General features: G+C 63.3%; 198 protein-coding genes, 1 tRNA gene and 5 pseudogenes (1 of these 204 cut by a window edge). 104 read left to right on the forward strand and 100 right to left on the reverse strand.

Annotated features, from left to right (window positions below; genetic code table 11):
• The 3 genes from M5B96_RS15950 to M5B96_RS15960 form a co-directional block, all read right to left on the reverse strand.
• A protein-coding gene (locus tag M5B96_RS15950; RefSeq protein WP_248797698.1) for an ABC transporter substrate-binding protein crosses the window boundary here: on the reverse strand, positions 1-942 show its 5' portion. Its footprint begins 639 nt before the window's first position; only the first 942 of its 1,581 coding nucleotides appear in the window; the start codon lies at positions 940-942; its stop codon lies off the left edge, out of view.
• A 194-nt stretch (positions 943-1,136) separates the two neighbouring features.
• A complete protein-coding gene (gene ddpX, locus M5B96_RS15955; protein WP_248797699.1) occupies positions 1,137-1,685 on the reverse strand; it encodes a D-alanyl-D-alanine dipeptidase in 549 nt (182 codons plus the stop codon).
• 35 nt (positions 1,686-1,720) lie between these two features.
• Positions 1,721-2,581 (reverse strand): MurR/RpiR family transcriptional regulator, encoded by an 861-nt coding sequence (locus M5B96_RS15960; protein WP_248797700.1) that lies wholly within the window; start codon positions 2,579-2,581, stop codon positions 1,721-1,723.
• 281 nt (positions 2,582-2,862) lie between these two features.
• On the opposite strand from M5B96_RS15960, the gene M5B96_RS15965 reads away from it, so the two are divergent.
• From M5B96_RS15965 to hemN, 3 genes are all read left to right on the forward strand, one after another.
• A complete protein-coding gene (locus tag M5B96_RS15965; RefSeq protein WP_248797885.1) occupies positions 2,863-3,306 on the forward strand; it encodes a CopD family copper resistance protein in 444 nt (147 codons plus the stop codon).
• A 108-nt stretch (positions 3,307-3,414) separates the two neighbouring features.
• Entirely contained in the window at positions 3,415-4,764 is a 1,350-nt protein-coding gene (locus tag M5B96_RS15970) for a coproporphyrinogen III oxidase (protein WP_248797701.1), read from the forward strand.
• Positions 4,748-6,136 carry an oxygen-independent coproporphyrinogen III oxidase gene (gene hemN / locus M5B96_RS15975; RefSeq protein ID WP_248797702.1) on the forward strand — a complete coding sequence of 463 codons (1,389 nt, stop codon included), beginning with the start codon at positions 4,748-4,750 and terminating at the stop codon, positions 6,134-6,136. Before M5B96_RS15970 ends, hemN begins: the two co-directional genes overlap by 17 nt.
• Positions 6,137-6,149: 13 nt before the next feature.
• Here the strand turns inward: hemN and M5B96_RS15980 are convergent, their stop codons facing one another.
• From M5B96_RS15980 to nirS, 11 genes are all read right to left on the reverse strand, one after another.
• Positions 6,150-7,655, reverse strand: a complete 1,506-nt coding sequence (locus M5B96_RS15980) for a nitrite reductase (RefSeq protein WP_248797703.1) — start codon at positions 7,653-7,655, stop codon at positions 6,150-6,152.
• Positions 7,652-8,491 carry a uroporphyrinogen-III C-methyltransferase gene (gene cobA, locus M5B96_RS15985; protein WP_248797704.1) on the reverse strand — a complete coding sequence of 280 codons (840 nt, stop codon included), beginning with the start codon at positions 8,489-8,491 and terminating at the stop codon, positions 7,652-7,654. Before cobA ends, M5B96_RS15980 begins: the two co-directional genes overlap by 4 nt.
• Before the next feature lie 71 nt (positions 8,492-8,562).
• The gene (gene nirJ, locus M5B96_RS15990; protein ID WP_248797705.1) at positions 8,563-9,741 is read right to left on the reverse strand and encodes a heme d1 biosynthesis radical SAM protein NirJ; all 1,179 of its coding nucleotides are present in this window, start codon (positions 9,739-9,741) and stop codon (positions 8,563-8,565) included.
• Positions 9,742-9,767: 26 nt separating this feature from the next.
• Positions 9,768-10,271 carry a nitrite reductase gene (locus M5B96_RS15995; protein WP_248797706.1) on the reverse strand — a complete coding sequence of 168 codons (504 nt, stop codon included), beginning with the start codon at positions 10,269-10,271 and terminating at the stop codon, positions 9,768-9,770.
• On the reverse strand, positions 10,246-10,689 hold the full coding sequence (locus tag M5B96_RS16000) for an Lrp/AsnC family transcriptional regulator (protein ID WP_248797707.1): 444 nt from the start codon (positions 10,687-10,689) through the stop codon (positions 10,246-10,248). Before M5B96_RS16000 ends, M5B96_RS15995 begins: the two co-directional genes overlap by 26 nt.
• The gene (locus M5B96_RS16005) at positions 10,682-11,197 is read right to left on the reverse strand and encodes an AsnC family protein (RefSeq protein ID WP_248797708.1); all 516 of its coding nucleotides are present in this window, start codon (positions 11,195-11,197) and stop codon (positions 10,682-10,684) included. The genes M5B96_RS16000 and M5B96_RS16005 overlap by 8 nt, the downstream gene beginning before the upstream one ends.
• The gene (locus tag M5B96_RS16010; RefSeq protein ID WP_248797709.1) at positions 11,194-11,652 is read right to left on the reverse strand and encodes an Lrp/AsnC family transcriptional regulator; all 459 of its coding nucleotides are present in this window, start codon (positions 11,650-11,652) and stop codon (positions 11,194-11,196) included. Before M5B96_RS16010 ends, M5B96_RS16005 begins: the two co-directional genes overlap by 4 nt.
• A 1-nt stretch (position 11,653) precedes the next feature.
• Positions 11,654-12,832 (reverse strand): cytochrome D1 domain-containing protein, encoded by a 1,179-nt coding sequence (locus M5B96_RS16015; protein WP_248797710.1) that lies wholly within the window; start codon positions 12,830-12,832, stop codon positions 11,654-11,656.
• Positions 12,829-13,155 (reverse strand): cytochrome c, encoded by a 327-nt coding sequence (locus M5B96_RS16020; RefSeq protein WP_318654842.1) that lies wholly within the window; start codon positions 13,153-13,155, stop codon positions 12,829-12,831. The genes M5B96_RS16015 and M5B96_RS16020 overlap by 4 nt, the downstream gene beginning before the upstream one ends.
• A gap of 16 nt (positions 13,156-13,171) precedes the next feature.
• On the reverse strand, positions 13,172-13,486 hold the full coding sequence (locus M5B96_RS16025; protein ID WP_248797711.1) for a c-type cytochrome: 315 nt from the start codon (positions 13,484-13,486) through the stop codon (positions 13,172-13,174).
• Positions 13,487-13,510: 24 nt separating this feature from the next.
• Complete coding sequence (nirS, locus tag M5B96_RS16030; RefSeq protein ID WP_248797887.1) at positions 13,511-15,079, reverse strand: nitrite reductase; 1,569 nt, start codon at positions 15,077-15,079, stop codon at positions 13,511-13,513.
• A 314-nt stretch (positions 15,080-15,393) separates the two neighbouring features.
• On the opposite strand from nirS, the gene M5B96_RS16035 reads away from it, so the two are divergent.
• From M5B96_RS16035 to M5B96_RS16060, 6 genes are all read left to right on the forward strand, one after another.
• Complete coding sequence (locus M5B96_RS16035) at positions 15,394-16,185, forward strand: CbbQ/NirQ/NorQ/GpvN family protein (protein WP_248797712.1); 792 nt, start codon at positions 15,394-15,396, stop codon at positions 16,183-16,185.
• Entirely contained in the window at positions 16,169-16,756 is a 588-nt protein-coding gene (locus tag M5B96_RS16040; RefSeq protein WP_248797713.1) for a cytochrome c oxidase subunit 3 family protein, read from the forward strand. The genes M5B96_RS16035 and M5B96_RS16040 overlap by 17 nt, the downstream gene beginning before the upstream one ends.
• Before the next feature lie 10 nt (positions 16,757-16,766).
• Positions 16,767-17,024, forward strand: coding sequence for a cytochrome C oxidase subunit IV family protein (locus M5B96_RS16045; RefSeq protein WP_248797714.1), 258 nt, complete (start codon positions 16,767-16,769; stop codon positions 17,022-17,024).
• A 97-nt stretch (positions 17,025-17,121) separates the two neighbouring features.
• Entirely contained in the window at positions 17,122-17,562 is a 441-nt protein-coding gene (locus M5B96_RS16050) for a c-type cytochrome (RefSeq protein WP_248797715.1), read from the forward strand.
• Positions 17,563-17,565: 3 nt separating this feature from the next.
• Positions 17,566-18,993 carry a cbb3-type cytochrome c oxidase subunit I gene (locus M5B96_RS16055; RefSeq protein ID WP_248797716.1) on the forward strand — a complete coding sequence of 476 codons (1,428 nt, stop codon included), beginning with the start codon at positions 17,566-17,568 and terminating at the stop codon, positions 18,991-18,993.
• A 76-nt stretch (positions 18,994-19,069) separates the two neighbouring features.
• Entirely contained in the window at positions 19,070-20,905 is a 1,836-nt protein-coding gene (locus M5B96_RS16060) for a nitric oxide reductase activation protein NorD (RefSeq protein WP_248797717.1), read from the forward strand.
• A gap of 14 nt (positions 20,906-20,919) precedes the next feature.
• Here M5B96_RS16060 and M5B96_RS16065 read toward each other — a convergent pair whose 3' ends face one another.
• Together M5B96_RS16065 and M5B96_RS16070 are read right to left on the reverse strand one after the other, a co-directional pair.
• Positions 20,920-21,111 carry a protein DnrP gene (locus M5B96_RS16065; RefSeq protein WP_263859601.1) on the reverse strand — a complete coding sequence of 64 codons (192 nt, stop codon included), beginning with the start codon at positions 21,109-21,111 and terminating at the stop codon, positions 20,920-20,922.
• A gap of 5 nt (positions 21,112-21,116) precedes the next feature.
• Positions 21,117-21,800: a Crp/Fnr family transcriptional regulator gene (locus tag M5B96_RS16070; protein ID WP_248797719.1), complete on the reverse strand. Its 684-nt coding sequence runs from the start codon at positions 21,798-21,800 to the stop codon at positions 21,117-21,119.
• A 722-nt stretch (positions 21,801-22,522) separates the two neighbouring features.
• Here M5B96_RS16070 and M5B96_RS16075 point away from each other — a divergent pair.
• Both M5B96_RS16075 and M5B96_RS16080 read left to right on the forward strand, forming a co-directional pair.
• Entirely contained in the window at positions 22,523-23,713 is a 1,191-nt protein-coding gene (locus M5B96_RS16075) for an NnrS family protein (protein WP_248797720.1), read from the forward strand.
• A gap of 25 nt (positions 23,714-23,738) precedes the next feature.
• Positions 23,739-24,179 (forward strand): CopD family copper resistance protein, encoded by a 441-nt coding sequence (locus M5B96_RS16080; protein WP_248797721.1) that lies wholly within the window; start codon positions 23,739-23,741, stop codon positions 24,177-24,179.
• 73 nt (positions 24,180-24,252) lie between these two features.
• On the opposite strand, the gene ytfE is transcribed toward M5B96_RS16080, so the two are convergent.
• Positions 24,253-24,927 carry an iron-sulfur cluster repair protein YtfE gene (gene ytfE, locus M5B96_RS16085; RefSeq protein WP_248797722.1) on the reverse strand — a complete coding sequence of 225 codons (675 nt, stop codon included), beginning with the start codon at positions 24,925-24,927 and terminating at the stop codon, positions 24,253-24,255.
• A 154-nt stretch (positions 24,928-25,081) separates the two neighbouring features.
• Between ytfE and norR the strand changes: the two genes are divergently transcribed.
• The 7 genes from norR to ubiT all read left to right on the forward strand — a co-directional run bounded on the left by norR (position 25,082) and on the right by ubiT (position 31,727).
• A complete protein-coding gene (norR, locus tag M5B96_RS16090) occupies positions 25,082-26,611 on the forward strand; it encodes a nitric oxide reductase transcriptional regulator NorR (RefSeq protein ID WP_248797723.1) in 1,530 nt (509 codons plus the stop codon).
• A 91-nt stretch (positions 26,612-26,702) separates the two neighbouring features.
• The gene (pdxH, locus tag M5B96_RS16095; protein WP_248797724.1) at positions 26,703-27,350 is read left to right on the forward strand and encodes a pyridoxamine 5'-phosphate oxidase; all 648 of its coding nucleotides are present in this window, start codon (positions 26,703-26,705) and stop codon (positions 27,348-27,350) included.
• 98 nt (positions 27,351-27,448) lie between these two features.
• Positions 27,449-28,003, forward strand: coding sequence for a molybdenum cofactor biosynthesis protein B (moaB, locus tag M5B96_RS16100; protein WP_248797725.1), 555 nt, complete (start codon positions 27,449-27,451; stop codon positions 28,001-28,003).
• On the forward strand, positions 28,000-29,235 hold the full coding sequence (gene glp / locus M5B96_RS16105; RefSeq protein ID WP_248797726.1) for a gephyrin-like molybdotransferase Glp: 1,236 nt from the start codon (positions 28,000-28,002) through the stop codon (positions 29,233-29,235). Before moaB ends, glp begins: the two co-directional genes overlap by 4 nt.
• 131 nt (positions 29,236-29,366) lie before the next feature.
• Positions 29,367-30,362: a ubiquinone anaerobic biosynthesis protein UbiU gene (gene ubiU / locus M5B96_RS16110; RefSeq protein WP_248797727.1), complete on the forward strand. Its 996-nt coding sequence runs from the start codon at positions 29,367-29,369 to the stop codon at positions 30,360-30,362.
• Between the two features lie 10 nt (positions 30,363-30,372).
• The gene (locus M5B96_RS16115) at positions 30,373-31,263 is read left to right on the forward strand and encodes a U32 family peptidase (RefSeq protein WP_248797728.1); all 891 of its coding nucleotides are present in this window, start codon (positions 30,373-30,375) and stop codon (positions 31,261-31,263) included.
• Complete coding sequence (ubiT, locus tag M5B96_RS16120; RefSeq protein ID WP_248797729.1) at positions 31,257-31,727, forward strand: ubiquinone anaerobic biosynthesis accessory factor UbiT; 471 nt, start codon at positions 31,257-31,259, stop codon at positions 31,725-31,727. The genes M5B96_RS16115 and ubiT overlap by 7 nt, the downstream gene beginning before the upstream one ends.
• An 18-nt stretch (positions 31,728-31,745) precedes the next feature.
• Here the strand turns inward: ubiT and M5B96_RS16125 are convergent, their stop codons facing one another.
• From M5B96_RS16125 to M5B96_RS16135, 3 genes are all read right to left on the reverse strand, one after another.
• Positions 31,746-32,135 carry a putative zinc-binding protein gene (locus M5B96_RS16125; RefSeq protein WP_248797730.1) on the reverse strand — a complete coding sequence of 130 codons (390 nt, stop codon included), beginning with the start codon at positions 32,133-32,135 and terminating at the stop codon, positions 31,746-31,748.
• 104 nt (positions 32,136-32,239) lie between these two features.
• Positions 32,240-32,887, reverse strand: coding sequence for a two-component system response regulator NarL (gene narL / locus M5B96_RS16130; protein WP_248797731.1), 648 nt, complete (start codon positions 32,885-32,887; stop codon positions 32,240-32,242).
• A complete protein-coding gene (locus tag M5B96_RS16135; protein ID WP_248797732.1) occupies positions 32,884-34,686 on the reverse strand; it encodes a HAMP domain-containing protein in 1,803 nt (600 codons plus the stop codon). The genes narL and M5B96_RS16135 overlap by 4 nt, the downstream gene beginning before the upstream one ends.
• 315 nt (positions 34,687-35,001) lie before the next feature.
• Here M5B96_RS16135 and M5B96_RS16140 point away from each other — a divergent pair, with 315 nt between their 5' ends.
• From M5B96_RS16140 to M5B96_RS16185, 11 genes are all read left to right on the forward strand, one after another.
• Positions 35,002-36,306, forward strand: coding sequence for an MFS transporter (locus tag M5B96_RS16140; RefSeq protein WP_248797733.1), 1,305 nt, complete (start codon positions 35,002-35,004; stop codon positions 36,304-36,306).
• Positions 36,284-37,681 (forward strand): NarK family nitrate/nitrite MFS transporter, encoded by a 1,398-nt coding sequence (locus M5B96_RS16145; protein ID WP_248797734.1) that lies wholly within the window; start codon positions 36,284-36,286, stop codon positions 37,679-37,681. The genes M5B96_RS16140 and M5B96_RS16145 overlap by 23 nt, the downstream gene beginning before the upstream one ends.
• A 67-nt stretch (positions 37,682-37,748) precedes the next feature.
• Positions 37,749-41,516 carry a nitrate reductase subunit alpha gene (locus M5B96_RS16150; RefSeq protein ID WP_248797735.1) on the forward strand — a complete coding sequence of 1,256 codons (3,768 nt, stop codon included), beginning with the start codon at positions 37,749-37,751 and terminating at the stop codon, positions 41,514-41,516.
• A gap of 11 nt (positions 41,517-41,527) precedes the next feature.
• Positions 41,528-43,066, forward strand: a complete 1,539-nt coding sequence (gene narH / locus M5B96_RS16155; protein ID WP_248797736.1) for a nitrate reductase subunit beta — start codon at positions 41,528-41,530, stop codon at positions 43,064-43,066.
• 2 nt (positions 43,067-43,068) lie between these two features.
• Complete coding sequence (narJ, locus tag M5B96_RS16160; RefSeq protein WP_248797737.1) at positions 43,069-43,824, forward strand: nitrate reductase molybdenum cofactor assembly chaperone; 756 nt, start codon at positions 43,069-43,071, stop codon at positions 43,822-43,824.
• Positions 43,817-44,497, forward strand: coding sequence for a respiratory nitrate reductase subunit gamma (gene narI / locus M5B96_RS16165; RefSeq protein ID WP_248797738.1), 681 nt, complete (start codon positions 43,817-43,819; stop codon positions 44,495-44,497). Before narJ ends, narI begins: the two co-directional genes overlap by 8 nt.
• A 10-nt stretch (positions 44,498-44,507) precedes the next feature.
• Positions 44,508-45,473, forward strand: a complete 966-nt coding sequence (locus M5B96_RS16170) for a peptidylprolyl isomerase (RefSeq protein WP_248797739.1) — start codon at positions 44,508-44,510, stop codon at positions 45,471-45,473.
• A gap of 25 nt (positions 45,474-45,498) precedes the next feature.
• Complete coding sequence (gene moaA, locus M5B96_RS16175) at positions 45,499-46,491, forward strand: GTP 3',8-cyclase MoaA (RefSeq protein WP_248797740.1); 993 nt, start codon at positions 45,499-45,501, stop codon at positions 46,489-46,491.
• Between the two features lie 150 nt (positions 46,492-46,641).
• Positions 46,642-48,654, forward strand: a complete 2,013-nt coding sequence (locus tag M5B96_RS16180) for a ribonucleoside triphosphate reductase (protein WP_263859594.1) — start codon at positions 46,642-46,644, stop codon at positions 48,652-48,654.
• A gap of 32 nt (positions 48,655-48,686) precedes the next feature.
• Entirely contained in the window at positions 48,687-48,854 is a 168-nt protein-coding gene (nrdD, locus tag M5B96_RS32540) for an anaerobic ribonucleoside-triphosphate reductase (protein WP_263859595.1), read from the forward strand.
• Positions 48,851-49,546: an anaerobic ribonucleoside-triphosphate reductase activating protein gene (locus tag M5B96_RS16185; RefSeq protein WP_248797741.1), complete on the forward strand. Its 696-nt coding sequence runs from the start codon at positions 48,851-48,853 to the stop codon at positions 49,544-49,546. Before nrdD ends, M5B96_RS16185 begins: the two co-directional genes overlap by 4 nt.
• A gap of 58 nt (positions 49,547-49,604) precedes the next feature.
• On the opposite strand, the gene M5B96_RS16190 is transcribed toward M5B96_RS16185, so the two are convergent.
• The 4 genes from M5B96_RS16190 to M5B96_RS16205 are packed head-to-tail and all read right to left on the reverse strand — an operon-like array spanning position 49,605 to position 52,757.
• Positions 49,605-50,984, reverse strand: a complete 1,380-nt coding sequence (locus M5B96_RS16190; protein ID WP_248797742.1) for a 4Fe-4S binding protein — start codon at positions 50,982-50,984, stop codon at positions 49,605-49,607.
• Positions 50,972-51,826, reverse strand: coding sequence for an FTR1 family iron permease (locus M5B96_RS16195; RefSeq protein ID WP_248797743.1), 855 nt, complete (start codon positions 51,824-51,826; stop codon positions 50,972-50,974). Before M5B96_RS16195 ends, M5B96_RS16190 begins: the two co-directional genes overlap by 13 nt.
• Before the next feature lie 22 nt (positions 51,827-51,848).
• Positions 51,849-52,226, reverse strand: coding sequence for a cupredoxin domain-containing protein (locus tag M5B96_RS16200; RefSeq protein ID WP_248797744.1), 378 nt, complete (start codon positions 52,224-52,226; stop codon positions 51,849-51,851).
• Positions 52,227-52,757 carry an iron transporter gene (locus tag M5B96_RS16205; protein ID WP_248797745.1) on the reverse strand — a complete coding sequence of 177 codons (531 nt, stop codon included), beginning with the start codon at positions 52,755-52,757 and terminating at the stop codon, positions 52,227-52,229.
• 185 nt (positions 52,758-52,942) lie between these two features.
• On the opposite strand from M5B96_RS16205, the gene M5B96_RS16210 reads away from it, so the two are divergent.
• A complete protein-coding gene (locus tag M5B96_RS16210) occupies positions 52,943-53,161 on the forward strand; it encodes a DUF3079 domain-containing protein (RefSeq protein ID WP_248797746.1) in 219 nt (72 codons plus the stop codon).
• Positions 53,162-53,164: 3 nt separating this feature from the next.
• Here the strand turns inward: M5B96_RS16210 and M5B96_RS16215 are convergent, their stop codons facing one another.
• Positions 53,165-54,073, reverse strand: a complete 909-nt coding sequence (locus M5B96_RS16215; RefSeq protein ID WP_248797747.1) for a LysR family transcriptional regulator — start codon at positions 54,071-54,073, stop codon at positions 53,165-53,167.
• A 137-nt stretch (positions 54,074-54,210) separates the two neighbouring features.
• Between M5B96_RS16215 and M5B96_RS16220 the strand changes: the two genes are divergently transcribed.
• Both M5B96_RS16220 and M5B96_RS16225 read left to right on the forward strand, forming a co-directional pair.
• Positions 54,211-55,266, forward strand: a complete 1,056-nt coding sequence (locus M5B96_RS16220; protein ID WP_248797748.1) for a tartrate dehydrogenase — start codon at positions 54,211-54,213, stop codon at positions 55,264-55,266.
• Positions 55,267-55,372: 106 nt separating this feature from the next.
• Positions 55,373-56,728, forward strand: a complete 1,356-nt coding sequence (locus tag M5B96_RS16225) for a dicarboxylate/amino acid:cation symporter (protein ID WP_248797749.1) — start codon at positions 55,373-55,375, stop codon at positions 56,726-56,728.
• A gap of 49 nt (positions 56,729-56,777) precedes the next feature.
• Here the strand turns inward: M5B96_RS16225 and M5B96_RS16230 are convergent, their stop codons facing one another.
• Together M5B96_RS16230 and M5B96_RS16235 are read right to left on the reverse strand one after the other, a co-directional pair.
• Complete coding sequence (locus M5B96_RS16230; protein ID WP_248797750.1) at positions 56,778-57,587, reverse strand: isocitrate lyase/PEP mutase family protein; 810 nt, start codon at positions 57,585-57,587, stop codon at positions 56,778-56,780.
• Between the two features lie 172 nt (positions 57,588-57,759).
• Positions 57,760-58,647 (reverse strand): LysR family transcriptional regulator, encoded by an 888-nt coding sequence (locus M5B96_RS16235; protein WP_248797751.1) that lies wholly within the window; start codon positions 58,645-58,647, stop codon positions 57,760-57,762.
• A gap of 128 nt (positions 58,648-58,775) precedes the next feature.
• Between M5B96_RS16235 and M5B96_RS16240 the strand changes: the two genes are divergently transcribed.
• The 3 genes from M5B96_RS16240 (at position 58,776) to M5B96_RS16250 (ending at position 61,023) form a co-directional block, all read left to right on the forward strand.
• Positions 58,776-59,897, forward strand: a complete 1,122-nt coding sequence (locus M5B96_RS16240) for an alkene reductase (protein ID WP_248797752.1) — start codon at positions 58,776-58,778, stop codon at positions 59,895-59,897.
• An 88-nt stretch (positions 59,898-59,985) separates the two neighbouring features.
• Complete coding sequence (locus M5B96_RS16245) at positions 59,986-60,531, forward strand: ester cyclase (protein WP_248797753.1); 546 nt, start codon at positions 59,986-59,988, stop codon at positions 60,529-60,531.
• Positions 60,532-60,606: 75 nt separating this feature from the next.
• Complete coding sequence (locus M5B96_RS16250) at positions 60,607-61,023, forward strand: VOC family protein (RefSeq protein WP_248797754.1); 417 nt, start codon at positions 60,607-60,609, stop codon at positions 61,021-61,023.
• Positions 61,024-61,097: 74 nt separating this feature from the next.
• On the opposite strand, the gene M5B96_RS16255 is transcribed toward M5B96_RS16250, so the two are convergent.
• Positions 61,098-61,490, reverse strand: coding sequence for a hypothetical protein (locus M5B96_RS16255; RefSeq protein ID WP_248797755.1), 393 nt, complete (start codon positions 61,488-61,490; stop codon positions 61,098-61,100).
• Between the two features lie 128 nt (positions 61,491-61,618).
• Complete coding sequence (locus M5B96_RS16260; protein ID WP_248797756.1) at positions 61,619-62,584, reverse strand: Dyp-type peroxidase; 966 nt, start codon at positions 62,582-62,584, stop codon at positions 61,619-61,621.
• Positions 62,585-62,741: 157 nt separating this feature from the next.
• Between M5B96_RS16260 and M5B96_RS16265 the strand changes: the two genes are divergently transcribed.
• The gene (locus M5B96_RS16265) at positions 62,742-62,942 is read left to right on the forward strand and encodes a hypothetical protein (protein ID WP_248797757.1); all 201 of its coding nucleotides are present in this window, start codon (positions 62,742-62,744) and stop codon (positions 62,940-62,942) included.
• 19 nt (positions 62,943-62,961) lie between these two features.
• Here M5B96_RS16265 and M5B96_RS16270 read toward each other — a convergent pair whose 3' ends face one another.
• The gene (locus M5B96_RS16270) at positions 62,962-63,882 is read right to left on the reverse strand and encodes a MurR/RpiR family transcriptional regulator (RefSeq protein WP_248797758.1); all 921 of its coding nucleotides are present in this window, start codon (positions 63,880-63,882) and stop codon (positions 62,962-62,964) included.
• 281 nt (positions 63,883-64,163) lie between these two features.
• On the opposite strand from M5B96_RS16270, the gene M5B96_RS16275 reads away from it, so the two are divergent.
• From M5B96_RS16275 to M5B96_RS16320, 10 genes are all read left to right on the forward strand, one after another.
• Positions 64,164-66,101, forward strand: a complete 1,938-nt coding sequence (locus tag M5B96_RS16275) for a bifunctional 5-dehydro-2-deoxygluconokinase/5-dehydro-2-deoxyphosphogluconate aldolase (protein WP_248797759.1) — start codon at positions 64,164-64,166, stop codon at positions 66,099-66,101.
• 161 nt (positions 66,102-66,262) lie between these two features.
• Positions 66,263-67,156: a myo-inosose-2 dehydratase gene (iolE, locus tag M5B96_RS16280; RefSeq protein ID WP_248797760.1), complete on the forward strand. Its 894-nt coding sequence runs from the start codon at positions 66,263-66,265 to the stop codon at positions 67,154-67,156.
• On the forward strand, positions 67,153-67,962 hold the full coding sequence (gene iolB, locus M5B96_RS16285; RefSeq protein WP_248797761.1) for a 5-deoxy-glucuronate isomerase: 810 nt from the start codon (positions 67,153-67,155) through the stop codon (positions 67,960-67,962). The genes iolE and iolB overlap by 4 nt, the downstream gene beginning before the upstream one ends.
• 40 nt (positions 67,963-68,002) lie before the next feature.
• Positions 68,003-69,505 (forward strand): CoA-acylating methylmalonate-semialdehyde dehydrogenase, encoded by a 1,503-nt coding sequence (locus M5B96_RS16290; RefSeq protein ID WP_248797762.1) that lies wholly within the window; start codon positions 68,003-68,005, stop codon positions 69,503-69,505.
• Between the two features lie 35 nt (positions 69,506-69,540).
• The gene (locus M5B96_RS16295; RefSeq protein ID WP_248797763.1) at positions 69,541-70,371 is read left to right on the forward strand and encodes a TIM barrel protein; all 831 of its coding nucleotides are present in this window, start codon (positions 69,541-69,543) and stop codon (positions 70,369-70,371) included.
• Positions 70,368-72,299 (forward strand): 3D-(3,5/4)-trihydroxycyclohexane-1,2-dione acylhydrolase (decyclizing), encoded by a 1,932-nt coding sequence (gene iolD / locus M5B96_RS16300; RefSeq protein WP_248797764.1) that lies wholly within the window; start codon positions 70,368-70,370, stop codon positions 72,297-72,299. Before M5B96_RS16295 ends, iolD begins: the two co-directional genes overlap by 4 nt.
• Positions 72,300-72,341: 42 nt before the next feature.
• Positions 72,342-73,352, forward strand: coding sequence for a Gfo/Idh/MocA family protein (locus M5B96_RS16305; protein WP_248797765.1), 1,011 nt, complete (start codon positions 72,342-72,344; stop codon positions 73,350-73,352).
• Positions 73,353-73,578: 226 nt separating this feature from the next.
• Complete coding sequence (locus tag M5B96_RS16310; RefSeq protein WP_248797766.1) at positions 73,579-74,505, forward strand: sugar ABC transporter substrate-binding protein; 927 nt, start codon at positions 73,579-73,581, stop codon at positions 74,503-74,505.
• 70 nt (positions 74,506-74,575) lie between these two features.
• Positions 74,576-76,144: a sugar ABC transporter ATP-binding protein gene (locus M5B96_RS16315; RefSeq protein WP_248797767.1), complete on the forward strand. Its 1,569-nt coding sequence runs from the start codon at positions 74,576-74,578 to the stop codon at positions 76,142-76,144.
• A gap of 66 nt (positions 76,145-76,210) precedes the next feature.
• A complete protein-coding gene (locus M5B96_RS16320) occupies positions 76,211-77,233 on the forward strand; it encodes an ABC transporter permease (RefSeq protein ID WP_248797768.1) in 1,023 nt (340 codons plus the stop codon).
• A 70-nt stretch (positions 77,234-77,303) separates the two neighbouring features.
• Here M5B96_RS16320 and M5B96_RS16325 read toward each other — a convergent pair whose 3' ends face one another.
• Positions 77,304-78,329 carry a glycosyltransferase family 9 protein gene (locus tag M5B96_RS16325; RefSeq protein ID WP_248797769.1) on the reverse strand — a complete coding sequence of 342 codons (1,026 nt, stop codon included), beginning with the start codon at positions 78,327-78,329 and terminating at the stop codon, positions 77,304-77,306.
• 239 nt (positions 78,330-78,568) lie between these two features.
• On the opposite strand from M5B96_RS16325, the pseudogene M5B96_RS32740 reads away from it, so the two are divergent.
• A pseudogene (locus M5B96_RS32740) lies at positions 78,569-79,333 on the forward strand (MCP four helix bundle domain-containing protein); the annotation flags it as partial.
• Positions 79,328-80,191, forward strand: a complete 864-nt coding sequence (locus tag M5B96_RS32745; protein WP_412548614.1) for a methyl-accepting chemotaxis protein — start codon at positions 79,328-79,330, stop codon at positions 80,189-80,191. The pseudogene M5B96_RS32740 and the gene M5B96_RS32745, both read left to right, overlap by 6 nt.
• A 7-nt stretch (positions 80,192-80,198) precedes the next feature.
• On the opposite strand, the gene M5B96_RS16335 is transcribed toward M5B96_RS32745, so the two are convergent.
• From M5B96_RS16335 to M5B96_RS16410, 16 genes are all read right to left on the reverse strand, one after another.
• Positions 80,199-81,074 (reverse strand): DUF6282 family protein, encoded by an 876-nt coding sequence (locus M5B96_RS16335; RefSeq protein WP_248797771.1) that lies wholly within the window; start codon positions 81,072-81,074, stop codon positions 80,199-80,201.
• Complete coding sequence (locus tag M5B96_RS16340) at positions 81,071-81,847, reverse strand: alpha/beta hydrolase (protein WP_248797772.1); 777 nt, start codon at positions 81,845-81,847, stop codon at positions 81,071-81,073. Before M5B96_RS16340 ends, M5B96_RS16335 begins: the two co-directional genes overlap by 4 nt.
• A 34-nt stretch (positions 81,848-81,881) precedes the next feature.
• Complete coding sequence (locus M5B96_RS16345; protein WP_318654843.1) at positions 81,882-82,856, reverse strand: nitronate monooxygenase; 975 nt, start codon at positions 82,854-82,856, stop codon at positions 81,882-81,884.
• Positions 82,857-82,937: 81 nt separating this feature from the next.
• Positions 82,938-83,306, reverse strand: coding sequence for an antibiotic biosynthesis monooxygenase family protein (locus M5B96_RS16350; protein WP_248797773.1), 369 nt, complete (start codon positions 83,304-83,306; stop codon positions 82,938-82,940).
• A gap of 35 nt (positions 83,307-83,341) precedes the next feature.
• On the reverse strand, positions 83,342-83,872 hold the full coding sequence (locus M5B96_RS16355) for a flavin reductase family protein (RefSeq protein ID WP_248797774.1): 531 nt from the start codon (positions 83,870-83,872) through the stop codon (positions 83,342-83,344).
• Positions 83,869-85,044 (reverse strand): LLM class flavin-dependent oxidoreductase, encoded by a 1,176-nt coding sequence (locus M5B96_RS16360; RefSeq protein WP_248797775.1) that lies wholly within the window; start codon positions 85,042-85,044, stop codon positions 83,869-83,871. The genes M5B96_RS16355 and M5B96_RS16360 overlap by 4 nt, the downstream gene beginning before the upstream one ends.
• A gap of 45 nt (positions 85,045-85,089) precedes the next feature.
• On the reverse strand, positions 85,090-85,797 hold the full coding sequence (locus tag M5B96_RS16365; RefSeq protein ID WP_248797776.1) for an RraA family protein: 708 nt from the start codon (positions 85,795-85,797) through the stop codon (positions 85,090-85,092).
• Entirely contained in the window at positions 85,794-86,996 is a 1,203-nt protein-coding gene (locus M5B96_RS16370) for an isocitrate/isopropylmalate dehydrogenase family protein (protein ID WP_248797777.1), read from the reverse strand. The genes M5B96_RS16365 and M5B96_RS16370 overlap by 4 nt, the downstream gene beginning before the upstream one ends.
• Positions 86,996-88,024: a nucleoid-structuring protein H-NS gene (locus M5B96_RS16375; RefSeq protein WP_248797778.1), complete on the reverse strand. Its 1,029-nt coding sequence runs from the start codon at positions 88,022-88,024 to the stop codon at positions 86,996-86,998. The genes M5B96_RS16370 and M5B96_RS16375 overlap by 1 nt, the downstream gene beginning before the upstream one ends.
• Positions 88,025-88,485: 461 nt before the next feature.
• Positions 88,486-89,415 (reverse strand): LysR family transcriptional regulator, encoded by a 930-nt coding sequence (locus M5B96_RS16380; RefSeq protein ID WP_248797779.1) that lies wholly within the window; start codon positions 89,413-89,415, stop codon positions 88,486-88,488.
• 154 nt (positions 89,416-89,569) lie between these two features.
• Entirely contained in the window at positions 89,570-90,754 is a 1,185-nt protein-coding gene (locus M5B96_RS16385) for an MFS transporter (RefSeq protein ID WP_248797780.1), read from the reverse strand.
• Complete coding sequence (locus M5B96_RS16390; protein WP_248797781.1) at positions 90,751-91,752, reverse strand: zinc-dependent alcohol dehydrogenase family protein; 1,002 nt, start codon at positions 91,750-91,752, stop codon at positions 90,751-90,753. Before M5B96_RS16390 ends, M5B96_RS16385 begins: the two co-directional genes overlap by 4 nt.
• A gap of 79 nt (positions 91,753-91,831) precedes the next feature.
• Positions 91,832-95,017, reverse strand: a complete 3,186-nt coding sequence (locus tag M5B96_RS16395; protein WP_248797782.1) for an efflux RND transporter permease subunit — start codon at positions 95,015-95,017, stop codon at positions 91,832-91,834.
• Positions 95,014-96,192, reverse strand: coding sequence for an efflux RND transporter periplasmic adaptor subunit (locus M5B96_RS16400; protein ID WP_248797783.1), 1,179 nt, complete (start codon positions 96,190-96,192; stop codon positions 95,014-95,016). The genes M5B96_RS16395 and M5B96_RS16400 overlap by 4 nt, the downstream gene beginning before the upstream one ends.
• Positions 96,193-96,234: 42 nt before the next feature.
• Positions 96,235-97,383, reverse strand: a complete 1,149-nt coding sequence (locus M5B96_RS16405; RefSeq protein WP_248797784.1) for an acyltransferase family protein — start codon at positions 97,381-97,383, stop codon at positions 96,235-96,237.
• Positions 97,384-97,609: 226 nt separating this feature from the next.
• Positions 97,610-98,800, reverse strand: a complete 1,191-nt coding sequence (locus M5B96_RS16410; protein WP_248797785.1) for a serine hydrolase domain-containing protein — start codon at positions 98,798-98,800, stop codon at positions 97,610-97,612.
• Positions 98,801-98,926: 126 nt separating this feature from the next.
• Between M5B96_RS16410 and M5B96_RS16415 the strand changes: the two genes are divergently transcribed.
• Positions 98,927-99,805: a LysR family transcriptional regulator gene (locus M5B96_RS16415; RefSeq protein ID WP_248797786.1), complete on the forward strand. Its 879-nt coding sequence runs from the start codon at positions 98,927-98,929 to the stop codon at positions 99,803-99,805.
• Between the two features lie 5 nt (positions 99,806-99,810).
• Here the strand turns inward: M5B96_RS16415 and M5B96_RS16420 are convergent, their stop codons facing one another.
• A complete protein-coding gene (locus tag M5B96_RS16420) occupies positions 99,811-100,620 on the reverse strand; it encodes a DUF1460 domain-containing protein (RefSeq protein WP_248797787.1) in 810 nt (269 codons plus the stop codon).
• A 229-nt stretch (positions 100,621-100,849) separates the two neighbouring features.
• Between M5B96_RS16420 and M5B96_RS16425 the strand changes: the two genes are divergently transcribed.
• Together M5B96_RS16425 and M5B96_RS16430 are read left to right on the forward strand one after the other, a co-directional pair.
• Positions 100,850-101,065 carry a TOBE domain-containing protein gene (locus M5B96_RS16425; protein ID WP_100941607.1) on the forward strand — a complete coding sequence of 72 codons (216 nt, stop codon included), beginning with the start codon at positions 100,850-100,852 and terminating at the stop codon, positions 101,063-101,065.
• 17 nt (positions 101,066-101,082) lie between these two features.
• Positions 101,083-102,162, forward strand: a complete 1,080-nt coding sequence (locus tag M5B96_RS16430; protein WP_248797788.1) for a sigma-54 interaction domain-containing protein — start codon at positions 101,083-101,085, stop codon at positions 102,160-102,162.
• Positions 102,163-102,314: 152 nt separating this feature from the next.
• Here M5B96_RS16430 and M5B96_RS16435 read toward each other — a convergent pair whose 3' ends face one another.
• The 4 genes from M5B96_RS16435 to M5B96_RS16450 form a co-directional block, all read right to left on the reverse strand.
• Positions 102,315-103,454: an LLM class flavin-dependent oxidoreductase gene (locus M5B96_RS16435; RefSeq protein WP_248747689.1), complete on the reverse strand. Its 1,140-nt coding sequence runs from the start codon at positions 103,452-103,454 to the stop codon at positions 102,315-102,317.
• Complete coding sequence (locus tag M5B96_RS16440; protein ID WP_248797789.1) at positions 103,444-104,460, reverse strand: LLM class flavin-dependent oxidoreductase; 1,017 nt, start codon at positions 104,458-104,460, stop codon at positions 103,444-103,446. Before M5B96_RS16440 ends, M5B96_RS16435 begins: the two co-directional genes overlap by 11 nt.
• 75 nt (positions 104,461-104,535) lie before the next feature.
• Positions 104,536-105,864, reverse strand: coding sequence for an LLM class flavin-dependent oxidoreductase (locus M5B96_RS16445; protein ID WP_248797790.1), 1,329 nt, complete (start codon positions 105,862-105,864; stop codon positions 104,536-104,538).
• A 64-nt stretch (positions 105,865-105,928) separates the two neighbouring features.
• The gene (locus tag M5B96_RS16450) at positions 105,929-108,364 is read right to left on the reverse strand and encodes a TonB-dependent receptor plug domain-containing protein (protein WP_248797791.1); all 2,436 of its coding nucleotides are present in this window, start codon (positions 108,362-108,364) and stop codon (positions 105,929-105,931) included.
• 472 nt (positions 108,365-108,836) lie between these two features.
• On the opposite strand from M5B96_RS16450, the gene M5B96_RS16455 reads away from it, so the two are divergent.
• The gene (locus tag M5B96_RS16455; protein ID WP_248797792.1) at positions 108,837-109,847 is read left to right on the forward strand and encodes a P1 family peptidase; all 1,011 of its coding nucleotides are present in this window, start codon (positions 108,837-108,839) and stop codon (positions 109,845-109,847) included.
• A gap of 68 nt (positions 109,848-109,915) precedes the next feature.
• Here M5B96_RS16455 and M5B96_RS16460 read toward each other — a convergent pair whose 3' ends face one another.
• The gene (locus M5B96_RS16460) at positions 109,916-111,295 is read right to left on the reverse strand and encodes a tetratricopeptide repeat protein (RefSeq protein ID WP_248797793.1); all 1,380 of its coding nucleotides are present in this window, start codon (positions 111,293-111,295) and stop codon (positions 109,916-109,918) included.
• A gap of 453 nt (positions 111,296-111,748) precedes the next feature.
• Here M5B96_RS16460 and M5B96_RS16465 point away from each other — a divergent pair, with 453 nt between their 5' ends.
• The 5 genes from M5B96_RS16465 to M5B96_RS16485 are packed head-to-tail and all read left to right on the forward strand — an operon-like array spanning position 111,749 to position 117,713.
• Complete coding sequence (locus M5B96_RS16465) at positions 111,749-113,359, forward strand: ABC transporter substrate-binding protein (RefSeq protein ID WP_248797794.1); 1,611 nt, start codon at positions 111,749-111,751, stop codon at positions 113,357-113,359.
• Positions 113,356-114,345 (forward strand): ABC transporter permease, encoded by a 990-nt coding sequence (locus M5B96_RS16470; protein ID WP_248797795.1) that lies wholly within the window; start codon positions 113,356-113,358, stop codon positions 114,343-114,345. The genes M5B96_RS16465 and M5B96_RS16470 overlap by 4 nt, the downstream gene beginning before the upstream one ends.
• Positions 114,345-115,193, forward strand: a complete 849-nt coding sequence (locus tag M5B96_RS16475) for an ABC transporter permease (protein ID WP_248797796.1) — start codon at positions 114,345-114,347, stop codon at positions 115,191-115,193. Before M5B96_RS16470 ends, M5B96_RS16475 begins: the two co-directional genes overlap by 1 nt.
• A complete protein-coding gene (locus tag M5B96_RS16480) occupies positions 115,190-116,833 on the forward strand; it encodes a dipeptide ABC transporter ATP-binding protein (RefSeq protein ID WP_248797797.1) in 1,644 nt (547 codons plus the stop codon). Before M5B96_RS16475 ends, M5B96_RS16480 begins: the two co-directional genes overlap by 4 nt.
• A gap of 37 nt (positions 116,834-116,870) precedes the next feature.
• Positions 116,871-117,713, forward strand: coding sequence for an alpha/beta fold hydrolase (locus tag M5B96_RS16485; protein ID WP_248797798.1), 843 nt, complete (start codon positions 116,871-116,873; stop codon positions 117,711-117,713).
• 115 nt (positions 117,714-117,828) lie between these two features.
• On the opposite strand, the gene M5B96_RS16490 is transcribed toward M5B96_RS16485, so the two are convergent.
• Both M5B96_RS16490 and M5B96_RS16495 read right to left on the reverse strand, forming a co-directional pair.
• The gene (locus M5B96_RS16490; protein ID WP_248797799.1) at positions 117,829-119,187 is read right to left on the reverse strand and encodes a sensor histidine kinase; all 1,359 of its coding nucleotides are present in this window, start codon (positions 119,185-119,187) and stop codon (positions 117,829-117,831) included.
• Entirely contained in the window at positions 119,165-119,854 is a 690-nt protein-coding gene (locus M5B96_RS16495; protein ID WP_248797800.1) for a response regulator transcription factor, read from the reverse strand. The genes M5B96_RS16490 and M5B96_RS16495 overlap by 23 nt, the downstream gene beginning before the upstream one ends.
• Before the next feature lie 172 nt (positions 119,855-120,026).
• On the opposite strand from M5B96_RS16495, the gene M5B96_RS16500 reads away from it, so the two are divergent.
• From M5B96_RS16500 to M5B96_RS16520, 5 genes are all read left to right on the forward strand, one after another.
• Complete coding sequence (locus tag M5B96_RS16500; RefSeq protein WP_248797801.1) at positions 120,027-120,719, forward strand: response regulator transcription factor; 693 nt, start codon at positions 120,027-120,029, stop codon at positions 120,717-120,719.
• Between the two features lie 200 nt (positions 120,720-120,919).
• Positions 120,920-122,362, forward strand: coding sequence for an efflux transporter outer membrane subunit (locus tag M5B96_RS16505; protein WP_248797802.1), 1,443 nt, complete (start codon positions 120,920-120,922; stop codon positions 122,360-122,362).
• The gene (locus M5B96_RS16510) at positions 122,359-123,564 is read left to right on the forward strand and encodes an efflux RND transporter periplasmic adaptor subunit (RefSeq protein ID WP_248797803.1); all 1,206 of its coding nucleotides are present in this window, start codon (positions 122,359-122,361) and stop codon (positions 123,562-123,564) included. Before M5B96_RS16505 ends, M5B96_RS16510 begins: the two co-directional genes overlap by 4 nt.
• Positions 123,561-126,680 carry an efflux RND transporter permease subunit gene (locus M5B96_RS16515; protein WP_248797804.1) on the forward strand — a complete coding sequence of 1,040 codons (3,120 nt, stop codon included), beginning with the start codon at positions 123,561-123,563 and terminating at the stop codon, positions 126,678-126,680. Before M5B96_RS16510 ends, M5B96_RS16515 begins: the two co-directional genes overlap by 4 nt.
• 170 nt (positions 126,681-126,850) lie before the next feature.
• A complete protein-coding gene (locus tag M5B96_RS16520) occupies positions 126,851-127,060 on the forward strand; it encodes a hypothetical protein (protein WP_248797805.1) in 210 nt (69 codons plus the stop codon).
• A gap of 152 nt (positions 127,061-127,212) precedes the next feature.
• On the opposite strand, the gene M5B96_RS16525 is transcribed toward M5B96_RS16520, so the two are convergent.
• The 3 genes from M5B96_RS16525 to M5B96_RS16535 form a co-directional block, all read right to left on the reverse strand.
• The gene (locus M5B96_RS16525; RefSeq protein WP_248797806.1) at positions 127,213-128,361 is read right to left on the reverse strand and encodes a MalY/PatB family protein; all 1,149 of its coding nucleotides are present in this window, start codon (positions 128,359-128,361) and stop codon (positions 127,213-127,215) included.
• A 92-nt stretch (positions 128,362-128,453) separates the two neighbouring features.
• Positions 128,454-130,034 carry a diguanylate cyclase gene (locus tag M5B96_RS16530; RefSeq protein WP_248797807.1) on the reverse strand — a complete coding sequence of 527 codons (1,581 nt, stop codon included), beginning with the start codon at positions 130,032-130,034 and terminating at the stop codon, positions 128,454-128,456.
• Positions 130,035-130,229: 195 nt separating this feature from the next.
• Positions 130,230-131,855 (reverse strand): NADP-dependent glyceraldehyde-3-phosphate dehydrogenase, encoded by a 1,626-nt coding sequence (locus tag M5B96_RS16535; RefSeq protein WP_248797808.1) that lies wholly within the window; start codon positions 131,853-131,855, stop codon positions 130,230-130,232.
• Positions 131,856-132,032: 177 nt separating this feature from the next.
• On the opposite strand from M5B96_RS16535, the gene M5B96_RS16540 reads away from it, so the two are divergent.
• A complete protein-coding gene (locus M5B96_RS16540; RefSeq protein WP_248797809.1) occupies positions 132,033-132,662 on the forward strand; it encodes a LysE family translocator in 630 nt (209 codons plus the stop codon).
• 47 nt (positions 132,663-132,709) lie between these two features.
• Here the strand turns inward: M5B96_RS16540 and mrdA are convergent, their stop codons facing one another.
• Complete coding sequence (gene mrdA / locus M5B96_RS16545; protein WP_248797810.1) at positions 132,710-134,602, reverse strand: penicillin-binding protein 2; 1,893 nt, start codon at positions 134,600-134,602, stop codon at positions 132,710-132,712.
• A 660-nt stretch (positions 134,603-135,262) separates the two neighbouring features.
• On the opposite strand from mrdA, the gene M5B96_RS16550 reads away from it, so the two are divergent.
• Together M5B96_RS16550 and M5B96_RS16555 are read left to right on the forward strand one after the other, a co-directional pair.
• Complete coding sequence (locus M5B96_RS16550) at positions 135,263-136,387, forward strand: MFS transporter (RefSeq protein WP_248797811.1); 1,125 nt, start codon at positions 135,263-135,265, stop codon at positions 136,385-136,387.
• A gap of 107 nt (positions 136,388-136,494) precedes the next feature.
• Positions 136,495-136,878, forward strand: coding sequence for a nuclear transport factor 2 family protein (locus M5B96_RS16555; protein WP_248797812.1), 384 nt, complete (start codon positions 136,495-136,497; stop codon positions 136,876-136,878).
• A gap of 49 nt (positions 136,879-136,927) precedes the next feature.
• Here M5B96_RS16555 and M5B96_RS16560 read toward each other — a convergent pair whose 3' ends face one another.
• Positions 136,928-137,893: an aliphatic sulfonate ABC transporter substrate-binding protein gene (locus tag M5B96_RS16560; protein ID WP_248797813.1), complete on the reverse strand. Its 966-nt coding sequence runs from the start codon at positions 137,891-137,893 to the stop codon at positions 136,928-136,930.
• A gap of 168 nt (positions 137,894-138,061) precedes the next feature.
• On the opposite strand from M5B96_RS16560, the gene M5B96_RS16565 reads away from it, so the two are divergent.
• From M5B96_RS16565 to M5B96_RS16580, 4 genes and pseudogenes are all read left to right on the forward strand, one after another.
• The gene (locus M5B96_RS16565) at positions 138,062-139,237 is read left to right on the forward strand and encodes a hypothetical protein (protein WP_248797814.1); all 1,176 of its coding nucleotides are present in this window, start codon (positions 138,062-138,064) and stop codon (positions 139,235-139,237) included.
• Positions 139,234-139,586 (forward strand): annotated as a pseudogene (locus tag M5B96_RS16570) (gamma-glutamylcyclotransferase family protein). The gene M5B96_RS16565 and the pseudogene M5B96_RS16570 overlap by 4 nt, the downstream one beginning before the upstream one ends.
• Before the next feature lie 94 nt (positions 139,587-139,680).
• Entirely contained in the window at positions 139,681-140,427 is a 747-nt protein-coding gene (locus M5B96_RS16575) for an SDR family oxidoreductase (RefSeq protein WP_248797815.1), read from the forward strand.
• 121 nt (positions 140,428-140,548) lie between these two features.
• Entirely contained in the window at positions 140,549-141,139 is a 591-nt protein-coding gene (locus tag M5B96_RS16580; RefSeq protein ID WP_248797816.1) for a GNAT family N-acetyltransferase, read from the forward strand.
• A gap of 67 nt (positions 141,140-141,206) precedes the next feature.
• On the opposite strand, the gene mapR is transcribed toward M5B96_RS16580, so the two are convergent.
• The 4 genes from mapR to M5B96_RS16600 form a co-directional block, all read right to left on the reverse strand.
• A complete protein-coding gene (mapR, locus tag M5B96_RS16585) occupies positions 141,207-142,625 on the reverse strand; it encodes a GntR family transcriptional regulator MpaR (protein WP_248797817.1) in 1,419 nt (472 codons plus the stop codon).
• 284 nt (positions 142,626-142,909) lie between these two features.
• Positions 142,910-144,322: a cytochrome c oxidase accessory protein CcoG gene (gene ccoG, locus M5B96_RS16590; protein WP_248797818.1), complete on the reverse strand. Its 1,413-nt coding sequence runs from the start codon at positions 144,320-144,322 to the stop codon at positions 142,910-142,912.
• Between the two features lie 271 nt (positions 144,323-144,593).
• A complete protein-coding gene (locus M5B96_RS16595; RefSeq protein WP_412548613.1) occupies positions 144,594-144,755 on the reverse strand; it encodes a hypothetical protein in 162 nt (53 codons plus the stop codon).
• Between the two features lie 71 nt (positions 144,756-144,826).
• Positions 144,827-144,985 carry a hypothetical protein gene (locus M5B96_RS16600; protein WP_248797819.1) on the reverse strand — a complete coding sequence of 53 codons (159 nt, stop codon included), beginning with the start codon at positions 144,983-144,985 and terminating at the stop codon, positions 144,827-144,829.
• 250 nt (positions 144,986-145,235) lie between these two features.
• On the opposite strand from M5B96_RS16600, the gene M5B96_RS16605 reads away from it, so the two are divergent.
• The 3 genes from M5B96_RS16605 (at position 145,236) to glgB (ending at position 153,052) form a co-directional block, all read left to right on the forward strand.
• Positions 145,236-147,236 (forward strand): alpha-1,4-glucan--maltose-1-phosphate maltosyltransferase, encoded by a 2,001-nt coding sequence (locus tag M5B96_RS16605; RefSeq protein WP_248797820.1) that lies wholly within the window; start codon positions 145,236-145,238, stop codon positions 147,234-147,236.
• A 252-nt stretch (positions 147,237-147,488) separates the two neighbouring features.
• A complete protein-coding gene (treS, locus tag M5B96_RS16610) occupies positions 147,489-150,824 on the forward strand; it encodes a maltose alpha-D-glucosyltransferase (protein WP_248797821.1) in 3,336 nt (1,111 codons plus the stop codon).
• Entirely contained in the window at positions 150,824-153,052 is a 2,229-nt protein-coding gene (gene glgB, locus M5B96_RS16615) for a 1,4-alpha-glucan branching protein GlgB (protein WP_248797822.1), read from the forward strand. The genes treS and glgB overlap by 1 nt, the downstream gene beginning before the upstream one ends.
• Positions 153,053-153,243: 191 nt before the next feature.
• Here glgB and M5B96_RS16620 read toward each other — a convergent pair whose 3' ends face one another.
• The 13 genes from M5B96_RS16620 to M5B96_RS16680 form a co-directional block, all read right to left on the reverse strand.
• A complete protein-coding gene (locus M5B96_RS16620; protein ID WP_248797823.1) occupies positions 153,244-154,290 on the reverse strand; it encodes an autotransporter outer membrane beta-barrel domain-containing protein in 1,047 nt (348 codons plus the stop codon).
• A gap of 307 nt (positions 154,291-154,597) precedes the next feature.
• Positions 154,598-155,350, reverse strand: a complete 753-nt coding sequence (locus M5B96_RS16625) for a PIG-L deacetylase family protein (RefSeq protein ID WP_248797824.1) — start codon at positions 155,348-155,350, stop codon at positions 154,598-154,600.
• A 141-nt stretch (positions 155,351-155,491) separates the two neighbouring features.
• A complete protein-coding gene (glgX, locus tag M5B96_RS16630) occupies positions 155,492-157,651 on the reverse strand; it encodes a glycogen debranching protein GlgX (RefSeq protein ID WP_248797825.1) in 2,160 nt (719 codons plus the stop codon).
• Between the two features lie 181 nt (positions 157,652-157,832).
• Positions 157,833-158,117: a DUF2934 domain-containing protein gene (locus M5B96_RS16635; protein WP_248797826.1), complete on the reverse strand. Its 285-nt coding sequence runs from the start codon at positions 158,115-158,117 to the stop codon at positions 157,833-157,835.
• A 16-nt stretch (positions 158,118-158,133) separates the two neighbouring features.
• Complete coding sequence (locus M5B96_RS16640; RefSeq protein ID WP_248797827.1) at positions 158,134-160,875, reverse strand: malto-oligosyltrehalose synthase; 2,742 nt, start codon at positions 160,873-160,875, stop codon at positions 158,134-158,136.
• Positions 160,872-162,953, reverse strand: coding sequence for a 4-alpha-glucanotransferase (malQ, locus tag M5B96_RS16645; protein WP_248797828.1), 2,082 nt, complete (start codon positions 162,951-162,953; stop codon positions 160,872-160,874). The genes M5B96_RS16640 and malQ overlap by 4 nt, the downstream gene beginning before the upstream one ends.
• On the reverse strand, positions 162,950-164,758 hold the full coding sequence (gene treZ, locus M5B96_RS16650; RefSeq protein WP_248797829.1) for a malto-oligosyltrehalose trehalohydrolase: 1,809 nt from the start codon (positions 164,756-164,758) through the stop codon (positions 162,950-162,952). Before treZ ends, malQ begins: the two co-directional genes overlap by 4 nt.
• Positions 164,759-164,772: 14 nt before the next feature.
• Positions 164,773-166,338: a glycogen synthase GlgA gene (gene glgA, locus M5B96_RS16655; protein ID WP_248797830.1), complete on the reverse strand. Its 1,566-nt coding sequence runs from the start codon at positions 166,336-166,338 to the stop codon at positions 164,773-164,775.
• Positions 166,339-166,672: 334 nt separating this feature from the next.
• A complete protein-coding gene (locus M5B96_RS16660) occupies positions 166,673-167,482 on the reverse strand; it encodes a hypothetical protein (RefSeq protein WP_248797831.1) in 810 nt (269 codons plus the stop codon).
• A gap of 111 nt (positions 167,483-167,593) precedes the next feature.
• On the reverse strand, positions 167,594-168,547 hold the full coding sequence (locus M5B96_RS16665) for a D-2-hydroxyacid dehydrogenase family protein (protein ID WP_248797832.1): 954 nt from the start codon (positions 168,545-168,547) through the stop codon (positions 167,594-167,596).
• A 14-nt stretch (positions 168,548-168,561) separates the two neighbouring features.
• On the reverse strand, positions 168,562-169,581 hold the full coding sequence (locus M5B96_RS16670) for an alpha/beta fold hydrolase (RefSeq protein ID WP_248797833.1): 1,020 nt from the start codon (positions 169,579-169,581) through the stop codon (positions 168,562-168,564).
• Positions 169,582-169,656: 75 nt separating this feature from the next.
• Positions 169,657-170,121: an SRPBCC family protein gene (locus M5B96_RS16675; RefSeq protein ID WP_248797834.1), complete on the reverse strand. Its 465-nt coding sequence runs from the start codon at positions 170,119-170,121 to the stop codon at positions 169,657-169,659.
• A gap of 147 nt (positions 170,122-170,268) precedes the next feature.
• Positions 170,269-172,263, reverse strand: coding sequence for a methyl-accepting chemotaxis protein (locus M5B96_RS16680; RefSeq protein ID WP_248797835.1), 1,995 nt, complete (start codon positions 172,261-172,263; stop codon positions 170,269-170,271).
• A 345-nt stretch (positions 172,264-172,608) separates the two neighbouring features.
• On the opposite strand from M5B96_RS16680, the gene M5B96_RS16685 reads away from it, so the two are divergent.
• The gene (locus tag M5B96_RS16685; RefSeq protein ID WP_248797836.1) at positions 172,609-173,133 is read left to right on the forward strand and encodes a hypothetical protein; all 525 of its coding nucleotides are present in this window, start codon (positions 172,609-172,611) and stop codon (positions 173,131-173,133) included.
• Positions 173,134-173,364: 231 nt separating this feature from the next.
• A pseudogene (locus tag M5B96_RS16690) lies at positions 173,365-173,589 on the forward strand (ShlA/HecA/FhaA protein); the annotation flags it as partial.
• A gap of 708 nt (positions 173,590-174,297) precedes the next feature.
• On the opposite strand, the gene M5B96_RS16695 reads toward M5B96_RS16690, so the two are convergent.
• Positions 174,298-174,507, reverse strand: a complete 210-nt coding sequence (locus M5B96_RS16695) for a hypothetical protein (protein ID WP_248797889.1) — start codon at positions 174,505-174,507, stop codon at positions 174,298-174,300.
• Between M5B96_RS16695 and M5B96_RS16700 the strand changes: the two genes are divergently transcribed.
• The 7 genes from M5B96_RS16700 (at position 174,461) to leuD (ending at position 179,838) form a co-directional block, all read left to right on the forward strand.
• Complete coding sequence (locus M5B96_RS16700; RefSeq protein ID WP_248797838.1) at positions 174,461-175,144, forward strand: CsgG/HfaB family protein; 684 nt, start codon at positions 174,461-174,463, stop codon at positions 175,142-175,144. The two genes, M5B96_RS16695 and M5B96_RS16700, sit on opposite strands and share 47 nt — an antisense overlap.
• Before the next feature lie 36 nt (positions 175,145-175,180).
• A complete protein-coding gene (locus M5B96_RS16705; protein WP_100939274.1) occupies positions 175,181-175,552 on the forward strand; it encodes a DUF4810 domain-containing protein in 372 nt (123 codons plus the stop codon).
• Complete coding sequence (locus M5B96_RS16710) at positions 175,549-176,208, forward strand: DUF799 domain-containing protein (protein ID WP_248797839.1); 660 nt, start codon at positions 175,549-175,551, stop codon at positions 176,206-176,208. The genes M5B96_RS16705 and M5B96_RS16710 overlap by 4 nt, the downstream gene beginning before the upstream one ends.
• A gap of 128 nt (positions 176,209-176,336) precedes the next feature.
• Positions 176,337-176,804, forward strand: coding sequence for an RDD family protein (locus M5B96_RS16715; protein ID WP_248797840.1), 468 nt, complete (start codon positions 176,337-176,339; stop codon positions 176,802-176,804).
• Between the two features lie 300 nt (positions 176,805-177,104).
• Positions 177,105-177,605, forward strand: coding sequence for a hypothetical protein (locus M5B96_RS16720; RefSeq protein ID WP_248797841.1), 501 nt, complete (start codon positions 177,105-177,107; stop codon positions 177,603-177,605).
• Positions 177,606-177,805: 200 nt separating this feature from the next.
• On the forward strand, positions 177,806-179,227 hold the full coding sequence (gene leuC / locus M5B96_RS16725) for a 3-isopropylmalate dehydratase large subunit (RefSeq protein WP_248797842.1): 1,422 nt from the start codon (positions 177,806-177,808) through the stop codon (positions 179,225-179,227).
• Positions 179,224-179,838 carry a 3-isopropylmalate dehydratase small subunit gene (gene leuD / locus M5B96_RS16730; RefSeq protein ID WP_248797843.1) on the forward strand — a complete coding sequence of 205 codons (615 nt, stop codon included), beginning with the start codon at positions 179,224-179,226 and terminating at the stop codon, positions 179,836-179,838. Before leuC ends, leuD begins: the two co-directional genes overlap by 4 nt.
• Before the next feature lie 267 nt (positions 179,839-180,105).
• On the opposite strand, the gene ttdR is transcribed toward leuD, so the two are convergent.
• From ttdR to M5B96_RS16755, 5 genes are all read right to left on the reverse strand, one after another.
• On the reverse strand, positions 180,106-181,020 hold the full coding sequence (gene ttdR, locus M5B96_RS16735; protein WP_248797844.1) for an L-tartrate utilization transcriptional activator TtdR: 915 nt from the start codon (positions 181,018-181,020) through the stop codon (positions 180,106-180,108).
• 189 nt (positions 181,021-181,209) lie between these two features.
• Complete coding sequence (locus M5B96_RS16740) at positions 181,210-182,523, reverse strand: dicarboxylate/amino acid:cation symporter (RefSeq protein WP_248797845.1); 1,314 nt, start codon at positions 182,521-182,523, stop codon at positions 181,210-181,212.
• Between the two features lie 113 nt (positions 182,524-182,636).
• Entirely contained in the window at positions 182,637-183,512 is an 876-nt protein-coding gene (locus tag M5B96_RS16745; RefSeq protein WP_248797846.1) for an alpha/beta fold hydrolase, read from the reverse strand.
• Between the two features lie 199 nt (positions 183,513-183,711).
• On the reverse strand, positions 183,712-184,653 hold the full coding sequence (locus M5B96_RS16750; RefSeq protein ID WP_103494765.1) for a DUF3829 domain-containing protein: 942 nt from the start codon (positions 184,651-184,653) through the stop codon (positions 183,712-183,714).
• Positions 184,653-186,290, reverse strand: coding sequence for a J domain-containing protein (locus M5B96_RS16755; RefSeq protein ID WP_248797847.1), 1,638 nt, complete (start codon positions 186,288-186,290; stop codon positions 184,653-184,655). Before M5B96_RS16755 ends, M5B96_RS16750 begins: the two co-directional genes overlap by 1 nt.
• A 236-nt stretch (positions 186,291-186,526) precedes the next feature.
• Here M5B96_RS16755 and M5B96_RS16760 point away from each other — a divergent pair, with 236 nt between their 5' ends.
• From M5B96_RS16760 to M5B96_RS16785, 6 genes are all read left to right on the forward strand, one after another.
• Positions 186,527-187,543 (forward strand): AraC family transcriptional regulator, encoded by a 1,017-nt coding sequence (locus M5B96_RS16760; protein ID WP_248797848.1) that lies wholly within the window; start codon positions 186,527-186,529, stop codon positions 187,541-187,543.
• Positions 187,544-187,671: 128 nt separating this feature from the next.
• Positions 187,672-189,318 (forward strand): AMP-binding protein, encoded by a 1,647-nt coding sequence (locus M5B96_RS16765; RefSeq protein WP_248797849.1) that lies wholly within the window; start codon positions 187,672-187,674, stop codon positions 189,316-189,318.
• 164 nt (positions 189,319-189,482) lie between these two features.
• Positions 189,483-190,250: an SDR family NAD(P)-dependent oxidoreductase gene (locus tag M5B96_RS16770; protein ID WP_248797850.1), complete on the forward strand. Its 768-nt coding sequence runs from the start codon at positions 189,483-189,485 to the stop codon at positions 190,248-190,250.
• Positions 190,251-190,261: 11 nt separating this feature from the next.
• Positions 190,262-191,452 (forward strand): acetyl-CoA C-acyltransferase, encoded by a 1,191-nt coding sequence (locus M5B96_RS16775; protein WP_248797851.1) that lies wholly within the window; start codon positions 190,262-190,264, stop codon positions 191,450-191,452.
• Positions 191,453-191,460: 8 nt separating this feature from the next.
• Positions 191,461-192,588 (forward strand): acyl-CoA dehydrogenase, encoded by a 1,128-nt coding sequence (locus tag M5B96_RS16780; RefSeq protein WP_248797852.1) that lies wholly within the window; start codon positions 191,461-191,463, stop codon positions 192,586-192,588.
• 15 nt (positions 192,589-192,603) lie between these two features.
• A complete protein-coding gene (locus tag M5B96_RS16785) occupies positions 192,604-193,377 on the forward strand; it encodes an enoyl-CoA hydratase (RefSeq protein WP_248797853.1) in 774 nt (257 codons plus the stop codon).
• 85 nt (positions 193,378-193,462) lie between these two features.
• Here M5B96_RS16785 and M5B96_RS16790 read toward each other — a convergent pair whose 3' ends face one another.
• Both M5B96_RS16790 and M5B96_RS16795 read right to left on the reverse strand, forming a co-directional pair.
• The gene (locus tag M5B96_RS16790; protein WP_248797854.1) at positions 193,463-194,614 is read right to left on the reverse strand and encodes an acyl-CoA dehydrogenase family protein; all 1,152 of its coding nucleotides are present in this window, start codon (positions 194,612-194,614) and stop codon (positions 193,463-193,465) included.
• Positions 194,615-194,617: 3 nt separating this feature from the next.
• On the reverse strand, positions 194,618-195,724 hold the full coding sequence (locus tag M5B96_RS16795) for an enoyl-CoA hydratase/isomerase family protein (RefSeq protein ID WP_248797855.1): 1,107 nt from the start codon (positions 195,722-195,724) through the stop codon (positions 194,618-194,620).
• Between the two features lie 494 nt (positions 195,725-196,218).
• On the opposite strand from M5B96_RS16795, the gene M5B96_RS16800 reads away from it, so the two are divergent.
• From M5B96_RS16800 to M5B96_RS16835, 8 genes are all read left to right on the forward strand, one after another.
• Positions 196,219-196,998 carry a transporter substrate-binding domain-containing protein gene (locus tag M5B96_RS16800; protein WP_248797856.1) on the forward strand — a complete coding sequence of 260 codons (780 nt, stop codon included), beginning with the start codon at positions 196,219-196,221 and terminating at the stop codon, positions 196,996-196,998.
• A 76-nt stretch (positions 196,999-197,074) separates the two neighbouring features.
• Complete coding sequence (locus M5B96_RS16805) at positions 197,075-197,800, forward strand: ABC transporter permease (RefSeq protein WP_248797857.1); 726 nt, start codon at positions 197,075-197,077, stop codon at positions 197,798-197,800.
• A complete protein-coding gene (locus M5B96_RS16810) occupies positions 197,797-198,507 on the forward strand; it encodes an ABC transporter permease (RefSeq protein ID WP_248797858.1) in 711 nt (236 codons plus the stop codon). The genes M5B96_RS16805 and M5B96_RS16810 overlap by 4 nt, the downstream gene beginning before the upstream one ends.
• A gap of 153 nt (positions 198,508-198,660) precedes the next feature.
• Positions 198,661-199,422, forward strand: coding sequence for an ABC transporter ATP-binding protein (locus M5B96_RS16815; RefSeq protein ID WP_248797859.1), 762 nt, complete (start codon positions 198,661-198,663; stop codon positions 199,420-199,422).
• Between the two features lie 12 nt (positions 199,423-199,434).
• Positions 199,435-199,914 carry an Lrp/AsnC family transcriptional regulator gene (locus M5B96_RS16820; RefSeq protein WP_248797860.1) on the forward strand — a complete coding sequence of 160 codons (480 nt, stop codon included), beginning with the start codon at positions 199,435-199,437 and terminating at the stop codon, positions 199,912-199,914.
• 300 nt (positions 199,915-200,214) lie between these two features.
• Positions 200,215-201,153 (forward strand): citrulline utilization hydrolase CtlX, encoded by a 939-nt coding sequence (gene ctlX, locus M5B96_RS16825; protein WP_248797861.1) that lies wholly within the window; start codon positions 200,215-200,217, stop codon positions 201,151-201,153.
• On the forward strand, positions 201,150-202,184 hold the full coding sequence (astA, locus tag M5B96_RS16830; RefSeq protein WP_248797862.1) for an arginine N-succinyltransferase: 1,035 nt from the start codon (positions 201,150-201,152) through the stop codon (positions 202,182-202,184). Before ctlX ends, astA begins: the two co-directional genes overlap by 4 nt.
• A gap of 194 nt (positions 202,185-202,378) precedes the next feature.
• A complete protein-coding gene (locus tag M5B96_RS16835; protein ID WP_248797863.1) occupies positions 202,379-202,657 on the forward strand; it encodes a hypothetical protein in 279 nt (92 codons plus the stop codon).
• A gap of 46 nt (positions 202,658-202,703) precedes the next feature.
• Here the strand turns inward: M5B96_RS16835 and M5B96_RS16840 are convergent, their stop codons facing one another.
• The 10 genes from M5B96_RS16840 to M5B96_RS16885 all read right to left on the reverse strand — a co-directional run bounded on the left by M5B96_RS16840 (position 202,704) and on the right by M5B96_RS16885 (position 216,238).
• Entirely contained in the window at positions 202,704-204,659 is a 1,956-nt protein-coding gene (locus M5B96_RS16840; RefSeq protein ID WP_248797864.1) for an acetoacetate--CoA ligase, read from the reverse strand.
• Positions 204,660-204,836: 177 nt separating this feature from the next.
• Positions 204,837-205,607, reverse strand: a complete 771-nt coding sequence (gene hbdH / locus M5B96_RS16845) for a 3-hydroxybutyrate dehydrogenase (RefSeq protein ID WP_248797865.1) — start codon at positions 205,605-205,607, stop codon at positions 204,837-204,839.
• A 10-nt stretch (positions 205,608-205,617) separates the two neighbouring features.
• The gene (locus M5B96_RS16850) at positions 205,618-207,009 is read right to left on the reverse strand and encodes a GntP family permease (RefSeq protein WP_248797866.1); all 1,392 of its coding nucleotides are present in this window, start codon (positions 207,007-207,009) and stop codon (positions 205,618-205,620) included.
• Between the two features lie 330 nt (positions 207,010-207,339).
• Positions 207,340-208,755 carry a sigma-54 interaction domain-containing protein gene (locus tag M5B96_RS16855; RefSeq protein ID WP_248797867.1) on the reverse strand — a complete coding sequence of 472 codons (1,416 nt, stop codon included), beginning with the start codon at positions 208,753-208,755 and terminating at the stop codon, positions 207,340-207,342.
• Positions 208,756-208,791: 36 nt separating this feature from the next.
• Complete coding sequence (locus M5B96_RS16860) at positions 208,792-210,372, reverse strand: ABC transporter ATP-binding protein (protein WP_248797868.1); 1,581 nt, start codon at positions 210,370-210,372, stop codon at positions 208,792-208,794.
• 14 nt (positions 210,373-210,386) lie between these two features.
• Positions 210,387-211,409, reverse strand: coding sequence for an ABC transporter permease (locus M5B96_RS16865; RefSeq protein ID WP_248797869.1), 1,023 nt, complete (start codon positions 211,407-211,409; stop codon positions 210,387-210,389).
• Positions 211,409-212,470, reverse strand: a complete 1,062-nt coding sequence (locus M5B96_RS16870) for a microcin C ABC transporter permease YejB (protein WP_248797870.1) — start codon at positions 212,468-212,470, stop codon at positions 211,409-211,411. The genes M5B96_RS16865 and M5B96_RS16870 overlap by 1 nt, the downstream gene beginning before the upstream one ends.
• A complete protein-coding gene (locus M5B96_RS16875) occupies positions 212,470-214,335 on the reverse strand; it encodes an extracellular solute-binding protein (RefSeq protein ID WP_248797871.1) in 1,866 nt (621 codons plus the stop codon). Before M5B96_RS16875 ends, M5B96_RS16870 begins: the two co-directional genes overlap by 1 nt.
• A 250-nt stretch (positions 214,336-214,585) precedes the next feature.
• Entirely contained in the window at positions 214,586-214,867 is a 282-nt protein-coding gene (locus M5B96_RS16880; RefSeq protein WP_248797872.1) for a peptidylprolyl isomerase, read from the reverse strand.
• A gap of 279 nt (positions 214,868-215,146) precedes the next feature.
• On the reverse strand, positions 215,147-216,238 hold the full coding sequence (locus tag M5B96_RS16885; RefSeq protein WP_248797873.1) for a 3-deoxy-7-phosphoheptulonate synthase: 1,092 nt from the start codon (positions 216,236-216,238) through the stop codon (positions 215,147-215,149).
• A gap of 629 nt (positions 216,239-216,867) precedes the next feature.
• Between M5B96_RS16885 and M5B96_RS16890 the strand changes: the two genes are divergently transcribed.
• Complete coding sequence (locus tag M5B96_RS16890) at positions 216,868-217,626, forward strand: carbon-nitrogen hydrolase family protein (protein WP_248797874.1); 759 nt, start codon at positions 216,868-216,870, stop codon at positions 217,624-217,626.
• Positions 217,590-218,081, forward strand: a complete 492-nt coding sequence (locus tag M5B96_RS16895; protein ID WP_263859596.1) for a GNAT family N-acetyltransferase — start codon at positions 217,590-217,592, stop codon at positions 218,079-218,081. The genes M5B96_RS16890 and M5B96_RS16895 overlap by 37 nt, the downstream gene beginning before the upstream one ends.
• A 68-nt stretch (positions 218,082-218,149) precedes the next feature.
• Here the strand turns inward: M5B96_RS16895 and M5B96_RS16900 are convergent, their stop codons facing one another.
• Positions 218,150-218,371 (reverse strand): DNA-binding protein, encoded by a 222-nt coding sequence (locus M5B96_RS16900; RefSeq protein WP_248797876.1) that lies wholly within the window; start codon positions 218,369-218,371, stop codon positions 218,150-218,152.
• Between the two features lie 81 nt (positions 218,372-218,452).
• Between M5B96_RS16900 and M5B96_RS16905 the strand changes: the two genes are divergently transcribed.
• From M5B96_RS16905 to M5B96_RS16930, 6 genes and pseudogenes are all read left to right on the forward strand, one after another.
• On the forward strand, positions 218,453-218,818 hold the full coding sequence (locus M5B96_RS16905; RefSeq protein ID WP_218223421.1) for a helix-turn-helix domain-containing protein: 366 nt from the start codon (positions 218,453-218,455) through the stop codon (positions 218,816-218,818).
• Positions 218,819-218,969: 151 nt separating this feature from the next.
• A complete protein-coding gene (uvrY, locus tag M5B96_RS16910; RefSeq protein ID WP_100939313.1) occupies positions 218,970-219,608 on the forward strand; it encodes a UvrY/SirA/GacA family response regulator transcription factor in 639 nt (212 codons plus the stop codon).
• Between the two features lie 2 nt (positions 219,609-219,610).
• Positions 219,611-221,434, forward strand: coding sequence for an excinuclease ABC subunit UvrC (uvrC, locus tag M5B96_RS16915; protein ID WP_248797877.1), 1,824 nt, complete (start codon positions 219,611-219,613; stop codon positions 221,432-221,434).
• A 32-nt stretch (positions 221,435-221,466) separates the two neighbouring features.
• The gene (pgsA, locus tag M5B96_RS16920; RefSeq protein ID WP_248797878.1) at positions 221,467-222,036 is read left to right on the forward strand and encodes a CDP-diacylglycerol--glycerol-3-phosphate 3-phosphatidyltransferase; all 570 of its coding nucleotides are present in this window, start codon (positions 221,467-221,469) and stop codon (positions 222,034-222,036) included.
• A gap of 63 nt (positions 222,037-222,099) precedes the next feature.
• Positions 222,100-222,175, forward strand: a tRNA-Gly gene (locus M5B96_RS16925).
• Positions 222,176-222,387: 212 nt separating this feature from the next.
• Positions 222,388-222,571, forward strand: a pseudogene (locus tag M5B96_RS16930) (Arm DNA-binding domain-containing protein); the annotation flags it as partial.
• Positions 222,572-222,583: 12 nt separating this feature from the next.
• Here M5B96_RS16930 and tnpC read toward each other — a convergent pair.
• From tnpC to tnpA, 3 genes and pseudogenes are all read right to left on the reverse strand, one after another.
• Positions 222,584-224,121: pseudogene (tnpC, locus tag M5B96_RS16935) on the reverse strand (IS66 family transposase).
• Between the two features lie 72 nt (positions 224,122-224,193).
• Positions 224,194-224,529 (reverse strand): IS66 family insertion sequence element accessory protein TnpB, encoded by a 336-nt coding sequence (tnpB, locus tag M5B96_RS16940; protein ID WP_248797879.1) that lies wholly within the window; start codon positions 224,527-224,529, stop codon positions 224,194-224,196.
• Positions 224,526-224,855 (reverse strand): IS66-like element accessory protein TnpA, encoded by a 330-nt coding sequence (tnpA, locus tag M5B96_RS16945; RefSeq protein ID WP_248797880.1) that lies wholly within the window; start codon positions 224,853-224,855, stop codon positions 224,526-224,528. Before tnpA ends, tnpB begins: the two co-directional genes overlap by 4 nt.
• Before the next feature lie 111 nt (positions 224,856-224,966).
• Here tnpA and M5B96_RS16950 point away from each other — a divergent pair, with 111 nt between their 5' ends.
• Positions 224,967-225,089, forward strand: a complete 123-nt coding sequence (locus tag M5B96_RS16950; protein WP_263859597.1) for a hypothetical protein — start codon at positions 224,967-224,969, stop codon at positions 225,087-225,089.
• A gap of 103 nt (positions 225,090-225,192) precedes the next feature.
• Here the strand turns inward: M5B96_RS16950 and M5B96_RS16955 are convergent, their stop codons facing one another.
• A complete protein-coding gene (locus M5B96_RS16955; protein WP_248797882.1) occupies positions 225,193-225,660 on the reverse strand; it encodes a GNAT family N-acetyltransferase in 468 nt (155 codons plus the stop codon).
• Positions 225,661-225,956 lie beyond the last annotated feature (296 nt).

Below are 225,956 nucleotides of genomic sequence, written 5' to 3' on the forward strand. Positions count from 1 at the left end.
GTAGTCGACGGCTTCGGTAATCGCCCGACGTGCATCGACACTGGCCAGCGGGCCCTTCTTGTTGTTTAGGTACAGGTAGGTCACCCGCAGCGACGGGAATTCCCGGACCACCACGCCGGACTTCTTGGCAAGCACGCCGAGCTGGTCTTCGGGCATGTCTTCGATGATGTCCAGGTCACCGTGTTCCAGCTGCAGGCGGCGCACGGAGGGCTCGGCGATGATCTTGACCACCACGCTTTTCAGCGCCGGCTTGGGCCCGGCGAAGTAGCTGTTCGGCTCCAGGGTCAGCGACTGGCCTTTCTGCCAGGCGCTCAGGCGGAAGGGGCCGGAGCCCGCGGTGTGGCTGGACAACCAGGCATTGACGTCAGGTGTCTTGGTCAGTACGTCCGGGTTGATGATCGAGGCGCCGTTGTGGGCCAGGGTGAACAGGAACGGCGCAAACGGTGTCTTCAGGGTGAAGCGGATGGTCTGCGGATCGACCACCGTCACCAGCATGTCCTCGGGGAAGGCCCCGGACGGCCCCTGCTTGAGGGTCATCAGGCGATCGAAGGAGAACTTCACCGCGGCGGCGTCCACCGGGGCGCCGTCATCGAACTTGTTGCCAGGTTTGATCTTGAATTCCCAGACCAGGTTGTCCGGGGACACGCTCCAGCTCTCGGCCAGGTCACCCTGGACTTCGGTGCTGCTTTTATCGCCCTCGACCTTGTAACCGACCAGGCGTTGATACGACGGATAGGTGATGGTCCAGTCGTTGTTGTCAAAGGTCACGGCCGGGTCGAGGGTCTGCGGGTCGGCGGGTTTGCCGATGACCAGCGTGTCTTTGGGCACTGCCGCGCTGGCGGCTTGCCAGGCGCCGAGGCTCAAGGCGCTGCACAGGACGCTCAGCAGCAGTTTGCCAGTGCCGGGAAAGGATGTGCGGGTCACGGTGTTCGTTGGGTTCATGCCGGTTTCCTTGATCATTCGATGTATGGAAGTTCGTCAGGTTTTTTATAAAAGCTATAACCGGGCAGTTGCAGGTGAAGCATCAATAACGCTGTTTGTTGTTGTTTTCAGCCGCACCGCAGGTGGGCTGTGCTGTGTCGCTTGCGAAACTCTGTGGTTTCGTCAGTGCTGGCGTTGCGCGTTGCTTGGCTTTTTCAGGGGGCTGGCTCCTCCTCCAGCAGGGGGTAATCGTCGGCGTTCGGTAGTTCGTAATGCCACCATTCGGTATCGATCGCCTGGAACCCGGCGCCGAGCATGATCCCCAGCAACAGCAGGCGATTGCGTTGCACCTCGGCGGGCAGGTCGGGGTAGAACTGATGGGAGCGCTGTTCCATGGCATCGAAGGCGGTACCCATATCCAGCGGCTCGCCGTCGCTGTCCACCAGGGTCAGGTCCACCGCCACGCCACGGCTGTGGTGGGAACCCAGGTGCGGGTCGCGCACGTAGTCATTGTTCGGCAAGGCCGCCCACAACAGGTGCTGGGCGTAGGGCGGGCGATAGGCGTCGTAGATGCGCAGGGTCAGTCCGGCCAGGCGCGCCAGTTGGCTGGCCTTGTTCAAGCACTCGGCGGCTTGCCGATGCAGCAGGCAACGGGCGGTCGGGTAGATCACTTTTCCAGCCAGGTTGTCGGCGCTGGCGTAGATCAGGTCGATTTGCACCTGATAACGCTGGGCATCGATCTCTACAAGGGGGCTGTTGTTCACACAAACACTCCAGTTGGGCTTCACAGAGGCGGTGCTCAGCCTTCGAACTGGCCGAAGGCTTTTTGCAATTGACGATTCTTGGCCAGGCGCTCATCGAGGCGCTCGCCGTACTTCTCGGCGACGGCCGAGACCACCAGGTTCAACAGGCAGGCCAGTGGAGCAGGGGAGTCCCAGAACTGCCCGACATCGGTTTTCAGTTGCAGCAGATCCAGCGAGTAGTCCCGCGCCCAGGGGCATTGCAGGTCGGTGATCAGGGCCAGGGGCAGGTGGTTTTCCAGCGCCGCGTCACAGAAGGTCTGGGTCACGCTGGAGTAGGCGCGGAAGTCGGCAATGATCGCGTAGGGATTGGCGAAGCCGGAGTTCAGGGTTTCCGCGTAGATGCCTGAGAGGCCGTCGACGTAGTAGACCTTGGGACGAATGTATTCGAGGTGGCTATGGAAGGCGGTGAGTATCCCGCGGGTCGACTGGATCCCGAGAATGAACACCGCATCGGCTTCGTGGATACGTTGCACTATCTTGCCAAAGGCCTCGCTACGGGCCAGGCCATAGGCGTGCTGGATGGCCTCGATTTCGCGAGTCATCGAGCGGTCGAGCGCGTCGTCCTGGTTGCTTTCGGCGCGAAAGGCGGCAATCCGGTCGGTGATCAGCCATGAGCTCGGCGCTTCACCGCGCAGGCTTTTTTTCACCTCATCGAGGTTGCGGTAACCCAGCGAGCGCAAAAAACGCCCGACGGAAATCCCGCTGGTGGAGGCTTGCTGCGCGATGCTGTCGGCCGACTCGAACGGCAGTTGCTCCGGATTGCCCAGCAGATAGCTGGCGATGCGCTTGCCGGTGGGGGTCAGGCTGGAGAACTGTTGCTCCAGTAACAGAAGAAAGCTGTTCTTTTCCATGGGCATATCGGCGCGCCGGGATTCGGGATTGTTATGTTTATGTCATTTTGTCGCTTGGTGTTATAAACATAACACTGGCTTTCGCGGCAACACAATATCTTTTTCAGGCATGCCGTACCGCGCGCTCCACGGCACAGCCGGGTTTCTTGATTAACGTCAACGGCAGCTACTGGCCGGCGCTGTAGCCTCGCAGCAGGCCGATGACCCACGGCGCCAGGGCAAGCCGCCCCGAGGCCAGGGCCATGGGACCGATCTCCCTCTCGCTTGCCGTCGAAATCAAGGGCCCCATGATCTATCCGCTGCTGCTCACCCTGCATCTGTTTGCCGCGCTGGTGTTTATCGGCACGGTGTTCTTCGAGGTGCTGTTCCTGGAGAGCATTCGCCGGCAACTGCCGGCCCGGGTCATGCTGTTGGTCGAGCAGGGCATCGGGCGGCGCGCCCGGACGTTGATTCCCTGGGTCCTGCTGGTGTTGTTCGGCGCCGGGCTGGGGATGGTCTGGTTGCGCTATCTGCCGGCCCTCGCGGCACCACTGGCGTCCTCATTCGGCACCTTGCTGGCCCTGAAAATGCTGCTCGCGGCCAGTGTGCTCGGGCATTTCCTGGGAGCGATGTTCCTGTTCAAAAGCGCGCGGATGAATGCCCGCTACCTGCACTTCATCCATTACAGCCTGTTTGGCCACATGGTGTTGATCGTGCTGTTGGCCAAGGGCATGTTTTACCTGAGCTGGTGAGTCGGACGGGCGGTTGCGCGCGGGCACCGGCCCGCTTGATGCAAATCAAGGAGCCCCGGGCGCCAACACCGGACACTGCAAATCCGCAGCCCGTCTCGGAGTTCTGTCATGCTCGATTTACCTCATCCGCGCGGCGAACGACTGGTTCGACGCGACCAAGGCGTTCTCGACCTCAACGGTCATGCCGACAGCGACAAGTTTCATACCGGTATCGGTTCCCTGGATTTGCTGCGGGCCTTGCGTCTCAGCCGCCAGAAGTGCCGTCCACTGTCCCTGGCCGTGCAGTTGCTCGCCCTGGGCGAGCAGCGCGGCCGCAGCGCAGCGTATCTGCAGCGACTGGAGCGCGAGATCGATCTGGTCGCGTGTCACCTGGGCACGCAGCAACGGGTCGAGCAATTCCATCTGGGCGGCGCGACGCCGGATGCGGACGCCTTGCAGCGGCTGATGAGCCAGTTGCGCAAGCGCTTCAACTTTATCGAGCACGATGGCGGCGACTACCGCGTCGAAGTCGATCTGCACCATACCGACTGGGCGACCATGGGCTTGCTCCGCGAGTTGGGCTTCAACCAGGTCAGCATCGGTGTGCCGGATATCGGCACGGACAGCGAACTGTCGGTGGCCTGCTACCAGAACCCGGCGCCGATCCATTCGCTGATCGACGCGGCCCGGACCTTTGGCTACCGATCGGTGAATGTCGACCTGGGCTATGGCCACGCCTGGCAGACGCCGTCGAGTTTCGCACTGAAACTGGCGACCCTGATCGAGCTGGAGCCCGACCGCCTGCAGGTCTTCGACTACGCCCAGCCGCCACGGCGCTACCGGCGCGAGAATGAATACCGCAGAGCCGCCAGCAGCCCAACGGACAAGGCGGCGATGCGACGGATCTGCTTCGAGCAGTTGCTGGCGGCGGGCTACCAGTACATTGGCCTGGGCCAGTTCGTCAGGTCCGACGATGATCTGCTGCTGGCCCAGGAACGTGGCCGCTTGCGCCGCAACTGCCAGGGCTTTACCTGCCACGGCTATTGCGACCATGTCGGTTTTGGCCTGGGCGCCATCAGTCAGCTCGACGAGCTGTCGGTGCAAAACAGCGAAGCGCTATCCGACTATCTGCAGCAACTGGACGCGGGTCAGTTGGCCAGCTGTCGTGGCTGGCGCTGCGAGGCCGGCGATCAGATCAGGCAGCGGGTCAGGGAGCGCCTGGAATGTGACCTGGAGCTGGATGTCCTGGCCATCGAAAGCCGCTACGGCGTGATTTTCCGCCAGTACTTCTCGGCCGCCTGGCCGCGTCTTGAACATATGGCTCGCGACGGGCTGGTGGAGTTGTCGGAGCGCTTCATCAGCATTCTGCCTGCCGGTCGGCGCGAGCTGGATGCCATCTGCCAGCTGTTCGACGCGGATGTGAACCGTCCGGCGTACTCAGCCCATCACGAGTTTGTCGAACATGATGCCTACCTTTGATTTCAATCGTGCCCTGGTCGAGAAATATGATCGCCCGGGGCCGCGTTATACCTCTTACCCCACCGCGCCGCAGTTCCATCAGGCCTTTGCCATGGACGATTATCAGCAAGCGGTGCGGGCCAGCAACCAGGCGGCGATCCCCAAGCCGCTCTCGGCCTATATCCATATTCCGTTTTGCCAGAGCCTTTGTTACTACTGTGCCTGCCACAAGATCATCACCCGTAAAGCCCATCGCGCGGTCGAGTACCTGGGTTATCTCAAGCGTGAAATCCTCATGCAGGGCGCTTTGTTCGAGCCTGGCCGCAAACTCACGCAGTTGCACCTGGGCGGCGGCACGCCGACCTATCTGAGCGGCGAGCAGTTGGCCGAACTGATGGCCTGCCTGCATCAGGCTTTCGAAATGGATGACAGCGATGACCACGAGTTTTCCATCGAGGTCGATCCGCGCACCATCAATACCGCACAGATTCATGTCCTGCGGCGGCTGGGCTTCAACCGCCTGAGCTTTGGCGTGCAGGACTTCGACCCGGCGGTCCAGGCGGCGGTCAACCGCCAGCAGAGCGAAGCGCAGATCCATGCGCTGGTCGAGGCGGCGCGCCAGGCGCGTTTCAAATCGATCAGCGTCGACCTGATCTACGGCCTGCCACTGCAAACGACACAGAGCTTCGATGTCACCCTGGGCAAGATCATCGCCCTGCGCCCGGATCGGATCGCCGCCTACAGCTACGCGCATCTGCCCGAGCGGGTCCGCGCGCAGCGCTTGATTCGCCCGGCGGACATGCCCCCGCCCGAGCGCAAGCTGGAATTGCTCGAACTGACCATCCGCCGGCTGACCGAGGCCGGTTATGTATATATCGGCATGGACCATTTCGCCTTGCCGGAGGACGAGCTGGCGTTGGCCCGGGCCAACGGCACCTTGCACCGTAACTTCCAGGGCTATTCGACCCATGCCGACTGCGATCTGATCGGCCTCGGGGTATCGGCCATCGGCAAGGTCGGCGACAGCTACAGCCAGAGCGTCAAGGAGCTTTCGCAGTACTACGCGCGGCTCGATCAAGGCTTGTTGCCGGTGCATCGCGGTTACCGCCTGAATGCCGACGACCTGTTGCGCCGCGACGTGATCAACGACCTGATGTGCCATGGCCGCATCGACTTCGGCAAGTTCGAGACGGCCCATGGCATCCGCTTCAGGCACTACTTTGCCGAGTCCCTGGGACAACTGCAGGAGCAGGTGCGCGATCGTCTGTTGGAGATCGACGACCAAGGCCTGCAACTGCTGCCCCAGGGACACCTGATGATGCGTAGCACCGCCATGGCCTTTGATGCCTACCTCGGGGCCGGGCAGAAAGGCCTGTTCTCGCGCACCGTCTGAGGCACCACCGGGCCTAGTGCGAGGTGCCTTCGGCGAACTCGATCTTGTTGCCGACGTTGTACTTGCCCGAGGGCTTGTTCATCGGGATGCGCTTGATCTCCTTCAGGCTGTGGCTGTCATAGACGATCAAGGCGCCGTCGCTGGCCCAGATGCTCAGCAGCAGGTAACGGCCATCGTGGGTGAATTCGACGTGGGCAGCGGTCTTGCCGGGCATCGGCCGCAGGGTATGGGCGATCTCCAGGGTCTGTTTGTCGATCAGCTGGATCGCATCGTTGTCCGGGCCGAAGAACACATCGCTCCAGGCATATGGCGAGTTGATATGGCTGCGCATGAAGAAGCCCGGCCCGAGGGTGGGGATTTCCTTGATCAGCTTCCAGGTCTCGAGGTCGATGACCGAGATCAGCCCCTTGCTGATATTCGGCGTGGCGAATACCCAGCGGCCGTTGCGTTGCCAGTAGGTGCCCGAGCCCAGGTGCGGCATGCCCGGCAGCGCGATCTCGCTGACCGCCCGGCCGCTGTCGAGGTCGATCACCTGGCCGCCCTCGGCCTTGCGCGAGGTGGCCAGCAATTGGTGATAGTCCGGGGAGAAGGAGAAGTCGTCGAGGTAGTCCTCGGCGTGGATCCGTCGCGGTTGCCAGTCCGGAGTGTCGCGGCTGGACAGTTCCCAGACTTCCTTGACGTCCTTGAGGGCGACGATGAAGCTGTCCCGTGGCGGCGCGGTGTACACCGCACTGACCCGAGAGGGGCTGCCGTCCTGGCCGAGCGCCGGGATGTTCCTGACCAGGGACAGGTCGCGGGCATCGAGCACGATCAGGTTGCCGGGCAGGTAGTTGCCCACCAGCACCCAGCGGCCATCCTTGCTCACCGCCAGGTTGCGGGTGTTGAGTCCGGCGCGGATTTCGGCGATCAGCTTCAGGTTGTACAGGTCGTACAGGCTGATCCAGCCGTCGCGGGAGGCGATGTAGACAAAGCGCCCGTCCGGGGAAAACTTCGGCCCGCCATGCACGGCGAAGTGCGAGGCAAAGCGCGCCAGCACGGTAAAGCGATCGCCGTCGAGAATGTCGATGTGATGATCGCCGGCTTCCACCACCACGAACAGATTCAGCGGATCGGCATTGTGCTGTGGCGTGGCCGGCAGTCTGCCGATATCGTTGAGCAAGCTGTGGCTGGCGCGGATATCTTCGCTGCTCCAGCTCGGCGGGGTGGCCGGTGGGCGCTGCAGATAGTCCGCCAGGGCGTCGAGCCGCGCGTCGCTGAGCACTCCGGCATAGCCGGCCATCTGGCTGGCCGGGCGCCCCTTGGCAATCACCTCGCGGACCTCCGCCGGTTTGATCCGGCTGAGGCTCTCCGGCAGCAGCGCCGGCCCGCTGGCGCCGAAGCGCTGGACGCCATGACAGCCCTGGCATTGCGCCTGATAGTCCTGTGCGGCCTGTTCCAGTGCCGCACCGGAGAGGGACGCCGCCGCGCCGCCTTGAACCGCGCCGAGGCATGCCAGCGTGAGCAGCAACCGGCGCTTCATACCGCCACCTTGCTGTAGCGTGGGGCAAGTGCCGCGCCTGCAAAGCGCGCCGGATATTCCGGTTGTCGGGAAGCGAACAGGCCGACCACCTGGCCGATCACCGTCAGCGTCGGCGTACCGGCCGGGCAGGCCAGCGCCAGGCTCGGCAATTGCCGCAGGGTTCCGCGCGCGACCTGCTGGTCGGGGCGGGTGCCGTTGCTGATCAAGGCCGCCGGGGTGTCGGCGGCCAGGCCGGCGTCGATCAGGCGCCGGGCGATCATCTCCAGGTTCGCCAGGCCCATGTAGAACACCAGGGTCTGGCCGCTGTCCGCGAGGTTGCGCCAGGGCAGCGTCAACTCATTATCCTGTTGCAGGTGGCCGGTGATGAACCGGCAGGAACTGACCAGGTCGCGGTGGGTCAGCGGGATGCCGGCGTAGGCGCTGCAACCGGCCGCGGCGGTGATGCCCGGGACCACCAGGCAATCGATGCCGCGTTGCAACAGGTAGTCCAGCTCTTCGGCGCCACGGCCGAAAATGAACGGATCGCCGCCCTTGAGGCGGACCACGCGCTGATTCGCGGCGGCCAGTTCGGCGAGCAGGCGGTTGATCTGCTCCTGGGGCAGGCTGTGGCAGCCGCTGGCCTTGCCGACGTAATGGCGGGCGCAGGCCGGCGGGATCAGCGCCAGCAGTTCAGGGCTGATCAGCCGGTCATAGACCACGGCATCGGCCTGTTGCAACAGGCTCCAGGCGCGCAGGGTCAGCAGGCGCGGGTCGCCCGGGCCGGCACCGACCAGGGCGACTTCTCCGGGGTGGAACGGAGACTGCAGCGCAGCAGGTAGAACAGGGACTGAGGGCATGGCGAACTCCTTGATGCTTGATCGGGTGTGTCGGCGCCATCCTGAGTCGGAGGGGGCGCCGGGCAGGCGTTTCAGTGCATGAGGCAAGGAATGCCAGGCGGTGCCGGCAGGCCGATTTCTTCGTCGCTGAGGTGGCAGCCGGGGTCCTGGCCCCAGAGATCGCCCTCGGCCCAGGCGCGGGTCCGGGTATTGCCATTGCAGATGCCCAGCCAACGGCACCCGGCGCAGCGCCCGCCAACGGCGCGGGGATGTTCGCGCAGGCGCAGCAGTAGTGCGTCGGGCTGCTCCAGCCAGAGTTCGCGGAACGGCGTCTGGCGCACATTGCCCACTGAGTGCTGCCACCAGTAGGTGTCCGGGTGGACCTCGCCGGTATTGTCGATATTGGCGATGCCGCTGCCCGAAGCGTTGCCGCCCCAGGCGCGCAGCATCTGCTCCAGGCGCGGGTAATACGCGGGCAGTCGACGACCCACCCACTGCAGCAGGAGAATCGCGTCGGCATCGTTGTTGCCGCTGACAAAGTCGCTGTCGCGGCCCTGTTCGATATCCGCCCAGGCCTGTTCGAACAGCAGGTCCATGGCTTCGCGACTCATCTGTTGGCGGGCGTCGAGGCGCCGGCTGCGTTTGCCGCGACCGCTGTAGTTGAGGTGCGACAGGTAGAATTTCTGCACGTCGTACTCGCGCATCAATGCCAGCAATGCAGGCAACTGGGCGTGGTTGTCCTGGGTCAGGGTGGTGCGCATGCCGACCCGGATGCGGTGTTCGCGGCACAGCCGGATCGCCCGCAGCGAGCGGGCAAAGCTGCCCTGGCATTGGCGGAAGGCGTCATGGGTGGCTTCCAGGCCATCGAGGCTGATGCCCACATAGTCGAACCTCGCCGAGCTGATCCGGGCGATATTGTGTTGATCGATCAGCGTGCCATTCGTGGAGAGGGCGACAAACATGCCACAGGCCCTGGCATGGGCGCTGAGCTGGAACAGGTCCCCGCGCAGCAGCGGTTCGCCGCCGGAGAGGATCAGCACTTTCACTCCGGCGGCCTGCAGGTCATCAATTACCCGCAGGGCCGCCGGGGTATCCAGCTCGTCGCGAAACACACTGTCGGCCGAGGTCGCGTAGCAGTGCTTGCAGGTCAGGTTGCAGCGCCTGAGCAGGTTCCAGATCACCACCGGCGCGCGCGGGCTGCCGGGGGTGGTGCTTTGCGGCGCGGGTCCCTGGCCGGCGAGGGCCCGCAGGTAATGGCTGATCCTTAACATGTCGCTCTCCTTGCAAGGGCCTGCGCTCAACGCTGGGCAGGGGACAGGCGCAAACCGGTCTTTTTCAGGATGCGGCTGCTCACCAGCATCGCATCGGCGGCACTGGCAGCACCGAGCAAGTCGCGAAGCTGCTCACGGTAGTCATTCATTTCCCTGGCACTGCGCCCGTGGACCATGGCGAACAGGTTGTAGCGCCAGGCCGTGCGACGTGGTCGGCGATAGCAGTGGCTGACGAAAGGCAAGGCCCCGACCAGTGCGCCGAGGCGCGGCATCTCGGCGTCCTGCACATCCCAGACGGTCATGCCGTTGAAGCGATAACCCAGGCGATAGTGGTTGGGCACGGCGGCGATACGGCGGATCGCGCCCTCGGCCTGCAAGCGCCTGAGCAGCTCCAGGGTCGACTCGACGTTCAGTTGCAACTGCTCGGCGAGCCAGGCCCAAGGGTCGTCGAGCAACGGCAGGCCGGCCTGGGTCAGTTCGATCAGGCGCCGGGTCAGGCGCTCTTCAGACGGGCAAATACAGACCGACATGGTAGGTCTCCTCTTTGGGCAGGTTGAGCGGCACCAGGCCGGTCTGCTGTTCGATGCGCCGCAACGCTGCGTCCAGGCCTTGCCGGGTGGCGCAGCCGAGCACGAACCACATGTTCCAGGCATGTTCGCGGCGGTAGTTGTGCGCCGCTTCGGGCATGCCCCGGAGCAGTTCGGCGACCGCCTCGAAACGTGCTTCGGGGACCGCCAGTGCGGCCAGGGTGAAGGCGCCGCCGAGTCGCTCAATGTCGAACATCGGGCCGAAGCGGGTGAGGCTGCCGTTCTCCAGCAGCTGTTGCAGGCGTTGGCGCAGTTCACGGCTGCTGCTGCCCAGTTCGTCGGCCAGTTCGCCCCAGGGATCGCGTACCAGCGGCAGGCCCAGTTGCAGGCGGTTGATCAGGCGCCGGTCGAGTTCATCCATGGGCCGTGGCTCCGCCCGGCGCGGGCGCAAAGCGCGCGCCGCATTGTTTGAAGGCCTGGGTGCTGAAGAGGATCTGATGCGGCAGGTCGCTCAGCTGGTGTTGCTCCAGCAACGCCTGGATCTGCGCCTCGACCCGCTCGCGCTGACGCCCGTGAATCATGCAGAACAGGTTGTAGCGCCACTGCGGCAGGCGTCGCGGGCGCTGGTAGCAGAGACTGATGCCGGCGGTCTGGCCGAGGCGTTGGCCGACCGCGTCGACCAGCGCATCCGGGATGTCCAGTACCAGCATGGCATTGGCGCCGAAGCCCAGGGCGCGGTGGTTGAGTACCAGGCCGATGCGGCGGAACAGCTGTTGTTCGTGCCATTGGCGCATTTGCGCGAGCACCTGGCTTTCCTCGGCGCCGATCTGTTGCGCCAGGGCCAGGTACGGCCGTGGCAGCAACGGCAGGCCGAGTTCCAGTTGCCGTCGCAGGGCCAGGGCCTGCGCGGCCGCGAGTGGCGGCTTCATGGCGTTTCTCCCAGGGCAAAACCCAGGTCGATGCGATAAGAGCTCAGCATCGGCAGGTCCAGCGGGGTCAGGCCGGTGTCGTCCCGCAGTTCGTCGAGAATACGCTGCAGGTGCTGGCGATCCGGGCCGGTCAGGACGAACCACAGGTTGTAGTGATGTTCCCGGGCATAGTTGTGATTGACCTCGGGGTAGTGGTTGATGCGTTCGGCCACCTGTTGCAGGCGTTCGACGGGCACGGCCAGGGCGGCGAGGGTGCTGGCCCCGGCGCGGCTATGCTCGAACACCGGGCCGATCCGCGACAGGCTGCCGGCCTGTGCCATCCGCTGCAGGCAAGCAAGCACCTGGTCCTGGCTGCAATCGAGCTCCTCGGCCATCTGCCGATAAGGTTCGGCGCCGATCGGCATGCCATGCTGGAAGCGTTCGATCAGGCGCTGTTGCAGAGTGTCCGTGGTCATCTCAATACCCCGTCTTCTGCGCGCGGCTGCTGAAGAAAATGCCGCTCGGCTTGCTTGCCGGCAGGCTGCCGAGTTGTTTCAGGCTGTAGGGGTCCCAGATTTGCACCTGATCGCCGTCGCGCACCGACAGCCAGAGCTGATCGCCGCGGGCGGTGAACTCCATATGCAACACCGCCGGCCCCGGGCGCAGGTCGGCGAGCAGCGCGTGGGTCTCGCTGTCGATGACCTGCACCCGGTCATTGTCCGGGTAGGCGAAGTTGACCCACAGCTGCCGGCCATCCGGGCGCGAGGTGACGAATACCGGCTGGCCGGCGACCTTGATCGTGTCGGTCTGCCGCCAGCTGCGCGTGTCCATCACCAGCACCTGGTGCTGGCCGACGGCGGGAACGAAGGCCTGGTTATTGGCCACGGCCCAGCCTTTGAGGTGGGGCATCTTGTACACCGGCAGTTTCGCCTGGCCGTGAGCGTAATCGCCGAGTATCCGGCGTACCCCGCGCTCGGGATACCAGAGGTCGAGTTGGGCCATGCCGTCCTCGCCGAACAGCCCGGCGATGTAGTAGCGCCCGTCGCCGGTGATCAACGCATCGTAGGGTTGTTTGCCGATACCGCTGAAGCGGGTTATCCGTGGCGTCAGGCCCTGGCTGAAGTCGGCGCTCCAGATCTCGCCGGTATCGAACAGACTGAACACGAAGCGCTGCCCGGGGGCATCCACCAGCCCGACCACCCGTGAGCGCTTGACCCCGTCAGGCAGCAGGGTGGCGGGAATATCCGCGACCTGCTTCAGGGTCACGGCATCGAACACCTTGACGCCGCCGGGCACGTAGTTGGACACCGCCACCAGCTTGCCATCCTGGCTGATGGCGCCGCTGATGCTGTTGTTGGCCTGGAGCACCCGCCGATCGATGCGTTGGCCGAGCAGGTCGACTTTGCTCAGGCCACCGTCGCGGCCGAACACATAGGCGTAGCGCTGGTCGTGGGAGAACACCACCGAGGCATGCGACAGGTCGCCGAAACCCCCGAGTCGGGCCAGCGCGGTCTGGCCGTCGCTTTCGATGATTTGCACGCTGCCGGAGGCGCGTTCGACCACCAGGCCCAGGTCACCAGTGCCGCGCAAAGGCGCTTGGACACAGGCGGACAACGACAGGCCAAGAGCCGTCGACAGCAGGAATGAACGGATCATGGTGCGGGGTATCCTTGCAGTAGAAGGTCGACCAGCCAGCGAATATCGCCGGGACTGAGCAGGGGCCCCCAGCCGGGCATGGCAGTGCCGGGCCGGCCGAGGGTCACGGTGGCAATCAGGCCGTCGCGGGATTTGCCGGCCAGGGCCGCGCGGGTCAGTTCGGGACCGAGCCCGCCGGTCATGTGCAGCCCGTGGCAGGCGCCGCAGTCCTGGGCCAGGAGATTGTCCAGTTGTGCCTGGCGGCGGGCATCGGGCGCCGCCAGCGCGGTGCCCTGGAGCAGTAGGAGCAGGACAGTCATCAGCGCGTATCGACAAGCCTTCATGACGCCCTCCCTGGGCTTATTTGAGACTCAGGACCCAAGTCGCCAGCTGCCTGGCTTCGTCGTCGCTGACCGGATTGGCCGGCATCGGTATCGGTCCCCAGTTGCCCTGCGTACCGTTCTTGATATGGCTGGCCAGGGTGTCCACGGCACCGCTGACACCGGCGTTCTTGGCCGCCACGTCCTTGAGCGCCGGGCCCACCAGCTTGCTGTCGATGCTGTGGCAGGCGGTGCAGGGTTTGCTCTTGAACAGCTCCAGCGCGTCCTGGGCCTGCAAGGGTTGTAGGCTCAGCGCGGCGCCGAGGGCGACGAGGGACAGCAGGATATTTTTCATCACGGCTCCTTGCATTGATGGCGCTCAATAGATGTCGTATTGGGTGTTGTAGACATTGAACTTGCCGGTCGGCGTGATCAGTCGCTTGTCCTTGATCACCGCCTTGAGCTTGAGGGTCTTGTCGTCGATCACCACCAGCGCCGACTCGTCCGCCTGGCCGCTCCACACCGAGAACCAGACTTCATCGCCGGCCTTGTTGTATTCCGGTTGCACGACGCGCAGGGCGCCTTGCTTGATCCCGGCGTATTCGGCGATCGGCAGCACGCTGTAGCCGGCGTCGAGCTTGTCGATATCGAACACCGCCACCGACTGGCTGATCTTCGCGTCCGGATTGAGCGGGGTATCGACATACAGGTGGCGGGAGTTGGGATGGGTCTTGATGAACAGCGAGCCGCCACCCTGGCCCTTGAGCGAGCCGACCTGTTTCCAGGCGTACTGCGGGTGCTTCAGCGGGTCGGTACCGATCATGGAAATCCCGGCGTCGCCCAGGTGGCTGGTGGCCCAGACCGGCCCATACAACGGATGCTCGAAGTTGGCGCCACGGCCAGGGTGCGGGGTTTTGCCGACCTCTACCAGCGCGGTCAACTTGCGCTCGCGGGAGTCGATCACCGCGACCTTGTTCGAGTTGTTGGCCGCGGTCATGAAGTAGCGGTGCGTGCTGTCCCAGCCACCGTCATGCAGGAACGGCGCGGCGTCGATGCTGGTGATGGTGAGGTTCTTGATGTCCTGGTAATTGACCAGCAGGACCTTGCCGGTTTCCTTGACGTTGACGATGAACTCCGGCCATTCGTGGGAGGCGATGATCGCCGCGACCCGTGGTTCCGGGTGGTAGGCCTGGGTGTCGACGGTCATGCCGCGGGTCGAGACGATCTGTTTCGGTTCGAGGGTTTCGCCATCCATGATGGTGAACTGCGGCGGCCAGTACGAGCCGGCGATCGTATATTTGTCTTCGTAGCCTTTGAACTTGGAGGTCTCCACCGAGCGCGCCTCGATGCCGACCTTGACTTCGGCGACCTTGGTCGGCTCCAGCGGCCACAGGTCGATCATGTCGATCCGCGCGTCGCGGCCGATCACCAGCAGGTAGCGGCCGGAGGCGGAGATCCGCGAGATGTGCACCGCATAGCCGGTCTCGATGACCTTGACGATCTGCTTGCTGTCACCGTCGACCAGGGCGATCTTGCCGTCGTCGCGCAGGGTCACCGAGAACAGGTTTTGCAGGTTGAGCTTGTTCAACTGGCGGGTCGGGCGGTCCGCGGGCCGGACCAGGACCTTCCAGGTTTTCAGGGTCTCGGCCATGCCCCATTCCGGCGGTGTCGGCGGGGTGTGCTGAATGAACTTGGCCATGAGCGTGATCTGTTCCTTGGTCAGCGCATTGGAGGTGCCCCAGTTCGGCATGCCCGCCGGCGAGCCATAGGTGATCAAGGCTTCCAGATAGGCCTGGCCGCGGGACTGGGTGATGTCCGGGGTCAGCGGCTTGCCGGTGGCGCCCTTGCGCAGTACGCCGTGACAGCCGGCGCAACGCTGGAAGTAAATCTGCTTGGCCGAGTCGAAATCGGCCTGGCTCAGGTCGGGCGCGCCGGGGCTGCTGACCATCGCTGGCGCGGTGCTTGCCGGCGAGGCGCCGGCGGCGTGGGGCAGGGCCAGGACCACCGCCGAGAGCACCCCGGCGAGGCTCAGGGCAAAGGTTTTTCTACTGCTGATCGGCATTCCATTTCTCCTCAGGCAAGACCTTGGCGGTGTGCTGGAACGCCAGCACCGGACGCAGGTTCTTAGTGCCGGCCAAGGCTATGCCCGGGCAGGGCGATGTTCGCTTGACGGCGATCAAGATTGCCGCCCAGGTCACTTGCCAGGTTGTCGCAGGGCGCCTTAGCGTGGGCCTCGAACCCGCTGTCGAATCAGGTAACCCCATGGACCCCAGGCAAGCTTGCGAACCTTTCTACCAACCGCTGAACAATGAGCAGGCGCTGTTCGAACAGGCCTGGCGGCATGGTCTGCCGGTGCTGATCAAGGGCCCGACGGGCTGCGGCAAAACGCGCTTTGTCCAGCACATGGCACATCAACTGAAACTGCCGCTGCACACCGTGGCCTGCCACGACGACCTGAGCGCCGCCGACCTGATCGGCCGTCACCTGATCGGCGCCCAGGGCACCTGGTGGCAGGACGGACCGTTGACCCAGGCGGTGCGCGAAGGCGGCATCTGCTACCTCGACGAAGTGGTCGAGGCCCGCCAGGACACCGTGGTGGTCCTGCATCCGCTGGCCGATGGCCGCCGCGAGCTGTTCCTCGAACGCACCGGGGAGGTGTTGCAGGCGCCGCCGTCCTTCATGTTGGTGGTGTCCTATAACCCTGGTTACCAGAACCTGCTCAAGGGCATGAAGCCGAGCACCCGCCAGCGTTTTGTCGCGATGCGTTTCGACTATCCGCCGGCCGCCGAGGAAGAACGCATTGTGCGCCGCGAGGCACAGGTCGATGGCGCCCTGGCCAGCCAGGTGGTCCGGCTCGGGCAGGCCCTGCGCCGGCTGGAACAGCATGACCTGGAAGAGGTGGCATCGACCCGCCTGCTGATTTTCACCGCGCGCATGATCGGCGCCGGCATGAGTCCGCGCGAGGCCTGCCTGGCCTGCCTCGCCGAGCCGCTGAGCGATGACCCGGTGACGGTGGCCGCGTTGATGGACGTGGTCGATGTCCATTTCGCTTGAGGTCACCGCTCCCCCGCGTCGCCACTTGCCGGGGGATCTGGCGATGTGGTTTTTCATCCTCGCCGAGCTCTCGGTATTCGCCGTGCTGATCCTGGCATTTGCCGTGACCCAGCTGCTCAAGCCCCAATTGTTCGCCGCCGGCCGCCAACTGCTCGATACCTCCACCGGGCTGGCGATGACCCTGAGCCTGCTCAGCGCCGGGTTGTGCGCGGCGCTGGCGCAGGAGCGGGTCCGGCAAGCACGGCCGCGCCAGGCGGCGCTCCTGCTGTTGGCGGCGTTGCTCGTCGCCAGTGTCTACCTGCTGCTCAAGCTCGGCGAGTACCGGCATCTGCTGGATTTGGGGCTGGGCCTTGAGCACAACACCTTCTTCACCCTGTACTGGATCCTCAGCGGCTTTCATTTCCTCCATGTGCTGCTCGGCATGCTGATTCTCGGCTGGCTGGCGCAAGGTTGCCGACGCGGCCGGTATGACGCCGAGCGGTGCAGCGGATTCGAATCCGGGGTGCTGTATTGGCACATGGTCGATCTGGTCTGGGTCCTGCTGTTTCCGCTGGTCTACGTTCTGGATTGACGAGGTGCGCATGTCCGCTCGCGGTTTTTTGCTGATCTGTTGGGCGGCCCTGGCCACCTTGAGCCTGGGCACCCTGCTGCTGGCACAGGGGCTGCTGCGCTGGCCACTGAGCCTGCTCGTGCTGTTGCTGGCGGTGGCCAAGGCCTGGCTGATCACCGAGGGTTTCATGGAATTGCGCCATGCGCCGCGACTCTGGCGCCGCCTGCTGCTGGGCTGGCCCCTGGTGCTGGCGCTGCTACTGGGCTTGGGCTTGGGCCTGCGCGGCTAATACCCGAGTAAAACCATTGGAGATTCTTGATTGCCATCAAGCGGTTTTCAGACCCTCGCTTCCTAGAATGGACAGGCCAAGCAAAGAGGAAGCGACCATGTCAGAGACCTTCACCAAGGGCATGGCCAGGAATATCTATTTCGGGGGAAGCGTGTTCTTTTTCCTGATATTCCTGGCCTTGACCTATCACTCAGAGCAGACCTTTCCGGTTCGCAGCAATGAAGCGCATTTAAGCGACTCGGTGCTGCGCGGCAAGTTGGTCTGGGAGCAAAACAACTGTGTCGGTTGCCACACGCTGTTGGGGGAAGGCGCTTACTTCGCGCCGGAACTGGGCAACGTGTTCCAGCGCCGCGGCGGCGAGTCGGGTTTCAAGCCCTTCCTGCAGGCCTGGATGAAAATGCAGCCGCTGGGGGTGCCCGGACGCCGGGCGATGCCGCAATTCAACCTGAGTACGCAGGAAGTCGACGACATCGCCGAGTTCCTCAAGTGGAGCTCGAAAATCAATACCAATGGCTGGCCGCCAAACAAGGAGGGCTAAGAGATGAGTGTTGCCAATCCCCATCTGAAATTCGCCTCGCAAGCCGTGGCCAAACCGTACTTCGTGTTCGCCCTGATACTGTTTCTCGGCCAGATACTGTTCGGTTTGATCATGGGCCTGCAATACGTGGTCGGGGACTTCCTGTTCCCGACCATTCCCTTCAACGTATCGCGGATAGTGCACACCAACCTGTTGATCGTCTGGCTGCTGTTCGGCTTCATGGGCGCCGCCTACTACCTGATCCCGGAAGAATCCGACCGTGAATTGCACAGTCCCAGGTTGGCAATCGTGCTGTTCTGGGTGTTCGCCGCCGCTGCCGTGTTGACCATTCTCGGCTACCTGCTGGTGCCTTATGCGGGGCTGGCCAGGCTGACCCACAACGAGCTGCTGCCGACCATGGGCCGGGTGTACCTGGAGCAGCCGACCATCACCAAGATGGGCATCGTGGTGGTGTGCCTGGGCTTTCTCTACAACATCGGCATGACGATGCTCAAAGGCCGCAAGACCACGGTCAGCGTGGTGATGATGACCGGGCTGGTGCTGCTCGCGGTGTTCTTCCTGTTCTCCTTCTACAATCCCGGCAACCTGGTGCGCGACAAGTTCTACTGGTGGTGGGTGGTGCATCTCTGGGTGGAAGGCGTCTGGGAGCTGATCATGGGCTCGATGCTGGCCTTCGTGCTGATCAAGATCACCGGGGTCGACCGCGAGGTGGTCGAGAAATGGCTCTATGTGATTATCGCCATGGCGCTGATCACCGGGATCATCGGTACCGGTCACCACTACTTCTGGATCGGTGGGCCCGAGGTCTGGCTGTGGGTCGGTTCGATCTTCTCGGCGATGGAGCCGCTACCGTTCCTGGCCATGGTGATCTTCGCCTTCAGCATGGTGAAGAACCGTCGCCGGCAACACCCGAACCGCGCCGCCACGCTGTGGGCCAAGGGCACCACGGTGACCGCGTTTTTCGGCGCCGGCGTCTGGGGCTTCCTGCATACCCTGGCCCCGGTCAACTACTACACCCATGGCACGCAGTTGACCAACGCCCACGCCCACCTGTCGTTCTACGGGGCCTACGCGATGATCGTGATGACCCTGATCAGCTACGCCATGCCGCGCTTGCGCGGGTTGGGTGAAGCCGCCGACGAGCGCGCGCAGAACCTGGAGATCTGGGGCTTCTGGTTGATGACCCTGTCAATGGTGATGATCACGCTGCTGCTCACCGCCGCCGGTGTCGTGCAGATCTATCTGCAACGCTGGCAGCCCGATGGTATCGCCTTGCCGTTCATGGCGACGATGGAGCACCTGACCACCTTGTTCTGGGCCCGTCTGGCCAGTGGGGTGGGGTTCCTGGCGGGACTGCTCTGCTATCTGTTGAGCTTCCGCCAGCGCGGCCGCGCCGCCTTGCGCGCGCCGGCGGCCGTGGTTCCGTCCTGAGGTGTCGTGACCTCTGGGAAAGGTCGGCCCGGCTGTGATAGCGGGCCGTTTTTGGTTGACGAACAAGGTGGGCTCCATGGCTTTTACCCTTGAACTGGAAGAGTGGGTCGGCAGCGTCTGGCATCGCTTTATCACTCGCCGTGCCAGCGTCGATTTTCCCGAGGCACGGGTCGAGCTGGCCCAGCGGCAACCTGGCCTGGCACTGTTGTTTCGCGCCATGGGCGGGGCCGGCCGGGGCCTGGAGACGGTCTGCGAACGCGATCTGCTGCTGCGCCGCAGCCTGTTGCAGCAGATCGCCGGGACCTGCCGGCAAGTGCCGCTGGCCTGCTGCGATGCCGATAACCTGCGCCTGCCGGCCAGTCTCGCGGTGTTCCCCGAGGCCGGCCTGAATGAGGAACTGTATCGCTGGTTGGCCCTGCTGGCGGCGCAGGCCGGGCCCATGCGGCACTGGGGCCGGGACAATCAGCGCTGGACCCAAGCCTTGTTGCAGCGCTATCCGGCGCTGCTGCCGCGTTACCGCCGGCTGGTCGCGGCGCACCTGCAACTGCGTCCGGATCCGGCCACCTTGAAACCGGCCGCGGCCGCCCTGGAACGGGCCTTGTGCCAGGCCTTGCGCGAGCCGGGCAGTGTCCAGGCGTTTCCCCGCAGCGAGCGGGCGGCCTGGCCGTTGCCGCTGTGGCTGTACCCGCCGCTGCACCTGGCCAGCCCGCAGGCCGCCGATCTTGACGACTCGGCGGAGTCCCTGCCGGCCTCTCCCGGCGAGCAGGAAGGCGGGCGCAAGCGCGCCACCCGGATTGATGACAGCAGCCGCGAGGGCGGTCTGCTGATCGTGCGCCTGGAGAACCTGTTCAGTTGGACCGAGCATGTCGACCTCGATCGCTGGTCGGACGAGCGCGAAGACCCGGATGCCGCCAGGGTCGCCGCCGACCTGGATGAACTGAGCCTGTCGCGGACCCGTCTGCGCAAGGGCGGCGGGCTTAAACTGGACCTGGATCTGCCGCCCGCGGATGTCGACGATATCCCGCTGGGGGAGGGCATCAAGTTACCGGAGTGGGATTATCGCAAAGGCCGCCTGCAGGACGACTTCGTCAATCTGCAGATGTTCGCGCCGCGCGATTGCCCGGCACAGCCGCTGCCGTCGCGCCTGCGACCGGCGGCGCAGCGTTTGCGGCGCCAGTTCGAACACCTGCGGCCCGAGCGCCAGTGGCTGCGCCAACAGCCCCAGGGGACGGAGCTGGATATGCAGGCCTGGCTGGATTTTTACGTCGAGCGCGAGCATGGTCGCTGTGCCGAACGCGGTCTGTTCAAGGAGCAGCGCCAGACCCATCGGGACCTGGCGTGCCTGTTGCTGGCGGATATCTCGATGTCCACTGACGCGCACCTGAACGACCGGCATCGGGTGATCGAGGTGATCCGCGACAGCCTGCTGCTGTTCGGTGAAACGTTGTCGGTGCTGGGCGACGACTTTGCCTTGTACGGGTTTTCCTCGCTGCGCCGCCAGCACGTGCGCCTGCAGGAACTCAAGGCGTTCCAGCAAGGCTATGACGACCACACTCGCGGGCGCATCCAGGTGCTCAAGCCGGGTTACTACACGCGCATGGGCGCGGCGATCCGTCAGGCCAGCCAACTGTTGAGCGGCTGCAAGCGCCGCCGCAAGCTGTTGTTGTTGCTGACCGATGGCAAACCCAATGACCTGGATCTGTATGAGGGCCGCTACGGTGTCGAGGACACCCGCCAGGCGGTACTGGAAGCCCGGCGCCTGGGGCTGACGCCGTTCTGTATCACCATCGACCGCGAAGCCGGGGCGTACCTGCCGTATATGTTCGGCGCCAACGGCTACACCCTGATCCGCCAGCCGGAACAACTGCCCCTGCGCTTGCCGCAGCTGTATCGCCAGTTGACCCAGCCTTGAGGCGTTCGCCTGGCTTATGGACTGCTGCGTGGCAGCCAGAAGAACATGATCACGCAGAAGATCGTCAGGCCGATGCAGAACCACTGGAAGCGCCTTAGCCGGCGTGCTTCGGCCTTTGCCGCCAGGGCCGGCAGCGGCATGCCGCAGCGGCAGCACTCGCTTTCCCCGGGCCGGTTGTGATGCTGGCAATACAGGCAGGTGGACAGGGCCTTCACTCGAACTGTTCCAGGCGCGGGCGATCGAGGATGACGATCTGGCGACCGTCCTGGGTGATGATTTTCTCGTCGATCAGGCGGCGGATGATCCGCGAGAAGGTCTCCGGCTGGATCGACAGGTGCCCGGCAATCAGTTGCTTGGCCATCGGCAGTTCGAACTGGTAGTTGACGGGCTGCAGGTGCACCAGTTGCGTCAGCAGATAACGCACCACCCGGTGGGTGGCGTTCTTCAGCGACAGGGTTTCGATTTCATTGACTCGCTGATGCAGGCGCACACAGAGTTTGCCGAGCAGGGCGAAGGGCAGACGGCTGTTGCTCTGCAGCAAGCGCAGGTAGGCGTTGTTGGACAGGCGATAGAGCTGGCACGGACCTACGGCTTCGGCCGAGGCCACGTAGTTCGGGGTGTCCATCAGCATCATCGCCTCGGCGAAGGTTTGCCGCGGACCGATGACCTCGAACACTTTCTCCTGGCCGTCGGGGGTCAGGCGGTAGATCTTCACCGCGCCGGCAATCACGAAGTAGAAGGCGTCGGCCGGCTCGCCCTGGCGAAACAGCGGCTCGCCCTTGTCGATGCTGAGCAAATGGCTGGAAGCCATCAACTCATCCATCTCTTGGTCACTCAACGGTTCGAACAGGTGATGGCTGCGCAGAATCTGGTGATGGACGCGGTGAAGCACCATGGCAATTCATCCTGATAGCGGAAAAGGGGGAGGCGCCGTGCCCTCAGACAAGGCCGAGCGAAAGGCTGCTGGCGATGGCGATGATCGAGCTCAGGACCACGAACCAGGCCAGTGGCTGGATAACTGCTTTCATGACGACTCCGGTTGGTCGGGAAGGGGTTGGCGGTGTGCTGGTTGAGCAAGACCCGGGCCAGGCACCAGACCCTGGCGCCGTTCAGCTAAGGAAACAGAACATTGAAAACGCCATGCTCCCTTGTGGGAGCGGAGCTTGCCCGCGAAGCTTTGGGCGGTCTCAAGGGCCCCTTCGCGAGCAAGCTCTGCTCCCACAGGGACCGCATTCGGCCGACGCTGAACGGCATTACACCCGGCTTTAGCCACTGGATATCTGTGGCGACAGGGTCAAAAATACCCCGTCAATCAGGGTGTAAATAACCCTTAGATGGTCATTTTTACCCTGGCTGCAAGCGTCTGCGGTAGCGGGAACTGTCCGCTGCCGGTGGGACACACCGGGTTACCACGGGTTGCCGGGGCACCTCGGGCGTCGGGGCACGCCCCTTGCACTGCCGTATCCGACAACGGTTGGCCAGGTTAGCCAAGCGTTCCCCGGCCGACTTGATATATGACAACCGCGATGACGTGCGAACAGCTGATGATTGCCCTGCAACACAATTCGCCGCGTGCGGCCCTGTCTCAGGTCGGCAGCAAGGTAAAGGAGTGGCTTCATGCAAGTACTTGAGCGTCGTACCGCGCTGGCGATCCCGCCGCTGTTGCGCCTGGCCTTCCGGCCGTTTTTCCTCGCCGGTGCCGGCCTGGCGCTGCTGGTGGTGCCGCTCTGGCTGCTGGCCTTGAGCGGTGCCGTGGGCGGCTGGCAACCGGCGGGTGGCTGGCTGGCGTGGCATCGGCATGAATTGCTGTTCGGCTTTGGCCTGGCGATTGTCGCCGGCTTTCTGCTGACCGCGGTCCAGACCTGGACCGGCCAGCCCGGTCTCAGCGGCAAGCCGTTGGCGGCGCTGGCCCTGCTCTGGCTGGTGGCGCGCCTGGCCTGGTTGGCGAATCCGCCCTGGTCGCTATTGGCGCCGCTGGAGCTGGCGTTTCCCCTGGCGGTGGCCGTGCTGATGGGCACCACGCTGTGGAAGGTCCGGCAGAAACGCAACTACCCGATTGTCCTCCTGTTGCTGTTGCTGGCCGGCGCCGACGGCATGGCGCTTTACGGCCTGCTGCCCGGCCACGAAGGCTGGCAGCGCCAGGCTGTGCTGACCGGCCTGTGGCTGGTAGCGGCGATGATGGGGTTGATCGGCGGCCGGGTCATTCCGTTTTTCATCCAGCGCGGTCTGGGCCGGGTCGAGGGCGTTGCCCCCTGGCCCCGGCTCGATCGCCTGTTGCTGGCCGGCTCCGCGCTGGTGGCACTGTTGTATGCCTGCGGGCCCGCGCTGTTCGCCAGTATCTGGGTCGGCCTGCTGTTCGGCGCACTGGCGCTGGGACATCTGTTACGCCTGTTGCGCTGGCACGACCGTCGACTCTGGCGGGTGCCACTGCTGTGGTCGCTGTATCTGGCCTACGGCTGGTTGGCGCTGGCCTGCCTGGGCATGGCGCTGTGGCACTTCGGCGTGCCGCTGAACCCCAGCCTGGCGGTGCATGGCCTGACGATCGGGGCCATGGCCGGGTTGATCCTGGCGATGATCGCACGGGTCAGTCTCGGGCATACCGGTCGCGCGCTGGAGCCGCCGGCGGGAATGACCCCGGCGTTTGTCCTGGTCAACCTGGCGTGTTTCAGTCGGGTCGTGCTGGTGCTGTTCCTGCCGTTGGCCGGGTTGTGGCTCGCGGGGCTGTGCTGGGTCCTGGCGTTTGGGCTGTATGCCTGGAGCTATGCTCCGATGCTGCTGCGGGCCCGGGTCGACGGGCATCCGGGATGAGTCGGACGGACAAGGGAGGTGGACGATGATCTATCCCTGGTTACTGGTCACCCATCTGTTGGCGGCCATCGCTTTTATCGGCACGCTGTTTTTCGAGGTGTGTATCTGGCATGCGGCGCGCCGGCGGTTGCCCGCCGACACGCAGGCGCCGGCGGACCAGGCCATCGCGGTGCGCTCGCGCAAGGTCCTGCATGGCGTGGTGTTGCTGTTGTACGGCGCCGGCATCGGCCTGGCCTGGCAGTACCGGGGCGCCTTGAGTCAGCCCCTGGACAGTCGTTTTGCCAGCCTGTTGAGTTTGAAGATCATCCTGGCCCTGAGCATCGTCGGGCATTACCTGTTGCTTGCCTACTGGCTGCAACGCTCACGGCTGACGCCGCGCCGGGCTGACTGGATCCGGCGCAGCATCCTCGGGCACATGCTGTTGATCGTGATCCTGGCCAAGGCCATGTTCTATTGGCAGGGTTGAGCCACAGTCCGCTGTACCGGCAAAAAAACGCACCCGTCATCTGGCGGGTGCGGCTTGGCGTGGCTGCTCGGGGTCACTGGGCCGGGTTCAAGGCCTTGACGAAGAGGATGTTGTTTTCCAGGTGGATGTGCTGCATCAGGTCATCGCGAAATTCCTGCAGCCCGCGATACAGGCCGCGCCAGGTGTTGCAGGCCTCGGCGGGCGGAGTGATGTTGTCGGTCAGCGCCAGCAGGACCTCCAGGGCCGCGCCATGTTGATCGTGTTCCAGGCGCAGCACCTGGATCGGTGGGGCGGTGTGGCGACCGAGGCCCTGTTGCAGCAGCGGAAAGAGCACCTGTTCCTCCTTGAGCATGTGCCCTTCGAGTTCCTGCTGCATGTCGTGCAAGTGGTCGGCCAGGCCGTTCGGGCAATTCTCGCGGGCACCGTGCACTTGCTCGACACGACGCGCCAGGCGGATCAGTTCCGGCAGTTGCTCGCGGTGCCGGGCGTGGTAGCGCTCGAGAATGTGGCTGATCAGCAGCGCATCCGCTTCGTTGCGCCATTCGTGCCGGCTCGCGCCGCTGTCTTGCAGCTCATTGAGGGCCTCGGCGATCAGCGTCGGGTCGAGCTGTTTGCCCAGGGCCGCCTCGCGCAGGGTCTTCTGCCCGCCGCAACAGAAGTCCAGGTTGAAGTGATGGAAAATCCGCGTGGCGCCAGGAATATCGCAGGCCAATTGGCCGAGGCTTTGTTCGAGAAGTGTCTGGCTCATCAGGGTGCCTTCTTTGGGTTTCAGGGGGTTCCCTGGCTTATTGCATTGCGCATGCCATTTGTAACTGATTGAAAATACTGGATTATTTTTTTGTTGTGGTGATGATGACCCTGATGCGTCAGGGTAAATACAACCATAAGGGGTGATTACTACCATGTTGCGTGAAAGCCTGGCCGCCGACCTGATTGTCGAGCTGCCGAATGCCGTGCGCCTGCAACGCCTGGTGCAGACCCTGCGCGAGTACTTCAACAGTGGCGCCGTCGGCCTGCTGCGCCTGGATGACGACAGCCTCAGGCCGGTGGCGACGGTGGGGCTGGTGCACGAAGCCTTGGGCCGGCGCTTTGTGATTGCCCAGCATCCGCGCCTGGCGGCGATCATGGCGTCGCGCGAGCCGACCTGGTTCGAGCCCGACAGTCGCTTGCCGGACCCCTACGACGGCCTGCTCGACCACTCGCTCAACGAGCCGCTGGCGGTGCATGACTGCATGGGCGTGAGCCTGTATGTGGAAGGGCGGGTCTGGGGCGCGATCACCCTCGATGCCTTGCAGCCCGGCACCTTCGACCGCCAGGCGCGGGATGAACTCAAGCGCTGCACCCTGCAGATCGAGGCGGCCGTGCGGGTCACCCGGCTCGAACAGGAAAACCACAGCCTGCGCTTGTCCCGCAGCGACCCGCGGGACCTGCGGATGCCGGTCGCGGAGGGTGAGATCCTCGGGCAGAGCGAAGTCCTGCATCAGTTGCTCAACGAGCTGGATGTCCTGGCCGATTCCGAGTTGCCGGTGTTGTTGCTGGGCGAGACCGGGGTCGGCAAGGAGCTGTTCGCCCGCCGCCTGCATCGCTTGTCGCGGCGCAGTCACAAGCCGCTGATTCAGGTCAACTGCGCCGCCTTGCCCGAGTCCCTGGCCGAGAGTGAGTTGTTCGGGCATGTCAAAGGGGCGTTTTCCGGGGCCAGCAGTGACCGCGCCGGGCGGTTCGACGCGGCCAACGGCGGCACGCTGTTTCTCGATGAGGTCGGCGAACTGCCCTTGAGCGTGCAGGCCAAGTTGTTGCGCACCTTGCAAAACGGCGAGATCCAGCGCCTGGGCGCGGACAAACCGCTGCATGTGGATGTGCGGATCATCGCCGCGACCAACCGGCATCTGCCAGACAGCATTCGCGAAGGACTGTTTCGCGCCGACCTGTACCACCGGCTGTCGGTATACCCGGTGCCGATTCCGCCGCTGCGCGAACGCGGCAACGATGTGCTGCTGCTGGCCGGGCATTTTCTCGAACTCAATCGCAGCCGGCTCGGTCTGCGCGGTCTGCGCCTGTCCCCGGCGGCCGAACGCGCGCTGCTGGCTTACCACTGGCCGGGCAATATCCGCGAGCTCGAACATGTGATCAGCCGCGCCGCGCTTAAGCAGCTCAGCCGCGGCGGCAGTCGCAGCCTGATCCTTACCCTGGAAGCGGAAATCCTCGATCTCGACAGCAACCTGGGCCGCGCGCCGACAGTCGCTGCGGCGCTTGCGGACGACGCCGGCGACCTGCCGTTCCAGGCCCTGGGTGACGCCGTCGACGATTGCCAGCGGCAGAAAATCCTCCAGGCCCTGAATCTGGCGGGGAACAACTGGGCCAGCGCCGCCCGGCTGCTGGCGGTCGATCCGAGCAACCTGCATAAACTGGCCAGGCGTCTGCGTCTCAAGTAAGGGGTGATCGACGCCCGCTGTTGATGACGGTCAAGGTGTTGGCGCGCGCGGCCTCGCACACTGCGCTCAACCTTTACCGGAGATCACCCGCATGCCTCTTTCCCTGGCCCAGATGCGCCGTAACTACACCCTGGACGGCCTGCCCGATGCGACGGCGCCGGAGGATCCGCTGCTGCTGTTCCGCCAGTGGATGCAACAGGCCCGCGAGACCGAGCAGGCGCCGGTCGAGGCCAACAGCATGTGCCTGGCAACGGTCGACGCACAGGGCCGGCCGCATTGTCGGGTACTGTTGCTCAAGGGTTTCAGCGACGCCGGCTTCACCTTCTTCGGCCATTACCAGAGCGCCAAGGGCCAGGACCTGGCGGCCAATCCCCATGCCGCGATGACCTTCTTCTGGCCGGGACTGGAGCGCCAGGTGCGGATCGAAGGCCAGGTCGCCAGGCTGGATCCGCGGCTGTCCGATGCCTACTTCGACTCGCGTTCCATGGCCAGTCGTCTCGGCGCCTGGGCCTCGCCGCAAAGCCAGCCCTTGGCCGACCGGGCGCAACTGGAAGCGATGCTGGCGCAAACCACCGGGCGCTTCGCCGAACAAACGCCGCCGCGTCCCGAACACTGGGGCGGTTATTGCCTGGTCCCGGAACGCCTGGAGTTCTGGCAGGGGCGTGCCGACCGCCTGCACGATCGCCTGGATTATCGGCTGCACGAGGGCACCTGGACGCACGGCCGGCTGGCACCCTGAGCCGTGCTGTCCGGTCGAGGTACCTCCTTGGAGGAATAGGTTCACAGGGGATTTCGGTTCAGGCTTGGGCCGATACTCATCTACGGGAAGGCTTGGATATGGCCCATCTGACGCAACGCACTTTCGAACCGCTGAACATCGCCGTGCTGACCATCAGCGATACGCGCACCACGGCCACCGACACCTCGGGGCAGACCCTCAGTGACTTGCTGCAAACCGCCGGGCATGTGCTGATCGACCGCGACCTGGTCAAGGACGATATCTATCAGATCCGCGCCAGACTCTCGCACTGGATCGCCGACCCCAAGGTCCAGGTGGTGCTGATGACCGGTGGCACCGGCTTCACCGCGCGTGACAACACGCCGCAAGCGGTGCTGCCGTTGCTGGACAAGCTGGTGGACGGTTTCGGCGAGTTGTTCCGCCAGGTGTCGCTGGCGGAAATCGGCATGTCCAGCCTGCAGTCACGGGCCCTCGCCGGAATGAGCAATGGCGTGCTGGTGTGTTGCGTGCCGGGCTCGCCCGGTGCTTGCCGCACCGCCTGGAACAGCATCCTTGTCGAACAGCTGGACAGCCGCACCGGCCCATGCAATTTCGCGCCACACCTGAAACCGCAGGCGCGGCGAGTGATCGAGGCCTGTGAGGTGCGCTCATGAGCGGCCGGGTCTGCGACAGCGGCCACCTGACACCGGTGGACCAGGCCATCGAGCATCTGCTCGACCAGGCGCCGCCGCCACCGGAGGTTCAGACGATCGCCCTCGATCAGGCCCTTGGGCGGGTGCTGGCGCGGGATCTGACGGCGCCGCTGAGCCTGCCCGGTTGGGACAACAGCGCCATGGACGGTTACGCCTGCTGTGCCGCCGACCTGCCGCCGGGAGGTGGCTGGTTGACCCTGGGCGGGCGGATCGCCGCCGGGCAAGCGGCGGCGGAACCCTTGCTGCCCCGGCAGGCGGCGCGGATCTTTACCGGCGCGCCGTTGCCGCCGGGGGCCGACACCGTGGTGCCGCAGGAGCATTGCCGGGCCAACGAGGGGTTGGTCTGGTTACCGGCGACGGTGGCCGGCGAGCATGTGCGCAAGGAGGGCGAGGAGGTCCGTCGCGGCCAGTTGCTGCTCAGCGCCGGCAAGCGTTTGCGCGCCCAGGAACTGGGCTTGCTGGCGGCTGTGGGGATTGCCCGGGTCGAAGTCTATCGCCCGTTGCGGGTGTGCCTGTTGAGCAGTGGCGACGAGTTGCGCGAGCCGGGCCAGCACCTGGCGCCGGGGCAGATCTACAACAGCAATCGCTATTGCCTGTCGGCATTGCTGCGGGGTTGGGGCGTGGAGGTGTATGACTACGGGGTCATGGCCGATGCCTTGGCCGCTAGCCGCGATGCCTTGAGCCTGGCTGCCTCGGAGTGCGATCTGCTGCTGACCTCGGGCGGTGTCTCGGTGGGCGAGGAGGATCATCTCAAGCAGGCCATCGAGGCACTTGGCAGCCTGGATTTCTGGCGCCTGGCGATCCAGCCGGGCAAACCGCTGGCCTTTGGCGCAGTGGCCGGCAAGCCGTGGCTCGGCCTGCCGGGCAATCCGTCGGCGGCGCTGATTACCGCCCTGGTGGTGCTGCGCCCGTTCCTGCTCAGGGCCCAGGGCCTGAGCGAAGTGCTGCCACGGCCACTGGCCCTGCCGGCAGGTTTCGACTGGTTGCAGCGCAACAAGCGCCGGCAGTATCTGCGAGCCCGGCTGGTGCCCAGGGCCGACGGCCAGGTCTGGGTGGAGCTGCACCCGCAGCAAAGCTCGGCCATGTTGATGGCGGCTTGTTGGGCCGACGGCCTGGCGCTGGTCGAGTGCGAACAGCAGGTGCGCAAGCACGACTCGGTCAGCTTCCTGTCCTTCGCCGAGCTGATGCAATGACGGCAATTGATTGCCGTCAAGGCCGTGGCTGCCGGTCTCGCTAGACTGGCAGCGCATTGTCGATCGCCCCGGGCCTGCTGGCGACACGCAGTGCACAGGGGGCGAGACAAGTTCTTTCATGAGGATTACCCATGCAACTGGTCTGCCCGGCAGGGAACCTGCCTGCGCTGAATGCGGCTGTGCGCCAAGGCGCCGATGCCGTCTACGTCGGCTTTCGCGATGACACCAACGCCCGGCACTTCGCCGGCTTGAACATGGACGACAAGCAGTTCGACGCGGCGGTCGCGCATATTCGCCAGCACCAACGCAAACTCTATGTCGCGGTCAACACCTACCCGCAGCCCGCGGGTTGGGAGCGCTGGCAGCGGGCGGTGGATCGCGCCGCCGACTTGGGCGTCGACGCGCTGATCGCGGCTGATCCGGGGGTCTTGAGTTATGCCAGCCAGCGTCATCCGCAACTGCCCCTGCACTTGTCGGTGCAGGGCTCGGCGACCCATGCCGGCGCGCTGGCGTTCTACGCCCAGCGCTACGACATCCGCCGCGCGGTGTTGCCCAGGGTGCTGTCGTTGGCCCAGGTGCGCCAGGTCGCGGCGAGCAGTTCGGTACCGATCGAAGTCTTCGGTTTCGGCAGTTTGTGCATCATGGCTGAAGGGCGCTGCCACCTGTCTTCCTACATTACCGGCGAATCGCCGAACCTGTGCGGGGTTTGTTCGCCGGCCAAGGCGGTGCGCTGGAGCGAGGACGCCGAGGGCTTGAGCGCACGCCTGAGCGAAGTCCTGATTGATCGCTACAGCGCCGATGAACCGGCCGGCTATCCGACCTTGTGCAAGGGGCGCTTCCTGGTCGAGGGCAAGCGCTTCCATGCCCTGGAGGAACCCACCAGCCTCGATACCCTGGACCTGCTGCCGGAGCTCGCGGCAATCGGTGTCGCCGCGGTGAAGATCGAGGGCCGCCAGCGCAGCCCGGCGTATGTCGAGCAGGTCACCCGGGTCTGGCGCGCCGCGCTGGATGCCTATCGCGCCCAGCCCCACAGCTTTGCGGTCAGGGACCAGTGGCGCCAGGCGCTGGCCGGTTTGTCCGAAGGCAGCCAGACCACCCTGGGTGCTTATCATCGAGCCTGGCAATGAGGGACTGGAAATGAAGCTGAGCCTGGGACCCGTGCTGTTTTACTGGGACAAAACCCAATTGGGGCAGTTTTACTCGGAAATGTCCGCCTTGCCCCTGGATGTCATCTACCTGGGGGAAACCGTGTGTTCGAAACGCCGGGCCTTTTCCCTTGATCAATGGCTGGGCCTGGGACGCGAATTGCAGACCTGTACCCAGGCGCAACTGGTGCTCTCGAGCCTGACCCTGATCGAGGCCGCCTCGGAACTCTCGAGCCTGCGGCGCCTGTGCGACAACGGCGAGTTGCTGGTGGAGGCCAACGATATGGGCGCGGTGCAGTTCCTCGCCGAACGGCAGTTGCCCTTTGTCGCGGGGCCGGCGCTGAACCTGTACAACGGTCATGCCCTCGGTCAGTTGCTCGATTGCGGGATGATCCGTTGGGTGCCGCCGGTGGAGTGCTCGGCGCAGTTGATCCGTGCGGTACTCGACCAGGTGCGCGAGCTGGGCCGGGCGGTGCCGGAAGTCGAAGTCTTTGCCTATGGGCATCTGCCCCTGGCCTATTCGGCGCGCTGTTTCACCGCCCGCGCGCAAAACCGGCCCAAGGACGACTGCCAGTTCTGCTGCCTCGACTACCCCGATGGCCTGGCGCTGAGCAGCCAGGAAGGCCAGCCGCTGTTCACCCTCAACGGTATCCAGACCATGTCGGCCGAGGTCACCAATCTGTTGGCCGATTATCCCGGGCTGGTCGCCTGCGGCGCCGATCTGCTGCGCCTGAGCCCTCGGGCCCAGGGCATGACCGAGGTGATCGCGGCCTATCGGCGGGTCTGTCTGGGCGAGACGCCGCCGCTGTTCGTCGACGGCTGCAACGGCTATTGGCATGGCCAGGCCGGGATGTTGCGGGTAGAGGAGGTGGGCCTGTGTTGAATCGGAAAAAGTGGCTGTTGCGTGGAGCCGACCGTTTGCTGCCGTTGGTTCGCCGAGTGCCGTTCGGGCTGCAAAGGTTGGCCCTGCAACAGGGGCTCAACCGCTGTTTCGCCGAGCCGTTGGGCGATGGCCAGTTCGACCTGTTGCGCGGGCGCTGGTTGTGCCTGCGAATTCCCGACCTGGGGCTGAGCTGGTACCTGACCCGGGGGCGCGAGGGCTTGCAGATCGCCGCGCGGGCCCGGGCCGATGTGACCATCAGCGGTAACTGGCGCGAGTTCCTGCTCCTGGCCAGTCGCCAGGAAGACCCGGATACGCTGTTCTTTCGCCGGCGCCTGGTGATCGAAGGCGATACCGAGCTGGGCTTGACCTTGAAGAACCTGATCGACAGCCTCGACCCCGAGGTCTTGCCGGTTTGGTTATGGCGCAATCTGGAGCGTGCCGGGAAGGGCCTGGCGGCGGGTTGAGGCAAGCACCGCCCGGCGTCAAATTTCCTTGACTGAGAGGCGCCGGTCGCGCTGTACAAGCAGTTGCCCGATCTCGGCAAACAGCTCGTCGGCCTGCGCCGGGCTGCAATCCTCGCCATAGCGTTTGCGCACGCCGTGCTGGCTGAGGATCAGGTGCATATCGGCCCGCAGGCCATGCTGTTGCAGACAGCTTTCCACGCATTGCAGCGGACAGCCGTCCAGCGCCAGGATCCGCCGTCCCGAACGGGCCTTGTTGACCAGCGCGGCGACATGCCCACCCACGCCGACGATGCAGGACATTTGCGCGAGGCCCGCGCGATCCAGGCGCAGGGCCAGGGTGTTGGCCAGTTGGGCGACGTTGGAGCAGCCTGAGCAGGAGTAAACCAGAGGCAAGGTTGAAGGGGGCATGAATGCTCTCCGCTGATGGACCCCGCCAGTGTGCAAGTCTGCCAGCCGCGCGCCTTGATTGCGATCAAGTCCGTCCGCGCCGGGGCTCCCGGGGGCCATGCGCGTCAGCCGGCGCCGCGCAGATGCTCCATGGCCCAGACCGCCGCCTCGACCCGCGAACGCAGGCCGAGCTTGTGCAGCAGGTTCTTCACGTGAACCTTGACCGTGCCTTCGGTGATGCCCAGCTTGTGGCCGATCACCTTGTTGCTCAGGCCACTGGCAATGGTCTTGAGCACCTGGCGCTCGCGTTCGGTCAGCTCCACCTCCGGCTGGCGCGGTGGCGAGCGCAGCGCCTGGGCCATGACCCGGGTCAGGCCGGGACTGACCACCAGGGAGCCGTTCAAGGCATCGCGGATGTACTGGATCAGCAACTCCGGCTCCATGTCCTTGAGCAGATAACCATCGGCGTCCAGGCGCAGCGCGTCACGGATATCGTCTTCGGCGTCGGACACGGTGAACAGCAGGATCTTGCCCCGATAGTTCATGGCGCGCAGGCAGCGCAGGGTTTCGATGCCGTTCATCCGTGGCATGTTGTTGTCGAGCAGCACCAGGTCGGGTTGCAGCGGCGCGATCAGGGTCAGGGCTTCCTCGCCATGATTGGCTTCGCCGACGACGCACAAGTCATCTTCCAGTTCGAGGATCTGGCGAATGCCGTGACGCATCATCGGATGGTCGTCGACCAGCAGGATCCGCGATTGCGGGGACAGGTTCATAGGACACTACCTTCTGTTGGCTGTCCGAGGAACTCCGGGCGGAACTCCATCTGGACGAGGGTGCCCTGGGGCGCCCTGGAATGTATCTGTAGGCGGCCATGGAGGCTGCGCGCCCGTTCATTCATGATGTTCAGGCCGTGATGTTCGCGTTGGTCGACGCTACCGCTGAAGCCACGGCCATCGTCCTCGATCGACAGGCGCACGGTTTCGCCGTCCTGGCGCAGTTGCAGCCAGGCATTTTCCGCATGGGCGTGGCGCAGGCAGTTGGAAAGCGCTTCGCGAGTGATCTGCAGGATGTGGATCTGCTCGCTGGCGGACAGTTCGAAGGCCAGGCTGTCGACGTGCAGGTGGACCTGGAAATCGCCCCGGCTGGAGAACTCCTCGGCGGTATCCTGGAGTTCCTGGACCAGCCCGGCGTCGTGGATCTGCAGGCGAAAGGTGGTCAGCAGTTCGCGCAGCTGGCGGTAGGCATTGTTCAGGCCCTCGCGCAGCTCGGCGGTGACGGTTTCCAGGGTCGCCACCGGCTCGCCACGGCGCATCAGGGTCTGCATGCGGCTGACTTGCAGCTTCATGTAGGACAGCGCCTGGGCCAGTGAGTCGTGCAGTTCGCGGGCGATGATGGTGCGCTCTTCGAGCAGCAGCAGGCGGTGGTCCTGCTCGCGTTGGCGCTTGAGCGAGAGCGAGGTGCCGATCAGGTTGGCCAGGGCTTGGATCAGCTCGGTTTCCCAGGCTTGCGGCGTGTGCTCGTCGACGAAATGTGCCTTGAGCTCGCCCAGTTCGCTGCCCTGGTTGCTGATGCTGAAAGTGTGCGGATTACCCTGGTGGTGCTTCTGGCAGGTGGCGCAATGGCTGCCGGCGCAGACATCGCGGCTGTTGGCACCATGCAGCACCAGCAGTTGCTGGGCCGGGGCCTGCATCCGGCCTTGCAGGCACAGCGACAGGCGCAAGCCGGGCAGGCGTTGCTGGAAGCGCCGGATCAGTTCATCCAGCCCCTCGGCATTGGCCAGCCGCGTGGCCAGGCTGCGACTGCTCTGATAGAGCAGTTCCAGGGCGGCATTGGCCTGTTGCAGGTTCAGGGTCTTTTGCCGGACCTGAGTCTCCAGGGTGCGGTGGGACTGCTCGATGGTCTCGGCCATGGCGTTGAAGCTGGTGGCCAACTCTCCCAGTTCGTCCTGGGATTGATGGTTGACCCGTACCTGGAAGTCACCGCGGCGAAAGCGTTGGTTCGCCTCCACCAGTTCCTTGAGCGGGGTGATCACGCCGTACTGCAATTCATACAAACCCAACAGCAGCACGATCATGGTGGTGAACAGGGCCGCACCCTGGATCACCTGTTGCCAGGTTTGCTTGTGCTCGCTTTGGCGCTGCAGCAGGTTGACGAACTGGTTCAGTTGTTCAACGAAGGGCGGAGCCCCGGCTTGAAACGAGTCGACATCGCCACGCTCCAGCGCCGGGCGCAGATTCTCCTTCCAATTTTGCTGGATCTGCTGGTAGCTGGCTTGCAGGTCGAGACTCGCGCCATCTTCCAGCACCGCCTTGAGTGACTCGCTGGAGAGGCGCTGTTGCAGGCTGTCGGTGATGCCGCTGATTTCTGCGCTGGCGGCCCCCGCGGCGAGCTTCCAGCACAGGTGGTAGGTTTCCATGCGCACCGAGCCGGCGGTGTTGATCGCGGCCGCGTCGCCCTGGCTGAACCAGGCGATCAGCCCGGCGCTCAACGAGCTGGCCAGGGCCAGCACGGCGATCAGGATCACCGCGAGCCCGGCGCGGGCGGGCAGGGAGCTGCGCAGCCAGCGAATCAAGGCTGTCGCCCAGGGGCAACGACGGGAATACCGGGCATATCGAACTCCAGGGGATGGCTGGCAATGATTTTGCTGCCGGTCCCTGGCGCTCTACCTCTAAAGAGTTGTCGATCGTCCGATGCCCGCAAACGCTTCGCGCGGCGAAGGCAAGAGGCTGATAAACAAAGGGTTCTGAGGTTTTTTCGGTCTACCTCTTTGGAGGTAGGCGTCGCCAGCATAGCCCTGGACCCCCCTGGGCTTCGTTGATAAGGATCAAGTTTTTGCGGGGTATGCCTCTCTAGTCTGCGGCCATGGCTAACTGATCTGGAGAGCGAGATGACCCAACCGCGTGTACGACAAGGCCTGGTGCTGGGCATGAGCACGCTGGCCTTCACTGTGTGTTTCATGGTCTGGATGATGTTTGCCGTGCTCGGCGTGCCGATCAAGGAACTGCTCCAGCTCAACGAAACCCAGTTCGGCCTGCTGGTCGCGACCCCGGTCCTGACCGGCTCGCTGGTCCGTTTGCCGCTGGGCTTGCTGACCGACCGGTTTGGCGGGCGCATTGTGTTTTTCCTGTTGATGCTGTCCTGCGTGCTGCCGCTGTACCTGATCACCTACGCCACGGCCTATTGGCAGTTCCTGGTCCTGGGCTTGTTCGTCGGCCTGGCCGGTGGTTCGTTTTCCGTCGGTATCGCCTATGTGGCCAAGTGGTTCGACCAGGACAACCAGGGCTTCGCCATGGGCATCTTCGGCGCCGGCAATGCCGGGTCCGCACTGACCAAGTTTCTCGCCCCGGCGCTGATCGCCGCGGGCAGCTGGCAACTGGTGCCGAAAGTCTTCAGCGCGATCCTCTTTATCACTGCGTTGCTGTTCTGGTTTCTCAGCGCCGAGAACAAGGCGCACCGCAGTGCCTCGGGCACCCCGCTGCGCGAACAGCTTGCTTCACTGAAGGACCCGGCGGTCTGGCGTTACTGCCAGTACTACTCGATCGTCTTCGGCGGCTATGTCGCGCTGGCCTTGTGGATGACCAAATACTACGTGCAGGAATATGGCTTCAGCCTGCAAAGCGCGGCGCTGCTGGCCGCCTGCTTTTCCCTGCCGGGCGGCGTGCTGCGTGCCGTCGGCGGCTGGCTGTCGGATCGCTGGGGCGCGCAGAGCGTGACCTGGTGGGTGCTCTGGGTCAGCTGGATCTGCCTGTTCCTGCTGTCCTATCCGCAGACCCAGCTGCAAGTGCAAACCATCAATGGCCCGTTGGACCTGCACATCGGCCTGAGCCCGACGCTGTTCACCGGCCTGCTGTTTGTCATGGGTATCGCCTTCGCCTTCGGCAAGGCCTCGGTTTTCAAATACATCGCCAATGACTATCCGAAAAACATGGGCGCGGTGTCCGGCATCGTCGGCCTGGCCGGTGGCCTGGGCGGCTTCGTCCTGCCGATCCTGTTCGGTGCGCTGGTGGACCTGACCGGCGTGCGCTCCTCCTGCTTCATGTTGATGTACGGCGTGGTCTGGGTCTCCCTGACCTGGATGTACTTCAGCGAAGTTCGTCGGCGCCCGCTGCTGGGTAAACAGCCAGCGCTCGCCACTGCCCCGTTTTCCAGCCTTGTCCAAGGAGACGAATATGTCTGTTCTACAAAAGCCTGAGAGCGGCCCGGTCATTCATGACTGGCGCCCGGAAGACTCAGCGTTCTGGGGCAGTAGTGGCAAACAGACAGCAACGCGCAACCTGTGGATTTCCATTCCCGCGCTGCTGCTGGCCTTTGCCGTGTGGATGGTCTGGAGCACGGTGATCGTGCGCCTGAACGCCATCGGCTTCAGTTTTACCACCGATCAATTGTTCTGGCTGGCGGCTTTGCCGGGGTTGTCCGGGGCCACCTTGCGGGTCTTCTACTCCTTTATGGTGCCGATCTTCGGCGGCCGCCGCTGGACCGCCCTGAGCACCGCCTCGCTGCTGCTGCCGTCGATCTGGATGGGCTTCGCGGTGCAGGACCCGGGCACCTCCTACAGTGTGTTCGTGTTGATCGCCTTGCTCTGCGGTTTTGGTGGCGGCAACTTCGCCTCGAGCATGTCCAACATCAGCTTCTTCTACCCCAAGTCGCAGCAGGGCACGGCCCTGGGGCTGAATGCCGGCCTGGGTAACCTGGGCGTGTCGGTGATGCAGTTCTGTGTGCCGCTGGTGATTACCTTCGGCGCGTTCGGCGCCATGGGCGGAGCGTCGCAAGTCCTGCCGGACGGCGGCCAGTTGTGGCTGCAGAACGCGGGGTTCCTCTGGGTGCCGTTCATTCTCGCGGTAACGCTGGCGGCCTGGTTCGGCATGAATGACTTGTCCAGCGCCAAAGCGTCGTTCAGCGAGCAGGCGGTGATCTTCAAACGCAAGCACAACTGGCTGATGTGCTGGTTGTACCTGGCCACCTTCGGCTCGTTCATCGGCTTTTCCGCGGCGTTCCCGCTGCTGATCAAGACCTCCTTCCCGGATGTCATCGCCTTGAAGTTCGCCTTCCTCGGCCCCTTGGTCGGTGCCCTGGTGCGGCCGTTGGGTGGCTGGCTGGCGGACAAGCTCGGCGGCGCGAAGGTGACCTTGTGGAACTTCGTGGCGATGATCGTGATGGTCTTCGGCGTCCTGCACTTCCTGCCGCACAACGGCGCAGGCGGCAACTTCTACGGCTTCCTCGGCCTGTTCATGCTGCTGTTCATCACCACCGGGATCGGCAACGGTTCGACCTTCCGGATGATCCCGGTGATCTTCCGCACCCTGCATGAAAAATTCTCTGCCGGGAAGGCGCCCGAGGCTCGCGAGCAGGCGCTGAAGAATGCCGGCAAGGAATCGGCTGCGGTGCTCGGCTTCAGTTCGGCGATCGGCGCCTTCGGTGCGTTCTTCATTCCGAAATCCTTTGGCACTTCGATGGCCCATACCGGCGGCCCGGAGATGGCCTTCTACATGTTCGTCGGCTTTTACCTGAGCTGCATCGTGGTGACCTGGTGGTGGTACGCGCGCAAAGGCGCCGCGACACCCTGCTGAGTCAAGCCGAATCCAACCATTGCGTGGGCGGGGCACAGAACCCCGCGAAGCCTGAGAGGTATACACCGTGAGTCATTTACTGGATCAACTGCGGTTCTTCAACCGCAAGCAAAGCGAGTTCGCCGACGGTCACGGGGAGACCCGCAAGGAATCCCGCGACTGGGAGAATGTCTACCGTTCGCGCTGGCAGTACGACAAGATCGTGCGCTCGACCCACGGGGTCAACTGCACCGGCTCGTGCTCGTGGAAGATCTATGTGAAGAACGGCCTGATTACCTGGGAAACCCAGCAGACCGACTATCCGCGCACCCGCAACGACCTGCCCAACCACGAGCCGCGCGGTTGTCCGCGGGGCGCCAGCTACAGCTGGTACATCTACAGCGCCAACCGGCTCAAGTACCCGAAGATCCGCAAGCCACTGCTAAAACTCTGGCGCGATGCGCGGCAGACCCTGGAACCGGTCGAAGCCTGGGCCAGCATTGTCGAGGACAAGGTCAAGGCCGACTCCTATAAAAGCAAGCGCGGCATGGGCGGCTTCATTCGCTCCAACTGGGAGGAAGTCAACGAGATCATTGCCGCGGCCAACGTCTACACCATCAAGCAGTATGGTCCCGACCGGGTGGTGGGTTTCTCGCCGATCCCGGCCATGTCGATGGTCAGTTATGCCGCCGGGGCCCGCTACCTGTCGCTGATCGGCGGGGTCTGCCTGAGCTTCTATGACTGGTACTGCGACCTGCCACCGGCCTCGCCGATGGTCTGGGGCGAGCAGACCGACGTGCCGGAATCGGCCGACTGGTACAACTCCAACTACATCATCGCCTGGGGTTCCAACGTTCCGCAGACCCGGACCCCCGACGCGCACTTCTTCACCGAGGTTCGCTACAAGGGCACCAAGACCGTGGCCATCACCCCCGACTATTCGGAAGTGGCCAAGCTCACCGACCTCTGGCTAAACCCCAAGCAGGGCACCGATGCGGCGCTGGCCCAGGCGTTCAACCATGTGATCTTCAAAGAGTTCCACCTGGACAAACCGAGCGCCTATTTCACCGAATACGCCAAGCGCTTCACCGACCTGCCGGTGCTGGTGCTGCTCAAGCCGATGCTCGGGGTCGCCCCGGGTGCCGGCTTTCAACCGGACCGCTTCCTGCGCGCCTCGGACCTGACCGACAACCTCGGCCAGGAGAACAACCCGGAATGGAAAACCATCGCGCTGGATGCCAGCGGCGAACTGGTTTCACCCCAGGGCTCCATCGGCTATCGCTGGGGCGAGAAGGGCAAGTGGAACATCCTTGCCCGTGAAGGCGGGGAAGGGCGCGAGATCGATCTGAAACTGAGCCTGATCGGCGATGGCGTCGCCGAAGTGGCGTTCCCGTATTTTGCCGGCGAGTCCCAGGAACACTTCCAGCACGTGGCCGGCGCGGCCGTGCAATATCGTCGGGTGCCGGTGCACAGCCTGACCCTGGCGGATGGCAGCCAGGTCAAGGTCGCTACGGTGTTCGACCTGTCGGCCGCCAACCTGGCGATTGACCGTGGCCTGGGCGGCGCCAACGTGGCCCGCGACTATGACGACGCCAGTGTCCCCGGTACCCCGGCCTGGCAGGAACAGATCACCGGCGTCAGCCGCGAGAAGGCGATCCAGATCGCCCGTGAGTTCGCCGACAACGCCGACAAGACCCGTGGCCGCTCGATGATCATCGTCGGCGCGGCGATGAACCACTGGTACCACATGGACATGAACTACCGCGGGCTGATCAATATGCTCATGCTCTGCGGTTGCGTCGGCCAGACCGGTGGCGGTTGGGCACACTATGTCGGTCAGGAAAAGCTGCGCCCGCAATGTGGCTGGCTGCCCCTGGCCTTCGGCCTGGACTGGAGCCGTCCGCCACGGCAGATGAACGGCACCAGCTTCTTCTATGCCCACAGTTCGCAGTGGCGCCACGAGAAAATGAGCATGCACGACGTGCTCTCGCCGCTGGCCGACAAGAGCCAGTTCCCCGAACATGCGCTGGACTACAACATCCGCGCCGAGCGCGCCGGCTGGCTGCCCAGCGCTCCGCAACTGAACACCAATCCGCTGCATATCTGCCGCGATGCCGCGGCCGCCGGCCTGGCGCCCAAGGACTATGTGGTCAAGGCGCTGCAGGACGGTTCCCTGCGCTTTGCCTGCGAGCAGCCGGACAGCCCGGTGAACTTCCCGCGCAACATGTTCATCTGGCGTTCCAACCTGCTGGGCTCCTCGGGCAAGGGCCACGAGTACATGCTCAAGTACCTGCTCGGGACCAAGAACGGGGTGATGAACGAAGACATCGGCCAGGTCGGCGACTGCAAGCCGGAAGAGGCCGAATGGGTCGACGAAGGCGCCATCGGCAAGCTCGACCTGGTCACGACCCTGGACTTCCGCATGTCCTCGACCTGCGTCTACTCGGACATCGTGTTGCCGACCGCGACCTGGTACGAGAAGGACGACATGAACACCTCGGACATGCACCCGTTCATCCATCCGCTGTCGGCGGCCATCGATCCGGCCTGGGAATCACGCTCGGACTGGGAGATCTACAAAGGCATTGCCAAGTCGTTCTCGGCCATGGCGGTCGGGCACCTGGGTGTCGAGCAGGATCTGGTCACCGTACCGCTGATGCATGACAGCGTCGGCGAACTGGCCCAGCCATTCGGCGGCACCGACTGGAAAACCGCCGGGGTGGCCCCGCAGCCGGGCAAGAACGCGCCGAACCTGCAAGTGGTCGAGCGTGACTACCCGAATATCTACAAGCAGTTCAGCTCCCTCGGGCCGCTGCTGGAGAAGCACGGCAACGGCGGCAAGGGCATCAACTGGAACACTGAGGAGGAAGTGAAATTCCTCGGCGAGCTGAACTACCGCGAAGGCGCGGCGGGTATCAGCCAGGGCCGGCCGAAGATCGACACGGCTATCGACGCCGCTGAAGTGATCCTCTCCCTGGCTCCGGAAACCAATGGCCATGTGGCGGTGAAGGCCTGGGCCGCGCTGTCCGAGTTCACCGGCATCGACCACAGCCACCTGGCCCTGTCCAAGGCCCACGAGGCGATTCGTTTCCGGGATATCCAGGCGCAGCCGCGCAAGATCATTTCCAGCCCGACCTGGTCCGGGCTCGAGGACGATCACGTCAGCTACAACGCCGGCTACACCAACGTCCATGAAGGGATCCCGTGGCGCACCATCACCGGCCGCCAGCAGTTCTACCAGGATCACCCGTGGATGCAGGCCTTCGGCGAGCAACTGATGAGCTACCGGCCGCCGGTCAACACCCGGACCATCGAAGGGGTGAAAGGCAAACGCAGCAACGGCGAAACCGAAATCGTCCTGAACTGGATCACCCCGCACCAGAAATGGGGCATCCACAGCACCTACAGCGACAACCTGCTGATGCTCACCCTCAGCCGTGGCGGGCCGATTGTCTGGCTCTCGGAGATCGACGCGAAACGCGCCGGCATCGAGGACAACGACTGGATCGAATGCTTCAACGTCAACGGTGCGCTGACCGCCCGGGCGGTGGTCAGTCAGCGGGTCAAGGAAGGCATGGTGATGATGTACCACGCCCAGGAGCGGATCGTGAACGTACCAGGGTCGGAAACCACCAAGACCCGTGGCGGCCATCACAACTCGGTCACCCGGGTGGTGCTCAAGCCGACCCATATGATCGGCGGCTATGCCCAGCAGGCCTACGGTTTCAACTATTACGGCACGGTCGGTTGCAACCGCGACGAGTTCGTCGTGGTGCGCAAGATGGCCAAAGTCGACTGGCTCGACGGTTCGTCCGGCGCTGACCTGCCGCGTCCCCTGCCGACCGAGCTGGATTGAGGAGAACTGAGATGAAGATTCGCTCACAAATCGGCATGGTCCTGAACCTGGACAAATGCATCGGTTGTCACACCTGCTCGATCACCTGCAAGAACGTCTGGACCAGCCGCGAAGGCATGGAGTACGCCTGGTTCAACAACGTCGAATCGAAACCCGGGATCGGCTACCCGAAGGAGTGGGAAAACCAGGACAAGTGGAAGGGCGGCTGGATTCGCAATGCCGACGGCTCGATCAACCCACGGATCGGCGGCAAATTCCGCGTGTTGGCGAATATTTTCGCCAACCCGGACCTGCCCAGCCTCGACGACTACTACGAGCCCTTCGATTTCGATTACCAGCATCTGCACACCGCGCCACTCGGCGAGCACCAGCCCACCGCGCGGCCGCGCTCGCTGGTGTCGGGCAAGCGCATGGAGAAAATCGAATGGGGCCCGAACTGGGAGGAAATCCTCGGTACCGAGTTTGCCAAGCGGCGCAAGGACAAGAACTTCGACCAGATCCAGGCGGACATCTACGGTGAGTACGAAAACACCTTCATGATGTATTTGCCGCGCCTTTGCGAGCACTGCCTCAACCCGACCTGCGCGGCGTCCTGCCCGAGCGGGGCGATCTACAAGCGCGAGGAGGACGGGATTGTCCTGATCGACCAGGAGAAATGCCGTGGCTGGCGCATGTGCATCAGCGGCTGCCCGTACAAGAAGATCTATTTCAACTGGAAAAGCGGCAAGTCCGAGAAGTGCATCTTCTGCTACCCGCGTATCGAAGCCGGGATGCCGACGGTGTGTGCCGAAACCTGTGTCGGGCGCATTCGTTATCTCGGCGTGCTGCTGTATGACGCCGACCGTATCGCCGAAGTGGCGAGCACCGCCAATGAGCAGGACCTATACGAGAAACAGCTGGAGATCTTCCTCGATCCGAACGATCCGGCGGTGATCCGCCAGGCCCTGGCCGATGGCGTGCCGCAGTCGGTGATCGATTCGGCGCAACGTTCGCCGGTCTACAAGATGGCCGTGGACTGGAAGCTCGCACTGCCGCTGCACCCGGAATACCGCACCTTGCCGATGGTCTGGTACGTGCCGCCGCTGTCGCCGATCCAGAACGCCGCGACCGCCGGCACCGTGGGCATGAACGGGGTCATCCCGGATGTCGACAGCCTGCGTATTCCGCTGCGCTACCTGGCCAACCTGTTGACGGCGGGTGACGAGAAACCGGTCAAGCGCGCGCTGAAACGCTTGCTGGCGATGCGTGCCTACAAGCGTTCCGAGCAGGTCGACGGGGTCCAGGACCTGCAGGTGCTGGCGGATGTCGGCCTGAGCGTGGCCCAGGTCGAGGAGATGTATCGCTATCTGGCGATCGCCAACTACGAAGACCGCTTTGTCGTGCCCAGCGCGCACCGTGAAGACGCCATGAGCGACGCCTTTGCCGAACGTTCCGGCTGCGGCTTCAGTTTCGGCAGCGGCTGTAGCGGCAGCTCCGACACCAATATGTTCGGCGCGAAGAAGGCCAACCGCCGCGACATCCTGAAAACCGTGCAGTTGTGGGAGGAATGAGCATGCGCATTCTCAAAGTGATTTCGCTGCTGCTCGACTATCCCACCGAAACCCTGGTGGCCGGCCGTGACGAACTGGAACAGGCGATCATCCAGGCCCGGGAAATCAGCCCGACGCAGCGCGGTGCGTTGTTCGAATTGCTCGAACTGATCTGCGCCAATGACCTGATGGACGGGCAGGAGCACTACGGTGCGCTGTTCGGCCGCGGGCGCTCGCTGTCGCTGCTGCTGTTCGAGCATGTCCACGGTGAGTCCCGCGACCGTGGCCAGGCGATGGTCGACATGATGGCGCAATACGAAGCCGCCGGCTTTGCCATCGGCGTCAAGGAGCTGCCCGACTATATCCCGTTGTACCTGGAGTTTCTCTCCACCCGTGAAGACCTTGAGGCCCGCGAGGGCCTGGCCGATGTCGCGCACCTGCTGGCCTTGCTCGCGGCACGTCTGGACGAGCGTGAGAGCGCCTACGCCAGTTGTTTCCGCGCCTTGCTGCAGATTGCCGGCGCTGAACCCTTGCAGGCGGTGGCCGAGCTGCGCGCGCAAGTCGCCGCCGAACCCCGGGACGACTCGTTGGAGGCGCTGGACAAGGTCTGGGAGGAGGAGGCGGTGGACTTTCTCCAGGCCGAGCAACAGGACCGTTGCGGTTCGCTGCCAAGTGCCCCGGGCAAGGCCCGGGAAGAAAGTGCGGTGCCGTTGCACTGGGTGGATTTTCAGCATGAAGGGCTGGCCGCCGCGCCGGTCGGGGAGGTCGGTAATGTCTAACTGGAACCTGTTGTTGTTCGGGGTCTATCCCTATGTGGCCGTGGCGATCTGCCTGATCGGCAGCTGGGCACGCTTCGATCTGTCGCAGTACACCTGGAAGGCCGGCTCCAGCCAGATGCTCAACCAGCGCGGCATGCGCGTGGCGAGCAACTTCTTCCATATCGGGGTGCTGTTCATTCTGGCGGGGCATTTCGTCGGCCTGCTGACCCCGGCGGCGGTCTATCACCATCTGATCAGCACCGAGAACAAACAACTGCTGGCGATGGTCTCCGGCGGGTTGTTCGGTCTGTTGTGCCTGGTCGGCCTGCTGATGCTGGTCAAGCGGCGGCTGAGCGACCCACGGGTTCGCGCCACCTCCAGCACCTCGGACATCCTGGTGTTGCTGGTACTGCTGGCGCAACTGGTGCTCGGCCTGCTGACGATTGTCGCGTCCACCGAGCATATGGACGGTTCGGTCATGGTGCTGCTTGCCGATTGGGCGCAGAACACCGTGTTGTTACACCCGACTGAAGCGGCGGCGTCCATCGCCCCGGTCGGGCTGATCTACAAGTTGCACGTGTTTCTCGGTTTGACCCTGTTCGTGCTGTTCCCCTTTACCCGGCTGGTGCATATCGTCAGTGCGCCGATCTGGTACCTGGGGCGCCGTTATCAAATCGTTCGGCAGAAAATCTGAGGAGGCAATCATGTCAGGTGGATGTGGATGTGGTGGTGGTAAAGGCGGCAGCGGTGGCTGCGGATCTTCAACCCAGGCCTCGGCGCCCGCGCCGGCCGATGTTGTCGCGCCCGGGGCGGTGCAGTTCGAAGCGCTTGCGCCGGAACCGGCGGGGGCCGATGAGGTCCCGGCGCAGTTGATCGCCAGCAGCGAGCAGGAGTGGCCGATCATCAGCGTCAACGCGGTGTCGATCAGCCCGCAGGCGTTGGCCCAGGAGCTGCAATATCACCCGGCCGAAAGCCGCGAGGAGGCGCTGTACCAGGCCGCCCGGGCGCTGGTGATCCGCGAGTTGCTGCAACAGCGCATCGCCGAACTGGGCCTGGCGCTGCAGGTCGGTGCCGGCGAGAACGAAGAGGAGGCCGCCACGCGCTTGTTGCTCGAACGCGAGGTGCAGGTCCCGCAGTGCGACGAGGTCACCTGTCTGCGTTACTACGACAACAACCGTGGGCGCTTCCACAGCGCCCCGTTGCTGGCGGTGCGGCATATCCTCCTCGAATGTGCTCCGGACGATGCCGAGGCCCGGGTGCTGGCCCGCGATCAAGCCGAAACCCTGCTGCAGCGCCTGGAGGATGTGCCCGGCAGTTTCGCCGAGCTGGCCGTGAGCTATTCGGCCTGTCCGTCGAAGGCCCAGGGCGGTTCCCTGGGGCAGATCAGCAAGGGCCAGACCGTGCCGGAGTTCGAGCGGCAGTTGTTCACCCTGGCCCCGGGACTGGCCGGCAAACCCCTGGAAAGCCGCTACGGCTGGCATGTGGTCAGTGTCGATCAGCGGATCGAAGGCCAGCCGTTGCCCTATGAGGCAGTATCGACGGCGATTCGCACGCAGTTGCAGCAGGGTGTCTGGCAAAAAGCCCTGGTGCAGTACCTGCAAACCCTGGTCGGCGCGGCGGATATCCGTGGCATTCGCCTGCAGGGTGCCGACTCACCGCTGCTGCAGTGACGACTTGGCCAACCGGGAGAATGCGATGAGCACTGGGATGCAGGATGGATTTGGGCGCCAGATCGACTATCTGCGGATGTCGGTGACTGATCGTTGTGATTTTCGCTGTGTGTATTGCATGGCCAAGAACATGACTTTCCTGCCGCGTCAGCAGGTGCTGACCCTGGAAGAACTGCAACGCCTGGCGACACTGTTCGTCGGCCTCGGCGTGCGCAAGATCCGTCTGACCGGTGGCGAGCCGCTGATTCGCCCGGGCATTCTCGGCCTGTGCCGCACGATCGCGGCCTTGCCCGGCTTGCGCGAACTGGTGATGACCAGCAACGGCTCGCAACTGGGCCGGCTGGCGCGGCCGCTGGCGGAAGCCGGGGTCCAGCGGATGAACATCAGCCTCGATAGCCTGGACGGCGAGAAGTTTCGCGCGATCACCCGCAACGGCGATCTCGATCAGGTGCTGGATGGCATTGAAGCCGCGCGCGGCGCCGGGTTCGAGCGGATCAAGCTCAACTGTGTGGTGATGAAAGGGCGCAACTTCGATGAGGTCCCGGCATTGGTGCAATACGCCATCGATCAGCGCATCGACATCAGTTTTATCGAGGAAATGCCCTTGGGCGATGTCGGTCGCTCCCGGGGCGAGTCGTTCTGCTCCAGCGACGAGGTGCGGGCGTTGATCGCCAGTCGTCATCCCTTGCTCGACAGCACCGAGAACAGCGGTGGTCCGGCGCGCTATGTGCGCCTGGAACGCCATCCCGAGACCCGTATCGGTTTTATTTCACCCAACAGCCACAATTTCTGTGGCAGCTGCAACCGGGTGCGGATGACTGTCGAAGGGCGCTTGTTGCTGTGTCTGGGGCAGGACGACGCGCTTGATCTGCGTGGCTTGCTGCGGCGTTATCCGCTGGACGACCAACCGCTGATCAAGGCAGTGCAACAGGCGCTGCGGCGCAAGCCGCTACGCCACGATTTCAACCCTGAAGGAGAAGTGCAGATCGTCCGCTTCATGAATATGAGTGGTGGTTGAAGCGTGGTTTTTTCGGCCGCCGGGGGGCGGCTTTTTTTTGCCTGCGATTCTTGATGCCGGTCAATTGCAACACCGCACTTCGTCCGTAGTATTCACTGCATATTGTGGTTTTTATTAGTTAAATATCTATATGTAGTGTCAGGAGGCCGAATGCAGAGCACGCTGATCTCAGTGGGATGTAACCGCTTGCACAAACGCGACGGCACGCGGGTTGCCTTTGATGCCGACAAGATCCGCCAGGCGTTGATCGCCGCCGGCAGGGCCACCGGGGAATACACCGAGGTTGAAGTCGAAGGCTTGCTGCAAGCCGTGCTGGCCCGTTTGGAAGGGCTGCCGAGGTTGCATGTCGAGCAGATCCAGGATCGGGTCGAGCGGGTCTTGATGGACGCCGGTTTTTTCCTCGCCATGCGCGCCTATATCGTCTATCGCGAACAGCACGGGCGTTTGCGCCGTGACCGCCGGACCCTGGTCGAAGTGGCGACCTCGATGAACGAATACCTGGACCGCGAGGACTGGCGCGTGCAAGCCAATGCCAACCAGGGCTACTCGCTGGGCGGCCTGGTACTCAACGTGTCGGGCAAGGTCACCGCTAACTACTGGTTGGACGAGGTCTACAGCGAAGCCATCGGCCAGGCCCACCGCGAGGCCGACCTGCACATACATGACCTCGATATGCTGGCTGGCTACTGCGCGGGCTGGTCGCTGCGCACGTTGTTGCACGAGGGGCTCAATGGCATCCCCGGGCGCGTCGAGGCCGGACCGCCGAAGCATTTGAGCAGCGCCCTGGGACAGATGGTGAATTTCCTCGGTACCCTGCAGAACGAATGGGCCGGCGCCCAGGCGTTCAGCTCGTTCGATACCTACCTGGCCCCCTATGTGCGCAAGGATCGCCTGAGTTACCCGCTGGTGCGCCAGGCGCTCCAGGAGTTCATCTACAACCTCAACGTGCCGTCGCGCTGGGGCACCCAGACGCCGTTTACCAACCTGACCTTCGACTGGGTCTGCCCGGAGGACCTGCGCGAGCAGATCCCGATAATCGGTGGCGAGGAAATGCCCTTTGCCTATGGCGACCTGCAAGTCGAAATGGACCTGCTCAACCGTGCCTATATCGAAGTGATGCAGGCCGGCGACGCCAAGGGCCGGGTGTTCACCTTTCCCATCCCGACCTACAACATCACCCATGATTTTCCCTGGGACAGCGAGAACGCCGAGCGCCTGTTTGAAATGACCGCCCGCTACGGGCTGCCGTATTTCCAGAACTTCCTCAACTCGGACATGCAGCCCAACCAGGTGCGTTCGATGTGTTGCCGCTTGCAGCTGGATGTCCGCGAATTGCTCAAGCGCGGCGGTGGCCTGTTCGGCTCGGCGGAGCAGACCGGTTCGCTGGGGGTGGTCACCCTCAACTGCGCGCGCCTGGGCTATCTGTTCAAGGGCGATACCAGCGGTCTGTTGCAGCGCCTGGACAGCCTGATGGAACTGGCGATGGAGAGCCTGGAGGTCAAGCGCAAGGTGATCCAGCACCATATGGACGCCGGTTTGTACCCCTACACCAAGCGTTACCTGGGGACCTTGCGCAATCACTTTTCCACCATCGGCCTTAACGGCCTGCATGAAATGCTGCGCAACTTCAGTGGTGACCAGGACGGCATGCACACCGCCCAGGGCCGTGCGTTCGCCCTGATGCTGCTGGACCATGTCCGTGCGACCCTGGTGCGCTTCCAGGAGCAGACCGGCCATCTCTACAACCTCGAAGCGACGCCGGCGGAAGGCACCACCTATCGTTTTGCCAAGGAGGATCTCAAGCGCTACCCGGACATTCTCCAGGCCGGCACGCGCCAGGCGCCGTATTACACCAACTCCTCGCAACTGCCGGTGGGCTACACCGACGATCCCTTCGAGGCCCTGGAGTTGCAGGATGAGCTGCAATGCAAATACACCGGCGGCACGGTGCTGCACCTGTACATGGCCGAGCGGATTTCCTCGACCGAGGCCTGCAAGCAGCTGGTGCGCCGGGCGCTCGGGCGTTTTCGCCTGCCGTACCTGACGGTGACCCCGACATTCTCCATCTGCCCGGTGCACGGCTACCTCGATGGCGAACATGAGTTCTGTCCCAAATGCGACGAGGTGCTGCTGCGTGAGCAGTCGCTCGCCGAGATCCATTGAGTTCACTTTATCCAACCGCAAGGAGCTACATCATGACCGCATTGCAAACGCTGCCCCTGGCCCAACGCCAACGTTGCGAGGTCTGGACCCGGGTGATGGGTTATCACCGGCCGGTCTCGGCATTCAATCCGGGCAAGCAGTCCGAGCACCATGAGCGGCTGCATTTCACTGAGCACGCGGCCCTGGCCGGGCGCCAATGAGTCGACCCCTGCGGGTCGGGGGCATGGTGCCCCTGACCACCCTCGACTATCCGGGCAAGCTGGCCTGCGTGGTGTTTTGCCAGGGCTGCGCCTGGCGCTGTCGTTACTGCCATAACCCGCAATTGATTGCCCCGCGTGGTAGTGACGAGCTGGAATGGAGCCAGGTGCTGGCCTTTTTGCAGCGCCGCCAGGGTTTACTGGAAGCGGTGGTTTTCAGCGGCGGCGAACCGACCTTGCAGGACAGCTTGCGCGGCGCGATGGAGGAAGTGCGGGCGCTGGGCTTCCAGGTCGGCCTGCACAGCGCCGGGATCAAACCGGCGGCCTTTGCCAAGGCGCTGTCCGGCGCCGACTGGGTCGGCTTCGACGTCAAGGCGTTGGCCGAGGACTGCCAGGCGATTACCCGGGTCGTCGGCAGTGGCGCGGCCAACTGGCGCAGCCTGGAGCATCTGCTGGCCAGCGGTGTCGAGTATGAATGCCGGACCACGGTGCATTGGCATCTGTTCGAACCAGAGCGTCTGCTGATCCTGGCGCGGCGTCTGCACAGGTTGGGTGTCCGGCGTTTCGCCGTGCAACGGGTGCGTACGGCGCGGATGCTCGATCCGCAGTTGCCGGGCATTTCGCTGCAAGCTTCGTTGCCCGAGCTGTGGCAGACCCTGGGCGAACTGTTTGCCGAGTTCGTCTTGCGCGACTAGTTCGATGAACAAGGGCAGGCGCCGACGCCGCGGGCTGGCTATCGCGGCAGCGCACCCATCAGGCCCAACCCCAGAATTGCAACCACCAGCCATAACCCACCAGACCGCTGGCCAGTAACAGGCACGCGCCGGCACCGCCACGGCGAAGCGGGGCAAGGTTTTGCTGGCCCAGCAGTTTCCAGCCCAGCCACAAGCTCCAGCCGATGGCCGCGAGCAATAGCCCGGCCCTGGCTGCTTGTACCCAGCCCAGCAGCAGGCCTTCATAACGCAGCAGCTTGACGGTGGTCGCCGACAGTCCGAGAAACAGGCCGGCGCCGCCCAGTGGCGTGAGGCTCAGGCTCAGCGCCCGATACAACTGCGGGGCTCGCGCGATCCAGGCCGCCAGCCGCAGCAGGATCAGCAGGCCAGCACCCAGCAGCAGGGCGCTCGTGCCCAGGTACAGGATGATGCTGAAGCCATCGAGCCAACTGAAGCTGTCGTTGAGCTGCGGGTAGTGGGTCAGCAGCCACCAGGGAGCATTGTCCTGCAACGGCCAGAGCAGGTCGTGCCCGACCAGCCAGTTGGCGAGCTGCTGCTTGAGGCTGACGAACCATGGGCTGACCGTCCACTGGAAGGCGCCCATGGCCAGGCCGATAACGCCGAACAGCAGCAGGCGGCTATCCCAGGGCGACAGCGGCTGTGCCGTGGCCTGCAGAATCTCCTGGTTGCTGGAGCGGGCGATCAGTCGTACCGCGTCGCGTTGTCCGCTGCAACGGCCGCAGGCATGACAGTCACTGGCGCCGCGCATACGGCGGATATCCAGCAGGGGCGCGCAGTTGGGCGGCGGCAGGCGCGGTCCGGCATTCGCCTGCCAGCGCTGTTCATCCACCTGGAAGTGCACGGGGGCGAGGCGGGCGAGCAGGGCAAAGACGCCGCTGACCGGACACAGGTAACGGCACCAGACGCGCTTGCCCCTGGCGAACAGCAGGCCGACGCCGATCGCCGCGAGCGTCGAGCCGCCGAGGATCAGCAGGGCGGCCTGGGGGTAGTCATAGACGCTGATCAATTGGCCGTAGAGAGTGGTCAGGCAGAACGCCAGGGTCGGCCAGCCGCCCCAGCGCAACCAGCGCGGCACGCCCAGGCCTTTGCCGTAGTGGCTGGCCCATTCGCTCAGCGTGCCTTCCGGACACAGCACGCCGCACCAGAGTCGACCGAACAGGACCATCGACAGCAACACGAACGGCCACCAGATGCCCCAGAACAGAAACTGCGCCAGCAGGGTCAGGTTATCCAGCAGCCGCGCCTGGCTGTCCGGTAGCGGCAATATGGCTGGCAGGACCAGCAGCACCGCGTAGAACGCCACGACGAGCCATTGCGCGGTACGAATGCGCGAGGCATGCCGACGCATTCCATCCCCCAACTGCTGGAGCCATCGATTGCCCCGGCTTAGCTCGGACATGGGCGGTTTTCCAGTGTCCGTTGCCGTAGCCAGGCAGTGACGATCAGCCAGTAAGCGACCCAGACCAGCAAGGTCATGGCACTGGGAGTGGCGCGATAACCGGCAAAACCGGCCAGGAAACTGCCCAATCCATGGCTGTCGTTCAACAGCGCGCCGCTGTCCCAGAAGGCCTCGCCGACGCTGCTGTAGACCAGGGCCGGTAGATCCAGGCCGAGCAGTTGGCCGCCGATGCGCTCGCTGGCACTGACCAGCAAAGCTGAGCCGAGCAGCAGCAGGATAACTTCGCTGATGCTGAAGAAATGCCGCCATGAAATGAATCGGCGGCTGCTGTTCAGCAGCACCAGGGTCAACCCCGAGAGCGCCAGCCCGGCAAGCCCGCCGAGGGCGAACAGGGCGAGTTGCGGACCTTGCAGGCGCGCTCCGGCGCCATACAGGAAGACCACGGTTTCGCTGCCTTCGCGGCTGACCGCGAGCATGGCCAGGAGCATCAGCCCCACCCCGCCTTGGCGGGCCAGGTGGCTGTCGGCGTGGCGGCGCAAGTCATCCTTGAGCGTGCGTCCGTGCCGATGCATCCAGCCGACCATTTGCACCATCAGCAGGCTGGCCACCAGCGCCAGCACGGCCTGGAACCACTCGTTGGCGCCGCCGCTCATGGCCTCCCCGGCAAACAGGATCAGCAGCGCCAGCAGGCCGGAGAGCAGCACCCCGAGGCCTACCCCGGCCCACAGGTAGCGGCCCAGGCGTCGGCCCTGCGCCTGCTGGCTGGCCCAGGCCTGGAGGATACCGATCACCAGCAACGCCTCGACGCTTTCGCGCCAGACGATGAACATTGATTGATTCATGCAAGCTCCATAGATCGCCGGGTTATTTGGCGAGGATGCCGCCGGCGGGCAGCTGCGGATTGAATTCGTCGAAGAACGGGTATTGACCGGGTCTCAACGGCGCAATCACGACGAAGGTCGTGACCCCGGGCGAGAGAACCTTTTCCACCCGCAACGGTGTGCTCTCGAACTCCGCCGGTCCCTCGCCGGTGTTTTTCAGGATGATCTTGAACCGTTGCCCGGCCACAACCTCGAGTACGGCGGGAGTGAAATGGCCGTCGTGCAGGCTCAGTTCGTAACTGGGCAACTCGGCCTGGGCGATCAGCGGTGTGGCCGCGGAGGCCAGGAGCAACCCGGCCAGGTACTGGCGAGTCCGGGTGCGACGTCTTGGCAGCGTGGGCGCGGTTGTGATGACGCGCATTCAGTAGCCGCCTTTCTTGCCGATGCCGGCATAGACGAACTCGTAGTGCACTTCGCAGCGCTCGAACCAGGGTTCGACCCCGGTTTCCTTGTCGGTATGGCGGCCCAGGGAGGCATGCCCGGAAGGGGGTAGCAGGGTCAGGGTCAGCTGGTATTTGCCGGGGCCCTGCAGCTTCACGTTATCGCCGTAGTGCGGGCCGTCGTTGGCGACCATGGCGTGGAAGTCACCACTGAGCGGCGGCTGGCCGCCTTGTTTCTGCAGGCTGAAGGCCACGTTCAGGTAGGGCACGAAGCTGCCTTCCTGAAAGCCCTGGCGATTGTCCGCGGTGGCGCGGATATCGGCTTCCAGGTGGATATCGGAATCGGCGGTGGCGCGCATCATGCCGGCGGGCGCCATCTCGATCGGCTGCAGATACACCGCCCCTACCTCTAACCCTGGGCAATGCTGCGGTGCGCCGATCGGATATTCCTTGGCCTGGGCCAGTGGGGCAAGCAGGAGCAGGGTGAGGGACAGCGAGAAGGTGCGACGCATGATGTCTTCCTGGGTACTGACGGGTAGGGGCCCAAGTCTAGGAGGACGTGCTGCGAATAATAATGATTATGGTCAAGTTTTAGCGCGATGTTCAGGCGTCCTGCGCTCCTTGATCAGGATCAAGGGCCTTTTTGCCCTGGCGCTGTAGGTTGGAAGGCACTCCCACCCGCCATTCAGGGGACGATATGGCCAAGCCCTTTCCCATCAGCCCCAAACATCCCGAGCGTATTTGCTGGGGCTGTGACCGGTATTGTCCGGCGAACGCCCTGGCCTGCGGCAACGGCTCCGATCGGACCATGCATCCGGCCGAGATGATCGGCGACGATTGGTATCTGCATGGCGACTGGGGCATCGTGCCACTGATCGCTTCGGACAAAGTTGCGGATGATGACGTTGCCGAGTGAGTTCTAATGCTCGTCGACATTGTCGATATGCTTGAAACGCTCGATCAGAAAGTCGATCAGGCTGCGCACCCGCGCGGACAAATGCAATTGTTGCGGGTACACGGCATAGACGTCGGCGCGGGTCGGCGTCTGGTCTTCCAGCACCAAGCGTAGCCGGCCGCTGCGCACATAGCGGGCGATGTCCCATTCGGCCCGCAACAAGATCCCATAGCCTTCCAGCGCCCAGTTCAGGGCCACCTCGCCATCGTTGCAAGCCAAGGCCCCGTGCACCTTGATGTTTTCCGTGCGCCCGCCATTGTTGAAGCTCCAGACGCCGTAGGGTGCTTCGTTCTGACGGATGAAAATGCAATTGTGTTGTTGCAGTTCGGCCAGTGTCCGAGGGGTGCCATATTTGTCCAGGTAGAGCGGCGAGGCACAGAGCAAACGACGATTGGAGGCGATCTTGCGGGCGTGGAAGGCGGCGTCCGGCAAGCTGCCGAAGCGAATGCCCAGGTCGAAGCCGTGGGTGGCCAGATCCAGTGGGTGGTCGCTGATTTCCAGTTGAATCTCGACCTCGGGGTATTGGGCAAAAAATGCCGCGAGGGCCGGACCGATATGCCGGCGGCCAAAACCCAGCGAAGCGTTGACGCGAATCAGGCCCTTGGGCGTGGCACGGCTGCTGCTGAGCAACTGCTCAAGCTCGTTGATCTGCGTGAGGATGCGGGCGGCATGGGAGAAGTACAGCTCGCCTTCGGCAGTCAGGCTCATCGAGCGCGTGGTCCGGTTGACCAGGCGTATGCCCAGGCGGGCCTCCAGCGCCGTCAGGCGTTTGCTCACCGCAGGCGGGGTGACACCCAGTTCCCTGGCGGTCGCCGCCAGGCTGCCTTTGTTGGCCAGCAGGTAGAAAAAAGACAAATCCAGCGTCTGGCTCATTCGTAACTCAAAGTTATTTATGTAGTGATCTGGAGTAACTCACGCCTCCAGGTTCACTACATATACTCCGTTCACCCCCCGCTTGGACAGCCCAGGCCAACGGGAACAACAAGAACGTGACGAGAGTGGAGTTGACGATGAACGCATACAGAATTGCCGCGGTGCCTGGTGATGGGATTGGTGTCGAGGTCATCGCCGCAGGCGTCGAGGTGCTGCAAGTCCTGTCGAAAAAGTGCGGTTTCGCGCTGGATTTCAAACACTTTGACTGGAACTCGGATAACTACCTGAAAAACGGCTACTACATTCCCGAGGGTGGCCTGGAGGAACTGAAAACCTTCGACGCCATTTTCTTTGGTGCCGTCGGCGCGCTGAACGTACCGGATCACATTTCCCTCTGGGGCCTGCGCCTGCCGATCTGCCAAGGCTTCGACCAGTACGCCAATGTGCGTCCGGCTCGCGTCCTGCCCGGGGTGAAAAGCCCGCTGCTCAATGGCGAGCAGATCGACTGGGTGGTGGTGCGGGAAAACTCCGAAGGTGAGTACTCCGGCAACGGCGGTCGCGTTCACCGGGGCCTGCCTGAAGAAGTCGCCACCGAAGTCTCGGTGTTCACCCGGGCCGGGGTCGAGCGCATTCATCGCTTCGCCTTCGAACTGGCACGCAGCCGTCCGCGCAAGCACCTGACCATGGTCACCAAGTCCAACGCCCAGCGGCACGGCATGGTGTTGTGGGACGAGATCTTCTACGAAGTCGCCAAGGACTTCCCGGATGTCAGGGTCGACAAGGAGCTGGTCGACGCCGTGACCACGCGCATGGTGCTCAAGCCGGCGACGCTGGACGTTATCGTCGCCACCAACCTGCACGCCGATATCCTCTCCGACCTGGCCGCCGCGCTGTCCGGCAGCCTGGGTATCGCGCCGACGGCCAACCTCAACCCTTCGCGCCGATTCCCCTCTATGTTCGAGCCGATCCACGGTTCGGCCTTTGACATTACTGGCAAAGGCGTTGCCAACCCCATCGCGACGTTCTGGACGGCCGCCATGATGCTTGAGCATCTCGGCGAGCCGGCCGCGGCGAAGCAACTGATGTCGGCCATCGAAGCGGTGACGCAAAGCGGCCTGCATACACCGGACCTTGGCGGGAAAGCCACCACCCGCCAGGTCACCGATGCGCTGCTCGAACTGATCAGGCGCTGATATTTTCCATCGATTCACAGGCATACCGCGGCGCAACGCCAAGGGGCGGATCAGCGATCCGAGCCCTTGGCATTTCCTGACAACAATAAAAAATCAGGGCCCTGTCATGAAAAGAATATTTGGCAAACTCTACGTACAAGTCCTTATCGCGGTCATCCTCGGCGCCCTCGTCGGGGTGCTCTTTCCCGAAACGGCCGCCGCGCTCAAGCCCCTGGGTGATGCGTTCATCAAACTGATCAAGATGCTGCTCGCACCGGTGATCTTCCTGACCGTGGTCACCGGGATCGCCCGCATGGAAAGCATGAAGGAGCTGGGCCGGGTCGGCTTCCGGGCGTTGCTCTACTTTGAAGTGGTGTCCACGCTGGCGTTGCTCATCGGCCTGGTGGTGGTCGATCTGTTCAAGCCCGGCGCCGGCATGAACATCAATGTCGCCACGCTGGACACCTCCAGCCTGGCCACCTACACCTCTGCGGTGAAACACGACTCGTTCATGGACTTCGTCATGAACATCATCCCCGACACCATCGTCGATGCGTTCGCCAAGGGCAACGTCCTGCAGATCCTGCTGTTTTCCATATTGCTCGGTATCGCCCTGGCCAATGTGGGGCCGCGCGCAAAGGTCTTCGTCGATACGTTGGAGAGCCTGATGCAGGGCATGTTCCGTATCGTCAATATGGTCATGCGCCTGGCCCCCATCGGTGCCTTCGGCGCCATTGCCTTCACCATTGGTAAATACGGGTTTGGCTCGCTGTTCTCACTTGGCAAGCTGATGGCCTGTGTCTACCTCACCTGTGTGGTGTTCGTGATCTTCGTCCTGGGCCCGATTTGTCGCTACAGCGGTTTCAGCCTGTGGAAATTTCTGAAGTTCATCAAGGAAGAACTCTTCACTGTACTTGGCACCAGTTCGTCGGAATCGGTGCTGCCGCAGATGATCGCCAAGATGGAAAAGGCCGGTGTCTCCAAACCGGTTGCCGGGATGATCATTCCCTCAGGCTTGACCTTCAACCCGGATGGCCAGGCGATCTACTACACCATCGCTGCCATCTTCATCGCCCAGGCAACGAATACCCCGCTGACCCTGGCGGATCAATTGATCGTGCTGGCGGTGCTGATGTTCACGTCCAAGGGCTCCGCGGGGGTGACCGGTTCGGGATTCATCATCCTGGCGGCGACCCTGTCTTCCCTGGGGACCATTCCGGTCGCCGGCATGGTGTTGCTGCTGGGTGTCGACCGCTTCATGTCGGAAGCGCGAGCGATCACCAACACCATAGGCAACGGCGTTGGCACCCTGGCTATCGCCAAATGGGTCGGGGCGCTGGACATGGTGAAGATGCACAAGGCACTGAATGGCGAGGTCGAGGAGAAGACGTCCGAGACGGTTCTGTCGGAGATCAGCCCGGCTTATGTACTGCCGGGAGCAGGGGGTGTGTCAGCAGGCCTGAAGAAAGCCTCCCAGGCATAGAAGATGGAACGCTGAACGGGATGGCGTTCAGCGCCTGGGTGACAGTGGATTACTCGGTTTTCGCCGCCATCAAGGCATTCAGTTCGCCGTAGGTGTGGGCTTTCAAAGCATGGGTATCGAGCCGGCCGTGGTCCAGGAAGCTGCGGACCAAGGTGCCCATGGCGCCATGCAGGAACTCGGCGATGCTGGAGCCCGCGCTGAGACGTCTGACGCCCAGGCGCTGCAATTCGTCAGGGGAGGCCAGCCCGTCCCGGGACAGCAGGTTGACCGGCAGTTTTACTTCCCGGCAGATCGCGGCAATTTCGTGCAAGTCGACCACGCCCGCGGCAAACAGGCCATCCGCCCCGGCGCCGCTATACAGCACGGCACGTTTGAGCAGTTGTTCAAGACGCTGTTCGGCGGGGAACAGGTTTTTCAGGTAGACATCGGTCCGCACATTGATGAACAGCTTGACGCCAGCCTGGTTCGCCACCTTTCTCGCGACGTCGATCTTGCGCACAAGCAGTTCAGGAGAGCCCAGGCCGTCTTCGATATTGATCCCGACCGCCCCGGCGGCGATCACCGCGTCGATGACCCGGCCGACGTGCTCCAGGTCATCCGAGTAGCCGGCTTCGATATCCACCGTGAGCGGTACGCTGAGCACCCGCGTCATCGACTTGACGCTGGTGCTCAGCAGGTCGAGGGGCAGCAGGTTGCCGTCCTGGTAGCCATGGGACCAGGCCATGGCCGCGCTGCTGGTGGCTACCGCCTTGCCGCCCAGGCGTTCGACGATGCGCGCGCCGCCCGCATCGGCCACGTTGGCCAGGACCAGCAGTCCATGCTGATGCAGGCTGTGAAAAGCGTTATCCAGTGTGGTCATGACAATTCAATTCCTTTGAAGGTTGCATTTGGTCAGTGCTGTGATTGCTATGGGTGAGTTAACTCTGTTGGGAAACTATTTTCCCCTCAAGGCCTGAAGCGTTCGCCTGCGGATGACGCCGTTCACAGTTGAACATCGGCTGCCGACAACAGCCCTACTGGTTTTGTCGGTGTCAAAGGGTCGTCAATCGAGCACCGAGCGCATCCAGAAACACCTTCGTCTTGCTCGGTGTAAAACGCCTGGAAGGCAGCAGGGCGTAGATCGGTGCGGATGCACTGTGCCAGTCCCGCAGGATATGCACCAGGCGACCGGCAGCCAGGTCGTCGGCAACGTCGACGCTGGATTTGAGCATGATCCCGTGGCCGCCAATCGCCCAGTCGCGCACCGCATCGCCACTGTTGGCCTGGAGCCGCGAGCGTGGTTGGAGTTCGATCACTTCGTTTCCCGGACCTTCCAGGCGCCAGGGCTGGGAAAGGTCGTCATAGCGTAGACAGCCATGATGCTCCAGATCCTGGATGCGCCCAGGCTCGCCATGGCGTTCGAGATAGGCGGGCGCGGCCACCAGGATCCGCCGATTGTCAGCCAGCTTGCGCAGGATGGCGCTGCTATCCCGAGGTTGGCCGATCCGCACCGCGACATCGATCCGCTCATGGGTCAGGTCGACCAGCCGGTCGTCGAGCCTGAGCTCGATATCCAGCTTCGGATGACGCTCGACCAGCTCGGCCACCAGGGGCACCAGGTGAATCCGTCCGAAAGAAATGGGCGAACTGACCCGGAGCCTGCCGAACGGCTCTTCACCGCCCAGGGTCATGCGTGACTCCGCGGCCTCCAGCTCCTCGAGGATTCGATCGACATGGGCAATCAGGGCCAGCCCTTCATTGGTCGCCGACAGTGTGCGCGTGGTCCGGTTGATCAGCCGCTGTCCCGCGCGGCGTTCCAGTGCCATCAGCCGTTTGCTGACCACTGCCAGTCCTACGCCGAGGTCGCGCGCCGCCGCCGACAGGCTGCCGCAGGCCAGGATCCGCTGGAAGGTACGCAGCTCGTTGAGGTCGTCCAACATACTATCAACCCTTGTTCAATAATCTATCTACCAATAGCCATATTCTAATCTTCAAGGCAAGAGGCAACACTCCATACAGCGGATCAGAAAACCTCTGTTCAACCCCATCCCGTGTTTGGAGCCTTGCCATGACTGCTTATCCAACCTTGTTCACACCGACCCTTGTAGGCCAACAATCTCTGCCTCACCGCGTAGTGATGGCGCCGATGACACGCGCGCGCAGCACCCAGCCGGGTGACATCCCCAATGCGCTGAACGCCCGTTACTATGCACAGCGGGCGTCGGCGGCGCTGATCGTTTCGGAGGCGGCGCAGATCTCGCCGCAAGGCAAGGGCTATTCCTTTACCCCGGGGATTCATAGCCAGGAGCAGGTGGCCGGATGGCGCCTGATCACCGATGCCGTGCATGCCGCGGGCGGACGCATCTTTCTGCAGCTTTGGCATGTCGGTCGGATATCCCATCCCGATTTCCACAACGGTGAGTTGCCGGTGGCACCTTCGGCGGTGCCCTTCGACGGCAAGATCTGGAAAGTGAACCCCGCGACCGGCAAGGGCGAGATGGTCGATTGCCCGACACCGCGTGCACTGGCTAGAGAAGAAATCCATGCGATCGTCAACGACTTCCGCGTCGGCGCGCGCAATGCCATCGCGGCAGGTTTCGACGGCGTCGAGATCCACGGTGCGAACGGCTACCTGGTGGATCAGTTCCTGCGCACCACTGCGAACACCCGTACCGACGAATACGGCGGTTCGCGGGAAAACCGGCTGCGTTTCCTCAAGGAAGTGGTCAATGCGGTCGCGCAGGAGGTGGGGGCCGAGCGCACCGCCATTCGCCTGGCCCCGTTCCTGACCGCACGCGGCATGGACTGCCCGGACATTCTGCCGACCATCCTCGAAGCCGCCTCGTTCCTGCAAACGCTGGGTATTGCCTACCTGCATCTGGTCGAGGCCGATTGGGACGATGCGCCGCAGTTCAGCGAAGCGTTCCGCACCGAGGTCCGGGCGCGCTTCCAGCGGCCGATCATCGTTGCCGGCAAGTACGACCTGGAACGGGCCAACTGGGTGATCGGCAAGGGCTACGCCGACCTGGTCGCCTTTGGCCGTCCGTTCGTTGCCAACCCCGACCTGCCAAGACGTCTGCGGGAACACCTGCCGCTGGCCGAGTTCGCCGGCGACACGCTGTTTGGCGGTGACGAGCGCGGTTACTCGGACTATCCGGCGTGGCCGACGCGTAACGTCGCTACTGCCTGATACCGGCGCAAAAAAACCATGAGAGAGCGCGAGACGATCCGAACAGTCGCCGTCTCGCCTGTTTGCCACCCATCAAGGAATCCTGGCCATGCAACAACCTTCCAACCTGTCCCGTTTCCGCATCGCGGCGGTGTGCTTCACCCTGACACTTTCAGGCGCCGCATCGGCCGCCACCACCGAGCTGGTGAAGCCGGGTGTACTGGTGCTCGACAAGAGCCTTGCGCCCGCGCAACTGGAGAGCATGGAGACCGCCGCTCGACGTTATGACACCTTCTGGAATAGCGGCGACGAAAGCTTCGCCCGTGAAGCGCTGGCGGACAATTTCATCGACAAGACGCCACCGGCTGGGCGCAAGCAGGGACCGGAGGGACCCTTGCTGGCTTCCCGGGCGTTTCGTGGCGCGGTGCCCGACCTTCGTTGCGAAGTCGAGCAAATGATCATTGCCGGCGACCGGGTGGTGGCGCATCTGCACTTTCGCGGGCACTTCACCGGCACCTTTGGTGAAACCAAAGGCCGCGGCCAAAGCGTGGATTTCATCGCCACCGATATCTACCAGATTGAAAACGGCAAGATCAGCGCGAACTGGCATATCGAAGACAACCTGACATTGATGAAGCAGCTTGGCGCGTTATGAACAATATCGCCTGAGGTCGATCACGGGCGCTTCGATGAACCGGGTATTGATCAATCGATCAGCAGGAGATCAACCATGACGATTCAACATCTCGATCACTTCACGCTGCGCACCGCCAAAGTCGACGAGACGGTGGCGTTCTTTCGCGATGCCATCGGGCTCGAAGAGGGTTGGCGTCCCGCGTTCCCATTCCCGGGCAGTTGGCTCTACGCGGCGGGCCGCGCACTGTTGCATATTGCCCAGCTGGAAAGCCGCGGGGCAGAGCTTGACGCCTATCTTGGCGCGCGCGTTGTTGCACAGGGCTCGGGCGCGCTTGATCACGTCGCGTTCCGCTGCAGCGATTTGCCGGGGTATCGGCAACGCCTGCTCGACCTGGGCTTGCCGTTCAACGAGCGCGTCGTACCTGACCTGTTGGAACACCAGCTGTTCGTGGAGGATCCGAATGGCATAAAAGTCGAGCTGATATTTGCCTACTCGCCGAACGCGCGGTGATGAGGCGGGCGCTGCCAGCTGAGCCTGGCAGCGCTGGTGGAGTCATAGTTCATGTCTCGGGTAAAAAATCGACGTTAAGTCAGGGGCGCGGGGGCTGGTGGTGGCACCGATTTTTTATGCCGATCATCGGCATTGGACCAGCCTAACCCGGTGCCAAAGTCGACTTTCTGTTCGCTGAACGAATAACCGATATTCACATCGCCAAAGTAGCCTTCGCCCTGGTAGGCCACGCCGATATTCGGTCGAATGGATTGATTGGAAAATACGTAGTCCACACCCAGGGCTCCTACGCCCCTGTTCTCTTGATTATCTGAAAAAGCCTTGATTCCAACCGCCGGCCCTTCCCCGAATATATAACTGACGCCAATGCCGAAACCCACGTCGTGGGCTTCAGCGCTTATGGAAAAAACCATCAAGGCGGCTAGAGACAGTAGTTTTTTGGGGGACGTGCGTAGTTTTCCTTTCATGATCTCTCCGTGAACTGCTTGGTTTGAGACGTCCTGCGTCGTGATTGGCGTGACGCTTTTCAAACCATAGCAGAGAACTTTTCAGTCGGAGGTCGATGACGGCGCCTGCTTGTGCAGCGCTGTGGGACCTATGGCTTGCGCTCAGCCAGCGCCTCCAGCAGGTCGGCGGAAGGCACGAAGAACAGGCCGCCGGTGACCGCCGTGCTGAAATCGAGCAAGCGGTCATAGTTGCCCGCCGGCCTGCCGATAAACATGTTCTCGAGCATCTGCTCGACGGGGGCGGGGGAGCGCGCATAACCGATGAAATAGGTCCCGAACTCGCCCGCGCCCGGCCGGCCGAAGGGCATGTTGTCGCGCAGTATCTTCACTTCCCGGCCACCCTCGTCGAGGGTGGTCAGGGAGCTGTGGGAACAGCTCGGCTTGAGCGACTCATCGAGTTCGATATCGGACAGCTTGGTGCGGCCGATGATGCGTTCCTGGGTCTCGACGGACAGCTTGTTCCAGGCTGCCATATCGTGCAGGTACTTTTGCACCAGCACATAGCTGCCGTTGGTAAACGCCGGGTCTTCATCGCCGACCATGGTGAAGTCGACCGCCTCGTGCCCGACCGGGTTTTCGGTGCCATCGACAAAACCGACCATGCTGCGCATGTCGAAATAACGAAAACCCTGGACCTCGTCGACGACCACGACTGCATCGCCAAGGCGCGCGAGCAGCTGTGTGGCCAATTCGAAACACAGGTCCATCTGATCGGCGCGGATATGCAGCAGGATATCGCCGGGGGTCGCCGGTGCTCGCCGGCCCTCGACGCCGATCTCACGAAAGGCGTGCAGCGCGGCCGGGCGTGGGCCACCGAACAAGCGGTCCCAGGCGCTGGAACCAAAGCCGCAGACACAGGACAGATTGCCGGCGGGCACACGCTTGCCGACCGAGCGCGTCAGGGCGGCGACATCTTCGCACCAGCCGCGCACCGTCTCGGCCGCCACGTCGCCAGTTGCCAGGGTGGCAACAATGAAAATCGCACTGCTGGTGATGGGGCTGTAGACCGCTTGCGGGTCAGGCTTGCGCTCGGCGGGTGGCGAAAGGGTGGTCATTGGGAGCTCCACAAGCTGCGGGACACATTTGAATGACTGGAAAATAGCAGATTGCGCCGCCGAGGCTACAATCGAGTGAAGAGAGCGCGCAGATGCAGTGGAGAAAACCCAGGCGTAGCCGATACACTGCTGTCCTGATTTCTTGAGTGCGTTTGCGATGACCCTCACCGACGCTGTTCTCATTCTGCTGCTGGCGGCCCGTATCCATGGCACCGACGATGCCGTGCGGGCCTCGGCCAAGAGCTGTGTGAAGAAATTGCCCCGCGGTAAACGCGAGCTGATCTACAACGTGATCAACAGCCGCAGCCCGATGGACATGGTGGCATTGATGGCCGAGAACCTGCAGTTGGACGACTAGTGTCCAGGTCGTCAGTGGGTCAGTCTTCGAAGCTGACCTGCTCGTGAATCCCGTCCACCTTCAATTCCAGTCGATAGGCCACGGCGATAAACAGCGCCTGGCACAGGCACAGGCTCGCACTCAAGGAACGAAAGGCGAACGAGCTGCCCTCATTGACCAGCAGCGCCGTGCTGGCGCGCTTGACCAGTGGCGACAGGTTGCTGTCGGTGATGGTCAGGGTTTTCGCCTGGTGCAATTGCGCGATCCGCAGGCACTGCTGGGTTTCCTTGGCGTACGGCGAGAAGCTGATGGCAATCACCAGGTCGTTGGCGCGCACGCTGCGCATCTGCTCGCGATAACTGCCGCCCAGGCCCGAAACCAGGTGAATGCGCTTGTTGGTGTGCTGCAGGTTGTAGACCAGGTAATCGGCCACCGCGAATGAACGGCGCACTCCCACCACATAAATATTATCGGCATTCACCACCAGGTCCACGGCGGCGTCGAACGCCTGGTCGTCCAGTTCCAGGCCCAGGCGTTCAATACCCGACAGGGTGGCATTGATGCATTCGCGCGCCAGGTCGGCGGCGCTGGCTTTCTGCGTCTTGTTGTCGATCAGGCTACGAATCCGCTGCTGGTAGTTCTGCGCCGGCGTGGTCTTGTGGGTATACGCCTGGCGAAACAATGCCTGCATCTCACTGAAACCGCTGAAGCCGAAGCGCTGGGAAAAACGCACGATGGCCGAGGGGTGCACTTCGCATTCCTGGGCGATATCGCTGATGCGGTCGACCATGATCCGGTCGCTTTGCTGGCTCATATAGGTGGCGATGCGCTTGAGCTGGCGCGGCAGGCTTTCGTATTCCTCGGTGATCAGCTGCAGCAGACGCTCGGCATTGATCGGAGGGCTGGCAATATCGCCCTCGGGTGCGCTTTCGGTCATGGCCGGCTGATCGGTGCGGGACATAGGAAATCCTTCTGGTTGGTACTTGTGGCTGGGTAGCTGCGCCTAGTCTACAGGGGCGACGCCAATAAAATCTTGAGTGCGGAGTCAGGTGGAGCGATGCTGAATCGATCCACCACGATGGGTTCCGTCTCACTCAAGTGTAATGGAAAATATATTCCATATAAAAAATAATAGAAAATATATTGAATGTCCCCGCGAGACGTTCTAGTCTGGCCCCACACCAAAAGTGTTCGTGCCTCCATCGCGGCGAACGCAGGCTGATAAAAATAACAGGAGCCAGCATGGGCCAGACTCGTTTTGCCAGTGGGCGTCAATTGGATCTGATCTGCCTCGGGCGCCTTGGCGTCGACCTCTATGCGCAGCAAGTCGGGGCGCGGCTGGAGGATGTCTCGAGCTTTGCCAAATACCTCGGAGGATCCTCCGCCAACATTGCCTTCGGCACGGCCCGCCTGGGGCTGAAGTCGGCGATGTTGAGTCGGGTAGGGGACGACCATATGGGGCGTTTCCTGGTTGAGTCCCTGGCCCGCGAAGGCTGCGACACGCAAGGTATCAAGGTCGATCCGGAACGTCTTACCGCGATGGTGCTGCTCGGTCTCAAGGACCGCGAAACCTTCCCCCTGGTGTTCTACCGCGAGAACTGCGCCGACATGGCCCTGCGCGCCGAAGACATCCGCGAGGACTTCGTCGCCTCGAGCAAGGCCTTGCTGATCACCGGCACCCATTTCTCCACCGCCGGGGTCTACAAGGCCAGTATCCAGGCTCTGGACTACGCGGAAAAACACAACGTCCAGCGCGTGCTCGATATCGATTACCGCCCGGTACTCTGGGGGCTGACCGGCAAGGCCGATGGCGAAACCCGGTTTGTCGCCGACCAGCAGGTCAGCCAGCATGTGCAAAGCATCCTTCCACGTTTCGACCTGATCGTGGGCACTGAAGAAGAATTCCTGATCGCCGGCGGCAGCCAGGATCTGCTCACGGCGCTGCGCACCGTGCGCGGGCTGAGCGCCGCGACCCTGGTGGTCAAGCTCGGCGCGCAAGGCTGCACGGTGATTCACGGGCCGATTCCGGCGCGCCTCGAGGACGGTGCGATTTACCCAGGGGTACGGGTCGAAGTGCTCAACGTGCTGGGCGCCGGCGATGCCTTTATGTCGGGCTTCCTCTGCGGTTGGCTGGAGGAGGCCAGCGATGAGCGCTGCTGCCAACTGGCCAATGCCTGTGGCGGCCTGGTGGTGTCGCGGCATGCCTGTGCCCCGGCGATGCCGACCCGCGCCGAACTCGATTACCTGTTCAACAGCCCGCTGCCGATCACCCGGCCCGACCAGGACCTGACCCTGCAACGCCTGCATCAGGTCAGTGTGCCGCGCAAAGCCTGGCGGCAATTGTTCATCTTCGCCTTCGACCATCGTGGGCAACTGGTGGAACTGGCCCATAAGGGCGGTCGCGATCTCAATAGCATCGGCGAACTCAAGCTGCTGTTCATCAAGGCCGTCGAGCGGGTCGAGGCCGATCTGCGTCAACAGGGCATCGAGGCGGATGTCGGCCTGCTGGCCGACCAGCGCTTTGGCCAGGATGCCTTGAATGCCGCCACCGGTCGCGGCTGGTGGGTCGCGCGGCCGGTGGAAGTCCAGGGCTCACGGCCTTTGGCCTTCGAGCAGGGCCGCTCCATCGGCAGCAACCTGATTGCCTGGCCGCAGGAGCAGATCATCAAGTGCCTGGTGCAATTCCACCCGGATGACGAGCCCATGCTGCGTCTGGAACAGGAAGCGCAGATCAAGGCCCTGTACCAGGCTTCGCAGGTCAGCGGGCATGAATTGCTGCTGGAAATCATCCCGCCCAAGGATCATCCCTCGACCTATCCCGATGTACTGTATCGCGCCCTCAAACGCCTCTACAACCTGGATATCTACCCGGCCTGGTGGAAGATCGAAGCGCAAAGCGCCGCCGAATGGGAACAACTCGACGCGCTGATTCAAGAGCGCGATCCGTATTGCCGGGGCGTGGTGCTGCTGGGCCTGAATGCGCCGGCCGCGACCCTGGCACAAGGCTTCCAGCAGGCCAGCCGGAGCCGGACCTGCCGCGGTTTTGCCGTCGGCCGGACGATTTTCCAGGAGCCGAGCCGGGCCTGGATGGCCGGTGAAATCGATGACGAAGCGTTGATCCGGCAAGTGCAGGCGACCTTCGTCGGCCTGATCGACGCCTGGCGTGCGGCGCGCGGCTGAGCAGAGTATCTGATTGATGCACTTAAGCCTGAACACCTACCTTGTGGGAGCCGGATTTATCCGCGAAGAGGCCCCTGAGGTCGCCAAAAGCTTCGCGGGTAAGCACCGCTCCCACAGGTGAACGGTTGAATATTTTAGAGAAAACAATAAAAGGTGCAGCCATGCCCGCTATCCGAATTGGCATCAACCCGATCTCCTGGAGTAACGACGACCTGCCTTCCCTGGGCGGCGAGACACCGCTGAGCACCGCCCTGAGCGAGGGCAAGGCCATCGGCTACGAAGGCTTCGAGCTCAACGGCAAATTTCCCAAGGACGCCAAGGGCGTCGGCGATGTGCTGCGGCCTTACGACCTGGCCCTGGTTTCCGGCTGGTACTCCAGCCGCCTGGCCCGGCGCACGGCGGCCGAGGAAATCGATGCCATCGCCAGCCATGTCCAATTGCTCGCGCAGAACGGCGCCAAGGTGCTGGTCTACGGCGAAGTCGCCGACTCCATTCAAGGCCAGCGCATCGCGCTGGTGGAGCGCCCGCGTTTCCACAGCGAGCAGGCCTGGCAGGAATACGCCGACAAACTCACCGAGCTGGCGCGCTTCACCTTGTCCCGGGGGGTACGCCTGGCCTATCACCATCATATGGGTGCCTACGTCGAATCGCCGGCCGACATCGATAAACTGATGGCGCTGACCGGCAGCGAAGTCGGCCTGCTGTTCGATTCGGGCCATTGCTACATGGGCGGTGGCGAGCCGCTCGAGGTCTTGCGCAAACACATCGGGCGGATCTGCCACGTGCACTTCAAGGACGTGCGCAAGCCGGTGGTGCAGCTGGCGCGCAACAACCTCTGGAGCTTCCCGGACTGCATCGTCAACGGCACTTTTACCGTGCCCGGCGACGGCGATATCGATTTTGCCGCGTTGTTGGATGTATTGCTGGCCGCCGATTATCACGGCTGGCTGGTGGTCGAGGCCGAGCAGGACCCGGCCGTTGCGCCGAGCTATATCTACGCCAAGAAGGGCTTCGACACCCTGCGTGGGTTGCTCGATCGGAGGAGCGGACAATGAGCCTGCTGGTCAAGAGTCACGCCAAGGGCCGGACCCTGGTCGAGTTGCCGGCCGGCAGCCTGGAGTATGTCGGCTTTGCCGCCTACCGCCTGAGCCTGGGTGAAAACCTGCCGCTCAGCGCCGGTGACCAGGAACTGTGCCTGGTGCTGCTCGGCGGTCGGGTCAGCATCAAGGGCGAAGCGCCGGGGCAGGGCGCCTTCGACTGGGACAATATCGGCGATCGCCAGTCGGTGTTCGAAGACAAATCGCCCTATGCCGTCTACCTGCCACCCGGCAGCCAGGCCCAGGTGGTGGCCTTGAGCGATGTGCAGATCGCCGTGTGTGCCGCGCCCGGCTCACCGGCGGCGGGTCATGGCCCACGGCTGATCACCCCGCAAAGCATGAAGCGCAGCGTGCGCGGCAAAGGCGCCAACACGCGTTATGTCTGCGACATCCTGCCGGACACCGAGCCCGCGCACTCGCTGCTGGTAGTGGAGGTTCGCACGCCGTCCGGGCATTCGTCGAGCTACCCGCCGCACAAGCACGACACCGATGATTTGCCGCACCAGAGTTTTCTCGAAGAGACCTACTACCACCAGGTCAACCCGCCCCAGGGCTTTGTCTTCCAGCGTGTCTACACCGATGACCGTTCCATCGACCAGGCCATGGCCGTGGAAAACAGCGACCTGGTAGTGGTGCCCAAGGGTTATCACCCGGTCTGTGTGCCTTACGGCTACGAGTCGTATTACCTGAACGTGATGGCCGGACCCAAGCGCGTCTGGCAATTCCATAACGACCCGCGGCACAGCTGGTTGCTGGACCTGTAGGTCCGGCGCGATTTCAACTTTCCGATGGAGAACAAGAACAATGAGTCAGGCTCCGGTTTTAGGTCACTACATCAACGGCCAGGTGCGCGACAGCGACGGCGAGCGTTTCAGCAATGTCTTCAACCCGGCCACCGGCAGCGTGCAGGCACGGGTCGCGCTGGCCAGCCGGCAGACCGTCGATGACGCCGTCGCCAGTGCCTTGAAAGCCTTCCCGACCTGGTCCGAGCAGTCGTCGCTGCGGCGCTCGCGGGTGATGTTCAAGTTCAAGGAATTGCTCGATAAACACCATGATGAGCTCGCCGAAATCATCTGCCGGGAACATGGCAAGGTATTTTCCGATGCCAAGGGCGAGGTCACCCGCGGTATCGAGATCGTCGAATACGCCTGCGGCGCGCCGAACCTGCTGAAAACCGATTTCAGCGACAATATCGGCGGCGGCATCGACAACTGGAACCTGCGCCAGCCCCTGGGCGTCTGCGCCGGGGTCACGCCGTTCAATTTTCCGGTGATGGTGCCGCTGTGGATGATCCCGCTGGCGTTGGTCACTGGTAACTGCTTTATCCTCAAGCCGTCCGAGCGCGACCCGTCGGCCAGTCTGTTGATGGCTCGCCTGTTGACCGAGGCCGGCCTGCCGGACGGCGTGTTCAACGTGGTGCAGGGCGACAAGCTGGCGGTCGATGCCTTGCTCCAGCACCCGGACATCGAGGCCATTTCCTTTGTCGGCTCGACGCCGATTGCCGAATACATCCATCAGCAGGCCAGCGCGCGTGGTAAGCGGGTCCAGGCCCTGGGCGGGGCGAAGAACCATATGATCGTCATGCCCGACGCCGATCTCGACCAGGCCGCCGATGCCTTGATCGGCGCCGCCTACGGCTCGGCCGGTGAACGTTGCATGGCGATCTCGATTGCCGTGGCGGTGGGCGATGTCGGCGACCGGCTGATCGAGCGGCTGCTGCCGCGCATCGACCAACTGAAGATCGGCGATGGCATGCAACGCGACAGTGACATGGGGCCGCTGGTGACCGCCGAACACAAGGCCAAGGTCGAAGGCTTCATCGGCGAGGGTGTGGCCCAGGGCGCGCGGCTGATTGTCGACGGTCGTGGTTTCAAGGTGCCGGGGGCGGAAAACGGCTTCTTTGTCGGGGCCACGCTGTTCGACAACGTCAGCCCCGAGATGAGCATCTACCAGCAGGAAATCTTCGGCCCGGTGCTGGGGATTGTACGGGTGGCCGATTTCGCCAGTGCCGTGGCGTTGATCAATGCCCACGAGTTCGGCAACGGCGTGTCCTGTTTCACCAGCGACGGCGGGATCGCCCGTTCCTTTGCCCGCAGTATCAAGGTCGGCATGGTCGGCATCAATGTGCCGATCCCGGTGCCCATGGCCTGGCACTCGTTCGGCGGCTGGAAGCGCTCCTTGTTCGGCGATCACCATGCCTACGGCGACGAAGGCCTGCGTTTCTACAGCCGTTACAAGAGCGTGATGCAGCGCTGGCCGGACAGCATTGCCAAGGGCCCTGAGTTCAGCATGCCCACCGCCAAGTAGGCGATCTTCATCTTTGTCCGCGGAGAACAAGAATAATGAACCAGCCCCTGCGTTTCGCCCTGAACCGTATGGTTGCCCCACGTTTGTCGCTGCCGCAATTCATTGAACTGGCGGTGGCCCTGAAGGCCGATGCCATCGAGATCCGCAACGATCTCATGGGTGTCGAGATCGAAGACGGCACCCCGGCCGTGCGGGTCCGCGAGCTGTGTGCGGCCCACGGCATCAAGGTGCTGTCGATCAACGCGCTGTATCCCTTTGATGTCTGGAACGCCGAGCGCCGCGCGCAGACCCTGGCGCTGGCCGCCTATGCCCGTGACTGTGGGGCGCAGGGGCTGGTGATGTGCCCGTTCAACGATCGCGACGATCCGCGCTCGGAAGCGCAACGCAACGCCGGGTTGCGCACGGCCCTGAGCGAGCTGGCGCCGATTCTGCGCGAGTATGGGATTCTCGGTTTTATCGAGCCGCTGGGTTTCGCGGAGTGCGCGCTGCGGCGCAAGCGCACGGCGGTGGAGGCGATCAAGGCGATCGGCGGGCTGGATGTGTTCCGCCTGGTGCATGACACCTTTCATCATCACCTGGCCGACGAACAGGAGTTCTTCCCCGAACTGACCGGCCTGGTGCACATCTCCGGGGTCGAAGACGGGAAAGCGCCGTTGGCGACCATCCGTGACGGCCACCGGGTTCTGGTGGGCGAGGCCGATATTCTCGGCAATGCGGCACAGATCGAGGCCCTGCTCAGCAGCGGCTACAGCGGCTATTTGTCGTTCGAGCCGTTTGCCGAAAGCGTGCATGGGCGGGCGGACATCCAACAGGCGCTGGGCGCGAGCATGGCCCATCTGCAACAGGTATTGGCGGTGCAAGCATGAGCACTACACGACTGACCATGGCCCAGGCGCTGGTGAAATTCCTCGACAACCAGTACGTCGAGGTCGATGGGGTACAGAGCAAGTTCGTCGCCGGGGTCTTCACCATCTTCGGCCACGGCAATGTGCTCGGTCTTGGCCAGGCGCTGGAACAGGACAGCGGCGACCTGGTGGTCCACCAGGGCCGTAACGAGCAGGGCATGGCCCATGCGGCCATCGGCTTTGCCAAGCAGCACCTGCGGCGGAAAATCTACGCCTGCACCTCATCGGTCGGCCCCGGTGCGGCGAATATGCTCACCGCTGCCGCGACGGCGACCGCCAACCGCATTCCCTTGCTGCTGTTGCCCGGCGACGTCTACGCCAGCCGCCAGCCGGACCCGGTGCTGCAACAGATCGAGCAGTTCCACGACCTGAGCATCAGCACCAACGATGCCTTCAAGGCCGTCAGCAAGTACTGGGACCGCATCAACCGTCCGGAGCAGTTGATGAGCGCGGCGATCCACGCCATGCGGGTGCTTACCGATCCGGCGGAAACCGGCGCGGTGACCCTGGCGCTGCCGCAGGATGTCCAGGCCGAAGCCTATGACTATCCCGATTATTTCCTGCAAAAGCGCGTACACCGCATCGACCGCCGTCCGGTCACCGCGGCCATGCTCGACGACGCCATGGCGCTGCTCAAGGGCAAGCGCAAACCTTTGATCATCTGTGGCGGCGGGGTCCGTTACTCCGGGGCGAATGCGGCGTTGCAGGCGTTTGCCGAACGTTTCGACATCCCCTTCGCCGAGACCCAGGCCGGCAAGAGCGCGGTGGTCTCCAGCCATCCGCTGAACGTCGGCGGCATCGGTGAAACCGGCTGCCTGGCGGCCAACCTGCTGGCCAAGGAAGCCGACCTGATCATCGGCATCGGTACCCGCTACTCGGACTTCACCACCGCGTCGAAATGGCTGTTCCAGCATCCCGAGGTGCAGTTCCTCAATCTCAATATCAGCCCCTGCGATGCGCTGAAACTCGATGGCGTGCAGGTGCTGGCCGATGCCCGGTCCGCGTTGCAGGCGCTGTCCGCGGCGCTGGGCGAGTACCGCGCCGGTTGGGCCGGGCAAATAAGCCAGGCCAAGGCCCGGCTGGACGAGGAGGTCGACCGGGTCTATCGGGTCGAGTACCAGGCCAAGGATTTCGTTCCGGAAATCAACGACCACATGGACCCGGCGGTGCTGCGCGAATTTATCGAACTGACCGGTTCCTGCCTGACCCAGAGCCGGGTGCTTGGGGTGTTGAATGAAACCCTGGCCGATGACGCGGTGATCGTCGCGGCGGCCGGCAGTCTGCCCGGCGACCTGCAACGCAGCTGGCGCAGCAAGGGCGTGAACACCTACCACGTCGAGTACGGCTATTCCTGCATGGGCTACGAGGTCAATGCGGCCCTTGGGGTGAAGCTTGCCGAGCCGGCGCGCGAGGTCTATGCGCTGGTCGGCGACGGCTCCTACATGATGCTGCATTCGGAGCTGGTCACCTCGATCCAGGAACGGCGCAAGATCAACGTGATCCTGCTCGACAACATGACCTTTGGCTGCATCAACAACCTGCAGATGGGAAACGGTATGGGTAGCTTCGGCACCGAGTTCCGCTTCCGTGATCCGGCCAGCGGCAAGCTCGACGGCGATTTTATCCCGGTGGACTTCGCCATGAGTGCCGCGGCCTACGGCTGCAAGACCTACAAGGTCAACACGATCGAGCAGTTGCAGGCAGCCCTGGTCGATGCGCGGTTGCAGACGGTGTCGACGCTGATCGATATCAAGGTCCTGCCCAAGACCATGATTCACAACTACCTGTCGTGGTGGCGGGTCGGCGTGGCGCAAGTCTCCACCAGCGCGCGCACCGATGCCGTGGCCAAGACCCTCAATGAACGACTGGCCAAGGCGCGTCAATACTGACCCCTTGCACCGAACAACACGCACGCCAACAGGAGTTTTCCCATGTCTTTAAAGCTAGGTGTCATCGGCACCGGTGCCATCGGTCAGGATCACATTCGTCGTTGCAGCAAGACCCTGCTCAACAGCCAGGTGGTGGCGGTGACCGACATCAACCTGCAACAGGCGGCCAAGGTGGTCGCCGACCTGCAACTGACCGCCGAGGTCTACCCGGACGGTCACGCGCTGATCAAGGCGCCTGAAGTCGAAGCGCTCCTGGTCACGTCCTGGGGCCCGAGCCATGAGGAGTTTGTGCTGGCGGCGATTGCGGCCGGCAAGCCGGTGTTCTGCGAGAAGCCGCTGGCGGTCACCGCCGAGGGCTGCCGCAAGATCGTCGCTGCCGAAGTGGCCCACGGCAAGCGCCTGGTACAGGTCGGTTTCATGCGTCCTTATGATGAAGGTTACCGGGCCCTCAAGGCGGTGATCGACAGCGGCCAGATTGGCGAGCCGTTGATGCTGCATTGCGCCCATCGCAACCCGAGCGTGGGCGAGAACTACAAGACCGACATGGCCATCACCGACACCCTGATCCATGAATTGGACGTGTTGCGCTGGCTGCTGGCCGACGACTATGTGTCTGTGCAGGTGGTGTTCCCGCGCAAGACCAGCAAGGCTCATGCCCATCTGAAGGATCCGCAGATCGTCCTGCTGGAAACCGCCCGGGGCACACGCATCGACGTCGAGGTCTTCGTCAACTGCCAGTACGGTTATGACATCCAGTGCGAAGTGGTTGGTGAAACCGGCATCGCCAAGTTGCCGGAACCTTCACAAGTGCAGTTGCGCAGCGGCGCCAAGTTGTCCAACGCGATCCTGATGGATTGGAAAGACCGCTTTATCGCCGCCTATGACGTTGAGTTGCAGGCGTTTATCGACGGCGTGCGTGTCGGCCAGGTTGGTGGCCCGTCGGCGTGGGATGGCCTGGCGGCGGCGGTGGCGGCGGATGCCTGTATCGAAGCCCAGGGTAGTGGGGCGATTGTCCGCATCGCGCTGCCGGAACGTCCGTACTTCTATGGCTAAGGCAACGAATCGAACCGGATGATGCTCGAACGCGTCACCCGCGAGCTTTGCCGATAAGGCTGAAAACTGAAAAAGAAAATAATTTTCTAAAACAGATTGATATGGAAATTATTTTCCAATAAAGTCGATTTCAGGTTGTCGATGGCTGACGATCCTTTGCTTGCCGGTCACTGAAAGAGTCACGTTTGATCCATAAAACCAACAAGAATGTGGAGAAAGACTTTTCATGAAAACCAAGATCCGCTTTACCTCCCTTGCCCTGTCCCTGATGCTCGCCAGCGGTGCCGCCTTCGCCGACATGAAGATCGGCGTGAGCATGTCGCAGTTCGATGACACCTGGCTGACCTACCTGCGTGAATCCATGGACCAGAAAGCCAAGTCCATGCCCGACGGGGTGAAACTGCAGTTCGAAGACGCCCGCGGCGACGTGGTCAAGCAACTGAGCCAGGTGGAGAGCTTTGTCAGCCAGAAAGTCGACGCCATCATCGTCAATCCGGTGGACACCGCCGCGACCAGGAAAATCACCGATGCGGCAGTCAAGGCCGGGATTCCCCTGGTCTATGTCAACCGCCGGCCGGATGACCTGAACCTGCCCAAGGGGGTGACCACCGTCGCGTCCAATGACCTCGAGGCCGGGCAGATGCAGATGCAGTACCTCGCCGAGAAAATGAACGGCAAGGGCGATATCGTGATCCTCCTCGGCGACCTCGCCAACAACTCCACCACCAATCGCACCAAGGGCGTCAAGGAGGTCCTGGCCAAGTACCCGGGCATCAAGATCGAGCAGGAGCAGACTGGCACCTGGTTGCGCGACAAGGGCATGACCCTGGTCAACGACTGGCTGACCCAGGGCCGCAAATTCGATGCCGTGGTCGCCAACAACGACGAGATGGCCATCGGCGCGTCCATGGCGCTGGAGCAGGCCGGGGTGAAAAAGGGTAGTGTGCTGATTGCCGGTGTCGACGGTACCCCCGATGGCCTGCGCGCGGTGAAAAAAGGCGATATGGCGGTTTCGGTGTTCCAGGATGCCAAGGGCCAGGCGGTCGGTTCCCTCGATGCCGCGGTGAAGATGGCCAAGCACGAACCGGTCGAGCAGGCGGTGTGGGTGCCGTATCGCCTGATCACCCCGGAAAACGTTGCTCAGTTCAAATAGTCAGTCCGTTCAATAACAACAATAAGCAAGCAAGGTCGCACTGTTCGCCTTGCTGATGGAGTATCTGATCATGTTCGCTTCAGCGACTGCTTCGAGCAACCCGCTGGTGGGTATCCAGCCAGCCGCCATACCTGTCGATGAGCCGTACCTGCTGGAGATTGTCAACGTCAGCAAGGGGTTTCCCGGAGTCGTGGCCCTGTCCAATGTACAACTGCGGGTGCGCCCGGGGTCGGTGCTGGCCCTGATGGGCGAGAACGGCGCCGGCAAATCCACCCTGATGAAAATCATCGCCGGCATCTACCAGCCGGACGCCGGTGAGCTGCGTCTGCGCGGCAAACCGGTGATCTTCGACACGCCGCTGGCCGCCTTGCAGTCCGGGATCGCGATGATCCATCAGGAACTCAACCTGATGCCGCACATGAGTGTCGCCGAGAACATCTGGATCGGCCGCGAGCAGCTCAACGGCTTCCGTATGATCGACCACCGGGAAATGCATCGTTGCACGGCAAGACTGCTGGAACGGCTGCGCATTGACCTCGACCCGGAGGAGCACGTCGGTAACCTGAGCATCGCCGAACGGCAGATGGTCGAAATCGCCAAGGCGGTGTCCTACGACTCCGACATCCTGATCATGGATGAACCGACCTCGGCCATCACCGACAAGGAAGTCGCCCACCTGTTCTCGATCATTGCCGACCTCAAGTCCCAGGGTAAGGGCATCATCTATATCACCCACAAAATGAACGAAGTGTTCGCCATCGCCGATGAAGTGGCGGTGTTCCGCGACGGTGCCTATATCGGCCTGCAGCGGGCCGACAGCATGGACGGCGACAGCCTGATCTCGATGATGGTCGGGCGTGAACTGAGCCAGTTGTTCCCGGTGCGCGAAAAGCCGATCGGCGATCTGCTGCTGTCGGTCCGCGACCTGCGCCTGGAGGGTATCTTCAAGGGCGTTTCGTTCGACCTGCATGCCGGCGAAATCCTCGGTATCGCCGGGTTGATGGGCTCGGGCAGGACCAACGTCGCCGAAACGCTGTTCGGCATCACCCCGAGCGATGGCGGGGAAATCCGCCTCGATGGTCAGCCGCTACGGATCAGCGACCCGCACCTGGCCATCGAGAAGGGCTTTGCCCTGCTCACCGAGGACCGCAAGCTCAGTGGCCTGTTCCCGTGCCTGTCGGTCATGGAAAACATGGAAATGGCCGTGCTGCCGCACTATGTCGGCGGCAACGGGTTCATCCAGCAGAAAGCCTTGCGCGCCCTGTGCGAAGACATGTGCAAGAAGCTGCGGGTGAAAACCCCGTCCCTGGAACAGTGCATCGACACCTTGTCCGGTGGCAACCAGCAGAAGGCCTTGCTCGCCCGGTGGCTGATGACCAACCCGCGGATTCTGATTCTCGACGAGCCGACCCGTGGCATCGATGTCGGCGCCAAGGCCGAGATCTACCGGCTGATCGCCTACCTTGCCAGCGAAGGCATGGCGGTGATCATGATTTCCTCGGAGCTGCCGGAAGTACTGGGCATGAGCGACCGGGTGATGGTCATGCACGAAGGTGACCTGATGGGCACCCTCGACCGTGGCGAGGCGACCCAGGAACGGGTCATGCAGTTGGCCTCCGGGATGACCGCGGTTCACTAGATGTTCAACGAACAGGGGCCGGCGGCGGCAGTCCGCGTCGGTAACGCGATAGAAGGGTGAGTGGTTATGAACGTGATACTGGAAAACAAGCCGGCAACGGTGTCGGTCAAGAGTCGCCGGCGCCTGCCCACCGAACTGAGCATCTTCCTGGTGCTGATCGGCATTGGCCTGGTCTTCGAGCTGTTCGGCTGGATCGTGCGCGACCAGAGTTTCCTGCTGAACTCCCAGCGGCTGGTGCTGATGATCCTGCAGGTGTCGATCATCGGCTTGCTGGCGATTGGCGTCACCCAGGTCATTATCACCACCGGTATTGACCTGTCATCGGGATCGGTTCTGGCGCTTTCGGCAATGATCGCCGCGAGCCTGGCGCAAACCTCGGACTTCGCCCGGGCGGTGTTTCCGTCGCTGACCGACCTGCCGGTGTGGATCCCGGTGATTGTCGGGCTCGGGGTGGGACTGCTGGCGGGGGCGATCAACGGCAGCATCATTGCCATCACCGGGATCCCACCGTTCATTGCCACCCTGGGCATGATGGTCTCGGCCCGTGGCCTGGCGCGTTACTACACCGAAGGCCAGCCGGTGAGCATGCTCTCGGATTCCTATACGGCTATCGGCCACGGCGCGATGCCGGTGATCATTTTCCTGGTGGTGGCGGTGATCTTCCATATCGCCCTGCGTTACACCAAGTACGGCAAGTACACCTATGCCATCGGCGGCAATATGCAGGCGGCGCGCACCTCCGGGATCAACGTCAAGCGCCATCTGGTGATCGTCTATAGCATCGCCGGGCTGTTGTCGGGACTGGCCGGGGTGGTCGCGTCGGCCCGTGCCGCCACCGGGCAGGCGGGCATGGGCATGTCCTACGAACTGGATGCGATTGCCGCCGCGGTGATCGGCGGTACCAGCCTGGCCGGTGGGGTGGGGCGCATTACCGGCACGGTGATCGGCGCATTGATCCTCGGGGTCATGGCCAGCGGCTTCACCTTTGTCGGGGTCGATGCCTATATCCAGGACATCATCAAGGGGCTGATCATCGTGATCGCGGTGGTCATCGACCAATACCGCAACAAGCGCAAGCTCAAACGCTGAGTGTGCCATAGACGACAAGGGCCTTTTCAGGCCCTTGTTGCGTAGTACTGGCGTTGCTCTTTCGCGAAGCTCAGGCCAGCGCTGACGGAGTAGTGACTGAAGCCCTTGTTGTCGAGGCCTGCGGCAGATAGCGGGTAACGGCTTGATAAACTTCATCCACCGAAATATTGTCCATGCCGTCTTTTCGAATGATGCTGTGATGGGCGTGCATGGGGTACGGACCGGTCTGCGCCGGATCGGTTTTCCCACAGAGCAGGACCATCGGTCGCTCCACCGCACAGGCGACGTGCATCGGGCCGGTATCGCCGGTCAGCAGTAACTGACAACGCTGGAGGACCGCCGCGAGCTGGCCGACATTGGTCTTGCCGATGAGATTCAGGATATGCGGATGGGCGCTCAGCGCGTCGGCCGCAAAAGCTTCGCTGGTTGAGCCGGTGAGCACGACATAGACAGCAGGGTGCTGCCTCACCAGGCGTTGTACCAGTTGATCAAAGCGCTTGAAGGACCAGCTCCGCGTGTCTTTGGTCATCAGGAAAGGAAACAGCTTGTACAAGAAGCGCTGGCCCTTTTTCGAAATCTGATGGCAACCCATGTGCAAGGCAATCACAAAAGGTTCAGGGGCCGCAGGGATACTCTTGAGTAACCGATCGGCGTCTGCCTTGTCCTGTGCATTGACATTGAGCTCATAGGGGCCCGCTGGAAATTCGGCGGCTGATGGCAACTGCTGGAGCACAAAGCGATAAAAGTTTTCCGAGTAATGAAAGGCGCCTTCATAACGCGGCAGCATCAATACCCCGGGGATATCTTTCAGATACTCGGTGACCTTGTTGATGTTCTGCAGAGGCAATACCGCGTCGTACTCGGCGGCCAGTTCGGCAATGGGGCGTTCCTTGGCGGAGTACAGCGTGTTGATGCAACTGTTATGGGCGAGTAATTCATGGGACAGCCCCGACAACGCCACGGCATCTATCTGAGCATGTGGTTTTGCCTGGCGCAGGGCGCGAATACCCGGCGTTGCAAACAGGGTATCGCCCAGGCGATGCGGAGCAACCAGCAGAATTTTTTCTGCTGCCTGTAGCGGACTACTTATTTTCATGCGCGATGGATCCGATTTGAGGTCGACGGCGATTTTTCGCGAAGGTGACAGACTATCGTAAAAGTAGGGGAACTTTCCAATCGGTGGGTCTTTCCCGTGACTTTCCAGGTTCCAGACGCTCCGTCGCCACGCGGTGCTGAAGAAAACCACGGCCAGGCCGATAGCCTGATGGCCGGGATCGCCTGCTATCCTGCCGTGGCCTGTTGCCTTCCGTCCCCGTTCAATGCGAGATCCCGCCCATGTTGTTGAGAAATATCCGGATTGCACCCCGAGCATTCATCGGTTTTGCCGCCATCGCCTTGCTCAGTGTGTTCCTGGGGCTGTTCGCGTTGAAGCAGATCCGCGACGTCCAGGCCCAGGCCGCCGATATCCAGAACAACTGGTTGCAGCGGGTGCGGGTGCTGGCGTCGGCGAATGCCTCGCTGGATCGTTACCGCCTGGGTTCCATGGCCCATATCCTGTCTTCCAGTGCCGCGGACATGAAAGTCTACGAGGACAAATCGGCCGGGCGCTTGCAAAGCGTGCACGAGCAGATGTCGATTTACGCGGGCTTGCTGACCAGCGGCGACGATAAAGGGCGGCTGGATGCCTTCAACCGCAGCCTGGAGGCATATGCCAAGAATCACCTGGAGTTGCTCAGGCTGTCGCGGCAAGGGGACAAGGCTGGTGCCAACACCTACCTTTCGACCATCCGCGAATCCTACGAGCAGATGACCAAGAACCTCGATGACCTGATCGAGCACGCCAACCAGGGCGCGGAGCTGGCCGGCAAGCAGTCGGCGAGCACCTATGACAACGCGGTGGCAGGCATCGGCCTGGTGATTCTGCTGGTGGGTGTCGGCACCGTGCTGGTGGCCTGGCTGCTCACCCGTAGTATTACCGTGCCGATCATCGAGGCGGTCCAGGTCGCGGAAACCATCGCCAAGGGCGACCTGACGCAACCGATCAACCCGGCCGGCAACGACGAAGCCAGTCGCTTGCTCGCGGCCCTGGCGGTGATGCAGGGCAACTTGCTCACCACCCTCAAGCAGATCACCCACTCGTCGACCCAACTGGCCTCGGCGGCTGAAGAGTTGAACGCGGTGACGGCCGAGGGCAGTCGTGACCTGCAACAGCAGCATGGTGAAATCGAACAGGCCGCGACCGCCGTGACCGAGATGACCAGCGCCATTGAAGAGGTGGCCAGGAACGCCTTGTCCACCTCGGATCTGTCCCAGGAGTCGCGGACCATTGCGCTGAAGGGCCAGCAGCGGATGATCGAGGCGGTGACGGCGATTGCCGCGCTGACCCGTGGCGTCGAGGTCAGCTCCGAGCAGATCGGCGGCCTGGCGGAGCAGGCGCAGGGGATCGGCAAGGTGCTCGATGTGATTCGTACCATCGCCGAGCAGACCAACCTGCTGGCGCTCAATGCCGCCATTGAAGCGGCGCGCGCCGGTGAGGCCGGTCGCGGCTTCGCGGTGGTCGCGGATGAAGTGCGCGCCTTGGCTCATCGGACCGCGCAGTCGACCCGGGAAATCGAAGAGATGATCGGCAGCATCCAGACCGGCACCGCCAGCGCCGTGAGCAGCATGCACAGCAGCAGCAACATGACCCGCCAGACCCTGGAACTCGCCGAGTCGGCGAAGACCGCGCTGGCGGAAATCGTCGAGGCGAATGACGAGATCAATAACCGCAACCTGGTCATCACCACCGCCGCCGACGAGCAGGCCCATGTCGCCCGCTCGGTGGATCGCAATCTGCTGAATATCCGCGAATTGTCGATCCAGTCTTCCGAAGGCTCGCACCAGACCACCGCCGCGTCGCAGTCCCTGGCCCATCTGGCCACCGAGCTCAACACCCTGGTCAAGCATTTCCAGATCTAGAGTTCCGTCAATGGCTGAGCATCTGCAATGGCCAGGCATGGCTGATGGCGGCGATTCGCTCGGGGCCGAGAGCGAATGCCTGGAACCACTGCCGGCTGAGGTCCCGCCACTGACGGATGTCCGGTTGGCTGGTCTGGCCCAGGTCGGAGCTATACACCACTCGTGGCAGGTCCCGTAGCACCTGGGCGAAGTCCTCCTCGTCTTGATAACCGAGCAGGTAGGTCAGGGCGGTCTGTTCGATATAGAGCCACGGCAGGTCGCCGAGCGCCCGCAAGTCCGCGGCACTCATCCCGGTCAGCGGATTGGCCGGTTGGTTCAGCATCAGCCGTGGCACCTGCAACCGCTCGGCGGCGTCCACCAGGCGCAACACCTCCTGGCGATTGGCATGACCGCTGGAAATCACCACCGGGTAGTCCCGACTCATGCGTAGCAGGTCCAGGGTTGCCGCGCTCAACTGGCCGCTGTCATCGCTGACCGTCAGGGGTTGCACCGGCCGTTCGCTGAGGATCGGGTGGCTGAGCGTCCGGGCCAGCCGGCTGGTATGGGAACGCCCGGTCACCGTGGGCAGGTGCACGATAAAGCGCAAGTCGAGGGCGCCGTGCTGGCACAGGGAGCGCTCCACCACCCGCCAGTCCAGGCCTCCGGCGATTTCATTGAGCACGATCGAACCGGACACCGGCAGACCCTGTTCGCGGGCCTCCCAGGCCTGTGCCGCGGTGCAGCCCAGGTGGTTCTTGAGCACCACCCAGCCTTCCTGGGCGGCGTAGTGGCTGCCAGCCTGCAAGGCACTGTGGCGCCGCAGATAGGCGTCGGGGCCGGCGTGGTAATGCACGTCGATAAAGCGGGCCTGCGCGGCCTGGGCCGCGGTCTTGGAGACATTCATGCGGGGCACTCCAGATCGATTCCCAGATGACTGCGCACGCTGTTCTCCACCCAGGCCAGATCGTCCTGCAAGGGGCGCATGCCAGCACCGGGCACGCTGACGGCCAGGTGCCGCGTGGACGTGCTGAAGCTGACATTGGCGGCCCTGACCAATTGCGAGTCCTCGCCGAAAAGGCTCAGCAGACGGCCCGGCCAGGCGCTCACCTGGGACTCCAGGTTGAGCTTGCTCAGCAGCCGGAAGCCCCGGTCCAGGCGGTGACCGGCCTGCCTGTCATCGAGGCTGCCCGAGGTGGGCTGCTGTGTGGTCGGCGGGCGGTGGGCCGGCAGTACCCACTGTTCGAGCAGCAGCAGTGCCTTGTCCACATCGCCGGCGCTGGCGAGCTCGGCCATCGCCCCGAGCCTGCGGTCAAGGATCTTGTCGGCCCGGGTGGGCGATGAGATCAGCAGGACCTTGGCGGTCTGCTCGCCGACGGCGGTGGCCAGCAGGCTCTGGACCAGCGCGCCGCCCAGTGCCGACCCGGCCAGCAGGGCAATCGGCCCCAGCGGTTCGAGCACTGTCGCCCAACGTCGGGTAAAGCTGGCCAGGTCCTCATCGTCATCAGCCAGCAGCGACAGTGTGTCGAAGATCAGTACGCGGTAGCCCTTGGCGACCAGGGCCTGGGTCAGCGGGGCGAAAAACTGACCTTCGTCCCAGGCCGGCATGACCGGGGAGAGCACCACCGCCAGCTCCGGCCCTTGACCAAACTGCACATGCACAGGTACTTGAGTGTTCATATCGATTCCTTTCCAGTCGGGCGTGTGGGTCGTGTCAGGCAAACAGTTTGCGGGCGTCGCGCAGCGCCTGTTCGGCACCGCGCAGGGTTTGCTCGACGATGCTGGTTGCCGGCAGCACATCATTGATCAGGTCCGCGACCTCACCGGCCCAGATGGCGCGGATATCGGTGTTGTCGTCACGCAGCGCCTGGGCGTAGTCCTCGCCGACGCTGGGCGGTGCCTGCAGCAGCTCTTGCTCGAAGCCGAGCCAGCGCGCGGTGAAGTCGTTGGCCAGCGCGCGGCCGCTGTACTGCTCGGGCCACTCGATGCCGCGCACCAGGTCGAAGGCCCGGGTGCGTACGGTATCGCCGGCGCGGGCCTGGACCAGCCGTTGCTTGAGCTTGTCGGAGGGTAGCGCTTCCTCGCTGGCCAGGAAGCGCGTGCCCATCATCGCCCCGTCGGCCCCCAGCAGCAGGGCGGCGGCCAGGCCGCGGCCGTCGGCGATGCCTCCGGCGGCAATCAGCACCGTGTCTTTGGCAACGGCGTCGCGTACCGCCGGGAGCAGCGGAAACGAGGCCCGGCGCAGGCTGTGGCCGCCGGCTTCGGCCCCTTGCACAATCAGCGCATCAGCCCCCGCATCCAGTGCGGCCAGGGCCTGGTCGACCTCGTGAACCTGGACAATGGCCAGGGCACCGCTGTCCTTGATCGGTTCGATGAAGGCGCGCGCGTCGCCAAATGACAAGGCGACCACCTGGGGTCGATAGGACAGGGCCAGGTCCAGCAGTTCGAAGCGCCGGGCCACGGTAAACATCACCAGGCCCACGCCCCAGGGTTCCTTGACGTCGCTCATCAGCGCCAGTTCGGTCTTCATCCAGTCCGGATCGCCATAGCTGGCACCCACCAGGCCCAGGCCGCCGGCCCTTGACACGGCGGCGGCAAGGCGTCCGCCCGAAGCCCCTCCCATGGGGGCCAGGACCAGCGGGTTGGCGGTGTTGAGCAGGCGGGTCAGCGGGGTAGCAAAAGTGCTCACGGTGTATCTCCTTGATGTACCGATTGGAAAACGCCGCTCGACAGGCCCGCGCGAACCAGCAATGGCGGGCCTGTCGAGGGTTCAGGCGAGCGCGGCGGCAGGAAGGGTGGCCGCGGGGATGTAGTCGCTGACCCGGTACAGGTGGAACTCCCAGGTGCCGGTCTCTTTCAGGCGCGAATAGCGCGACATGAACTGCTCGTCGGAAAACAGCGAGTCGAATTCTTCCTTGCTGCTCCATTGCGCCTGGTTGATCACGGTCTTGCCGTCGATGCTCTTGAACAGGCGGCTCCACTGGAACGACGGATAGGTCTGGGCTACATAGCCCACGGCCGAGCGCAGCACATCGAGGGCGGCGTCCTGCTGGCCGTCGAAGACATGCACGACATTGACCAGGAAGATCGCCTGGCTTTCGTCATGGCCGGGTGCGTTGAAAGGGATCGGGTTGCTCATGTTGCCTCCAGGTAATACAGGGTATGCAAAGGGTGTCAGTGGTTCAGGGCGTGGGACTTGGCCGGTTGGCCGTCCTGCCAGAGCAGCGGGGAGATGCGTTCGCCGACCAGGGACTTTTCAACCCGACCGACAATCACTTCATGGGTGGCGTAGCTCAGCCGCGCATCGACCCGGCAGAACAACGTTGCCTGGGCGTCGAGCAGGTACGGCAACTCCTCGGCGTGGTCCCAGTCTCCGTGCTCGAAGCGCGCCGGGCCCTTGAGCCGGCCGGCGAAGATGCCCACCAGGTCGCTCTGCGTGGTGTCGAGCAGGTTGACGCTGAAGCGTTGATTGCTCAGCAGCGGTTGATAGAGGCTGGCGGAGTGGTTGATGCAGATCAGCAGCGAGGGTGGTTCGGTGCACAACGAACTGACCGCGGTGGCGACCATGCCACAGCGCGCGCTGCCGACGCCGGTGGCGATGATCGAGACGGTGCTGGTCAGGCGTCGCATGGCCCGTTTGAAGTCTTCGGCCGTTTCCTCCATGGAATGCTCGGGGGCCCGCGCCAACGCGCTGACGGCACTCATGCGACTGCACCGATGAGCAACCGCGAGCGCAGGTGCGACTGGCGCAGGCCGGCATCCTCCATGCGTGGCAGCACATCCTCGAGGAACTCGTCGAGGCCGCTCTGGTAGTCCAGCCAGGTCAGGCAGATACCATCGATGCCCAGGTCGCTGTAGCGCTGGAACTGGTCGGTGATCATTTCGGCGGTACCCACCAGCGGAACCCCGGCGAATCCGGCCTTGAAGTGGAAGCGGAAACGTTCGGCGTCCTCGGTATTGGCGAACATGCCGCTCTGGATGCCGATTTCCGAGGTGACATTGTCCAGCGCCACTTCATCGCCGTGCTGGTTGACGTAGTAGTCGAGGTATTTCTCGGCCTCTTCCAGGCTGTCCTTCTGCACGACATAGGCGTAGACCCAGATCTGCAACTCGCGGGCGTACTCCAGGCGCGCCAGGTCGCGATAGGCTTTGATCTGTGCGGCAATGGTGGCGTCGTCATCCTCGTGCTTGAGGATCAGGAACGCCGCATCGCAATGCTCGGCGCAGAACCGCCGCCCGCGCTCGGAACCACCGGCGTTCATCAGGAACGGTGTGTTGAGCGGCTTGGGCTGGGCAAAGCCCTGGGCGATATTGAAGAAGTCGCCCTTGAAGTCGAAGTTGCCCGGTTCGCTCCAGGCCTTGCGCGCGACGTTCAGCCACTCATCGGCATGGTCGTAACGACGATCATGCTCCAGCTGCACGCCACCGTTGAACATGCCCATTTCCTTGCCGTACCAGCCGCAGATCATGTTCAGGCCGAAGCGGCCGCCGCTGATATGGTCGATGGTCGCCGCCTGCTTGGCCGCGAACAGCGGGTGCACGGTGGACAGATGCGAGGTGGTGAACAAGGCGATCTGTTCGGTGACCGAGGCCAGCCCGGCGGCCCAGGTATAGGTCTCGAAGGACACGCCCATCGGGTCGCTGGCACCGCCCCAGCCGCGCCAGCGGCCCACCGGCAGCAGCAGTTCGAGGCCGGCCTTGTCGGCTTTTTTGGCGATCTCCAGGTTGCCGCTCCAGTCGGCGGCCTTCAACCGCTCCGGTACCGTGGTCAAGGTGCAGCCGCCTTCGATATTGAGGGCGAACACCCCCAGCTTGATCTTGTTGGTGCTGCTGCGCATCGGGTTGGTCTTGATAACGCTGGCGTTGTTCGAAGTCATGGATTCTCTCCTGGATGAGGGGCGTGACACGCGTCGTGGGTTGGCTCAGGCGGCACTCGAGGCCTTGGCCTCGGCGGCCAGCCAGGGTTGGTCATAGCGGTGCAGGCGTCGCGCCTCGGCCAGGGACAGGCCCTGGCCGACCGATTCGATGATGTCGCGTTCGGTCTTTTCCACGGCGATGGCGCGCTTGATGACTTCCTCCGCGTGGGCGAGGGGGATCACCAGGCAGCCGCTGGCGTCGCCGACGATCAGGTCGCCGGGCTGGATCGTCACGCCGCCGATCTGCACCGGAACCTGGGTGGCCTTGAGCTGCACGCGGTTTTTACCCGACTGCATGAAGCGGCCACGACTGAACAACGGGTAACCGAGGCGGATCACCGTATCGATGTCCCGTGCGGCCCCATCGATCAACGTGCCGCGAATATTCCGGCTGACCGCCACATGGGTGAGGATGTCGCCCCAGACGGTGGCGTCGAGCCGGCCGGCGTTGCTGGAAACGACCACCGAGTCGGGCGGCACGTCGTCGATGTAGTTGGCGGCGTTCTTGAAACCGTCACCGGACTCCACCGGCTCGTAGAGCACGGTGAAGGCGAACCCGCTGCAGCGAGTGCCGGGCACTTGCTGGACGATGCCGACCAGGCCGGCATCGATGCCGAGACTGTCGAGGGCATCGCTCAGCGATGCGGTATCGAGTGCGGCGCTGTGTTCCAGCAGCCAGGCGCGTCGTGGCGCCGAGAGGGAAGACTGGCTCATGCATGACTCCTTGTCAGGGCCGGGCCCTTGTCGATGGAAGCGGCGAAGGAATGAAGGTTGAGTACGCTGCGTTCGATGATTGCCGCGGCGCATTGGCCGGTGGTGGCTTGGCCGCCGCTGTCGTAGGTCTGGCAGTCGTACCTGACCACTTGGGTGACGGCCCGTTCGATGGCCAGGGCTTCGGCGCCGTAGCCCAGGTGTTCGAGCAACAGGGCCAGGGACAGGAACATCGCGCTGGGATTGGCCTTGTCCTGGCCGACATGGGCCGGCGCGCTGCCATGCACCGGTTCGAAGTAGGCCCCGGCATCGCCGATGTTGGCGCTGGGGGCAAAGCCCAGGCCGCCCATGACCCCGGCACCGAGGTCGGAGAGAATGTCGCCGAACATGTTCTCCGCGACGACCACGCCAAAACGTTCCGGACGGCGGATCATCCACAACGCCACGGCGTCGACGTTGTCGACATTCCAGGCGATATCCGGATATTGCGCGGCCACGCTTTCGAGGATCTCCCGGGCGAACGCGCCGCTGTAGCGCAGCACGTTGGGTTTGTCCGCCAGGGTGACGCGTTGATAGTCATGCTGGCGGGCGTACTCGAAGGCAAACTTGAACAAGCGGGTCAGGCCGGCGCGGGTCTGTAGCCGCACCGTCATGGTCGCGTCCTCGGCACCGGATCGGGTCCAGGGCGCGCCCGCCAGTTCCTTGGCCTTGAGCAAGGGTTCGAACTCGGCGGGGATGCTGGCGAAGTCGAGTCCCGCGTATAGCCCCTCGGTGTTTTCGCGGATCACCGTGAAACGGAAGCGGTCGTCGCCGAGCACATCGGTCACCGGGCGCACATTGGCGTAGAGGCTCAGCCGCTGGCGCAACTGAATCACCGGCGACACGTAGACCCGGCCAGTGTTGCGCAAGGCTGCGGGTAACTCGGCCTCGGCTTCATGCAAGCCCTTGCTGGTAATGGCGCCCAGCAGGGTGGCGTCGGCAGCGGCGATTTTCGCCCAGGTTTGCGCGGGTACCGGGTCGCCGCTTTGGCGCCAGCATTCCCAGCCGATCTGGCCGAAATCCAGTTCGATGGGCAGTCGCAGTGCGTCGAAGATCGGCAGCAGCGCGTTGACCACTTCGACGCCGACGCCGTCGCCGGGCAGTACGCAGACCCGGTGACGCGCCGGTCGGCCCGGTTGTGTCGTTGCAGGCAGTGTGCTCATCACATTTTTCCTTCCGCGGACAGATGTGCCGGGAAACTGGGGCGGGAAATCACCCTCGGGCGCAGGGCGTGACGCTGGAACAGGTCCTGCTCGTGCATGGCCCGCAGGGCCTGGAAGGTCGAGTTGATCTGCAATCGCGACATGGTGTCTTCCAGGCGCTGCTGGACATCGAAGGGCAGGTTGTAGGCCCCCAGCATCACGTCCATCAGCGGTGCGGGCAGGCTGCTCAGCGGCACACTTTGCGCGGTGTATTCGGAGAGTTGCAGAGCCTTGACCAAGTCATAGTCCTGGCCGCTGCCGATGCGTTCCAGATAGGCGATGAACATCCCCAGGTGCAGGTTGCCGGCGCCCTTGCCCATGCCGCAGATCGAGGTGTCGATGTACTCGGCGCCGGCATCGATGGCGGCGATAGCGTTGGACAGGGCCAGGGAAAGGTTGTTGTGGGCGTGGAAGCCCAGGGGCGCATGGACCCTTCGGGAAATCCGGCTGATCAGGCGTTCCACGTCATCGGGAATCATGTTGCCGTTGGAGTCGGCGAAACAGATGATATCGGCCCCGGCACCCTCGGAGCGCAAGGCCATCTCGGTGATGATGCCCGGTGTCTGGGTAGTGATGTGGGTGATGTTGGCACTGACTTGAAAGTTGAAGGACTTGGCCAGCTTGAGGGTTGCCAGGCCCGGTTCGAGTTGTTCGTTGCGCAGGCAGACCCGGATCATCCCGATGCCCTGTTCGGCGAGCATTTCAAAGTCTGCTTCGGTGACATTGCGTGGATGCACCATGACGCAGAGTCCCAACTGGCCATGGGCCGCGCGGCGCAGCGAATCGATATACAAAGGGCTGACCGAACTGCTCAGTCCGTGCTCTTTCTTGCGCACGAAAGAGCCATTGCAATAGCCGATTTCAGCATGGTTGACACCCACGTCCGCCAAATGCCCCACGGCATTGGCGGCATAGTCGGTAGTAAAGGCGAAGTTATTACGATAACCACCATCACGGAGCGTTACATCGATGATCTTTACTTGGCTCATGATTCAATTCCTTCTGTGGGTTCTCTGTAAAACTCCAGCGGCGCACGCAAGCGCATCCTGGGTTTGTCAGTAGTAACAGTCCCGTCATTTTGGGGGTCTTGGGCAAGTTTTTTTACACGGCAAACGTCAAGGGCCATGAAGGCCTGAACGCAAAGATATCAATGGTGTATTCAGCGTCGGACACTTCCTGGCGCATCGCTTGTTCACGACGAGAATGGGAAGTTGGCGCTTTTTTATTATTGGATTATTTCCCGACCGGAGAGGCGTGTACCGTATCCGGTGGGAGAGTCACGAAAACCTTGGCATGGGTTTCAGCGCTCGGGGGAAATCTGTTTCTTGTTCTTGGCGTTGATACTGGAATCTGGGCGGTTGTTTGTAAACTCCCCGCGCTCGCCCCAGGGTGTTAAAAAATTCACCTTGTGTTAATTGCAAATTGCGCTACCGAGGCAGACAAAAGGCAATTAAAAGAACGCCTCGGTCGGAAAACAGCTGACCAGGAAGTCCATCAGTGAACGAATAGGTGCTTCCTTGCGCAAATCTTCGTGGACCACCAGCCAGATATCAATCATCAAGTCCGAGCAATTCAACTGGGCTTTCTCCAGCGTCGGGTCCTTGCGCGCATAAAAGTTGGGCAACAAGGCCATGCCGATGCCCGCGCGCGCCGCCGATGCCTGGACCTCCAGACTTCGGGCCCGCAGGACCACGGGGCGCTCCGCGGCGATTTCGCGCAGCCACACCTGCTGCCGGGAATGCTCCATGCTTTCGTCGTAAAGAATGTATTCGTACTGCTCGCGGGTATGGGTGGCCAGGTAATGCGAACTGCCATAGAGACCAAAGGAGACAGTGCCGAACTTGCGCGCCACCAGGTCCATCTGGGTCGGTCGGCACAGGCGGATCATCAGGTCCGGTTCCGGGTTGCCAGCGTTGCCGATATCGTCCTGCATCAGCAGGCTGACATTGATCGACGGATGTTCGTGACGCAGGCGTCTGAGGTGCGGTGCGATGAATTCCGAGGTCAACAGGGGCGGAGCGCTGACGCTGAGATCGGCGACCATTTCGGTACGTACCGACAGCGCCATCTTGGCAATCGCCTTGGCGTCCTTCTGCATTCGGCCGGCGATTTCGGCGATGCGATGGCCAAAGGGGGTCATCTCGTAATTGCGCTTGCGCCGGTCTACCAGTTTGAGGTTCAGCGAGGACTCCAGCGCGGCGATGCGCCGCGCGACGGTCGCATGTTCGACGCCCAGCTCCCGGGCGGCGCTGCTCAGTGATTGGGTGCGGGCGAAGGTGACGTAATGGCGCAGGTTTTCCCAGTCGAACAGGGCTGCGTCCGGGGTGTCCAGGCGTTCGGACCAATCACAGGAAGAGGGTTGCACAGGGAAGGTTGTCATGCCGCCTCGATCGATTCTCGATGGAAGTTTCATCCCGGCGGTCGCCCCAAAGGCTTCCGTCCTGGAGATCCTTGTTTGGGAAGATGGATTCGAAACGGCCGCGCATGGATAAGAAACAACCCCCATCCGTGCGGGCCATATTGAATCGAGTCACTCAGTCTGCTGCGACGGGAGCACTCTCCTTGTCGGAGGCGCCACTGAAGAACAGCACTTTTACCGCAATGACCAATACGGCCAGCGCGGCAAACAGGAAACCACTGTACAGGGTGCCCTGCAAGCCCAGGCGAGCAAGGAACCAACCGCCGGTGGTGGAACCGATGGTCACGCCCAGGTTGATGAAGGAAATGTAGATACCGGTGGCGAACTCCGGAGCCTCCGGAGCCTCGGACGTCAGCCAGATCTGCGTGACGATCAGCCCGCTGGTATGTGTCGCGCCCCAGATCACCACGATCGGCAGCATGGCCGGCAGGGACGGACTGGCAAACAGGTACAGCAGGCCATAGGCGCCGGCCAGCAGGATCGGATGTAGCAGGGTGGTGCGCACCATGTTCTGGCCGATCAGTTTGCCGGCATACAGGTTGCCGGCGACCCCACCGACGCCGAACACCACCAGCAGGATACTGATCCACTGCGCGCTCATCCCCGCTTCCTTGGCCAGGTACTCGGCCGAGTAGCTGTACACGGAAAACATCGCGGCAAAGATCAGGGTCGAGGCGGTGATGTTCAGCCACAGCGGGAATTTGCGCAGGATCGCCAGTTGTTCCTTGTAGGAGACGCTTGCCTTGCTCGGGGCATCCGGCAGTTGCGCAATGATCCCCAGGCCGGCGATGCAGTTGACCGCCGCGCAAAACAGGAACGAGGTCTCATAGGAGAATTGCGCCGCGATCAGGGTGGTCAGCGGCACCCCCAGGACCATGCCCATGCTGGTGCCGACAAACGCTTTGGCCGCCGCCCGCGTCGACTCCTGGGGTGGGTACAACGCGGTGGCGGCGACGAACGCCAGCGAGAAATACACGGGGTGGAACAGCGCCGGGATGATGCGCAGGACCATCAGCGATTCGAAGTTCGGCGCGTAGGCCGACAGCACGCTGGTGCCGGCGAAGACGAACAGCGCCAGGGTGAGTATTTTCTTGCGGTTGAAGCGCGAGAGCAGCAAGACCATGACCGGGCCGAACACCGCGATGATCAGCGCGAACAGTCCCACCAGCAGGCCGGCCTGGGAGGCACTGATGGCGAAGCGCTCGATGATCACCGGGAGGATGCCGACCACGCCGAATTCGATGGTGTAGACGCCGAACAGGCCGAGGGCCAGGAAGTAGATCGGATGGAGGACTTTCATGATCCGGACTCCAGCGAAACCACCACCTTGCCCAATTGCTCGCCGGACTCCAGGTAGCGGTGGGCGGCCACGATCTGGTCGAAGTCGAAGGTCCTGGCGATCAGCGGGTGCAGCGTCCCGGCTTCGAGGCCAGCGATGACATAGGCCTTGGCCGCGTCCAGCAGGTCAGGCCGGGAACTGATCTCGTGTAGCAGATAACCGCGCAAGGTTAGGCTCTTGCCCAGCACCTTGAACAGCGGGAAGGGCGTCGGCGCCGGGCTCAAGGCACCGTAGACCAGAACGATCGCGCCTTCGCTGGCGGCGTCCACCAGTGTCTCGAGGAAGGGGCCGCCCACCGGATCGAAGATCACCCGGGCACCCTTGCCGAGGGTAATCCGCTCGACCTGCTGGAGGAAGTCCTCCTGTTCGCTGGCCAGTACATGGGCCGCGCCGGCGTCGAGCAACGCCTGGCCCTTGGCCCGGGTGCGACTGACGGCAATGGGGATCGCGCCGAGCTGGTTGGCGATCTGGATCGCCGCCAGGCCGACGCTGCTCGAGGCCGCGGTGATCAGGACGAACTCGCCGGCTCGCAGTTTCGCGACATGTACCAGCGCACCCCAGGCGGTGACGTATTGCATCCAGACCGCGGCGGCCTGGACAAAGGACAGTGACGCCGGGTGCCGGACCAGCATCGCGGCGGGGACCACGGCCAACTCGGCATAGGTTCCCCAGCGTGCGATCGAGGACGGCGGGATCAGGCTGACGTGCTCGCCCACGGCGAACTGTCCGGCATGGGCTCCCACCGATTCGACGATGCCCGCCGCTTCATAGCCCAGGCGCGAGGGGAACTCGGCCTGCTCCAGGTACTGGCCGCTGCGGAACATCGATTCCGCCCGGTTCAGGCCAATGGCCTTGACCCGGATGAGTACCTCGTCGGGCCCGGGGGCGGGAACATCGATGTCATCGATCTTCAGCACCTCGGGGCCACCGTATTGATAAAAGCGCACGGTGCGTGTCATGGAATGTTCTCCCGTTTCATGGATTGAAAATAACTGTAGGGCGAGTGCGAATGGCGAAAAACAGGCTGCTGTTCCCTTCTTAGCGGACATCGGCTTCCGCAATCCCCGGCACTGGCCGCTGTGTATCCGGTGCTGTCCGGCGGGTTGCCAGCAGGCGTAGCGCGACATAGAACAGGGGCGTGAAGAGCAGGCCGAACAGCGTCACCCCGAGCATGCCGAAGAACACCGCTATGCCCATGGCATGGCGCATTTCGGCCCCCGCGCCGGTGGACAGCACCAGGGGGACGACGCCCATGATGAAAGCGATCGAGGTCATCAGGATCGGCCGCAAACGCAGTTGGCTGGCCTGGATGGCCGCGCGGACGATACCGTGGCCCTGTTGTTCGAGTTCGCGGGCGAATTCGACGATCAGAATGGCGTTCTTGCTGGCCAGGCCCACCAGCACCATCAGGCCGATCTGGGTAAAGATGTTGTTGTCGCCCTGGGTCAGCCAGACCCCGAGCAGCGCCGACATGATGCCCATGGGTACGATGAGCAGGATCGCCACCGGCAGCAGCAGGCTTTCATAGAGGGCCGCCAGTACGAGGTACACCAGCAGCATGCAGATCAGCAGAATCCACAGGGTGGCGTCGCCGGAAATGATTTGTTGGTAGGTCAACTCGGTCCATTCGAACTTGACCCCTTTGGGCAGCGTCTGCGCGGCGATGCGTTCCACCGCGGCCTGGGCCTGGCCCGAGGAATAGCCGGGGGCGGGACCGCCATTGAGGTCGGCGGCGGTGTAGCCGTTGTAGCGCACGACCATTTCCGGTCCGTAGGTGGGATGGACCTCCACCAGGCTGGCCAGCGGTACCATGCGCCCCTCGGCGTTGCGGGTCTTGAGCTGGCCGATGTCGTCGGCGTGGGCGCGGAACGCCGCATCGGCCTGTACCCGTACCTGGTAGACCCGGCCCAACAGGTTGAAGTCGTTGACATAGAGCGAGCCCAGGTAGATCTGCAGGGTCTCGAACACATCGGTCAGGGAGACCTGCGACTGCTTGGCCTTGATCCGGTCCAGGTCGACCTTCAACTGTGGCACGTCGATCTGGTAGCTGGAGAACATCGGTCCCAGCTCCGGTGCCTGCGCGGCCTGCTTGAGGAAGGCGTGAACCGCGTCATTGAGCTGTTCGAAGCCCAGCGCACCACGGTCCTCCAGTTGCAGCTTGAAGCCGCCCAGGGTCCCCAGGCCGAGCACTGGCGGCGGCGGGAAGACGCCGGTAAAGGCTTCCTTGATGCCGGCGAATTCCTGGTTCAGCGCGGCGGCGATGGCGCCGGCGCTCATCTGCGGGCCATGGCGATTGGCGAAGGGTTCGAGGATGACAAAAATGATCCCGGCGCTGGAGGAGTTCATCAGGCCGTTGACCGACATCCCCGGGAACTCCAGGGTATGGGCGACGCCCGGTTGCTTGAGGGCGATCTCGTTCATCCGCTGGATCACCTGTTCGGAGCGCTCCAGCGAGGCGCCGTTGGGCAGTTGCGCCAGGCCGACGAGGAATTCCTTGTCCTGGGCCGGGACGAAGCCGCCCGGCAATGAATGCCCGAGCCAGGCCGTCAGACCGAGCAGCAGTGCGTACAGGCCAAGGGTCATGCTCTTGCGCTGGATCACCCGGCCCAGGCGATTGCCATAGGACCGTTCGGCCCACGCCGAGAACCGGTTGAAGCGATTGAACAGCGGTCCCAGCAGTCGGTCGATGCCACGGCTGAGGCGGTCTTTGGGGCTGTCATGGGCCTGCAGCAGCAGGGCGCAGAGGGCCGGGGACAAGGTCAGGGAGTTGAATGCCGAGATCAGCGTGGAAATGGCGATGGTCATCGCGAACTGCTGGTAGAACTGCCCGGTCAGCCCGGGCATGAAGGCCAGCGGCACGAACACGCTCACCAGGGTCAGGGTAATGGCGATGATCGGTTTGCTGACCTCATCCATGGCCTTGTAGGCGGCGGCCTTGGGCTTGAGTCCGGCGGCGATGTTGCGTTCGACGTTTTCTACGACGACTATGGCGTCGTCCACCACGATGCCGATGGCCAGCACCATGCCGAATAGCGACAGGGCGTTGATCGAAAAACCGCAGGCGAGCATCAGTGACAGGGTGCCGATGATCGAGACCGGCATGGCCAGCAGCGGAATGATCGAGGCGCGCCAGGTCTGCAGGAACAGGATCACCACCAGCACCACCAGCAGCGTCGATTCGAGCAGGGTCTGGATCACCGCCAGGATGCTGGAGCGCACGAACTGGGTAGGGTCGAAGACGATCCGATAATCGACCCCGCTGGGCATGTCGGCTTTGGCCAGGCGCATGATTTCCCGCGCCTGTTCGGAGATCGCCAGGGCATTGCCGCCGGCCATCTGGAACACCCCGAAGCCCACCGCCGGCTTGCCGTCGACCAGCGAGCGCAAGCCGTAGTCCGAAGCAGCCAGTTCGATCCGCGCGACATCGCGCAGAAAGGTCACGGCAGCGCCCGGCGAGGTCTTGAGGATGATATCGCCGAATTCCTTTTCGGTTTTCAGCCGGCCCTGGGTGTTGACCGAGAGTTGCTGGGCGACGTCGGTGCGCATGGGTTGCCCGCCGATCACCCCGGCGGCGACCTGGACGTTCTGCTCGCGGATCGCGGCGACCACCTCACTGGCGCTCAGGCCGCGCTGGGCGACTTTCTGCGGGTCCAGCCAGATGCGCATCGCATAGTCGCCGCCACCCCAGATACGCACTTCGCCGACCCCGGGGATGCGCTCCAGCTGGTTCTTGATATTGAGAATGCCGTAGTTGCGCAGATAGGTGGCGTTGTACTGGTCATCCGGCGAGACCAGATGGATGGCCAGGGTCTGGGTCGACGACGACTTCATGGTCACCACCCCGAGGCGCCGGACATCCTCCGGCAGGCGCGGCAGCGCCTGGGAGACGCGGTTCTGCACCAGTTGCTGGGCCTGGTCCGGGTCGGTGCCGACCTTGAAGGTGACACTGAGGGTGAGGTTGCCGTCGCTGTTGGCCTGGGACTGCATGTACAGCATGTTCTCGACGCCGTTGATCTGCTCCTCCAGCGGCGCGGCCACGGTCTGCGCCACCACTGCCGGGTTGGCGCCCGGGTACTGGGCGTTGACCACGATCAGCGGCGGCACCACATCAGGGTATTCCGAGACGGGCAGGCGAAACAGCGCGATGATCCCCGCGAGCAGGATCAGGGTCGAGAGCGCGCCGGCGAAGATCGGCCGGTCGATGAAAAACCGCGAAAACCTCATTGCCCGCTCCCCGCGTCCGCCCGTTGCGCCAGCAGCGGCTTGACGGTATCGCCAGGGCGCGCCCGGTGCAGGCCGTTGATCACCACGCGTTCGCCGGCCTGCAGGCCGGAGTCGACGACCCGCAGGTTGCCCACCCGGTTGCCAGGGTTGATGCGTCGGTACTCGACCTGGTCGTTGGTACCGACCACCAGCACGAACTTCTTGTCCTGGTCGGTGCCGATCGCGCTGTCGTCGATCAGCACCGCCTGGTGCGGCGGTCCGCCGCCGAGCTTGATCCTGGCGAGCATGCCGGGGCGCAGCAGGCCGTCGGCGTTGTCGAAGCTGGCACGCACCCGCAGGGTCGCCGACTGCACGTCCAGCTGGTTGTCCAGCGAGGCCAGGCTGCCCTGGCGCGGATAGTCGGTTTCATTGGCCAGGCCGAGCATCACCGGCACTGCGGCGGTGGTGCCGGTGCCATGGTTGAGGTAGCGCAGGAAGGTCTGCTCGTCGACGTCGAAGGCCGCATAGATCGGCGACAACGACACCAGCGTGCTCAGCGGCGCGGCATTTTCACCGGCGCTGACGATATTGCCCGTTGTGACCAGGGCTCGCGACATGCGCCCGCTGACCGGCGCGTTGATCCGGGTATGAGCGAGGTTCAGGCGGGCATTGTCGAGCTGGGCCTGGGCCTGCCGGACATCGGCAGCGGCTTCGCTGGCGGCGTTCTGCTTCTGGTCCAGCTCGCGCAGGGCTACCGCATTGGCGCTGATCAGGCGCTGCACCCGACCCAGATCGGTGCTGGTGTAGACGGCGCGGGACCTGGCCGCCGCCAGTTGCGCCTGGGCCCGTTCCACTTCGGCGGTGTAGGGCCTGGCGTCGATCTCGAAGAGCAGCTCGCCGGCCTTGACTAGGGCGCCGTCCTTGAAGTGCACGGCGACCACGGTACCCGAGACCAGCGGACGGATCACCACCTTTTCCACGGCCTCCAGGCGCCCGGAATACTCCTGCCAGTCCGTCACCGCTTGTGACAGGGCCATGGCCACGTCGACCTCGGCGACCGCTGGAGCCACGGCGGCCTTGGCGATGGTAGAGGGGCTACCGCGCAGCACGACCACCAGTGCGGCGACGATGGCGCAGGCAAGGCTGGCGCGCAGCAGGAGGGTACGCCCCGAGCGTCGGGGTCTGATCGAGTCCATGAGCATGGCTTCCTGTTGAAAGAGGTGAATGAAGGCCCGGGTTCAGGCTTGCGCCATGCTGCCCAGTGCCTTGGTATTGCCAGGCTTGCCCCAGCGCTGCATGACCGGTCGTTCGAGGAAATTGAACAGCAGCCAGCCACCGAGTACGGAGAGGGCGAAAGTCGCCGCGACGATCAGGCTGGCGGTCCAGTTGTCGAACAGGCGCCCGCCGAGCAGTTGGGTGATGACGGTCATGATCAGCAGGTGAATCATGTAGAAACCGAAGGAGATTTCCCCCAGCCAGACCATCCAGGCACTGTTGAGCAGGCCCTTGCGACCTTTGAGGTCGCTGGCGGCGATGGCGGTGATCAACGCGGCCACCGGCACCAGGGTGACCAGGTTCAGGCTGTACTGGAACGGTACCCACATGCCCGCCACGTAGCCGACGGCCAGCAGCGCGAAGGCCAGGGGCACGCCGAGGTCGATCCAGCGCCCGGCCATCAGGATGCGCGCCATGAGCATGCCCAGGACGAATTCGAACAGACGCGCCGGCGGGAAGTAGTAGGCCCACCACCATTGAATCAGTGAGATCGGGTACTCATTGATCAGCGGCGCGGCCGCGGCCCATTGGCGTATCGCGAACTGGGTCAGGGCCAGGCCGGCGACCATCGCCCAGGCCCAGTACCACAGGCGCTCCTCGGCGATCTTCCAGACCAGCTTGAGTGCCAATGGGAACAGCAGGTAGAAGAGCAGTTCGCAGCACAGCGACCAGGACGGGCCGTTGACGCTGAGGAAGGTGTCCATCCGTGGAATCCAGGCATGCACCAGTAACAGATTGGGCAGCCAGATCGCCACGCTGGCGGTCGGTACGGCGAACAGGACCATGGCCAGTAACCAGGTGGCGAGATGGTTGGGAAAGATTTTCAGCACGCGGCGTCGCCAGAAACTGCCCAGGCTGTCGCCCTTGCGCGCCGACCAGGCGATGACAAAGCCGCTGAGCACGAAGAAGAACGAAACCCCCAGCCATCCGCCGCCGCTGAAGGTGCGCTGGAAGACTTCGATCACCTGTGTGTCGGCATAGGGGTTGAAGCCGATGATCCGGGTCAGCGATGCGTGGAACAGGAACACCATCGCCGCGGCGAGAAAGCGTATTCCGGTCAGTGAGTCGAGCTTGCTGTGTACATGCGTGTGGTAGAGCTGTGCTTTTTTCATGATCCGATCCCCATCCCATAAAGTCATGGCGCGCTCGACAACGCTTGCGCGTTTCGGGCGTGCTCCCTTGTCAAAACACACTCGTCAATGGCGTAGCGAACTGGCAGGCAATGTTGCGAGGGGTACGGCTATGCAGGCATTGTTGGTCGCCGGGTGCTGGGCAAACCGTCTTTATTGGGTATGGACCGATGCATCCCGGCCCCCGCGTGCGGGGGCCGGCACGGTGTTACTGGCCGTAGACCGCGTTGCAGAGGTCGACGGTGAATTGCCCGAACATGCCTTCGAAGGCGGTGTTGGTAAAAGCCACCACCGTCAACTCCTGGGCCGGGTCGACGAACCAGGAGTGTCCGTAGGCGCCGCCCAGGCGCCAGGTGCCGACGGATTCGACGGTCTGCGCGGCAGCCGGGTCCTTGAGTACCGTGAAGCCCAGGCCGAAGCCGCGTCCCGGCCAATTGGCCAACTCCAGGTCGCCGGTCTGGCTGCTGCCCATTTCCGCCACCAGGTGCCTGGGCAACAGCGGCGCGCCGCCCTTGCGCAGGGTTTCCAGAAGCTGGAGAAATTCCCCGGCGCTGCCGACCATGCCCGAACCGCCGGAGTCATAGGCCTGGGTGTCCAGGGCGCGGTCCGGGTCCAGCCGGATGCCGGCGGTGCCTTCGAACACCGGGACCACTTCCAGCCCCTGCATGCGTCGTGGCTGTGGCTGGTCGTTGAGATAGGCCGGGCTCAGGCGGTTGGCGTCGCTCACCCGGAAACCGCTATCGCGCCAGCCCAGCGGGCGAGCGACCAACTGCTCCACGGCTTCGGCCAGCGAGGTGCCGTGGGCGGCGGCGATCACCCCGCCCAGCACATCGGTGGCAATCGAGTAGCCCCACTGACTGCCCGGTTTGTAGAGCAACGGCGCCTGGCCCAGGCGGTGCAGGTTTTCTTCCAGCGAAAGCTCGGTGCGGTCCATGCCGTCGGAGACGCCGGCCTCGAGATATGGGCCGCCCTGATCGCTTTCCAGGAAACCGTAGGTGAAGCCGGCGGTATGGGTCAGCAATTGGCGCACGGTAATCAACGCCGGCGTGCCGTCGGCCAGGGTCGGCTTGAAGTGCGGTAGCCAGTGGGTGATGTCGTCGTCCAGGTTTATACGGCCTTGGGCGATCAACGCCAGTGCCGCCACCGAGGTGATCGGCTTGGAGACCGAGGACAGGCGGAACAGGGCGTCCTGGCACATAGGCAGGCGGGCCTCACGGTCGGCCAGGCCGGCCGCGCGCTGATAGACCAGTTGCCCGCGATGGGCGACCAGGACCACGGCACCGACCAGGCGCTGGTCATGCAGGGTCTGCTCGAGCACGGCATCGATGCGTGACGCCAGGTGGGTTGTCTCGACAGGACGAAGGGATTGCAGCGGGCGTAGCGGTTCGTTGACGGTCATATCGGGCCCCGGGTAGTGGATGGGTCTTAGCTGATGAATCGATGGTAGGGCGGGGCCGATCAGGGAAAAAGAAGTTACAATTCCGGGCTACACGGACATTTTTGTCCTTAATCAAGGGAATGATTGATGGATAAGCTCAATGGCATCACCGTGTTCGTGCAGGTCGCCGAAAGTCGCAGCTTTGTCGCTGCCGGCCGCTTGCTCGGGGTGTCCGCCTCGGCCGTGGGCAAAAGCATTGCCCGTCTGGAACACAAGCTCAGTGCGCGGTTGTTCCATCGCAATACCCGCAGCCTCAACCTGACCGCTGAAGGTGCGCTGTTTCTGGAGCGCTGTCGGCGGGTGCTCAACGAACTGGAGGCGGCTGAGCAGGAACTGTCCAGTTCCAGCGATGCGCCAAGGGGCAAATTGCGCATCAGCCTGCCGTTGCAGGGCAATGTGCTATTTATGCAGCTGTCGTCGTTCATGCGTCAGTATCCGGAAATCCGCCTGGAGCTGGACTTCACCGATCGCCTGGTGGATGTGGTCGAGGAGAGCTTCGATGCCGTGGTGCGTACCGGGCAATTGCACGATTCGCGACTGATGGCTAGGAAGCTGGGCAGCTTCGCGTTTCATCTGGTCGGTGCGCCGGGGTACTTCGCCGCCAGGGGCTACCCTCAGGCGGTGGAACAATTGCTGGAGCACCAGTGCCTGCATTACCGGATGCCCTCCACCGGCAAACTGGAGAAGTGGCCGTTGGTGGGGCTGGTACCGGGGACCGAGCTGAAGGTGCCGGAGACCATGGTCTGCAACAACCTGGACATGCTCATCCATAGCGCCCGGCAGGGCCTGGGCATTGCCTGCGTGCCCGAGTTTGCCGTGCGCGAGGCCCTCGCGGCCGGAGAGCTGGAGTCGATATTGCCGGGACGGATCTTGCGTACGCTACAGATGCAGGTGGTCTGGCCGTCGAGCCGCTACCTGACGCCCAAACTGCGCGCGTTCATCGATTTCATGACGTCGCCGGGCTGAGGCCATCAGATCGCCCGGAGCACCACGATGCCCGGGGTTTTCCTGACGTAATCCAGGAACGGCGAATCCACCACCTTGTGGTTGGCTTCGCGGGCGGAGGCGTTGCGCAGCACCGGGCCCTTGTCGGTCATGATGAAGATGCCGGTGTGGGTGACATCCAGCCCTTCGGCCGGGGTGTAGATGCCGATGTAGTCGCCGGTTTTCAGGCGGCTGACCACGGCGTCGTCGATCCACTGGCTGGGGATGTAGGTGATGGCACGCTCGACCGTGCCCACCGACGGGATCAGCGTGCCGCCGCTGCCGTCGCCTTGTGCGTTCAGGACCTTGGTGACGGTGGTCGCCCTGGGGCTGGCCTGCGTTGTCACATCCCGGGCATTGAGCGGCTGGGTGTGCGCCCAGTCGGTGAAGAAGTGCTTGCGCTCGGCGTAGCTGACCTTGCCTTCGGCGTAGCGTGTACGCACCAGGTTTTCGACGAAGCGCGGCAGGCTGTCGGATTTGCGCAGGGCCTCGACGTAATCCAGGTAGGTAAAGCAATCCAGGCCACGGAAGTCGATCACCAGTTGTTCCGGCGCGGTCGCGGAACCCACCAGCATATGCGCCACATAGGGCGTGCCGAGGAAGTTGGCGGAGATATTCTTGATCCGTTCGCCTTGCTCGTGGCCGGCGTGCTTGAGGATCCGGGTTTCGATGAACTCGATCTTGTGGCGTGTGTAGTCGTCCAGCGTGACCTGGTCGCCTGGGTGTTGCCGGGTGGTAAAACCACTCAGCGCCAGCATCAGGGGCAAGCCCGATACCAACGCGATAACCTTCTTCATGCGATCTCCGCAGGGGCGCAGGGGGCTTTAATGGGCCACCGCGCTGGAGCATTGATTTTACACCTCTGGGGTGACGACTCAATGAAACCTGCCAGCTTTCCCTTTTTTATATCTTAATCGAATAAAATCATGATTATTAATTCCTTTTATAAGTTGCAGGGCTGGCGCATTTTAGCCTCCAGCATCTGATGGTCAGGTGCACCGCCCACCACGAAAAGGAAACAACCCCATGACGATCAAAGCGATCAACGTTCGTAACCAGTTCCGCGGCGTCATCAAGGAGATCCTCATTGGCGAGGTGCTGTCCGAGATCGACGTGCAGACCGCGTCGGGGATTGTCACCTCGGTGATCACCACGCGTTCGGTACGCGACCTCGAATTGGCGGTAGGCAGTGAAGTAATCGCCTTCGTCAAATCCACCGAAGTCTCGATCGCCAAGCTCTGACGTCGCGGTGCATTTTCATGAGCACGCTTGAAGGGCTGCCCAGTCCGATCCTGACCTTGCCCCGGGGCGACAAGGATTCCCTGTCGATACGGGCCAAGGCGCTGGTCTTCGCCGATCCGCGCTCGCGGCAGTTGCTCGACTATCTGCAGCGCGTCGGTCCCAGTGACGCACCGGTGCTGATCAATGGCGAAACCGGCACCGGCAAGGAACTGGTGGCGCGCTATATCCATTCCTCCAGCGGGCGGACCGGGGCTTTTGTCGCGGTGAACTGCGGCGCCATCAGCGAAACCCTCGCCGAAAGCGAATTCTTCGGCCATGAAGCCGGGGCGTTTTCCGGTGCGGTGGGGCGTCGGGTCGGCTGGTTTGAAGAGGCCGATGGCGGCACCTTGTTTCTCGACGAGATCGGTGATCTGCCGTTGCCGTTGCAGGTCAAGCTGCTGCGTGCCCTGCAGGAGCAGGAGATCGTGCGCGTCGGTTCGCGCAAGCCGATCAAGATCAATATCCGCCTGGTGACGGCGACCAATATCGACCTGGAGCAGGCGGTGGAGGCGGGTAATTTCCGTCTCGACCTGTTTTATCGGATCAACGTGGCCCAGGTGCAGGTCCTGCCCTTGCGCGAGCGCCCGTTGGATATCCTGCCGCTGGTTGAACATTTTCGAAAACTCTACAGCCAACGGCTGAAGATTGCCGAGCCGATGCTCTCCGAGGCGGCCACCCAGGCACTGCTCGAGTATCCCTGGCCGGGGAATATCCGCGAGCTGGAAAACGTCGTGCACCTGGCCTTGCTGGTGGCCGGCGACAAGCCGATCCGGCCTGAACACCTGAAGTTTTCCGCAGGTTTGAGTGGCCGGCATGTGGCGAGCAATACAGGCGTGTCGCGGGTCCCCCAGGAAGTGATTCGCGAGCAGTTGCTGCGCCTGTTCGAAGTGCCGGGGGAAACCCTGTTGCATGATATCGAGGACCTGCTGGTGCGCGAGGCGTTTGCCTTTTGCGGCTTCAACCAGCTGCGTACCGCCGAACTGCTGGGCATTACCCGTAATGCCATGCGCACCTTGCTGGTCAATCACGGCATGCTCAAGGGCCGCGCCAAGCCCTGATCCCCTTTTTGAAAACACCACAAACCTGTAGGAGCCGGGCTTGCCCGCGAAGCTTGTGGCGATCTCAAGGCCCTCTTCGCTGGCAAGCCCGGCTCCTACAGGACGGTGTCGAACCGAGAGTTTACATACGACCGAAGATCCAATCAGGGCGCCTACAGGACCGTGCGCTGCTCGACGCTCCTGCTTGAGATACGCCGCAATAGCGGCAACAACTCAGCCCCCAGATGAATCGCCTCCTCCAGATGCGGAAAGCCCGACAGGATAAAACTGTCGACGCCCAACTGGTGATACTCCTCGATCCGTTCCGCCACCTGTTCATAGCTCCCCACCAGGGCCGTTCCGGCACCGCCACGCACCAGACCCACACCAGCCCACAGATTGGCCGACACCTCCAGCTCCCGGGCGCCGCGCCCGCGCCCTTCGGCCAAGCGCGTCTGGCGCGTCTGCCCGACGGACTCATACGCGGCCATCTGTACTTGGGCGCGGTCGATGGCGTCCTTGGGAATCTCCGCCAGCAACCGTTCGACATGGGCCCAGGCCGCATCGTCGGTGGGCGCGGCGAAAATATGCAGGCGTAAACCAAAGCGCAAGGTCCGCCCCTGGGCCGCCGCCAGTTCGCGCATCCGGCGGATACGCTCGGCAATCAGCAAGGGCGGCTCGCACCACATCAGGTGGGTCTGTGCATGGGCCGCGCCGACCCGTTCCGCGGCCTCGGACGCGCCGCCGAAATAGATCGCCGGGGCGGGCGCCGCAGGGGCAATCGGCGAGGCGTTGACGCTGCGGTAGTAGCGTCCGTGATGGGGCTGGCCGTTGCCCGCCCAGACTGCCTGGAACACTTCGAGAAACTCGGCGGTCCGCGCATAACGTTCATCGTGCTCCAGAAAATCCCCCAGCGAACGCTGCTCGAAACGGCTGGAGCCGCTGACCACATGCAGAGCCAGGCGGTTATCGCTGAGCAACTGCAGGGTCGCGGCGCGATGGGCGGTGTAGGCGGGCAGCTCCAGGCCCGGGCGCAAGGTCAGCAGGAATTTCAGCCGCCGCACTTCCTGGGCCAGCACCGCAGTGATCAGCCAGGGATCTTCGAAGCCGCTGGCGGTGGGCACCATGATCGCGTCGAAGCCGCCGTATTCGGCGGCGCGGACGATCTGGCGCAGGTAGTCGAGGGTCGGCGCTCGTTCGCCCTGCTGGAACAACCCGACTTTGGGCAGGCCGCTGCTGGTCAGGTGGCGACCGTCGCCGTTGGTGGGCAGGAACCAGTCGATTTCGATGTTCTGGCGTGGATCATTCGGCATGCTGGGTGCGCTCCTTGCGCAGGCCTTGGGCGGTAAGCAACGGCAGGATCTGTTCGCCGAAGCGCAGGACTTCATGCACTGCCGGCTGGCCGACCAGGATGATCTGTTCGATGCCCAGGCCGTGCAGCTCCTGTAGCCGGGTAGCGACCTGATGCGGCGTGCCGACGATAAACACCGGCTGATCGGCACGTGGTTGCCAGAGATTGGGGTGCAGCTCGAAGTGCCGCACCGGCTGCTGTTCGCGGGTGAGCCGGAGCAACGATGGGGCGCTGTCCGGGGGCTTGATCCCCAGGGTTTCCAGGTGGGCGGCCGCCGCTTCCCAGGCTTCCTCCTCGGTGTCCCTGAACAGCAGGCCGAAGGAGCAGACGAAGCCAAGGCCCGGGGCATCGGCGCGCAAGCGCTGGATCTCCTGTTGCAGTGGGTTCGGCGCCCGGCTGCGCAGCAGGCAGGTTCGGGCATGGCCGGCGATCAGCGCGCTGTCCTGAGAGTCGTCGAGGATGATCGGTGGGGCCGGGAGCTGGCGCCGCGCGACGCCGGCGCTCTCCAGCTGGAAGTAGCGCCCGTTGTAGTGGAACTCGCTGCCGGCGGGGGCCAGCAGCTGCGTTAGGATGTCCAGGTACTCGCCGATACGTTCATGGCGCTGGTCACGGTTGAGCCATTCACCGAACACCTGGCGCAGGCTGCCCTGTTCGCCGTCGGGCAGGTGCAGGCGCACGCGATTGGCGCTGATCGATTGCAGGCTTTGTACGGTGGCGGCGAGGGCCGCCGGCAACATGACTTCGGGGGGGACGCTGACCGTCAGGTGGACCCGACGGGTGTGGGCGCACAAGGTCGCCGCCACGCCGAGGCTGTCGGCGCACTGCGCGCCACCGGGCACCCAGAGCCCATCAAGGCCGGCGTATTCCACGGCCTGGGCCAGTTGAATCCACTGCGCGGGATGGCGCGCCCAGGAGGTGGTACCGTCGGTGTCGCACAAAGGCAACTGCCAGCTGAACTCAAGGGCCATGCACGCGCTCCGTCAAAGGGGCGCAGACCCGCCGCCCGAATTCACTCATCCTACCCTCGATGGGGCGCTCGCCGCTCATGATCGGCTGAACCGGTTGGCCGGACGCGGCAGCCCGAGGTTTTCCCGCAGGGTGCGGCCTTCGTATTCGCGGCGGAACAGTCCGCGTTCCTGCAACAACGGGATCACCTGGTCGACAAACACTTCGATGGCGCCCGAGTAGTAGGGGAAGAACACATTGAAGCCGTCGCAGGCCCGGGCCTGGAACCAGGCCTCGAAACTGTCGGCGATATCGACCGGGGTACCGATCACCGGGTTGCCGCCGGCCAAGCGCAGGTACAGCTGGCGGATGCTGAGGTTTTCCTGGCGGGCCAGCTCCTGCACCTTGTCCCGGCGACTGCCGCGTTGGCCGACCGGGGTCTCCGGCAATGGGCCGTCGAGGTCGTAGCCGCTCAGGTCGATATCGTCACCGAGGGTATCGGCCAGCAGGCGCAGGCCGAGGGCCGGGTCGATCAGCGCCTGGAACGCTTCGAACAGGGCCTGGGCCTGCTCGCGGGTCTCGGCGATAAAGGGCGTGATACCGGGAAGGATCTTGATATGGTCCGGGTCGCGGTCGAAATCGGCGGCCCGGGCCTTGATATCCTGGTAGAACGCCTTGGCCCCGGCCAGGTCGTGGTGGGCGGCGAAGATCACTTCGGCCACCCGCGCCGCCAGGGTCTTGCCGGCCTCCGAAGCCCCGGCCTGGACCAGCACCGGATGGCCCTGGGGTGGGCGGGCGACGTTCAGCGGGCCGCGCACCGAGAAGTGTTCGCCGCGGTGGTTCAGGGTGTGCAGCTTGCTTGGATCGAAGTATTGGCCACTGGCCTTGTCGCGGACGAACGCGTCATCGTCCCAACTGTCCCACAGGCCCTTGACCACATCGTGGAATTCCTCGGCGCGCTGATAGCGGTCGCCGTGGTCGATATGGCTTTCCCGACCGAAGTTCCAGGCCTCGTCGGAGACCACCGAAGTCACCAGGTTCCAGGCCGCGCGGCCCTTGGACAGGTGGTCGAGGGAGGCGAACTTGCGGGCGATATGGTAGGGCTCGTTGTAGCTGGTGGTCGCGGTGGCGATCAGGCCGATATGGCGGGTGACGGCCGCGAGGGCGGACATCAGGGTCAGCGGTTCGAAGTGTTCGGCCCGGGCGCAGCGGCTCAGGGCATCGTGATGATGACCCCAGAGCGCAACCACATCGGCGACGAACAGCGCGTCGAACTTGCCGCGTTCGGCGGTTTCGGCAATCGCCTTGAAGTGCTCGAAATCCAGGCTGGCATCGGCCTGGCCCAGGGGATGACGCCAGGCGGCGAGATGATGGCCGCTGTTGGCGAGAAAGGCGCCGAGCTTGAGTTGATCGGTACGACGGGTCATTGCAGGCTCCCGGTAAACAAGGCGGCAGCGCCGGGCCATCGGGCCGCGCGTGCCGCCAGGACGGTCAGAAGTTGTAGGTCAGGCCGGTGTACCAGTAGCCGCCCGTGGTGCCGTAGGGCGAGAAGTTGCCGTAGGGGTAGGCCCCCGAGGCACTGGGCAGGTTGGTGCGTTCCGGGTACAGGTTGAAGACGTTGTTGGCCCCGGCATTGAGGGTCAGGCTCTTGGTCAGGTGGTAGTCGACGTTCAGGTCGGTGATCCAGGCCGCCGAGAAACTGCGGTCGTAGATCGCCGCGGTGCCGTACTGGGTGTACTCGCCGTAGCGGGTCAGGTTCAGGCCGATCTCGAACTTGTCGATGCTCCAGACGGTGCCCAGCAACAGCTTGGAATCCGGCAGGCCGTGCTTGAGGTTGCCCTGGCGCTGGCGGTCGTAACCGCCGTCCGGGCCCAAGGCCTGCTGGGCGGCGTCGGAGGCGTGGATGGCGTCGATTGCGGTGGTGTTCCAGTTGAAGCCCAGGGTGTAGCGCAGGTTGCCGTAGGCACCGATGTCCTGCCGGTAGTCGCCGACCAGGTCGACGCCGCGGGTGGTGGTGTCGAGGGCGTTGGTGAAGTAGGTCACCGCCTGGTTGGTCGGCAGCCCGGCCGCCGCGAGGATCGCCTCGATCTGCGGGGTGCCGCCCAGGTAGCCGGTCTGGGCGATGCGGTCCTTGATCTTGATCTGGTAGGCATCCAGGGTGACGCTGGCGTTGTCGATCGGTTGCAGGGTCAGGCCGAAGCCGATGTTGGTCGACTTCTCCGGTTTCAAGGTGGTGGCGCCGAGGGCCTTGGCCACCGTCGAATCCACCGCGACATTGCGGTAGTCGAACAGGTTGCCGTTGACGCTGGTCTGCGAGGTCGAGCTGTAGATCTGCTGCGACAGCGATGGCGCGCGGAAGCCGGTGCTGAAGGTGCCGCGCACGGCGAGGATCGGGGTCAACTGGTAACGGGTGGAGAACTTGCCGTTGGTGGTGGTGCCCGAACCGTCGTTGTAGTGCTCGTAGCGCCCGGCGAGGTCGACGTGCCACTTGTCGGTCAGGTCCTGGCCGATCTCGCCATAGCCGGCCACGCTGGTGCGGCTTTTCTCCGCGGCGTCGGCCGGAGTGGTGCCGGCACCGGAAATGGTTCCCGGCGCAATCGGCGCGCCGCTGGCACCGGTGCTGAAGTCGCCGAGGGCATAGGAGTCATAGTCGCCCTTGCCGATCTTGTAGCTCTCGAAGCGTTGTTCCAGGCCCCAGGAAATCTGCGTCGGCTTGGCCAGGCCGAGGTCGAAGGCGCGGGTCAGGTCGAGGTTGTTGGTCCATTGGCTGAAGGTCTTGGCCCCGGTGTCCACCGAGGTCGGCGAGTCCGGGCCGAAGCTCAGGTTATAGGTGTGGCGCAGGGTGGCCTCGGCATGATCCTGGCCGTAGGTGCTGGACAGGTCGTAGTCCCAGCCGGCGGCCTTGCCCTTGCCGCCGAAGGCCACCTGGAAGTCGTTTTCGATAAACCGCAGGGTGTCTTCGATGCCCTCCGGGAACGGCGTGGCGATCCCGTCGAAGCTCGCCGGCTGGTGGAAGGCCAGGGGTTTTTCCGAGTTGCGCCGGGTGTAGGTGGAGAACGAGTAGAGGGTCAGGGCATCGTCCACCGGCAGTTCGGCGTTGTAGCCGAAGCTGAAGTTGCGTGCCTGGGGCAGGCCGGTGCCGTAGTAGGTATGGCGCTCGCTGGTGTTGCCGGCGCTGTCGGTGTAGGGCGCGTCGTCGGAGCGGTCGGAGGTGTTCTGTTTCTTCACGTCCAGGGCCAGGTTGATAAAGCCGTCGTTGGGCAGTGACAGCCCCAGGTCGCCGGTTTGCCGGGTGGTGGCGCCGTCGCCGTTTTCAAAGTTCTGGCCGTAGCGGGTGCTGAGGCTGCCGCCATGGTCGGTCTGCTTGAGCACGATATTGATCACGCCGCCGATGGCGTCCGAGCCGTATTGCGCGGAGGCGCCGTCGCGCAGCACTTCGACATGGTCCACCAGGGCGGTGGGGATCATGTCCAGGTCCACCGGTTGCGAGCCGGAGTTGAGGTAGGTGCCGTTGTTCAGCAGTGCGCTGTTGTGGCGGCGCTTGCCGTTGACCAGCACCAGCACCTGGTCGCCGTTGAGGCCGCGCAGGCTGATGGGGCGCACCACCGAGGTCGAGCCGAAGCCGGAGGAGGTCGGCTGGTTCAGCGAGGGCAGCACCTTGTTCAGGGCGGCGGTGAGATCGCCCTGGCCGGTGGCGAGCAACTGCTTGGAGGAAATCACGTCCACCGGCGCCGGGCTGTCGGCCAGGGTGCGGGCCTGGCCACGGTTGCCGATGACCACCACGGTGTCCAGGGGGTTATCGCTGGTGGTGTCGGCGGCCAGGGTCAGGCTGCTGTAGCTCAGTGCCTCGCACACGGCCAGGAACAGCAGGCTGTGGGTGAGGGTGTTACGGGTGGGGCGCCGGTTGGCGGCACGTGTTGCACTCATGATGTGAATCGCTCCAGTGTGGTCCCCGCTCTGCGCCCTGGTGGGGGGCGATCGTGGCGGGTGAGGCGACGGGTGTGTGGGGCGTCGCCAGTGAGGTCAGTGGCGGCTTGTTGCCGGGCCGGGGGGGCGGCCTGCGGTCTCAAGCTCTGGTCAGGGCAGCAGAGCAAAGCCTGTGCCATTCTTTAAAAGCCTTTTTAAACAAGTAGTTAGATCGTTTGTCGGGCAATGGCTGGTGTTTTTCTAGCAGCGGCGATTCAGGCTGTTGGTTTTTCTACAGCGCGCCCGTGGCGGGAGGTTCGGGGGTGTGGGTTGTTGGTTTTCCAGCAGTCGCCCGGGGGTGTTGGTGGGTTAACAACAGTGGTACGGGAGGGGGCGCTAATGAAGTCGGGTGCGGGAGTGGTGGCACAGGCTTTGCTGGACCGTTGCGATCACGCTCCACTATGGAAGCCAACCACTTGTCAGGAAGTTTTTTATGCCACAACCGGGTTCCCGCAATCTGCTCACCGATGTGCCGGGCGTGTCTGTCGGGCATGCCACCGATGAGTATGTCGACACTGGTGTGACGGTGATTCGTACCGACGGCGCCTGGACGGCGAGCATCGATATTCGCGGCGGTGGTCCGGGCGGTCGCGAGTCGGCGGCCCTGGAGCCGGAAAACATGGTCGGGCAACTGCATGCGCTGGTGTTTTCCGGCGGCTCGGTGTTCGGCCTGGGGGCGGCGGATGCGGTGGCGGCGGCGTTGTCGCAGCAGGCAGTGGGTTTGCATCTCAAGCTTGGTGCGCCAGCGATTCCCATTGTTCCTGCGGCAGTGCTGCACGATCTGGCCAACGGCGGGGACAAGGACTGGGGATTGGAACCGCCTTATCGCCGGCTGGGTTTCGAGGCGCTGCAAAACGCCTCGCAAGGATTTGCCCAGGGCTCGGTGGGAGCGGGGCGGGGGGCTATGGCCGGGGTGCTCAAGGGCGGACTGGGTTCGGCATCGCTGGTGCTGGGTGATGGTTGGGTGGTGGCGGCGCTGGTGGTCGCCAATCCGATCGGCTCCGTCTATATGCCGGATGGCGAGACGTTCTGGGCCTGGCCCTGGGAGATCGCCGGGGAGTTTGGTGGTATGCGTCCGGGGGCACCGATGGACGCCAGCGATCCGATGCCGGAACTGTCCCGGCTGGATTCCATGGGGCGGTTGCAGGCCGGGGCCAATACCACCTTGGTGGCGGTGGCCTGCAATGCCCGGTTGACCACCGCCGAGTGCAAGCGCGTGGCGATCATGGCCCAGGACGGCATTGCCCGCGCGGTGCGCCCGGCGCATCTGCCGTTTGATGGCGACACGGTGTTTGCCATGGCTTCCGGCGCGGTCGAGCTGGTGGACGGGCCGCGTCGCCAGGTGCAGATCGGCTGCCTCGGCAGCGCCGCCGCCGATTGCGTGGCGCGGGCGATTGCCCGGGGTGTTTTCGAGGCCCGGCGCGAGGTGCCGAATGGCCTGTAGGTCTGGGATCTTGAGCATGTCACGAACCTTGTGGGAGCTGGCAAGCCAGCTCCCACAGTGGATCGCGTTCAGCCAGGAATTACATGTGTTGCCATTACCTGCTTGATTCGCTCTCGGGCCTGGCTGGCTTGCACAGGCAGTCCGAGTTCGGTGTAAACCTGTTCCAGATGGCGGTTGGTCGGGACATCCAGCGGGTCGTAGCCACGGCGCAGTTCCAACGTCTGCTGTGCCGCCCGCCAGTCCCCGCCGCGCAGGCGGGCGTCGAGTTCGATTTGTGCGAACAGATCCCGCTGTGCGTGACTGCCGCCGATATCGTTGAGCCGTGGCAGCACACCACTCAGCCGCTGCACAGCCAGTTCCCAATCACCCCGGGCCTGGGCCAGCAAGCCTTGCGCCAATGGCACCGTCACCTCGGCCCAGGTCGTGCGGCTGAACGCCGGCGCCCTGGAGGCGTGGGCCAGCAGCGACTCAAGCAGATGATCGGCTTCAGGTTTTCCGGCTCGGGCCAGGCCGTACAGATACTGCACGCTGAGGAAGGGTTGCACCGTATCCTCCGTGCGTTTCTGCAGATAGGGCGCCAGCGCCTGCCAGCGTTCACCGATATCGATGCCGGTCAGCTCCAACCGGGTCAGCAGCGATACCGCGCCGACCTGATCCTGGGAGTATTCCGGCAGGATGCCCCAGACATGTCGGTCATAAATCTCCAGGGCGCGTTGCTCATGGCCGCGGGCCAGGTAGAACAGCGCCAGGTGCCACCAGTTGTGGGTGTACATGAAGGAGTTGAGGCCCTGCCAATGGTCCTTCACGTTTTCCATGAAGTCGATGCCTTCCTCGATCCGGCCCCGGGTCAGCAGCACATGGGCCAGGGCGTGCTGGGCCCAGGGCTCGTCGGCTTGCAGGGCAAGGGCCTGGCGGGTGGCGGCTTCGGCGTCGTCCAGCAGGTGGCATTGTTCATAGGCGAAGGCCAGCAGGCCGTGGCTATGGGCGATATCCGACGCCGCGTCGCGGGCCTTGAGGGCGATGCGCAACAACGCCGGCCAGTTGCCGCGATTGAACTCCACGTATTGGGTGAGCTTGGCGGCGAACAGGTCCCGGGGAAAGCGTTCCAGCAGTTGTTCGCCGAGGCCCAGCACTTGCCCCAGGTCGTCGGCGATCCAGGCGCACAGCAGGGCCAGGTACAGGTCGGCCCGGGCATGTCCGGCGGGGGTGGCGCTTGCCCGCTGCCGGTAGCGTTCGGCCAGGACCGGGCCTTCGGGGGATTCGCTGAACATCAGCAGGATGCCGGCGAAGGCATTGGCCAGGCGTGACTGCGGATCGGCGTCGGCGGTGGCGAGGATCGACTCGGCGCGAGGGTGGTAACCGAGAAAACCGCCGATGAACGCGTCGATGCCTTCGCGGGTCGCGGCGTGCTCGGTGTCGAGGGGGTTGCCCAGGTAATCCAGTGACATGCTCTTGAGACTCGGTGGTTCGAAGGCAGCGGGTCTCGCAAGGCTTGTGCCAGTCCTGCACAGGAGGCGTATCCCTCAAGTTATGCATCGTCAGGACTGACGTCTTCGCGGGCAAGCCCTGCTCCTACAGTACGTAGTCGTTCACCGATTTTGTGTACGAGATCAGACTGTAGGAGCAGGGCTTGCCCGCGAAGAGGCCCTCGAACCTTGCACCGATCATACGGACGCCATCACCAGCAAGCCGGCTCCTACAGGATCGTGACGGCTGCTGCTTTTTCCACAGTCGGGCCAGTGGCTGTGGTTTTTTCATCAGCGCCAGCGCCCTCGAAAACCGCTCAAAGCCCGCAAAAGACCGCCTTCCAGGCCCTGGCACAGGCCTTGCTAAACCGCTTCAAAGGGCCGGGCGCCTGTCCGTGGTTGCCTGCCTGATGAATCTTTTCTGCGGAGCCCGCCATGCCTGATCTCACCCCGACCCATTCGTCTCGCACCCGGCCCCTGCGCCGGGTGTTGCTCGGCCTTGCGGCTGGTGCGTTGATCCTGGCCGGCAGCGTCCAGGCCGAGCCCCGGGAGGGTGGCGTACTGAACCTGGTGGCCCAGCCGGAGCCGCCGTCGTTGATGCATGGGGTGGTCAGCCACGTCTCGACCCAGTACGTCAGCGGCAAGATCCTCCAGAGTCTTCTCACCTACGACACCGCGCTCCAGCCCAAGCCGGTGCTGGCAAAAAGCTGGACGATTGCCCCCGACGGCCTGACCTACACCTTGGACCTGCAGGACGGCGTGCATTGGCATGACGGCCAGCCCTTCACCTCGGCCGACGTGGTGTTCAGCTTCCAGACCTTCTACCCGGAGGTGGACAAACGTCTGGGCGGGATCTTTACCGACTATGTGACCTCCATCGAGGCCACGGGGCCGTTGCAGGTGGTCTTCCACCTGAAGAAACCCTTCGCCCCCTTGCTCTCTTCCCTGGGCAGCGGCCTGCGCCCCGTGGTGCCCCGGCACCTCTACGAGGGCACGGATTTTCGCAACAACCCCTACAACCTCAAGCCCGTGGGCACCGGGCCGTTTGTCTTCGAAGAGTGGAAACGCGGCGCCTATATCAAGCTGGGTAAGAACAAGGACTACTGGAAAAAAGGCCTGCCGCACCTCGATGGTATCGTCTTCCACGTGATTCCCGATGCCTCGTCCCGGGCGGCCGCGTTCGAACGTGGGGATATCCAGGCACTGCGCAGCGGCGATGCGGACTACTCCGATCTCAAGCGCCTGACCGCCTTGCCCGGCGTGCAGTCTTCGGAGAAAGGCTGGGAGCTGTATGCCGGCCTGGCCTTTCTGCAGATCAACACCCGCAAGCCACCGCTGAACAATCCCAAGGTGCGCCAGGCGATCCTCTATGCGCTGAACCGGCAGTTTATCGTCGACAATATTTTCTTCGGTTCCGGCAAGGTCGCCCAGGGGCCGTTTGTCTCCACCACGCCGTATCACGACCCGAACCTGCCGCAGTACAGCTATGACCTGAAGAAGGCCAAGGCGCTGATCGCCGAGTCCGGCGTGGATGTCGGCGCGGTGCGTATCCGCCTGCTCAACGGTGAGAAGGGCGGCGCCTGGGAGCGCCTGGCCGAATACACCAAGCAGGCCCTGCAACCCCTGGGCTTCAAGGTCCAGGTAGTCACCTCGGATGCCGCCACCTGGTTCCAGCGAGTCAGCGACTGGGACTTCGACCTGACCTACAACTTCATCTTCCAGATCGGCGACCCTTACCTGACCACTGCCTACCTCTATCGCTCGGACTACATCCTCAAGACCTCACCGTTCGCCAATGTCAGCGGCTACAACAGCCCTCAGGCCGATGCCTTGTGGAATCAGGTCGCCGACACCCCGGAAGGCGAGCAGCGCCGCCAGGTCTACAGCCGCCTGGAAAACCAGTTGAACAGCGACCTGCCCATCGCGCCGATCTTCGAAATGCGCTACCCGACGCTGTTCCACAGCCAGGTCAAGAACCTGCTGCAAACCGCCACCAGCCTCAACGAGGACGATGAAAGCGTCTACCTCGACGGCCCGGCGCCATGAACCTGTTGCGCTTCCTCGGCGCCCGCTTGAGTCGGGCGCTGCTGATGATCCTCGGGGTGCTGGTGCTGAGCTTCCTGCTGATCCGCCTGACCCCTGGCGATCCGGCCTTGCTGATGGCCGGCGAGGCCGGCGTCGACGATGTGCACTACATCGACAACCTGCGGCATGACATGGGCCTGGACCAGCCGCTGGCCCGGCAACTGTTGATCTACCTGGGGCAGGTCGCGCACCTGGACCTGGGGTATTCCTACCGCAACCAGACCTCGGTCTGGTCGCTGATCGCCGAGCGCCTGCCCGCCACCCTGGCGCTGATGGGCTCTGCGTTCCTGCTCTCGTCCCTGGCGGGGATCGCCCTCGGCGTGCTCGCGGCCCGTAGCCGGGAGCGTCGGCCCTGGTTGGACGGGCTGATTTCCCAAGGCGCTTTGCTGCTCTACGCCGTGCCGACCTTCTGGCTGGCGATGCTGCTGATCCTGTTGTTTTCCGTACACCTTGACTGGTTGCCGGCCTTTGGCCTGGAGGCCGTGGCCGCGGACCTCCACGGCTGGGCCTGGCTGGCGGACCGGCTGCGCCATCTGCTGCTGCCGTGCCTGTCCCTGAGTTTTCTGTTCCTGGCCCTGTATATCCATCTGACCCGCGCCGCGACCCTTGAAGCGCTGGGCCAGGAGTATGTCTACACCGCCCGGGCCAAGGGCCTGACCCCACGGTGCATTCTCTGGGCCCATGTCCTGCGTAATGCGCTGCTGCCGGTGGTGACCTTCGCCGGCCTGCAACTGGGACAACTGGCTAGCGGTGCCTTGCTGGTGGAGGTGGTCTATTCCTGGCCGGGCATCGGTCGGCTGATGTACGACGCCCTGGCGCAACGAGACTACGGCGTGTTGATGGGCGGCTTCCTGGTGATCTCGACGCTGGTGGTCGGTTTCAACCTGTTGACCGATCTGGCCTGCCGGCTGCTGGACCCGCGTATCGGCGCCCAGGGTCAGTCCTGATGAATGAGGTTTCAGTGATTCGACGTTTTCTCGCACAACCTTCGGCGCTGATCGGCGCCGGTTTCCTGCTGTTGCTGAGCCTGCTGGCGCTGGCCGCGCCCTGGCTGACCGACAGTATGCCCTGGGAGATGAACACCACGCCGCTGTTGGCGCCGTTCCAGGACCCGGCCCATTGGCTGGGCAGCGATATACTTGGGCGCGATCTCGGCAGCGGCTTGTTGTACGGCGCCCGGGTGTCCCTGGCGGTGGCCGTCCTTTCGAGCCTGGCGACCTTGCTGGTGGGCGCCCTGGTGGGCGCTGTCGCCGGCTATTTCGGCGGCTGGCTCGATGGTGTGCTGATGCGTATCGCGGAGTTCTTCCAGATCATTCCGCAACTGGTGCTGGCGGTGATCCTGGTGGCGGTACTGGAACCGTCGCTGGGCTCCATTGTGCTGGCGATCACCCTGGTGGCCTGGCCAGGAGTAGCGCGCCTGGTACGTGGCGAATTCCTCAGCCTGCGCCAGCGCGAGTTTGTCCAGGCGGCCCAGGTTCTGGGGCAGTCACCGCTGGCGATCATCACCCGGCAGATCCTGCCCAATGCCCTGGCGCCTTTGCTGGTGACCCTGACCTTTGTGATGGCGACGGCGATTCTCACCGAGGCCGCGTTGGCGTTTCTCGGCCTCGGCGATCCCGATGCCATGAGTTGGGGCTACATGATCAATGCCTCGCGTGGGCTGCTGCGCGAAGCCTGGTGGATGAGCTTGCTGCCGGGGCTGGCAATCCTGCTCTGCGTGCTGGCGGTCAATCGCGTGGGCGAAGGACTGCGGGTGGCCTTTGAGCCGACCCGTCGACAGGGAGTCAACCCATGAGCCAGGACCGCACACCGTTGTTGAGCATCGAGCGACTGCGTATCGCCTTGCCCGCGGGCGCCGATCGCAGCCATGCGCTGTATGACCTGTCGTTGTCGCTGGTGGCGGGGGAGTGCCTGTGCCTGGTGGGGGAGTCGGGTTCCGGAAAATCCATGCTGGCCAAGGCGTTGTTGCGCCTGCTGCCAGCCCCCTTGCGTGTCGAGAGCGGAACCTTGCGTTTTCGCGGCGAGGACCTGGCCGGCCGTGACGCGGAGGGGATGCGTCAGTTGCGCGGCCGGACCCTCAGTATGGTGTTCCAGGAGCCGATGAGTGCGCTCAATCCCTTGTTGAGCATCGGCCGACAGATCGATGAAACCCTGCGTGCCCATGGCGAGCGCTCGGCCCGGGTGCGCGAGCGGCGGGTGCTCGACCTGCTCGGTTATGTCGGCCTGCCTGATCCGATCCGGCTACGGCGGGCCTATCCCTTCGAGCTGTCCGGCGGTCAGCGCCAGCGGGTGGTGATCGCCATGGCCCTGGCCTTCGATCCGGACCTGCTGATCGCCGACGAACCGACCTCGGCGCTGGATGTGACCACCCAGGCGCAGATCCTCGACCTGTTGCGCCGTATCCAGCGTGACAAGGGCATGGCGATAGTGTTTATCACCCACGATTTTGCCGTGGTGCGGGCGATTGCCGACCGCGTGCTGGTGCTGGAACGCGGCCATGTGATCGAGCAGGGGTCGGCCCGACAGGTGCTCGAGGCGCCCCGCGAAGAGTATACCCAGCGTCTATTGGCGGCGGTCACGGCGCAGCCGCTGGCGCCGCGCCCGTTATTGGCCGAGGCGCCCGAGGTCCTTGGCGCGCGACAGTTGGAAAAGCACTTCGTCGGTCGTGGCGGTTGGTGGAGTCGCCGCCAGACCCAGGCCTTGGCCGGGCTCGACCTGCACCTGCGTGAAGGCGAGACCCTGGGCATCGTCGGCGAGTCAGGCTCCGGCAAGTCGACCCTGGGCCGGTGCCTGGTACGCCTGCTGCAACCGGACGCCGGCAGCCTGGAGTGGCAGGGGCATGAGGTGGCGAACCTGTCCCAGCGCCGGCTGCGGCCGATGCGCGGTGAGATCCAGATGATTTTCCAGGACCCCTTTGCCTCGCTCAACCCACGCCAGACAGTGGGGCAGATCGTTATGACCGGCCCCTTGGCCCAGGGCGTTTCCCGGGCGGAGTCGGCCCGGCGTGCCCGCGAATTGCTGGAGCAGGTCGGTTTGCCCGCCGCAGCGTTCGAGCGTTTTCCCCATGAGTTTTCCGGCGGTCAGCGGCAACGCATCGGTATAGCCCGAGCCCTGGCCGTACGGCCGAAGATCCTGATTGCCGACGAGTGCGTCTCGGCCCTGGATGCCCTGGTCCAGGTCCAGATTCTTGAACTGCTGGAGGCCCTGCAACGGCAGTTCCGCCTGAGCCTGGTGTTTATTACCCATGACCTGTGGGTCGCGGCCCGCCTGTGCGACCGCATCGCGGTGATGCAGGGCGGACGGATTGTCGAGCAGGGCGATACGGCCCGCTTGTTTGCCGAACCGCAACATCCTTACACCCGGACCTTGCTCGGGGCCGCCGCGTTGGCGCTGCCCGATACTTCCACCGAGCCGGCGGTGGTTGGCGCACTGTGAGTGCATCCTTTTTCTCTTGCACAGGACTGTCACACCCATGACCGAGTTTCGATCCTTTAGTCATCTGCCCCTGGTGCGGGGTGAACGGCTGGAAGTCCGTCCCGGGCGACGCCTCAGCGTGGCCCATCGTCCGGGAACGGAGAAAGCCGCGACCGTGGTGTTTTTCTGCCATGGCGCGGGGGGCAACAAGGATCAGTGGCGCGAGCAATGGCAAGCCCTCGGCGAGCAGGGCTACAGCCTGGTGGCCTGGGATCTGCTGGGTCATGGCGAGAGCGACAAGCCGCGGCGGGCGGCGGCCTATGCCTGGGAGGAATTGGTGGCGGATGTCGTGGAGCTGCTGCGGAGCTTCGGGGGTGAGCGCAACCTGATCGTGGCCCACTCCTTTGGCACCGGGTTGACCCTCAGCGCATTGTTGCAGGTGAATTCGGTCAGTGGCGCCTTGCTGCTCGGCACGCAACTGCATCGGCCCTTGAGTCGCGGCGGCTTGCTGGCGTTGCCGGCCTGGATACTGGAGTTGATCCGGCCGGTGTTGGCCAAGGGATTTCGCGAGCGGGCCTGGCATCCGTCCGTCGACCCGCACTTGCTGGCGCATGAGGAGAAGTTGACCGAGCGTAATCGGCTGTATGTGTTCAAGGGGCTGGTGCAGGGTGTGCAGTGGCCCGAGGCCGAGCGGGTGGCGCAACTGAGGTTGCCGGTCCAGGTCCTGGCCGGCGACAGCGACGGCCTGACCCCGGCCAGCGGTGGTGAGGCGCTGGCGCGGCAGTTGCCGGATGCACAGTTCCAGATGCTGGAGGCGTGTGGGCACCAGTTGATGTTGGAGAGGCCGCAGCAGGTGCTGGCGGCGTTCGAGCAACTGCTGCAGCGCCTTCCTCAAGGCTGAAACACGGTCTCTTGTAGGAGCCTGGCTTATCGGGACGCCGCATCGCAGCGAATAGGCCCTCAAGACCGCCAAAAGCTTCGCGGGCAAGCCCTGCTCCTACAGGTTAGCGGTGCCTTCAGGCGCCGACGATCAACTCGATCCGGCAACCCGGCTGGGCGTCCTGCACCTCAAGGCGCATGTCATGCAACCGCGCCACCGCCGCCACCATGCTCAACCCCAACCCGTTACCGGCCGTATGCCGACTGGATTCGGAACGGTACAGCCGTCGAAACACCGCTTCGCGCTCGGCTTCGGGAATCCCCGGACCATTGTCCTCCACGCACAGTCCGCGTTTGTCCGGGGCATCCAGCACCGCCACCCGCACCCGACTGTGCTCGGGCGAAAACTTGATGGCATTGTCCAGCAGGTTGCAGGTGGCATCGAACAGCAACTGCGCATCGCCGAAGATCAGGCAAGGCGCGGGCGTGCCGCTCAAGATCAGCTCGATGCCACGCTCTTCGGCCAGCGGCTCGAAGAACTCGGCGGCGTCGGCGGCGATGCGGTTCAGGTCGATCTCGGCAAAGCTGCTGCGCCGGGCACTGGCCTCGATCTCGGAAATCCGCAGCAGGGCGCGGAAGGTCGACAGCAAGCCCTGGGCATCCGCGATGGCGTTGTCGATGGCCGCCGCGTATTCCTCTTCCCGCAGGTGCCGGCGCTGGGCCCGTTCCAGGCCCGCGAGCAGGCGGGTGAGGGGGGTACGCAAGTCGTGGGCGATATCGTCACAGACGCCCTTGACCTCGCTCATCAGGCGTTCCAGCTCGTCGAGCATCTGGTTGACCACCGTGGCGATCCGGTCGATATCGTCACGGTTGCCACGGGTCGGCAGGCGCTCGTTGAGGTCGCCCTTGACGATGCGTTCGATGGAGCGGGTCAGCACATCCAGGCGGCGGCGCGCCGAGTAACCCAGCCCGACCGCGCCGAGCAGTCCGACCAGCAGCAGCAACGAGCCGCCGGAGACCATCGCATTGACCAGCAACTCGTCGAACTCGCGGATGTCATGGATATCCTGGGCCACCATCAGGGTCTGGCCGTTGTCCAGGCGATGCATCATGAAACGGATCGGCCGATCCTTTCTGCGGGTCTTCTCCCAGTAGAATTCGTTGGGTTTGTCATAGCCCTTGAAGGCCGGCATTTCACTGACCGCCCCGGCAATCAGCCGGCCCTGGGCGTCGTAGAGACCGTGGGGGACCCGGCCGTCGATATCCTGTTCGGAATGCTTGCGGATTTCCGCCAGGCGCAGTTCTTCGGGCTGCGCGCTGCGGTTGTCGATCTGCCGATAGAGGGCCGTATCGACCTCGGCCATCAGGTAGCCGGCGGTTTGCCAATAGAGGTAGCCGAACAGCGCAAGGAACGAACAACTGAACAGCGCCAGGGACATCAGCGCCGTGCGGAAACTGATGGTGCGGGGGATTTCACGCAGGTGAACGGAGAACATAGCCGGCCCCGCGAATGGTATGGATCATCGGTTCTTCGCCTTCGCCATCGACCTTGCGGCGCAAACGGCCCATGTGCACTTCGATGACATTGGTGCGTTCGTCATAGGCGTAGTTCCACACCGCTTCGAACAGCATGGTCCGGGTCACCACCTGCTCGGCATGCTGCACCAGGTATTCGAGCAGGGCGTATTCCCGGGGCAACAGCTCCACCGTCCGTTCGCCGCGCTTGACGACGCGCTTGAGCAGGTCCAGCTCCAGGTTGCCGACCCGCAGGCGGTTGACCCGTTCCTCGCTGGGAGCGACCCGGCGGCGGCTCAAGGCATCGAGGCGGGCGGTCAGTTCGATGAATTCGAAGGGCTTGGTCAGGTAGTCGTCGCCGCCGGCGCGCAGGCCGCGTACCCGCTCGTCCAGCGCACTGAGGGCGCTGAGGATCAGCACCGGCGTGGCGATGCCCGAGGCGCGCAGGGCGGTGAGCATGCCCAGGCCATCGAGGGCGCCGGGGAGCATGCGGTCGAGGACGATGACGTCGAAGCTGTCGCTGATGGCGCGCACCAGGCCGTCACGACCGTTATCGACGTGGGTGACGTCGAAGCCGTGGTCTTGCAGGGCGGCTTCGATTTCCCGGGCGGTGGCGGGGTCGTCCTCGACGACCAGGACATGGGTCATGGGCACTTCGCAGAATGAGAGAGGGTGGTAGTCTTGCACGGACCCCGGAGGAGTCTGGCTGGCCAGTGCATCGTGGTTGGCTGGTCGACCGGCATAGTGTGCCAAACCGGGTTTATCTGAAAGGTCGCGTCAATATGAAAAAAAGTTTAGCTGAGTCAGCACGGAGCCGGACTTGAGAATCCTGGTCATCGAGGATGACGCCCGGGCGGCCAGTTACCTGGTGCGCGGGCTCAATGAAAGCGGGCATGTCGCCGATACCGTCGACGACGGTCGCAGCGGCTTGGACATGGCCCTGGAAGGGATCTATGACGCCTTGATCGTCGACCGCAAGTTGCCGGGGCTGGACGGCATTGCGCTGGTCCAGGCACTGCGGCGCCAGGGCTTGCGCACGCCGGTACTGATGCTCAGTGCCCTGGACTCCACCGCCCAGCGGGTCGAAGGTTTGCGCGCCGGGTGTGACGATTACCTGGCCAAGCCCTACGCCTTCGTCGAGGTGCTTGCTCGGCTGGAAGCCTTGCAGCGTGGCCGTGACCCGGTGGTGGGGCTGTCGCGGACCTTGCGGGTCGGCAGCCTGCAACTGGACTGCGCCGCGCGCACCGCCACCCGTGAAGGGCGGGTCATCGCGCTGCAGCAGCGCGAGTCGCTGATCCTGGAAAAGCTCATGCGGCACAGCGATGAGGTGGTGACCCGTAGCATGTTGCTGGAGAGTGCCTGGGACTATGACTTCGACCCCATCGACAACGTGATCGATAAACACATCTATCGTTTGCGCCGCAAACTGGATGCCGGGTTCAGCCATTCGCTGATCCAGACCGTGCCGGGGGTGGGCTACCGTTTGCTACAGGACGGCGAAGAACCCCTGTAGGGGCCTGGCTTGCCAGCGAAGAGGGCCTCAAGATCGCTAAAAGCTTCGCGGGCAAGCTCCGCTCCCACAAGTGACCGCGGTCACATGATATTTACCTAAACTAAAATTTAGCTTTGGAGGAACGGGACACAGACCTCTGCCTGATAGCTTCGGAACCTGATCGATGGCTCTGCCACACAGGTTCTGGAGATATCCCGTAGATGCTTCTCACGCCCAGATTCGAGGCTTTTCATCCACCTCATGGCCCAAGCCGACTGTTTCGCGCCCTGGCCCTGGCCGGCCTGACCCTGTTGGGCGGCTGTTCGTTGGTGCCAGGCTACCAGTCGCCGGCCTTGCCCCTGGCCGCGCAATGGTCGGCCCAGGCCCCATCCGCGACCCCGGCCGACGCGGCGGGCGGGCCCTGGTGGCGTGAGTTCCACAGCGCCGAACTCGATGGCCTGATTGCCCGTGGCCTGAGCGACAACTACAGCCTCAAGGCCGCCGTGAGTCGGGTCGACCAGGCCCGCGCCATAGCCCAGGTCGCCGGTGCCGGGCAATACCCCAACCTGTCCCTGGGCGGCAACTACCAGCGCCAGAACAACTACGGCAGCACGAAAAAAACCAGCGTCTTCGCCGAGGCCACCTATGAAGTGGACTTCTGGGGCAAGCAGCGCGCCAGCGCCGATTCCTCCCAGGCCCTGGCCAACGCCAGCCAGTTCGATGCCCAGACCCTGCGCATGAGCCTCGGCGCGAGCATCGCCGACAGCTATTTCCAGGTCCTCTCGCTGCAAGAGCGCGTGCGCCTGGCCCAGTCCATCGCCGCCGATGCCAGCCAGGTCCTCGACCTGGTGCAGGTGCAGGCCAGCCAGGGCGCGGTGTCGAGCCTGGAAGTCGAACAGCAGCGCAATGCCCAACAAACCTTCCAGGCTGCGGTACCGCTGTTGCAACAGCAGCTCGACGCGGCGCAGTACCAACTGGCGACGCTGGTGGGTGTGCCACCGGAAGGCTTCAAGGTCCAGCAAACCGGGCTCGACGCCCTCCAGGTGCCACAACCCAGGGTCGGCCTGCCTGTCGGCCTGGTGCGCCAGCGCCCGGATATCCAGGCCGCCGAAGCCCGCCTGGTGTCGGCCAACTACGACGTCGGCGTGGCCCGGGCGGCATTTCTGCCCAACCTTTCGCTGGACCTGCTGGGCGGTATCGACACCCTGGCCGGCGGACACATCTGGAGCATCGTCGGCAACCTCGCCCAGCCGGTGTTCAGCGGCGGCCAACTGAGCGGACAACTGCATGCCGACCAGGCTCATGTGCAGGAACTGACCGCCAGCTATCGCGCCGCGATCGTCGAAGCCCTGCGCGATGTGGAAACCCAGCTCAGCGCCGCCCGGCAACTGGACCAGGCCTATGCCCTGAACCAGGCCGCCGTCGGCTCGGCCCGTGAGGCCGCGCGCCTGGCCCAGGTCCGCTACCGGCTCGGCTCCAGCGATTTCCAGACGCTGCTGGTGGTCGAGCGCACCCAGTACCAGGCCGAAGACAGCCTGTTGCAAGTACGTCTCCAGCATTTGCAGGCCGCTGTCGGCCTGTTCCGCGCCATCGGCGGCGACTTCAGCGCGCCAACCCTGGCTGCCGCTACTCCTTCTTCCCCTTCTCAGGTCGTTCAGCCATGAAGCATTCACCCCTGGCGCCATCCCAACCTCGTCGTCTGCGCCTCGGCCTGCTGGTCGTGGCCATGCTCGGCGCTTCGCTGTTGATCAAGAGCCAATGGATCGACCGCGCCCAGGCGGCACCGGCAGCCCCCGTCGACAGCGCCATACCGGTGGTGATGCAGGCTGCGGGGCAGAAGGACCTGCCGATCTGGATCGACGCCATCGGCAATGTCCAGCCCCTCAATACCGTCAATGTGCGGGTGCGGGTCGACGGTGAGCTGCAGAAAGTCCTGTTCACTGAAGGGCAGATGGTCAACGCCGGCAGCCAGTTGGCGCAGATCGACCCGCGGGTCTACCAGGCCCAGATGGCCCAGGCCCAGGCCCTGGTCAGCAAGGACCAGGCGCAGCTTGCCAACTTGCGGGTCAACCTCGACCGCGCGAGCAAGCTGGCGGCGGCCAAGGCCGGGCCGACCCAGGATGTCGACACCTATCGGACCCAATTGGCGGCCCAGCAGGCCACGGTCCAGGCCGACCAGGCGGCGCTGGACAATGCCCGCCTGCAATTGGCCTTCACCCGGATCGACGCGCCGTTCACCGGCCGCACCGGGCAACGCCTGCTGGACGTCGGTTCGATTGTCCACGGCAGCGATGCCGGTGGCCTGGTGACCTTGACGCAGATGGACCCGATTTCGGTGGCTTTCGCGGTGTCCCAGGACGATCTGGCGCGGATCCTCAAGGAAAACGCCGTGGCGCCCTTGCAGGTGTTCGCCATGAGCCGCGACGGCCATCAGCAGTTGGCCACCGGCTACCTGAGCTTTATCGACAGCCAGGTGATCGCCGCCAGCGGGCAGATCCAGCTCAAGGCGCAATTCCACAACGCCGGCCAGCAACTCTGGCCTGGCCAACTGGTGGGCGCGCGCCTGCTGGTGAATACCCAGAAGGCCGCCACCGTGGTGCCGGCCAATGCCGTGCAGCAAGGGCAGAAGGGCGACTTCGTCTACGTGGTCAATGCCGACCAGCGGGTCGAGCCGCGGCCGGTCACGGCGGCGACGGTGGTCGACGGCCAGCAGTGGATCAAGGACGGCCTGGCGCCGGGTGAAGTGGTGGTGGTCCAGGGCCAGTCGCGGATCGCCCCCGGGCTCAAGGTCAAGCCGGTCAGCCTGGACTCGGTCCCGGCGACGCCTGAGCTGGCGTCGGCCAGCAGCAGCGGAGGCAAGCCATGAACCTGCTCGCCGGTCTGATCCAGCGCCGTACCGGCCTGTGCCTGCTGGCCCTGGGGGTGCTGCTGCTGGGCACTTTTGCCTATTTCCAACTGCCGGTGGCGCCGTTGCCGACGGTGGACTTTCCCACCATCCAGGTCACCGCCAAGCTCTCCGGGGCCAGCGCCGAAACCATGGCGACCTCGGTGGCGACTCCACTGGAACGGGCGTTCGCGGCAGTGCCGCAAGTCACCTCGATGACTTCCTCGAGCTCCTCGGGCAAGACCCAGATCGTCCTCCAGTTCGACCTGTCGCGCAGTATCGACGGCGCGGCCCAGGACGTGCAGACGGCGATCAACACCGCCAGTGCGACCTTGCCGAAAACCATGACCAGCACGCCGACCTTCAACAAGGTCAACCCGGCGGAGTTCACCGTGCTGTCCCTGGCCTTGACCTCGCCGACGCGAACCTTGCCGGAACTCGATCGCTATGCCGACAACTACCTGGCCCAGCGTCTGTCGCAGATGCCCGGCGTCGGCCTGGTGGATTTCCATGGCGAACAGAAGCCGGCGGTGCGCATCCAGATCGACCCGGATGCGCTGGCGGCGCGCGGCCTGACCCTGGAGGAAGTGCGCAGCGTCGTCGGCCTCAGCACCCTGGATCAGCCCAAGGGCAACCTCAACGGCCAGTATCGCTCGCTGACCCTCGATGCGACCGACCAACTGCTTGACCCCAAGGGCTATCGCGAGCAGGTGGTGGCCTACAAGGCCGGGGTGCCGATCAAACTCGGCGATCTGGGCCGGGTCATCGACGCCGCCGAGGACACCCAGCAGGCCGCGGGTATCGACGGCCAGCCGACGGTCATCGTCGACATCCACAAGCAGCCGGGTTTCAACGTGCTGTCGACCATCGCCAATATCAAGGCCAGCCTGCCGGCCCTGACCGCATCCTTGCCGCGCGACGTCCAGGTCCAGGTGGTCGGCGACCGCACCCAGACCATCAACGCCTCGGTCAACGACGTGCAGTTCACCTTGCTGCTGTCCATCGCCCTGGTGGTCGTGGTGATCTTCGTGTTCCTGCGCAAGGCCACCGCGACCCTGATCCCGACCCTGACCATCCCGCTGTCGCTGGTCGCGACCTTCGCGGTGATGTACCTGCTGGGCTACAGCCTGGACAACCTGTCGATCATGGGCCTGGCGATTGCCGTCGGCTTCGTGGTGGACGATGCCATCGTGGTCATGGAAAACATCGTCCGCCACCTGGAGATGGGCAAGTCGCGAATCCAGGCGGCGGTGGACGGCCTGCGCGAGGTGGGGTTCACCATTGTCTCGATGACCGTGTCGTTGATCGCGGTGTTCCTGCCGATCCTGTTGATGGGGGGCATCGTCGGACGGCTGATGCGCGAGTTCGCGGTGACGGTCAGCGTGGCGATCCTGATGTCCGGGGTGGTCTCCCTGACCGTGACGCCGATGTTGTGCGCCTGGTTGCTCAAACCCGGGCACGACTCGCGCCCGAGCCGTTTCGGTGATGCCTGCGAGGCGCTCTACAAGCGGATTCACGAAAGCTACCGACGCAGCCTGGAGTGGGTCCTCGATCACCAGCGCCTGACCCTGGCGGTGGCGGTCGCCACCTTCGTCGCCACGGCCATGCTCTACCTGTATATCCCCAAGGGTTTTTTTCCGCAGCAGGACACCGGCCTGATCCAGGGTGTCGCCGAAGCCGCCTCGGATATTTCCCCGGATGCCATGCGCCAGCGGGTCGCGCTGTTGGCCGATATCGTCAGTGCCGACCCGGCGGTGGCCAAGGCGTATTTCTGGATCGGCCCCAACCCGACGGTCAGCCAGGGCCGGGTGATGGTCAACCTCAAGCCGTTCGACCAGCGCACCGCCAGCGCCCAGCAGGTGATCGCGCGCTTGCAGCTGGCGCTGGACAAGGTCCAGGGCATCAAGCTGTTCCTCCAGGCCAACCAGGACATCCAGATCGGCGGCCGGGCCAGCAAGACCCAGTACCAGTACACCTTGCAGGATCCGGACAGCCAGGAGCTGGACCATTGGAGCGGGCTGTTGCTCGAGCGTCTCAAGCAACTGCCGCAGTTGCGCAACGTGACCTCCGACCAGCAGCGTGCCGCGCCCCAGGCGACCCTGGTGATCGACCGAGCGTCGGCGGCGCGCCTGGGGGTCAACGTGCAGGCGATCGACGATGTGCTCTATGACGCCTTCGGCCAGCGCCAGATCGCAACCATGTTCACCCAGCTGGACCAGAACCACGTGATTCTCGAACTCGATCCGCGCTGGCAGATGTCCATCGAGAGCCTCAAGCACCTGTACGTGCGTTCGACCAGCGGAGGCATGGTGCCGCTGGATATGCTGGCGAGCATCCGCAACGAACTGGCGCCGATCATCATCAACCACCAGGGCGTGTTCCCGGCCATTACCCTGTCGTTCGACCTGGCTCCCGGGCAGGCCCTGAGCGATGCGGTCAATGCCATCGAGAAAACCTCGCTGGCGGTGGGCCTGCCGGATACGGTGTCGGGGAGTTTCCAGGGTACCGCCCAGGCGTTCAAGGATTCGCTGAAGTCGCAACCCTGGTTGATCCTGGCGGCGATCCTGACGGTCTATATCGTCCTCGGCGTGCTCTATGAAAACGCCATCCATCCGCTGACGATCATTTCCACCTTGCCTTCGGCCGGCTTCGGCGCCTTGCTGGCGTTGATCATCTGCGGGCAGGACCTGTCGGTGCTGGGGATGATCGGGATCATCCTGCTGATCGGCATCGTCAAGAAGAACGCGATCATGATCGTCGACTTCACCCTGGAGGCCGAGCGTGGCGGCATGGCGCCGCGGCAGGCGGTGCATGAGGCCTGCCTGCTGCGTTTGCGGCCGATCCTGATGACCTCGTTGGCGGCGCTGCTCGGTGCCGTGCCGCTGGCGTTCGGGCATGGTGCCGGCTCGGAATTGCGCCAGCCACTGGGGATCGCCATCGTCGGCGGGCTGGCGGTGTCGCAACTGCTGACGCTCTACACCACGCCGGTGGTCTACCTGTGGTTCGACCGGTTGCGCGGGCAAAAAAAGACCCGCAACGAAGGCGAGTCGAGTGGGATTGAAACGAGGAGTGAGTCCATCCTAGGTGGGCACAAGTGAAATCCGCGTGAAAGCCCGGCCAGGGGAAATGAAAATTTTGTGACCGGGTGGTCATTCGTCGGAACCTTGCGCCAGAGCCTGCGAATCGCGGTGGCTCGGCTACGCTCAATGTTTTTGAGGCCTGCGGCTGTTGGCTGGCAGGGATCAATTATGTTGAGAAGGAGAAGGCTATGAAGGAAGCGTACATTTACGACAACGGCGACGAGTTTCCCATCAACAATCGACTGCGTTGCGGCCAGACCGCTTACGTGGCGGAGTTTGGTGGGGAGCCGCCGGTCGAGGCATCCGCGGCGAAGGTTGTGAAGCCTGCATCGACGCTGCTGGTCAAGCAACCGTATTTCCCCAAGGCGGCCAAACCGCGCCTGAATAAACCCGCCTGACCGAGCCCGATACCTGTCGTTAAGCTGATCTGAGGCCGAGCACGGATTTGTGGCGAGCGGGCTTGTCCGCTCGCCACAAATCCGTGCTCGGCCTTACATCCCGTTAAACTGGCGTTGGCTACACCCTGGACCCTATAGAGGTGACGGCGCGTTCAGCGCCGACGCAGGCTCTGCTCCATCCGGCTGATGCCTTCCTCCAGCAGTGCCCGCGGGCAACCGAAGTTCAAGCGCACGAACTGCTGCGCGTCGTCGCCGAACTCGATACCCGCGCTCAAGCCCACCTTGGCCTCTTCGAGGAAAAACTGGTACGGGTCGGCAAGACCCAGCGCGCTGCAATCCAGCCAGGCCAGGTAGGTGCCCTGGGCCGGGTGCAGGACCACGCCCGGCAGGCGGGTTTCCACCGCGTGTTGCAGATAGTCGCGGTTGGCCTGCAGGTATTCCACCAGGCCCTTGAGCCACGGTCCGCACTCGGTGTAGGCGGTGAACGTGGCTTCCAGCCCGAGGGCGTTGACGCTGTCGACCATGCCCGAACGGGCGGCGTTGAAACGTTCGCGCAGCGCCGGGTCCTGGACGATGGCATAGGCAGTCTTCAGCCCGGCGATGTTATAGGCCTTGCTCGCCGACATCAGGGTGATGGTGCGCTTGGCGATCTCCGGGCCCAGGGTGGCGATCGGCACATGACGACGGCCGTCGAAGCAGAGGTCGGCGTGGATTTCGTCGCTGATGATCAACGCGCCCTGTTCCAGGCAGATATCCGCCACCTGTTGCAGTTCTTCCCGTGGAAAGACCTTGCCCAGCGGGTTGTGCGGGTTGCTCAGCAACAGCGCGCCGCCGCCTTGCAAGGCATTGCGCAGGGCGTCGAAGGGGGTGATGTAGTCACCCCGGGCATCGCGTTCGAATTCCAGCTCGACTTTCGGCAGGTTCCAGTTACCTGCCGCCAGGCGCAGCGGACGATAGTTCGGTGTCTGCACCACGACGTTCTGGCCCGGTTGCACAAAGGCGTGCAATGCCATGTTGAAACCCGGTTCGACCCCCGGCAGGAAAATCAGCTCCTGGGGTAGCACGCGCCAGGCGTACTTGGCCCGGAGATCGGCGACGATGGCCTGGCGCAGGGCGTCCTGGGCCACGCTATAACCCAGCTGCGGATGTTCCAGGCGCTGGTGCAGGGCCTGGGTGATCGCGCTCGCCACCGGCAGGTCCATATCGGCCACCCACATGGGCAGGACATCGGCCGGGTAGCGGCTCCATTTGGTGCTGCCGGTGTTGCGACGGTCGATCAGGGTGTCGAAGTTGAAGGTCATGCTGGTGGTCAATCTCGAAAGAAATCCCCGAAAGCGTCGGGGGGGCGTGGCCTGGGACGGCGCTCCGATGCGTGTCGCCAGGGGCCGTCAGTCTAACTGTTCGGTGCATCCGATGGGGGCTGCTCATCGTCGCGCACCACCCGGTTGCGCCCGCCATCCTTGGCCCGATAGAGGGCCTGGTCCGCCGCCTGGAGGGTCTGGGCCACGGTCTGCCCGCCCTGGGGCCAGCCGGCCACACCGAGGGAGATGGTCACCGGAATGCCGTTCGGGCTTTCGGTGTAGGCCATCGCCGTGCGCAAACGCTCGGCCACCAGGGCCGCCTGGGCCAGTGGGGTGGAAGGCAGCAGCATGAGGAACTCTTCACCGCCCTGGCGGCAGAGCACATCGCTTTCCCGGGAATGGCGACGGATCTGCTGGGCCAGGTGTTGCAGTACCAGGTCGCCGGCGCTGTGCCCGTAGCTGTCGTTGACCTGCTTGAAGTGGTCGATGTCCAGGGCGATCAGCGAGAACGGCTGCTGGCGGCTTTCCCAGTCGTCGAGGATCAGTTTCAGGCCGCGCCGGTTGGTCAGGCCGGTCAGCGGATCGGTGACGCTTTCCTGATTGAGCCGACCCAGTTGCTGGTGCAGCGACATCAGGGCTTTCTGCATGGTGTTCTTCAGCTGCGCGGCCTCGTAATACCAGGCCCGTACCTTGCTGACCGACTGGCCGGCGCTGGAGGAACCCCAATACTGGGTGGAGTTGGCCAGTTGCCAGAGCGGTTTGCTGATCAGCGTCGAGATCCACCAGATGCCCAGCAGTGACAGCAGCAACAGCGGCACGGCGTAACCGGCGACTTCCAGCATCAGCCGTTGCAGGCCCTCCAGGGTGATGGCCGTGGGGCGCTGGCTGATCACCCCCCAGCCGATCCGCGGCACTGGCGCATAGCCGGTGAGCATGTCGACACCCTGGGAGTTGTGCAACCGCAGGCTGCCGCTCTGGCCGGCGACCACCGCATCGATGGCCGGGTTGCCCTTGACTACGTCACCTACGCGCGCGGGATCCTGGTGATAGATCAGTCGGCCCTGGGTATCGACCACGTAGAGGTAGGTGCCGTCACGGTAATACTGTTCGCCCAGCAGCGAGTGCAGGATATTCGGTTCGTTGAGGTAGATCCCGGCGCCCAGATAGCCGAGGTAGTTGCCTTCGGCGTCGAAGACCGGATGCGAGATCTGGATCATCAGGTGCTTGCTGGAACCCATATAGGGCTGCGAGATATTCGGCTGGCGCCGTGAAGTGGCCTGGTGAAAGCCTTCGCTGTTGGAAAAGGTGCCCGTCAGGTTCAGGTAGCTGGGGGAGGCGGCGATGATCTGACCGTCCGCGCGGATCACCGTCACGGAGTTGAAGCTGTTGGTCTCGCGGCGCAGCCGGTGGGCCTCCTGCCACAGCTGTTGCGGCTGGTCCCAGATCGCCGGGAGCAGCGCGGCGCTGAAGGCCAGTTGTTGCTGGGCCGACTTGAGGAAATTGTCGGTGGTATTGGCCAGCTTCAGCGCATAGATCCGATTGGCTTCCAGGGTTTGTCCCATCAGGAAGTTGCGCTGGGTCTGGTAGCTGGCGAAGAACAGGTTGCCGGCGGTCAGGGTGACAACCGAAAGCGACAACAACAGGATCAATCGGCGGAGGTCGATGCGTGGCATGGATTTCTTATAAAAATAATGGCGGGCCTGGGCCGCCTGAGGTGCAATGATAGATCAGAGCGACCGGCAGCCCTATGGGCCTGGCATAAAAAATCGATGCCGCGCTGCAGAAGCCGGCGCGGTTTGACTGGACCGCACGTCGTTGCCAGCGCCGGCAAACCAGCTCCCACCGGCTTCCACCGGTGAGCTGAGGCGTCAGAAGATATAGTCAGTGGTCAGGAAGGTCGAGTCGCGGTTATGGATGATATCGCTGATCAGCGCCTTGTTGCTGTCCTGGAACTTGGTCGCCACCAGGGTGCGGATTGAAAACACCCGCAGCGCATCGTGCACCGAGAGCGTACCCTCGGCCGAATTCTTGCGCCCGTTGAACGGGTAGGTGTCCGGGCCGCGCTGGCACTGGGCGTTGATATTGATCCGCCCGACCTGGTTGGCGAAGGTGTCCACCAGTCGGCCGACCTCGGCCGGATCGGTGCCGAAAATGCTCAATTGCTGGCCGAAATCCGACTCCAGCACGTAGTCGATTGCGGTTTCCAGGTCGCGGTAGGGCACGATGGGCACCACCGGGCCGAACTGTTCCTCCTGGTACACGCGCATCGCCGCATTCACCGGGTAGAGCACCGCCGGATAGAAGAACGAGGCGCGGGTCTGGCCGCCGTCTCGGTTGACCACCTTGGCCCCCTTGGCCTGGGCATCGGCGACCAGGGCCTTGAGGTAGTCGATCTTGCCGGCTTCCGGCAACGGCGTCAGCGATACGCCGTTGTCCCAGGGCATGCCCGGCACCAGGGTTTGCACCTTGTGGTTGAGTTTCTCGATAAAACCCTCGACCACGTCCTCGTGCACGAACAGGATCTTCAGTGCGGTGCAGCGCTGGCCATTGAACGACAACGAGCCGGTGACGCATTCGTTGACCGCGTTGTCCAGGTCGACCTCGGGCAGCACAATGGCCGGATTCTTCGCATCCAGGCCGAGGGCGGCACGCAGGCGGTGGGGCCTGGGGTGGAGTTTCTTCAGGTCGCTGGCGGCCTTGTTGGTGCCGATGAAGGCGAAGATATCGATCTTGCCGCTGGCCATCAGCGCGCTGACGGTTTCCCGGCCGCTGCCATAGATCACGTTGATCACCCCGGCCGGGAAACTGTCGCGGAAGGCCTCCAGCAGCGGACGGATCAGCAGCACGCCGAGCTTGGCCGGCTTGAACACCACGGTGTTGCCCATGATCAGCGCCGGGATCAGGGTGGTGAAGGTTTCGTTCAGCGGATAGTTGTAGGGACCCATGCACAGCGCCACGCCCATGGGCACGCGACGGATCTGGCCGAGGGTGTCCTGTTCCAGTTCGAAACGGCTGGAGCGGCGGTCGAGTTCCTTCAAGGCATTGATGGTGTCGACGATGTAGTCGCAGGTGCGGTCGAATTCCTTCTCGGAATCCTTGAGGTTCTTGCCGATCTCCCACATCAGCAACTTGACCACCGCCTCGCGCTGCTCGCGCATGCGCCGCAGGAAGGCTTCGACATGCTGGATGCGCTCGGCCACGCGCATCGTCGGCCATTCGCCCTGGCCGCGGTCATAGGCGCGAACCGCGGCGTCGAGGGCACTGAGGGCAGTCTCGGCATCCAGCAGCGGCGTGCTGCCGAGGATCACTTGCTCATCGCCGCTGGCGGTGGCGAGGTACACCGGGCTGCGGACCTGGGCCAGCGGGCCGTCCCAGTTGCGCAGGGTGCCGTCGACCAGGTATTCGCGCTGTACCAGCTGGCCTTCGAATCGATATTTTTCCGGGATGTCCGCGGCGGCGGGAAACAGTGAGTCGAGCAGCTTCTGGTCGGTCATGAGGCTATCACCCTGTCTGATGGAAAGGACGCTGAAACGCTTCAGTGCGAAGCCTTGTTTTATCACGAAACAGCTTAGCCGCGTCCAGTGCAAACGGCTGGCTGGCCTACCGGCGGTTGAAGCGCGGCGGTGCTGGCCGCAGAATGACGCTCATTTTTCCTTTTCAAGGCGACCTTCATGACGCTGGCGACGTTGTTCCTGTTCCTGATCAGCTCGGCGGCGATCATCGCCATGCCCGGCCCGACGGTGTTGCTGGCCTTGCACAACGGCTCCAACCACGGCGTGCGGGCGGCGGCCTGGGGCATGGGCGGGGCGGTGCTGGCCGATGCGCTGCTGGTGACGGCGGTGGCCTGCGGCCTGGGGATCCTGTTGCAGGCCAGCGAGACGCTGTTCCAGGCGGTGAAGTGGCTGGGGGCGGCGTATCTGGTCTGGCTCGGCTGGAAAATGCTGCGCTCGACCGGGACCTTGGCCGAACTGCCGGTGGAGCAAGGCTCGAACCGCTCCGTCGGCTTGTTCATGCGCTGTTTCGTGGTGGCGCTGACCAACCCCAAGGCGCTGCTGTTCATGTCGGCGTTCCTGCCGCAATTTATCGACAGTACGCAGCCGCAGTTGCCGCAATATGCGCTGCTGGCCGTGGTGCTGACCTTGCTCAACGTCAGCATCATGCTGTTTTATGCGCTGTGCGGCGCGCGCTTGTTGAGCCGCTTGCAGGGCGGCCATCTGCGGGCGTTCAACCGGGTGACCGGTGGTTTGCTGATGACCTTGGGCGGGGTGTTGGCGTTTTATCGGCGGGGTGTGACGACCTGACGAGTGGGGTTGTTCTTGAGGGCCTATTCGCGGGCAAGCAGACTCAACTAAACCTTCGGATCCTCATGGGGCTTGAGCGGTCGCGCATATTCAGGCTTGAGCTTGCCATCCTTGTCCAGCAGCCAGGCATCGAGAATCTCCCGCACCACGGGCCCGGCGACCCGGCCACCGGCCTCGCCGTTCTCGATCATCACCGAAATCACGATCTGCGGGTCTTCCGCCGGGGCAAAACCGACGAACAAGGCGTTGTCGCGATTGCGTTCCGAGGTCTTCAGGCGGTCATAGCGCTCGCCCTGTTTGATCGCCACCACCTGCGCCGTGCCGCTCTTGCCGGCGATGCGATACTGCGCGCCGACGGCCGCCGCCCGGGCGATACCGCGCGGATCGTGCATCACCAACTGCATGGCGTAGTTGACCTGTTCCCACTGCCGGGGGTCATGCAGCACGATATTGGGAATCGGATTCTCGTCCACCGGCGCGACCTGGCCGATGCTCCGGGCCAGATGCGGGCGATTCCACACCCCTTTGTTGGCGATCAGGGTCGTGGCCTGGGCCAGTTGCAGCGGCGTAACCTGCATATAGCCCTGGCCGATGCCGAGGATCACGGTCTCGCCGGGGAACCAGGCCTGGCGCCGGGTGGTACGTTTCCACTCGCGTGACGGCATCAGCCCCGGCGACTCCTCGAACATGTCCAGGGAGACCTTCTGCCCGACGCCGAACTTGCTCAGGTAATCGTGCAGGCGGTCGATGCCCAGCTTGCTCGCCAGGTCATAGAAGTAGGTGTCGTTGGAGCGCATGATCGCCGCGTTGAGGTCGACCCAACCGTCGCCGCTGTGGTTCCAGTTGCGGTATTTGTGGTCGACATTGGGCAACTGGAAGTAACCGGGGTCGAACACCCGGGTGGAGGGGGAAATCACCCCGCTGTCCAGGCCGGCGATGGCCACTTCCGGCTTGATGGTCGAGCCCGGGGCATAGAGCCCGCGCAGGGCTCGGTTGAACAGCGGGCGGTCGAGGGAATCGCGCAGGGCCGAATAATCCTTGGCGCGGATCCCGGTGACGAACAGGTTCGGATCGAAGCTCGGCTTGCTGACCATCGCCAGCACCTCACCGGTTTTCGGATCGATGGCGACCACCGCTCCACGGCGGTCGCCCAGGGCCTTCTCGGCGGCTTCCTGCAGGTTGATATCCAGGCTCAGGACAATGTTCTTGCCGGGAATCGGATCGGTGTGCTTGAGCACCCGCATCACCCGGCCCTGGGCATTGGTCTCGACTTCCTCGTAGCCGACATGGCCGTGCAACTCGTTTTCGTAGAAACGCTCGATACCGGTCTTGCCGATGGACTGGGTGCCACGGTATTCCACCGGGTCCAGTTGCTTGCTTTCCTTTTCGTTGATCCGACCGACATACCCCACCGAATGGGCGAAATGATCGCCCAGCGGGTAATGCCGGACGAACTGCGGCTCGACCTCGACGCCCGGCAGCTTGAACTCGTTCACCGCCAGCAGGGCAATTTGCTGTTCGGTCAGTTCATAGAGCAGGGTGACCGGCTCGAACGGGTGGCGCGACTGCTTGAGGATCTTGGTGAACATCGTCCGGTCTTCTTCCGGCAGATTGAGCACACTCATCACCGTGTCCAGCACCTGGCCGACGTCACCGGCGCGCTCGCGGGTCAGGGTCATGTTGAAGCTGGGCTGGTTGTCGGCGAGGACCTGGCCGTTGCGGTCGAGAATGAAGCCGCGTTCCGGCGGGATCGGCAGGACGTGGACGCGGTTGTTTTCCGAGACGGTGGAGTTATAGGAAAACTCGGTGACCTGGAGGAAATACAGGCGGGCGACCAGGCTGCCGGCCAGCCCCAGGACCAGGATGCCGCAGGCCAGCAAGCGCTTGTTGACCAGGCGCTTTTCGTTCTCGTGATCCTTGATATGAATGGGATCGGTCATGAGGAACCTGTTTTGTGCAAAGAAAATTGAATATGAACGGAGCTGCTAAAAGAAAAAAGTATATAGGTGGCTATTTAAATCGGCGCACACGATACCAAGAAGCGCCGGTTTCCGGGTGGTTATTCGCGAGCGCAGCGCTCAGCGGTCAGTGTCAATCAGGGCGCCTGCCTTCACCCTCGAGGGCGGGCAAGCGCTTGATGATGGTGGGGCAGCGAATCAGCTCTTCCAGTGGTTCTCGATTTTGAGCATACGGACCGCAGAGTCTCGATGACTCTCCCCGTACATTTTTACCGTAGACACAAAGCTTGGTTGCCCCCTGCGTGCTGCTCCAGGTCGTCAGATGCCTCCACCTTTCATCACCACGGCGTTTCACTTCTTCATCTCGACGGTCGGCGGCTCATTGCCATGATCCAGTAAGTCGACCCTCATCGATTGGCTGTTTTTCATGATGCCGTGGAAGGGGAGCTGTTCGGGAGTCTCGACGCCGATGAGGCATAACCAGTGCCTGACAGCGGCGCTGGGCCTATACAAGAAAATCAACTTGGCTGTCGGCGAACCGGTCTGGTCGAGCGGAGATCGGAGGATAGAAAGAAGTTGTCAGCGATTGTTTCAACCCTGCATGCTTGCGGGCTTCTTCCCCCCTGCGGAGACCTGTCCCAGATGCCTGCCGTGGCTGCCCACCCGAGCGACTCCGCCTCCCGCCGTTCCGCCACCGTCCTGGCCCTGTGCCTGCCCAGCGACGTGCTGCTCTACCTGCTGTTGCCGATGAACACCCAGGCCTTTGGCGTGACCCTGGCCCAGGCCGGGGTACTGCTGGCGGCCAACCGGCTGGTGCGGATCTTCGGTTACGGTTATGTGCTGCGGTATTACGCCCGCCACGGTGACCGCTCGACCCTGATGCTGGCGGCCGGCGGTAGCGCTTTGTGCGCCCTGGGCAACTCGCTGATCTCCGGCTTTGCCTGGTTATTGCTGCTGCGCCTGGTCTGGGGCCTTGCGTTTGCCGCGATGAACCTGTCGACGCAGGTGCTGGCGACCCTGGAACCGAGCGGTGCCGCGCGCCGGGCCGGGCGTTCGCGGGGAGTGATTGCCATCGGCCCGATGATCGCCTTGTCCGTGGGCGGCTGGTTGAGTCTGCACTACGGACCCCGGCTGATTTTCCTGCTGTTGTGCGGCGCGTCGTTGGTCGGCTTGTGGGTGGCGCGCGGGCTGCCGACGCAGGGGCATGAACTGGCGGCAGCTTCCGGGCGGCGCTTCAGGCGGCCGGATAGCGTGGCGCTGTGGTCCTTTGTCGAGGGGGTAGCGCTGGATGGGCTGTTTATCTTCGGCCTGTCGGTGCAGGCCTCCGCGGTATTGGGTGGCAATGCGGTGATCATTGCCGGGGTCTTGATGGCCCTGCGTTATGCCTCGGAAATGTTTCTCAGCCCCGTGGGCGGTCGCCTGGCCGACAGTTATGGCGTGGTGCGCATGTTGCTGCTGTTCTCGATCCTCAGTGGCCTGGCCCTGAGCGCCTTCGGCAGCCACTGGCTGATCTTCGGTGCCGCGGCGGTGCTGATTCTGCGAGCCCTGCAACTGCCGCTGGTGGTGACCCTGGTGGCCGAGCGCAATCCCGGTGCCGGACGGGTCCACGCCCTGGCCTCGAATGCGGTGTGGCGCGATATCGGTGCCGGTGTCGGTCCCTTGCTGGCGGGGGTGTTGCTGCCGGTGGCGTCGGCCAGTTGGGTATATTCCCTGGCCGGTCTGGCAATTGCCCTGAGCGCGCTGGGCTGTGTGATCTGGCGGCGCTAGGCGATTGGTACTGCACAGATCGGTCGGAATGGACCTTTCCATCGGACATTGGTGACCTTAGCCTCGGCGGGGTGATGAATGCCGATCACCCCTGCCAGGAGCTGACCATGCCGACCCTTGAAACCCTCGAACGCTTTATCGCCCAGGTCGAGGCGAATGCCCACGCTGAAGCGGTCGAAGCCTTCTACACCGCCGACGCGTCCCTGCAAGAGAACCAGGAACCGCCGCGAGTCGGACGTGACTTTCATGTCGCCAAGGAGCGGGCGATGCTGTCCCGGGTACGCTCCATGACCTCGACCTGCGTGCGTCCGGCTTTTCTCAATGGCGACCATGTGGCCATTCGCTGGATCTTCCGCTTCGAATGGGCTGACGGCAGCGTGACCCGCATGGAGGAAATCGCCCACCAGCGTTGGGACGGCGAGCGTATCGCCGAGGAACAGTTTTTCTATGACCCGCAGCAGCGGATACCTGTCCCTCGATCACTCGGCTGAGCGTTGTCATCAGCGCGCCGTCACGCTGCGAGGTGGTGTCTCCGGGTGGTCAGGGCTGCCAGATGCCGACGTCGCGGGTATTGATCTTCTGCGGTAGCAGGCCGGCCGCCAGGAACGCATCGGCAATCTGTTGCTGTTCGTCCAACTGGTCGGCCTTGACCGCCTGCACGTCATAGCTGCGATGGCGGTTGGCGGCTTCCACCGTCGCCACATCCAGGCCGCCCCACAGCGGGCCGAGGATTTCGGCGGCCTCTTTGGGATGGGTCTTGATCCACGCCGCGGATTTTTGCAGTTCAGCGAACACCTGTTTCAATACTTGCGGATGGGACTGGGCATAGGACGTGCTCGCCAGGTAATAACGCTTGTAGTTCGCCAGGCCTTGGCCGTCGGCCAGTGTGCGGGTCGGCAGTTGCCGTTGGGCGCCGCTGAGGAAGGGTTCCCAGGCGACCCAGGCATCGACCTTGGCGTTCTCGAAGGCGGCGCGCCCATCGGCGGGGGTCAGGTAGGCGGGAGTGATATCGCTGAATTGCAGCCCGGCCCTGGTCAGTGCCGCAATCAGCAGATAGTGGCTGCCGGCGGCCTTGGTCACCGCGACGGTCTTGCCCTTGAGGTCGGCCAGGGTCTTGATCGGCGAATCGCTCTTGACCACGATCGCCTGGGCTTCGGGGGAGGCGGCTTCCTGGGCGAAGTAGGTCAGTCGGGCCTTGGCCGCCTGGGCGAACACCGGCACCGTGTCGGCGACGTCCGCACTGATATCGACATTGCCGACATTCAACGATTCGAGCAGGGGCAGGCCGCTGGGGAATTCATGCCAGCTGACGTCGATATGTTCCTCGGCCAGGGCTTTTTCCAGGCTGCGCTGGTTTTTGAGCAGGGTGATCAGGGTCGAGGACTTCTGGTAGCCAATGCGCAGGGTTTCGTTGGCGTCGACGGTGGAGGCGGCCAGGGACAAGGCGATGCCCAGGGCTGAAAGCAATAGACGGGAACGGGTAACGCCGGGAACCAGGGCGACCATGGACACCTCGCAAAACATTAGTGGGAAGGGCGGGGCCGGTGGTCCGGTTCTTATAGCCTATTAGCACCTGGTGGTACTTCGTAAATAACATGTTCGTCTAACCATAGACGCTGCGTTAGAGAAGATGGCAATCTGCCGCTTCAGTTGCTCCTTAGGGAAGGTCTGTCAATGGATGAGCGCTTTGCACGCTTGAAAACCTCAAAGGATGCTTTGGTGTTGGCAGGCAATGCCCGGCGATCGGGTAATGTCGAGGTCCCCTCAGTGAGTATCGAGGGGGGAGCGCCGCCAGTGGCGGATGATGTAGCGCAACGGATGTTCGAGGGGTTCAATGCGCCGGACCTGGATTTTTACCTGTCATGGAAACCGGGTTACCAGCAGACGGTAGATCTGGTTCGCGAGGCTGTCGCTCGTGGGCAGGCAGAAGATATTTTTGATCTTGTCTGGAAGACCAAGGACAACAATGTCAGTAACGCCGGGTCAGGAATGCCTTCATTCGTGCTTATTGATGCGCTGAAGGACAAGCTGCTTGCGGTGATTGAGGCGATAGCCGAAGACGCAAGCCCGGAATGTTTTGACGCCATCGTCGAACGCTTTATTGAGTGGAGACAAGCGGGTGAACTCAAGGCCATTCCACGCTTGTTGATCGCCCGTGCATTTGCCACGCTGCATCCTCGGTTTTATCCGACAACTGTAGATGCGACAGTTCTGGACAATGCGTTGGAATGGTTTCGTGTCCACACCGGATTGGCAACGCTGGACAGTGAGAATTGGGCGTTCAAAGCGCGACGCTTGAGCAGGCATCTGGACCGCCTGTGGCGTTTCAACGATGACTTGCAACGCAACATGTTTCCCTGGTTTGTGCTTGATCAGATAAAAGGATACAGACGGACGGGGGAGCCTGAGGGGGCCGCGCCAGATTACCAACCGAGGCCTTCAAGTGCATACGCAGAATTACCGGCCAGCGTCCGCAAAATACGTCTGCGGCACAATGATCTACAAGAGGCACTGTACAAACAGCTGTGCCAGCAATACCCCAAGGAGCAGGTTTGGTGTGAGCGCGCTACAGGGTCGGGGGGATACGCCGACATGTTGGTCAAGCGGCCGGGGGCAGGCTGCCTGATCTATGAGATCAAGGTGAGCCATACCGCATTGGGGGCGGTGCGCGAGGCGCTTGGGCAGTTGCTCGAATATGCCTATGTGGACGCCAAGCACGGTTGCGAACCGGATGAGTTGATCATTGTTGCCGAGCCGGCATTGGATGCCACCACCGAGGGGTATCTGGCTCGGCTCAATGCACAGTTCCAGTTGAAGCTGCGGTATCACCGCCTGATCATGCCTGCATGAACGATCTCATCGAAACACCGGTACTGCTGTTTTCCTACGGCACTCTGCAGGACAAGGCCGTGCAACTGTCCAATTTCGGCCGCGAACTGGCCGGCAACGCCGACCGCATGCTCGGCTACGAGCAATCCTGGGTCGAAATCAGCGATGCCCAGGTCCTCGCCACCAGCGGCAAGACCCTCCATCCCATCGTGCGTCCCAGCAGCAACCCGGAGGACAGCGTCAGCGGCAGGCTGTTCCGGATCAGTACCGCGGAGCTGGCGGCCGCCGATGCTTAGAAGTTTCTGACTACAAACGCGTCTCGGTCCGACTGGCCTCGGGCCTGGATGCCTGGGTCTATGTGAGTGCTTAGGCAAATCCGTGCGACCTTTGGCGACTACACAAGAGCGGTCGTCGACAGGTATGCTTTTGCCGCAAGGCTACAGGTTGATTGAGGGAACGGGCTCATGGACAAAGTTATCGTCATCACCGGCGGCAGTCGTGGTATCGGTGCCGCCACCGCGTTGCTCGCCGCGCAACAGGGCTATCGCATCTGTATCAACTACCTGACCGGCGAAGCCGCGGCCCTGCGGGTGCTGGAGCAGGTCCGCGGGCTGGGCGCCGTGGCCATGGCCGTGCGCGCCGATGTCAGTATCGAGGATGAGGTGATCCACCTGTTCAACCGGGTGGACGCCGAGCTGGGGCCGGTCACTGCCCTGGTCAACAATGCCGGGACCGTCGGGCACAAGTCCCGGGTCGATGAAATGTCCGAGTTCCGTATCCTGCAAACCCTGAAGACCAACATCCTGGGGCCGATCCTGTGCGCCAAGCACGCGGTGCTGCGGATGTCGCCACGCCATGGTGGCCAGGGCGGAAATATCGTCAACGTGTCTTCGGCGGCGGCGCGTCTCGGCTCGCCCAACGAATACGTGGATTACGCCGCCTCCAAGGGCGCGCTGGACACCTTCACCCTCGGTTTGTCCAAGGAACTGGCGGGCGAGGGCATTCGGGTCAATGCCGTGCGTCCGGGTTATATCTACACCGAGTTCCATGCCCTGAGCGGCGATGCCGATCGGGTCAGCAAGCTGGAGTCGGCCATCCCCATGGGCCGTGGCGGTCGCGCCGAGGAAGTGGCCGAGGCGATTGTCTGGCTGCTCTCGGACAAGGCTTCCTATGCCACCGGGACCTTTATCGATCTGGCGGGAGGACGCTAAGTCGGTTTTTGCGCCGCTCATGTCGTTCGGGCGCATCGGCCCGGCAAGCGGACGTCTCACACTGTAACGCCGGCGCCAGGGTTTTGCCTGGCCGCCGACCGACCGTTACAGGGACCCCCGAATGACCGTTATCTTTCGTCCGGCGCTACGCGCGGACGCCCGTGAGATTGCCCGCCTGTTCCAGATTTCCTCGGAAGGGGCGTCCGACTATATCTGGAGCCAGTTGGCTGAAGGCGCCGAATCCTTGCTGGATGTGGGGGAGCGGCGCTATGCACGTGAGGGCGTGGACTTTTCCTATGAGAACTGCTGGATGGCCGAGGCTGAAGGCCGGGTCGTCGGCATGCTGCATAGTTATCCGATGTTTGAAGACCCGCAGGCAGCGCCGAGCACTGATCCGGTGCTGGCACCCTATGCCGAGCTGGAGATTCCCGACACGCTGTACATTTCCAGCCTGGCGCTGCATGAGCCCTGGCGTAACCAGGGCTTGGGCGCGCGCTTCCTGGAATATGCCCGCCAGCGCTGCCAGGCGCTCGGGCTCAAGGGCCTGAGCCTGATCGACTATGCGATGAACAGCGGCGCCTGCCGTTTCTACCTGCGTCATGGCTTCACGATTGTCGGCGAATGCCAGATCGTGCCGCATCCAATGATTCGCGTGACCGGCGCGGCGTATCTGATGCATTGGCCCCTGGATACGGCCACGGCTGATACTTGACCGTACCCCTGTAGGAGCTGGCCAGCCAGCTCCTACAGGAGGATGTGGTGTTCTTGAGATTGTCTGCTCACTGATCCAGCAACGAACGCACAATCCGTCCCAGGGTCTCCATCGCCTGCTCCGATATTTCGCTCCACGGGCTGCCGTAGTTCAAACGGATGCAGTTGCCAAAGCGTTGGGTCGGCGAAAAGATCGGCCCCGGGGCGATGCTGATGCCCTGGGCCAGGGCGATCTGGAACAGTTTCAGCGAGTCCAGCTGTTCCGGCAGTTCCAGCCACAGGAAGTAACCGCCGCCCGGCTGGCTGACCCGGGTCTGCGCCGGGAAGTAGCGGGCAATCGCCGCCAGCATGGCGCTCTGCTGTTCCTCCAGGGCGTAACGCAGTTTGCGCAGGTGCCGGTCGTAGCCGCCGTTTTGCAGATAGTCGGCCAGGGCCGCCTGGGCCGGCATCGAGGCGCACAGCGAGGTCATCAGCTTGAGCCGCTCGACCTTCTGCGCGTAACGTCCCGCCGCCACCCAGCCGATGCGATAACCCGGCGCCAGGCTCTTGGAGAAGGAGCCGCAGTGCATCACCAGGCCTTCGGTGTCGAAGGCCTTGGCCGGTTTCGGTGCCTGTTGGCCGTAATACAGCTCGGCGTAGACATCGTCTTCGATCAGCGGTACCTGATATTGGCGCAGCAACTCCACAAGCGCTTGCTTCTTCGCCTCGGGCAGGGTCGCGCCGAGAGGATTCTGGAAGCTGGTCATGCACCAGCAGGCCTTGATCGGATGGCGTTCCAGGGTCTGGGCCAGCACCCCGAGGTCGATGCCGTCGCGCGGATGCACCGGGATTTCCACCGCCTTGAGCTTGAGGCGTTCCAGCACTTGCAGGCAGGCATAGAAGGCCGGGGCCTCAATGGCCACCAGGTCGCCGGGCTCGGTGACGGCCTGCAGGCACAGGTTCAGCGCTTCCAGCGCGCCATTGGTGATCAGCAGTTCTTCCATGGGCAGCATCAGCCCACCGACCATATAACGCAGGGCGATTTGTCGACGCAGTTGCGGGTTGCCCGGTGACAGGTCGGTGACCACCATGCGCGGGTCCATCTCGCGGCTGGCACTGGCCAGGGAACGGGACAGGCGTTGCAGGGGAAACAGCGTCGGGCTCGGGAAGGCCGAGCCGAACGGCACGGTGGCGGGGTCCTTGATGGAGTCCAGCACCGAGAACACCAGTTCGCTGACATCGACCTCGGTGGACTCGTTGACCTGGCTGCTGATCGCCGGCTCCGAGAACGGGCTGGGGGTATGGGCGTTGACGAAGTAGCCGGAACGCGGCCGGGCGCGGATCAGGCCGCGGCGCTCCAGCAGGTAGTAGGCCTGGAACACGGTGGACGGGCTGACCCCGTAGGTCTGGCTGGCGTAGCGCACCGACGGTACCCGCTGGCCGGGGCCGAGGACGCCGGTGCGGATCAGTTCGGCGATGTCGTCGGCGAATTTTTCGTAGCGTTTCATGGAGGCTTGACTCATTCATAAAGGCACGCAACAGCGAATTGTCTTTACACCGTTGTGGCGAGCGGGCTTGTCGGAACGCCGCACCGCCGCGCTGGGGCGCGTAGCGGCCCTAAAGCCAGCGATTGTGGTGTATCAGGCAGAACGAGTTTTCTGGTTTTACGGCTGCTTCGCAGCCGAGCGCGGGCAAGCCCGCTCGCCACAGGACTGTGTTCAACTGAAACTGAAACTGAAACTGAAACTGAAACTGAACTGCAACTGGCATCGGCGTTCGCGATTCTAAGGCATCAACGGTTCAGCGGGGCGACAAAGCGGCTCTTCGCCACGCTGTAGACAGCGGGCTCGTCACGCTCGACTACCTTGAAACTCAGCTCCTGCGAGCTGCTTTTCGGCGTCTCGCCAAGCATCGCCACCGACACCGGCAGGTCGGCGATTTCACCCGCCGCCAGGCTCAATTCGGTCTTGCCCCGCAACTGGAAACCGTCGCTGTCTACCAGCTCCAGGCGATAACGCTGGGGCTGCTGGGTCTTGTTGATGACCTTGAGGCTGTAGATATTCTCGATCTGGCCCTGGCTGTTTTCCCGGAACAGCCCACGGTCCTTGCTCACGTCCAGCGAGACCATGGGCCGCTCCACCAGGGCCATGGCCAGGGCACCGATCATCACCAGCAGCACGCCGCTGTAGCCGATCAGGCGCGGGCGCAGCAGATGGGTCTTGCCGCCTTGCAACTGATGCTCGGAGGTATAGCTCACCAGGCCACGGGCATAGCCCATCTTGTCCATGATCGAATCGCAGGCATCGATGCAGGCCGCGCAGCCGATGCACTCCATCTGCAGGCCGTCGCGGATATCGATCCCGGTGGGGCAGACCTGCACGCACATCTGGCAGTCGATGCAATCCCCCAGGCCGATGCTGGCCGGCGCCACATCGCGTTTGCGCGGACCGCGGTTTTCGCCGCGGGCGGGGTCGTAGGAAATGGTCAGGGTGTCCTTGTCGAACATCACGCTCTGGAACCGCGCGTAGGGGCACATATGCATGCACACCGCTTCGCGCAGCCAGCCGGCGTTGATATAGGTGGCAGCGGTGAAAAACACTACCCAGAACAGGCTGACACCGCCGATCTGCAGGGTCATCAGTTCCTGGGCCAGGGGGCGGATCGGCGTGAAGTAGCCGACGAAGGTCAAGCCGGTCAGCAGGCTGATCCCCAGCCACAATGTATGCTTGGCGGCGCGCCGGGCCAACTTGTTCGGGCCCCAGGGCGCCGCTTGCAGTTTGATGCGTTGGTTGCGCTCGCCCTCGGTGACTTTCTCGCACCACATGAACAGCCAGGTCCACGAGCTTTGCGGGCAGGTATAACCGCACCAGACCCGCCCGGCGAACACGGTGATGGCGAACAGGCCGAAGGCACAGATGATCAGCAGCGCCGAGAGCAGGATAAAGTCCTGGGGCCAGAAGGTTGCGCCAAAGATATGGAAGCGGCTTTCGGCCAGATCCCAGAGCACCGCCTGGCGGCCGCCCCAGTTCAGCCACGCCGTGCCGAAGAACAGCAGGAACAGAAAGCCCGCACCACCCAGGCGCAGGTTACGAAACAGTCCGCTGAAGCTGCGGGTGTGGATCAATTGGTCGGTAGATTTGGCCTTCACCCTTGGACGCAAGGGCTCGAAGGTTTCAATACTCTGGACGGGGATTCTCTCGCTCATGGTCTGTCGCTCGTCAGCCTCCATCAGGCCTGGGCACTATGCCGGGCGAACTGTTTGCATAACAGACTCAGGTATTTCAATAAAAAGCGGATCAGATGAGGGCGCGCGGCAGCCTGCGACAGGTTGTCCTACCCTGTGCCGCTCACTGCCGTCGTGCCTTGTGGCGCCGGACGGAAAGTCCCGGCGGCGCTGCTGACACAGGTCAATCAAATCACCGAATCACTGTCACTCGCCTTAATGTGATGGCGACCGTCAACGCTGCCGGCGACGGTCAGCGCGTCGGTAATCCGATGAACTGGCCGTCCAGTTCGGCGCGGGACATGCTTTTGCCGTCGTCGGTACTGATACGCACGGCACTGGCTGGGCCATGCAGACCGATATCGCCTTGCTCCAGGGCAAAGCTTTGGTTCGAAGGTTCGATATGCACGGGCATGGTGCTCTCCTTGTGTTCCGGGGATCGCGCGGCTGAGGCGCTATTCCCGTCTATGCTTCAGGCGCGCCGCGTCAGGCGATCACTGGTGGCATGGTGGTCGGCGGATCGACCTTGGGCGGTGGTGTGCTGCCTGGCGGTTCTTGCTCGGGTACTGGTTGCGGCTCGGTCGGTGGCAGGGTCGGTTGGTCGATATTGGGATCAGGCGTTTCTGCCGGAATCGGAATATTCATGAAGCTGGCCTCCTTTATGCGTGCTTCAGATGGGGGGGCCGGTTATGGCTCAAGACACCCGGTACAGCGGTTGACCCTGGGGCGGTGCGCTTGACTCCCGCTTGATGACGAGTGGCGTTTGCGGCCAATCGATCTGAACTTTTGTTCCTGCGGCGGGCTCCGAACTGAAGCAACCTTTTCCAGGATGAAGCCGGTGGTCATGCAGATTACGCAGAGTGGAGCGTCCATGGGGCGTAAGGAGTGAGGCTCGATGTCAGCTGATAAACCGTTGGACGAAGAGGGCACCGAAGTCCTGCCCCTGTCCCAGGCCTTGCTGCTGCCGCGCATCGCCATTGAAAGCGTGGCGCCTACCGTCGATGGTGGGCAGTTCGCGGTCAAGGCGGTGGCGGGGCAGGAGCTGCTGGTGAGCGCCAAGGTGTTCGCCGACGGCCACGACAAGCTGGCGGTGCTGCTGGCTTGGCGAAACCTTGCCGACGCCGAGTGGCAACACACGGCCATGGCCGATAAAGGCAACAATGCCTGGCAGGGCCGCCTGCGAGTCGGTGAACAGGGGCGCTACGCCTATCGGATCGAGGCCTGGATCGATCAGTTCGCCAGCTTCTGCTACGAACTGGAGAAGAAGTTCGTGGCCGGCCTGCCCATCGATCTGGAATTGCAGGAGGGGCGCACGCAAGTGCTGCATGCCATCGAGCGCAGCCATGACGAGGTGGCGATGAGCTTGACGGCCTTGTACGAGGAATTGCTGCACCTGTCGAACGACGGCCAGGTCGAGCGCTTGCTCAAGCCCGCCACGGCGGTATTGATGCGCAAGGCCGACCACCATGCCTACCTGAGTCGCAGTTACGATTTTCCCCTGGACGTGGAACGCAGCCTGGCGCAGTTCGCCAGCTGGTACGAACTGTTTCCCCGTTCGATCACTGAGCGGGCGTCCCGTCACGGCACCTTCAATGATGTGCACGGCCGCCTGCCGATGATTCGCGACATGGGCTTCGACGTGCTGTATTTCCCGCCGATCCATCCCATCGGTCGCAGCTACCGCAAAGGCCCGAACAATGCCCTGGTTGCCGGGCCCGACGATCCGGGTAGTCCGTATGCGATCGGCAGCGAGGAGGGCGGGCATGAGGCGATTCATGCGCAATTGGGCAGTCGCGAGGATTTTCGCCGGCTGGTCAGTGCCGCGGCCGAGCATGGCCTGGAAATCGCCCTGGATTTCGCCATCCAGTGTTCCCAGGACCATCCGTGGTTGCAGCAACATCCCGGCTGGTTCAACTGGCGGCCGGACGGCAGCATCAAGTACGCGGAGAATCCGCCGAAAAAATACCAGGACATCGTCAACGTCGACTTCTATGCCGCCGAGGCGATTCCCAGCCTCTGGGTCGAGCTGCGGGATATCGTGTTGGGCTGGGTTGCCGAGGGGGTAACGCTGTTTCGCGTCGACAACCCCCACACCAAGCCGCTGCCGTTCTGGCAATGGTTGATTGCCGATGTGCGCGGTGTCCATCCCGAGGTGATCTTTCTCGCCGAGGCCTTCACCACGCCGGCGATGATGGCGCGGCTGGGCAAGCTCGGTTATTCCCAGAGCTACACCTACTTCACCTGGCGCAACACCAAGGCTGAACTGTCCGCCTATTTCACCGAGCTTAACGAGTCGCCCTGGCGCGAGTGCTTCCGGCCGAATTTTTTCGTCAATACGCCGGATATCAACCCGGCTTTCCTCCATCATTCGGGACGCGCCGGGTTCCTCATTCGCGCGGCGCTGGCGACCATGGGCTCAGGGCTTTGGGGCATGTACTCGGGCTTCGAACTGTGCGAGTCGGCGGCCTTGCCGGGCAAGGAGGAATACCTGGACTCGGAGAAATACGAGATCCGTCCGCGGGACTTCAACGCGCCGGGCAACATCATCGCCGAGATCGCCCAGCTCAATCGTATCCGTCGCCAGCATCCGGCCTTGCAGACGCACCTGGGGTTGCAGGTCTACAACGCCTGGAACGACAACATCCTGTATTTCGGCAAGCGCACCGCGGACCTGGAGAGTTTCATCCTGGTGGCGGTCAGCCTCGATCCGCATAACGCCCAGGAAGCGCATTTCGAGTTGCCCTTGTGGGAGTTCGGCCTGGCTGATGACGCCGCCACCCGTGGCGAAGACTTGATGAACGGCCACACCTGGACCTGGCACGGCAAGACCCAGTGGATGCGCATCGAGCCCTGGCACCAGCCGTTCGGCATCTGGCGGATCAGCAAAATCCGATGATGGGCACCTTTGTGGCGAGCGGGCTTGCCCGCGCTGGGCTGCGAAGCAGCCCCAAAGTCAGATTGCTCGGGGTGTCAGGAAAAATGCATTCGCGGATTTTACGGCCGCTTCGCAGCCGAACGGGGGCAAGCCCCCTCGCCACAAATCTCAGCCAGACTCGAGATTGCGCTTAATTGAACAGCATCAGGACAAATCCTCTAGCCACAAGGTGTGGTGCCAGTCGGACCGAGTAAGAATTCCAAGGAGTTACCCATGGCGAAGAAAAACCGCCCAGCCAGCTTTATCGACGACCCGCTCTGGTACAAGGACGCTGTGATCTACCAGGTTCACGTCAAATCCTTCTTCGACTCGAACAACGATGGCATCGGTGACTTTCCCGGCTTGATCGCCAAGCTCGACTACATCGCCGACCTCGGCGTGAACACCATCTGGCTGCTGCCGTTCTATCCCTCGCCACGCCGCGACGATGGCTACGATATCGCCGAATACCGTGGCGTCCACAGCGACTACGGGACGCTGGCCGATGCCAAGCGCTTTATCGCCGAAGCCCACAAGCGGGGCCTGCGGGTCATCGCCGAGCTGGTGATCAACCACACCTCCGACCAGCACCCCTGGTTCCAGCGCGCGCGCCTGGCCAAGCCCGGCTCCAGCGCCCGTGACTTCTACGTCTGGTCCTATACCGACGACAAATACACCGACACCCGGATCATCTTTCTCGACACCGAGAAGTCCAACTGGACCTGGGATCCGGTGGCCGGCCAGTACTTCTGGCACCGTTTCTACGCCCACCAGCCGGACCTGAATTTCGACCACCCGCCGGTGCTCAAGGCGGTGCTGGCGGTGATGCGCTACTGGCTCGACCTGGGTATCGACGGCCTGCGCCTGGATGCCATTCCCTACCTGATCGAGCGTGACGGTACCAACAACGAGAACCTGCCCGAGACCCACCAGGTGCTCAAGCGCATCCGCGCCGAAATCGATGCGCACTACCCCGACCGCATGCTGCTGGCCGAAGCCAACCAGTGGCCGGAAGACACCCAGCTGTACTTTGGCGACAAAAGAGGCGACGACGGCGACGAATGCCATATGGCCTTCCACTTCCCGCTGATGCCGCGCATGTACATGGCGCTGGCCCAGGAGGATCGCTTCCCGATCACCGATATCCTGCGCCAGACCCCGGAAATCCCGGCCAATTGCCAATGGGCGATCTTTCTGCGCAACCACGATGAACTGACCCTGGAAATGGTCACCGACCGTGAGCGCGACTACCTCTGGAACTACTACGCCGCCGACCGTCGGGCGCGGATCAACCTCGGTATCCGCCGCCGCCTGGCGCCGCTGATGGAGCGCGACCGCCGCCGCATCGAGCTGCTCAACAGCCTGCTGCTGTCGATGCCGGGCACGCCGACCCTGTACTACGGCGATGAAATCGGCATGGGCGACAATATCTACCTGGGCGACCGCGATGGTGTGCGCACGCCGATGCAATGGTCCATCGACCGCAACGGTGGCTTCTCCCGCGCCGACCCGGCCAGTCTGGTATTGCCGCCGATCATGGATCCGCTCTACGGCTATCAGACGGTCAACGTCGAGACCCAGGCCGGCGACCCCCATTCGCTGCTGAACTGGACCCGCCGCCTGCTGGCGGTGCGCAGGCAACAGAAGGCCTTCGGCCGCGGCAGCCTGAAAATGCTTTCACCGAACAACCGCCGGATCCTTGCCTATACCCGCGAATACACCGGGCCCGATGGCAAGAACGAGATCATCCTGTGTGTCGCCAACGTGTCCCGCACCGCCCAGGCGGCGGAGCTTGAGCTGTCGGCGTTCGCAGGCAGAGTGCCGGTGGAGATGCTCGGCGGCAACGCGTTCCCGCCCATCGGCCAGCTCAACTTCCTGCTGACCCTGGCGCCTTACGGTTTCTACTGGTTCCTGCTCGCCACGGAAACGCAGATGCCCAGCTGGCATGTGGAGCCGGTGCAGAGCCTGCCGGACTTCACCACCCTGGTGCTGAAGAAACGCATGGAAGAGCTGCTTGAAAGCCCTTCGCGCATCGCCCTGGAGCAGACCATCCTGCCGGAGTGGTTGCCCAAGCGGCGCTGGTTCGCCGGCAAGGATACGGCGCTCGAACAGGTGCGCCTGGTCTATGGCGTACGCTTCGGTGACCCGCAGCACCCGGTGCTGCTGGGTGAAGTCGAAGTCACGGCCGGCGGCCAGAGCAGCCGTTACCAGTTACCGTTCGGGTTTCTGGCTGAGGAACAGGCCAGCACCGCATTACCGCAACAGTTGGCCATGGCCCGGGTCCGCCGGGGTCGGCAGGTGGGCCTGATCACCGATGCGTTCAACCTCGAGCCGTTTATCCGCGCCGTGATCGACGGCATGCGCGCTGATACGGTCTTGGCCGGAGGCGGTGGCGAGCTGCACTTTCGCGCCGAGCCCGAACTCAAGGCGCTGGAACTGTCCGCCGAGATGGCGGTGCGCTACCTGTCCTCCGAGCAGTCCAACAGTTCGGTGGTGGTGGCCGAGCGGATCATGCTCAAGCTGATCCGCAAGGTCAGTGCCGGTGTGCACCCGGAACTGGAAATGAGTGCCTACCTCACCGCCACCGGTTTCCAGCATATATCGCCGTTGCTGGGCTCGCTGGTGCGCCGCGATGCCGAGGGCGAAGACAGCCTGCTGATGATCGCCCAGGGGTTGCTCAACAACCAGGGCGATGCCTGGAGCTGGACCCAGAACAACCTCGAGCGGGCGATCCGCGATGAATTGGCCGACGCTGTTTCGGACCACGAGCAGCATTTCAATGCGCTCGGTGAGCTAGCGGATTTCGCTGGGTTTCTCGGCCAGCGCCTGGGCGAGATGCACCTGGTGCTCGCGGCGCCCAGCGACGATCCGGCCTTCAGTGCCCAGGTGAGTACGGCCAAGGATGCGCAGCACTGGGGCAAGACGATCGGCGGCCAGATGGAGCATGCCTTGCGATTGCTCAAGCAGCACCAGCAGGCACTGCCGGAGAATGAGCAGGCGCTGGTGGGGCGCCTTCTGGAGCAGAAAACAGCCATTCTTGACTACATCCGGAGACTGGCCGGTCAGGTGGTGGGTGGTCTGCGCCTGCGGGTCCATGGCGACCTGCACCTGGGCCAGGTGCTGGTGGTGAAGGGCGATGCCTACCTGATCGACTTCGAAGGTGAGCCCGCCCGTTCGTTGCAGGAGCGTCGCGGCAAGCACAGCCCTTACAAAGATGTCAGTGGTGTGTTGCGTTCGTTCGACTACGCTGCGGCCATGGCCTACAGCAGTGCCACGGTCCTTGATCCGTCGGGAGCTGTCGGGCCGGCCAGTCGACGCGTCACCCAGCGTTATCTGAAGGACGCCCGCAAGGCCTTTATCCAGGCATATCGGCGGGCGACGGCTAGTCTTGTACAGGCGTGGCAGGATCCGGCCGGCGAAGAGGCGGCCCTGACCCTGTTCAGCCTGGAGAAGGCCGCATATGAAATTGTCTATGAGGCGGAAAATCGCCCGGCCTGGCTCAGCGTGCCGTTGCAGGGGTTGAGCGGGTTGTTGAGTGAAGTGAAAACCTTGTCCGGTGGAGAGCAGTGATGAGTTTGAGCAAGGAACAAGGTAAAAGCGTGAACCGTGCATTGCCTGCGAAGAAGGATATCGAGGCCCTGGTACGGGCCGAACACCAGGACCCGTTTGCCATCCTCGGCCCCCATGACGACGATGCCGGAGGGCAGTATATCCGCGCCTTCCTGCCGGGCGCCCTGAGTGTCCAGGTCTTGACCCGCGACAGCGAGCAGGTGCTGGGCAGTCTCGACGGCAGCGAGGTACCGGGGTTGTTTGTCGGACACTTCTCGCAGCGCCAGCCGTATCTGTTGCGTATCCAGTGGGCGGCGGGAGAGCAGGTCTGCGAGGACCCGTACAGTTTCGGAGCCTTGCTCGGTGAGATGGATCTCTACTTGTTCGCCGAGGGCAATCATCGCGACCTGAGCAGTTGCCTGGGGGCCCAGGTGACCCGGGTCGACGGCGTCGACGGCGTGCGTTTCGCGGTCTGGGCGCCGAACGCCCGACGGGTCTCGGTGGTCGGTGACTTCAACGTCTGGGACGGGCGCCGGCACCCGATGCGCCTGCGCCACCCCAGCGGTGTCTGGGAAATCTTTGTGCCGCGCCTGCAGGCGGGGGAGGCCTACAAGTACGAGATTCTCGGCAAGGACGCGATCCTGCCGCTCAAGTCCGACCCCATGGCCCTGGCCACCCAGCTGCCGCCGGACACCGCTTCGCGCGTCGCTTCACCCTTGCGCATCGACTGGCAGGACCAGGCCTGGATGGAGTCGCGCGGCGCCCGGCATCGGCACGATGCGCCGCTGTCGATCTATGAACTGCATGCCGGCTCCTGGCAGTGCGAGATCGATGAAGTCGGCGAGGTGTCCCGGCAGTACACCTGGAGCGAGCTGGCCGAGCGGCTGATTCCCTATGTCCGGCAACTGGGCTTCACCCATATCGAACTGATGCCGATCATGGAACATCCGTTCGGCGGCTCCTGGGGTTATCAGCCGCTCTCGCAGTTTGCGCCGAGTGCGCGTTATGGCAGCCCGGACCAGTTCGCCGCGTTTGTCGATGCCTGCCACCGGGCTGAAATCGGCGTGATCCTCGACTGGGTGCCGGCGCACTTTCCCACCGATACCCATGGCCTGGCGCAGTTCGACGGCACCGCCTTGTATGAGTACGGCAATCCGCTGGAAGGCTTTCACCAGGACTGGGACACCCTGATCTACAATCTCGGGCGCACCGAGGTGCACGGCTTCATGCTGGCCTCGGCGCTGCACTGGCTCAAGCATTTCCATGTCGACGGCCTGCGGGTGGATGCGGTGGCGTCGATGCTCTACCGCGATTATTCACGCAAGGCCGGCGAGTGGGTACCGAACCGTTATGGTGGTCGGGAAAACCTCGAGGCCATCGAGTTCGTGCGTCATCTCAACGACGTGGTGGCCCTGGAGGTCCCCGGTGCCCTGGTGATCGCCGAGGAGTCCACGGCCTGGCCGGGCGTCAGCCAAGGCACCCAGCAGGGCGGGTTGGGCTTCGCCTACAAATGGAACATGGGCTGGATGCACGATTCGCTGCACTACATCCAGCAGGACCCGGTCTACCGTGCCCATCATCACAACGAACTGAGTTTCGGCCTGGTGTATGCCTGGTCCGAGCGCTTTATCCTGCCGATTTCCCATGACGAAGTGGTGCACGGCAAGCATTCGCTGATCGACAAGATGCCCGGTGATCGCTGGCAGAAGTTCGCCAACCTGCGCGCCTACCTGAGTTTCATGTGGGCGCACCCGGGCAAGAAGCTGCTGTTCATGGGCTGCGAGTTCGGCCAGTGGCGCGAGTGGAATCACGATCAGCAACTGGACTGGTACCTGCTGCAATACTCCGAGCACCTCGGGGTGCAGAAGCTGGTGGGCGACCTGAACCGCCTGTATCGCGAGGAGCCGGCGCTTTACGACCAGGATGATGTGCCGCAGGGCTTCCAGTGGTTGATCGGCGACGATGCGACCAACAGCGTCTACGCTTGGTTGCGCTGGAGCCGGGAAGGGCGGCCGCTGCTGGTGGTGGCCAACTTCACGCCGGTGCCGCGCGAGGCTTATCGGATCGGCGTGCCCTTTGCCGGGCAGTGGAAGGAAGTGATCAACAGCGATGCGGCGATGTATGCCGGCTCCAACTATGGCAATGGCGGCGGGGTTTCCACCGAGGAGCACGCCAGCCATGGCCAGCCTGCGTCGTTGGTCTTGAACCTGCCGCCGCTGGCGGTGTTGATGTTGCGACCTGAGGGGTGAGTCGGGCGCGGTTTTTGTGGCGAGCGGGCTTGCCCGCGCTCGGCTGCGAAGCAGACGCAAAACCTGTGACCGTGTTCTATCTGATGCATCGCGGTCACAGGTTTTAGGGGCGCTTCGCGCCCCGGCGCGGGCAAGCCCGCTCGCCACAAGGTCGCGCTCGGATTCGGTTTCTTGATGGCAAGCCTCGCCACCTACCAACGCATCCGTACCCCGACGTTGCCGATGATGCCGTTGAGGCCGGTATCGTCGGAGGTGCCGCTGTAGTCCGCGCTGACATACAGGCTGACCGTCGGCGACACCTTGGCCACCAGCCCCAGCCCGAGTTCCACGGTGGAGCTGTTGCGACTCATGGCGATCTTGTCGACCGGCTCCAGGCTCACCGGGCTACCGCTGCCGAACGTGTGCCAGAAGTTGGTCCGCAGGTAGGGTTCCAGCGGCAGGCCGCTCAGTTCATAACTGCCTTTGAGACGGGCGCCGATCCGGCCACTCCAGAGTGACGGGTCGGCGGAGGTATTCGCCTGCCCGGGCGTGTCCACGCTACCTTGCTGGTTGACCACCTGGGCCTGGGGTTCGATGATCCAGTGCTGGCCCAGCCCGATCGGGAACCCGCCCTCCAGCGAAAACGTCGTTTGTCGTGCCGCCAGGCCTTGCAGGGTGCCCTGGTCGGAGCGGGTATAGACCGTGCTCTGGTTGTTCATGGCGGTCAGGTTGACATGCCAGCCCTGTTGCCCGGTCAGGCTCCAGAACGCCCCGAGATTATTCCCCTGGGGACTCAGGCCATCGGTGCGCGGGTCGCGGGGCGCGGTGACAAACGCGTCGGCCCGATCCAGTGCGCCGCTGCTCCCGGTAAAGACCCCGGCCGTCAAGGTCTGGCCACCGCTGTGGTTGCTGTACAGGCCGGGAATAACCAGCAGGTTGCCAAAGGCGCCGGCAAACAGCGGATCGAGGTTGCCGACCTCACCCTGGCCCAGGGTGCGGTCATGGAAGCGAACCGCCGGATCGGGATCAGCGCTGCCCGGTACAATGCCGGCGAACCGCCAACCCGGCAACTGGCCGCTGTTGTTCAGTATCGGCAATCGACCCAGCGGCAAGGGCGGGAGCGTGTCGCCCTGGTACCAGGGGTGGAAGTCTTCTTCGAAAGGCGCTGCCTGGAGATCAAGGGCGCAGCACAGTAAAAGGGCAGTCGAAATCGTATAAGCCGTGGTCCTCAGGCTGGGGTGGGTCATGAACGTTTTCATCGGGTGTTCCTTGCGGTCGCATAAATACCTGCACTGGCGTCTCTCCTGCCCCCGGACGAGGGACGGCCGAAATCATCGAGGCAAGCTCCGGCGACCCGCTGCGGCGGGTATCCGGAGGCTTGCCCCTTGGGTTTTGAAACCGGGGGTAGTCACTTGTAGCTAAGGAGAGGTGCAGGTCTGCGTCAAGAAAATAGCGAATAAATAGATCTGTTTGATCAGTATTTTCAAGTCGTTGATCAATCGGCTATTTAGTCTATTCAGGCGGAGTCTGAGCAGGCCCGGAAAGACCACCTTTGCCTCGCGCTGCTCAGATAAACACCATCTCGAACGGTTGCCGCGCCCGTTCGAGCAGGGCCGGTACCAAGACCGGTGGCAGGCCCAGCTCCGGGTCGCCTTGCAGGTGGCTGTGGTAGGCATGCGCGGCATGCAGCTTGCGGGCGATGCCCCAGGTGTCGAGGCGGATCTTGCGGGCCCGGTGCCAAGGGATCAGGCCTTCGTCGCGCAATGGCCGGAACCAGGCATGCACGGGGATCTCCAGCAGCGTTGCGCCGCTGGCGCTACAGGCTTGGGCGGCGGCGCGGCCGACGCTGTCATGATCGGCAATGCCGTCTTCGCGCCAGGTGGTCAGCACCACGTCGTCGGGGCGCAGGTAGCGTCGCAGGAATTGGCTGAGCGGCTGTTCCTGTTGTTCCAGTGCACCGTGGCGAAAGCCGCCGCGAATCCATTTCAGCCGGTGCAGTTCCAGGCCCAGGCGGCGCAAGGCTTCGGCACTTTCCTGGGGGCAGACCACACTCAGGCGGCTTGAGGGCCACAGGGTCGAGCCAGGGTAGAGGGCACTGCCATCGGTAATCGAGATCAGCAGCAGCGGGTGTTCGAGGGTCGCGAGCAGCTGCAGCAGGCCGCCGCAACAATGCACTTCGTCACCGGGATGCGGGGCGATCACCACCGCCCGGGCACCGGGCCGGATCAGGCGGTGCAGACCGATGCTCGGGACACGGGCCAACTGCCGTGAGTTCCAGATCAGCGGGGCAACTTCGTTGCGTGCGGCTTGGGTTCTCATGATATTTGTCACTTCCTTGTGTGGACTTGCACGCATTCTTCATCAGCCTTGATGCGTCCGGTGTCGACTGGCGACCCGGGAATGCGCGAGTGAGTATCGCCCAAACCGACTGAAGTGCGACTTTTATTGCTGGAAAAAACGTCAGGTTTCTTCACCACGTTGCAATTCGAACATCACCAACGAACGCCCGGTGAGGGTGTATTCGCTGTCAAAGGCAAAACGCTCCTGGCCCTTGACCTGCGGGTCGTTGGTATCGATCACGCAGGTCCAGTCCATGCCTTGCGGTACTTCCGGCAAGCGGAAGTTGACGCCGTCGTGGTGGGCGTTGACCGCCAACAGCAAGGTCGCATCGGCGCCGGTGCGGGAAACGCCGGAGACCTGGGCGCGGCCGTCGAGCAGCATGCCCAGGCAGCGGCCATTGCCGTCGTGCCAGTGTTCGGTGGTCATTTCCTGGCCGTCCGGCGCCAGCCAGGTGACGTCCTTGATTCCCAGTTGCTCGTTGTAGTCGCCGACCAGGAAGCGCCCGCGGCGCAGGATGGGGTAGGCCAGGCGCAGCTTGATCAGGCGCTTGACGAACTTGAGCAACGACTTGCCATCCTCGTCCAGCTCCCAGTTGACCCAGCCGATTTCGCTGTCCTGGCAGTAGGCGTTGTTGTTGCCATATTGGGTGCGGGCGAACTCGTCGCCGGCGACGATCATCGGCGTGCCCTGGGCCAGCAGCAGGGTGGCGAAGAAGTTGCGCATCTGCCGCAGGCGCAGGGTATTGATCGCCGGATCCTCTGTCGGCCCCTCCACACCGTGGTTCCAGGACAGGTTGTTGTTGGTGCCGTCCTGGTTGTTCTCGTCGTTGGCTTCGTTGTGCTTGTCGTTGTACGACACCAGGTCGTGCAGGGTGAAGCCGTCATGGGCGGTGATGAAGTTGATCGAGGTGTAGGGGCGTCGGCCGCGCTGGTCGAACAGGTCGCCGGAGGCGGTCATGCGCCGGGCGAAGTCGGCGAGCTGGCCGTCGTCGCCTTTCCAGAAGGCGCGCACGGTGTCGCGGAAACGGTCGTTCCACTCGGCCCAGCCCGGCGGGAAGCCGCCTACCTGATAGCCGCCGGGGCCGCAGTCCCAGGGTTCGGCGATGAGCTTGACCTGGCGCAGCACCGGGTCCTGGCGGCAGGCGACGAGGAAGCTGTGCCGTTCGTTGAAACCGTCGTGGTAGCGGCCGAGGATGGTCGCCAGGTCGAAGCGGAAACCGTCCACGTGCATTTCCGTGGCCCAGTAGCGCAGCGAGTCGGTGACCATCTGCAGCACGCAGGGATGGCTCAGGTCCAGGGTGTTGCCGGTGCCTGAGTCGTTGATGTAGAAACGCTTGTCGTCGGGCATCAGGCGGTAGTAGGAGGCGTTGTCGATGCCACGCATGGACAGGGTCGGGCCCTGCTCGTTGCCTTCGGCGGTGTGGTTGTAGACCACGTCGAGGATCAGCTCCAGGCCGGCTTCGTGCAGGTGCGCGACCATCTCCTTGAATTCGGCGATCTTGCCGCTGGCCAGGTAGCGCGGGTCGGGGGCGAAGAAGGCGATGCTGTTGTAGCCCCAGTAATTGGTCATGCCTTTTTGCAGCAGGTGCTGGTCGTTGACGAAGGCGTGGATCGGCAGCAGCTCCACCGAGGACACCCCGAGCTTGCGGATATGTTCCAGCACCTCGTCGACCATCAACCCGGCGAAGGTCCCGCGCACCGCGTCCGGCACCGCCGGGTGGCGCATGCTGAAGCCGCGTACATGGGTTTCATAGAGCAGGGTACGCTCCCAGGGCACATTGACCCGCTGGTCGTGGCCCCAGGTGTGGGCCGGGTCGATGACCTTGCTCTTGGGTACGAAGGGCGCGCTGTCGCGCTCGTCGAAGCTGAGGTCGGCGTCGGGGTGGCCGATGGTGTAGCCGAACAGTGCTTCGGACCATTTCAACTGGCCGACCAGTTGCTTGGCGTAGGGATCGATCAGCAGTTTGTTGGGGTTGAAGCGATGGCCGTTCTGCGGATCGTAGGGGCCGTATACCCGGTAGCCGTAGATCAGCCCGGGATGGGCGTCAGGCAGATAGCCGTGGAAGATCTCGTCGGTGTATTCGGGCAGATCGATGCGTTCGAGCTCGACTTCACCGCTGGCGTCGAACAAGCACAGTTCGACCCTGGTGGCATTTGCGGAAAACAACGCGAAGTTGACCCCCAGGCCATCCCAGGTGGCCCCGAGCGGGAAGGGCAGGCCTTCGCGGATTCGCGAGGGCTGGGCTTCGGGCGTGGGTTCGGGCTTTTTCGGCTTGGTCATGGGCGCTCCTGCGGGTGTATTCGGTGGCGCGGTGTACGGATCGAAGGTTCATGTTGGCAATAACGCCACGTACCTGTGGGAGCGGAGCTTGCCCGCGAAGCTTTTGGCGATCTTCAGGACCTCTTCGCGGGCAAGCTCCGCTCCCACATCAGTACGTGCTGTCTTCAGTACCGTACAAGGCTCAACTGGCTGACGGCTTGCGTGGCGTTCGCGGTTTCTTTTCTGCGGCCGGTTTGGCGGCGGTGGTAGCCGGCTTCGCTGCCGTTTTCGGCGCAGCCGCCGGCTTGGTGGCAACCTTGGGCTTGGCGGCGGGTTTGGCCACCGGCGGCTTTTTCGGCGCCAGAGCCTCGGCTTCCGCCAGCTTGCGCGCCATCTCCCAATGTCGGGACTCCTGGCCCGTGGGGCGACCCTCCGATTCCCAGATCTGGTAAGCAAATTCGCGGATGCGTTTTTCGTCGGTGCTCATCGCCATGCTCCTGAACTCAAGTTTGGATAAAGAGATTGACCGGGAAATCTCCGAGTGCCGCACCGACCATCAGCTCGCTATGGGGTGTGACTGCGCACATCGAAAAAAGTCCCTTTAATTTTCGCCCCGGTGCGGCGAACGGCAGTTTGACCCGCGTATCGCCCCAAACCAGTGCCTGTACCCGCGGCAGTCGAGTATCTGCCAGTAACCTGGCTGCCTGCCTGGGTACGATCACAATGGCCCGCTGCGTCGACGAGCTACGCATGAAGGCCAGTACATGCCCGGCCTGTTCGCCGAGCACTTCCAACGGTTGATAATCGCCGCGACCGAAGACCCTCCCATGTTCGGCCCGCACCGCCAGCGTACGGGCAATCAAGGCCTGTTTGAGGCGACCGCTGCGCCAGTCCGCCAGCAGCGCTTCAGGCGATACCGACTGGTGCAACGCTCGTTGCCGCTCAGTGAAATCCACTGGTCGGCGATTGTCCGGATCCACCAGGCTGAAGTCCCAGAACTCATTGCCCTGGTACAGGTCCGGCACACCCGGTACGGTCATGCGCAGCAAACACTGGGCCAGACTGTTGAGCGCGCCGGCCGCGGCGATTTTTTCCACCGCCGCCGCCAACGCCCGGCGCAGCGGCAGGCCGACGGAGCGGGTCAGCAGCGCGTCGAGGAAAGCCTGGCAGGCCTGTTCGTAGGCCTCGTTCGGTGCGCTCCAGCTGCTGTGCAGCTTGGCTTCGCGCAGTGCCTTGTTTTGCCATTGCCCGAGACGCCCGGCGTAATCGCGCAGCGCGGCCGGATCGTCGCTCGACAGTGTCAGCGGCCAACTGCCCAGCAGTGCCTGGTAGAGGATCAACTCGTCCGCCGCCGAGGGCGCCTGGGGATCAGCGCGCAGGGCTTGGGCCAGTTCACGAAAGCCGAGCACCTGTTCGACGTACCATGGGGCGCATTCGCTCAGCACCGCCAGTCGCGCGCGGCTGTCCTCGCCCCGTTTGTGATCATGGGTGGCGCTGGTCAACAGGTTGTCCGGGAAGTTTTCCAGGCGTTGTTGATTGGCGGCATGGAAGTCGATCACGGGCGCACTGAAGCGCTCGCTGGAAAAACCCACGTCGTTGCGCGACAGCAGCACCGCCGAGCGATAGAACGCCGTATCTTCCACAGCCTTGGCCGCGGTCGGCGAGGTCAGTTGCTGGAAGCGCACGCAGGCATGCTTGAGCAGCTTGCGCTGACGGCCCGGTGCACGCCTGCGCCAGGGGTGCCCGCCGAGCCACTGTTGCAGGTAGTCGAGCAGCGGCCAGTCGGCCTCGCCGAGGGTGGTACGGGCGCCGGCCAGGGCCTGTTGGAAAAAAACCTCGTCCTCGGCCGGGCGACCATTGGCATTGATGTAGGTGCGGTACACCGGGTAGTGCACGATCAATGCCTGCAAGGCCCGGCGAATGGCGCCAAGGGTCAGGTCGCGGCTCATCAGGTCGTCCCGGGCCACCTGCAGCAGGGCCTGGGCCACGCTTTCACAATCCCCGGCGAGTCCACCGGCGAGGATCTGCTGGCGAGCCAGCCGGGCTTCCTCGGCGAACTCGGCGGGGCGTTCGCTCAAGCGGCTCCAGAGTTCGCTCAAGGGTTGCTCGCCACGCGGATCGTGTTGCAGCAGCGACACCTGATCCATGAATTCGTAGCCGGTGGTGCCATCCACCTGCCAGTCACGGGGCAGGCTTTCGCCCAGGCCGAGGATCTTCTCCACATAGATCGGCAGGTGCCGTCCGGGGGCCAGGCGATCGACCCGCCGGCGCAGCTTGCGGCAGTATCCGCGCGGGTCGGCGAGCCCGTCGATATGATCGATGCGCAGGCCATCGACCAGGCCATCCTCGATCAGTTGGAAAATTTTCCGGTGGGTGGCCTCGAACACCGCCGGGCGCTCGACCCGCAGGCCGCCCAGTTCGTTGACATCGAAGAAGCGCCGCCAATTGATGTCGTCGGCGGCAGTACGCCAACTGGCGAGGCGGTAGTGCTGGCGTTCCAGCAGCCGGTGCAGGCGCTGGAAACCCTCGGGCCGGCGCGAGTCATAGCGGGCGAGGTTCTGCTCGATGGCGGCATGCAGATCGCCGCGTTGTGCAAGTTCAGCGCGCAAGACCCGCGCCTGGGCATAGGCGTCGGGCAGGCTGTTCAGGGCCTTGAAGTGCCCGGCCAGGGTTTCCAGCTGGGGGATGTCGGCCAGTATCTGTGCGTAATCCCGGGGACAGATGGGGAAGCGGTGCTGGTAATGTTCGACATGGAAGCCGCCAAGCCCGGCATCGAAGCGCAAGGGGATGGCGCCTTCCTGCAAGGCCACGCCGTAGTCGCTACCGAGGAAGGGCATCAGCAACTGCCCCTCGAGCAACGGGTCGGGTGAGTGCCACTGGATATCGAAGAATTCGCCGTAGGGGCTCAGCCGTCCCCATTCCAGCAGGTCCAGCCACCAGGGATTGTCCGCGCCGCCGACCGCCATATGGTTGGAGACAATGTCGAGGATCAGGCCCATGTCGTGTTGGTGCAGGGTCTGCACCAGGCGTCGCAGCGCCGCTTCGCCGCCCAGTTGTGGGTTGACCCGGGTCGGGTCGACCACGTCGTAGCCGTGCATGGAGCCGTCGCGCGCGGTGAGCAGCGGTGAGGCATAGAGATGGCTGATGCCCAGTTGCGCGAAGTAGGGCACCAGCGGCACCGCGTCATCGAGGCTGAACCCTCGATGAAATTGCAGGCGCACCGTCGCACGCAAGGGTGGGTTCATCGGTCACGCTCGGCGGCCTGGAGGCGGGCACAGGCCAGCAGTTCCAGGCGGCGGGCGGCGTCCACATCGTCGAGCAACTGGCTGCTGTCGCCGGGCAGGCGGCGTCGCCAGTTGGGGTGACTGTTGAGGGTGCCGGGCAGGTTGGCCTGTTCCTCGACCCCCAGGGCGTCCTCCAGCGGCAGCAACACCAGCGGTGCCCGGGTATGGCCGAGGAAACGCACGCTGGCATCGAGGACCTGGTCGGTCTCATGGGACTCATCGCGGAAATTCTGCGGGTCGCTGCTCAAGGCGCGTCGCAGGCCCTCGCGTTCGTGCTGGCGGGTTTCGCGCCAGTGATCGGCGGTGGCGCCATCGACCAGCCCGAGCTGGATGTTCCAGTCGATATCCCGGGCATGCCACCAGCCGTTGAGGGTCGGCAGGTCGTGGGTGCTGGTGATGGCCAGCGCGTTGTCCGGCCAGTCGAGGATCGGCCGGAAACGATGGTCGTATTCCTGCTCGAACAACAGCACGCGCATGCCGAGGATCGAGCGCGCGGCGAGTTTTTCCCGCAGGCCCTCGGGCACCGTGCCGAGGTCTTCGCCGAGCACCACCGCCTGGTGGCGGGCGGACTCCAGGGTCAGCAGGCGCAGCAGGTCGTCCACCGGGTAATACAGGTAGGCGCCGTCACTCGGCGGCGAGCCGAGGGGGATCACCCAGAGCCGTTGCAGGCCCATCACATGGTCGATACGCAAGCCGCCGGCATGGGCGAAGTTGGCCCGCAGCATTTCGATAAAGGCACGGAAACCGTGGCGCTTCAGGCCCTCCGGGGCGAAGGCCGAGATGCCCCAGCCCTGCCCGGTGCGGTTGAGGATATCCGGCGGCGCGCCGACGGTGAGTTCGGCCAGTAGTTCGTCCTGTCGGCTCCAGGCCTGGCTGCCGCCGCCATCGGCACCGACGGCGAGGTCGGCGATCAGGCCGATGCCCATGCCGCTGTCGCGGGCGGCGTTTTGCACGCGCTCAAGGCACTCGGCGATCAGCCATTGGCTGAAGGCGTAGAAGCCGATCTCCTCGGCCTGTTGCTCGGCGAAGATGGCCAGGGCCGGGTTGTCGGGATGGTGCCAGGCCGAGGGCCAGTGTCGCCAGTCGGTACTTTCGCCGCGGGCGATGCAGGCCGCTTGCAGGGCTTCGAAGCGACAGTGATTTTCCAGGGCCTCGCCGCCGGCCTGGCGAAAGCGCGCGAAGTCGACGGCGCGCGGGTGAGTGCCGACGCGAAAAACGTCGTACAGCGCACGCAACAGGCGCTGTTTGGCACGGGCGGCGCGGGGCCAGTCGATCAACGGCAGTGCTTCCAGTTGCTGCAGTTCATCGGCCAGTCCGGTGGTGTCGATGGCCTGGCGCAGGGCGGCTTCACCGAGAATCGCTTGCGGTGCCGCATACAGACTGTTGAGGAACAACCGACTGGACGGCGAGTAGGGGCTGTAGCGTTGCGGGTCGCAGCTGAACATGGCGTGCAACGGGCTGATCGCCAGGGCCTCGGCGCCGCGTTCGCCGGCGGCGCGGACCAGGTTCTCCAGGGCCAGGGTGTCGCCGAAACCGCCGTCGCCGACACGTTGCAGGGCATACAACTGGACTGTCAGGCCCCAGGCGCGGGGGGGAGCGCTGTCGGTGGCCGCCGCCACGCTGTGGCACTGCGCCGGGGCTACGGCGAGGGTGAAGTGCTGGCCGGCGATATGCACTGTCTGGTAGCCCACCGGAACCTTGCCCGGTAGTACCGCGTCCTGGTCCAGGTGCAAGTGCAGGACCGTACCGTTTTCCAGATGCACCTCGCAGGCCGTGTCGGCGGCGAAATAGTGGGCCAGGTCGAGGCCCTTGCCGGCGTCCACGGTCAACAGCGGTGGGAGGTGCTTTTGTTGCTGGGCGAGTTGCAGTTCCAGCAGGCTATTCTCGATGGCCAGGTCGTTGTCGGCGGGATGGCCGAGCCCGGCCAGGACCTTGCGCAAGACCTCGGGTCGGACCTTCTGCGGTCGGCCATTGGCGTCGATCCAATCGACGGCCAGGCCGGCCCGGCTGGCGAGTGTTTCCAGTTGCGCGTCGCTCATGGGTGCTCTCCGGTGGGTGACTGCAAGACGTCCCCGGGGGTCAGGGTAACCAGCGCGCAGTAAGGGGCCAGATGGCCTTCATCCAATTGGCGACTGGCGCCGGCGGTGCTTTCGAACAGCAAGCGAGCTTGAGTGGGTGGGCTATGGCCGACGGATTCGGCACTGAGGTTGAGGTCGATGCGCAGCAGGCTACCGTCGCCCATGCGCCAGCGCGCACTGAGGGCGCCTTCGGCCAGCACCTCGCTGCCCAGGGCCTGGGCGCCGGGGAGCCGGGGGATGATTTCCCGGTGGCGCAGTTCCAGCAGTTGGCGGTAGAGGCGTACGGTGGCCCGGCGGTTGAAGTCGTCGCTTGCGTCGTTCAGGTCGGGGCGCGACTCGTTGAAGCTCTCGACGGCGTTCGGGTCGGGGATATGCGCCCGCCGCGCGGGGTCGGCAAAGGCCGGGAAATCGGCGAATTCGGCGCGACGGCCGTCACGCACGGCGGCGGCCAGTTCGCCGTGGTGATCGGTGAAAAACAGGAAGGGTTCGCAGGCCGCGGTTTCCTCGCCCATGAACAGCAACGGAATCATCGGCGACAACAGCAACAGCACCGTGGCCGCCCTCAGGGCCGGCGTCGGGCAGAGTTGGTTGAGGCGTTCACCGAGGGCGCGGTTGCCGATCTGGTCGTGGTTCTGCAGGAACAGCACGAAGGCGCTGGGCGGCAGATGCGCGCTGGGTTCGCCGCGGCTGCGGCCGTGACGGTCGCGATGGCCCTGGAAAACGAAGCCCTGGCTCAGGCAGCGGGCCAGCTTGCTGGTGGTTTCCCGGGCATAGTCGGCGTAATAGGCGTCGGACTCGCCGGTCAGCAGGACGTGCAGGGCGTTATGGCCATCATCGTTCCACTGGGCGTCAAAGGCTTCCTCCAGCAGGCTGGCCTGGTTGCGTTCGTTTTCCAGGGTCAGCCACACGTGCCGCGCCGGGTCTACCTGGCTGCGGATCGCTTGCGCCAGTTCGTGGAGCAAGGTGCTGTCGTTGATCGCGTGCACGGCATCCAGGCGCAGGCCGTCGAAGCGGTACTCCAGCAACCACATCAGCGCGTTGTCGATGAAAAAGTCACGGACTTCGCGGCGGCGAAAGTCGATCGCCGCGCCCCAGGGGGTCTGCTGGTCGTCGCGGAAGAAGTCCTTGGCGTAGTGGCCGAGGTAGTTGCCGTCCGGGCCGAAGTGGTTGTAGACCACGTCCAGCAACACCATCAGGCCGTGCCCGTGGGCCGTGTCGATCAAGTGCTTGAGGTCCTCGGGCGAACCGTAGCTGGCCTGCGGCGCATAGGGCAGCACGCCGTCGTAGCCCCAGTTGCGTTCGCCGGGGAACTGGCCCAGGGGCATCAGCTCGATGGCGGTGATGCCCAGTTCGGCCAGGCGCGCCAGTTGGCATTCGACCTGGCGATAGCCGCCCAGGGCACCGACGTGCAGTTCGTAGATTACCGCCTCGTGCCAGGGGCGCCCCTGCCAATCCCTGTGTCGCCAGTGATAGGCCAGGGAGTCGACCACCTGGCTCGGCCCGTGCACATCGCCGACCTGGCGCCGCGAGGCCGGGTCGGGCACCAGTCGCTCGCCGTCGATGTGGAAGCGATATTGGCTGCCGACCGGGCAACGGGCCTCGAGGACAAACCAGCCGTCGTGCTGGGGCAGCATGGCCAGGGAACGCCCATCGCCGAGCTCGACGCTGACGTAATAGGCATCCGGGGCCCACAGCGCGAAGCGGGTATGCTCGGCGTCCAGCAGGGTTGCGCCATGAGGCCAGGTTTCCAGAGTCCGTAACGGCATCTATGAAGACCCCCTCAGTGCTGGCCCGACCTGCTCCGGGACTTGGCGACCAGGTTCTGGTACAGCTCGGCATAGGGCTCCACCGCCTTGCACCAGTTGAAGGGGGCGGCCATGGCGCGGCAACGCATGGCGTTGAGCAGTGGCGGGTAGGCGAAGACCTTGAAGGCCCGGCGCAGCGCCTCGGCATAGCTGTCCACGGTGGACTCGTCGAAGAGAAAACCGGTGACGCCGTTCTCGATGGTGTCGGCCAGCCCGCCAGTGTTGCGCGCCACCGGCAACGAGCCGAAGCGCTGGGCATACATCTGGCTCAGGCCACAGGGTTCATAGCGCGAGGGCATCAGCAGGAAATCGCTGCCGGCGAACATGCGCCGGGCATCGGTTTCGTTGAAACCGATACGCACCCCGATCCGCCCCGGAAAACGCAGGGCCAACTGGCGCATGGCCTGTTCTTCTTCCGGTTCGCCACGACCGATGATCGCAATCTGGCCGCCGGCGTCGACGATCATTTCGCTGACCGCCTCGGTCAGGTCCAGGCCCTTCTGGTAGACCAGCCGCGAGACCACCGCAAACAGTGGTCCGGTTGATGGATCGAGGCCGAACAGGTTCCGCACATGGGCAGCGTTGACCGCCTTGCCGTCCCAGTCGCCCGGGCTGAAGGGGTGGACCAAGTGGCTGTCGGTGGCCGCATCCCAGCTTTCGTCGATACCGTTGGGAATGCCACTGAGCAGGCCCTGGTGGGTCTTGCTGGCAAGGAATCCGTCCAGGCCACAGCCGAATTGCGGCGTGGTGATTTCCTGGGCGTAGGTGGCGCTCACCGTGGTGATATGGCTGGAATAGGCCATGCCGGCCTTGAGGAACGACAGCTTGCCGTAGAACTCCATGCCTTCCTGTTGCAGGGCGTGGGGGGGGATCCCCAGCTCCGGGCAGCAGGCGAGGCTGACCACGCCCTGATAGGCGAGGTTGTGAATGGTGAACAGGGTCGCGGTGCGCTGGCCGCGCCAGTGCATATAGGCCGGGGCCAGGCCGGCCGGCCAGTCGTGGGCGTGGACCAGGTCCGGGGTCCAGTGGATCTGTGCCAGGTTGGCGGCGATATCGGCCGCCGCCAGGCCCAGGCGGGCGAAGCGGATATGGTTGTCCGGCCAGTCGCGGCCGTTGTTGGCGCCGTAGGGGGTGCCATCGCGCTCATACAGCTCGGGGCAGATCAGCACATAGATCACCAGGCCGTCGGGCAGGTCCATGCGCCCGATCTTGCAGGGTGGCAACGCGGCGTGGCCCCCCAGCTCGCCGATGATATGAATCGGGTTGTCACTGTTCATCACCTGCGGATAACCGGGAATCAGCACCCGCACATCGTGCAGGTGATGCATGGCCCGGGGCAGCGCGGCGGAGACGTCGCCGAGGCCGCCGGTCTTGACCAGGTCGGCGAACTCGGAGGTGACGAACAGCACCTTTTTCTTGTTGGAATTGACAGCGGCTGCCGTCAACACAGGTTTTCCTCCCGCCAAGGGGGCTGACACGGGGACCGCTTCGCTGGCCTGATTCAAATGCTCTCCCTGAGTTTCCAACGCAGCGCTGATCATGTGTCTCTCCCGTCTTATTTGATCTGGTTCATCCTTTCTTTCATACAGCGTGCCCAAACCGCTTCCTTTGGTCGGACACACTGGTTCCGGGCGACTGGGCGAAGAATGCTCGTCGCACGGAGGCAAGAAAGGAGTGGGAATGCCTCTGCTCGCAACACCCGAAATAGAGGCCCTACCTTTAACCTGACCGACCGCTGGTTCAGAAGTTTCGATTTTTTTTCGCGGAAATGACTGAGCGGTCAGCAGGCCCGAAAGTCAGTGTAGGAGAGATGTCGCCGCCGTGGAGGGCGTTGTTTAGACGAATGTTAGGAAAGTACGGTGCATTTGATCTATGTCACAGCGGATCCTGGACGACCGTCCCGGATCCGCTGCACGCAGCTGGCGCGGGTTCGAAGCCAAGATGCTCGAAAATGGTGCGTTGGTGGCTGGGGAGCAACTGGTGGTACGCCCAGATATAGAGCCCGCCGATCCGCTGCCGTGTCACCTGGTCGAGGAATAGTTGCAGATTGTGATCGCTCAGGCCACGGCTGGTCAGCGCCAGGATCAACTGCGCGGGCAATGCACCATGGGCGAGAGTGCGCTCCAGAGACTGTCCCACATAACGCTCGATTTCGGCATCGGTCCACATCCGGCTGGCGTAGCAGTAGTGCACGATCTGGTCGCAATGCCCGGACCGGACCACTTGCCGCACCTTGTCGTTCAGGGCCATGCCGGTGCCACTGGCGGGTGTGTTGTAGGTGTAGCCCGAGATAAAACCGAAGCGGGTCTGTTTGTGCCGCTGCTTGAGGCGCTGCATGGTGGCGATGACATTCGGGATGTTCATCTGGCACTCGTCGTCGAAGTCGACGCCGTCCCAGTCGTTGTCGAGGGTGGCTTTGACGATGGCGTCGATCTCATCCTGGTCGGCTGGCTTGGCCTTCGGCGAGCAGAGGCCGCCGCCGTAGGTCCAGAGCACTTTGCCGGTGTAGCCGTGCGGACGTGGCGCCGGCGAAGTGGCGGGGCTCCAGCCGGGCGTGCCGGCGGTGCCGGTGGTCAGGCCGTCGAGGTTGGTCACCATGCCGTACATCATCTGGGTGAAGTGCGGCATGGGTTCGCGAGTGAGGGTCTGGCTCCAGCCGCCGAGTTCGAAGGTGGGTCGGGTCATGCGCGTTCTCCTGGGGGGCCGTCGGAGGTGACGGCACTTCAGGAGCGAGTAAACGAAGCCACGGGGCTGGTGTGGAGCTACTTATTTATTGCAGCGGTCCGCCGACTGTGTTTAACCCAGCAGGCGGATCGGCTGTCCGGCCGCCCAGGCCTGGATGTCTTCGATCATCTGGCTGTAGAACAGCCGGTAGTTGTTCTGGCTGACGTAGCCGACATGGGGGGTGGCCAGGACATTGTCCAGGGTGCGGAACGGATGGTCGGCGGGCAACGGTTCCTGTTCGAAGACGTCCAGGGCCGCACCGGCCAGCCGGCCTTGCTCAAGCGCCGCGATCAGTGCCTGTTCGTCGACGATCGGCCCGCGCGCGGTGTTGATCAGGTAGGCCGAGGGCTTCATCCAGCCCAGTGCCTGGGCATCCACCAGGCCACGGGAGCGCTCGCTGAGCACCAGGTGAACCGAGAGCAGGTCGGCCTGTTTGAACAGCTCGGCCTTGCTGACGTACTCGACCCCGGATTCGGCGGCACGTTCGGCGCTGAGGTTCTCGCTCCAGGCGATGACCCGCATGCCGAATGCCTTGGCGTAGCCGGCGATACGCTGGCCGATGCTGCCCAGGCCGAGAATGCCCAGGGTCTTGCCGTACAGGTCGCCGCCCAGGCCTTGCTGCCAGTGTCCGGCGCGCAGGGAGTTGGCTTCCTTGAGCAGATTGCGGTTGGCGGCCATGATCAGTGCCCAGGTCAGCTCCGGTGCTGCCTGTTTATAGCTGTCGGTGCCGCAGACCTGGATGCCGAGGGCGTTGGCGGCCTTGATATCGAGGGCGGCATTGCGCATGCCGCCGGTCACCAGCAGCTTCAGGCGCGGCAACTGGCGCAGCAGGGCCTCGTTGAACGGGCTGCGCTCGCGCATCACGCAGATCACCTCGAAAGCGCCCAGGCGTTCGGCCATGGTCGCGGTATCGGCCGGGTAGTCGTGGAGAAAACTGACCTGGCCCACGGCGTTCAAGGCACTCCAGTCCACTGCCTCGGCGGCCACGCCTTGCCAGTCATCGATTACCGCGATCTGTAGGGGCATTTACTCTTTCCTCGTTATTGTTTGCTGGCCAGCCAGTCGAGCAGGGCCTGGTGGAAACGCGCCGGTTCTTCCATCTGTGGTGCATGGCCGAGGCCGGGGAACTCTACCAGGGTCGAGCGCGGGATCAGTTTCGCCACCTGTTTGCCAAGCACGTCGTAGTGCCCGAGGCGCGCCTTGACCTCGGGCGGCGCGATATCGCTGCCGATGGCCGTGGTGTCGGCGCTGCCGATCAGCAACAGGGTGGGCATCTTCAGGTCCTTGAACTCGTAATAGACCGGCTGGGTGAAGATCATGTCGTAGATCAGCGCCGAGTTCCAGGCGACCGCGACGTGGCCGGGACCTTTGTTCAGGCCGGCGAGCATGTCGACCCAGCGGTCGAACCCGGGTTTCCAGCGCCCGGCGTAGTAGGTGCTGCGTTCGTAATTGCGGATGCCCTCGGCGTTGAGTTTCAGCTCGCGCTCGTTCCATTGGTCGACGCTGCGATAGGGCACGCCCAGGGCTTTCCAGTCTTCCAGGCCGATGGGGTTGACCAGCGCCAGGCGTTCGACCTGTTGCGGGTAGAGCAGGGCATAGCGGGTGGCGAGCATGCCGCCGGTGGAATGGCCCAGCACCAGGGTTTTCTCGATGCCGAGTTTTTCTAGCAGGGCGTGGGTGTTACTCGCCAGTTGCTGGAAGCTGTACTGGTAGTTGTCGGGTTTGCTGGAGGTGCAGAAACCGATCTGGTCCGCGGCGATCACCCGGTAGCCGGCGGCGCTCAGGGCCTTGATCGACGAGTCCCAGGTGGCGGCGCAGAAGTTCTTGCCGTGCATCAGCACGATGTTCTGGCCGTTCGCCTTGCCGCTGGGCGGGACGTCCATGTAGCCCATTTGCAGGGCCTGGCCCTGGGATTGGAAGGCGAAATGCTGCAGCGGATAAGGGTATTCGAAGCCTTGCAGTTCCGGGCCGTAGGCCGGGCCTTCGGCCGCATGGGACAGGACCGGGAGGGACGCGGCCAGGAACAGGCCGCCGAGCATGAGCGCGCGGGCATTCGACATACAGGATCTCCAGAGGAATCCGAGCGATGCTGGTGACCGGCGATTAACCCTGGATTAACGATGTGCCCGCGGGCATCAGGCGGTGGAGCGCTGCGGGGTTTCCAGCAGGTGCTTGAGGTTGTCCATCGCCCGGGTCGAGAGCTCGATCATGCGGGCGTGCAAACCGCTCAGGTTCAGTTCGGTGATGTACTGCAGGGTGCGGACAAACCGGGTGCCATGGCCATCACGCAACAGACTGTAGTGAATGCAGCCATCGACCACCGGGGAGGTGAATGCCATCTTGAACTCGCTCGGCGCATCGGCGATGACCACCCGATAGTCCATCTCGATCCGCAAACCCAGCAGGTCGATGACTTCGGTGAAACGGTGATCCTTGGGCAGCGGGCCACGGATGCCGGTCTCGGCGCTGACGGAAGTGGGGTGCCATTCGTGCCAGCGATCCGGCTGGGTCACGTAGGCGTAGACCGTCTCGATCGCGGCTTCTATATAGACTTCGTTACTGAGCGTCTTGGCAAAAGGCTGGAAAGAGGGGTGGTCCATGGCTCTGCTCCGACAGCAATCCTTGTTAAACGGCGGAAACAGTAATGAGCATAGGTGATACAAAATATTTCGTGGTCTGCAGGAGCAACACAAGGCCAACACAAGACCGGCGGTCGTGCCCCCCTCCGAGGCACGACCGACAGCGGTCTACCTGACTTTGAAACGGCCCATCAACGCGCTGACCCGGTTGTTGGCGTCCAGCAGGCTGCGGGTGTTGGCATCGGTGGCATGGCCGCTCTGGACCAGTTCATCGACCATATGACGGATCTGCACCATGCTGCGGTTGATCTCTTCGGTCACCGAACTCTGCTGTTCGGCGGCCGTGGCGATCTGGCTGCTCAGGCTGTTGATATGGCTGACGGAGCCGGCCATCTCATCGAGCCCGGCGTTGACCCGCGCGGTTGCATCGGCCGCGGACTGACAGCTGGCCTGGGTATTTTCCATGGCGGCGACCGATGAACTGACGCCTTGGGTCAGGCGTGTGAGCATCTCGTTGATTTCCGAGGTGCTGGCCTGGGTCCGGGCGGCGAGGGCGCGGACCTCGTCGGCCACCACCGCGAAACCCCGACCCTGCTCGCCGGCGCGGGCGGCTTCGATGGCCGCGTTCAGGGCCAGCAGGTTGGTTTGTCCGGCAATGGCGCCGATCACCCCGAGAATCTCAGTGATGCGCTGGGCATCCTGCTGCATGCTCTCGACCTTGTGGGTGGCGCTGGAGACTTCGTCGATCAGCGCCACCACACTGCTGGAGGCCTCGCCCACCACCACCCGTGAACGGTCGGCGTGTTCGTTGGCGCGCTGGGTGAAGGCGGCGGTTTCGGCGGCGTTCTCCGCCACGGTGTCGGCGGTGGCGCTCATCTCGGTGATGGCGGTGACCGTCTGTTCGGTTTCCGAGGCGTGACGGGTGAGGATCTGGTTGGTATGGGCCGAGGTCTGCTGCAGCTTGTCCAGGCTTGCGGCCATATCGCCGGTGGCCTGGGTGACTTCGCCGATCATGTTCTGCAGGTAGACGATAAAGCGGTTCACCGAGTGGCCGATGGCCCCCAGTTCATCTTCGGCGCGGATGGTGATGCGCCGGGTCAGGTCGGCATCACCGGTGGACAACGCGTCGATATTGGTCTTGAGCGCGCGCATGCGGTTGACCAGCTTGCTGATGGCATAGACCTGCAACAGCACCAGCAGCACGATCATCGGGATCTGCAGCAGCGCCAGGGTATTGAGCACGTCATCGCGCTGGGCGGTGATCAGTTGGGTCGGCAGGGCCGTGGCGAGGTACCAGGGGGTGCCTTCGATGGAGCGCATGAAGAAAGTGCTGGCCACGCCGTCGTTGTTGAACTCCACGCGATGGGACGCGGCGTCACGGTTTTGCAGGGCGGTCTTGACCTGCGCGGCGAAGGCCGAGCCGCCAGCCAGGTCGTTGATGTTCTTGAGCACCACCGGGCTGTTGATATGGGTGCTGTTGCTGATGATCTTGCCGTCGGCTTCGACGATCAGCATTTCACCGCCGATGTCCTTTTCCTTGCGCGCCACCAGGTCGTTGAAGAAACCCAGGGTCACGTCGATGGTCGAGACGCCATACGGCACGCCGTCGCGCTGGATGGCCATGGCGCAGTTGGTGCGCGGCTCCTGGCTGGCGTCATCCTTGTAGGCTGCCGCCCAGGCGCACTGGCCGCGCGGGGTGGCCATGCCGCCCTTGTACCAGGGTTGTTCGTAATAGTTGGGCGCTTCGGCGCTGTTCCAGAAGGTATTGACCTTCAATTGGCCGTTGCCATCGCGGTGCCAGAACGTGCTGTGCTTGTTCCGTCCCGGTGTGCGCTGGCCGGGCAGGGGCCAGATACCGCCGCCGAAGACCTTCAACTCGCCGTATTGATCCACCAGGCCGGGCAGGACCTTGTCGATGGTGTCGCTGTCGAGCAGGGGAATGGTCTGGGTGATGCTGCGTTGCTGGGCCTGGACCTTGTTCAACTCGCCTTTGATCTGCTCGGCCACTTCGGCCACGCGATTGAGTACGACCTGTTCTTCGGTCTGGCGCAACGTGGGGGCGACCAACTGGCTGATCCCGACCACGGTCAGGACGAACAACAGCAGGACGAACAGGACCAGAAACAGCGTGTAGCGGGCTTGGATCGTACGGAACATGGGCATGGGACCTGTCCTTGCAAAGCAGCTTTTTATTATTCGGTCGCCTGATCGAGTCAGGGTTTCGTTCGGTTATCGGCTTGGGCTGGAGGAGCTTTAGGTACGATCGTACAAGAAGGCGCTGGAAATTCCGCGGTGACGTGCTGAGGGGGGACATTCAGAAAGTGATGGAGGAAATGTAATGTTTCGTGTGTTAATTGTAAGTAGTTTGAAATAATACGCTACATGGTCGATCGGACCAGTTCCTTCAACTTGCACCCCGAGCCCATCGAAGAGGTTTTCCATGATTGTCTTTCCAGGAGGTCAGCAACTGCGCGGTAGTTCCCGCTCTTTCGACGGGGGAGCCCTGTCATGAGCATGGGAACGGTAGGGGCCTGGGCCAGCGCGGCCGGCTTGCGGATTTTTGTACCGGATGGCGCGCCGGCCGATCGCGCCAAGGCCGTGAACGCCAAGGCCCAGCAAGTCCTCAGGGATCTCGGCAAGGACCCGTTGGCGCTCGACACCGGGAAGATGTCCAAGGACAAGCTGCGGAGCAACTTCAAGGGTTTTGATCCTTCGTCGGTGAGCCCGGATCAATTGGGCAAGATCAGCAGCTTCCTCAAGGAGCGCGGCCTGATCAGCCCATTCACCGCCAGCCTGATGCTCAACGCCGGCGAGCAGTTCGACAAGTTCGGCGTGCAAAAGAAACCGACCGAAAAGTTCAATGCCCTGGAGTACTTTGCGACCCAGATCAGCACGATCCAGGACCGCAGTTTGAACGGTAGCCAGTTCTCCAACTACATGGTGCCCGAGTACAAGCGTGCCATTAACGTGCTACAGAACCTGCAGCAGTTCGGCAGTACCGGCGCGAGCATGTCGATCAATACCCGGGCCTGATCTGGCCTGTTGCGAGGGCGGCGGCGCTGACCGGCGTCGCCACCCTTGGCCTGCGTGATGCCTTTCTCCCGGGCACCTGGAAGGTTCTTCCAGGGTGTTTGTGTCTGCATTGAAATAAATTGGTACATTTTACTGACGCCATTAAATGGCCGCCCTATGATCGCGGCCGATTGATGGCATAGCGCCATCTAAAGGGCGCCTCGTCGCCTTCGCTGCCTCGAGATTCCCGACATGGACGTTCGTCAGTTTGCCTTCCTGGCTCGGCAGCCTTCTGCTGCCCTGAAAAACCGTGAGCACTTCCTTGGCCTGCCCAAGCGTGGGCTGGCGAACGCGATGTTCTGGCAGCCGTTGCTGGCCCAGGCGGACGGCATTGCGGTCAGCGGCGGCGGTACCACGCTGGGGCAGGTGGGCAATGGCGTGCCGATCGTCAATATTGCCGCGCCGAATGCCCAAGGATCTGCTCAATACTGGCCTGGTCGAAGCGGGCAATCGCCTGGACGCATTGGCGAGTAACAATATCGTCAACAAGTCGGGCGGGATGATTGCCGGACGCGATGTGGGTGTGACGGCCGTCACTGGCGATGTGCTCAACCAGCGTGATGTCACCGGCATCAATCAAACTGCGGGCTTTGTCAGCACGCACCGCGAATTGGAAACTAGGGAACCGGCGCACCCTAAGGTGCCCTGCGCACGACCACCATAAAGTGCAGGCGATAAAAAAGCGCCAGTCTCAAGGATGGCGCTGTGCGCCGTAGTTTCGCGGGCGACTAAACCCGATCACTGATGAGCAGTGACAAGGAGGAGACTAGCCAGCGGAATAGGCAGGCGCAAGCGAGTTGGATTTTCTAGGAAATTTCACTCAAGGGAAAGAGAGTTATCTTGGTTGGATAACCCGATCGCAGCCTCACTTACCTCTCCACATAAAAAGCTTGCGGAATATATCGTCGATATTCGGCGCAGAGGGCCTTGCGGCTTGTGCGCTTGGCCCGTATTCAGCCTTCCGATTTCTTGACGCGTTATTGTCACCACCTTATGATGCGGCCATTAAATTGATATCAAATGTTTCAAGGAATGAACATGTGTGTTTTCACCCTCGGGATGAGGTCCCCCGCGGCCATGCCGTGCCGTTACCCGAGTCTCTTCGTTTCTTCGAAATCTCCCCGTTCAAAACCCTGGAGCGCTTTCCGCAGCCTCCGGCGATAACCCCTTGACGATCACAGGTCCGGCTTTGCCCACGGTGAAGGCCGTTGCCTTGCTGTTCGCCTGAAATTTTTGTCCGCCCGTTTCCCAATATCCCCAGGTCCGATTTTCCCCAGGAGTGTGCTGCATGAAAAAAATCTCGCAGGTCGTCATTTTCGGGATGGCAGCGATCACGCTGACCTCCATCGGTGGTTGTGCCACCGAGAGTTCCCGAGCCTTGCCGGTGCAGCAAGTGGAAACCGCCAACCAGGTCTACACCGGTGCGCGCACCCCGATTGCGGTCGGCAAGTTCGATAACCGTTCCAGCTATATGCGCGGGATCTTTTCCGATGGTGTCGACCGTCTCGGCGGCCAGGCCAAGACCATCCTGATCACCCATTTGCAGCAGACCAACCGTTTCAGCGTGCTGGACCGCGACAACCTGGCGGAGATCCAGCAGGAAGCGAACATCAAGTCTCAGTCGCAGAAACTCAAGGGCGCGGATTTTGTGGTCACCGGCGACGTCACCGAGTTCGGCCGCAAGGAAACCGGCGATCGCCAGTTGTTCGGCATTCTCGGGCGCGGCAAGACCCAGGTGGCCTACGCCAAGGTCGCCCTGAATATCGTCAATATCGTCACCTCGGAAGTGGTGTATTCCAGCCAGGGCGCCGGTGAGTACGCGCTGTCCAACCGCGAAGTCATCGGTTTCGGCGGGACTGCCAGCTACGACTCGACCCTCAATGGCAAGGTCCTGGACCTGGCCATGCGTGAAGCCGTGAACAAGATGGTTCAGGCGATCGACAGCGGCGCCTGGAAACCGGGCCGGCCATAAGTATTTCTACAACAAAAACAGGGAGCTTCACGCGTCATGGGTAAAAAGTTCGGTTTGCTAGGTTACATCGTGGCAATAGCAGCAGGCGGCGCCTTGTTGGCGGGCTGCGCTCCGCAGGTCAAGACGCTGTATCAGTGGGAAGGCTATCAGCCTCAGGTTTACCAGTACTTCAACGGTGAGGCCAAGGAGGCGCAAGTCGAGGCCCTGGAAGCCGACTTGCAGAAGATCAAGGCCACCAATCGAGCCGCGCCACCGGGTTATCACGCCCACCTGGGCATGCTCTACGGCAGCCTTGGCAAGGACGACCAGATGGTGCAGCAGTTCCAGACCGAGAAAGCGTTGTTCCCAGAATCGACGGCTTACATGGACTTTTTGTTGAGCAACGCCAAGAAGGGGATCAAGCAATGAATTCGCGTTTTCTGAATGCACTGGCCGCCCTGTTGCTGGTGAGTCTGCTGGGTGGTTGCGCAGCCCCCAAGACCGTGGATTATTCGGCCTACAAGCAGGCCCGCCCAAGGACGATCCTGGTATTGCCACCCCTGAACGAATCACCGGATATCAAGGCCACCTACAGCCTGTTGTCCCAGGTGACATTCCCGTTGGCGGAAGCCGGTTATTACGTCATGCCGGTGGCGCTGGTGGATGAAACTTTCCAGCAGAACGGCCTGAACACGCCAACCGACATCCACAACACTTCGCCGGCAAAGCTGAAGGAAATTTTCGGCGCGGATGCGGCCTTGTACATCACGGTGACCCAGTACGGTACGCAGTACCGGGTGATCAGCAGCGCGACCATCGTGACGGCCAGTGCCAGGCTGGTGGACCTCAAGACCGGTACCGCACTTTGGACTGGTAGTGCCACGGCTTCCAGCGAGGAAGGGAATAACAACAGTGGTGGCGGTCTGGTCGGCGCGCTGATCACCGCGGCGGTCAAGCAGATTATCAACAGTGCCAACGACGTGAGCCATCCCATTGCAGGGATCACCAGTCAGCGACTGTTGTCCGCCGGGCATCCGGCAGGCCTGTTGTATGGCCCGCGCTCGCCGAAGTACGGGACGGACTGAGGTCGAAAGTAAAAGGGGGGGATCAGCATCCGCTCCCTTTTTATAATGTTTTTATCCTCCGTAATTCGCTTCGCGCCAGGATTTATAGCCGGGGGCAGAGCCATGAATTTGAACCAAGGAAACCTGCGATGGGTATTTCGGATACTAATGTTCCAACATCTTTCTATGATCTTGCCAGTCCTTGGAAGAGATTGTTTGCTTACATGATTGACCTGTTTATTGTTTTTCTACTTATCGTGGTGAAACGTGTATTGGGTCTTTTCTTTTTCCCCCATGACAGCTTTGTGGGGGGGATATGTTATTGGACGGGAAATGCCCTGCAAATTGCAGCCTTTGCTTATTTTTTGTTCGGTGATGCGTTGCCGAACGGGCAGACGGTGGGCAAGCGACTGATGGGTATTTCGGCTGTCGGCTTTCCGGTTAATACCCCGTGCTCGCTGTTCCAGTCGTTCTTGCGCAACGTGCCGAAGGCGCTATTCAGCGTGCTGGATGCGGTTTTCGTGTTTTTTGGCTTCCGACGGCGTCTCGGCGACATGCTTGCCATGACCATGGTGATCAACGCCAGACAGACATCTCCGGCTGAAAACGTTAACTGAGAATGAAGGGTGGATAGGGGCGGAGCCAGCATCATCGCCGGTAAGCCGGGCTCCTACAGGTCCGCCCCAGCCCTTACCGCCCGCCCACCGGCACCCATTGTCCATCCCAGGCCAACCCACAATTCCAATACATCTTTTCGATGGGCGTTCTGTAACAAAGATTGTATATTTGTACATTAGTGTTACATGACCAGAATGATTTCTTATTTTCACCTTTGACAGGACACTGCATATGCTCGCCTTGAAAGGACCTCAGCAGCACGGTGACACCACCCGCGGCCGTATGGCCGGAGGTCGGGCATGAGCACCGGTTCGGTAACCGCCTGGGCCACGGCGCTCAGTTCTCGCGTGTTTGAGCGCAAGACTGCCGATGCGCAGAAAGCCAACATGCAGGAAATCAAGAACAAGCAGGTGCTCAACAACATCCCGCGGGACCCGACCGCCCTCGACACCACGCAGATGCAGAAGGACAAGCTGCAGTCGCAGTTCCAGGGCTTCGACCCGAAATCGGTCACCCCGGACCAGTTGACCAAGTACAGCAATATCCTCAAGGAACACGGCCTGATCAGCACGACCACCGCCGGCCTGCTGGCCACTGCCGGGACGAAAAACAAGCCCGGCGAAAAATTCAACGCGCTGGACTATTTCGCCACCCAGATCAGCACGCTGCAAAGCGGCAGCTCGAGTGACCAGTTCTCCAACCATATGATCCCGGAATACAAGAAGGCGATTAACGTGCTGCTGAACCTGCAGCAGTTCGCCAGTTCCGGCGCCAGCATGTCGATCGATACCAAGGTCTGAATCCCTTGTCGCATTGACGGCCGTCTGCATCGGCCAGGCGCTTGCGCAACGCAAGCGCCGATCAAACACGATCCATGTTCCCAGCCATCACCCTCCCGCCATTGATGCGCCGTCCTCGCTGCCTATGATGGCTGTGACGTCTGTCGGCCTGCCGCCGTGATCCGACAGCCTCGCGTACTTTCATTCCTGCGAGCGCCACCATGACTCAAACAAGAACCCTCTACGACAAGCACATCGATTCCCATACGGTGTGTCGCCTCGATGACCAGGGCCATGTCCTGCTGTATATCGACCGTCAGGTCATCAACGAATACACCAGCCCGCAAGCCTTCAGCGGCCTGCGCGAAGCCAAGCGCGGAGTCTGGCGCGCGGCAACCGCGCTGGCCGTGGTCGACCATGTGAACCCCACCGCGCCCAAGCGCGTCGCCGCCATGCCGGACGCCGGCGGTGCGCGGCAGGTGTCATACCTGGCCGAGAACTGTGCCGACTTCGCTATCGAACTGTTCGATGTGCTCGACAAACGCCAGGGCATCGAGCATGTGATCGCCCCGGAGCAGGGTTTTATCCTGCCGGGGATGGTGGTCGCCGCCGGTGACAGCCACACCACCACCTATGGCGCCCTGGGAGCGTTCGGCTTCGGTATTGGCACCTCGGAGATCGAACATTTGCTGGCGTCGCAGACGCTGGTCTACAAACGCCTGAAGACGATGCGGGTAACGGTTAGCGGTGAGCTGGCGCCGGGGCTGACATCCAAGGACGTGATCATGGCGCTGATCGGCAAGATCGGCGCTTCCGGGGCCACCGGTTATGCCATCGAATTCCGCGGCTCGACCATTGATGCCCTGAGCGTCGAGGCGCGCATGACCATCTGCAATATGGCGGTGGAGGCGGGTGCGCGCGGGGCCTTTATGGCGCCGGACGAGAAAGTCTTCGCTTACCTCAAGGACAAACCCCGGGCGCCCAAGGGCGAGCTGTGGGAACAGGCCGTGGCCCGTTGGCGGGAATTGCACACGGATGCGGGCGCGCGGTTCGACCGTGAAGTCGAACTGGATGCCGGCGCGCTGGAACCCATGGTCACCTGGGGCACCAGCCCGGACCAGGCCGCGCCCATCGGGGCGAAGGTGCCGGACCCGCAAGATATCAGCGACCTGATCCTGCGCCAGGACATGCGCCGCGCCCTGAATTACATGGGGTTGGAAGCCGGCATGCCGCTGAATGAGATCGTCATCAGCCATGCCTTTATCGGTTCCTGCACCAATGCACGAATCGAGGACCTGCGTGACGCGGCCCGTGTGGTGCGTGGTCAACACGTGGCCAAGCATGTGCGGGCGATGATCGTGCCGGGCTCGACCCAGGTGCGTGATCAGGCCGAGGCCGAAGGTTTGGCGGCGGTGTTTATCGACGCCGGTTTCGAGTGGCGGCAATCGGGTTGCTCGATGTGCCTGGCGATGAACGATGACGTGCTGGAGCCAGGCGACCGCTGCGCCTCCAGCACCAACCGCAATTTCGAAGGGCGCCAGGGCGCCGGGGCGCGCACACATCTGATGAGTCCGGCGATGGTGGCCGCCGCCGCCATTGCCGGACACCTGACCGATATTCGCCATCTGGAGCCAAGGCCATGAGCATGCAGCCATTTTCCCACGTCACCGGCAAGGCCGCGCCGATGCTGGCGGCCAATATCGACACTGACGTGATCATGCCCAAGCAGTTCCTCAAGGGGATCGATCGCAACGGGTTGGACCGTGGTTTGTTCTTCGACCTGCGGGTGTTGCCGTCGGGTGAACCCAATCCTGGATTCGTGCTGAATCAGCCGGCCTGGAACGGCGCCAGCTTCATGGTGGTGGGGCCGAACTTCGGTTGCGGCTCCAGCCGTGAGCATGCGGTGTGGGGACTGAAACAGATGGGGATCCGGGCGCTGATCGGCAGCAGTTTCGCCGGGATCTTCTACGATAACTGCCAGCGCAACGGGGTGTTGTTGATCACCCTGGATGAGGCGACGGCGCAGCGCCTGGGGCAGGTGGTGAGCCAGCCGCGGAGTGCCGAGATCAGTATTGACCTTGAGAGTCAGCAGATCCGTTTGCAGGATGGCAGTGTGATCGAGTTCCAGATCGATACGTTGCGCAAGACGGCGTTGATGCAGGGCTTGGATGCCATTGGCAGCACTTTGCAGCGCAGTGAGGAGATCAGGGCGTTCGAGCGGGCGCATTTGCAGGCCAATCCCTGGTTGAGCTGAAACCTGGGCCGGCTCGTCGATTAGGAGGAGACCACCGACTCATTGTGGCGAGCGGGCTTGCCCGCGCTGGGGCGCGAAGCGGCCCTAAAACCTGCAACCGCGCTGTATCAGATAGAACGCGGTCACAGGTTTTGCGACTGCTTCGCAGCCGAGCGCGGGCAAGCCCGCTCGCCACAGTCCGCGTTCGACTTCAAATTGCCTTAATTGAACGGCATTAGGGGTTGTCCGCTCTCCACATGGGGTTGATGTGGTGAGTCCTGAAGGCGGTTAGATCGACAGCTGTCGAAAATGCTCCTGCAAGAACTCTACACACACCCGCAGTTTCCCCGAGTACGCCAGCCGTGTCGGGTACACCGCCCAGACATTCGCGCTCTGGGTGTAGTCGTGCAGCACCCGCACCAGTCGGCCCTGTTCCAGCAGCGGTTTGACGTCCCATAACGAGCGCAGCAGGATGCCGCGTCCATCCAATGCCCATTGCAGGACAATCTCACCGCTATTGGACGACAACGGCCCGCGCACGCGCACGCTGTCCTGGCTGCCGTCGCGCTCCAGATTCCAGATACCGAAGGCGTTGTCACGCTCCTTGAGCACCAGGCAATCGTGTTGCTCCAGGTCGCTCAACTGCTGCGGTGTGCCACGTCGTTCCAGGTAGGCCGGTGCCGCACAGAGGACCCGGCGATTGCTCACCAGGCGTCGACCGATGTGCTGGCCGGGGATATCGTCGCCTACCCGGATCTCCAGGTCGAAACCCTCGCTGACGATGTCCACCACGCGGTCGAACAGGTCCAGGCGGATCTCCAGGTCCGGATAACGCTCGGCCAGCAGCGACAGCGCCGGGGCTACATGGTTGCGTCCGAAACCGAAGCTGCTGCACAGGTGCAGGCGGCCGCTGGGGTTGTCGTGGGCTTCGGACAGTTCGTCGTTGAGTTGCTGGAAGTCCTCGAGGATACGCACCGCCCAGCGTTGTACCCGCTCGCCGTCCTCGGTCAGGGCGATACGTCGGCTGGTGCGATGCAGCAGGCGGGTGGCAAGGGTGCTTTCGAGAATCTGGATACGTTTGCTGACGTAGGCGGGCGACAGTCCCAGTTCATCGGCGGCGGCGGCGAAGCCGGCCTTGCGGATGACGGTGAGGAATACGCGCAGGTCTTCGGGCAGGGGCACGGTGTCTTTCTTTGGGTTCATGGACAAAGCAACGAACGCTGGCGGCAGGAGCCGCCAGAATAGCATTGGATGGCCCGGGCGGAAGGCGCGCGCGCCGGCGGGATCTCGAGAACGACGCACAACCTGCAGGCACTGGCTTGCCAGCGATGGCGTCCTTGAAATCAATGCGCGACTCAAGGGCCTCATCGCCGGCAAGCCGGCTCCTACGGGCTATTGGGTGACCTTGGCAGCATCCGCGGCCGCCTGGGCTTCGAGGGTCTTGCGTCCACGCTTGAGGGCAATCGGCGCCATCTTGCTGCGATCCAGTTCGCCTTCCCACGCCGCCACCACCAGCGATGCCACGGCGTTGCCGATGATATTGGTCAGGGAACGGCACTCGGCCATGAACCGGTCCACCCCGAGGATCAGCACCATCGCCGCCACCGGCACGGTCGGCACCACCGCCAGGCTCGCGGCCAGGGCGACAAACCCCGCACCGACCACCGCACCGGCACCCTTGGAGGTGAGCATGGTCACCGCCAGCAAGGTCAGTTGCTGCTCCAGGGTCAGGTCGATATTGGTCGCCTGAGCCAGGAACAGCACCGCCAGGGTCATGTAGATATTGGTGCCGTCGAGGTTGAAGGTGTAGCCGGTGGGCACCACGATGCCCACCACGCCCTTGGAACAACCCAGGCTTTCCAGTTTCTGGATAAGCTGCGGCAGGGCCGACTCCGACGAACTGGTGCCGAGCACGATCAGCAGTTCCGACTTGATGTAGCCCAGCAGGCGGAAGATGCTGAAACCGGCATAACGAGCGATGCTGCCCAGTACGCAGGTGATGAAGATAAAGGCGGTCAGGTAGAAGGTGCCGACCAGCTTCATCAGCGGCAGCAGCGAGCCCAGGCCGTACTTGCCGATGGTGAAGGCCATCGCGCCGAACGCGCCGATCGGTGCCACCCGGGCAATCATGCCGACGATGCGGAAGAACACTTCGCTGGCCTGGTGGATCACGCCGACCAGCGGACGGGCTTTTTCACCGACCATCACCAGCGCCAGGCCGAACAGGATCGAGACGAACAGCACCGGCAGGATCTCGCCCTGGGAGAAGGCGTCGAAGAAGGTGCTGGGGATCACATGCAGCAGGAAGCCGGTGATGCCTTCGCCATGCTGGGCCTGGCCGACAAAGTTGGCGATGGCCGAGGTGTCGAGGGTTTTCACGTCGACGTTGAAACCCGAGCCGGGATGCAGGACGTGGGCGGCCACGAGGCCGATCGCCAGGGCGAAGGTGGAGACGATTTCGAAGTACAGCAATGCCTTGCCGCCGACCCGCCCGACCTGTTTCACGTCGTGCATGCTGGTGATGCCCGAGACCACGGTACAGAAGATGATCGGGCCGATGATCATCTTGATCAGTTTGATGAAACCGTCGCCCAAGGGCTTGAGGTCGATGCCGGTCTGCGGCCAGTGGTTGCCGATCAGCACCCCCAGCACGATGGCGATGACCACCTGGATATACAGGGTTCCCAGCAGTTTGCGGATTGTCATTGTTATTATCTCGTAACGGTTTTTTGGGGGGATAGGGGGCAAGCCGATCCCGTCCTGGGCCATTGGCGGCGGCCCAGGGGGAGGGGGGAATCAGGTCCTTTGAGTCAGGCTGTTCAGCGCAGGAAGGTGAGGACTTCGCCGAGCAGCTGTTCCGGGATTTCTTCGGCCAGGTAATGCCCGCCGGGCAGTGCCTTGCCGCGCACATCGGTAGCGACCTGCTGCCATTCGTGCAGTGGATCGAAGCAGCGGCCCACAGTACCTTCGGCGCCCCAGAGCGCCAGCAGCGGCATGTTCAGCTTGCGCCCGGCCTCGATGTCGGCACGGTCGTGTTCCAGGTCGACGCTGGCGCTGGCGCGGTAGTCTTCGCAGATGCCCCGTGCGCTGCCGGGCAGGCTGATGCAGCGCAGGTATTCGCTGAAGGCTTCGCCGGTAAAGGGCTTGAGGCCGGCACTGCGGCTGCCCATCACGCTGCGCAGGTATTGTTCCGGGTTGGCTTCGATCAGGGTTTCCGGCAGCGGTGCCGGACGGATCAGGAAGAACCAATGCCAGTAGGCGCGGGCAAAGGCTTCGTCGGTCTGGGTGTACATCGACAGGGTCGGGGCGATATCCAGCAACACCATGCGTTGTACCACCTGGGGATGGTCGAGGGCCAGGCGATGGGCAACGCGGGCGCCGCGGTCGTGGGCCAGGACCGAGAACCCGCTGAAACCCAGGGAGTCCATCAGGGCCACGCCGTCGCGACCCATCTCGCGCTTGGAGTAGTTGAGATGCTGTTCGTCGGCTGCTGGCCGGGCGCTGTCACCATAGCCGCGCAGGTCGGCGGCGACCACGGTGAAGTGCTTGGCCAGCTCGCCTGCGATCTTGTGCCAGATGACATGCGTCTGCGGGTGGCCGTGCAGCAGGAGCAGGCCCGGTCCGCTGCCGCCGATGCGGTAGGCAATGTCCACACCGTTGACGTGGCGCTGGTCTTTCTGGAATCCGGCGAACATGGAGTGACTCCTTATGATTGTTGCGTACATCCTAAGACCCACAGCGCACGGGGCAAGGCGCAAAGCGTGGTGCACTTGTTCATGAAGTGTGTTGTGGACGCAAGCAGGTGTTCGTCAGCGCCGAACTGTTTGCCCGGAGCGCCGACGAAACGTTGAAGCTGGTCGCCACCGGCAATGCGATCCTGTTGCCGGTAAAGGGCTAGAAGTCGATGTCTGCCTGTTTGTTGTAGAGGGCCAGCAGGACATCATAACGGTGCGTCACGTTCCAGAAGTCGTCGCTCAGCACGTGCGGTTCGGCGTGGTTGCGCCAGTCCGTCGCCAGTTGCTCCAGGGCGGTCTGGTAACGTTGCGCGGGCTCTTCCAGCAGGGACCACAGATCCTGAACGGGGCCTTTGCGGTGAGTGGCGGGGTGGCTGTCGCGATAGGTCTCGCCCGCTTGTCTGGCTTGGAGCAGGGCTTCGGATATAGCGGCCAGCAGAGGCAGGTCCAGCTTCTGGCGATTGGCAGCCTCGGTTAATTGGTCCGCAGTTTCCCGTGCTCGGATCATATAGTTCAACAAGTACCAGTGCAGGTCACGGCCTTGGCTCTGTTCCAACAGCTCCAACTGCTTGGGGCGCAATGTGAGCTCGAGGGATTCAAGTTCGCGGCGCATTGCTTCGGAGGCCGATAGAAACGCTTCGATCCTGTAGGCGTAGTCCTTGTCGTGCCGCGTGAGTGCCAGTGTGGCGTCTGGCGAGGAATCGCGTTGCAGCCCCTGATAACGTTCTAGCATGGCCCTGAATGTTGACGTGTAGTGACCGACGATCGGCCCGATCTGCCGAGTGCCTTCGACAATCCCAGACTTGAAAACGATGTCCGGTTTGCAGAAGTCTCGCAGTATCGCGTCGGGGTCATAACGTTGTATGTAAGGGAAGTCATCGCGTTGCTTGCTGGGCGGGGCTGCCCGGTCGAGCCGCCAGGGCACATCGGCCAGGTTGACGCACCGGATCAATGGCCGCAGCGCATTGGCTTCGGCCACTTCCTGGCTGCTGTGACGGTCGAGCCAGAGACCGAAGAGGCTCTGTTGCTGCTCGGTACCGATCAGCATATAGATGGCGCAAATGAGCAGCACGCCGAAGGTCATAAACCAACGCTGGTCCATCAGTGGGCCTCCTTGCCGTACCACTGTTCTTGTGTCGCTGGCGGGTGGCAGCTTTCGACAGTTGCCGGCATTCGGCTGCACAAGCGTTCGGGCCAAGGCTGCAGGCCATGGTTACGACCGGCGACGGTCAGGCTGTGAGCGGCATACAGTGCCAGCGTGCCCAACGTGACACTCAGCATCAGACCCCAGGCCAGCCACCAGGACGTCGGGTAGGTCGATGCTTTCTTTTGCTTTGCGCGGCTTTTCGCTGGACGGTCGAGCCAGGCCATCCCCAGCATTGCACCACCGTAGGCAAGAAGCGGAACGATGCCGAGCCAGGCACCGATGACGCCTGCTACCACCCAGCAGGGCAGCAGCTCACGCAGTACCAGTGGCGTAGGCCGGCGCGGGCTGAGTCCTGCCGACAGATGCTCGCTCAGGCGTTGGTCAAGCGTCCAGAGGGTGTCGGCCATACCAGGCCAGAACAACAACAGAATGCCGTTCAGCCCGCACAGCAGCAGCGACCAGAGCGCAATGGCGCTGGCGGTTTCGTTCAGCCCGTTGCCCGGCAGCAGATGGCGCTGCACCGCCGCCACGCCGCAGGCCAGCATCACGGCGGCGAAGCCGAGCCAACCGGTGCCAGGGGACTCCCATTCGCGCCAGAAAAAGGCATCGGCGCCGGGCAGCAGGCTTTGCAGTCGTGGATGGCTGGCCTGTATCGATCGGGCCAGCTGATGGCAGGCCTGCCAGTCTTCTTTATGGAAGCGGCGAGAGAAGTCGCGGCGTTGGGCCAGTGTCATATCGGCAAACAACAGCTGCGCTACCCGATTGTCGGGGGTGTCCGGTGGCAGGCCGAGACGGTGTTGCTGGTTGGACAGGAAAGTTTCGCTGCGGCTGCGCTCCAGCAGGTGTGTCCAATAGGGCTCCGGGAAGTTTCGCGTAAGGCTGCCGCTGTTCCAGTGATTGAGCTGGCAGACGGTATTGAACAGCTTGGCCGACCAGAACGGGCTTTCCAGCAGCAACTTCGCCAGCAGCTCGTTGAGGCGCGCTCGCCGCTCCAGGCTCTTGAGCCAACCGAGCTGCTCCAGGTTGGAGTATTCGCGCCAGAATCCTTCGACATCCCCGCGCCCGAGCAGGCCCGCCAGGGGCTCTTCCAGGCTCTTGAACAGACGCTGATCGAGTTCGAGCAATGCTTGTTTCGGCAAGTCGGCGCGTTGCCAGGGGCTCAGCCACTGGAAATGTTCCAGCCCCCAGTGGGCGAGGGCCTGGAAGTCCTGCCCGGGCTCCAGGCAGCGCAGCAGCAGTTGTTCCTCGAACTCGCGCTGAGAGTAATAGAGGGTCGCCCGGGCAAAACGCTCGTCGAGCAAGGCCGGGGTGATGCCTTCGAGCAATTCGCTGGCAACCCGTTGTGCGGCGGTGGGGCCAGAGGGGAGGATAGGCAGGCCGGTTTCGGTAGAACGTAGGACCGCTTCGACGACAGGCGCCGGCTCCCACGCCTGCGGGTTCCAGTCGAGGGCCTGCTCGTAGGCTTCGCGTAGCCGCTGGAAGCCCTCCGGGTCGTCGTCCGGGCGGGTCTGTTTGAGCAGGGTCGCGTATTGGCGTTTGATGCTGCGGGTATCGGCGTCCGCTGGCAGCCCGAGAATTTCCCAGCAACTCATCGAGCGGACACCGAGCCTGGTCTCGACTCAGGAAAGTTGCCGCTGTGCGACGCTGTTACCACGACCATATCGAATAAAACTCCCTGAAAATGCGACTCCGTACTGGCGACGAATCATAACAACGCCGAGTCTATCGACGCTACGGCGGGTTTTATGAAGGGATCACGCTGGCTTTTTGCTCGGTGCTGCCTAAGATGGCCGTCAAAAGGATCAGCACAGGGCTTGAGTGAAGGCCAATGTCGGAAAAAGACACCATCTCCATCCATCTGGTGCACGAGGCACTGTTGCAGAGTTGCACCCCCGGTGCGGACACCGTGCAGGTGCTGGACAAGGTCGGGATCGACTCGACGCTGCTGGAACAGCCTGATGCCCGGGTACCGGCCAGTGACTATGCGCGCTTGTGGCGCCTGCTGGCGCGGCGCAACGATGACGAGTTCTTCGGCATGGACCCGCGCAAACTGCGTTGCGGCAGCTTCGCCTATCTGTGCCGCGCCGGCATGGCGCAGCCGACGGTGGCGGCCGGACTGGACTCGGTGCTGGACTTCCTGTCGTTGATGCTGGAGCGCCTGTCGGCGCAGCTGGTGCGCCAGCAAAGCCTGGCGGAAATCGTCCTGCTGGAGCCGGAAGGCGAGGGGCGACGGCCGTTTACCTATTTCGCCTACTGGATGATCGTCCACGGCGTGGCCTGCTGGCTGGCCGGGCGGCGTATCCCGATCCTGGCCATCGAGCTGCGCTGCGCCGAACCGGATTACTGCGAGGACTATCGGGTGATGTTTTCCGAGAACCTGCGTTTTGACCGGCCGCGCACCCGGATGATCTTTTCCGCCGACTGCCTGGACCTGCCGATCAAGCGCAGTGCCGAGGAACTGCAACGCTTCCTGGCGCTGGCGCCGGCCAATATCCTGGTCAAGTACCGCGATGCCCAGAGCCTGGCCAGTCGGATCAAGCAGGACCTGCGCCAACAGCCGGCTGAAGACTGGCCGGAAACCGAAGGGCTGGCCGTGCAATTGTGCATGTCGGCCTCGACCCTGCGCCGGCGGCTGGCGGAAGAAGGGCAGACTTACCAGGGCCTCAAGGACAGCGTGCGCAAGGAGTGGGCGATTGCCTGGCTGGCGGAACCGTCGATCAGCTTCGCCGAGATCGCCACCCGGCTGGGCTTCGCCGACGCCAGTTCGTTCTACAAGGCCTTTCGCAAATGGTCCGGGTCCAACCCGGGGCATTACCGCAGCCTGATCCTCAACGAGGTGCACTAGGCCGCTTATTGGCCAAACCAGTCAATCAGGTTGAAAGCTTTGACCATTGTCCCAAGTCCCTGACAGCGCGACTATTTCCAGGATTTTTCTACGGTTCCTTCCAATAACAAGACCGAGAGATTCTGGATATGCGTGACTATCAGACTGCCACCGCGGACTTCGATTATCAGCAAGCGGCCCAAACGGGCCTGAAAGGGACTTTGGCGGCGCTCAATGCCTGTGTCGAATGCTGCGACCGGCATGCCCTGCCGGGGCGCATCGCGCTGTTCTGGGAGGGTCGCGACGGTAGCAGTGCGGTCTACACCTTCAGCGAACTGCAGGACAAGGCCGCGCGCTTTGCCAACTTCCTGCTCACCCAGGGCGTGCGCCGTGGCGACAAGGTCGCTGCGTTGTTGCCGCGTAATGTCGAACTCTTGATCACGCTGTTCGCCACCTGGCGTATCGGCGCCGTCTACCAGCCGCTGTTCACCGCCTTCGGCCCCAAGGCCATCGAGCACCGCCTGGGCGGCTCCGGCGCCAAGCTGGTGGTCACCGACGCGATCAACCGCGACAAACTCAGCGAAGTTGCCGATTGCCCGGCCATTGTCACGGTCGGCGGCCCCAAGGGGCAGGGCATCGCGCGTGGCGATTTCAGCTTCTGGGCCGAACTGGATAACCACCCGGCCTACTGCGAGCCGGTGTTGCTCACAGGAGAAGACCCGTTCCTGCTGATGTTCACCTCGGGCACCACCGGCCCGGCGAAACCCCTGGAAGTGCCGCTCAAGGCAATCATCGCATTCCAGAATTACACCCGCGACGCGGTCGACCTGCGCCCGGAAGATGCGTTCTGGAACGTCGCCGATCCGGGTTGGGCCTACGGCCTGTATTTCGGCATCACCGGACCGCTCGGCACGGGCCACCCCATTACCTTCTACGATGGTCCGTTTACCGTGGAAAGCACCTGCCGGATCATCGAGAAATACGGCATCACCAACCTTACCGGGTCGCCCACCGCCTATCGCCTGCTGATTGCCGCCGGCGAGGCTTTCGCCAGCAGGATCAAGGGCCGCCTGCGGGTGGTCAGCAGTGCCGGCGAACCGCTGAACCCGGAAGTGATCCGCTGGTTCGCCGATAACCTGGGAGTGACCATTCTCGATCACTATGGCCAGACCGAAATGGGCATGGTGCTGTGCAACCACCATGGCCTGGAGCATCCGGTGCATATCGGCTCGGCGGGGTTCGCTTCGCCCGGGCATCGCATCGTGGTGCTGGACGAGCAGCAGCGGGAGCTGGCGGTCGGGCAGCCGGGGATTCTCGCGCTGGATCGTTCCCAGTCGCCGATGTTCTGGTTCAACGGTTACCAGGGCTTCGAGACCAAGGCCTTTGTCGGCCAGTACTACCTCAGCGGCGACACCGTGGAACTGAATCCGGACGGCAGCATCAGCTTTGTCGGGCGTAGCGATGATGTGATTACCACTTCGGGCTATCGGGTGGGGCCGTTCGATGTGGAAAGCGCCCTGGTGGAGCATCCGGCGGTGGTGGAGGCGGCGGTGGTCGGCAAGCCTTGCCCGGAGCGTACGGAGGTGGTGAAGGCCTTTGTCGTGCTCGGCGCGCGCTACCGTGCCGAGCCGCAGTTGGCCGAGGAGTTGCGTCTGTATGTGCGCAAGCGCCTGGCGGCCCACGCCTATCCACGGGAAATCGAATTTGTCGACGAACTGCCCAAGACCCCAAGTGGCAAGTTGCAGCGTTTTATCTTGCGTAATCAGGAGATCGCCAAGGCCCAGGCCGCGACCTGAGGACACGAATCCCTTGTGGAAGCGGAGCTTGCCCGCGAAGCTTTTAGCGTCCTCAGTGACGCCTTCGCGGGCAAGCTCCGCTCCCACAAAAGCTCCAGCTCACCGTCTGTAAAAGCGCCACTCTTGCAGGGCGCTGATTGACGGTTTTAACGAAGGACAGTGCAATGGACATTAAAGACAAGGCTTTCCTGGTCAGCGGCGGGGCTTCCGGCCTCGGTGCGGCCACCTCTGAAATGCTGGTGGCCGCCGGCGCCAAGGTGATGCTGGTGGACCTCAATGCCGAGGCCGTCGCGGCCCAGGCGAAAAAGCTCGGCGCGCAAGCCCGCAGCGTGGTCGCCGACATCACCCTGGAGGCCCAGGCCCTGACGGCCGTCCAGGCCGCGGTCCAGGCCTTCGGCGGCCTGCACGGCCTGGTCAACTGCGCCGGCATCGTGCGCGGCGAGAAGATCCTCGGCAAGAATGGCCCGCACCTGCTGGAAAGCTTCAGCCAGGTGATCAACGTCAACCTGATCGGCAGCTTCAACCTGCTGCGCCTGGCCGCCGCCGCCATTGCCGAGACCGAGGCGGATGCCGACGGCGAGCGCGGGGTGATCATCAATACCGCTTCCGCCGCCGCCTATGACGGCCAGATCGGCCAGGCCGCCTATGCCGCGTCCAAGGGCGCCATCGTCAGCCTGACCCTGCCAGCAGCCCGTGAACTGGCACGCTTCGGTATTCGGGTGATGACCATTGCCCCGGGCATCTTTGAAACCCCGATGATGGCCGGCATGAGCCCCGAGGTCCGCGCTTCGCTTGCCGCCGGCGTGCCGTTCCCGCCGCGCCTGGGCAAGCCCGCCGAGTACGCCGCGCTGGTGCGGCATATCATTGAAAACCGCATGCTCAATGGCGAGGTGATCCGTCTCGACGGTGCCTTGCGCATGGCCGCGAAATAGGAGAATCGATCATGATTGCCAACGATCCCATTGTTATCGTCAGTGCCGTGCGCACGCCCATGGGCGGCTTCCAGGGCGACCTGAAAAGCCTCAGCGCGCCGCAACTGGGCGCCGCCGCGATCCGTGCCGCTGTCGAGCGCGCGGAACTGGCGCCGAACGAAGTCGAGCACGTGCTGTTCGGCTGCGTGCTGTCCGCCGGCCTCGGCCAGGCCCCGGCGCGTCAGGCGGCCCTCGGTGCCGGGCTGGACAAGTCGACCCGCTGCACCACCCTGAACAAGATGTGCGGCTCTGGCATGGAAGCGACCATTCTTGCCCACGACATGCTCCTGGCCGGCAGCGCCGAGGTGGTGGTGGCCGGCGGCATGGAAAGCATGTCCAATGCCCCGTACCTGCTGGACCGCGCCCGTAGCGGCTACCGCATGGGTCACGGCCAGGTGCTCGACCACATGTTCCTCGACGGCCTGGAAGACGCCTACGACAAGGGCCGCCTGATGGGCACCTTCGCCGAGGACTGCGCCGAGACCCACGGTTTCAGCCGTGAAACCCAGGACGCCTTTGCCGTGGCCTCACTGACCCGTGCGCAAGCCGCGATCAGCGAGGGCCGTTTCCGCGCGGAAATCGTGCCGCTGACGGTTACCGTGGGCAAGGAGCAGCGGCTGATCAGCGACGACGAACAGCCGCCCAAGGCCAAGCTGGACAAGATCGCCAGCCTGAAGCCGGCGTTCCGTCCGGGCGGTACGGTCACGGCGGCGAACTCCAGTTCGATTTCCGACGGCGCGGCGGCGTTGGTGCTGATGCGTCAGTCCGAAGCGCAGAAACGGGGTCTCACGCCCTTGGCTGTGATTCGCGGGCATGCGGCGTTCGCCGATACCCCCGGGCTGTTCCCGGTGGCACCAGTAGGCGCCATCCAGAAGTTGATGAAAAAAACCGGCTGGTCCCTGGACCAGGTCGATCGCTTTGAAATCAACGAAGCCTTCGCCGTGGTCACCCTGGTGACCATGCAAAAACTGGAACTGCACCACGACAAGGTCAACGTCCACGGCGGCGCCTGTGCCCTGGGCCATCCGATCGGTGCGTCCGGCGCGCGGATCCTGGTCAGTCTGCTCTCGGCCCTGCGCCAGAAAGGCCTGAGGCGTGGGGTCGCGGCCATTTGCATCGGCGGCGGTGAAGCCACGGCCATGGCCGTCGAGTGCCTGTACTAGGAGTTCCCATGCTACCCACCGATGAACAACAACAGATCGCCGAAGCGGCCCGGGATTTTTCCCAGGAACGCCTGAAACCCTTCGCCGCCGAGTGGGACCGCGAGCACCGCTTTCCGAAAGAAGCCATCGGCGAAATGGCCGGGCTGGGCTTTTTCGGCATGCTGGTCCCGGAACAGTGGGGCGGCTGCGACACCGGCTACCTGGCCTACGCCATGGCCCTGGAAGAAATCGCCGCCGGCGACGGCGCCTGCTCGACCATCATGAGCGTGCACAACTCGGTCGGCTGTGTGCCGATCCTCAAGTTCGGCAGCGAAGAGCAGAAAGCCCGTTTCCTCCCGCCACTGGCCAGCGGCGCCATGCTCGGTGCCTTCGCCCTCACCGAACCGCAGGCCGGTTCCGATGCCAGCGGCCTGAAGACCCGCGCCAAGCGCGTCGGCGACCACTATGTGCTCAACGGCTGCAAGCAGTTCATCACCTCCGGGCAGAACGCCGGGGTGGTGATCGTCTTCGCGGTGACTGACCCGGATGCTGGTAAACGCGGGATCAGCGCCTTTATCGTGCCTACCGATTCGCCAGGTTATGTCGTTGCCCGGGTCGAGGACAAGCTCGGCCAGCACGCCTCCGACACCTGCCAGATCCTCTTCGAGGATGTGCAGGTGCCGTTGGCCAACCGCCTGGGCGAGGAGGGCGAGGGTTACCGCATCGCCCTGGCCAACCTGGAAGGCGGACGGGTCGGCATCGCCGCGCAATCGGTGGGCATGGCCCGGGCCGCCTTCGAGGCCGCCCGCGACTATGCCCGTGAGCGGGAAAGTTTCGGCAAGGCGCTGATCGAGCACCAGGCCGTGGCCTTCCGCCTGGCGGACATGGCCACCCAGATCGCCGTGGCCCGGCAGATGGTGCATTACGCGGCGGCCCTGCGTGACAGCGGCAAGCCGGCTCTGGTGGAGGCCTCCATGGCCAAGCTGTTCGCTTCGGAAATGGCCGAGAAAGTCTGCTCGCAAGCCTTGCAAACCCTGGGCGGCTATGGCTATTTGAGCGACTTCCCGTTGGAGCGGATCTACCGCGACGTGCGGGTCTGCCAGATTTACGAAGGCACCAGTGACATTCAGCGCATGGTCATTTCGCGCAACCTGTGATCAAGGAATCTATCGATGAGTTATGAAACCATTCTGTTGGACATCAAGGACCGTGTCGGCCTGATTACCCTGAACCGCCCGCAGGCGCTCAACGCCTTGAACGCCCAGATCATCGGCGAACTGAACCAGGCGCTGGACGCCCTGGAGGCCGATCCGAAGATCGGCTGCATCGTGCTGACCGGTTCGAAAAAAGCCTTTGCGGCCGGGGCCGATATCAAGGAAATGGCCGAGCTGACCTACCCGCGGATCTATATGGACGACCTGTTCAGCGACAGCGACCGGGTGGCCAACCGACGTAAGCCGATTATCGCCGCGGTGTCCGGTTTTGCCTTGGGCGGCGGCTGTGAGCTGGCCCTGATGTGCGACTTTATCCTGGCCGGCGACAACGCCAAGTTCGGCCAGCCGGAAATCAACCTCGGCGTGCTGCCGGGCATGGGCGGCACCCAGCGCCTGACCCGCGCGGTGGGCAAGGCCAAGGCCATGGAAATGTGCCTGACCGGGCGCTTTATCGATGCCGTGGAAGCCGAGCGTTGCGGGATCGTCGCGCGGATTGTGCCGACCGACGAACTGCTTGAGGAAGCGCTGAAGGTCGCGGCGTTGATTGCGAGTAAATCGGTGCCGATCAGCATGATGGTCAAGGAAAGCGTCAACCGCGCCTTCGAGGTCAGCCTGTCGGAAGGCGTGCGTTTCGAGCGCCGGGTGTTCCACGCGGCGTTTGCCACCCTGGATCAGAAGGAAGGCATGGCGGCGTTTATCGCCAAGCGTGAGGCACAGTTCAAGGACAGTTGAGCAGACGGGTGACTGAGCAGGAGTATTTTGGAGGATTACTGTGGCGAGCGGGCAAGCCCGCTCGCCACAAGGCCGTGCTCTGCAGTTACACCAGGTAGTGCTTCAGTTCCCGCGCGATCAGCATCCGCTGAATCTCGCTCGATCCTTCATAGATCTGCGTGATCCGCGCATCGCGGTAGTACCGCTCCACCGGATAATCTTCCAGATACCCGTAGCCACCATGAATCTGCATGGCCGAGGAGCAGACCTTCTCGGCCATTTCCGAGGCGAACAGCTTGGCCTGTGAAGCCTCCGACAGACACGGCTGCCCGGCGCTGCGCAGGCGTGCCGCATGCAGGATCAGCAGGCGGGTGGCATTGATCCGGGTGTGCATGTCGGCCAGCAGGTTGGCGATGCTCTGGTGCTCGATAATCGGTTTGTCGAACTGCACCCGCTCGCGGGCATAGGCCAGCGCCGCTTCGAACGCGGCACGGGCGATCCCCAGGGCCTGGGCGGCGATGCCGATACGACCGCCTTCCAGGTTCGACAAGGCAATCGCCAGGCCCTTGCCGCGTTCGCCCAACAGATTGGCTTCGGGCACGCGGCACTGGTTGAGGGTCACCGCGCAGGTGTCGGAGGCGCGAATGCCCATCTTGTGTTCGGTACGGTCAACGATAAAGCCTGGCGTGGCGGTGGGTACCAGAAATGCCGAGAGACCTTTCTTGCCCAACTGCGGATCGGTGACGGCAAAGACAATCGCCAGCTCGGCGCGCTTGCCGTTGCTGACAAACTGCTTGGCGCCATTGATCACCCACTCGCCGTCCTTCAGTTCGGCACGGGTCCGCAGATTATGGGCCTCGGAGCCGGCCTGGGGTTCGGTGAGACAGAAGCAGCCAATCGCCTGCCCCGTGGCGAGCCGCTCCAGCCACGTCTCCTTCTGGGCCTGGCTGCCGTAGTTGAGGACCGGCCCGCAGCCGACCGAGTTGTGAATGCTCATCAGCGCACCGGTGGCGCCGTCTCCGGCGGAAATTTCTTCCACGGCCAGGGCGTAGGCGACGTAGTCGACATAGGTGCCGCCCCATTCCTCGGGCACCACCATGCCCAGCAGGCCCAACTCGCCCATCTTGGCGACCAGGCCGTCATCGATCCAGCCGGCCTTTTCCCAGGCCTGGGCATGGGGCGCGATCTCGCCACGGGCAAAGTCCCGGGCCATATCGCGGATCATCACTTGTTCTTCGCTCAATTCAATATCGTGCATGGTTCAGTTCCCGCTCGCGTCGAGGCCATGGAAAAAGCTGGCGACATGCTCGGCATCCAGTTCGCGCAGGGTCGGTGGGTTCCAGCGTGGGTTCTTGTCCTTGTCGATCAGCAGGGCGCGCACGCCCTCCATCAGGTCGCCGCGGGCGAACCATTGGCGATCCAGGTGCAGCTCCAGGGCAAAGCACTGCTCCAGGGCCAGATGACGGCCGCGCCGGAGCATTTCCAGGGTCACGGCCATGGCCAGGGGCGAGCGGGTCTCCAGCAGGTCGGCGGTTTTCCGGGCCCATTCATGGCTGTCGGCGACGGTGACTTCGCGCAGTTGCTCGACCATGCTCGGGACATCCGGCAGGGCGAAGAAGTGGTCGATGGCCGGGCGCAAGGCGTCCAGTGGCGCATCGGGCAAGGTTTGCACGGCGAGTTTCGCCAGCAGGCCCTGGAGGTCCTTGAGCGGTGTTTCATGCCATTGCAAACGGTCGAGGCGTTCGTCCAACTGGGCCAGTTTGTCGCTGCTCAGGTACCAGTCGGCCAAGCCACAGTAGAGGGCGTCGGCGGCGTGGATCTGCACGCCGCTGACCCCCAGGTAGATCCCCAGTTCGCCGGGAATCCGCGGCAGGAAATGACTGCCGCCGACATCCGGGAAATAGCCGATGGCAACTTCCGGCATGGCCAGCCGGCTGCGCTCGGTGACCACTCGCAGGTCGGCGCCTTGCACCAGGCCCATGCCGCCGCCGAGGACAAAACCGTCCATCAGTGCCAGTACCGGTTTGCGGTAGTGGTGGATGGCCAGGTCCAGCGCGTATTCCTCGACGAAGAAGTCATCGTGCAGGCGTCCGCCGCTGGTGTAGCTGTCATACAGCGAACGGATATCGCCGCCGGCACAGAAGGCCCGCTCGCCGGCCCCGCGCAAGACCACTGCGTGCACCTGCGGGTCGTGGGCCCAGGCGTCGAGCTGCTGCTGCAGGGCGCGGATCATGTCGAGGGTGAGGGCGTTGAGGCCGGCGGGGCGGTTGAGGGTCAGGTGACCGATATGGTTGCGCACGTCGGCCAGGACGTCGGCCTCCGGGGCGTCGAGGTCCTGGGTGGCGGAGGATGAAACCCGAGCAGTCATCACTAACTCCCTGCTTTTATTGTCTTTTTGGTGTGTTCGGCGGGCGAACGATGCCCGATCGTAACAGTGCAAATTTGCCCTGTACAACCGGAATAATCGCAGGTCGAGTCTGCATTTTTGCCTGGACCCGCTGCGAGCACCTATGCGCTCTCTAGACCTTAGCCGTGCCTGGGCCGCAAAGCGAATCAGCACCCCGTTGCGCGGAGGGTCGCGACAGGATCGGCTGTGACCCTCTCGCCACGGGCCTTTTCCGGCTGTTTTGGCGTGGTCTTACGACACCCGCTCGGTTCCTCTAGTTGGCATTCTGGCCTCCTTGCGCTGACGTTCCCGCGAACGCTCGCAAGAGGACGGGCCCCGATCCTCAAAGGCGTGGGCTCATTCAATAACAATAAGAACGATAGCGCGGCACTGGCCGCCCATTCTCTGCCCCTGTCCAAAAGTGTGCCGGCATCCGCTTGCACACGATAACTTCAAATAAATCCGGGACTCTGAAGATGACTCATACATGGCTGACCTTACCTGTACTGGCATTGGCGCTTTGCTGCGGCGGCGCAAGCGCCAAGGAGTGGAAAGAGCTGCGCTTCGGCACCAATCCGTCTTACCCGCCGTTTGAATCCAGCACCGCCGACGGTGGCGTGGAGGGTTTCGGTATCGACCTGGGCAATGCCATCTGCGCGGAGCTGAAGCTCAAGTGTGTCTGGGTCAGCAATGACTTTGATGGCCTGATCCCGGCACTCAAGGCCGGCAAGTTCGACGCCATCGAGTCGTCGATGACCGTCACCGAGCCGCGCAAGAAGCAGATCGACTTCACTGATCGGCTCTACGCCGGCCCGACTGCCATCGTCACCCGCAAGGACGCGGGGCTGCAACCGACCGCCGAATCCTTGAAGGGCAAGACCATCGGCTATATGCAGGGGACCATCCAGGAGGCCTATGCCAAGGCACGCCTGGCACCGGGCGGGGTGAAGGTCCGCGCCTACCAGAATCAGGACCAGGTCTATGCCGATCTGGTCTACGGGCGTCTCGACGGTTCGATCCAGGACAAGCTGCAGGCTGAAATGAGTTTCCTCAAGTCGCCCCAGGGCGCGGCCTTCCAGAACAGCGTGGGGATCACTGACCCATTGATCCCGATGGATATCGCCATCGGTGTACGCCAGGGCAACGACGAGCTCAAGGGCATGCTCAACAGCGCGATCAAGGCGCTGCATGAGAAGGGCATCTACGCCCAGTTGCAGAAGAAATACTTCGGCGATCTGGACCTTTACAACAACTGATCCCGGCTCCCACGTCCCCCGTACGGTCCCTGGCCGTGCGGCGCCGGGGCGTGGCGCTGGAAGACGGGTGATCGATGTGACGACCTTTCTAGAATTCTTCGGCCTGGCTGCTGCCGGCTTGCAGGGCTATGGCCCACTGCTGCTGCATGGGGTGTGGGTCACCGCCAAGCTCTCGGCGTTGTCGCTGCTAGTGAGCATGGCCCTGGGCTTGCTTGGCGCCACGGCCAGGCTTTCGCCGCTGCGGCTGTTCAATCTGCCGGCGACCCTCTATACCACGCTCATTCGCGGTATTCCGGACCTGGTGCTGATGCTGCTGATTTTCTACAGCCTGCAAGGCTGGCTCAGTCATCTGACCGAGGCCATGGACTGGCCCTATATGGAAATCGATCCCTTCGTGGCGGGGGTGGTGACCCTGGGGTTCATCTACGGCGCGTATTTCACCGAGACCTTCCGTGGCGCCATCCTGAGCATTCCGCATGGCCAGACCGAGGCCGCCACCGCCTATGGGCTGAGCGCCTGGCAGCGGTTCCGCTGCGTGGTCTTCCCGCAGATGATGCGCTTCGCCTTGCCGAGCCTGGGCAATAACTGGCTGGTATTGCTCAAGGCCACGGCGCTGGTGTCGATCATCGGCCTCGCCGATCTGGTCAAGGTTGCCCAGGACGCCGGTAAAAGTACCTTCAACATGATGTATTTCCTGGTGCTGGCGGCGTTGCTCTACTTGCTGATCACCAGTGCCTCGAACTACCTGTTGCGTTGCCTGGAGCGGCGTTTCAACCTCGGTGTGCGGGAGTCGGCGCGATGATCGAGTTGTTCCGGGAATACTGGCAACCCTTCCTGTTCACTGACGGCGAGAGCCTGACCGGCCTGGCCATGACCCTCTGGCTATTGTGCGCAAGCATCGGCATCGGGTTTGTCCTGTCGCTGCCATTGGCGCTGTTGCGGGTGTCGCGCAATCTGCTGTTGCGCTGGCCGGTGCAGCTCTTTACCTATGTTTTTCGCGGCACACCGCTCTATATCCAGTTGTTGATCTGCTACAGCGGCATCTACGGCATGGCGGTGGTGCGTGAGCAGCCCTTGCTGGAAGCCTTCTTCCGCGACGCGATGAACTGCACCTTGCTGGCGTTCGTGCTCAACACCTGTGCCTACACCGTGGAGATTTTCGCCGGGGCGATTCGCAGCATTCCCTACGGTGAAATCGAGGCGGCCCATGCCTATGGCCTGAGTGGCTGGCGCCTGGCCGTGCGCTTGATCCTGCCCTCGGCATTGCGCCGGGCACTGCCGTACTACAGCAACGAAGTGATCCTGATGTTGCATGCCACCTCGGTGGCCTTCACCGCCACCATCCCGGACATCCTCAAGGTCGCCCGGGATGCCAACTCCGCGACCTTCATGACTTTCCAGGCCTTCGGCATTGCCGGGTTGCTCTACCTGGGCCTGTCCTTCGGCCTGGTCGGCGTGTTCCGGCTGGCGGAACGGCGCTGGCTGAGCTTCCTCGGCCCGGCGCACTGAGCCCAATCAACCTCAGAGATACCGTGAAACCTGTAGGAGCAGGGCTTGCCCGCGAAGCATTTTGGCGATCTTGAGGGCCCCTTCGCGAGCAAGCTCTGCTCCTACAGGGCCCGTGTTTCTCCCATTTTTCCAGGGCATGCCCCGGGAGCTTTCATGTACAAATTGAATATCGAAAACCTCTACAAGCGCTTCGGCGATAACGAAGTCCTCAAGGGCGTATCGCTGCAGGCCCGCTCCGGCGATGTGGTAAGCATGATCGGCGCCAGCGGCTCGGGCAAAAGCACCATGCTGCGCTGCATCAATTTCCTCGAACGGGCCGACGAAGGTCGCATCGAGCTGGACGGCGAACTGATCGCCACCCATCCGGCCCCGGGCGGGATGAAGGTCACCAGTCCGGCGCAGTTGCAGCGTCTGCGCACCCGCCTGGCCATGGTCTTCCAGCATTTCAACCTGTGGAGCCATCTGACGGTGCTCGAGAACATTGTCATGGCGCCGTGCCGGGTGCTGGGCGTGGCGCGCAAGGACGCCGAGGAGCGGGCCCGCGCCTATCTCGACAAGGTCGGCTTGCCGCAGCGGGTGGCCGGGCAGCATCCGGCGTTTCTCTCCGGTGGCCAGCAGCAGCGCGTGGCGATTGCCCGGGCCCTGGCCATGGAGCCGCAGATCCTGCTGTTTGACGAACCGACCTCGGCGCTCGATCCGGAACTGGTGGGCGAGGTCTTGAAAGTGATCCAGGCGCTGGCCGAGGAAGGTCGTACAATGCTCATGGTAACGCACGAGATGGGGTTTGCCCGGCAGGTTTCCAGCCAGGTGTTGTTCCTCCATCAGGGCCGGGTCGAAGAGCAGGGTACTGCCGAGATGCTCGACCATCCGCAAAGCGAGCGTTTGCAACAGTTTCTTTCTGGCCGTTTGAAGTGAGGCAAGCCATTCATGGCGGATATTCGTGACCTGTCGATCGTCCTGGATCGCATCGACCAGGCAATTATCGAGGTGCTGCGCCACGACGGGCGTATTACTTACCAGAAGCTCTCCGAGCGTGTGCACCTGACCCCCCGGCCTTGCCTGGAACGGGTGCGCAAGCTGGAACAGTTGGGCGTGATCCGCGGCTACGGGGCGATTGTCGACGAGAAGAAACTTTCGCCGGGTTTGTCGTTGCTGGTGCTGGTGGCGCTGTCGAACCAGAGCGGGCGAGCGGCGCAGAAGGCCTTCGAGGCCAAGACCCGGGCCTGCCCGCAGGTGCTGGAGTGCCGCCTGATCAGCGGCGCATTCGATTACAGCCTGCGCATGCGTTGCCGCGACATGGAGCATTACCGGGTCCTGACGGAAACCTGGCTGGATGACCCGGAGCTGCATATCGACAAACTGGTCAGCCACCCCGAGCTGGCCATGGTCAAGACCTCGATGGAATAGCGGGCCTGCCAGGGTGGGAGCCGGCTTGCCGGCGATGGCGTCCGGATGGGCAGTGCCAGGCTCAAAGGCCCCATCGCTGGCAAGCCAGCTCCTACAGTTAGCTGTGTTGACCGTCGTTGCGGCTCAAGGGGAAAGACGCTATTGGCCAGGTCAATATATTCAATATCCAGGCCTCGCCGATTCTGCTGCACCACGCAAATCTTTCAGCCGTTTCCAGCCTTCGCCGCCGGCTTATCAACCGGGTTTTTCCCCGCCTCGAACAGACAATGAGCACCTCAACCCCTCATTGAATTCGTGCCCATGCAAACCACCCACACCGTATTGATGGTTCGTCCGGCGAGCTTCGCCTTCAATCCCGACACCGCCGCCAACAACCGTTTCCAGCAGCAAGCCCTGGCCGACGAAAACGTCCAGCAGCAGGCCCTCGAGGAATTCGACCAGTATGTCGCGGCCTTGCGCGGCCATGACGTCGAGGTCCTGGTACACCACGACCGCGCCTTGCCGCATACCCCGGATTCGATTTTTCCCAACAATTGCTGGAGCAGCCATCCCGATGGCACCCTGGTGATCTATCCGATGCAGGGGCATAACCGGCGCCTGGAGCGCAACAAGGGGGTGCTCGACTGGCTGCGTGAACAGCACCAGGTGTCGCACTGCGTGGACTTTTCCGGCCTGGAAGCCCAGGGCCTGTTTCTCGAAGGCACCGGCAGCATGGTCTTCGACCGTGAGCAGCGGATCTGTTACGCCGGCTATTCCACCCGCACCCATGCCGCGGCCTTGCAGCCGGTGCTCGATCACTTGGGCTACCAACTCTGTGCGTTCAATGCCGTGGACCGCGGCGGGGTGCCGATCTACCACACCAACGTGATGATGAGCGTCGGCCGGCGCCTGGCCGTGGCCTGCCTGCAGGCCGTCAGCGACCCGGCCGAACGCGACGGCCTGCGTCAGCGCCTGGAGTCCAGTGGCAAGGAAATCCTCACCCTGGACTGGGGCCAGCTGGAGTCTTTCGCCGGCAATATGCTGGAAGTGCACAACCGCCGGGGCGAACCGCTGCTGGTGATGTCGCGCACCGCCTGGGCGGCGCTCGATGCCGGGCAGCGACGACAGGTCGAACACTATGCCACGCCCTTGCCGGTGAAGATCGATACCATCGAGCGCATCGGCGGCGGCAGTGCCCGTTGCATGCTGGCTGAGGTGTTCCTGCCCAAACATCCCACCACCGTGGAGTGCGCCCGATGATTGTTCGTCCCGCCCGTTTGTCCGACCTCGCGGCCCTGTTGTCCCTGGCACAAAGCGCCGGCGCCGGCCTGACCACGCTGCCCGCCGACCCGCAGCGCCTGCAACATCGCCTGGAGTGGGCGCAAAAGACTTTCGCCGGCATCGCCGAGCGGGGTGACGCCGACTACCTGTTCGTCCTTGAAACCAGCGAAGGCGAAGTCGTGGGCATCTGCGCCCTGGCCGGCGCGGTCGGCCTGCGCGAGCCCTGGTACAACTACCGGGTCGGCCTGTTGGTGGCGGCGTCGAAAAACCTTTCGATCAACCAGCATCTGCCGACCCTGTTCCTGGGCAACGACATGACCGGTCATTCCGAGCTCTGCTCGCTGTTCCTGGCGGCCGATCAGCGCGAAGGCCTGAACGGTCGACTGTTGTCCAAGGCGCGTTTTTTGTTTCTCGCCGAATTCCGTGAATGCTTCGGTGACAAGGTGATCGCCGAGATGCGCGGCTACTCCGACGAGCAGGGTATTTCGCCGTTCTGGGAAGGTCTGGGGCGACATTTCTTCAAGATGGATTTCGCCGCTGCCGACTTCCTCACCGGCCAGGGCAACAAGACCTTTATCGCCGAACTGATGCCCAAGTTTCCGCTGCCCACCTGCCTGCTGCCGAAAGCCGCGCAGGCGGTGATCGGCCGGGTCCATCCGAATACCGAACCGGCGCTGGGCATGCTCAAGGCAGAAGGATTCGGCTTCAAGGACTATGTCGACATCTTTGACGGCGGGCCATTGATCGAGTGTGCCACCGATGAGATTCGCGCCGTGCGGGACAGCCAGGTGCTGGTGCTGAGTATCGGTACGCCGGGAGATCACGCCGAGCCTTACCTGATCCACAATCGCCAGTTCGCCGAGTGCCGGATTGCGGCCGCGCCGGCCCGGGTCGCTGCCGGAACCCTGGTGGTCGAGGCACGGACCGCCGCGCAACTGGGACTTGAGGCGGGAGCTTCGGTGCGCGCGGTGACCTTGTCGGCGCGCCGCTCGCAACAGGCTGCCGCCTAGCCTGTGGTGGCCGTGAAAACGCCTTGAATGGCCCGGGAAAGGCAGAAGGATCGCAAAGTCGGTGTTCTGGCTCGGAAAAGTGCCAGAACTGTCATTTCTGACAGTTCTGGGGCGCGGGAATGAGCGCTTCAATACCCGGCAGCCCTGCCAGCCGGCATGGCAGGCAAAGGCGCCAATCCCAGGAGGACCCGCTCATGATGCTGGAGGAACTGCGAGGCTATCGGCTCAGCTCGGCCGGCGAGGCGGGTTCGACGGTGATGGGCTTCGGCTCGGATCTGATACTGGCACGTTACCTGGCCGATGGGCAGTTGGACCGGGACTTCGCCAGCAGGCGCGGCTGGGTGCGCAGCAGCCTGGGCCGCAGCCTGGATACCGCCACCGCCCTGGCCCTGCAAAACGATGGACGAATCCTGCTGGCCGGCCATTCATTGTTCGGCAGTTTCAGGGCGGTGGTGCTGCGTTATCGGGGATGACCGTCGGGCTGCAATGTCCTGCTGACGCCGGGGCGGAGCCATGGTGTCAGTCACGCAACTGCGGTCTGTCCCTGAACTGTTCCAGTGCCTCGGGATTGGCCAGGGCATCGGTGTTTTTCACTGTCTGTCCGTGCACCACATTACGTACCGCGAGCTCGACGATCTTGCCGCTGAGGGTGCGCGGGATGTCCGTGACCGCAAGGATCTTCGCCGGTACATGACGAGGCGTGGTGTTGGCACGGATCACCTGGCGGATCTGCTGCTCCAGCGCCTCATCCAGTTCGACACCGTCGCGCAGGCGGACGAACAACACCACCCGCACATCGCTCTGCCATTGCTGGCCGATGGCGATGCTCTCCAACACCTGTTCGAGCTTTTCCACCTGCCGATAGATTTCCGCCGTGCCGATGCGTACCCCGCCGGGGTTGAGCACGGCATCGGAGCGACCGTGGATCATCAGGGTGCCGTCGGCGAATTCCTCGGCGTAGTCGCCCTGGGCCCAGACCCCGGGAAACTGGCTGAAATAGGAGGCCTTGAGCTTTTCCCCTTGCGGGTCGTTCCATAACCCCACCGGCATCGCCGGAAAGTGCCGGGTGCAGACCAGTTCGCCTTTGGTTTCAAGCACGGCTTGCGCGTTGTCATCCCAGACTTCCACCGCCATGCCCAGGCTCTTGCACTGCATCCGGCCGCGCACCACCGGCAGCACCGGATTGCCGCTGACGAAACAGGAAACGATATCGGTGCCGCCGGACATGGAGGTCAGGCAGACCTCGTCCTTGATCTGGCGGTAGACGTAGTCGTAGCTCTGTGGCGACAGCGGCGAACCGGTGCACAGCAGGGTTTTCAGGCTGTCCAGCCGATGGCTCTGGCGCGGCTCGAGCCCGGCGTCTTCCAGGGCTGCCAGGTACTTGGGGCTGGTGCCGAAGGCGCTGATGCGCTCGCTGTCGATCAGGTCCAGCAGGCGTTGCGGGCCGGGATGAAATGGCGAGCCGTCGTAGAGCACCAGGCTGGCGCCGACCGCCAGGCCCGAGACCAGCCAGTTCCACATCATCCAGCCGCAGGTGGTGTAGTAGAACAGGCAGTCGTCGCGCCCCAGGTCGACATGCAGGCCGTGTTCCTTGAGGTGTTGTAGCAGGACCCCGCCGGTGCTGTGGACAATGCACTTGGGCACCCCGGTGGTGCCGCTGGAATAGAGAATGTACAGCGGGTGGGCGAACGGCACCGGGGTGAATTCGGGCTCGCCGCCGGCCTGGTAGAAGTCGTTCCACAATGCCACCTGGGCCTGGGTGTGAAAGTCCTCGACGCGCGCCTCGGGACGGGCGTAAGGCACGATCAGCAGTTGCTGCAAACCGGGCAGGCGTTCGAGGATTTCGTTGAGTTTGCTGGTCTGGTCGATCAGCTTGCCGGCGTAGCGGTAGCCGGCGCAGGTGATCAGGACCTTGGGTTCGATCTGGCCGAAGCGGTCGATCACGCCCTGGGTGCCGAAGTCCGGCGAGGAGCACGACCAGATGGCGCCGAGGCTGGTGGTGGCGAGCATGCCCACCAGGGTTTGCCAGGTGTTGGGCAGGCAGGCCGCGACACGGTCGCCGAGGCCGACACCGGCGGCCCGCAGGCTTTTTTGCAGGCCCGCGACCTGGGCCGCGAGTTCGCTGTGGCTCAGGGTTTCGCGGCGCCCGTCTTCGCTGACGGCGACCACCGCCAGGTGATCGTCACGGCGGCGCAGCAGGTGTTCGGCAAAGTTCAGGGTGGCGCCCGGGAACCAGTGGGCGCTGGGCATCTGCGGGCCTTCGCGCAGTACCGCGCTGGCCGGGGTATGGAATTCGACGTCGAAGAAATCGACGATGGCCTGCCAGAAGTCCTCCCGCCGCTCGATGCTGAAGCGGTGCAGGGCGGGGTAGTCGTCCAGTTGCAGGTCGTGACGATGATTGATGAAGCGCCGGAACGCTTCGATCCGGGTCTTGCTGACACGCTCGGCGTCGGGGCGCCAGAGGACTTCGGTCATGGTCTTTCCTTTGTTGTTTTTCTTTGACTGCACACAACTGACACCCGCAACCCTGTGGGAGCCGGCTTGCCGGCGATGGCGCCCTCGAATTCAATGCTGGATTCACTGGCCTCACCGCCGACAAGCCGGCTCCTGCAGGTGTGGTGGTGTTTTCGAGATCCGATGTCAGGCAATCAACTATTGTGCCAACCAACCCCCATCGATATTCCACGCCGCGCCACGCACCTGGCTACCGGCCTCGCTGCAGAGGAACAGTACCAGTTCGCCGAGGTGCGCCGGGGTGACGAACTCCAGCGACGGCTGTTTCTCCGCCAGCAGGTCGTGCTGTGCCTGTTGCGGGTCAACCCCACCGGCGGCACGGTCGTCGATCTGTTTCTGCACCAGCGGGGTGAGCACCCAGCCCGGACAGATGGCATTGCAGGTGACATTGCTGGTGGCGGTTTCCAGGCCCACCACCTTGGTCAGGCCGATTACCCCGTGTTTGGCCGCGACATAGGCGGCCTTGCCCACGGAACCGACCTGGCCGTGCACCGAGGCAATATTGACGATTCGACCCCAGCCCTTGTTGCGCATCGCCGGCAGCGCCAGGCGCGTGCTGTGGAATACCGACGACAGGTTGATGGCAATAATCGCGTCCCAGCGTTCCACCGGGAAGTCTTCCACGCTGGCGACATGCTGGATCCCGGCATTGTTGACCAGGATATCCACGCCGCCGAACTTGCGCTCGGCGTAGGCGAACATCTCGGCGATCTGCGCCGGGTCGCTGACATCGGCCGGGTGATGGCCGACCCGAGCGCCAAACTGTTCGACCTCGGCGATCACCGCGGCGGCATCACCAAAGCCGTTGAGCACCACGTTGGCGCCGGCCCGGGCCAGGCCCAGGGCGATGCCCAGGCCGATACCGCTGGTGGAGCCGGTGACCAGGGCGGTTTTACCTTTGAGACTCATAGTCGATTCCTCAGACGATGCCGGTGGCATAGAAGGTTGCGATTACCACGAAGACCGCCACGGTCTTGATCAGGGTAATACAGAAAATATCCTTGTAGGCTTCCCGGTGGGTCAGCCCGGTGACGGCCAGCAGGGTGATGACCGCGCCGTTATGGGGCAGGGTGTCCATGCCGCCGCTGGCCATGGCCGCGACCCGGTGCAGCACTTCCAGCGGGATATTCGCAGCGTGGGCGGCGCTGATGAAGCTGTCGGACATCGCCGCCAGGGCGATGCTCATGCCGCCGGAAGCCGAACCGGTGATCCCCGCCAGCAGGGTGACGGTGATGGCCTCGTTGACCAGCGGATTGGGAATGCTCTTGAGCCAGTCGGCCAGCACCAGGAAGCCCGGCAGCGAGGCGATGACCGCGCCGAAACCGTATTCAGAGGCGGTATTCATCGCCGCCAGCAGGGCACCGCCCACCGCGCTCTTGCTGCCTTCGGCGAGTTTGCCGCGTATGGCCCGGAAGCCGAAGACCAAGACCATGATGATGCCCACCAGCAGCGCGGCCTGTACCGCCCAGATGGCGGTCAGCTTGGCGATGTCGGTCTGTACCGGCGTGGCCATGCCCGCCAGGCTGAGGGTGTGGGTCTTGCCGTACCAGAGCGGAATCCACTGGGTGAACAGCAGGTTCATGATACCCACCAGCAACAGCGGCGAGAGGGCGACCCAGGGATTGGGCAGCTGGATATCCTCGGCGGTTTCCGGTTCGTTGCGCAGCTCCGTGCCATAGCCTTCGCCGGCGCGCTGGGCCTTGTTGCGCTGGCGCTGCAGGAACAGCATGCCGGCGCAGAACACGAAGATCGTGCCGATCAGCCCCAGCCAGGGCGCGGCCCAGGCGGTGGTGTTGAAGAAGGTGCTGGGAATGATGTTCTGGATCTGCGGCGTGCCGGGCAGGGCATCCATGGTGAAGGAAAATGCGCCAAGGGCAATGGTCGCCGGGATCAAGCGCTTGGGGATGTTGCTCTGGCGGAACATCTCGGCGGCGAAGGGGTAGACCGCGAACACCACCACAAACAGCGAGACGCCGCCGTAGGTGAGCAGCGCGCAGACCAGCACGATCACCAGCATCGCCTGGCGGGTGCCGAACAGGCGGATGGCGGCGGCGACAATCGAACGCGAGAAACCGGACAGCTCGATCAGCTTGCCGAATACGGCGCCGAGCAGGAAGACCGGGAAGTAGAGTTTGACGAAACCGACCATTTTTTCCATGAACACCCCGGTGAAGGCGGGGGCGACGGCGGAAGGGTCGGTGAGCAGCACGGCGCCGAGGGCGGCGATGGGGGCAAACAGGATGACGCTGTAGCCACGGTAGGCGGCCAGCATCAGCAACGCCAGCGCCGCGAGGGCGATGATCACACTCATGGTGTGTCTCCAAAATTGTTATTTTTGTAGGTTAGGTCTGAATCTCCAGTAGGGTTTGCGAGTTTTGTGCCATTTATTCAAGTCATTGAAATTAAAGGGTTTTATTGTTTTTTATGACGATGGCTCATAAGTTTGTCTCTGAAGTGAGACGGTATGGCTTGAGGTACGATCATGAGGGTGTCCCGTTGTCAGTCACCCCGACTTCCTGTGGGAGTGGAGTTTGCCCGCGAATGCAGGCGACGCGGTGCTGCAGGAAGACCGCGTTATCGTTCTTCGCGGGCAAGCTCCGCTCCCACAGGAGGTTGTCTCATTTTCGAGAGTTGTGTCTCGCTATTGAGATTGTGAGAGGCCCAGGGCAAGCATTTTCTTGTACAAGGTCGATCTGCCCAAGCCCAGCCGGTGTGCGGCGTCTTCCACTTTCCCCGCACACTGTGCCAAGGTCGTTTCAATCAATTGCCGATCAAAACGCTCCCGGGCCGCGCTGAACGTCTCGTTGCCCTGCGGCTCCAGGGCCCGCGCCGACGGCCGTTCCAACGGCCTGAACGTACCGATCGCCCCGCGAATATCCGCCGCACTCAACACCTGCGCATCGCTCAACAGCGCCGCCCGTTCCAGCACATTGCGCAACTCGCGGACATTCCCCGGCCAGGCATGCCGGCCCAGCAGCTCCAGGGCTTCGCTCGCCAGTTCATGATGGCTGCGCAGCTCTTCGAGAATCGCTTCGCTCAATGCCGGTAGATCCTCCAGGCGCTCGCGTAGGGGTGGCACCTGAATCGGCAGGACATTGAGTCGGTAATACAGATCCGCGCGAAACTCGCCGCGCTGGATCGCCGCCTCCAGGTCGGTGGAGGTGGCGGCGATCACTCGCACATCGCTGCGCAGCACCTCGTTGGAGCCCACCGGCTCGAACTCCTTCTCCTGCAACACCCGCAGCAACTTGCTTTGCAGGGGCAGCGGCATATCGCCGATCTCATCGAGAAACAGCGTACCGCCCTGGGCGATCTGCAGCTTGCCGGGGCGGCCCTTGCGATCCGCGCCGGTAAAGGCTCCCGGCGCGGTGCCGAAGAACTCGGCCTCCAGCAAGGTCTCCGGAATTGCCGCGCTGTTGATGCTGACAAAGGCCTTGTGCGCCCGTGGCGAGGCGCTGTGAATGGCTTGGGCAAGCAGTTCCTTGCCGGTGCCGGTTTCCCCCAGCAGCAGGACCGGTGAGTCGCTGCTGGCGCCACGCCGGGCTCGGCGCTTGACTTCCAGGCTGGCGGCGCTGGTGCCGATAAAATGCGCGAAGTTGTATTTGGTCTGCCGCGAGCGCAGCAGCGAGCGGGTCGAGGCCAGCTCGGCCTGCATGCCCTGGTAGCGCTTGAGCAGCGGCGACAGGCTGCGCAACTCGTCGAACAGGGCGAAACCGATGGCGCCGATGACTGCCCCGGCGGCGTCGTGGATTGGCAGACGCATGACCACCAGGGGTTCCTTGGGCGTGTCCTGCACATCCAGCAGGATCGGATGGCCGGTACGTACCACTTGGCGCAACAGGCTGCCGGGAATCACGCTCTCGCAAGCGCGGCCGATGGCTTCGCCGGCATTGGCCAGGCCAAAGCGCCGGGCATAGCGTTCATTCATCCAGACGATATTCGCGTCACGGTCGACGATCACCGTGCCCTCGCTGGATTGCTCGATGATTTCGAACAGCGAACGAATCGCCAGCAGGCGAACCCGCTGGTAGTCCTTGAGGCTTTCGGTATCGGTCATGGCAGGTTCGTCCATTGCCGGCAAGGCGGCGATCGATCAGCTCGGGACTGGCCGGGTGGCGGCGAGCAGTTCGCGAGTATAGGGATGCTGTGGGGCGTCGAACACCGCGCAGGTGGCGCCGCGCTCGACCACCTGGCCGTCCTTGATCACGATCAGGTCATGGGCCAGGGCGCGCACCACCGACAGGTCGTGGCTGATGAACAGGTAGGTCAGGCCGTATTTTTCCTGGAGGTCGCGGAGCAGGGCGACCACCTGTTTCTGCACCGTGCGATCCAGCGCCGAGGTCGGTTCGTCGAGCAGGATCAGCGCCGGCTTGAGTACCAGGGCGCGGGCAATGGCAATGCGCTGGCGCTGGCCACCGGAAAATTCGTGGGGGTAGCGGTGGCGGCTTTGTGGGTCGAGGCCGACCTCCTCCAGCACGCGAATCACCTGGGCTTCGCATTCGGCGGGGGGGTTGGCGCAGTGCACCTCCAGGCCTTCGCTGATGATCTGCGCCACCGACATGCGTGGGCTGAGGCTGCCGAACGGGTCCTGGAACACCACCTGCATCTGCTTGCGCCAGGGCCTCAGCTGTTTCTGGTTGAGGCCGTCGAGGGCCTGGCCCTGGAAGCGGATGCTGCCCTTGGAATCCAGCAGGCGCAGGATCGCTTGGCCAAGGGTGGACTTGCCGGAGCCGGATTCGCCGACAATGCCCAGGGTCTTGCCGCGCTGCACGCTGAGGCTGATGCCATCCACGGCACGCAGGTATTCCTTGTGCTGGAACAGCCCGCCGGCGATCTGGAAGCGCACCTGCATGTCCTCGACCTGCAACACCACCTCGCGATCGTCCAAGGGCAGCGGCTTGCCCGCCGGTTCGGCGTCGAGCAACAGATGGCTGTAGGGATGGGTGGGATGCTGGAACAGCGTTTCGCAGTCCGCCTGTTCGACAATCTCCCCGGCCTTCATCACGCAGACCCGCTGGGCGATGCTGCGCACCAGGTTCAGATCATGGCTGATCAGCAGCAGCGACATGCCCAGGCGTTGTTGCAGCGACCTGAGCAACGCGAGGATCTTGCGCTGCACCGTGACGTCGAGGGCGGTGGTCGGTTCGTCGGCAATCAGCAGCTGTGGCTCGCAGGCCAGGGCCATGGCAATCATCACCCGCTGGCGTTGCCCGCCGGAGAGTTGATGGGGATAGGCCTTGAGGCGCTCCCGGGGATTCTGCAAACCGACCATTTCCAGCAGCTCGATAATCCGCGCCTGGGCCGCCTTGCCGCCAAGGCCCTTGTGCAGCATCAGGGTTTCGCCGATCTGCTTTTCCACACTGTGCAGCGGGTTGAGGGAGGTCATCGGCTCCTGGAAGATCATCGCGATCCGATCGCCACGCAGGCTGCGCAAGGTGCTGTCATCGGCGCCCAGCAGTTCCTGGCCGCGATAACGCACGCTGCCGCTGGACTGGCAGCCGCTGCGCGGCAAAAGTTGCAGGATCGAGTGCGCGGTGACCGACTTGCCCGAACCGGACTCGCCCACCAGCGCCAGGCACTCGCCGGGGCGGATATCCAGGCACAGGTCGCGCACCGCCGGCTGGCCGTTGAAGGCGACGTTGAGATGGCGGATTTCAATCAGGTTGTCGGTCATCGCGGGCGCCTGGTTCATGAGCGGGGGTCGAAGGCATCGCGTAGCGCCTCGCCGATAAACACCAGCAGCGAGAGGATCAGCGCCAGGGTGAAGAAGGCGGTGAAGCCCAGCCAGGGTGCTTGCAGGTTCTGTTTGCCCTGGCCGATCAACTCGCCCAGGGAGGCGCTGCCGGCGGGCATGCCGAAGCCGAGGAAATCCAGGGCCGTCAGGGTCGAAATGGCCCCGGTGAGAATGAACGGCAGGTAGGTCAGGGTGGCGTTCATGGCATTGGGCAGGATATGCCGCAGGATGATCTTGCGGTCGCTCAGGCCCAGGGCCCGGGCCGCCTTGACGTACTCCAGGTTGCGGCCACGGAGGAATTCGGCGCGCACCACATCCACCAGGGCCAGCCAGGAGAACAGCGCCATGATCCCCAGTAGCCACCAGAAGTTCGGTTCGACGAAGCCGGACAGGATGATCAGCAGGTACAGCACCGGCAGACCGGACCACACCTCCAGCAGGCGCTGGCCGAGCAGGTCGACCCAACCGCCGTAGTAACCCTGCAGGGCGCCGGCGGCGACGCCGACCACGGCGCTGACGGCGGTCAGGGCGAGGGCGAAGAGAATCGACACCCGGGCGCCGAAGATCACCCGCGCCAGTACGTCCCGGGCCTGGTCGTCAGTGCCCAGCCAGTTCACCCCGGTCGGCGGGCTGGGGGCCGGTTTGTTCAGGTCATAGTTGGGCGTATCGGCCCCGAACGGGATCGGCGGGAACAGCATCCAACCGCCATCCTTGGTGATCAGCTGGCGCACGTAGTCGCTGCGGTAGTCGGCCTGGAAGGGCAGTTGGCCGCCGAATTCCTGTTCGGTGTAGCGTTTGAACACCGGGAAATACAGCGAGCCCTGGTAGCTGAGCACCAACGGCTTGTCGTTGGCGATCAATTCGCCGCAAAGGCTCAGGGCGAACAATCCGACAAACAGCCACAGCGACCACCAGCCGCGCCGATTGGCCTTGAAGCGGTCGAAGCGGCGCCGGCTCACGGGCGAGAGTCTGAGCATCAGGCACTCCTCGAAGCGAAGTCGATACGCGGGTCGACCAGGGTGTAGCAGAGGTCGCCGATAAGTTTTATCAGCAGGCCGAACAGGGTGAAGATGAACAGTGAACCGAATACCACCGGATAGTCCCGCGACACCGCGGCTTCGTAGCTCAGGCGGCCGAGGCCGTCGAGGGAGAAAATCACCTCGATCAGCAGGGAGCCGGCGAAGAACACGCTGATAAAGGCCTGGGGTATGCCCGAGACCACCAGCAGCATGGCATTGCGAAACACATGGCCGTAGAGCACCCGGCGTTCGCTCATGCCCTTGGCCCGGGCCGTGACCACGTACTGGCGGGTGATTTCATTGAGGAAGGAGTTCTTGGTGAGCATGGTCAGGGTGGCGAAGCCGCCGATCACCAGCGAGGTCACCGGCAGCACCAGGTGCCAGAAGTAGTCGGCGATCTTGCCCAGGGTCGAGAGTTGCTCGAAATTTTCCGAGACCAGCCCGCGCACCGGGAACCAGTTCAGCGAGGTGCCGCCGGCGAACGCCACGATCAGCAGCATGGCGAACAGGAACGCCGGCATGGCGTAGCCGATGACGATGGCGGTGCTGCTCCAGACATCGAAGCGGCTGCCGTTGTGGGTCGCCTTGCGGATGCCCAGGGGGATCGACACCAGATAGGTGATCAGCGTGGCCCAGAGCCCGAGGGAAATGGTCACCGGCATCTTGTCCAGGATCAGGTCGGTGACCTCGGCGCCACGAAAGAAACTCTTGCCGAAGTCCAGGCTGGCGTAGTGCTTGAGCATCAGCCAGAAGCGCTCGGGGGCCGGTTTGTCGAAACCGTATTGGCGCTCGATGTCGGCGATCAGCTTGGGGTCCAGGCCACGGCTGGCCCGCGAGGCGCCTTGTAGCGTGTCGCCGCCTCCGCCAAGGGCGCCGCCGCCGCCGATGCCCTGCAAGCGGGCGATGGCCTGTTCCACCGGGCCGCCGGGGGCGGCCTGGACGATGACGAAGTTGACCAGCAGGATCATCAGCAGCGTCGGGATGATCAGCAGCAGTCGTCGCAGGGTATACGCCAGCATCAGTGCTGTCCTCCGGAACTGCCGCGCTTGATCAGCTCGGCGGTCATCTGTTCGTTGGTCAGCGGGATCGGGCTGACTTCCCACCAGGTCTCGACGGCGGGGTCATTGCTGGCCTGCTCCCTGGGGAGACCGAAGCGGTTCCACCAGACCGTCGAGGTGCCCGGCGGGTAATAGTTGGGAATCCAGTAGTAGTTCCATTGCAGTACCCGGTCCAGGGCGTGGGCGTAGCTGAGCATCCGCGCTTGGCTGTCGGCCTTGATCAGGCCGTTGATCAAAGTGTCCACGGCAGGGTTTTTCAGCACCATGAAATTGCTCGAACCAGGATCGTTGGCCGCCGCGGAACCGAAGTAGTTGTACAGCTCGATGCCCGGCGAGGTGGTGACCGGGTAGCCGCTGACGATCATGTCATAGTCGCGGGCCTTGAGGCGGTTGACATACTGCGAGGCGTCGATGCGACGGATGTCCATGCGGATGCCGATCTGCGCCAGGTTGCGCTTGAAGGGCAGCAGCAGCCGTTCCATGCCGTTCTGGGCATTGAGGAAGGTGAAACTCAGTGGTTCGCCCTGGGCGTTCACCAGGCGGTCGCCGTCGGGTTTCCAGCCGGCTTGTTCCAGCAGGGCCAGGGCCTGCAGTTGCTTGTCCCGCAGGTTGCCGCTGGCATCGGTTTTCGGTGCTTCGAAGACCTTGGTGAAGACTTCGTCGGGAATCTGTCCGCGCAGCGGTTCGAGGATCGCCAGTTCCGCCTGGTCGGGCAACTGCCGCGCGGCCAGGGCGGTGTTGGAGAAGAAGCTCTGCTGGCGGATGTACATGTTGCGCATCATCTGCCGGTTGCTCCATTCGAAGTCCCAGAGCATGGCCAGGGCCTGGCGCACGCGACGGTCCTGGAACAGCGGCTTTTGCAGGTTGAACAGGTAGCCCTGGGCGGATTGCGGCGCCTCCTGCGCCAGGTGGGCCTTTTGCAGGCGGCCATCGGTGAGGGCCGGGCTGTCGTAGCCGATGGAGTAGCCGGTGGCGGAGAATTCGCGGTTGTAGTCATAGGCGCCGCCACGCAGGACCTGGCGGGCGACGTCGGTGTCGCCGAAAAACTCGATGGTGACGCGGTCGAAGTTGTACAGGCCGCGGCTCACCGGCAGGTCCTTGGCCCACCAGTCGGGGTTGCGGCTGAAGGTGATGCTGCGTCCCGAGTCGACCTTGCTCACCCGGTAGGGGCCGCTGCCCAGCGGGGCTTCGTAACCGCCGCCGTCGGCGAAATCGCGGGTCTTCCACCAATGCTCCGGTAGTATCGGCAGGCTGGCGATATCCAGTGGCAATGAGCGGTTGTCGTTGTTCTTGAAGTCGAATCGGACCTGGGTCGGCGACTCGACCTCGACGTCTTTCACCGCTTCGAACTGCATGCGGTAGCTGAGGCTGCCCTGGGTCATCAGCAGGTTGTAGGTGTAGCGCACGTCTTCGGCGGTGATCGGCGTGCCGTCGGCGAAGCGGGCCTTGGGGTTCAAGTAGAAACGCAGGGACAGTCCGTCATCGCCTCGCTGCATTTTTTCCGCCACCAGGCCATAGACGGTGTAGGGCTCGTCCAGGGAGCGCACGGCCAGTGGCGAGTAGATCCAGCCGTCGATCTGGGTGACGCCGGTGCCTTTGTCGACATACGGCAGGATATGGTCGAACTGGCCGATCTCGATGGCCGAGCGCCGCAGGCTGCCGCCTTTGGGGGCGCGCGGGTTGGCATAGTTGAAGTGGCTGAAGCCGGCGGGGTACTTGGCGGGCTCGCCGTAGACGGTCAACGCGTGCTGCGCGGGGGCGGCGTTGGCGGACAGGCCGGGAAAAAGGCTCAGGGCGGTGAGTAGCAGGGATAGGGCCAGTCGCATCTTCAGCCTTAGAAGCCGGTTCGGAGTATCAGGAAGATCATTCAATATAGCGAGGGGGCAAGCCCTGATGCTGATCAGTTGAGGCTGAACGCGGTCCCAGTGGGAGCAGAGCTTGCTCGCGAAGAGGCCCTTGAGACCGCTAAAAGCTTCGCGGGCAAGCACCGCTCTCACAGTGACGTGGCGTGTTTCAATATCCCATTTCCCTTAACTGATCGGCATTAGGGCAAGCCCTCTCGCCACGGGGACCGGATCAGTCCTGGCGACTGGTCACTTCCAGCAGGTGGTAGCCGAACTGGGTTTTCACCGGGCCTTGTACGGTATTGACCGGGGCGCTGAAGACCACGCTGTCGAATTCCTTGACCATCTGGCCCGGGCCGAACGAGCCCAGGTTGCCGCCGTCGCGGCTGGACGGGCAGGTGGAGTTGGCTTTGGCGATCTCGGCGAAATCGGCGCCGCCTTCGATCTGGGCTTTGAGTTCGTTGCACTTGGCTTCGCTGGCAACCAGGATGTGACGGGCAGTGGCTTTGGCCATGGGGTGATACTCCTTTCTAGAAAGTGTCGAGATTACCGGAATCAGGCCGGATTTTCCCGGCAAAAGTTCCTGGCGACGCGGTGTATCGGATCTGTGGCGAGCGGGCTTGCCCCATTATTTTAAAGCCGAGCGCAGTTTTGTGGCGAGCGGGCTTGCCCGCGCTCGGCTGCGAAGCAGTCGCAAAAACGGTCGCCTCGGTCGACCTGATGTTCCGAATTCGCAGGTTTCAGGGCCGCTTCGCAGCCCAGCGCGGGCAAGCCCGCTCGCCACAAGGTTTCTTCAGGCGCCGACCATTTCCGCCACCGGCTGCTTACGCAGTTGCCTAGCCGCCTCGCGCAGCAATTCTTCGGTCGCCTCCCAGCCGAGGCAGCCATCGGTGATCGAAACGCCATAGCGCAAGTTCGCGCCCAGCGCCTGGCAACCTTCGAACAGATGACTCTCCAGCATCATCCCGACCAACGAACGATCACCCCGCAGGCGCTGCTCCAGCACATCGGCGAACACCGCCGGCTGGCGCAACGGGTCCTTGCCGCTGTTGGCGTGGCTGCAATCGACCATGATCCGCGCTGCAATCGACTGTTTGGCCAGGCCGGCGCGCACCTGGGCCACGCTGTGCGCATCGTAGTTCGGCCCGCGATGGCCGCCGCGCAGCACCAGATGGGTGTCCGGGTTGCCCGGGGTCTGGATGATCGCCGGGTGGCCCTGGCTGTCGACGCCGAAATGCCGATGGGCGTGGGCTGCCGAACGCATGGCATCCGCGGCGATGCCGACACTGCCGTCGGTGCCGTTCTTGAACCCCACCGGCATCGGCAGGCCGCTGGCCATTTCCCGGTGGATCTGCGATTCCGTGGTCCGCGCGCCAATCGCGCCCCAGCTCAGCAGGTCATCGATATAACCGGCCGCCATGGGTTGCAGCAGTTCGCTGGCAATCGGCAGGCCCAGGCGCAGCATCTCGCGCATCAGTTCGCGGGACAGGGCCAGGCCGCCGGCCATGTCGTCGCTGCCATCCAGGTGCGGGTCGTAGGCCAGGCCTTTCCAGCCCACCGTGGTCCGCGGTTTCTCGATGTAGGCGCGCATCACCAGGAGCATCTGGTCGCTGACCTCGGCCGCCAGTTCGGCCAGGCGGCCGGCGTATTCCAGGGCCGATTGCGGATCATGGATCGAGCAAGGGCCGACAATCACCAGCAGGCGCGGGTCTTCACCGTTGAGGATGGCGCGCACGGCACGGCGGTGGCGCTCGACCTGTTCGCCGAGGCTGGCATTGAGGGGCAGGTGCTGCTTGAGTTGCAAGGTGCTGGGCAGGCGCTGGGTCAATGGCTCGTTGGCCGAGGACAGGGCGGAGGACGGCAGGGCGGAGAGAGAAGAATTCATGTTCGGGCTTCCTGGGCTGGCGGCGGGTGCTTCCCGCGCGCGGCCCTACTGGGGTGTTCGACAATCAGCCGGACTGGCTGTGAGCATGTGCGTGCCACCTGTGCGTGACCGTTCGGAGGCGGCGTGCTGTCCCGAGCGGAGCTTGCTAAATCGCCAGGCGCCGGTGATGTCGTTGCGGTAATAGAGGCTGTGGTTCATGTCGGTATTCCTTGATTTAAAAAGTCGGTTGCAAAATGTTGGGGCCTGAAAAAACAAAACCCCCGGTCGGGAGGCCGACCGGGGGTTGAGAATTCTCTGGTAGGCGACCCCTGTATTCAGTGGGCGCCGGTTGGGTATCAGGCGCGCCAGTGGCTAAACCAATACCCAAAATAAAAGCTCGCGCGGGCGCCGACCGTCTTCATCCGGGCAGCCGCGACCGAGCGCGAAGCGCTGGCGGTGTGGCAAAGCGGGGATTGAGTCAGGTGCATGGTGCAACTCCGTGTGAATGTCGCCGAGCTTACTAGAGCGCGATCGCCCTGTTCAATCAGAAAATTCTATGAGGGCTGGTGAGTAGGTTCTATCGCTTAAATGCGTTAGGGGTTTATGACACACTCGACAGATATTTCCGAACGAATTCTTAGGACTGAATCATGAGCGTGTTTAGCCTTGCCGCTGCCCAAGCCGTCTCGATTGCCGGAGACCTGCAGGCCAATATCGGCCGACACGTGGCGTTCATGCAGCAGGCCGCGGAGCAGGGCGTGGAGTTCCTGCTGTTCCCCGAGTTGTCATTGACTGGCTATGAACGCGGCCTCGCGGCCGGCTTGGCGATTACTCCGGACGACCCGGTACTGGCGCCGCTGCGCGAGCTGGCCCGGGAATTGAAGCAGGTGACCGTGGTGGGCATGCCGATACATCTGTCCGCCAACGGTCCGGTGCTGATCGGAGCGCTGACATTCGGCGCCGACGGTTCCTTGCAGGTGTACAGCAAGCAGCATCTGCACGACGGTGAAGAAGTCGCGTTTAGCCCCGGAAACGGCGGCGAGCCATTGACAATCGCCGATGAGCGTATTGCTCTGGCGGTTTGCGCTGACTTTTCCCACGCCAGTCATCCGCTACGGGCAGCGCAATCTGAGGCTAACCTTTATGCCTCCAGTGTGTTGATTACTGAAAACGGTTATGGACCCGATACGGCCTTGTTGCAGGGCTATGCTCGGGATCACGGCATGGCGGTGCTGATGGCCAACCATGGCGGTATGACAGGAGGCTGGCAGTCGGCGGGGCGCAGTGCGCTGTGGGCGGCCGGCGGGCAACGGGTGGTGGTGGCTGAAGGTGCGGGCGATGTGTTGGTGATCGGGCGTCGCGTCGCCGGTCAATGGTCTGGGGAGGTGATGTCGGTGACGGGCTTGTGAACGGCTGCTGGCGTTTTCGCCCAGCGCTGAACGCTGACTTGGCGTTCGCTCGGGAGCTCACCCGCCAGAATATGATGGCTTACTACTGTGAGTACGGCCTGCTCTGGCTGGATGAGGCTTTTGACCAGGCCTGGGCCGGGCGGCAGAACGAGCTGTTGTGTGATGGCGAACAGGTGCTGGGTTTTGTCAGTTTCAGTCGCGATGCCAGGGCGCTGTACATTCGCGAGTTGCAGTTGGTCGAGGCAGGTCGAGGCCAGGGGCTGGGCGGCTGGCTGATCGGACAGGCACGGGAAATCGCCTTCAGGGAGGGGCGCCAGGAGTTACGCCTGACCGTGTTCAAGAGCAACCCCGCCCAGCGGCTGTATCTGCGTCAGGGCTTGGCCGTGGTCGGTGAGGACGAGTGCTTTTTGCGTATGAGTCTCGCTACTTTAAAAACGCTATCTGGCAATAACTGACAATACTTTGAGAATTGTCCTATAAATCGCTGCACGAAGTGCATACTTGGCCCTATTAACGCCGGGAATTACTCACTCGGCTTGTCGGTGCCGGATGGGATAATTCCATCCTTCATGCCCAGCAGGACCGCGACCTTATGGGCTTCGCCACGCCGTCCCTTTTTTCGCCCAGCGAGCACTTGATAGGTGGTTGCCGGGTCGACGCCATGTTCTCGCGCAAACTCCTGAACCGATTTTCCTTGGTGTTCCAGCCAAGCCTTGGCTTGTGCGGCGGTGCGAATACCGGGCATAGTTCAAAACCGTTCAAATGTGTTTAATGCTTGTCGAGTATATCACCCTTAAGGGTGTTTAAAATGGGATCTTACATCCAAATGAGTGGAATTGGTTCGCGATTGCGGCAAGAGAGAGAGCGGCTGGGTTTGTCGCAGAAGGCTTTTGGTGAAATCGGAGGCGTTGAGGCCAACGCACAGGGCAAATACGAAAGCGGTGATCGCGCACCGAAGGCCGACTATTTGTCCCGTGTGGCCGCACGGGGCGTCGATGTGCTTTACGTGCTGACCGGGCAAGCGACGCCGATGCAACTGGATAATCTCAGCCAGGTGGAAGAGAAAGTGTTGGGTAACTATCGGGTGCTGCAAAAAGAAGATCAGGACGCGATCCATCGACTGACCACCACCTTGGCTGAAACCGCCGGGCCCTATGGGCCAAACGGCCGGGCCGGCTCTAGTGACTCCTGAGTCACGTCATTTCTGACGAAATGCGCTTGCCGTCCGGCAGGCGCTTATAGCGCATTGATACTCTTATGTGACGCTTGCAGCTAGGTCAGGCCCGCGGTTTTTTGCTAAGGTGGTGAATAACCTGATAAGACCAAATTCGTGAGGTGTCTGCTTGATTAGGGTGCTAGTAGTCGATGACCATGATCTTGTGCGTACAGGCATTACGCGGATGTTGGCGGATATCGACGGTCTGCAGGTCGTGGGACAGGCTGAGTCGGGAGAGGAAGCGTTGCTCAAGACGCGGGAGCTCAAACCCGATGTAGTGTTGATGGACGTCAAGATGCCCGGCATCGGTGGCCTGGAGGCCACGCGCAAATTGCTGCGCAGTCACCCGGACATCAAGGTGGTGGCGGTGACCGTCTGTGAAGAAGACCCATTCCCGACGCGCTTGTTGCAAGCCGGTGCGGCTGGCTACCTGACCAAGGGCGCGGGCTTGGCGGAAATGGTCCAGGCGATTCGCCTGGTATTTTCCGGGCAACGCTACATCAGTCCGCAGATTGCCCAGCAGTTGGCGCTCAAGTCCTTCCAACCGGCCAGTGACTCGCCGTTCGACGCCTTGTCCGAGCGCGAGATCCAGATTGCGCTAATGATCGTCGGCTGCCAGAAAGTCCAGATCATCTCCGACAAGCTGTGCCTGTCGCCGAAAACCGTGAACACCTACCGCTATCGGATTTTCGAGAAGCTTTCGGTCAGCAGCGATGTCGAGTTGACGCTCCTGGCGGTTCGCCACGGCATGGTCGATGCCGGCTGACAATGACTGACCTGTTCGATTCCAGTGCCTTCCTGTCGACCTGCAGTGGCCGCCCCGGCGTCTACCGCATGTTCGATGGCGACGCGCGCCTGCTCTACGTCGGCAAAGCCAAGAACCTGAAGAAACGCCTGGCCAGTTACTTCCGCAAGACCGGCCTGGCGCCGAAGACCGCGGCCCTGGTGGGGCGAATCGCCCAGGTGGAAACCACCATCACCGCCAATGAAACCGAGGCGCTGCTGCTGGAGCAGACGCTGATCAAGGAATGGCGGCCGCCCTATAACATCCTGCTGCGCGACGATAAATCCTATCCCTACGTCTTTCTTTCGGACGGCGATTATCCGCGGCTGAGCATTCACCGCGGGGCGAAGAAAGCCAAGGGCAAGTACTTCGGGCCTTACCCGAGTGCCGGGGCGATACGTGAAAGCCTGAGTCTGCTGCAAAAGACCTTCCTGGTTCGCCAGTGCGAGGACAGCTACTACAAGAACCGCACCCGACCCTGCCTGCAATACCAGATCAAGCGCTGCAAGGCGCCTTGTGTCGGGCTGGTGGAGCCCCAGGTGTATGCCGAGGATGTGCGTCACTCGGTGATGTTCCTTGAGGGTCGTAGCAACGCCCTGACCGACGAGTTGAACGCCGGCATGGAGTTGGCGGCCAGTACCCTCGATTTCGAGCGGGCCGCTGAGTTGCGTGACCAGATCTCGCTGCTGCGCCGGGTCCAGGACCAGCAAAGCATGGAGGGCGGCACCGGCGATGTCGACGTGGTCGCGGCCTTCATCAACCCGGGCGGTGCCTGTGTGCACCTGATCAGCGTGCGCGGCGGCCGGGTGCTGGGCAGCAAGAATTTCTTCCCGCAGGTCGGTATCGAAGAGGATGTGTCCGAGGTGCTGATGGCCTTTCTCGGCCAGTACTTCATCGGCAGTCCTGAGCGCGACCTGCCGAGCGAACTGATCGTCAACGTGGTCCACGAGGATTTTCCGACCCTGATCGCGGCCATCGATGGATTGCGCGGGCGCGAATTGGCCATCAGTCATCGGGTGCGTGGTACGCGGGCCCGCTGGCAACAGTTGGCGGTGACCAATGCCGAACAGGCCCTGGGCGCGCGCCTGGCCGATCGTCAGCATATGGCCGCGCGCTTCGAGGCCCTGGCCGAGGTGCTGAACCTGGAAGAGCCGCCGCAGCGCCTGGAGTGTTACGACATCAGTCATTCCAGTGGTGAAGCGACGGTCGCGTCTTGCGTGGTATTTGGCCCGGAAGGCCCGATCAAGTCCGACTATCGCCGTTACAATATCGAAGGCGTCACTGCCGGCGACGACTACGCGGCGATGCACCAGGCGCTGACCCGGCGTTTCAGCAAGCTCAAGGACGGTGAGGGCAAGCTGCCGGATATCCTGCTGGTGGACGGCGGCAAGGGCCAGTTGTCCATGGCTCGCGATGTGCTCGATGAGCTGGCGGTGCCGGACCTGATCCTGCTCGGCGTGGCCAAGGGGGCGACGCGCAAGGCCGGCTTCGAGACCTTGTACCTCAACGACGCGGCCCATGAGTTCACCTTGAAGGGCGATTCGCCGGCCCTGCATTTGATCCAGCAGATCCGCGATGAGGCCCACCGCTTTGCCATCACCGGACACCGTGCGCGGCGCGGCAAGACCCGGCGTACCTCGACCCTGGAAGGGGTGGCGGGGGTCGGGCCGAAGCGTCGTCGCGAACTATTGAAACATTTTGGTGGATTGCAGGAGCTGTCCCGTGCCAGCATCGACGAGATCGCCAAAGCACCCGGGATCAGTAAAAAGCTCGCTGAGTCGATTTATGCAAGCCTGCACAGCGAGTAGAATGCCTTTCAACCTCGTAGCCAGTTGTGCCGATGAATATCCCTAATCTGATCACCGTTCTGCGCGTTGTACTCATTCCGATTTTCATTTTGCTGTTTTACCTGCCTTACCAGTGGAGTTACATGGCGGCCAGTTCGGTGTTTGCCTTTGCGGCGGCGACGGATTGGCTGGACGGCTACCTGGCCCGACGCCTGGAGCAGAGCACGCCGTTCGGCGCGTTCCTCGATCCGGTGGCGGACAAGCTGATGGTGGCCGTGGCGCTGGTCTTGCTGGTGCAGGAGCATGGCAACCTGTGGTTGACCTTGCCGGCGGCGGTGATCATCGGTCGTGAGATCGTGGTCTCGGCCCTGCGCGAGTGGATGGCTGAAATCGGGGAGCGGGCGCAGGTCGCCGTTTCCAACATGGGCAAATGGAAAACCGCGGCACAGATGCTGGCGCTGGTGATCCTGCTGGCCAACCCCTCGGATTTCAGTTTCTGGGTGCTGGTGGGCTATACCTTGCTGATGGCGGCGGCGGTGCTGACCCTGTGGTCGATGCTGCAGTATCTGCGGGCGGCGTGGCCGCATTTGAAGTTCAATACGGAAAATCCTGAAAAGAAATAAAACTATTTTGAATCAAGGGGTTGACGGGGTGCGTAGATCCTATAGAATGCGCATCACCAAGACGCGGGAATAGCTCAGTTGGTAGAGCACGACCTTGCCAAGGTCGGGGTCGCGAGTTCGAGTCTCGTTTCCCGCTCCAATTATTGTTCTGCAGGCTTCTATTGAAGTCTGCAGAAACTGAAAATGAGGCTTCGGCCTCTTTTTTCGTTCCAGTAAGCCTCACTCGAAACTACTAGCAGCCACGATTTTTTAGTACATTAATCCGGCGCCTAGTGGGCCACTTTTTCGTGGTACTCACCTCTCTGTAAACCGTACAAATCTCCTCTATCCAAACGAGACGGAGATTGTCCGATGGCTCTCACCGATACTGCAGTCCGGCACGCCAAGCTCTGTGCCAAGGACTACGCCCTCCCTGACTACAACGGCCTCGCTCTTTTCGTGAATACGAAAGGTGCCAAGTGCTGGCGCTTCCGCTTTTCTTGGGCGGATAAGCAACCCCCGTATTTCTCTCGGAACCTATCCTGAAATTGGTGTAAGCAGCCGGTGATCACAGGTTGCGTAACGTCACCCAGTTATGCGGCAACAACTCCCCGATCTGACTCATCTTCTGCGTCGGCAGCCGTTCCAGCACGTCTTTGAGGTAGGCATACGGATCATGCCCGTTGACCTTGGCTGACTGGATCAGGCTCATCAGCGCCGCCGCGCGCTCGCCGCTGCGTTGAGAGCCTGCAAAGAGCCAGTTGGAGCGTCCGATAGCCCAGGGGCGGATCCGGTTCTCCGCCTGATTATTGTCAATGGGCAAGGCCCCGTCATCGAGGTAGCGTGACAGCGCCGTCCAACGCTTGAGGCTGTAGTCCAAGGCTTTGGCGATGGTCGTGCCCGGCGTGACCAACTGACGCTGGGCCATCATCCAGGCGTGAAACGCGTCCATGATCGGGGCCGCCTTTTCCTGACGCAGTTGCCGACGCTGCTCGGGGGGGGCAGATCGCGGGCTTCGCGTTCAACCTCGTACAGCAACTGGATGTAGTGCAGGGCCTGCTCAGAGAGTGGGCTTTTATCTGTCGTGAACAGATCAAAAAACTTGCGCCGAGCATGGGCCATGCAGCCGACCTCGATCACGCCCTGGGCAAAACTGGCCTTGTACGCACTGAAGTCGTCGCAGACAAGCTGACCTTTCCAATCCCCCAGAAAAGCCCGCACATGCTCGCCCGCCCTACTGGGGCAGAAGGCGTAGACCACGGCGTTGATGTCGGCAAACGCGGTGGTGCAGTAGGCCCAGACATACGCCCGGTGGGTTTTCTTCTTGCCCGGTGTGAGCATCGGCACCGGGGTTTCGTCGGCATGCACCACGGCGTGCCCCAGCACCACTTCGCGCAAGGCATCGACCAGCGGCTGCAAGCGCACGCCGCACACGCCGACCCACTCTGACAAGGTGGATTGAGGGATGGCGTAGCCGGCGCGCCCGAAGATCTGTTCCTGGCGGTACAGCGGCAAATGATCCGCGAACTTGCTGATCATCACCTGGGCCAACAGCCCGGTGGTGGGGATGCCCTTGTCGATGACTTGGGCCGGAACCGGCGCCTGAATCAGTGTTTCACACTGATCACAGACCCACTTGCCGCGGATATGGCGCTCGACGTTAAACACGCCGGGCGTGTAGTCGAGCTTTTCGCTGACATCTTCGCCGATGCGCTTGAGGGCGTAGCCGCAGGTGCACTGGGTATCCTCGGGCTCGTGATGAACCAGGGTACGTGGGAGCTCGGCGGGGAGCGCGGTACGCTTGGGCTTTTGTCGCGGTTGCGGGGCGCTAGGCGTCGGCTTCAGCGCTTCCAGCTCGGCTTCAATGCCGGCCAGGTCGGCGTCGACCAGTTCGTCCAGCAAGCAGGCCTGAAGGGGGCTGAACGACTCGGCCCGCTTAGAGAAGCGATGACGCTTGAGCACGGCCAGTTCGTGGGTGAGCTTTTGATTAACGGTTTTGTAATGCAGGGCTGTTTTGTCCAGAGACTCAACGCGCTCGATCAACTGCGTCGCCAAGCAGCGCAGTTGATCGGGTGTCAGTCGGTCGAGAGAAAAGGTCGCGGTCATGCCGGTCATTGTGCCAAAACGGGCGATGACCGGCGACTGACCGCTCGGCTAGGTCAGTGACGGGGATGTCTTCTAGAGAAGACGGATGGCGCTGTCAGACCCGAGGCGTTGCCAGGGTAATCCGATCACCAGGGCCTGAAGTTGCTCCGGGTCCAGCTCCAGCTGTGTTCCGTGGCGAGTACCGGGCCAGACGAACCGTCCCTGGTGCAAACGACGAGCGGCCAGCCAAATGCCCAGGCCATCATGCAGCAGCACCTTCAGGCGATTGCCCCGACGGTTGGCAAACAGATAGGCGCAGTGCGGCTGCGCCGCACCGAACACCGCGACGACCCGGGCCAGGGTGGACTCGGTACCGGCACGCATGTCCAGCGGCTCGGTGGCCAGCCAGATCGAATCGACGCGGATCATCGCAGCAGGTCCCGGAGAAAGGCCGTGGCGGTGGCGGCGCTTTCGAGGGACCAGCTCACCACCATGGTGCCGCGCGGGTGAGGAACTTCGACGCGGATGGTACCTGGGTGGGTGGTCGCGGGTGCCGCTGGCGACATTTTCACTGGCACAAAGGCCGGTGGCGTGCCGAGGGCTGACGGGTTGTGCAGACGAATCCACTTGTGCACGAGGTTGGCATTGATGCCGTGGCTCAAGGCGATCTGGGCGATGGAGCTGCCGGGTTGGGAGTACTCCTGAACGATCTGGGCCTTGAAGGATTTGGAGTAGGTACGGCGTGTCGATGGCATAAGAAACCCTCTTAAAAGTGCTGGACAGGGTGTCCACCAAAATGAGGTGGACACCCTGTCAGTGCTTAAAGGGCGGGGGAAGATGGGTTTGCCGGCGGCTTACAAATTGGTTTGCACAATGCGCGAGCTTTGCGTGATGCTTACCGGGCGCTGGTCGCCAGGGGCATTGATCCGCGCGCCCATCGGCGGCAGGCGTGTAATGCCAGGAGCCTGGCCAGGAAAACACCTAGTTGACGGCTACAGAGTCGGCCGTTTGGAGCGGACTGGGGGCATCCCTTATGTACAGGGTCGTTGTCGGCGGGACGATATGCCAAGCGCGGTGGATCGACTCCGAAACTTACACCAACTCTCTCACCATAGGAATACAGGCCAGTTGAAGCCCGGAGGGCGAATGGTAAATCGCAGGGGTATCACCAACGAAACCGCATCGCCGGTAAAACTCAGCAGCGTTCAAAGTCGCCTCCAGGTTGACTCTCTCTAACCCTAAGTCGCGAGCTAGGTGTTCAAGGTGCCTCAGGACTCTCATGCCGATGCCCAGTTGCATGAAGCTTGGGAGTACAAAGATCGCACCGATTTCGCTTTTTTCCAGATCAAGCATTCCTGTCGCCACGGGGTTACCCCGAATACACCCCAGATAGAAGTGTTTTTCCATCAGTTCGCTATACCCATTCTCCGGCGATCCTGCTGTCCAGACCTGTATCTGCTCTGTGGTATAGGCACCGACGCATTGGTGTCGTATCGCTAGAAGGCGAATGTCGAATGCTGTTTGGGAGTCGCTTTGCGTTGCTCGTCTAATCGTGAACATTTTTATTCTCCGTTAGCCAAAGGCGGACGGGAAACTAAAAAGCCCCGTCCATTTTCTGGCGGGGCCTTAGGGTAATTACGTCATATTCTAAGAACGCATAACCTCAGGGCCCGCCAGAGGCGGTCATCGAGGTGCACATCATGTTCTTGCCGGGGGTATGGATCATGGGTAGATCGTGTTCTGGATGACCAGATTTGTCAATTTCGGGGCGGAGTCAAGGTTCAGCCCTGAGCGCAATAGCGGTAACGACCCGTGCTACGCAACCGGGTCGCTGATACAAATGGTGTCGCAGCTAT

Origin of the sequence: Pseudomonas sp. MWU13-2105 (assembly GCF_023242315.1) — a bacterium.
Lineage (GTDB): Bacteria > Pseudomonadota > Gammaproteobacteria > Pseudomonadales > Pseudomonadaceae > Aquipseudomonas.

What these genes read in the sequence shown, in the direction of transcription:
- M5B96_RS15980 (WP_248797703.1), bottom strand. Translation starts at nt 7,655, where the DNA reads ATGAAGCGCCGGTTGCTGCTCACGCTGGCATGCCTCGGCGCGGTTCAA.
- M5B96_RS16045 (WP_248797714.1), top strand. Translation starts at nt 16,767, where the DNA reads ATGTCCGCTCGCGGTTTTTTGCTGATCTGTTGGGCGGCCCTGGCCACC.
- M5B96_RS16905 (WP_218223421.1), top strand. Translation starts at nt 218,453, where the DNA reads ATGAGTGGAATTGGTTCGCGATTGCGGCAAGAGAGAGAGCGGCTGGGT.
- M5B96_RS16480 (WP_248797797.1), top strand. Translation starts at nt 115,190, where the DNA reads ATGAGCCAGGACCGCACACCGTTGTTGAGCATCGAGCGACTGCGTATC.
- M5B96_RS16245 (WP_248797753.1), top strand. Translation starts at nt 59,986, where the DNA reads ATGCAACAACCTTCCAACCTGTCCCGTTTCCGCATCGCGGCGGTGTGC.
- M5B96_RS16555 (WP_248797812.1), top strand. Translation starts at nt 136,495, where the DNA reads ATGCCGACCCTTGAAACCCTCGAACGCTTTATCGCCCAGGTCGAGGCG.
- M5B96_RS16370 (WP_248797777.1), bottom strand. Translation starts at nt 86,996, where the DNA reads ATGAGCACACTGCCTGCAACGACACAACCGGGCCGACCGGCGCGTCAC.
- M5B96_RS16375 (WP_248797778.1), bottom strand. Translation starts at nt 88,024, where the DNA reads ATGAGCCAAGTAAAGATCATCGATGTAACGCTCCGTGATGGTGGTTAT.
- M5B96_RS15995 (WP_248797706.1), bottom strand. Translation starts at nt 10,271, where the DNA reads ATGTCGGTCTGTATTTGCCCGTCTGAAGAGCGCCTGACCCGGCGCCTG.
- M5B96_RS16890 (WP_248797874.1), top strand. Translation starts at nt 216,868, where the DNA reads ATGAGCGTGTTTAGCCTTGCCGCTGCCCAAGCCGTCTCGATTGCCGGA.
- M5B96_RS16240 (WP_248797752.1), top strand. Translation starts at nt 58,776, where the DNA reads ATGACTGCTTATCCAACCTTGTTCACACCGACCCTTGTAGGCCAACAA.
- M5B96_RS16320 (WP_248797768.1), top strand. Translation starts at nt 76,211, where the DNA reads ATGAACGTGATACTGGAAAACAAGCCGGCAACGGTGTCGGTCAAGAGT.
- narI (WP_248797738.1), top strand. Translation starts at nt 43,817, where the DNA reads ATGTCTAACTGGAACCTGTTGTTGTTCGGGGTCTATCCCTATGTGGCC.
- M5B96_RS16405 (WP_248797784.1), bottom strand. Translation starts at nt 97,383, where the DNA reads ATGAAAAAAGCACAGCTCTACCACACGCATGTACACAGCAAGCTCGAC.
- M5B96_RS15965 (WP_248797885.1), top strand. Translation starts at nt 2,863, where the DNA reads ATGATCTATCCGCTGCTGCTCACCCTGCATCTGTTTGCCGCGCTGGTG.
- mrdA (WP_248797810.1), bottom strand. Translation starts at nt 134,602, where the DNA reads ATGACCGATCCCATTCATATCAAGGATCACGAGAACGAAAAGCGCCTG.
- iolD (WP_248797764.1), top strand. Translation starts at nt 70,368, where the DNA reads ATGAGCACTACACGACTGACCATGGCCCAGGCGCTGGTGAAATTCCTC.
- M5B96_RS16210 (WP_248797746.1), top strand. Translation starts at nt 52,943, where the DNA reads ATGGCCAAGCCCTTTCCCATCAGCCCCAAACATCCCGAGCGTATTTGC.
- M5B96_RS16895 (WP_263859596.1), top strand. Translation starts at nt 217,590, where the DNA reads ATGGTCTGGGGAGGTGATGTCGGTGACGGGCTTGTGAACGGCTGCTGG.
- M5B96_RS16755 (WP_248797847.1), bottom strand. Translation starts at nt 186,290, where the DNA reads ATGAGTTGCTGGGAAATTCTCGGGCTGCCAGCGGACGCCGATACCCGC.
- M5B96_RS16205 (WP_248797745.1), bottom strand. Translation starts at nt 52,757, where the DNA reads ATGCGTCGCACCTTCTCGCTGTCCCTCACCCTGCTCCTGCTTGCCCCA.
- M5B96_RS16580 (WP_248797816.1), top strand. Translation starts at nt 140,549, where the DNA reads ATGACCGTTATCTTTCGTCCGGCGCTACGCGCGGACGCCCGTGAGATT.
- M5B96_RS16635 (WP_248797826.1), bottom strand. Translation starts at nt 158,117, where the DNA reads ATGAGCACCGACGAAAAACGCATCCGCGAATTTGCTTACCAGATCTGG.
- M5B96_RS16620 (WP_248797823.1), bottom strand. Translation starts at nt 154,290, where the DNA reads ATGAAAACGTTCATGACCCACCCCAGCCTGAGGACCACGGCTTATACG.
- M5B96_RS16275 (WP_248797759.1), top strand. Translation starts at nt 64,164, where the DNA reads ATGGGCCAGACTCGTTTTGCCAGTGGGCGTCAATTGGATCTGATCTGC.
- pgsA (WP_248797878.1), top strand. Translation starts at nt 221,467, where the DNA reads ATGAATATCCCTAATCTGATCACCGTTCTGCGCGTTGTACTCATTCCG.
- M5B96_RS16885 (WP_248797873.1), bottom strand. Translation starts at nt 216,238, where the DNA reads ATGAATTCTTCTCTCTCCGCCCTGCCGTCCTCCGCCCTGTCCTCGGCC.
- M5B96_RS16415 (WP_248797786.1), top strand. Translation starts at nt 98,927, where the DNA reads ATGGATAAGCTCAATGGCATCACCGTGTTCGTGCAGGTCGCCGAAAGT.
- M5B96_RS32745 (WP_412548614.1), top strand. Translation starts at nt 79,328, where the DNA reads ATGCAGGGCAACTTGCTCACCACCCTCAAGCAGATCACCCACTCGTCG.
- iolE (WP_248797760.1), top strand. Translation starts at nt 66,263, where the DNA reads ATGCCCGCTATCCGAATTGGCATCAACCCGATCTCCTGGAGTAACGAC.
- M5B96_RS16560 (WP_248797813.1), bottom strand. Translation starts at nt 137,893, where the DNA reads ATGGTCGCCCTGGTTCCCGGCGTTACCCGTTCCCGTCTATTGCTTTCA.
- M5B96_RS16530 (WP_248797807.1), bottom strand. Translation starts at nt 130,034, where the DNA reads ATGCCACGCATCGACCTCCGCCGATTGATCCTGTTGTTGTCGCTTTCG.
- M5B96_RS16185 (WP_248797741.1), top strand. Translation starts at nt 48,851, where the DNA reads ATGAGTCGACCCCTGCGGGTCGGGGGCATGGTGCCCCTGACCACCCTC.
- M5B96_RS16840 (WP_248797864.1), bottom strand. Translation starts at nt 204,659, where the DNA reads ATGACCGAAGTCCTCTGGCGCCCCGACGCCGAGCGTGTCAGCAAGACC.
- M5B96_RS16510 (WP_248797803.1), top strand. Translation starts at nt 122,359, where the DNA reads ATGAAGCATTCACCCCTGGCGCCATCCCAACCTCGTCGTCTGCGCCTC.
- M5B96_RS16750 (WP_103494765.1), bottom strand. Translation starts at nt 184,653, where the DNA reads ATGGACCAGCGTTGGTTTATGACCTTCGGCGTGCTGCTCATTTGCGCC.
- M5B96_RS16565 (WP_248797814.1), top strand. Translation starts at nt 138,062, where the DNA reads ATGGATGAGCGCTTTGCACGCTTGAAAACCTCAAAGGATGCTTTGGTG.
- M5B96_RS16410 (WP_248797785.1), bottom strand. Translation starts at nt 98,800, where the DNA reads ATGACCGTCAACGAACCGCTACGCCCGCTGCAATCCCTTCGTCCTGTC.
- M5B96_RS16525 (WP_248797806.1), bottom strand. Translation starts at nt 128,361, where the DNA reads ATGACCTTCAACTTCGACACCCTGATCGACCGTCGCAACACCGGCAGC.
- M5B96_RS16070 (WP_248797719.1), bottom strand. Translation starts at nt 21,800, where the DNA reads ATGGTGCTTCACCGCGTCCATCACCAGATTCTGCGCAGCCATCACCTG.
- M5B96_RS16035 (WP_248797712.1), top strand. Translation starts at nt 15,394, where the DNA reads ATGGACCCCAGGCAAGCTTGCGAACCTTTCTACCAACCGCTGAACAAT.
- ubiU (WP_248797727.1), top strand. Translation starts at nt 29,367, where the DNA reads ATGCAACTGGTCTGCCCGGCAGGGAACCTGCCTGCGCTGAATGCGGCT.
- M5B96_RS16705 (WP_100939274.1), top strand. Translation starts at nt 175,181, where the DNA reads ATGGGTAAAAAGTTCGGTTTGCTAGGTTACATCGTGGCAATAGCAGCA.
- treZ (WP_248797829.1), bottom strand. Translation starts at nt 164,758, where the DNA reads ATGCCGTTACGGACTCTGGAAACCTGGCCTCATGGCGCAACCCTGCTG.
- M5B96_RS16820 (WP_248797860.1), top strand. Translation starts at nt 199,435, where the DNA reads ATGGCGGATATTCGTGACCTGTCGATCGTCCTGGATCGCATCGACCAG.
- tnpB (WP_248797879.1), bottom strand. Translation starts at nt 224,529, where the DNA reads ATGATCCGCGTCGATTCGATCTGGCTGGCCACCGAGCCGCTGGACATG.
- M5B96_RS16770 (WP_248797850.1), top strand. Translation starts at nt 189,483, where the DNA reads ATGGACATTAAAGACAAGGCTTTCCTGGTCAGCGGCGGGGCTTCCGGC.
- M5B96_RS16360 (WP_248797775.1), bottom strand. Translation starts at nt 85,044, where the DNA reads ATGACTTCGAACAACGCCAGCGTTATCAAGACCAACCCGATGCGCAGC.
- M5B96_RS16180 (WP_263859594.1), top strand. Translation starts at nt 46,642, where the DNA reads ATGCAGAGCACGCTGATCTCAGTGGGATGTAACCGCTTGCACAAACGC.
- leuD (WP_248797843.1), top strand. Translation starts at nt 179,224, where the DNA reads ATGAGCATGCAGCCATTTTCCCACGTCACCGGCAAGGCCGCGCCGATG.
- M5B96_RS16685 (WP_248797836.1), top strand. Translation starts at nt 172,609, where the DNA reads ATGAGCATGGGAACGGTAGGGGCCTGGGCCAGCGCGGCCGGCTTGCGG.
- hemN (WP_248797702.1), top strand. Translation starts at nt 4,748, where the DNA reads ATGATGCCTACCTTTGATTTCAATCGTGCCCTGGTCGAGAAATATGAT.
- M5B96_RS16325 (WP_248797769.1), bottom strand. Translation starts at nt 78,329, where the DNA reads ATGAAAATAAGTAGTCCGCTACAGGCAGCAGAAAAAATTCTGCTGGTT.
- M5B96_RS16900 (WP_248797876.1), bottom strand. Translation starts at nt 218,371, where the DNA reads ATGCCCGGTATTCGCACCGCCGCACAAGCCAAGGCTTGGCTGGAACAC.
- M5B96_RS16310 (WP_248797766.1), top strand. Translation starts at nt 73,579, where the DNA reads ATGAAAACCAAGATCCGCTTTACCTCCCTTGCCCTGTCCCTGATGCTC.
- M5B96_RS16195 (WP_248797743.1), bottom strand. Translation starts at nt 51,826, where the DNA reads ATGAATCAATCAATGTTCATCGTCTGGCGCGAAAGCGTCGAGGCGTTG.
- M5B96_RS16495 (WP_248797800.1), bottom strand. Translation starts at nt 119,854, where the DNA reads ATGACCCATGTCCTGGTCGTCGAGGACGACCCCGCCACCGCCCGGGAA.
- iolB (WP_248797761.1), top strand. Translation starts at nt 67,153, where the DNA reads ATGAGCCTGCTGGTCAAGAGTCACGCCAAGGGCCGGACCCTGGTCGAG.
- glgA (WP_248797830.1), bottom strand. Translation starts at nt 166,338, where the DNA reads ATGATCAGCGCTGCGTTGGAAACTCAGGGAGAGCATTTGAATCAGGCC.
- M5B96_RS16400 (WP_248797783.1), bottom strand. Translation starts at nt 96,192, where the DNA reads ATGGACTCGATCAGACCCCGACGCTCGGGGCGTACCCTCCTGCTGCGC.
- moaA (WP_248797740.1), top strand. Translation starts at nt 45,499, where the DNA reads ATGAGCACTGGGATGCAGGATGGATTTGGGCGCCAGATCGACTATCTG.
- M5B96_RS16050 (WP_248797715.1), top strand. Translation starts at nt 17,122, where the DNA reads ATGTCAGAGACCTTCACCAAGGGCATGGCCAGGAATATCTATTTCGGG.
- leuC (WP_248797842.1), top strand. Translation starts at nt 177,806, where the DNA reads ATGACTCAAACAAGAACCCTCTACGACAAGCACATCGATTCCCATACG.
- M5B96_RS16475 (WP_248797796.1), top strand. Translation starts at nt 114,345, where the DNA reads ATGAATGAGGTTTCAGTGATTCGACGTTTTCTCGCACAACCTTCGGCG.
- M5B96_RS16350 (WP_248797773.1), bottom strand. Translation starts at nt 83,306, where the DNA reads ATGAGCAACCCGATCCCTTTCAACGCACCCGGCCATGACGAAAGCCAG.
- M5B96_RS16365 (WP_248797776.1), bottom strand. Translation starts at nt 85,797, where the DNA reads ATGAGCCAGTCTTCCCTCTCGGCGCCACGACGCGCCTGGCTGCTGGAA.
- M5B96_RS16355 (WP_248797774.1), bottom strand. Translation starts at nt 83,872, where the DNA reads ATGAGTGCCGTCAGCGCGTTGGCGCGGGCCCCCGAGCATTCCATGGAG.
- glgB (WP_248797822.1), top strand. Translation starts at nt 150,824, where the DNA reads ATGAGTTTGAGCAAGGAACAAGGTAAAAGCGTGAACCGTGCATTGCCT.
- M5B96_RS16385 (WP_248797780.1), bottom strand. Translation starts at nt 90,754, where the DNA reads ATGAAAGTCCTCCATCCGATCTACTTCCTGGCCCTCGGCCTGTTCGGC.
- M5B96_RS16145 (WP_248797734.1), top strand. Translation starts at nt 36,284, where the DNA reads ATGTCTGTTCTACAAAAGCCTGAGAGCGGCCCGGTCATTCATGACTGG.
- M5B96_RS16865 (WP_248797869.1), bottom strand. Translation starts at nt 211,409, where the DNA reads ATGCTCAGACTCTCGCCCGTGAGCCGGCGCCGCTTCGACCGCTTCAAG.
- M5B96_RS16660 (WP_248797831.1), bottom strand. Translation starts at nt 167,482, where the DNA reads ATGACCCGACCCACCTTCGAACTCGGCGGCTGGAGCCAGACCCTCACT.
- M5B96_RS16020 (WP_318654842.1), bottom strand. Translation starts at nt 13,155, where the DNA reads ATGAAGGCTTGTCGATACGCGCTGATGACTGTCCTGCTCCTACTGCTC.
- M5B96_RS16075 (WP_248797720.1), top strand. Translation starts at nt 22,523, where the DNA reads ATGCAAGTACTTGAGCGTCGTACCGCGCTGGCGATCCCGCCGCTGTTG.
- M5B96_RS16780 (WP_248797852.1), top strand. Translation starts at nt 191,461, where the DNA reads ATGCTACCCACCGATGAACAACAACAGATCGCCGAAGCGGCCCGGGAT.
- M5B96_RS16520 (WP_248797805.1), top strand. Translation starts at nt 126,851, where the DNA reads ATGAAGGAAGCGTACATTTACGACAACGGCGACGAGTTTCCCATCAAC.
- M5B96_RS16235 (WP_248797751.1), bottom strand. Translation starts at nt 58,647, where the DNA reads ATGTTGGACGACCTCAACGAGCTGCGTACCTTCCAGCGGATCCTGGCC.
- M5B96_RS16700 (WP_248797838.1), top strand. Translation starts at nt 174,461, where the DNA reads ATGAAAAAAATCTCGCAGGTCGTCATTTTCGGGATGGCAGCGATCACG.
- M5B96_RS16005 (WP_248797708.1), bottom strand. Translation starts at nt 11,197, where the DNA reads ATGAAGCCGCCACTCGCGGCCGCGCAGGCCCTGGCCCTGCGACGGCAA.
- ccoG (WP_248797818.1), bottom strand. Translation starts at nt 144,322, where the DNA reads ATGAGCGAGAGAATCCCCGTCCAGAGTATTGAAACCTTCGAGCCCTTG.
- M5B96_RS16955 (WP_248797882.1), bottom strand. Translation starts at nt 225,660, where the DNA reads ATGTTCACGATTAGACGAGCAACGCAAAGCGACTCCCAAACAGCATTC.
- M5B96_RS16125 (WP_248797730.1), bottom strand. Translation starts at nt 32,135, where the DNA reads ATGCCCCCTTCAACCTTGCCTCTGGTTTACTCCTGCTCAGGCTGCTCC.
- M5B96_RS16425 (WP_100941607.1), top strand. Translation starts at nt 100,850, where the DNA reads ATGACGATCAAAGCGATCAACGTTCGTAACCAGTTCCGCGGCGTCATC.
- M5B96_RS16460 (WP_248797793.1), bottom strand. Translation starts at nt 111,295, where the DNA reads ATGTCACTGGATTACCTGGGCAACCCCCTCGACACCGAGCACGCCGCG.
- M5B96_RS16140 (WP_248797733.1), top strand. Translation starts at nt 35,002, where the DNA reads ATGACCCAACCGCGTGTACGACAAGGCCTGGTGCTGGGCATGAGCACG.
- M5B96_RS16740 (WP_248797845.1), bottom strand. Translation starts at nt 182,523, where the DNA reads ATGACAATCCGCAAACTGCTGGGAACCCTGTATATCCAGGTGGTCATC.
- M5B96_RS16880 (WP_248797872.1), bottom strand. Translation starts at nt 214,867, where the DNA reads ATGGCCAAAGCCACTGCCCGTCACATCCTGGTTGCCAGCGAAGCCAAG.
- M5B96_RS16265 (WP_248797757.1), top strand. Translation starts at nt 62,742, where the DNA reads ATGACCCTCACCGACGCTGTTCTCATTCTGCTGCTGGCGGCCCGTATC.
- M5B96_RS16875 (WP_248797871.1), bottom strand. Translation starts at nt 214,335, where the DNA reads ATGCGACTGGCCCTATCCCTGCTACTCACCGCCCTGAGCCTTTTTCCC.
- M5B96_RS16870 (WP_248797870.1), bottom strand. Translation starts at nt 212,470, where the DNA reads ATGCTGGCGTATACCCTGCGACGACTGCTGCTGATCATCCCGACGCTG.
- M5B96_RS16200 (WP_248797744.1), bottom strand. Translation starts at nt 52,226, where the DNA reads ATGCGCGTCATCACAACCGCGCCCACGCTGCCAAGACGTCGCACCCGG.
- ctlX (WP_248797861.1), top strand. Translation starts at nt 200,215, where the DNA reads ATGCAAACCACCCACACCGTATTGATGGTTCGTCCGGCGAGCTTCGCC.
- M5B96_RS16420 (WP_248797787.1), bottom strand. Translation starts at nt 100,620, where the DNA reads ATGAAGAAGGTTATCGCGTTGGTATCGGGCTTGCCCCTGATGCTGGCG.
- M5B96_RS16435 (WP_248747689.1), bottom strand. Translation starts at nt 103,454, where the DNA reads ATGCCGAATGATCCACGCCAGAACATCGAAATCGACTGGTTCCTGCCC.
- M5B96_RS16060 (WP_248797717.1), top strand. Translation starts at nt 19,070, where the DNA reads ATGGCTTTTACCCTTGAACTGGAAGAGTGGGTCGGCAGCGTCTGGCAT.
- M5B96_RS16505 (WP_248797802.1), top strand. Translation starts at nt 120,920, where the DNA reads ATGCTTCTCACGCCCAGATTCGAGGCTTTTCATCCACCTCATGGCCCA.
- narH (WP_248797736.1), top strand. Translation starts at nt 41,528, where the DNA reads ATGAAGATTCGCTCACAAATCGGCATGGTCCTGAACCTGGACAAATGC.
- M5B96_RS16010 (WP_248797709.1), bottom strand. Translation starts at nt 11,652, where the DNA reads ATGACCACGGACACTCTGCAACAGCGCCTGATCGAACGCTTCCAGCAT.
- M5B96_RS16600 (WP_248797819.1), bottom strand. Translation starts at nt 144,985, where the DNA reads ATGAATATTCCGATTCCGGCAGAAACGCCTGATCCCAATATCGACCAA.
- M5B96_RS16170 (WP_248797739.1), top strand. Translation starts at nt 44,508, where the DNA reads ATGTCAGGTGGATGTGGATGTGGTGGTGGTAAAGGCGGCAGCGGTGGC.
- M5B96_RS16440 (WP_248797789.1), bottom strand. Translation starts at nt 104,460, where the DNA reads ATGGCCCTTGAGTTCAGCTGGCAGTTGCCTTTGTGCGACACCGACGGT.
- uvrC (WP_248797877.1), top strand. Translation starts at nt 219,611, where the DNA reads ATGACTGACCTGTTCGATTCCAGTGCCTTCCTGTCGACCTGCAGTGGC.
- M5B96_RS16260 (WP_248797756.1), bottom strand. Translation starts at nt 62,584, where the DNA reads ATGACCACCCTTTCGCCACCCGCCGAGCGCAAGCCTGACCCGCAAGCG.
- nirJ (WP_248797705.1), bottom strand. Translation starts at nt 9,741, where the DNA reads ATGTTAAGGATCAGCCATTACCTGCGGGCCCTCGCCGGCCAGGGACCC.
- M5B96_RS16230 (WP_248797750.1), bottom strand. Translation starts at nt 57,587, where the DNA reads ATGACCACACTGGATAACGCTTTTCACAGCCTGCATCAGCATGGACTG.
- M5B96_RS16115 (WP_248797728.1), top strand. Translation starts at nt 30,373, where the DNA reads ATGAAGCTGAGCCTGGGACCCGTGCTGTTTTACTGGGACAAAACCCAA.
- M5B96_RS15960 (WP_248797700.1), bottom strand. Translation starts at nt 2,581, where the DNA reads ATGCCCATGGAAAAGAACAGCTTTCTTCTGTTACTGGAGCAACAGTTC.
- M5B96_RS16250 (WP_248797754.1), top strand. Translation starts at nt 60,607, where the DNA reads ATGACGATTCAACATCTCGATCACTTCACGCTGCGCACCGCCAAAGTC.
- M5B96_RS16390 (WP_248797781.1), bottom strand. Translation starts at nt 91,752, where the DNA reads ATGACACGCACCGTGCGCTTTTATCAATACGGTGGCCCCGAGGTGCTG.
- M5B96_RS16485 (WP_248797798.1), top strand. Translation starts at nt 116,871, where the DNA reads ATGACCGAGTTTCGATCCTTTAGTCATCTGCCCCTGGTGCGGGGTGAA.
- M5B96_RS16605 (WP_248797820.1), top strand. Translation starts at nt 145,236, where the DNA reads ATGTCAGCTGATAAACCGTTGGACGAAGAGGGCACCGAAGTCCTGCCC.
- M5B96_RS16290 (WP_248797762.1), top strand. Translation starts at nt 68,003, where the DNA reads ATGAGTCAGGCTCCGGTTTTAGGTCACTACATCAACGGCCAGGTGCGC.
- M5B96_RS16270 (WP_248797758.1), bottom strand. Translation starts at nt 63,882, where the DNA reads ATGTCCCGCACCGATCAGCCGGCCATGACCGAAAGCGCACCCGAGGGC.
- M5B96_RS16015 (WP_248797710.1), bottom strand. Translation starts at nt 12,832, where the DNA reads ATGATCCGTTCATTCCTGCTGTCGACGGCTCTTGGCCTGTCGTTGTCC.
- M5B96_RS16445 (WP_248797790.1), bottom strand. Translation starts at nt 105,864, where the DNA reads ATGACCCGTCGTACCGATCAACTCAAGCTCGGCGCCTTTCTCGCCAAC.
- astA (WP_248797862.1), top strand. Translation starts at nt 201,150, where the DNA reads ATGATTGTTCGTCCCGCCCGTTTGTCCGACCTCGCGGCCCTGTTGTCC.
- narJ (WP_248797737.1), top strand. Translation starts at nt 43,069, where the DNA reads ATGCGCATTCTCAAAGTGATTTCGCTGCTGCTCGACTATCCCACCGAA.
- M5B96_RS16850 (WP_248797866.1), bottom strand. Translation starts at nt 207,009, where the DNA reads ATGAGTGTGATCATCGCCCTCGCGGCGCTGGCGTTGCTGATGCTGGCC.
- M5B96_RS16640 (WP_248797827.1), bottom strand. Translation starts at nt 160,875, where the DNA reads ATGAACCCACCCTTGCGTGCGACGGTGCGCCTGCAATTTCATCGAGGG.
- glgX (WP_248797825.1), bottom strand. Translation starts at nt 157,651, where the DNA reads ATGACCAAGCCGAAAAAGCCCGAACCCACGCCCGAAGCCCAGCCCTCG.
- M5B96_RS16215 (WP_248797747.1), bottom strand. Translation starts at nt 54,073, where the DNA reads ATGAGCCAGACGCTGGATTTGTCTTTTTTCTACCTGCTGGCCAACAAA.
- mapR (WP_248797817.1), bottom strand. Translation starts at nt 142,625, where the DNA reads ATGAAACGCTACGAAAAATTCGCCGACGACATCGCCGAACTGATCCGC.
- treS (WP_248797821.1), top strand. Translation starts at nt 147,489, where the DNA reads ATGGCGAAGAAAAACCGCCCAGCCAGCTTTATCGACGACCCGCTCTGG.
- narL (WP_248797731.1), bottom strand. Translation starts at nt 32,887, where the DNA reads ATGAACCTGTCCCCGCAATCGCGGATCCTGCTGGTCGACGACCATCCG.
- M5B96_RS16785 (WP_248797853.1), top strand. Translation starts at nt 192,604, where the DNA reads ATGAGTTATGAAACCATTCTGTTGGACATCAAGGACCGTGTCGGCCTG.
- M5B96_RS16255 (WP_248797755.1), bottom strand. Translation starts at nt 61,490, where the DNA reads ATGAAAGGAAAACTACGCACGTCCCCCAAAAAACTACTGTCTCTAGCC.
- malQ (WP_248797828.1), bottom strand. Translation starts at nt 162,953, where the DNA reads ATGAGCGACGCGCAACTGGAAACACTCGCCAGCCGGGCCGGCCTGGCC.
- M5B96_RS16190 (WP_248797742.1), bottom strand. Translation starts at nt 50,984, where the DNA reads ATGTCCGAGCTAAGCCGGGGCAATCGATGGCTCCAGCAGTTGGGGGAT.
- glp (WP_248797726.1), top strand. Translation starts at nt 28,000, where the DNA reads ATGAGCGGCCGGGTCTGCGACAGCGGCCACCTGACACCGGTGGACCAG.
- M5B96_RS16000 (WP_248797707.1), bottom strand. Translation starts at nt 10,689, where the DNA reads ATGGATGAACTCGACCGGCGCCTGATCAACCGCCTGCAACTGGGCCTG.
- cobA (WP_248797704.1), bottom strand. Translation starts at nt 8,491, where the DNA reads ATGCCCTCAGTCCCTGTTCTACCTGCTGCGCTGCAGTCTCCGTTCCAC.
- M5B96_RS16335 (WP_248797771.1), bottom strand. Translation starts at nt 81,074, where the DNA reads ATGAATGTCTCCAAGACCGCGGCCCAGGCCGCGCAGGCCCGCTTTATC.
- M5B96_RS16295 (WP_248797763.1), top strand. Translation starts at nt 69,541, where the DNA reads ATGAACCAGCCCCTGCGTTTCGCCCTGAACCGTATGGTTGCCCCACGT.
- M5B96_RS16810 (WP_248797858.1), top strand. Translation starts at nt 197,797, where the DNA reads ATGATCGAGTTGTTCCGGGAATACTGGCAACCCTTCCTGTTCACTGAC.
- M5B96_RS16395 (WP_248797782.1), bottom strand. Translation starts at nt 95,017, where the DNA reads ATGAGGTTTTCGCGGTTTTTCATCGACCGGCCGATCTTCGCCGGCGCG.
- M5B96_RS16860 (WP_248797868.1), bottom strand. Translation starts at nt 210,372, where the DNA reads ATGACCGACAACCTGATTGAAATCCGCCATCTCAACGTCGCCTTCAAC.
- M5B96_RS16430 (WP_248797788.1), top strand. Translation starts at nt 101,083, where the DNA reads ATGAGCACGCTTGAAGGGCTGCCCAGTCCGATCCTGACCTTGCCCCGG.
- M5B96_RS16380 (WP_248797779.1), bottom strand. Translation starts at nt 89,415, where the DNA reads ATGACAACCTTCCCTGTGCAACCCTCTTCCTGTGATTGGTCCGAACGC.
- M5B96_RS16305 (WP_248797765.1), top strand. Translation starts at nt 72,342, where the DNA reads ATGTCTTTAAAGCTAGGTGTCATCGGCACCGGTGCCATCGGTCAGGAT.
- pdxH (WP_248797724.1), top strand. Translation starts at nt 26,703, where the DNA reads ATGCCTCTTTCCCTGGCCCAGATGCGCCGTAACTACACCCTGGACGGC.
- M5B96_RS16490 (WP_248797799.1), bottom strand. Translation starts at nt 119,187, where the DNA reads ATGTTCTCCGTTCACCTGCGTGAAATCCCCCGCACCATCAGTTTCCGC.
- M5B96_RS16855 (WP_248797867.1), bottom strand. Translation starts at nt 208,755, where the DNA reads ATGACCGATACCGAAAGCCTCAAGGACTACCAGCGGGTTCGCCTGCTG.
- M5B96_RS16550 (WP_248797811.1), top strand. Translation starts at nt 135,263, where the DNA reads ATGCCTGCCGTGGCTGCCCACCCGAGCGACTCCGCCTCCCGCCGTTCC.
- M5B96_RS16040 (WP_248797713.1), top strand. Translation starts at nt 16,169, where the DNA reads ATGTCCATTTCGCTTGAGGTCACCGCTCCCCCGCGTCGCCACTTGCCG.
- ttdR (WP_248797844.1), bottom strand. Translation starts at nt 181,020, where the DNA reads ATGAACCCAAAGAAAGACACCGTGCCCCTGCCCGAAGACCTGCGCGTA.
- moaB (WP_248797725.1), top strand. Translation starts at nt 27,449, where the DNA reads ATGGCCCATCTGACGCAACGCACTTTCGAACCGCTGAACATCGCCGTG.
- ytfE (WP_248797722.1), bottom strand. Translation starts at nt 24,927, where the DNA reads ATGAGCCAGACACTTCTCGAACAAAGCCTCGGCCAATTGGCCTGCGAT.
- M5B96_RS16595 (WP_412548613.1), bottom strand. Translation starts at nt 144,755, where the DNA reads ATGCCCGTGCATATCGAACCTTCGAACCAAAGCTTTGCCCTGGAGCAA.
- M5B96_RS16815 (WP_248797859.1), top strand. Translation starts at nt 198,661, where the DNA reads ATGTACAAATTGAATATCGAAAACCTCTACAAGCGCTTCGGCGATAAC.
- M5B96_RS16625 (WP_248797824.1), bottom strand. Translation starts at nt 155,350, where the DNA reads ATGAGAACCCAAGCCGCACGCAACGAAGTTGCCCCGCTGATCTGGAAC.
- M5B96_RS16535 (WP_248797808.1), bottom strand. Translation starts at nt 131,855, where the DNA reads ATGACCGACCAGAAGCTGCTCGACTCACTGTTTCCCGCCGCCGCGGAC.
- M5B96_RS16340 (WP_248797772.1), bottom strand. Translation starts at nt 81,847, where the DNA reads ATGAACACTCAAGTACCTGTGCATGTGCAGTTTGGTCAAGGGCCGGAG.
- M5B96_RS16025 (WP_248797711.1), bottom strand. Translation starts at nt 13,486, where the DNA reads ATGAAAAATATCCTGCTGTCCCTCGTCGCCCTCGGCGCCGCGCTGAGC.
- M5B96_RS16315 (WP_248797767.1), top strand. Translation starts at nt 74,576, where the DNA reads ATGTTCGCTTCAGCGACTGCTTCGAGCAACCCGCTGGTGGGTATCCAG.
- hbdH (WP_248797865.1), bottom strand. Translation starts at nt 205,607, where the DNA reads ATGAGTCTCAAAGGTAAAACCGCCCTGGTCACCGGCTCCACCAGCGGT.
- M5B96_RS16765 (WP_248797849.1), top strand. Translation starts at nt 187,672, where the DNA reads ATGCGTGACTATCAGACTGCCACCGCGGACTTCGATTATCAGCAAGCG.
- norR (WP_248797723.1), top strand. Translation starts at nt 25,082, where the DNA reads ATGTTGCGTGAAAGCCTGGCCGCCGACCTGATTGTCGAGCTGCCGAAT.
- M5B96_RS16710 (WP_248797839.1), top strand. Translation starts at nt 175,549, where the DNA reads ATGAATTCGCGTTTTCTGAATGCACTGGCCGCCCTGTTGCTGGTGAGT.
- M5B96_RS16835 (WP_248797863.1), top strand. Translation starts at nt 202,379, where the DNA reads ATGATGCTGGAGGAACTGCGAGGCTATCGGCTCAGCTCGGCCGGCGAG.
- M5B96_RS16220 (WP_248797748.1), top strand. Translation starts at nt 54,211, where the DNA reads ATGAACGCATACAGAATTGCCGCGGTGCCTGGTGATGGGATTGGTGTC.
- M5B96_RS16760 (WP_248797848.1), top strand. Translation starts at nt 186,527, where the DNA reads ATGTCGGAAAAAGACACCATCTCCATCCATCTGGTGCACGAGGCACTG.
- M5B96_RS16470 (WP_248797795.1), top strand. Translation starts at nt 113,356, where the DNA reads ATGAACCTGTTGCGCTTCCTCGGCGCCCGCTTGAGTCGGGCGCTGCTG.
- M5B96_RS16455 (WP_248797792.1), top strand. Translation starts at nt 108,837, where the DNA reads ATGCCACAACCGGGTTCCCGCAATCTGCTCACCGATGTGCCGGGCGTG.
- nirS (WP_248797887.1), bottom strand. Translation starts at nt 15,079, where the DNA reads ATGGTCAGCAGCCCCGGCGCGCCCGACCTGAGCCAGGCCGATTTCGAC.
- M5B96_RS16775 (WP_248797851.1), top strand. Translation starts at nt 190,262, where the DNA reads ATGATTGCCAACGATCCCATTGTTATCGTCAGTGCCGTGCGCACGCCC.
- M5B96_RS16225 (WP_248797749.1), top strand. Translation starts at nt 55,373, where the DNA reads ATGAAAAGAATATTTGGCAAACTCTACGTACAAGTCCTTATCGCGGTC.
- M5B96_RS16450 (WP_248797791.1), bottom strand. Translation starts at nt 108,364, where the DNA reads ATGAGTGCAACACGTGCCGCCAACCGGCGCCCCACCCGTAACACCCTC.
- M5B96_RS16665 (WP_248797832.1), bottom strand. Translation starts at nt 168,547, where the DNA reads ATGCCCCTACAGATCGCGGTAATCGATGACTGGCAAGGCGTGGCCGCC.
- M5B96_RS16540 (WP_248797809.1), top strand. Translation starts at nt 132,033, where the DNA reads ATGACGCTGGCGACGTTGTTCCTGTTCCTGATCAGCTCGGCGGCGATC.
- M5B96_RS16715 (WP_248797840.1), top strand. Translation starts at nt 176,337, where the DNA reads ATGGGTATTTCGGATACTAATGTTCCAACATCTTTCTATGATCTTGCC.
- tnpA (WP_248797880.1), bottom strand. Translation starts at nt 224,855, where the DNA reads ATGCCATCGACACGCCGTACCTACTCCAAATCCTTCAAGGCCCAGATC.
- M5B96_RS16800 (WP_248797856.1), top strand. Translation starts at nt 196,219, where the DNA reads ATGACTCATACATGGCTGACCTTACCTGTACTGGCATTGGCGCTTTGC.
- M5B96_RS16465 (WP_248797794.1), top strand. Translation starts at nt 111,749, where the DNA reads ATGCCTGATCTCACCCCGACCCATTCGTCTCGCACCCGGCCCCTGCGC.
- M5B96_RS16790 (WP_248797854.1), bottom strand. Translation starts at nt 194,614, where the DNA reads ATGCACGATATTGAATTGAGCGAAGAACAAGTGATGATCCGCGATATG.
- M5B96_RS16670 (WP_248797833.1), bottom strand. Translation starts at nt 169,581, where the DNA reads ATGTCGAATGCCCGCGCGCTCATGCTCGGCGGCCTGTTCCTGGCCGCG.
- M5B96_RS16795 (WP_248797855.1), bottom strand. Translation starts at nt 195,724, where the DNA reads ATGACTGCTCGGGTTTCATCCTCCGCCACCCAGGACCTCGACGCCCCG.
- M5B96_RS15970 (WP_248797701.1), top strand. Translation starts at nt 3,415, where the DNA reads ATGCTCGATTTACCTCATCCGCGCGGCGAACGACTGGTTCGACGCGAC.
- M5B96_RS16720 (WP_248797841.1), top strand. Translation starts at nt 177,105, where the DNA reads ATGAGCACCGGTTCGGTAACCGCCTGGGCCACGGCGCTCAGTTCTCGC.
- M5B96_RS16055 (WP_248797716.1), top strand. Translation starts at nt 17,566, where the DNA reads ATGAGTGTTGCCAATCCCCATCTGAAATTCGCCTCGCAAGCCGTGGCC.
- M5B96_RS16080 (WP_248797721.1), top strand. Translation starts at nt 23,739, where the DNA reads ATGATCTATCCCTGGTTACTGGTCACCCATCTGTTGGCGGCCATCGCT.
- nrdD (WP_263859595.1), top strand. Translation starts at nt 48,687, where the DNA reads ATGACCGCATTGCAAACGCTGCCCCTGGCCCAACGCCAACGTTGCGAG.
- M5B96_RS16745 (WP_248797846.1), bottom strand. Translation starts at nt 183,512, where the DNA reads ATGTTCGCCGGATTCCAGAAAGACCAGCGCCACGTCAACGGTGTGGAC.
- M5B96_RS16675 (WP_248797834.1), bottom strand. Translation starts at nt 170,121, where the DNA reads ATGGACCACCCCTCTTTCCAGCCTTTTGCCAAGACGCTCAGTAACGAA.
- M5B96_RS16515 (WP_248797804.1), top strand. Translation starts at nt 123,561, where the DNA reads ATGAACCTGCTCGCCGGTCTGATCCAGCGCCGTACCGGCCTGTGCCTG.
- M5B96_RS16680 (WP_248797835.1), bottom strand. Translation starts at nt 172,263, where the DNA reads ATGCCCATGTTCCGTACGATCCAAGCCCGCTACACGCTGTTTCTGGTC.
- M5B96_RS16575 (WP_248797815.1), top strand. Translation starts at nt 139,681, where the DNA reads ATGGACAAAGTTATCGTCATCACCGGCGGCAGTCGTGGTATCGGTGCC.